Annotated in this window: 217 protein-coding genes, 4 tRNA genes and 2 pseudogenes (1 of these 223 cut by a window edge); 126 read left to right on the forward strand and 97 right to left on the reverse strand. The window is 60.3% G+C overall.

Annotation, left to right across the window (positions count from 1 at the left end; all coding sequences use genetic code 11):
• Together otsB and QQ977_RS00275 are read left to right on the forward strand one after the other, a co-directional pair.
• Window positions 1–326, forward strand: the final stretch of a protein-coding gene (otsB, locus tag QQ977_RS00270) for a trehalose-phosphatase (RefSeq protein WP_285926833.1). 532 nt of this gene lie to the left of the window's left edge; the window shows 326 of its 858 coding nt (coding positions 533–858); the start codon falls outside the window, past its left edge; the stop codon is at window positions 324–326.
• 338 nt (window positions 327–664) lie between these two features.
• On the forward strand, window positions 665–1,018 hold the full coding sequence (locus QQ977_RS00275; protein WP_285926834.1) for a winged helix-turn-helix domain-containing protein: 354 nt from the start codon (window positions 665–667) through the stop codon (window positions 1,016–1,018).
• 28 nt (window positions 1,019–1,046) lie between these two features.
• On the opposite strand, the gene QQ977_RS00280 is transcribed toward QQ977_RS00275, so the two are convergent.
• Together QQ977_RS00280 and mvaD are read right to left on the reverse strand one after the other, a co-directional pair.
• Window positions 1,047–2,186, reverse strand: a complete 1,140-nt coding sequence (locus tag QQ977_RS00280) for an NAD(P)/FAD-dependent oxidoreductase (protein ID WP_285926835.1) — start codon at window positions 2,184–2,186, stop codon at window positions 1,047–1,049.
• A 168-nt stretch (window positions 2,187–2,354) separates the two neighbouring features.
• Window positions 2,355–3,338 carry a phosphomevalonate decarboxylase MvaD gene (gene mvaD / locus QQ977_RS00285; RefSeq protein WP_285926836.1) on the reverse strand — a complete coding sequence of 328 codons (984 nt, stop codon included), beginning with the start codon at window positions 3,336–3,338 and terminating at the stop codon, window positions 2,355–2,357.
• Window positions 3,339–3,456: 118 nt separating this feature from the next.
• On the opposite strand from mvaD, the gene nth reads away from it, so the two are divergent.
• Both nth and QQ977_RS00295 read left to right on the forward strand, forming a co-directional pair.
• The gene (gene nth, locus QQ977_RS00290; RefSeq protein WP_285926837.1) at window positions 3,457–4,140 is read left to right on the forward strand and encodes an endonuclease III; all 684 of its coding nucleotides are present in this window, start codon (window positions 3,457–3,459) and stop codon (window positions 4,138–4,140) included.
• Between the two features lie 108 nt (window positions 4,141–4,248).
• Complete coding sequence (locus QQ977_RS00295) at window positions 4,249–4,494, forward strand: hypothetical protein (RefSeq protein ID WP_285926838.1); 246 nt, start codon at window positions 4,249–4,251, stop codon at window positions 4,492–4,494.
• Here QQ977_RS00295 and QQ977_RS00300 read toward each other — a convergent pair.
• Complete coding sequence (locus tag QQ977_RS00300) at window positions 4,491–5,297, reverse strand: NAD(+)/NADH kinase (RefSeq protein WP_285926839.1); 807 nt, start codon at window positions 5,295–5,297, stop codon at window positions 4,491–4,493. The two genes, QQ977_RS00295 and QQ977_RS00300, sit on opposite strands and share 4 nt — an antisense overlap.
• 142 nt (window positions 5,298–5,439) lie before the next feature.
• Window positions 5,440–8,217: an ATP-dependent helicase gene (locus QQ977_RS00305; RefSeq protein WP_285926840.1), complete on the reverse strand. Its 2,778-nt coding sequence runs from the start codon at window positions 8,215–8,217 to the stop codon at window positions 5,440–5,442.
• Between the two features lie 145 nt (window positions 8,218–8,362).
• Here QQ977_RS00305 and QQ977_RS00310 point away from each other — a divergent pair, with 145 nt between their 5' ends.
• From QQ977_RS00310 to QQ977_RS00325, 4 genes are all read left to right on the forward strand, one after another.
• Window positions 8,363–9,100, forward strand: a complete 738-nt coding sequence (locus tag QQ977_RS00310; RefSeq protein WP_285926842.1) for an MBL fold metallo-hydrolase — start codon at window positions 8,363–8,365, stop codon at window positions 9,098–9,100.
• 140 nt (window positions 9,101–9,240) lie between these two features.
• The gene (locus QQ977_RS00315) at window positions 9,241–12,372 is read left to right on the forward strand and encodes an efflux RND transporter permease subunit (RefSeq protein WP_285926843.1); all 3,132 of its coding nucleotides are present in this window, start codon (window positions 9,241–9,243) and stop codon (window positions 12,370–12,372) included.
• A gap of 138 nt (window positions 12,373–12,510) precedes the next feature.
• Window positions 12,511–16,077 (forward strand): MMPL family transporter, encoded by a 3,567-nt coding sequence (locus QQ977_RS00320; protein WP_285926844.1) that lies wholly within the window; start codon window positions 12,511–12,513, stop codon window positions 16,075–16,077.
• Window positions 16,074–16,832 carry a TrmB family transcriptional regulator gene (locus QQ977_RS00325; protein WP_285926845.1) on the forward strand — a complete coding sequence of 253 codons (759 nt, stop codon included), beginning with the start codon at window positions 16,074–16,076 and terminating at the stop codon, window positions 16,830–16,832. The genes QQ977_RS00320 and QQ977_RS00325 overlap by 4 nt, the downstream gene beginning before the upstream one ends.
• 96 nt (window positions 16,833–16,928) lie before the next feature.
• Here QQ977_RS00325 and QQ977_RS00330 read toward each other — a convergent pair whose 3' ends face one another.
• The 9 genes from QQ977_RS00330 to QQ977_RS00370 form a co-directional block, all read right to left on the reverse strand.
• Window positions 16,929–17,645, reverse strand: coding sequence for a DUF7345 domain-containing protein (locus QQ977_RS00330; protein WP_285926846.1), 717 nt, complete (start codon window positions 17,643–17,645; stop codon window positions 16,929–16,931).
• 9 nt (window positions 17,646–17,654) lie between these two features.
• On the reverse strand, window positions 17,655–18,380 hold the full coding sequence (locus QQ977_RS00335; protein ID WP_285926847.1) for a hypothetical protein: 726 nt from the start codon (window positions 18,378–18,380) through the stop codon (window positions 17,655–17,657).
• Between the two features lie 119 nt (window positions 18,381–18,499).
• Window positions 18,500–19,558: a DUF7345 domain-containing protein gene (locus tag QQ977_RS00340; protein WP_285926848.1), complete on the reverse strand. Its 1,059-nt coding sequence runs from the start codon at window positions 19,556–19,558 to the stop codon at window positions 18,500–18,502.
• Window positions 19,559–19,702: 144 nt separating this feature from the next.
• A complete protein-coding gene (locus QQ977_RS00345; RefSeq protein ID WP_285926849.1) occupies window positions 19,703–19,954 on the reverse strand; it encodes a hypothetical protein in 252 nt (83 codons plus the stop codon).
• A 95-nt stretch (window positions 19,955–20,049) separates the two neighbouring features.
• Window positions 20,050–21,117, reverse strand: coding sequence for an mRNA surveillance protein pelota (locus QQ977_RS00350; RefSeq protein WP_285926850.1), 1,068 nt, complete (start codon window positions 21,115–21,117; stop codon window positions 20,050–20,052).
• 77 nt (window positions 21,118–21,194) lie between these two features.
• Window positions 21,195–21,476: a hypothetical protein gene (locus QQ977_RS00355; RefSeq protein ID WP_285926852.1), complete on the reverse strand. Its 282-nt coding sequence runs from the start codon at window positions 21,474–21,476 to the stop codon at window positions 21,195–21,197.
• A gap of 98 nt (window positions 21,477–21,574) precedes the next feature.
• Window positions 21,575–22,666, reverse strand: a complete 1,092-nt coding sequence (gene wecB / locus QQ977_RS00360; RefSeq protein WP_285926853.1) for a non-hydrolyzing UDP-N-acetylglucosamine 2-epimerase — start codon at window positions 22,664–22,666, stop codon at window positions 21,575–21,577.
• Window positions 22,663–23,694 carry a glycosyltransferase family 2 protein gene (locus QQ977_RS00365; RefSeq protein WP_285926854.1) on the reverse strand — a complete coding sequence of 344 codons (1,032 nt, stop codon included), beginning with the start codon at window positions 23,692–23,694 and terminating at the stop codon, window positions 22,663–22,665. The genes wecB and QQ977_RS00365 overlap by 4 nt, the downstream gene beginning before the upstream one ends.
• Window positions 23,695–24,202: 508 nt before the next feature.
• Window positions 24,203–24,496 (reverse strand): DUF5779 family protein, encoded by a 294-nt coding sequence (locus QQ977_RS00370; protein ID WP_285926855.1) that lies wholly within the window; start codon window positions 24,494–24,496, stop codon window positions 24,203–24,205.
• Between the two features lie 331 nt (window positions 24,497–24,827).
• Here QQ977_RS00370 and QQ977_RS00375 point away from each other — a divergent pair, with 331 nt between their 5' ends.
• From QQ977_RS00375 to QQ977_RS00410, 8 genes are all read left to right on the forward strand, one after another.
• The gene (locus QQ977_RS00375) at window positions 24,828–26,063 is read left to right on the forward strand and encodes a LeuA family protein (RefSeq protein ID WP_430540853.1); all 1,236 of its coding nucleotides are present in this window, start codon (window positions 24,828–24,830) and stop codon (window positions 26,061–26,063) included.
• Between the two features lie 319 nt (window positions 26,064–26,382).
• On the forward strand, window positions 26,383–28,170 hold the full coding sequence (ilvB, locus tag QQ977_RS00380) for a biosynthetic-type acetolactate synthase large subunit (RefSeq protein ID WP_285926858.1): 1,788 nt from the start codon (window positions 26,383–26,385) through the stop codon (window positions 28,168–28,170).
• Window positions 28,167–28,829: an acetolactate synthase small subunit gene (ilvN, locus tag QQ977_RS00385; RefSeq protein WP_285926860.1), complete on the forward strand. Its 663-nt coding sequence runs from the start codon at window positions 28,167–28,169 to the stop codon at window positions 28,827–28,829. The genes ilvB and ilvN overlap by 4 nt, the downstream gene beginning before the upstream one ends.
• Entirely contained in the window at window positions 28,822–29,850 is a 1,029-nt protein-coding gene (gene ilvC / locus QQ977_RS00390) for a ketol-acid reductoisomerase (RefSeq protein ID WP_285926861.1), read from the forward strand. Before ilvN ends, ilvC begins: the two co-directional genes overlap by 8 nt.
• A 5-nt stretch (window positions 29,851–29,855) precedes the next feature.
• The gene (locus QQ977_RS00395) at window positions 29,856–30,164 is read left to right on the forward strand and encodes a hypothetical protein (RefSeq protein WP_430540837.1); all 309 of its coding nucleotides are present in this window, start codon (window positions 29,856–29,858) and stop codon (window positions 30,162–30,164) included.
• Window positions 30,161–31,582, forward strand: coding sequence for a 3-isopropylmalate dehydratase large subunit (leuC, locus tag QQ977_RS00400; protein WP_285926862.1), 1,422 nt, complete (start codon window positions 30,161–30,163; stop codon window positions 31,580–31,582). The genes QQ977_RS00395 and leuC overlap by 4 nt, the downstream gene beginning before the upstream one ends.
• Complete coding sequence (gene leuD / locus QQ977_RS00405; protein ID WP_285926863.1) at window positions 31,579–32,214, forward strand: 3-isopropylmalate dehydratase small subunit; 636 nt, start codon at window positions 31,579–31,581, stop codon at window positions 32,212–32,214. Before leuC ends, leuD begins: the two co-directional genes overlap by 4 nt.
• A gap of 204 nt (window positions 32,215–32,418) precedes the next feature.
• Window positions 32,419–34,713 (forward strand): amino acid transporter, encoded by a 2,295-nt coding sequence (locus QQ977_RS00410; RefSeq protein ID WP_285926864.1) that lies wholly within the window; start codon window positions 32,419–32,421, stop codon window positions 34,711–34,713.
• Between the two features lie 97 nt (window positions 34,714–34,810).
• On the opposite strand, the gene QQ977_RS00415 is transcribed toward QQ977_RS00410, so the two are convergent.
• Entirely contained in the window at window positions 34,811–35,278 is a 468-nt protein-coding gene (locus QQ977_RS00415) for an Hsp20/alpha crystallin family protein (RefSeq protein ID WP_285926867.1), read from the reverse strand.
• A gap of 115 nt (window positions 35,279–35,393) precedes the next feature.
• Between QQ977_RS00415 and QQ977_RS00420 the strand changes: the two genes are divergently transcribed.
• The 3 genes and pseudogenes from QQ977_RS00420 (at window position 35,394) to QQ977_RS00430 (ending at window position 38,797) form a co-directional block, all read left to right on the forward strand.
• Window positions 35,394–36,374, forward strand: a complete 981-nt coding sequence (locus QQ977_RS00420) for an isocitrate/isopropylmalate dehydrogenase family protein (protein ID WP_285926869.1) — start codon at window positions 35,394–35,396, stop codon at window positions 36,372–36,374.
• Between the two features lie 49 nt (window positions 36,375–36,423).
• Window positions 36,424–37,496 (forward strand): annotated as a pseudogene (locus tag QQ977_RS00425) (alpha/beta fold hydrolase).
• 47 nt (window positions 37,497–37,543) lie between these two features.
• Window positions 37,544–38,797 (forward strand): DUF418 domain-containing protein, encoded by a 1,254-nt coding sequence (locus tag QQ977_RS00430; protein WP_285926870.1) that lies wholly within the window; start codon window positions 37,544–37,546, stop codon window positions 38,795–38,797.
• Window positions 38,798–38,836: 39 nt separating this feature from the next.
• On the opposite strand, the gene dph5 is transcribed toward QQ977_RS00430, so the two are convergent.
• From dph5 to dps, 5 genes are all read right to left on the reverse strand, one after another.
• Window positions 38,837–39,676 carry a diphthine synthase gene (gene dph5, locus QQ977_RS00435; RefSeq protein ID WP_285926872.1) on the reverse strand — a complete coding sequence of 280 codons (840 nt, stop codon included), beginning with the start codon at window positions 39,674–39,676 and terminating at the stop codon, window positions 38,837–38,839.
• Window positions 39,677–39,714: 38 nt separating this feature from the next.
• Window positions 39,715–40,482, reverse strand: coding sequence for an ABC transporter ATP-binding protein (locus QQ977_RS00440; protein ID WP_285926873.1), 768 nt, complete (start codon window positions 40,480–40,482; stop codon window positions 39,715–39,717).
• The gene (locus QQ977_RS00445) at window positions 40,479–41,549 is read right to left on the reverse strand and encodes a FecCD family ABC transporter permease (protein ID WP_285926874.1); all 1,071 of its coding nucleotides are present in this window, start codon (window positions 41,547–41,549) and stop codon (window positions 40,479–40,481) included. Before QQ977_RS00445 ends, QQ977_RS00440 begins: the two co-directional genes overlap by 4 nt.
• Window positions 41,527–42,675 (reverse strand): ABC transporter substrate-binding protein, encoded by a 1,149-nt coding sequence (locus QQ977_RS00450; RefSeq protein ID WP_285926875.1) that lies wholly within the window; start codon window positions 42,673–42,675, stop codon window positions 41,527–41,529. The genes QQ977_RS00445 and QQ977_RS00450 overlap by 23 nt, the downstream gene beginning before the upstream one ends.
• A 187-nt stretch (window positions 42,676–42,862) precedes the next feature.
• Entirely contained in the window at window positions 42,863–43,528 is a 666-nt protein-coding gene (dps, locus tag QQ977_RS00455; protein ID WP_285926876.1) for a DNA protection during starvation protein, read from the reverse strand.
• 156 nt (window positions 43,529–43,684) lie between these two features.
• Here dps and QQ977_RS00460 point away from each other — a divergent pair, with 156 nt between their 5' ends.
• Together QQ977_RS00460 and QQ977_RS00465 are read left to right on the forward strand one after the other, a co-directional pair.
• The gene (locus tag QQ977_RS00460; protein WP_285926877.1) at window positions 43,685–44,665 is read left to right on the forward strand and encodes a class I SAM-dependent methyltransferase; all 981 of its coding nucleotides are present in this window, start codon (window positions 43,685–43,687) and stop codon (window positions 44,663–44,665) included.
• A 259-nt stretch (window positions 44,666–44,924) separates the two neighbouring features.
• Window positions 44,925–44,998: transfer RNA gene (locus QQ977_RS00465), tRNA-Thr, on the forward strand.
• A 392-nt stretch (window positions 44,999–45,390) separates the two neighbouring features.
• On the opposite strand, the gene QQ977_RS00470 is transcribed toward QQ977_RS00465, so the two are convergent.
• Window positions 45,391–45,531 (reverse strand): hypothetical protein, encoded by a 141-nt coding sequence (locus tag QQ977_RS00470; RefSeq protein WP_285926878.1) that lies wholly within the window; start codon window positions 45,529–45,531, stop codon window positions 45,391–45,393.
• 138 nt (window positions 45,532–45,669) lie between these two features.
• Window positions 45,670–47,826, reverse strand: coding sequence for a catalase/peroxidase HPI (katG, locus tag QQ977_RS00475; protein WP_285926879.1), 2,157 nt, complete (start codon window positions 47,824–47,826; stop codon window positions 45,670–45,672).
• 331 nt (window positions 47,827–48,157) lie between these two features.
• Here katG and QQ977_RS00480 point away from each other — a divergent pair, with 331 nt between their 5' ends.
• The gene (locus QQ977_RS00480) at window positions 48,158–49,321 is read left to right on the forward strand and encodes an SPFH domain-containing protein (RefSeq protein WP_285926880.1); all 1,164 of its coding nucleotides are present in this window, start codon (window positions 48,158–48,160) and stop codon (window positions 49,319–49,321) included.
• Here the strand turns inward: QQ977_RS00480 and QQ977_RS00485 are convergent.
• Window positions 49,318–50,517, reverse strand: a complete 1,200-nt coding sequence (locus QQ977_RS00485) for an acyl-CoA dehydrogenase family protein (RefSeq protein WP_285926881.1) — start codon at window positions 50,515–50,517, stop codon at window positions 49,318–49,320. The two genes, QQ977_RS00480 and QQ977_RS00485, sit on opposite strands and share 4 nt — an antisense overlap.
• Before the next feature lie 114 nt (window positions 50,518–50,631).
• Between QQ977_RS00485 and QQ977_RS00490 the strand changes: the two genes are divergently transcribed.
• A complete protein-coding gene (locus QQ977_RS00490) occupies window positions 50,632–52,620 on the forward strand; it encodes a 3-hydroxyacyl-CoA dehydrogenase/enoyl-CoA hydratase family protein (RefSeq protein ID WP_285926882.1) in 1,989 nt (662 codons plus the stop codon).
• 200 nt (window positions 52,621–52,820) lie between these two features.
• The gene (locus tag QQ977_RS00495; RefSeq protein WP_285926883.1) at window positions 52,821–53,387 is read left to right on the forward strand and encodes a HalX domain-containing protein; all 567 of its coding nucleotides are present in this window, start codon (window positions 52,821–52,823) and stop codon (window positions 53,385–53,387) included.
• 137 nt (window positions 53,388–53,524) lie between these two features.
• Here the strand turns inward: QQ977_RS00495 and QQ977_RS00500 are convergent, their stop codons facing one another.
• Entirely contained in the window at window positions 53,525–53,899 is a 375-nt protein-coding gene (locus QQ977_RS00500; RefSeq protein WP_285926884.1) for a cupin domain-containing protein, read from the reverse strand.
• Between the two features lie 126 nt (window positions 53,900–54,025).
• Here QQ977_RS00500 and QQ977_RS00505 point away from each other — a divergent pair, with 126 nt between their 5' ends.
• On the forward strand, window positions 54,026–54,856 hold the full coding sequence (locus QQ977_RS00505) for an alpha/beta fold hydrolase (RefSeq protein ID WP_285926886.1): 831 nt from the start codon (window positions 54,026–54,028) through the stop codon (window positions 54,854–54,856).
• Window positions 54,857–54,862: 6 nt separating this feature from the next.
• On the opposite strand, the gene nikR is transcribed toward QQ977_RS00505, so the two are convergent.
• Both nikR and hemG read right to left on the reverse strand, forming a co-directional pair.
• Window positions 54,863–55,291 (reverse strand): nickel-responsive transcriptional regulator NikR, encoded by a 429-nt coding sequence (nikR, locus tag QQ977_RS00510; protein WP_285926887.1) that lies wholly within the window; start codon window positions 55,289–55,291, stop codon window positions 54,863–54,865.
• An 82-nt stretch (window positions 55,292–55,373) separates the two neighbouring features.
• Window positions 55,374–56,681: a protoporphyrinogen oxidase gene (gene hemG / locus QQ977_RS00515; protein WP_285926888.1), complete on the reverse strand. Its 1,308-nt coding sequence runs from the start codon at window positions 56,679–56,681 to the stop codon at window positions 55,374–55,376.
• A gap of 128 nt (window positions 56,682–56,809) precedes the next feature.
• Between hemG and QQ977_RS00520 the strand changes: the two genes are divergently transcribed.
• Both QQ977_RS00520 and QQ977_RS00525 read left to right on the forward strand, forming a co-directional pair.
• Window positions 56,810–57,604 (forward strand): creatininase family protein, encoded by a 795-nt coding sequence (locus tag QQ977_RS00520; RefSeq protein ID WP_285926889.1) that lies wholly within the window; start codon window positions 56,810–56,812, stop codon window positions 57,602–57,604.
• Between the two features lie 59 nt (window positions 57,605–57,663).
• Entirely contained in the window at window positions 57,664–57,912 is a 249-nt protein-coding gene (locus QQ977_RS00525; protein WP_285926890.1) for a hypothetical protein, read from the forward strand.
• Between the two features lie 11 nt (window positions 57,913–57,923).
• Here QQ977_RS00525 and QQ977_RS00530 read toward each other — a convergent pair whose 3' ends face one another.
• Window positions 57,924–58,250, reverse strand: coding sequence for a DUF7471 family protein (locus QQ977_RS00530; RefSeq protein ID WP_285926891.1), 327 nt, complete (start codon window positions 58,248–58,250; stop codon window positions 57,924–57,926).
• A gap of 323 nt (window positions 58,251–58,573) precedes the next feature.
• On the opposite strand from QQ977_RS00530, the gene QQ977_RS00535 reads away from it, so the two are divergent.
• The 6 genes from QQ977_RS00535 to QQ977_RS00560 all read left to right on the forward strand — a co-directional run bounded on the left by QQ977_RS00535 (window position 58,574) and on the right by QQ977_RS00560 (window position 65,130).
• On the forward strand, window positions 58,574–59,113 hold the full coding sequence (locus QQ977_RS00535) for a winged helix-turn-helix transcriptional regulator (RefSeq protein ID WP_285926892.1): 540 nt from the start codon (window positions 58,574–58,576) through the stop codon (window positions 59,111–59,113).
• 79 nt (window positions 59,114–59,192) lie between these two features.
• A complete protein-coding gene (locus tag QQ977_RS00540; RefSeq protein WP_285926893.1) occupies window positions 59,193–59,492 on the forward strand; it encodes a hypothetical protein in 300 nt (99 codons plus the stop codon).
• Window positions 59,493–59,570: 78 nt separating this feature from the next.
• Entirely contained in the window at window positions 59,571–61,493 is a 1,923-nt protein-coding gene (locus QQ977_RS00545; protein ID WP_285926894.1) for a NosD domain-containing protein, read from the forward strand.
• Between the two features lie 73 nt (window positions 61,494–61,566).
• Window positions 61,567–63,495: a NosD domain-containing protein gene (locus tag QQ977_RS00550; RefSeq protein ID WP_285926895.1), complete on the forward strand. Its 1,929-nt coding sequence runs from the start codon at window positions 61,567–61,569 to the stop codon at window positions 63,493–63,495.
• Complete coding sequence (locus tag QQ977_RS00555; protein WP_285926896.1) at window positions 63,488–64,225, forward strand: ABC transporter ATP-binding protein; 738 nt, start codon at window positions 63,488–63,490, stop codon at window positions 64,223–64,225. The genes QQ977_RS00550 and QQ977_RS00555 overlap by 8 nt, the downstream gene beginning before the upstream one ends.
• Window positions 64,222–65,130, forward strand: coding sequence for an ABC transporter permease (locus QQ977_RS00560; protein ID WP_285926897.1), 909 nt, complete (start codon window positions 64,222–64,224; stop codon window positions 65,128–65,130). Before QQ977_RS00555 ends, QQ977_RS00560 begins: the two co-directional genes overlap by 4 nt.
• Window positions 65,131–65,221: 91 nt before the next feature.
• On the opposite strand, the gene QQ977_RS00565 is transcribed toward QQ977_RS00560, so the two are convergent.
• Complete coding sequence (locus tag QQ977_RS00565) at window positions 65,222–65,497, reverse strand: hypothetical protein (RefSeq protein WP_285926898.1); 276 nt, start codon at window positions 65,495–65,497, stop codon at window positions 65,222–65,224.
• An 81-nt stretch (window positions 65,498–65,578) separates the two neighbouring features.
• Window positions 65,579–66,190, reverse strand: coding sequence for a nitrous oxide reductase accessory protein NosL (locus tag QQ977_RS00570; protein WP_285926900.1), 612 nt, complete (start codon window positions 66,188–66,190; stop codon window positions 65,579–65,581).
• Window positions 66,191–66,314: 124 nt separating this feature from the next.
• Between QQ977_RS00570 and QQ977_RS00575 the strand changes: the two genes are divergently transcribed.
• Window positions 66,315–67,007, forward strand: a complete 693-nt coding sequence (locus QQ977_RS00575) for an SCO family protein (protein ID WP_285926901.1) — start codon at window positions 66,315–66,317, stop codon at window positions 67,005–67,007.
• Window positions 67,004–67,822, forward strand: coding sequence for a sulfite exporter TauE/SafE family protein (locus QQ977_RS00580; protein WP_285926902.1), 819 nt, complete (start codon window positions 67,004–67,006; stop codon window positions 67,820–67,822). The genes QQ977_RS00575 and QQ977_RS00580 overlap by 4 nt, the downstream gene beginning before the upstream one ends.
• 119 nt (window positions 67,823–67,941) lie before the next feature.
• Here QQ977_RS00580 and QQ977_RS00585 read toward each other — a convergent pair whose 3' ends face one another.
• From QQ977_RS00585 to QQ977_RS00595, 3 genes are all read right to left on the reverse strand, one after another.
• Window positions 67,942–69,048 carry an aminotransferase class V-fold PLP-dependent enzyme gene (locus tag QQ977_RS00585; RefSeq protein ID WP_285926903.1) on the reverse strand — a complete coding sequence of 369 codons (1,107 nt, stop codon included), beginning with the start codon at window positions 69,046–69,048 and terminating at the stop codon, window positions 67,942–67,944.
• 87 nt (window positions 69,049–69,135) lie between these two features.
• Window positions 69,136–69,471 carry a thioredoxin gene (gene trxA / locus QQ977_RS00590; RefSeq protein WP_285926904.1) on the reverse strand — a complete coding sequence of 112 codons (336 nt, stop codon included), beginning with the start codon at window positions 69,469–69,471 and terminating at the stop codon, window positions 69,136–69,138.
• A gap of 164 nt (window positions 69,472–69,635) precedes the next feature.
• On the reverse strand, window positions 69,636–70,037 hold the full coding sequence (locus QQ977_RS00595) for a helix-turn-helix domain-containing protein (protein WP_285926905.1): 402 nt from the start codon (window positions 70,035–70,037) through the stop codon (window positions 69,636–69,638).
• A gap of 174 nt (window positions 70,038–70,211) precedes the next feature.
• Here QQ977_RS00595 and hemE point away from each other — a divergent pair, with 174 nt between their 5' ends.
• Window positions 70,212–71,222: a uroporphyrinogen decarboxylase gene (gene hemE, locus QQ977_RS00600; protein ID WP_285926906.1), complete on the forward strand. Its 1,011-nt coding sequence runs from the start codon at window positions 70,212–70,214 to the stop codon at window positions 71,220–71,222.
• Between the two features lie 235 nt (window positions 71,223–71,457).
• Here the strand turns inward: hemE and QQ977_RS00605 are convergent, their stop codons facing one another.
• From QQ977_RS00605 to QQ977_RS00620, 4 genes are all read right to left on the reverse strand, one after another.
• On the reverse strand, window positions 71,458–72,303 hold the full coding sequence (locus QQ977_RS00605; protein WP_285926907.1) for a carbon-nitrogen family hydrolase: 846 nt from the start codon (window positions 72,301–72,303) through the stop codon (window positions 71,458–71,460).
• Window positions 72,300–72,734: an SRPBCC family protein gene (locus QQ977_RS00610; protein ID WP_285926909.1), complete on the reverse strand. Its 435-nt coding sequence runs from the start codon at window positions 72,732–72,734 to the stop codon at window positions 72,300–72,302. The genes QQ977_RS00605 and QQ977_RS00610 overlap by 4 nt, the downstream gene beginning before the upstream one ends.
• Window positions 72,735–72,868: 134 nt before the next feature.
• Window positions 72,869–73,093, reverse strand: a complete 225-nt coding sequence (locus tag QQ977_RS00615; RefSeq protein WP_285926911.1) for a DUF7123 family protein — start codon at window positions 73,091–73,093, stop codon at window positions 72,869–72,871.
• Between the two features lie 136 nt (window positions 73,094–73,229).
• Window positions 73,230–73,412 carry a DUF7525 family protein gene (locus QQ977_RS00620; protein ID WP_285926912.1) on the reverse strand — a complete coding sequence of 61 codons (183 nt, stop codon included), beginning with the start codon at window positions 73,410–73,412 and terminating at the stop codon, window positions 73,230–73,232.
• Between the two features lie 177 nt (window positions 73,413–73,589).
• Between QQ977_RS00620 and QQ977_RS00625 the strand changes: the two genes are divergently transcribed.
• Window positions 73,590–74,549 carry an LEA type 2 family protein gene (locus QQ977_RS00625; RefSeq protein ID WP_285926914.1) on the forward strand — a complete coding sequence of 320 codons (960 nt, stop codon included), beginning with the start codon at window positions 73,590–73,592 and terminating at the stop codon, window positions 74,547–74,549.
• 177 nt (window positions 74,550–74,726) lie between these two features.
• Here QQ977_RS00625 and sufD read toward each other — a convergent pair whose 3' ends face one another.
• From sufD to dph2, 11 genes are all read right to left on the reverse strand, one after another.
• The gene (sufD, locus tag QQ977_RS00630) at window positions 74,727–75,938 is read right to left on the reverse strand and encodes a Fe-S cluster assembly protein SufD (protein ID WP_285926915.1); all 1,212 of its coding nucleotides are present in this window, start codon (window positions 75,936–75,938) and stop codon (window positions 74,727–74,729) included.
• Between the two features lies 1 nt (window position 75,939).
• The gene (sufB, locus tag QQ977_RS00635; RefSeq protein ID WP_285926916.1) at window positions 75,940–77,370 is read right to left on the reverse strand and encodes a Fe-S cluster assembly protein SufB; all 1,431 of its coding nucleotides are present in this window, start codon (window positions 77,368–77,370) and stop codon (window positions 75,940–75,942) included.
• Window positions 77,371–77,431: 61 nt separating this feature from the next.
• Window positions 77,432–78,343 carry an ABC transporter ATP-binding protein gene (locus QQ977_RS00640; protein ID WP_285926918.1) on the reverse strand — a complete coding sequence of 304 codons (912 nt, stop codon included), beginning with the start codon at window positions 78,341–78,343 and terminating at the stop codon, window positions 77,432–77,434.
• A gap of 482 nt (window positions 78,344–78,825) precedes the next feature.
• Window positions 78,826–79,872 (reverse strand): tyrosine-type recombinase/integrase, encoded by a 1,047-nt coding sequence (locus QQ977_RS00645; RefSeq protein ID WP_285926919.1) that lies wholly within the window; start codon window positions 79,870–79,872, stop codon window positions 78,826–78,828.
• Entirely contained in the window at window positions 79,862–80,266 is a 405-nt protein-coding gene (locus QQ977_RS00650; RefSeq protein ID WP_285926920.1) for a DUF5805 domain-containing protein, read from the reverse strand. Before QQ977_RS00650 ends, QQ977_RS00645 begins: the two co-directional genes overlap by 11 nt.
• Window positions 80,267–80,519: 253 nt before the next feature.
• Window positions 80,520–80,930, reverse strand: coding sequence for a DUF4870 domain-containing protein (locus QQ977_RS00655; RefSeq protein WP_285926921.1), 411 nt, complete (start codon window positions 80,928–80,930; stop codon window positions 80,520–80,522).
• Between the two features lie 1,015 nt (window positions 80,931–81,945).
• Window positions 81,946–82,869, reverse strand: coding sequence for a hypothetical protein (locus tag QQ977_RS00660; protein ID WP_285926922.1), 924 nt, complete (start codon window positions 82,867–82,869; stop codon window positions 81,946–81,948).
• Window positions 82,870–82,922: 53 nt separating this feature from the next.
• Complete coding sequence (locus tag QQ977_RS00665; RefSeq protein ID WP_285926923.1) at window positions 82,923–84,605, reverse strand: AAA family ATPase; 1,683 nt, start codon at window positions 84,603–84,605, stop codon at window positions 82,923–82,925.
• An 85-nt stretch (window positions 84,606–84,690) separates the two neighbouring features.
• Window positions 84,691–85,536 carry an MBL fold metallo-hydrolase gene (locus tag QQ977_RS00670; protein ID WP_285926924.1) on the reverse strand — a complete coding sequence of 282 codons (846 nt, stop codon included), beginning with the start codon at window positions 85,534–85,536 and terminating at the stop codon, window positions 84,691–84,693.
• Window positions 85,537–85,586: 50 nt separating this feature from the next.
• Window positions 85,587–86,654: an NAD(P)/FAD-dependent oxidoreductase gene (locus QQ977_RS00675; RefSeq protein ID WP_430540838.1), complete on the reverse strand. Its 1,068-nt coding sequence runs from the start codon at window positions 86,652–86,654 to the stop codon at window positions 85,587–85,589.
• Window positions 86,655–86,719: 65 nt separating this feature from the next.
• Window positions 86,720–87,769: a diphthamide biosynthesis enzyme Dph2 gene (gene dph2 / locus QQ977_RS00680; protein ID WP_285926925.1), complete on the reverse strand. Its 1,050-nt coding sequence runs from the start codon at window positions 87,767–87,769 to the stop codon at window positions 86,720–86,722.
• Window positions 87,770–87,982: 213 nt separating this feature from the next.
• On the opposite strand from dph2, the gene QQ977_RS00685 reads away from it, so the two are divergent.
• Entirely contained in the window at window positions 87,983–88,906 is a 924-nt protein-coding gene (locus QQ977_RS00685; RefSeq protein ID WP_285926927.1) for a DUF7139 domain-containing protein, read from the forward strand.
• Window positions 88,907–89,021: 115 nt separating this feature from the next.
• Window positions 89,022–90,047, forward strand: coding sequence for a hypothetical protein (locus QQ977_RS00690; RefSeq protein WP_285926928.1), 1,026 nt, complete (start codon window positions 89,022–89,024; stop codon window positions 90,045–90,047).
• Between the two features lie 3 nt (window positions 90,048–90,050).
• Here the strand turns inward: QQ977_RS00690 and QQ977_RS00695 are convergent, their stop codons facing one another.
• On the reverse strand, window positions 90,051–90,239 hold the full coding sequence (locus tag QQ977_RS00695; RefSeq protein ID WP_285926930.1) for a zinc finger domain-containing protein: 189 nt from the start codon (window positions 90,237–90,239) through the stop codon (window positions 90,051–90,053).
• 141 nt (window positions 90,240–90,380) lie between these two features.
• Here QQ977_RS00695 and QQ977_RS00700 point away from each other — a divergent pair, with 141 nt between their 5' ends.
• The 6 genes from QQ977_RS00700 (at window position 90,381) to QQ977_RS00725 (ending at window position 94,264) form a co-directional block, all read left to right on the forward strand.
• Complete coding sequence (locus QQ977_RS00700) at window positions 90,381–90,701, forward strand: DUF5785 family protein (protein WP_285926931.1); 321 nt, start codon at window positions 90,381–90,383, stop codon at window positions 90,699–90,701.
• 195 nt (window positions 90,702–90,896) lie between these two features.
• Window positions 90,897–91,658, forward strand: a complete 762-nt coding sequence (locus tag QQ977_RS00705; RefSeq protein ID WP_285926932.1) for a GTP cyclohydrolase III — start codon at window positions 90,897–90,899, stop codon at window positions 91,656–91,658.
• Window positions 91,659–91,755: 97 nt separating this feature from the next.
• The gene (locus QQ977_RS00710; RefSeq protein WP_285926934.1) at window positions 91,756–92,331 is read left to right on the forward strand and encodes a CBS domain-containing protein; all 576 of its coding nucleotides are present in this window, start codon (window positions 91,756–91,758) and stop codon (window positions 92,329–92,331) included.
• A 148-nt stretch (window positions 92,332–92,479) separates the two neighbouring features.
• Window positions 92,480–93,700 carry a phosphoglycerate kinase gene (locus tag QQ977_RS00715; protein ID WP_285926935.1) on the forward strand — a complete coding sequence of 407 codons (1,221 nt, stop codon included), beginning with the start codon at window positions 92,480–92,482 and terminating at the stop codon, window positions 93,698–93,700.
• Entirely contained in the window at window positions 93,672–94,178 is a 507-nt protein-coding gene (locus tag QQ977_RS00720; protein ID WP_285926936.1) for a GNAT family N-acetyltransferase, read from the forward strand. Before QQ977_RS00715 ends, QQ977_RS00720 begins: the two co-directional genes overlap by 29 nt.
• A gap of 12 nt (window positions 94,179–94,190) precedes the next feature.
• Window positions 94,191–94,264 (forward strand) — tRNA-Thr (locus QQ977_RS00725).
• 44 nt (window positions 94,265–94,308) lie between these two features.
• Here QQ977_RS00725 and QQ977_RS00730 read toward each other — a convergent pair.
• Window positions 94,309–94,920 (reverse strand): hypothetical protein, encoded by a 612-nt coding sequence (locus QQ977_RS00730; protein ID WP_285926938.1) that lies wholly within the window; start codon window positions 94,918–94,920, stop codon window positions 94,309–94,311.
• 243 nt (window positions 94,921–95,163) lie between these two features.
• Between QQ977_RS00730 and QQ977_RS00735 the strand changes: the two genes are divergently transcribed.
• Window positions 95,164–95,433, forward strand: a complete 270-nt coding sequence (locus QQ977_RS00735) for a HalOD1 output domain-containing protein (RefSeq protein WP_285926939.1) — start codon at window positions 95,164–95,166, stop codon at window positions 95,431–95,433.
• A gap of 34 nt (window positions 95,434–95,467) precedes the next feature.
• Here the strand turns inward: QQ977_RS00735 and QQ977_RS00740 are convergent, their stop codons facing one another.
• Window positions 95,468–96,214, reverse strand: a complete 747-nt coding sequence (locus QQ977_RS00740) for a ribonuclease H-like domain-containing protein (RefSeq protein WP_285926941.1) — start codon at window positions 96,212–96,214, stop codon at window positions 95,468–95,470.
• An 82-nt stretch (window positions 96,215–96,296) separates the two neighbouring features.
• On the opposite strand from QQ977_RS00740, the gene QQ977_RS00745 reads away from it, so the two are divergent.
• Window positions 96,297–96,962 carry a DUF7547 family protein gene (locus tag QQ977_RS00745; RefSeq protein WP_285926942.1) on the forward strand — a complete coding sequence of 222 codons (666 nt, stop codon included), beginning with the start codon at window positions 96,297–96,299 and terminating at the stop codon, window positions 96,960–96,962.
• On the opposite strand, the gene QQ977_RS00750 is transcribed toward QQ977_RS00745, so the two are convergent.
• The 9 genes from QQ977_RS00750 to QQ977_RS00790 all read right to left on the reverse strand — a co-directional run bounded on the left by QQ977_RS00750 (window position 96,963) and on the right by QQ977_RS00790 (window position 106,389).
• Window positions 96,963–97,322 carry an OB-fold domain-containing protein gene (locus QQ977_RS00750; RefSeq protein ID WP_285926944.1) on the reverse strand — a complete coding sequence of 120 codons (360 nt, stop codon included), beginning with the start codon at window positions 97,320–97,322 and terminating at the stop codon, window positions 96,963–96,965.
• Window positions 97,319–98,476 carry a thiolase C-terminal domain-containing protein gene (locus QQ977_RS00755; RefSeq protein WP_285926945.1) on the reverse strand — a complete coding sequence of 386 codons (1,158 nt, stop codon included), beginning with the start codon at window positions 98,474–98,476 and terminating at the stop codon, window positions 97,319–97,321. Before QQ977_RS00755 ends, QQ977_RS00750 begins: the two co-directional genes overlap by 4 nt.
• An 84-nt stretch (window positions 98,477–98,560) precedes the next feature.
• Window positions 98,561–99,862 (reverse strand): GTPase HflX, encoded by a 1,302-nt coding sequence (gene hflX / locus QQ977_RS00760; RefSeq protein WP_285926947.1) that lies wholly within the window; start codon window positions 99,860–99,862, stop codon window positions 98,561–98,563.
• A gap of 349 nt (window positions 99,863–100,211) precedes the next feature.
• Window positions 100,212–100,937, reverse strand: coding sequence for a ribosome assembly factor SBDS (locus tag QQ977_RS00765; RefSeq protein WP_285926948.1), 726 nt, complete (start codon window positions 100,935–100,937; stop codon window positions 100,212–100,214).
• Window positions 100,938–100,992: 55 nt separating this feature from the next.
• On the reverse strand, window positions 100,993–101,745 hold the full coding sequence (gene psmA / locus QQ977_RS00770; RefSeq protein WP_285926949.1) for an archaeal proteasome endopeptidase complex subunit alpha: 753 nt from the start codon (window positions 101,743–101,745) through the stop codon (window positions 100,993–100,995).
• A 4-nt stretch (window positions 101,746–101,749) separates the two neighbouring features.
• Window positions 101,750–102,229 carry an Rpp14/Pop5 family protein gene (locus tag QQ977_RS00775; protein ID WP_285926951.1) on the reverse strand — a complete coding sequence of 160 codons (480 nt, stop codon included), beginning with the start codon at window positions 102,227–102,229 and terminating at the stop codon, window positions 101,750–101,752.
• Window positions 102,230–102,307: 78 nt separating this feature from the next.
• Window positions 102,308–103,018 (reverse strand): RNase P subunit p30 family protein, encoded by a 711-nt coding sequence (locus tag QQ977_RS00780; protein ID WP_285926952.1) that lies wholly within the window; start codon window positions 103,016–103,018, stop codon window positions 102,308–102,310.
• A 63-nt stretch (window positions 103,019–103,081) separates the two neighbouring features.
• Complete coding sequence (gene tbsP / locus QQ977_RS00785) at window positions 103,082–103,900, reverse strand: transcriptional regulator TbsP (protein ID WP_285926953.1); 819 nt, start codon at window positions 103,898–103,900, stop codon at window positions 103,082–103,084.
• 434 nt (window positions 103,901–104,334) lie between these two features.
• A complete protein-coding gene (locus tag QQ977_RS00790) occupies window positions 104,335–106,389 on the reverse strand; it encodes a hypothetical protein (RefSeq protein ID WP_285926955.1) in 2,055 nt (684 codons plus the stop codon).
• 220 nt (window positions 106,390–106,609) lie between these two features.
• On the opposite strand from QQ977_RS00790, the gene glyA reads away from it, so the two are divergent.
• The 3 genes from glyA to QQ977_RS00805 all read left to right on the forward strand — a co-directional run bounded on the left by glyA (window position 106,610) and on the right by QQ977_RS00805 (window position 109,974).
• The gene (gene glyA, locus QQ977_RS00795) at window positions 106,610–107,854 is read left to right on the forward strand and encodes a serine hydroxymethyltransferase (protein WP_285926957.1); all 1,245 of its coding nucleotides are present in this window, start codon (window positions 106,610–106,612) and stop codon (window positions 107,852–107,854) included.
• 202 nt (window positions 107,855–108,056) lie between these two features.
• Window positions 108,057–108,968, forward strand: coding sequence for a DUF7260 family protein (locus tag QQ977_RS00800; protein ID WP_285926959.1), 912 nt, complete (start codon window positions 108,057–108,059; stop codon window positions 108,966–108,968).
• Window positions 108,969–109,080: 112 nt separating this feature from the next.
• Window positions 109,081–109,974: a bifunctional methylenetetrahydrofolate dehydrogenase/methenyltetrahydrofolate cyclohydrolase gene (locus QQ977_RS00805; RefSeq protein ID WP_285926960.1), complete on the forward strand. Its 894-nt coding sequence runs from the start codon at window positions 109,081–109,083 to the stop codon at window positions 109,972–109,974.
• Here the strand turns inward: QQ977_RS00805 and QQ977_RS00810 are convergent.
• Window positions 109,966–110,697, reverse strand: coding sequence for a DUF7117 family protein (locus QQ977_RS00810; RefSeq protein WP_285926962.1), 732 nt, complete (start codon window positions 110,695–110,697; stop codon window positions 109,966–109,968). The genes QQ977_RS00805 and QQ977_RS00810 overlap by 9 nt on opposite strands.
• Window positions 110,698–110,841: 144 nt before the next feature.
• On the reverse strand, window positions 110,842–111,846 hold the full coding sequence (locus tag QQ977_RS00815; protein WP_285926963.1) for a lysylphosphatidylglycerol synthase transmembrane domain-containing protein: 1,005 nt from the start codon (window positions 111,844–111,846) through the stop codon (window positions 110,842–110,844).
• Between the two features lie 204 nt (window positions 111,847–112,050).
• On the opposite strand from QQ977_RS00815, the gene QQ977_RS00820 reads away from it, so the two are divergent.
• The 3 genes from QQ977_RS00820 (at window position 112,051) to QQ977_RS00830 (ending at window position 113,297) form a co-directional block, all read left to right on the forward strand.
• Window positions 112,051–112,413, forward strand: a complete 363-nt coding sequence (locus tag QQ977_RS00820; protein ID WP_285926964.1) for a 2Fe-2S iron-sulfur cluster-binding protein — start codon at window positions 112,051–112,053, stop codon at window positions 112,411–112,413.
• A gap of 140 nt (window positions 112,414–112,553) precedes the next feature.
• The gene (locus QQ977_RS00825; protein ID WP_285926965.1) at window positions 112,554–112,907 is read left to right on the forward strand and encodes a hypothetical protein; all 354 of its coding nucleotides are present in this window, start codon (window positions 112,554–112,556) and stop codon (window positions 112,905–112,907) included.
• Window positions 112,908–113,150: 243 nt separating this feature from the next.
• Window positions 113,151–113,297, forward strand: a complete 147-nt coding sequence (locus tag QQ977_RS00830) for a hypothetical protein (RefSeq protein WP_285926966.1) — start codon at window positions 113,151–113,153, stop codon at window positions 113,295–113,297.
• A gap of 13 nt (window positions 113,298–113,310) precedes the next feature.
• On the opposite strand, the gene QQ977_RS00835 is transcribed toward QQ977_RS00830, so the two are convergent.
• Window positions 113,311–113,381 (reverse strand) — tRNA-Gly (locus QQ977_RS00835).
• Between the two features lie 593 nt (window positions 113,382–113,974).
• Here QQ977_RS00835 and QQ977_RS00840 point away from each other — a divergent pair.
• From QQ977_RS00840 to QQ977_RS00970, 27 genes are read left to right on the forward strand one after another with little or no spacing between them, the layout of a single operon-like run.
• Window positions 113,975–114,832 carry an RNA methyltransferase gene (locus QQ977_RS00840; RefSeq protein WP_285926967.1) on the forward strand — a complete coding sequence of 286 codons (858 nt, stop codon included), beginning with the start codon at window positions 113,975–113,977 and terminating at the stop codon, window positions 114,830–114,832.
• Between the two features lie 4 nt (window positions 114,833–114,836).
• Window positions 114,837–115,856 carry a 50S ribosomal protein L3 gene (locus QQ977_RS00845; protein ID WP_285926968.1) on the forward strand — a complete coding sequence of 340 codons (1,020 nt, stop codon included), beginning with the start codon at window positions 114,837–114,839 and terminating at the stop codon, window positions 115,854–115,856.
• Between the two features lie 3 nt (window positions 115,857–115,859).
• A complete protein-coding gene (gene rpl4p / locus QQ977_RS00850) occupies window positions 115,860–116,612 on the forward strand; it encodes a 50S ribosomal protein L4 (protein WP_285926969.1) in 753 nt (250 codons plus the stop codon).
• Window positions 116,609–116,863 carry a 50S ribosomal protein L23 gene (locus tag QQ977_RS00855; RefSeq protein WP_285926970.1) on the forward strand — a complete coding sequence of 85 codons (255 nt, stop codon included), beginning with the start codon at window positions 116,609–116,611 and terminating at the stop codon, window positions 116,861–116,863. Before rpl4p ends, QQ977_RS00855 begins: the two co-directional genes overlap by 4 nt.
• Before the next feature lie 2 nt (window positions 116,864–116,865).
• Window positions 116,866–117,588: a 50S ribosomal protein L2 gene (locus QQ977_RS00860; protein ID WP_285926971.1), complete on the forward strand. Its 723-nt coding sequence runs from the start codon at window positions 116,866–116,868 to the stop codon at window positions 117,586–117,588.
• Window positions 117,585–118,010, forward strand: coding sequence for a 30S ribosomal protein S19 (locus QQ977_RS00865; RefSeq protein ID WP_285926973.1), 426 nt, complete (start codon window positions 117,585–117,587; stop codon window positions 118,008–118,010). Before QQ977_RS00860 ends, QQ977_RS00865 begins: the two co-directional genes overlap by 4 nt.
• 7 nt (window positions 118,011–118,017) lie before the next feature.
• A complete protein-coding gene (locus QQ977_RS00870; protein ID WP_285926975.1) occupies window positions 118,018–118,488 on the forward strand; it encodes a 50S ribosomal protein L22 in 471 nt (156 codons plus the stop codon).
• Window positions 118,488–119,438 (forward strand): 30S ribosomal protein S3, encoded by a 951-nt coding sequence (locus QQ977_RS00875; protein WP_285926976.1) that lies wholly within the window; start codon window positions 118,488–118,490, stop codon window positions 119,436–119,438. Before QQ977_RS00870 ends, QQ977_RS00875 begins: the two co-directional genes overlap by 1 nt.
• On the forward strand, window positions 119,438–119,644 hold the full coding sequence (gene rpmC / locus QQ977_RS00880) for a 50S ribosomal protein L29 (protein WP_285926977.1): 207 nt from the start codon (window positions 119,438–119,440) through the stop codon (window positions 119,642–119,644). The genes QQ977_RS00875 and rpmC overlap by 1 nt, the downstream gene beginning before the upstream one ends.
• 60 nt (window positions 119,645–119,704) lie before the next feature.
• Window positions 119,705–120,061, forward strand: a complete 357-nt coding sequence (locus tag QQ977_RS00885; protein ID WP_285926978.1) for a ribonuclease P protein component 1 — start codon at window positions 119,705–119,707, stop codon at window positions 120,059–120,061.
• A complete protein-coding gene (locus QQ977_RS00890; RefSeq protein WP_285926979.1) occupies window positions 120,052–120,507 on the forward strand; it encodes a 30S ribosomal protein S17 in 456 nt (151 codons plus the stop codon). Before QQ977_RS00885 ends, QQ977_RS00890 begins: the two co-directional genes overlap by 10 nt.
• Window positions 120,507–120,905, forward strand: coding sequence for a 50S ribosomal protein L14 (locus QQ977_RS00895; protein WP_285926980.1), 399 nt, complete (start codon window positions 120,507–120,509; stop codon window positions 120,903–120,905). The genes QQ977_RS00890 and QQ977_RS00895 overlap by 1 nt, the downstream gene beginning before the upstream one ends.
• A gap of 1 nt (window position 120,906) precedes the next feature.
• Entirely contained in the window at window positions 120,907–121,263 is a 357-nt protein-coding gene (rplX, locus tag QQ977_RS00900) for a 50S ribosomal protein L24 (protein ID WP_285926981.1), read from the forward strand.
• The gene (locus QQ977_RS00905) at window positions 121,260–121,997 is read left to right on the forward strand and encodes a 30S ribosomal protein S4e (RefSeq protein ID WP_285926982.1); all 738 of its coding nucleotides are present in this window, start codon (window positions 121,260–121,262) and stop codon (window positions 121,995–121,997) included. The genes rplX and QQ977_RS00905 overlap by 4 nt, the downstream gene beginning before the upstream one ends.
• Window positions 121,990–122,514 carry a 50S ribosomal protein L5 gene (locus tag QQ977_RS00910; protein WP_285926984.1) on the forward strand — a complete coding sequence of 175 codons (525 nt, stop codon included), beginning with the start codon at window positions 121,990–121,992 and terminating at the stop codon, window positions 122,512–122,514. The genes QQ977_RS00905 and QQ977_RS00910 overlap by 8 nt, the downstream gene beginning before the upstream one ends.
• The gene (locus QQ977_RS00915) at window positions 122,511–122,693 is read left to right on the forward strand and encodes a 30S ribosomal protein S14 (RefSeq protein WP_285926985.1); all 183 of its coding nucleotides are present in this window, start codon (window positions 122,511–122,513) and stop codon (window positions 122,691–122,693) included. Before QQ977_RS00910 ends, QQ977_RS00915 begins: the two co-directional genes overlap by 4 nt.
• Entirely contained in the window at window positions 122,690–123,082 is a 393-nt protein-coding gene (locus QQ977_RS00920) for a 30S ribosomal protein S8 (protein WP_285926986.1), read from the forward strand. Before QQ977_RS00915 ends, QQ977_RS00920 begins: the two co-directional genes overlap by 4 nt.
• Window positions 123,083–123,085: 3 nt before the next feature.
• Window positions 123,086–123,619: a 50S ribosomal protein L6 gene (locus QQ977_RS00925; protein ID WP_285926987.1), complete on the forward strand. Its 534-nt coding sequence runs from the start codon at window positions 123,086–123,088 to the stop codon at window positions 123,617–123,619.
• Window positions 123,620–123,622: 3 nt separating this feature from the next.
• Window positions 123,623–124,345 (forward strand): 50S ribosomal protein L32e, encoded by a 723-nt coding sequence (locus QQ977_RS00930; RefSeq protein WP_285926988.1) that lies wholly within the window; start codon window positions 123,623–123,625, stop codon window positions 124,343–124,345.
• The gene (locus QQ977_RS00935) at window positions 124,338–124,787 is read left to right on the forward strand and encodes a 50S ribosomal protein L19e (protein ID WP_285926989.1); all 450 of its coding nucleotides are present in this window, start codon (window positions 124,338–124,340) and stop codon (window positions 124,785–124,787) included. Before QQ977_RS00930 ends, QQ977_RS00935 begins: the two co-directional genes overlap by 8 nt.
• A complete protein-coding gene (locus tag QQ977_RS00940) occupies window positions 124,787–125,335 on the forward strand; it encodes a 50S ribosomal protein L18 (RefSeq protein WP_285926991.1) in 549 nt (182 codons plus the stop codon). The genes QQ977_RS00935 and QQ977_RS00940 overlap by 1 nt, the downstream gene beginning before the upstream one ends.
• Window positions 125,332–125,970 (forward strand): 30S ribosomal protein S5, encoded by a 639-nt coding sequence (locus QQ977_RS00945; RefSeq protein WP_285926992.1) that lies wholly within the window; start codon window positions 125,332–125,334, stop codon window positions 125,968–125,970. Before QQ977_RS00940 ends, QQ977_RS00945 begins: the two co-directional genes overlap by 4 nt.
• The gene (locus QQ977_RS00950; RefSeq protein WP_285926993.1) at window positions 125,967–126,434 is read left to right on the forward strand and encodes a 50S ribosomal protein L30; all 468 of its coding nucleotides are present in this window, start codon (window positions 125,967–125,969) and stop codon (window positions 126,432–126,434) included. Before QQ977_RS00945 ends, QQ977_RS00950 begins: the two co-directional genes overlap by 4 nt.
• Before the next feature lie 2 nt (window positions 126,435–126,436).
• The gene (locus tag QQ977_RS00955; RefSeq protein WP_285926995.1) at window positions 126,437–126,922 is read left to right on the forward strand and encodes an uL15m family ribosomal protein; all 486 of its coding nucleotides are present in this window, start codon (window positions 126,437–126,439) and stop codon (window positions 126,920–126,922) included.
• A gap of 2 nt (window positions 126,923–126,924) precedes the next feature.
• Complete coding sequence (secY, locus tag QQ977_RS00960; protein WP_285926996.1) at window positions 126,925–128,385, forward strand: preprotein translocase subunit SecY; 1,461 nt, start codon at window positions 126,925–126,927, stop codon at window positions 128,383–128,385.
• 44 nt (window positions 128,386–128,429) lie between these two features.
• Complete coding sequence (locus QQ977_RS00965) at window positions 128,430–129,152, forward strand: hypothetical protein (RefSeq protein ID WP_285926998.1); 723 nt, start codon at window positions 128,430–128,432, stop codon at window positions 129,150–129,152.
• Window positions 129,153–129,168: 16 nt separating this feature from the next.
• The gene (locus QQ977_RS00970) at window positions 129,169–130,209 is read left to right on the forward strand and encodes a tyrosine-type recombinase/integrase (RefSeq protein ID WP_285926999.1); all 1,041 of its coding nucleotides are present in this window, start codon (window positions 129,169–129,171) and stop codon (window positions 130,207–130,209) included.
• A gap of 117 nt (window positions 130,210–130,326) precedes the next feature.
• Here the strand turns inward: QQ977_RS00970 and QQ977_RS00975 are convergent, their stop codons facing one another.
• The 6 genes and pseudogenes from QQ977_RS00975 to QQ977_RS00995 all read right to left on the reverse strand — a co-directional run bounded on the left by QQ977_RS00975 (window position 130,327) and on the right by QQ977_RS00995 (window position 137,892).
• Window positions 130,327–130,659 (reverse strand): hypothetical protein, encoded by a 333-nt coding sequence (locus QQ977_RS00975; protein WP_285927000.1) that lies wholly within the window; start codon window positions 130,657–130,659, stop codon window positions 130,327–130,329.
• Window positions 130,660–130,709: 50 nt separating this feature from the next.
• Window positions 130,710–130,961: pseudogene (locus tag QQ977_RS17250) on the reverse strand (DNA/RNA nuclease SfsA); the annotation flags it as partial.
• A gap of 60 nt (window positions 130,962–131,021) precedes the next feature.
• Window positions 131,022–131,423, reverse strand: coding sequence for a hypothetical protein (locus QQ977_RS17255; RefSeq protein ID WP_345783344.1), 402 nt, complete (start codon window positions 131,421–131,423; stop codon window positions 131,022–131,024).
• A 51-nt stretch (window positions 131,424–131,474) separates the two neighbouring features.
• Window positions 131,475–134,933: an ATP-dependent helicase gene (locus QQ977_RS00985; RefSeq protein WP_285927002.1), complete on the reverse strand. Its 3,459-nt coding sequence runs from the start codon at window positions 134,931–134,933 to the stop codon at window positions 131,475–131,477.
• Window positions 134,930–135,835 (reverse strand): RecB family exonuclease, encoded by a 906-nt coding sequence (locus QQ977_RS00990; protein WP_285927003.1) that lies wholly within the window; start codon window positions 135,833–135,835, stop codon window positions 134,930–134,932. The genes QQ977_RS00985 and QQ977_RS00990 overlap by 4 nt, the downstream gene beginning before the upstream one ends.
• Window positions 135,832–137,892, reverse strand: coding sequence for a DNA helicase UvrD (locus QQ977_RS00995; protein WP_285927004.1), 2,061 nt, complete (start codon window positions 137,890–137,892; stop codon window positions 135,832–135,834). Before QQ977_RS00995 ends, QQ977_RS00990 begins: the two co-directional genes overlap by 4 nt.
• Before the next feature lie 190 nt (window positions 137,893–138,082).
• On the opposite strand from QQ977_RS00995, the gene QQ977_RS01000 reads away from it, so the two are divergent.
• Window positions 138,083–143,020, forward strand: a complete 4,938-nt coding sequence (locus tag QQ977_RS01000; protein ID WP_285927005.1) for a hypothetical protein — start codon at window positions 138,083–138,085, stop codon at window positions 143,018–143,020.
• On the opposite strand, the gene QQ977_RS01005 is transcribed toward QQ977_RS01000, so the two are convergent.
• Window positions 143,006–144,004 carry a DUF4268 domain-containing protein gene (locus tag QQ977_RS01005; protein ID WP_285927006.1) on the reverse strand — a complete coding sequence of 333 codons (999 nt, stop codon included), beginning with the start codon at window positions 144,002–144,004 and terminating at the stop codon, window positions 143,006–143,008. The genes QQ977_RS01000 and QQ977_RS01005 overlap by 15 nt on opposite strands.
• A 171-nt stretch (window positions 144,005–144,175) precedes the next feature.
• Window positions 144,176–145,012, reverse strand: a complete 837-nt coding sequence (locus QQ977_RS01010; protein WP_285927007.1) for a hypothetical protein — start codon at window positions 145,010–145,012, stop codon at window positions 144,176–144,178.
• Window positions 145,013–145,039: 27 nt separating this feature from the next.
• On the opposite strand from QQ977_RS01010, the gene QQ977_RS01015 reads away from it, so the two are divergent.
• A complete protein-coding gene (locus QQ977_RS01015) occupies window positions 145,040–146,032 on the forward strand; it encodes a transposase (protein WP_285927008.1) in 993 nt (330 codons plus the stop codon).
• An 8-nt stretch (window positions 146,033–146,040) separates the two neighbouring features.
• Here QQ977_RS01015 and QQ977_RS01020 read toward each other — a convergent pair whose 3' ends face one another.
• On the reverse strand, window positions 146,041–146,667 hold the full coding sequence (locus QQ977_RS01020; RefSeq protein ID WP_285927009.1) for a hypothetical protein: 627 nt from the start codon (window positions 146,665–146,667) through the stop codon (window positions 146,041–146,043).
• Window positions 146,664–148,067 (reverse strand): hypothetical protein, encoded by a 1,404-nt coding sequence (locus tag QQ977_RS01025; protein ID WP_285927010.1) that lies wholly within the window; start codon window positions 148,065–148,067, stop codon window positions 146,664–146,666. The genes QQ977_RS01020 and QQ977_RS01025 overlap by 4 nt, the downstream gene beginning before the upstream one ends.
• A gap of 134 nt (window positions 148,068–148,201) precedes the next feature.
• Here QQ977_RS01025 and QQ977_RS01030 point away from each other — a divergent pair, with 134 nt between their 5' ends.
• Window positions 148,202–149,047 (forward strand): hypothetical protein, encoded by an 846-nt coding sequence (locus QQ977_RS01030; protein ID WP_285927011.1) that lies wholly within the window; start codon window positions 148,202–148,204, stop codon window positions 149,045–149,047.
• Window positions 149,048–149,869, forward strand: a complete 822-nt coding sequence (locus tag QQ977_RS01035; protein WP_285927013.1) for a hypothetical protein — start codon at window positions 149,048–149,050, stop codon at window positions 149,867–149,869.
• A gap of 77 nt (window positions 149,870–149,946) precedes the next feature.
• On the opposite strand, the gene QQ977_RS01040 is transcribed toward QQ977_RS01035, so the two are convergent.
• Entirely contained in the window at window positions 149,947–150,198 is a 252-nt protein-coding gene (locus QQ977_RS01040) for a hypothetical protein (RefSeq protein WP_285927014.1), read from the reverse strand.
• An 84-nt stretch (window positions 150,199–150,282) separates the two neighbouring features.
• On the opposite strand from QQ977_RS01040, the gene QQ977_RS01045 reads away from it, so the two are divergent.
• From QQ977_RS01045 to QQ977_RS01055, 3 genes are all read left to right on the forward strand, one after another.
• The gene (locus tag QQ977_RS01045; RefSeq protein ID WP_285927015.1) at window positions 150,283–153,087 is read left to right on the forward strand and encodes an EVE domain-containing protein; all 2,805 of its coding nucleotides are present in this window, start codon (window positions 150,283–150,285) and stop codon (window positions 153,085–153,087) included.
• Window positions 153,088–153,631: 544 nt separating this feature from the next.
• Entirely contained in the window at window positions 153,632–154,435 is an 804-nt protein-coding gene (locus tag QQ977_RS01050) for a hypothetical protein (RefSeq protein ID WP_285927016.1), read from the forward strand.
• Window positions 154,436–154,495: 60 nt separating this feature from the next.
• Window positions 154,496–154,957 (forward strand): hypothetical protein, encoded by a 462-nt coding sequence (locus tag QQ977_RS01055; RefSeq protein ID WP_285927017.1) that lies wholly within the window; start codon window positions 154,496–154,498, stop codon window positions 154,955–154,957.
• Between the two features lie 101 nt (window positions 154,958–155,058).
• Here the strand turns inward: QQ977_RS01055 and QQ977_RS01060 are convergent, their stop codons facing one another.
• Window positions 155,059–155,547 (reverse strand): hypothetical protein, encoded by a 489-nt coding sequence (locus QQ977_RS01060; protein ID WP_285927018.1) that lies wholly within the window; start codon window positions 155,545–155,547, stop codon window positions 155,059–155,061.
• A 273-nt stretch (window positions 155,548–155,820) separates the two neighbouring features.
• Between QQ977_RS01060 and QQ977_RS01065 the strand changes: the two genes are divergently transcribed.
• The 13 genes from QQ977_RS01065 (at window position 155,821) to brxL (ending at window position 177,077) form a co-directional block, all read left to right on the forward strand.
• Window positions 155,821–156,582: a DUF429 domain-containing protein gene (locus tag QQ977_RS01065; protein ID WP_285927019.1), complete on the forward strand. Its 762-nt coding sequence runs from the start codon at window positions 155,821–155,823 to the stop codon at window positions 156,580–156,582.
• 71 nt (window positions 156,583–156,653) lie between these two features.
• On the forward strand, window positions 156,654–157,301 hold the full coding sequence (locus QQ977_RS01070; protein WP_285927020.1) for a BrxE family protein: 648 nt from the start codon (window positions 156,654–156,656) through the stop codon (window positions 157,299–157,301).
• Between the two features lie 9 nt (window positions 157,302–157,310).
• The gene (locus tag QQ977_RS01075; RefSeq protein WP_285927021.1) at window positions 157,311–158,123 is read left to right on the forward strand and encodes a BrxA family protein; all 813 of its coding nucleotides are present in this window, start codon (window positions 157,311–157,313) and stop codon (window positions 158,121–158,123) included.
• Window positions 158,113–158,682 (forward strand): BREX protein BrxB domain-containing protein, encoded by a 570-nt coding sequence (locus QQ977_RS01080; RefSeq protein ID WP_285927022.1) that lies wholly within the window; start codon window positions 158,113–158,115, stop codon window positions 158,680–158,682. The genes QQ977_RS01075 and QQ977_RS01080 overlap by 11 nt, the downstream gene beginning before the upstream one ends.
• Window positions 158,675–162,319 carry a BREX system P-loop protein BrxC gene (gene brxC / locus QQ977_RS01085; protein ID WP_285927023.1) on the forward strand — a complete coding sequence of 1,215 codons (3,645 nt, stop codon included), beginning with the start codon at window positions 158,675–158,677 and terminating at the stop codon, window positions 162,317–162,319. Before QQ977_RS01080 ends, brxC begins: the two co-directional genes overlap by 8 nt.
• 243 nt (window positions 162,320–162,562) lie before the next feature.
• On the forward strand, window positions 162,563–162,976 hold the full coding sequence (locus QQ977_RS01090; RefSeq protein WP_285927024.1) for a MarR family transcriptional regulator: 414 nt from the start codon (window positions 162,563–162,565) through the stop codon (window positions 162,974–162,976).
• A gap of 248 nt (window positions 162,977–163,224) precedes the next feature.
• Complete coding sequence (gene pglX / locus QQ977_RS01095) at window positions 163,225–166,944, forward strand: BREX-1 system adenine-specific DNA-methyltransferase PglX (protein WP_285927025.1); 3,720 nt, start codon at window positions 163,225–163,227, stop codon at window positions 166,942–166,944.
• Window positions 166,945–167,013: 69 nt separating this feature from the next.
• Entirely contained in the window at window positions 167,014–167,205 is a 192-nt protein-coding gene (locus tag QQ977_RS01100; RefSeq protein ID WP_285927026.1) for a hypothetical protein, read from the forward strand.
• On the forward strand, window positions 167,195–169,687 hold the full coding sequence (locus tag QQ977_RS01105) for an AAA family ATPase (RefSeq protein ID WP_285927028.1): 2,493 nt from the start codon (window positions 167,195–167,197) through the stop codon (window positions 169,685–169,687). Before QQ977_RS01100 ends, QQ977_RS01105 begins: the two co-directional genes overlap by 11 nt.
• A gap of 82 nt (window positions 169,688–169,769) precedes the next feature.
• A complete protein-coding gene (locus QQ977_RS01110) occupies window positions 169,770–172,196 on the forward strand; it encodes a PglZ domain-containing protein (RefSeq protein WP_285927029.1) in 2,427 nt (808 codons plus the stop codon).
• A 180-nt stretch (window positions 172,197–172,376) separates the two neighbouring features.
• Window positions 172,377–173,333: a PD-(D/E)XK nuclease family protein gene (locus QQ977_RS01115; RefSeq protein ID WP_285927030.1), complete on the forward strand. Its 957-nt coding sequence runs from the start codon at window positions 172,377–172,379 to the stop codon at window positions 173,331–173,333.
• 274 nt (window positions 173,334–173,607) lie between these two features.
• Window positions 173,608–174,807, forward strand: a complete 1,200-nt coding sequence (locus QQ977_RS01120; RefSeq protein ID WP_285927032.1) for a toll/interleukin-1 receptor domain-containing protein — start codon at window positions 173,608–173,610, stop codon at window positions 174,805–174,807.
• Window positions 174,808–175,049: 242 nt separating this feature from the next.
• On the forward strand, window positions 175,050–177,077 hold the full coding sequence (gene brxL, locus QQ977_RS01125; protein ID WP_285927035.1) for a protease Lon-related BREX system protein BrxL: 2,028 nt from the start codon (window positions 175,050–175,052) through the stop codon (window positions 177,075–177,077).
• A 14-nt stretch (window positions 177,078–177,091) separates the two neighbouring features.
• Here brxL and QQ977_RS01130 read toward each other — a convergent pair whose 3' ends face one another.
• Window positions 177,092–177,304: a hypothetical protein gene (locus QQ977_RS01130; RefSeq protein ID WP_285927037.1), complete on the reverse strand. Its 213-nt coding sequence runs from the start codon at window positions 177,302–177,304 to the stop codon at window positions 177,092–177,094.
• Window positions 177,305–178,024: 720 nt separating this feature from the next.
• On the opposite strand from QQ977_RS01130, the gene QQ977_RS01135 reads away from it, so the two are divergent.
• The 7 genes from QQ977_RS01135 (at window position 178,025) to QQ977_RS01165 (ending at window position 184,860) form a co-directional block, all read left to right on the forward strand.
• Window positions 178,025–179,020, forward strand: a complete 996-nt coding sequence (locus QQ977_RS01135; RefSeq protein WP_430540839.1) for a hypothetical protein — start codon at window positions 178,025–178,027, stop codon at window positions 179,018–179,020.
• On the forward strand, window positions 179,020–179,877 hold the full coding sequence (locus QQ977_RS01140; RefSeq protein WP_285927039.1) for a hypothetical protein: 858 nt from the start codon (window positions 179,020–179,022) through the stop codon (window positions 179,875–179,877). The genes QQ977_RS01135 and QQ977_RS01140 overlap by 1 nt, the downstream gene beginning before the upstream one ends.
• Before the next feature lie 90 nt (window positions 179,878–179,967).
• A complete protein-coding gene (locus QQ977_RS01145) occupies window positions 179,968–180,339 on the forward strand; it encodes a hypothetical protein (RefSeq protein WP_285927040.1) in 372 nt (123 codons plus the stop codon).
• A gap of 151 nt (window positions 180,340–180,490) precedes the next feature.
• Window positions 180,491–181,531 (forward strand): hypothetical protein, encoded by a 1,041-nt coding sequence (locus tag QQ977_RS01150; protein ID WP_285927041.1) that lies wholly within the window; start codon window positions 180,491–180,493, stop codon window positions 181,529–181,531.
• Window positions 181,531–182,223 carry a hypothetical protein gene (locus QQ977_RS01155; protein ID WP_285927042.1) on the forward strand — a complete coding sequence of 231 codons (693 nt, stop codon included), beginning with the start codon at window positions 181,531–181,533 and terminating at the stop codon, window positions 182,221–182,223. Before QQ977_RS01150 ends, QQ977_RS01155 begins: the two co-directional genes overlap by 1 nt.
• A 133-nt stretch (window positions 182,224–182,356) precedes the next feature.
• Window positions 182,357–183,448, forward strand: a complete 1,092-nt coding sequence (locus QQ977_RS01160) for an HNH endonuclease (RefSeq protein ID WP_285927043.1) — start codon at window positions 182,357–182,359, stop codon at window positions 183,446–183,448.
• A gap of 362 nt (window positions 183,449–183,810) precedes the next feature.
• Window positions 183,811–184,860 (forward strand): hypothetical protein, encoded by a 1,050-nt coding sequence (locus tag QQ977_RS01165; protein WP_285927044.1) that lies wholly within the window; start codon window positions 183,811–183,813, stop codon window positions 184,858–184,860.
• A 33-nt stretch (window positions 184,861–184,893) separates the two neighbouring features.
• Here QQ977_RS01165 and QQ977_RS01170 read toward each other — a convergent pair whose 3' ends face one another.
• The 3 genes from QQ977_RS01170 to QQ977_RS01180 form a co-directional block, all read right to left on the reverse strand.
• Window positions 184,894–185,331, reverse strand: coding sequence for a hypothetical protein (locus QQ977_RS01170; protein WP_285927045.1), 438 nt, complete (start codon window positions 185,329–185,331; stop codon window positions 184,894–184,896).
• Window positions 185,324–185,899, reverse strand: coding sequence for a DUF7342 family protein (locus tag QQ977_RS01175; protein WP_285927046.1), 576 nt, complete (start codon window positions 185,897–185,899; stop codon window positions 185,324–185,326). Before QQ977_RS01175 ends, QQ977_RS01170 begins: the two co-directional genes overlap by 8 nt.
• A 181-nt stretch (window positions 185,900–186,080) precedes the next feature.
• Window positions 186,081–188,075 (reverse strand): restriction endonuclease, encoded by a 1,995-nt coding sequence (locus tag QQ977_RS01180; protein ID WP_285927047.1) that lies wholly within the window; start codon window positions 188,073–188,075, stop codon window positions 186,081–186,083.
• Between the two features lie 850 nt (window positions 188,076–188,925).
• On the opposite strand from QQ977_RS01180, the gene QQ977_RS01185 reads away from it, so the two are divergent.
• Window positions 188,926–189,171: a HalOD1 output domain-containing protein gene (locus QQ977_RS01185; RefSeq protein ID WP_285927048.1), complete on the forward strand. Its 246-nt coding sequence runs from the start codon at window positions 188,926–188,928 to the stop codon at window positions 189,169–189,171.
• A gap of 180 nt (window positions 189,172–189,351) precedes the next feature.
• The gene (locus tag QQ977_RS01190; protein ID WP_285927049.1) at window positions 189,352–190,035 is read left to right on the forward strand and encodes a hypothetical protein; all 684 of its coding nucleotides are present in this window, start codon (window positions 189,352–189,354) and stop codon (window positions 190,033–190,035) included.
• A gap of 435 nt (window positions 190,036–190,470) precedes the next feature.
• Here QQ977_RS01190 and QQ977_RS01195 read toward each other — a convergent pair whose 3' ends face one another.
• The 5 genes from QQ977_RS01195 to QQ977_RS01215 all read right to left on the reverse strand — a co-directional run bounded on the left by QQ977_RS01195 (window position 190,471) and on the right by QQ977_RS01215 (window position 194,563).
• On the reverse strand, window positions 190,471–190,812 hold the full coding sequence (locus tag QQ977_RS01195) for a HalOD1 output domain-containing protein (RefSeq protein ID WP_285927050.1): 342 nt from the start codon (window positions 190,810–190,812) through the stop codon (window positions 190,471–190,473).
• A 192-nt stretch (window positions 190,813–191,004) separates the two neighbouring features.
• Window positions 191,005–191,583 (reverse strand): cadmium resistance transporter, encoded by a 579-nt coding sequence (locus QQ977_RS01200; RefSeq protein WP_285927052.1) that lies wholly within the window; start codon window positions 191,581–191,583, stop codon window positions 191,005–191,007.
• A gap of 346 nt (window positions 191,584–191,929) precedes the next feature.
• Window positions 191,930–192,652 (reverse strand): DUF7345 domain-containing protein, encoded by a 723-nt coding sequence (locus tag QQ977_RS01205; RefSeq protein ID WP_285927053.1) that lies wholly within the window; start codon window positions 192,650–192,652, stop codon window positions 191,930–191,932.
• Window positions 192,653–192,658: 6 nt separating this feature from the next.
• Window positions 192,659–193,384, reverse strand: coding sequence for a hypothetical protein (locus tag QQ977_RS01210; protein WP_285927054.1), 726 nt, complete (start codon window positions 193,382–193,384; stop codon window positions 192,659–192,661).
• A gap of 138 nt (window positions 193,385–193,522) precedes the next feature.
• Complete coding sequence (locus tag QQ977_RS01215) at window positions 193,523–194,563, reverse strand: DUF7345 domain-containing protein (RefSeq protein WP_285927056.1); 1,041 nt, start codon at window positions 194,561–194,563, stop codon at window positions 193,523–193,525.
• Window positions 194,564–194,894: 331 nt separating this feature from the next.
• Here QQ977_RS01215 and QQ977_RS01220 point away from each other — a divergent pair, with 331 nt between their 5' ends.
• Genes QQ977_RS01220 through QQ977_RS01235 form a run of 4 tightly spaced genes read left to right on the forward strand, consistent with a single transcriptional unit; the run spans window position 194,895 to window position 196,884 of the window.
• Window positions 194,895–195,287, forward strand: coding sequence for a hypothetical protein (locus QQ977_RS01220; RefSeq protein WP_285927057.1), 393 nt, complete (start codon window positions 194,895–194,897; stop codon window positions 195,285–195,287).
• 53 nt (window positions 195,288–195,340) lie between these two features.
• On the forward strand, window positions 195,341–195,928 hold the full coding sequence (locus QQ977_RS01225; RefSeq protein WP_285927058.1) for a DUF4382 domain-containing protein: 588 nt from the start codon (window positions 195,341–195,343) through the stop codon (window positions 195,926–195,928).
• A complete protein-coding gene (locus tag QQ977_RS01230; RefSeq protein WP_285927059.1) occupies window positions 195,928–196,158 on the forward strand; it encodes a hypothetical protein in 231 nt (76 codons plus the stop codon). The genes QQ977_RS01225 and QQ977_RS01230 overlap by 1 nt, the downstream gene beginning before the upstream one ends.
• Window positions 196,159–196,161: 3 nt before the next feature.
• Complete coding sequence (locus tag QQ977_RS01235) at window positions 196,162–196,884, forward strand: DUF6517 family protein (protein ID WP_285927060.1); 723 nt, start codon at window positions 196,162–196,164, stop codon at window positions 196,882–196,884.
• A gap of 89 nt (window positions 196,885–196,973) precedes the next feature.
• On the opposite strand, the gene QQ977_RS01240 is transcribed toward QQ977_RS01235, so the two are convergent.
• A complete protein-coding gene (locus QQ977_RS01240; RefSeq protein ID WP_285927061.1) occupies window positions 196,974–197,591 on the reverse strand; it encodes a tyrosine-type recombinase/integrase in 618 nt (205 codons plus the stop codon).
• A gap of 315 nt (window positions 197,592–197,906) precedes the next feature.
• Window positions 197,907–200,024, reverse strand: a complete 2,118-nt coding sequence (locus QQ977_RS01245; protein ID WP_285927062.1) for an ATP-binding protein — start codon at window positions 200,022–200,024, stop codon at window positions 197,907–197,909.
• Window positions 200,025–200,341: 317 nt separating this feature from the next.
• Here QQ977_RS01245 and QQ977_RS01250 point away from each other — a divergent pair, with 317 nt between their 5' ends.
• On the forward strand, window positions 200,342–202,633 hold the full coding sequence (locus QQ977_RS01250) for a PAS domain S-box protein (RefSeq protein WP_285927063.1): 2,292 nt from the start codon (window positions 200,342–200,344) through the stop codon (window positions 202,631–202,633).
• A gap of 237 nt (window positions 202,634–202,870) precedes the next feature.
• On the opposite strand, the gene QQ977_RS01255 is transcribed toward QQ977_RS01250, so the two are convergent.
• A complete protein-coding gene (locus tag QQ977_RS01255) occupies window positions 202,871–203,641 on the reverse strand; it encodes a hypothetical protein (RefSeq protein ID WP_285927064.1) in 771 nt (256 codons plus the stop codon).
• Window positions 203,641–205,458 carry a hypothetical protein gene (locus QQ977_RS01260; RefSeq protein ID WP_345783364.1) on the reverse strand — a complete coding sequence of 606 codons (1,818 nt, stop codon included), beginning with the start codon at window positions 205,456–205,458 and terminating at the stop codon, window positions 203,641–203,643. Before QQ977_RS01260 ends, QQ977_RS01255 begins: the two co-directional genes overlap by 1 nt.
• 308 nt (window positions 205,459–205,766) lie before the next feature.
• Between QQ977_RS01260 and QQ977_RS01265 the strand changes: the two genes are divergently transcribed.
• On the forward strand, window positions 205,767–206,588 hold the full coding sequence (locus tag QQ977_RS01265; protein ID WP_285927066.1) for an SWIM zinc finger family protein: 822 nt from the start codon (window positions 205,767–205,769) through the stop codon (window positions 206,586–206,588).
• Window positions 206,589–207,139: 551 nt separating this feature from the next.
• Here the strand turns inward: QQ977_RS01265 and QQ977_RS01270 are convergent.
• Window positions 207,140–207,451, reverse strand: a complete 312-nt coding sequence (locus tag QQ977_RS01270; protein WP_285927067.1) for an ASCH domain-containing protein — start codon at window positions 207,449–207,451, stop codon at window positions 207,140–207,142.
• A gap of 717 nt (window positions 207,452–208,168) precedes the next feature.
• Here QQ977_RS01270 and QQ977_RS01275 point away from each other — a divergent pair.
• Together QQ977_RS01275 and QQ977_RS01280 are read left to right on the forward strand one after the other, a co-directional pair.
• A tRNA-Gly gene (locus tag QQ977_RS01275) sits at window positions 208,169–208,240 on the forward strand.
• A 72-nt stretch (window positions 208,241–208,312) separates the two neighbouring features.
• Complete coding sequence (locus QQ977_RS01280; protein WP_285927068.1) at window positions 208,313–208,837, forward strand: DUF5817 domain-containing protein; 525 nt, start codon at window positions 208,313–208,315, stop codon at window positions 208,835–208,837.
• 491 nt (window positions 208,838–209,328) lie between these two features.
• Here the strand turns inward: QQ977_RS01280 and QQ977_RS01285 are convergent, their stop codons facing one another.
• Window positions 209,329–210,291 (reverse strand): D-2-hydroxyacid dehydrogenase, encoded by a 963-nt coding sequence (locus QQ977_RS01285; protein ID WP_285927069.1) that lies wholly within the window; start codon window positions 210,289–210,291, stop codon window positions 209,329–209,331.
• A 98-nt stretch (window positions 210,292–210,389) separates the two neighbouring features.
• On the opposite strand from QQ977_RS01285, the gene QQ977_RS01290 reads away from it, so the two are divergent.
• The 6 genes from QQ977_RS01290 (at window position 210,390) to QQ977_RS01315 (ending at window position 217,247) form a co-directional block, all read left to right on the forward strand.
• On the forward strand, window positions 210,390–211,763 hold the full coding sequence (locus tag QQ977_RS01290) for an NAD(P)/FAD-dependent oxidoreductase (protein WP_285927070.1): 1,374 nt from the start codon (window positions 210,390–210,392) through the stop codon (window positions 211,761–211,763).
• 483 nt (window positions 211,764–212,246) lie between these two features.
• A complete protein-coding gene (locus QQ977_RS01295; protein ID WP_285927071.1) occupies window positions 212,247–212,540 on the forward strand; it encodes a DUF433 domain-containing protein in 294 nt (97 codons plus the stop codon).
• Window position 212,541: 1 nt separating this feature from the next.
• Window positions 212,542–212,886 (forward strand): DUF5615 family PIN-like protein, encoded by a 345-nt coding sequence (locus QQ977_RS01300; RefSeq protein WP_285927072.1) that lies wholly within the window; start codon window positions 212,542–212,544, stop codon window positions 212,884–212,886.
• Window positions 212,887–213,122: 236 nt separating this feature from the next.
• Window positions 213,123–214,808, forward strand: coding sequence for a potassium channel family protein (locus QQ977_RS01305; RefSeq protein WP_285927073.1), 1,686 nt, complete (start codon window positions 213,123–213,125; stop codon window positions 214,806–214,808).
• A 96-nt stretch (window positions 214,809–214,904) separates the two neighbouring features.
• Window positions 214,905–215,609, forward strand: a complete 705-nt coding sequence (locus QQ977_RS01310; RefSeq protein WP_285927074.1) for a DUF2270 domain-containing protein — start codon at window positions 214,905–214,907, stop codon at window positions 215,607–215,609.
• A 108-nt stretch (window positions 215,610–215,717) separates the two neighbouring features.
• Window positions 215,718–217,247 carry a TrkH family potassium uptake protein gene (locus tag QQ977_RS01315; RefSeq protein ID WP_285927076.1) on the forward strand — a complete coding sequence of 510 codons (1,530 nt, stop codon included), beginning with the start codon at window positions 215,718–215,720 and terminating at the stop codon, window positions 217,245–217,247.
• A 147-nt stretch (window positions 217,248–217,394) separates the two neighbouring features.
• On the opposite strand, the gene QQ977_RS01320 is transcribed toward QQ977_RS01315, so the two are convergent.
• Window positions 217,395–218,045: a helix-turn-helix domain-containing protein gene (locus QQ977_RS01320; protein WP_285927077.1), complete on the reverse strand. Its 651-nt coding sequence runs from the start codon at window positions 218,043–218,045 to the stop codon at window positions 217,395–217,397.
• A gap of 43 nt (window positions 218,046–218,088) precedes the next feature.
• A complete protein-coding gene (gene ligA / locus QQ977_RS01325) occupies window positions 218,089–219,792 on the reverse strand; it encodes an ATP-dependent DNA ligase LigA (RefSeq protein ID WP_285927078.1) in 1,704 nt (567 codons plus the stop codon).
• Between the two features lie 218 nt (window positions 219,793–220,010).
• Here ligA and QQ977_RS01330 point away from each other — a divergent pair, with 218 nt between their 5' ends.
• The gene (locus QQ977_RS01330; RefSeq protein ID WP_285927079.1) at window positions 220,011–221,330 is read left to right on the forward strand and encodes a TIGR00341 family protein; all 1,320 of its coding nucleotides are present in this window, start codon (window positions 220,011–220,013) and stop codon (window positions 221,328–221,330) included.
• A gap of 119 nt (window positions 221,331–221,449) precedes the next feature.
• Here QQ977_RS01330 and QQ977_RS01335 read toward each other — a convergent pair whose 3' ends face one another.
• Window positions 221,450–221,671 (reverse strand): YgaP family membrane protein, encoded by a 222-nt coding sequence (locus QQ977_RS01335; RefSeq protein ID WP_285927080.1) that lies wholly within the window; start codon window positions 221,669–221,671, stop codon window positions 221,450–221,452.
• Window positions 221,672–221,827: 156 nt separating this feature from the next.
• Here QQ977_RS01335 and QQ977_RS01340 point away from each other — a divergent pair, with 156 nt between their 5' ends.
• Window positions 221,828–224,527, forward strand: coding sequence for a PAS domain S-box protein (locus QQ977_RS01340; RefSeq protein WP_285927081.1), 2,700 nt, complete (start codon window positions 221,828–221,830; stop codon window positions 224,525–224,527).
• Between the two features lie 17 nt (window positions 224,528–224,544).
• On the opposite strand, the gene QQ977_RS01345 is transcribed toward QQ977_RS01340, so the two are convergent.
• The gene (locus QQ977_RS01345; RefSeq protein WP_285927082.1) at window positions 224,545–225,264 is read right to left on the reverse strand and encodes an alpha/beta hydrolase family protein; all 720 of its coding nucleotides are present in this window, start codon (window positions 225,262–225,264) and stop codon (window positions 224,545–224,547) included.
• 57 nt (window positions 225,265–225,321) lie between these two features.
• On the opposite strand from QQ977_RS01345, the gene QQ977_RS01350 reads away from it, so the two are divergent.
• Window positions 225,322–226,290 (forward strand): sugar phosphate isomerase/epimerase family protein, encoded by a 969-nt coding sequence (locus tag QQ977_RS01350; RefSeq protein WP_285927083.1) that lies wholly within the window; start codon window positions 225,322–225,324, stop codon window positions 226,288–226,290.
• Window positions 226,291–226,320: 30 nt separating this feature from the next.
• Here the strand turns inward: QQ977_RS01350 and QQ977_RS01355 are convergent, their stop codons facing one another.
• The 5 genes from QQ977_RS01355 to QQ977_RS01375 all read right to left on the reverse strand — a co-directional run bounded on the left by QQ977_RS01355 (window position 226,321) and on the right by QQ977_RS01375 (window position 230,193).
• Window positions 226,321–227,655 carry an aminotransferase class III-fold pyridoxal phosphate-dependent enzyme gene (locus QQ977_RS01355; RefSeq protein WP_285927084.1) on the reverse strand — a complete coding sequence of 445 codons (1,335 nt, stop codon included), beginning with the start codon at window positions 227,653–227,655 and terminating at the stop codon, window positions 226,321–226,323.
• A gap of 90 nt (window positions 227,656–227,745) precedes the next feature.
• Complete coding sequence (locus QQ977_RS01360; RefSeq protein ID WP_285927086.1) at window positions 227,746–228,144, reverse strand: hypothetical protein; 399 nt, start codon at window positions 228,142–228,144, stop codon at window positions 227,746–227,748.
• 153 nt (window positions 228,145–228,297) lie between these two features.
• Window positions 228,298–229,590 carry an MgtC/SapB family protein gene (locus tag QQ977_RS01365; RefSeq protein ID WP_285927088.1) on the reverse strand — a complete coding sequence of 431 codons (1,293 nt, stop codon included), beginning with the start codon at window positions 229,588–229,590 and terminating at the stop codon, window positions 228,298–228,300.
• A 71-nt stretch (window positions 229,591–229,661) separates the two neighbouring features.
• Window positions 229,662–229,916: a hypothetical protein gene (locus QQ977_RS01370; protein ID WP_285927089.1), complete on the reverse strand. Its 255-nt coding sequence runs from the start codon at window positions 229,914–229,916 to the stop codon at window positions 229,662–229,664.
• Window position 229,917: 1 nt separating this feature from the next.
• The gene (locus QQ977_RS01375; RefSeq protein WP_152942641.1) at window positions 229,918–230,193 is read right to left on the reverse strand and encodes a PadR family transcriptional regulator; all 276 of its coding nucleotides are present in this window, start codon (window positions 230,191–230,193) and stop codon (window positions 229,918–229,920) included.
• Window positions 230,194–230,686 lie beyond the last annotated feature (493 nt).

The following is a 230,686-nucleotide window of genomic DNA, read 5'->3' on the forward strand; positions in this document are numbered from 1 at the left end:
AGTGCGTGCTCGAGATCTCCCCGTCGGTCTCGTGGGGGAAAGGCGATGCCGTCTGTCGCCTCGAGACGGCCTCTCCCGACGACACGCTCACGATCTACGTCGGCGACGACGTCACCGACGAGTCCGCATTTCGAGCGGTCGAGCCAGACGGCGTCGGCGTTCGGGTCGGCGACGACAGCCCGTCAGCGGCCTCCTGTCGGGTGCGTTCGCCGGACGACGTTACCTCCTTGCTCGAGTGGCTGGTGACGACTGGCGTCGACCTGCTCGAGAACGACCGATCCCGTTCACCGTCGACGACCGACACTGATCTCGATCTCGGGAACTGATCGATGGCGTGGGTTCCCGGCCACCGAAGATGTGGGGGATGGGTGGGGGGTGGGAGTGGGGGAGATGGGGGGATGAGAGATGGGGGGGATCGGGTGGGAGGCGAATCGGTTGGAACTGAACGACGATACTCGATGGGGGTACTCGGTACGCCGGTTCACGTTCCACGGCGGGACCGGTAGCAGTGTCGGTCCACGGTACCGCTCTCCGCACCCAGTAATCGAATTTGTGCCCGACCACTATAAAATTTCCGTTAGACATATCTGTCGGAAATGGGTCGGCCGAAGTCGAAAGTATTAGTTACCATCGGAAATATATGTTCGATAGAGAGTGGATATCTGTGAAACTCAGACAGCCAACTGACTTTCTGATCCTCGAGGCACTCGAGGACAAAGGGCGAAACGTCGCGACGAACCTCGCCTCCCACACGGGAAAGAGCCGAAAGAACATCAACACGCGGCTGCCGGTGCTCGAAGATTACGGGCTCGTTCGCAAGATCGGTCCGGCAGAGCGCTCGGGGTTGTACGAGATCACGCCGCTTGGCAAGGCCGCCTTAGTCTATCGGGACCAGTACGACGAGGTCGACGACTTCGAATCGCTCATCGAGGGCCCGAACGTCAGTGCGGATACCGCCGAAGAACAGGCGAGTTTTGCCCGCGGCGACGAGGAGTCCGAATCCGGAGACGACGAGTAATCACCGACGTCTCTCGAGCAGAGCCGCGTTACGTTCGTCCGAGTTCGTCCCCGACGAGGTCGACGGCGTTTCGGATCGCGCCGACCGACGAGAGATAGCCGGCGCCGACGGTCGTCTTCAGCGCCGTCGCGGCCCGACCGGTGACCACCGTCGGTCCGAGCTGTGCAACGGCATCGTCACCCACGCTCACCAGCCAGCCCGGGGAGTCGAACGTGTACGTCTCGAGTCGGGGTTCGAAGTCGTCTTTGTCTCCGCCGCGGTCGTATGCGACCAGCCGCGAGACGTTCTCGGCGACGGTTCGTGCCTGCCGGACCGCCGTCTGGGCGCTCGCAGGGACGGCCTGGCCCTCGGCGTCGACGACGCTTGCAGCGTCTCCGAGCGCGAAGGTGCGATCGGACAGCCGGAGATCCCCTCTGACCGTCGGTCGATCCCCCGAAAGCGGCGTCGGCCCCCGGATACCGCCCGTCCAGACGAACGCGTCGTATCGGAGCCGATCGTCACCCTCGAGGCCGACGGCGGACGCGTCGGCATCGGTCACGGTCGCGCCCGTCTTGACTTCGACACCCTGATCCTCGAGCGCCGAGCGGACGGCCCGCTGAAAGTTCGCCGGGAAGGTCGGGGCCACCGTATCGTACTGCTCGAGAAGCGTGATCGACGCGTCCGTCGCTTCTTCGCGGGCGAGTGCCGCGAGTTCGCCCGCGACCTGGACCCCCGAGAGGCCGCCCCCGCCGACGACCAGTCGCGGATCCGGCTGTGAGAACGCCCCGAGAGCGGCCGTCCGGATCGCCTTGGCGTCGTCCAGGCTCTTCAGCGGCGTCGCGTGCTCGCGAACGCCCTCGAGACCGTAGAAGGCCGTCTCCGCGCCGAGACAGATCGCACCGACGTCGTAGGTGAGCGAACCGGACGAAAGCGAGACGGTCCGGGCGTCGGTGTCGACATCCTCGACGCGGGCGACGCGGACGGTCGCTCGGTCGACTGCGTCCGTCAGGGAGACGGTAATGTCGGACGCCAGCGCCGGCCGGCGAATCACGCGGTGGAGTTCGTGTTGGACGAGGTGGTCCGGCGACTGGTCGACGAGCGTGATCTCGACGTCGGCGGGGAACTCTCGCTCGAGCAGGCGGGTCAGCGTCAGGCCGGCGTAGCCCGCTCCGAGGACGACGACGTGCATATCGAACGTACGGATCGAACGGGTATAGATGTAGCCGAAGCGAAAGCGCCGTGGCAGAAGTTCTGCTGTCGGTCATGGACCTGTGAACTTGCGTGTGCCAGAACCGGCGATACAGCGTGTGTCAGTCCGCTCTCTCACGGGAGGATCACGTACGTATGACCGACAGTATTAGAACAGGTGGTCGTCTTCCTCGAGCAGCTTCGCGGGACCGCCGACGCTCCAGATGGTCGTCGAGACGCCACAGTCGGCGACCTCCTCCTCGACGCGGTCGGCGTACTCCTCCGTGGTGTTGACGTAGACGCTCGCCCCGGTGTCAGTCGAGAAGTAACACGGAATGCCCTCCTCCTCGCGAAGTTCCCGCACCCGGTTGAAGATGGCGAGCGTCGCGGGCTGCCAGTAGACCCAGCCGGAGGGGCCGGTCATGGTCGTCGCGGCGAGCGAAAGCGAGTCGTGCTCGGCGAGTTCGAACGTCCGGTCGAAGTCGTTCTCGCGCAAGGCATCGCGCATCTCGGCGATCTGTTCGTGAATGTGGGCGTTGCGGGCCTGGAACATGTGACTGTCCGCGGCCTCGTCGTGGGCGTCCTCGGTCTCCTTGTGGTAGGGGACGAGCCCGACGACGATCCGGAGGTCCTCGTGGAGGTCGGTCTGGAGCCGCCGGGAGCGACAGTCCGCGTCGTTGAGCCCGGTGTGTAGCTGGGAGAACGCCCCCGTCACCGCCCGGGACGCCGACGCGGAGCCGACGCGGGCGATCGTCGAGATCTCCTGGCGCGAGCAGTCGAGTTCGGCGGCCTCGGCGAGTGCCATCGCGGCCGCGGCAAAGCCCGACGACGACGAGCCGAGCCCGACGTTCGAGGGGAAGCTGTTCTCGCTCTCGAGGCGCACCGGGTAGACGGTGTGGGCGGCGTCGGACAGCGACCGGGCCTTCTCGACGACGGCCTCGACCCGCTCGTAGGCCCGCCCCTCGAGTTCCTCGCCGTCGACGACGAAGACGTCCTCGTCGTAGTCCATCGAGAACTCGACCGTAGTCCGGGTGTGACTCGGGGCCGTACAGACGCTGATGCTGTCGTGATACGGCAGTCGCTCGATGTCGTCGCGCATCCCGTGGTACTTGACTAGCCCCTGGATCGGGTGGGCCATGGCGGTCGCTTTCATACCCTCACAGGTGGGTGAGGGCCGCATAAAGGTCACGACTACGAGGAGACGTCGTTTCGATCCGCTCGGCCGACGCGAATCCGAACGCTCAAGCGACCGGCTTCCGCACGAACCCCCTATGGGAACGCCGCGTGCGGACCGCGCCGAGCAGGCCAGGGAGGTCATCGACCGTCTCGAGGACGAGTATCCGGACTCGACCATCTCGCTTCGGTACTCGGACCGACTCGAGCTGTTGATCGCCGTGATCCTCTCGGCACAGTGTACGGACGAACGCGTCAATTCGGAGACCGAACACCTCTTCGAAAAGTACGACGGCCCCGAAGACTACGCGTCCGTCTCTCAGGAGGAACTCGCCGAGGACCTGAATTCGATCACCTACTACAACAACAAGGCCTCCTACATCCGTGACGCCTGCAAGCGGATCCTCGAGGAACACGACGGCGCGGTTCCCGACACGATGGACGAACTGACCGACTTACCCGGCGTGGGACGGAAGACGGCGAACGTCGTCCTCCAGCACGGCCACGACGTCGTCGAGGGGATCGTCGTCGATACGCACGTACAGCGGCTCTCGCGTCGGCTCGGCCTGACCGAGGAGAGCCGTCCCGAACGCATCGAGGAGGACCTGATGGAAATCGTTCCCGACGGATACTGGCAGCAGTTTACACACCTCTGTATCGATCACGGACGCGCGGTCTGTACCGCTCGCAGCCCCGATTGTGAGGGCTGCGTCCTCGCGGACGTCTGCCCGTCTGAACGCGGCGACAACGACGTCGACCTCGCCTCGGGCGAGCCCTGGTGACGCCGTTTTCCGGTGCCAGCCAGCGACCTCGAGCGACGTCGACGAACCGTCCGTCGCAAGGCCAACGCCTTTTCGCGCCCTCCCGGTAGGGACGGTCGCGTGAGAGCTATGAGCGAGGACGAATCCGAGGACCACGGCCGCGACGTCGAGCTCGCGAAGGAAGCCGACGAGGAAGACGAAAGCGACGGCGAAGACGAAGAGGAACTCACGGAGGCCCAGCGGGAAGCCCGACGGCGACACGAGGAAGAAAAGCGTCGACAGGACATCGAACACAAATCGGGCGAACGGGAAGGCGACGCAGTCGAGAGCGCGAACCCGGACCATCACCGAGACGAGGAGCCGTACAACAGTTAAGTCGGATCGTCCGACGCTCCCGAGGCGAAAAACGGCCGACTTTCGGGGCCGACGAGTATCCCGACGGTGCCGTCAACGTTGATCGAGACAGGCGAGGTTGGATCGACCGTCTCGACCGTCCGGTCGTCGACACAGAGGTCGACGGGGTCCGTATCGCGTTCGACCGAGAGACGGACGTCGTCGTCCGGAAGGACCCACTGTCTCGTTCGGGTGGCGAACGGACCGATGGGGACGACCGCGACACTTCGAACCGCCGGAGAGAGGACGGGCCCACCGGCAGCTCCGCCGTAGCCGTGACAGCCGGCCGGCGTCGCGACGACGACCCCGTCGGCCCGGAACTGGGCGATCGCCGCCCCCCGACTTTCGACGCCGTACTCGGAGATGCGTGCGGGTTCGTCCGTCACCAGCGCGACGTCGAACAGCGCCCGGTAACGGTCGCTGGCGTCCGTCTCGACGCCGAGTACGGGTCGCTCCCGTCGCACCGCCTCTCCCTCGAGGACGTGCCGGATCGCCGTCGGAAGCCGATCCGTCGGCATCGAGCGAACGCCTCGTCCGGCGTCGACGGGGACGATCGGCGCGGCCGGCTTCGCGCGAACGGCAGCGAGCAACGCTGGCTCGCCGACGGTCACGAGCACCGAGAGCTCGCGCTCTATGAGTTGATCGACTGTCCCAGTCACGAGATTGCCGCCCGCATCGGCGACAACCGACTCGAGGCTGTCTCGATCGAGGGCGACAGTCCGGTCCGGCGACGCGGCGACGCCGACGAGCGGGGCGGCGCCCGGCGTCCACTCGGCGGGTGTCATGCCAGACCGTTCCAGTGGAGCGGCCAAAAGGATGCGGATTACTCGTCCGACTCGAGCCCGGCGAGTGATACGGATTGCTGTAACTATGTACCGGGGCAACCGCGCCTCGTATTGCGATTGCCCCGGTACGGACGTACAGCAGTCAGTATGACTCCTCGCCGATCGCGTCTAAGACGTGTTCGTGAAACGCCTGCAAGGCGGCGCTTTCGTCCTCGGCGAGGACGACGTCGCTCGCCGACAGCGTCGCGAGACCGAACGCCCGCGGCGTCGGCGAGTCGACGAGCTGGCGACACACCTCGAGGTCGCCACGATCGATCGCGGCGACGATTCCCTCGATCTCGTCGACGGCGAGTTTATCCGCTACGATCTCCCGATACGTCTCCTCGAGGACGGCGAAGTTCTCGAGGTCCTCGGCGAAGCCGAGCAGCATCTCGCTTGCGACCTGCTGTTCGCTCGCCGATTTCTCGTAGCCCTTGTAGCGTTTGAGGATCATCAGCGATCGGGTGGCGTTGATCCGGAAGTATCGCTTCAGGAGGTCAGTGCCGTCGATCGCCCGCCGGAGGTCCCTGCAGACGGCGTCGGGGTCGAGATCCGCGAGCACCCCTGCGAGGTCGACTTTCCGGTTCAACGGCAACGAGAGCACGAAGCCGTTGTCGGCGACGGCAACCCGGACGTTGGCGGTGGCCTCCTGGGCACAGTGATACGCCAGCAGCCGCGAGAGCCCGTCGTTTACCGTGCGGCCGTAGGTGGAGTGGACGTAGTAGTGGCGGTCGTAGGCCTCACGGTCGCGTTCGACCTCGATCGCCAGCCGGCCGTCGGTACTGACACTCGCTTTCCCTGCGTAGCGCAGCTGGTAGTCGAACAGCCGTGCGATCGCCCGGACGCTGTCGTCGTCGAGCGGGAACTCACGCAGCCACGCGCGGACGGCGGGTGGGCCACCCTCGTCGTATCGCTCGAGTACCTCGCGCTGGAAGGCGAGGATCTCACGGCCGAGGTCGTACGAGAGCGGCAGCCGTTCGGAGTACCACGACGGGACGGTCGGGCGGGCGCTCGTGCGATCGACGTACACCTTCGAGCCCCGGCGGTAGCGGTACTCGAAGTGATCGCCGCCGAGGACGAAGACGTCGCCTTTCTCTACGGTGTCGAGGTAATCCTCGTCGAGCTGGCCGACCCACTCGTCGCTCGCGCGGGTGAAGACGTCACACGCGAACGAATCCGGGATCGTTCCGATATTGGTCATGTATATCATCCTGGCGAGCCGTCCGCGCTTGCCGATCAGGGCCTCGCCGACGGGATACTCCTCGTGGTGGTGCTCGCCGTCGGGCGGGTCGTTCGCGTCGCGCCAGATCTTCGCGTAGACGTTTTTCTCCTCGAGGCCGGTGTAGTCGGCGGTGAGATAGCGCGCGAGTGACTCCCACTCGTCGTCGGTGTAGTTGCGGTAGGGGTACGCCCGCCGCAGAACGTCGAGTACCTCCCGCTCGGGACGGATCTCGGCGATGGCCATCCCGTAGACGTGCTGGGCGGCGACGTCCTGGGCGTTCTCGGGAATCGACACCGAGTCGACGAATCCCTCCTCGGCCTTTTTCAACATGACCGCACACTCGAGCAACTCGTCCCGGTCGAGCGCGATCACCCGCCCGGTGACGGTCTGGCCGACGCGATGGCCCGCCCGCCCGACCCGCTGGAGCAAGGCGGCGACGCTTTTGGGCGAGCCGACCTGGACCACGAGGTCGACGTGGGGCATGTCGATGCCCAACTCGAGCGAGGTCGAGGACGTGACGACGTCGAGTTCCCCGTCTTTCAGCCGCTGCTCGATTCCCTGCCGAACGTCCTTCGAGAGGCTGCCGTGGTGACAGCCCGAGTTCTCCTCGTCGTAGGCCGAAAATCGCTCCCGGAGGTTGTGCAACACCCGTTCGGCTCCCGAACGCGTGTTCGTGAACACGAGCGTGTTGGTGTGGTCCTGGACGTGCTCGTGGAGCCGTCGATAAAACCGATCCTGGACGACATCTCGCGGCGTATTGATGAGGTCGTCGGTCGGACACTCGAGAGCGAGATCGAACTCGCGGGCGAAGCGTGCGTCGACGATCTCGTACTCTCGCGGCGTGGCCGCTCGAGTCTCCGCAGGGTTCCGTTCACCGCTCGGCTCCGAGACGCGCGGCGTCTCGCAGCCGACGAGGTACTGTGCGACCTCCTCGAGCGGATCGATCGTCGCCGAACAGCCGATTCGCGTGAGCTCGTTGTCGGCAAGCGCCTCGAGTCGTTCCAGACTCACCGAGAGGTGCGTGCCGCGTTTCCCTGCTGCGAGTGAGTGAATCTCGTCGACGACGACGTACTCCACGGTCCGGAGCTTCTCGCGGAACTTCGGCGCGTTGAGCAGGATGGCGAGCGTCTCCGGCGTCGTGTTCAGGATGTGAGGCGTCTCCTCGAGCATCTTCTGGCGCTCGCTCGAGTCAGTATCGCCGTGGCGGATCGCGTGGCGGATCTCGTCGGTCCCTTCGTCGCGTTCGTCGGCGATCGATTCGATTCCCTCGAGTGGCACCTCGAGGTTGCGGTGGATGTCGTTTGCGAGTGACTTCAGCGGCGAGACGTACAGACAGTAGACGGAGTTCTCGAGGCCGTCTTCGGAGTCTCGGCCGCGGCTAAAAATATTATTTATAATAGAAGTAAAGCTTGCGAGCGTTTTGCCACTCCCAGTCGGCGCACAGATCAACGTGTTCGTCCCCTCGTGAATCGTCGGGATCGCCTCCTCCTGTGGTGGCGTGAAAAAGCCCTCGTTTTCGGGGACGAACTCGCCGAACTCCGCGAGCCACCACTCCCTGACGGCGGGCTCGAGCAGTTCGAGGACGTCACCGTCGGTGACCGTGACGTTGCCGGGATCGAACGGCAGCCGCTCGTCGTCGACAGACTCGAGGCCGTCCATCGTCGGTAGCTTGGGCCGGGACACAAAGAGGGTTTGGTCACCGGGGTGAAAGTGAAAGCCGGGTCGGAACGCGAGGAGAGTCGTCGCCGCCGCAGATGTATCACTCGCCGAAACGGCTTTCCCTCGCGCAATCGCACGTGTGTTCATGAAAGTGACCTTTCTCGGTACGGGGAGTGCGATGCCGACCGGGGAGCGATTCCAGACGGGTATCCTGGTCCAGGAAGACGGTCGGAGCGTCCTCGTCGACTGCGGCTCCGGCGTCCTCCATCGACTCCAGCAGTGTGGCGTCGGCTACGAGAACGTCTCGACCGTCCTCTTGACTCACCACCACCTCGATCACGTCGCCGACTTGCTCCCGCTGATGAAAGCCCGCTGGCTCGCCGGCGAGGAACACCTCGAGGTCGTCGGCCCGCGGGGGACCAAGGCGTTGGTCGACGACTTACTCTCCGTTCACGACTACATGCAGGACCGACTCGAGTTGCAGCTCCGGGAGGTCGTCCCCGGCGAGTTCACCGTCGCCGGGTTCGAGGTCTCGGCCTACGAGACGCGTCACTCCGTGCCGTGTCTGGCCTACCGATTCGACGATCGCCTTACGTTCAGCGGCGACAGCGAGGCCTTTTCCGGGCTGGCGAACTTCGCCGACGGCTCGGCCGTGCTCGCTCACGACTGTTCGTTTCCCGACGACGTCGACGTCTCGAACCACCCGACGCCGACGCGACTGGGAGCGACACTCGCCGACGTCGAGATCGGTCGGGTCTACCTCACTCACCTCTACCCACACACGGACGGCCGCCACGCCGAGATGCGCGAGGCGGTCGCCGACGGATTCGGCGGCGACGTCCGATTCGCGGAGGACCTCCAGACACTCTCGATCGAGCAGTAACGACGGTTGTGAGTCGGTACGACGAGGCCACGCTCGGTCCGGCAGGTGTGAGAACAGGTATATGAGTCGTCGCTCGATACCGTCAGGGAAACGACCATGTATCGGGTGACAGCGCAGCCGACCGGAGCGAGGTGACGTCGATGTCTCGCCGTCACCGGATCGCCGACGCGATCACGACACACGCTCGAGTCGTCGTCGTGGCGTTCCTGCTCGCGACGGCCGTCGTCGGCGTCGGCGTGACGGCCCTCGAGACGGATCCCTCCCTCGAGCAGTTTCGGGCCGACTCACCGGAGGCGTCGGCGCTCGAGTACGCCGATCGGAACTTCGAGGCCGCGACGGCGAATACGACCACCGTCCAGCTGGTTCTCGAAGACCAGGATGGCGACGCCCTCGCGAGGGAATCACTGATCGCCGGCCTGCAGTTCCAGCAGTCGATCCGGAAAGCGGAGTCGGTCGAGGGAACGCTCGCTGCGGAGAACCCGACGGTCGGTGTCGAGAACGTCGTCGCGACGGCGGCCGTTCGCGAGCGAGAGGCTGCCGAACTCGAGGCCGAGGCGGCCGACCTCGAGGCCCGCGGCGAGGCGCTGACCGAGACGACGGTCCGTCTCGAGGCGACGCTCGATCAGGTTCGTGAGCTCCAGCGGGAGTACGAGTCGCTCAACGAGTCACGCGCAAACGGCACGATAGACGAGAAGAGCTACGAGCGACGGGCCGAGGCGATCGAAGACGACCTCGAGACGGCCGTCGAGAACGCGACTGCCGACCTCGAGGACGACCAGACGACGCAGTTCGAAGGGGCTGTTGCACGCATCGTCGACGCCGAGGGCGAGCTCGCGGCCATCGAACGGGCGTACGCGGCCGGCGAGATCGACGCACGAACCTACGACCGCCGGACCGATCGTCTCGAGGAAGCGATCGAGACCGCCACCGCCGACGGCACCGTCGGGGTCCTCGACGACGAGTACGCTGCTCTCCGGGAGACCGCCGAGCGCCTCGAGCAGCGTCGGGCCGACCTCGAATCGCTCGAGCAACCCCCGCTTGACGAGCAGATCGCCGCGCTCGAGTCGCTCTCGGAGACGGAGTACGAGACGATCCTCGAGCGGGCCCTCGACGGCGAGGGGCCGGGCAACGACGCCGCCGTCCAGTTCTTGCCCTCCTCGTACGAACCCGGCTCGACGACCGCCGACGCCCGAATGGTCGTCGTCACGCAGACGACCGACCCCGACGTCCAGGGACCGACGACGGCCCACGATCGCCTCGTCGAGAGCCAACTCGAGATACGGGAGCTGGCCGAGGACCGCGAGGAGGAGTACGCCGTCTTCGGCTTCGGCATCGTCGCCGACGAGATCGATCGCTCGATCGACGACAGCTTAGCGATCGTCGGCCCGCTCGCCGTCGCGTTCGTCGTCGTCGCGTTGCTGATCGCCTATCGAGATCCCATCGACGTCGCCCTCGGTATCGCGGGCACGATCGCCGTTCTGGTGTGGACCTTCGGCGTCGCGGGCTGGGCCGGCATCGCGTTCAACCAGACGTTCGTGGCGATCCCGGTCCTGTTGGTCGGGCTGTCGATCGATTACGCGATTCACGTGTTCATGCGGTATCGGGAGCACCGCGAGGCGCTACGCGCCTCGGACCGAGCGAGCGGGCCCTCGGCCCGTGAGCACCGCGAGACGCCACGCGTCTCGGAGTTGCGAACGGGGAGCGGTGCGACCCGTGAGGACGAAAGCGGGGTACGGAACGCGATGACCGTCGCCCTCGCCGGCGTCGGCGTCGCGTTCGTCTGGGTTACGACGACGACGACGATCGGCTTTCTCGCGACGCTCACCAGCCCGGTCGCGCCGATCCGCGAGTTCGGCGTCGTCAGCGCCGTCGGCATTCTCTCTGCCCTGCTCGTCTTCGGCGTCGTCCTCCCCGCCGCTAAGGTCGAACTCGACGCCGCCCTCGAGCGTCACGGCATCGATCGACACAAACGGGCGATCGGGACCGGCGACCGGGCGGCGACGCTCCTGTCGGCCGGCACGGTCGCCGCCAGACGGGTGCCACTCGTCGTGCTCGCCTGCGTCCTCCTGATCACGGCTGGTGCCGTCTACGCCGCGGCCGACGTCGACACGAGCGTCGAGGAAGACGAGTTGCTCGTCGAGCAGCCGCCGGCCTGGACCGAGTCGATGCCCGGCCCGTTCGAGCCCGGCACCTACGGCGCGAGCGAGGATCTCGAGGTCCTCGAGTCGACGTTCCAGCGCGAGGACGCCACGGGACAGATCGTCGTCCGGGGGAACGTCACCGACGGGGAGACGCTCCAGCGGGTCGCCCGGGCCGAGACAGAAGCCGCTGAGGCGGACACGATCTATACCCTGCCGACCGGGGAAGCCGACGTCCGGAGCCCGCTCTCGGCCGTCGACGAGACGGCACGCGAGGACGACTCGCTCGAGGCGACCGTCTCGCTCGCTGATCGGACCGACGACGGCGTGCCGGATCAGAACCTCGAGGGCGTCTACGACCGGCTGTTCGCGGCCGACTCGGAGACCGCCAGCGACGTCGTCTACCGGACGGAGACGGGTGAGTACGAGGCGATCCGGCTCGTCGTGGCGGTACGCGGAGACGCCGACCCCGCCGAAGCGGCCACGGAGCTGCGCGCCATCGCGGCGACGATCGACGACGACGATCGCTTGACCGCGGTCGCGACCGACGGACCCGTCCTCACGACCGTGGTCGAGGAAGACGTCCACGCGACGGTCCAGGGAAGTCTCGTGCTCTCCGTGCTCGTGGTCGTCGCCGTCCTCGCGGTCGCCTACCGGGCGACGGGCACGCGTGCGTCACTCGCCGCCGTGACGATTCTCCCCGTGGCACTCGCCGTCGCGTGGGTCGTCGGGACGATGGCGTTGCTGTCGATCCCGTTCAACGCGGTGACCGGGATGATCGCGAGTCTCACCGTCGGAATCGGCGTCGCCTACAGCATCCACGTCAGCAGCCGGTACGTCCTCGAGCTCGAGCGCCGGGAGACGGTTCGGGACGCCCTCGAGACGACGATCGCCGGCACCGGTGGCGCGGTGCTCGCCAGTGCGGTGACGACCGTCGGCGGCGTCGGCACGCTCGCAGTCGCCATCCTGCCGGTCCTCCGACAGTTCGGGGTCATTACGGCGCTGTCGATCGCCTACGCGTTCCTCGCGAGCGTGTTCGTCCTCCCGACGCTTTTGGTCCTCTGGACGCGGTATCTCGGCCCCGACGTTTCGCTCGAAGACGACGGCTCGAGCTGTCGACGTGACGACCCGTAGCGCGGACGGAGTTCTAGCCGCACGTGACAGTACGTTTGTTAGTACGGAAGTAACAACACACCTATATGCACTCCCGTTTGTAGGACCATAACAACAGATGCGTATACCGCTCTCGTCGACGACGGGAGGTGCCGTCGGGTGAGCGTCCCCGAACGACTCGCCGGCACGATAACGGGTCACAGCAAGCTCGTCCTCGTCGTCTTGCTCGTGGCGACCGCGCTGGTCGGAGCCGGCGCGACGGCGCTCGACGACGACTCCTCGCTCGAGCAGTTCGAGTCCGACTCGCCCGAGGTCGAAGCCGCCGAGTACGTCTCCGAGAACTTCACCGCCGACGACGACAACGATACGACGACGGTACAGCTGATCAAGCGGGGTGACAACGTTCTCACACAGGAGTCGCTGGTTTCGTCGCTCGAGTTCCAGCAGACGATGCGGAACAACGCGTCGATAAACGCGACGCTCTACGAGGACGACGCCGTCGTCGGCGTCGAGAACATCGTCGCCATCAGCGAGCTGCGCGGCGAGCAGTTCGAGGAACTCGAGGACGAACAGGAAGCGCTCGAAGACGAGTTCGAGCGACTGGACGAGGCCGGCGACGACCTCGAGGCGGAGTTCGAAGAGTTCAACGAAACCGCCGAGGAGATCGAGTCCCGTGGCGACGCCCTCGAACGCGACGCCGAGCGCCTCGAGCGCGACGCCGAACGGCTCGAGGAGGACCGGACACAGCTCGAGGCCGACCAGGCCGAACTCGACGAGCGCGTCGGCGTTCTCGAGGCGGCGTTGAACGAGACCGTCGAGTTACAGACGGCCTACGAGCAGGCTGACTCCGAGGCCGAACGGGAGGCGATCGATCAGCAGATCGACGACGAGTGGGACGATGCGATCGACGCTGCCGAGCTCGATGCCGAGGAGGCGGCGACGTTCGAGACCGCAGGCGAGCAGGTCAGAGAAGCTGTCGGTGCGGACGTCCGCCTCGAGGGTGCGATCCAGACGGGAGCGGCCGTCGCCGACGACCCCGCCGACCAGGCCGTCCTCCAGGATGCGCTCGAGGAGACCGTCGAGTTACAGACGGCCTACGACGAGGCCGACTCCGAGGCCGAACGGGCGGCGATCGACGACGAGATCGAGGAAACGTGGACCGACGCGGCCGCCGAGGCCGACCTCGGTCCCCAAGAGACCGCCGAGTTCGAAGCCGTCGGCGCCGAGGTCCGCGAGCTGACGACCGAGGCAAACGCCGCGCCGACGGTCGAGGACGCCGTCGAACTCGGGACCGCCGGCGTCTTCGAGGCGGAGTTCGCCGAGCTCGAAGCACGCGGTCAGGAACTCGAGGAACGCGCCGACGAGCTCGAGGAACGGGAAACGGACCTGGAGGAACGCTCGGCGGAACTCGAACGTGACAGCGAGGCACTCGAGGAGCGGGGCGACGACCTCGAAGAGCGTGCCGACGACCTCGAAGAGCGCGCCGACGACCTCGAGGAACGTGCCGACGACCTCGAAGCCGACGTCGAGGCGCTCGAGGAGGCGGACGATCCATCGCTCGAGCAGCAGATCGAGTACCTCGAGAGCCTAAACGAGAGCGAGTTCGAGGACGCGATCAGGGACGCGCTCGACGATGACGACGACGAAGAGTCGGGCGCGCTCGCGTTCATGTCGACGGACTACGAGCCCGGGACGACCCAGGCCGACGCCCGGATGACGTTCGTCACCCAGTCGACCGCCGACGAGATGGACGACATGGGTGGGTTCGACGGCGACGCGAGCGAGGCCCAACTCGACGTGCGCGAACTCGCCGATCAGCAAGACGAGGAGTACGTCGTCTTCGGCGTCGGCGTGATCAGCGACGAGATCGACCGCTCGATGGGCGACAGCCTGGCGATCGTCGGCCCGCTCGCGTTGTTGTTCGTCGTCGTCGCCCTGTTCGTCGCCTACCGCGACCCCCTCGACATCGTCCTCGGGGTCGCCGGCATCTTCGTCGTGTTGCTCTGGACGTTCGGCTTCATGGGCTGGGCGGGGATCGCGTTCAACCAGATGTTCGTCGCCGTCCCCGTGTTGTTGATCGGGCTCTCGATCGACTACGCGATCCACGTCTTCATGCGCCACCGGGAGCGACGCGAGCTGTCGGATATCACCGACGACGTGGGCGGCTCGATGCTGCTCGCACTCGCCGGCGTCGGCGTCGCGCTCGTGTGGGTGACCGCGACGACGATGATCGGATTCCTCGCGAACCTCGTCAGCCCGATCGGTCCGGTCCGTGAGTTCGGCGTCGTCAGCGCCGTCGGCATCTTCTCGGCGCTTCTGGTCTTCGGCGCGCTCGTCCCCGCTGCCAAAGTCGAGCTCGACTCCCTGCTCGAGCGCTACGGCATCGACCGACGCAAGCGGGCGTTCGGGACGGGAGACAGTCGGTTCGGCGACGTCCTCTCGATCGGCTCGACTGCCGCACGCAAGGCACCGATCGTCGTCCTCGTCGCCGTCCTGTTGCTCACCGCAGGCGGCGTCTACGGGGCAAGCCAGGTCGATACGAGCTTCGACGAGGAGGACTTCCTCGCGGAGAGCCCACCCGCGTGGACCGACCACCTCGGGCCGTTGAGCCCCGGCGAGTACCAGGCGAAAGACGACCTCGAGTTCGTCAACGAGAACTTCCAGCGCGAGGACGCCCAGGCGCGGATCCTCGTCGGGGGAGACGTGACGGATCCGGAGACGCTCGAACGAATCGACGCCGCCGAGTCGGCCGCGACGGAGACCGAGGTCGCCTACACCTTACCAAGCGGCGAGGCGGACGTCCGGAGTCCGCTGTCGGCGATGGAAGACGCCGCGCGCGACAACGAGTCGTTCAACGAGACGTTCACCGACGCCGATACCACCGGCGACGGCATCCCCGACGAGAACGTCTCGACGGTGTACGACGAGTTCTTCGAGGTCGAAGACGACGCGGCCGAGGTCATCTACCGGACCGACGACGGCTCCTACGAGGCCGTCCAGCTCGTCGTCGCGATCCAGGGCGACGCCGAGCTCGGCGACGTCGCCGACGAGATGCGCGACGTCGCGGCAGTGATGGACGACCGCGGGCTCGAGGACCGGTGGGACGCCATCGCGACCGGCGATCCGATCGTGAACCACGTCGTTGAAGGTGATCTGCTCGAGACCGTCCTCCAGAGCCTCATGATCACGCTCGTCGCCGTCTTCGCCTTCCTCACGCTCGCGTACTGGCTGACCGGCAAGGGTGCGACCCTGGGTGCGGTGACGCTGTTGCCCGTGGCCGTCTCGGTCAGCTGGATCCTCGGCTCGATGTACCTGCTCGAGATGCCCTTCAACGTGTTGACGGGGATGATCACGAGCCTGACGATCGGACTCGGCGTCGCCTACAGCATTCACGTTAGCTCCCGGTACACCCTCGAACTCGAACGGCAGGGCAACGCCTGGGACGCGATCGAGACCACCGTCCAGGGGACCGGCGGCGCGTTGCTGGGCAGCGCCGCGACGACCGTCGGCGGCTTCGGGACGCTCGCACTCGCCATCCTGCCCGTTCTCCGACAGTTCGGTATCATCACCGGTCTGACGATCATCTACGCGTTCCTCGCGAGCGTGTTCGTCCTCCCGACGCTTTTGATCCTCTGGACGCGCTATCTCGGACCGGAGGTCTCCTTCGAGGTGCCGGAGGCGACGCCGGTCGCGAGCGACGGTGGTTCCGAGGAGGGAGAGCCATGACGACCGACGAAAGCGACGCGATCGAGGCCTTCGAACGGCTCGGGCTCACCAGCTACGAGGCGAAAGTATTCATCGCACTCCAGCAACTGGGCTCGGGTAGCGCACGTGAGATTGCCGACGTCGCCGACGTTCCCCGCTCGCAGGTCTACAGCGTCGCCGAGAGCCTCGAGGGGCGAGGGTTGCTCGAGGTCCAGCAGTCGAACCCGATCAGGTACCGGCCGGTCAGCGTCGACGAGGCACGCGAGACGCTTCGCGATCGCTTCGAGAACGAACAGGAGCGGGCCTTCGAGTACGTCGAGACCGTCCGCGAGGAGACCGCCGGCGAGGAAGCGCAGGAGGACATCTGGACCATCCGCGATCGCGACCGGGTCGACGACCGCGTCGTCGACGTGCTCTCGAGAGCCGACGACCGCATCGTCTTCGGGACGCGCCTGCCGGAACTGGTAACCGACGAGATCGAACGAACGCTCGAGGAGCGGGCGGCCGCGGGCGTCGAGGTGACGACGATCAGCAGATCGGCGACGGTCCGGGACCGATTCGAGAGTCTCGAGGACGTCCGGGCCTACTCGCCGCCACGACACCGGACCGAGAACGGGGACGACCGGTCGGGTCGGATCGCGCTCGTCGACGACGACACCGTCCTCCTGAGCGTCGTCGACGACGACGGCAGCGAGACGGCGATCTGGAGCGCGTCGTCGCTGTTTGCCTCCGTGCTGATCCAGTTGATCGAGGCGAGTACTGAGACGCCGCCCTGAAGTGGTTCGCTTTGCTCGTCATTTCGGAACCCGAGATGCCGTCGTGTCCCGAACACACATCCGTACTCCCCCTTCGAATAGAGTTAATTCCGGGACTTACGTACGAGCCTCGAGTAACGCCGCGACGCTGAGTACGACGCCAACCACTGCGATACCTACGCCGAAGCCGGACGTTGCGTCGTCTTCACCGGTACTATCGTCATCGTCCACATCAGTCGTTCGGTCCTCATCGTCGGCGAGCGAGACTGCGGTCTCGAATCCGGAGAGGTCAGTTCCCGCGTCCCAGGTCGCTCGCGTTTCGTCCACGGTCGCTGGCTTGGGAGTCGTCGATTCGATCGTCGCCCCGCCCGGAGCCGTCACTACGAGCGTTCGATCGGGCTCGAATCCGCTGGCGAACGGTTCGGTGACGACGAGCGTCTCTCCGTCTACGGATGCCAATCCGTTCCAGGCTACCGACAGGACCACGACCCCGCGATCGTCGTCGGTCCGGACGTCGACCGACTCTTCGGTGACGGACATCTCCTCGTCGACGTCGGTCGCGATCGAATCCGCCCTGTCGGCGAACCGTTCGAGCATCTCGTCTTGTACACGCTCGTCCTCGCGTAGCGACTCGAACGCGTCACGTTCGTTCGCGTCTGACAGATCGTAGACCGAGACCAGCGACACTGTCGCGTCGCCGTCCTCGGTGAGCGCTACGTGCAACGTCGGATCCTCGTATGTGACGTCATCTCCACTCGAGCCCGCGACCGGCACCGCGAGCGCGCTCGCGAGGACCAGGGCGACGACGCCGATGATGGTGAGTCTTCGATCCATCGTGAGTGATCACTCACTCGGCTGACCGTCAGGTGTCTCCTCGCGGTCACCGCCGTCATCGTCGTCGAGGACCTCTTCGCGGTCACCGTCACCACGGTCCTGACCCGAACTCTCGATCGGTGCGCCAGACTCACGATCGGCTGCGATCGACTGTCCGACCTCCTCACCGGCGATCGATTGTGCGATCTCCGAGACTTCGTCACCGCCGAGTTCGTTCGCGCGCTCTCGCAGTTCCCCGATCGTCTCGAGGTCGATCCCGCGTTCCTCGAGGACGTCCGCTGGCAGCTCCGTCGCAGTGGTCTCGGCTCCGTCAGCTAGCCGCTCTGTCGTTCGCTTTTCGGCGGCTACCTTCGCAACTTCCGCGCGGTATTGTCCCTCGGTGATCTCACCGCTCTCACGGGCTTCGTCTAGTTCCTCGAGACGGTCCTCGAGTTCTTCGGCCCGGTCTTCGACGTCCGCCAGAGTCTCGTTGACGACGTCGGCTTTCGCCTCGTCAGTCTGGGCGTTCGCGATTTTCACGCCGTAGGCTCGTTCTGTCACCTCGCCGTCGACCTCGGATTGCTGGACGCCGACGACGCCACTGAGTCGTTCGCCGGGCTGGACCGGGACCGACTCGTCGGCGTCTTCGTCCTGCGTCTGTGCCTGTACATCCGCGAAGCTCGCTGCACCCAGTGGCATCGCCGCCAGCGCGACGACGAGCGCGACCGCCATCGTAATCGTCGTAAGTCTGTTCATTGCATCCGGTCGTACGTCCCAACCAGTGATATACACTCGAGACGATGACTCCGGTTCAACGACTGTTTACGCCGTTTAACTCGGTTTTCGACCCGGCGTCTGCTGTCGTTTTCGCCGATTCAACTGCGTTGTTCATCTGCCTCCTCCGGAAGCGAGAGAACGTTCTCGCGGCCGAGGCGGAACGACTCGAGTTCGCCCTCCTCGCGTAACCCACTTATCACCTTGCTCGTCTTCGCGTCGGTCCAGCCGAGCTCCTCGACGACGTCCTGTTGTTTCATCCGTCCACCACGTTCTTCGATGAGCCTGAGGACCTGTTCTTCGTTGCTCAACAGTTCCCGCGACGGGTCAGCCGACGAACTCGAAGTCGTCGGTTCAACAGCCATCTCGGTACTCCCATCGGGCTGATCCTTCTCACGATCCCGCTTCTCCCCATCGACACGCGTTCGGTACCACCAGACGGCCAGCGCTCCGAGCGCACCGACGACGGCGAGACCCCCGACCGCGGTCCCAACACCGAGTCCCGTTCCTGGCTGGGAGACGACGACCCGTGGTTCACCGGAGACGAAATCGGTCTGCCCCCCTCGCCAGATGACGGCCTGATCGCGCTGTTCGTCCGGGTCTGGTGTGACCGAGGTCAGTTCGTACTCTTCAGACCATCCGATCAGCAATCGCGTGTCGTCGTCGAGGTAGATCCCCTCGAGTGCGTCGCCAGCGTGCAGGTCGCCGTCTTCGGCCGCGGCGAACCCGTTCCAATGAAACGAGTACCTGACGACGCCGTACTCGCGAGCGAGTGACTGTCGTTCGGTACCGACGTCGAACCCCTCGGCACTCATCTCCCTGCCCGTCGCGTCACTCGCCGCCTCGACCGTCCCATCGATCCGCTCGGCGAACTCCCGGGTGTGTGCTTCCGGATCGTCAGCGACGTCGGCCTCGAGTGACTCGAACGCCTCGGTGCTCTCGTCGTCGTCCAGTCGCACCCAGAACTCGATGGTCCACTCGGCGGAACCATCGGCGTCTAACTCGACGTCGAGTCGGACCTCGTCCGGGTCGATGTCCTCCTGGCCAGTCATCATCGGGCCGACCTGTGACTGTCCTATCGTCACGCCGACGCCCGGGGCCACACCGACGACGGCCGCGATTACCAGGACGAGAACCAACCAACCGACACGAACGTTCATACACGGACTCTGTTCAGGGATGTCGTTTAAAACGTACGAAAACTCTGGGTTACCCGACCGAAACCAAGGATAAAAAGAACTGTTGGGAAGAAATATCAAAGAAAGAGGGGTTCGTCTCGTAAGGATATCGAACCGAAAGGTGAGCTACGCGTCCGGAGTCGATACCGTCCCCGCTTCGTCGCCACCGGGTGTGACGGTACGGACGATCTCTCCGAGCGAGTCGGTCGCGCCACCGACGAAATCGCCGACCGCTCCGAGCACGTCCGTCACGAAGTCGGGTACGTGACTCGGCAGTTCCTCTGGTGGACCTTCAGCGGGCTGTGCAGCTGTACCCCCCGTTGCTCCGACGAGCAGCGCGAGCGTAACCGCGAGAGCGAGCATTGCCTGTCGTCTCATTGCATCCGTTTACTGGACTGTCGTCGACTTCAACGGGTCAGTCGTTCATCCCCAGTTGGGCTCGCTTACGCCCGTTTTCTTCCGTTTTCGGGCGTTCACTCGAGTCGGTACCGAAGCAAGGCGGCGATCCCGCCGAGGTTCGCCAGTTGCTGACCGGGCGGGAACTCACTGGAGAACACCGTCACCTCGCCACCTTTCTGCTCGGTCGTGCGGACGATCTCGTCGACGTCGACGTCCCACTCGCCGTCGGGGCCGCGTTCCTGTCGCAGGCGGTCGTCGAGGATCAACAGCCGTTCGATCGCGCCGTACTCTGCGGCCTTCTTCACCTCCTCGGGGCCGTAGGCGGCCTTCGCCCCCTGGGCGATGCGTTGGGTGAGTTCGTCGATGTCCTCGGCCTCGCTCTCGATGCGGGTCTCCTGCTGGACGTCCGCGACCGCCCCGCGCTTGAGCACCTCGTGGACGCCCCGGTCGCCCACGCTCGCGGTGTCGACCATCGTCACCTGTTCGGCGACCTCGGGAGCCTCGTCCTCGAGATACTTCAGCGCGTCCTGTTTCGTGAAGCCGGGTCCCGCGAGGATGATCGCGTCGACGTCGAGCCGTTGCAGGACGCTCGCCAGTTCGGCGAACAGCTCAGAGCGCTCGCGAGCGAACTCGCCTTTCCCCGTGGGGCCGGAGATCGTCGCCCGCTCTTCGGTGCCGTACTGGGCGACTGTGTGGACGTGGGCTCGGCCCTCCTCGACGGTGACGATCGCCACGTCGGGGGCCTCGGTCGCCTCCTCGGCCTCCTCGAGGCGGGCCTCCTGATCGGGTTTCCACCACTTCTCGATCGTGATCTCGTCGCGCTCCTCGACGTTCAACGTGTGATGAAAGCCGAGCTGGTCCTCTCGAGAGCAGGCGACGATCTCGCCGCCGACCCGCAGCCGGTTGGCGAACTTGTGGAACTCGACGGTCTCGACGGCGATCGCGACCCACATGTGCTCGCGCTCTCCGCCCGTATCGCGCATCTTGTCGTCGTCGCGTTGAATCCGCCGGGTGGTGTCGCCGGCGACGCGATCGCCGGGCTCTAAGACGTACTGCAGGTGCCAGAGGTCGTCCAGGCTCTCGGGGACGACCGTCACACGCTCGCGGCCGCCCTCGACCTGCTCCCGGCTTTTGATCTGCATGGGCGAGTGTTCTCGGGGAGCGATAAGTGCGTGACGAAACGACGGGCTCGAGGGCCCGTGGTCGCCACGGATACGGATCAGCCGTCCCCAGTCGCCTCGGCGTCGACGTTTGCCTCCGTCGAGTCGGTCTCGTCAGCCGACTCGCTGGCAGTCGTCTCGACCTCGTCGTCGGCTCGATCGGTATCTTCGGGCTCGCGCTCTGGCTGCCACCCGATGACGCCGGGTGAGAACGCGACGTACAACAGGAATACGGTCGCCACGATCAACGTGACGACGGCGACGATTGCGATTCCAGCCGTCGGATCGGTCTGTAACGGCTCGCGTGTGACGTGACGACCGTAGTGCGCGAGTTCGAGCATCGTCAGACGGTAGCACGGCATCCCTAATCAGGGTTGGTACGGCGTCGTCAGCCCGGCGGTGTTGCCAGCGAGACACTCGTCCGCGACGTACTCGTAGTTCATTCGTACTTCCGTCCCAGCCGGTCGACGATCCGTTCGGCGGCGCTGCCGTTGCCGTAGAGCTCCGGTTTCGGCGGCGGGTCGGCGGCCTCTGTGAGCCCGGTAACGATTCGATCGGCGTCTGTGCCCACGAGGCGGTTCCAGCCCGCATCGACCGTTTCGGTCCACTCCGTATGCTCTCGGAGCGTGATACAGGGCGTGTCGAGGTAGAACGCCTCCTTCTGGATCCCTCCGGAGTCGGTGGCGACGCAGTCGGCCCCGGCGACGAGCCGGACGAACGTCAGGTAGCCGACGGGGTCGACGACGTCGATTCCGTCTGTCGCACGCTCCCAGAGTCCGTACTCGTGTAACGCGTCGACGGTACGGGGATGCGCCGGGAAGACGACGGGTTCGGGAATCCGGCGAAGTCCGTCGACGATTCCGCGAAGCCGGTCCGGGTCGTCCGTGTTGCTCGCCCGGTGGACGGTCGCGAGGACGTAGTTCCGAGGGACCTCGACGGAGCCGAGGCCGGCGTCGTCGGACGTCTCGAGCGGACCGGGATCGGTAGATTCGATCCGATCACGGACCTGCAAGAGGGTATCGTACATCACGTCGCCGGGGACGAACACGTCTTCCGTGATCCCCTCACGCTCGAGGTTTCGTTCGGCGCTTCGACTCGGCGCGAAGAGGACGTCCGAGCAGTGATCGGTGAGGATTCGGTTTACTTCCTCGGGCATCGTCCGGTCGCGTGACCGGAGGCCGGCCTCGACGTGTGCAAGCGCGGAAGACGTCTTCGCCGCCACGAGCGCGCCCGCAAGCGTCGAGTTCGTATCGCCGTAGACGAGGACGACGTCCGGCCGTTCCGCCTCCAGGACGTCCTCGAGTCGGGTCATCACTGCGGCGGTCTGGCTGGCGTGTGAACCGGAACCGACGCCGAGGTTGTACTCCGGACGGGGGAGGGAAAGTTCCTCGAAGAATACCTCAGAGAGCTCTCGGTCGTAGTGTTGGCCGGTGTGAACGAGCGTCTCCTCGTGGTGTCGACGCAGCCGGTGAGACACCGCAGCCGCCTTGACGAACTGCGGTCGCGCCCCGACGATCGAGAGGACGTTCATTCGTTGCCCTCCCTGACCCGTTGCTCGACGTGGCGTTCGAGTTCTGCGCTTTCGGTCCGGTCGAAGATCATCGCGAGGACGACGAACAGTCCGCCGAGCATCACCACGATGACCGAGAGCAACCCGGTGATGACCCCCATCCCCGCCGAGACGAGCGCCCAGCCAAGCGCCGTCACGCCGACGCCAGCACCGACGAACCCGAGCAGGTACAGGAACACGAGCGGGTGAAAGTCCGCGACGACGTACTTCGTTTTCCACCGCCAGAGCGCTCGTTTGAGCAACAGCCACGACAGTTTCGGCACGAAACTCGAGTAGGCGATGTGGCTCGTTTCGTCGCGGTACTTCGATTCCATTTCGACGTCTGCGATACGCATGTCGTGGACGTTCAGGTGCACGAGCAGGTCGTTACAGAACCCGAAGTCGTCGTACAGCCGATCGATATCGATCGTCTCTAACGCGTGCGCGGAGATGGCCGTGTAGCCGTTCTGGGGGTCGGTCATCCGCCAGTAGCCGCTGACGGTTTTCGTCAGAAACGTCAGTACCGTGTTGCCGAACAGCCGCCACGTCGACATCTCTTCGCGAAGCGTCCGACGGGACAGTCGATCGCCTTTCGCGTAATCCGCCCAGCCGTCGACGACGGGATCGACGATCCGATCGAGGATCGCCGGATCCATCTGTCCGTCGCCGTTCACGACGGCGACGACGTCGAGGTCGTCGTCGCGCGCTTGCCGGTATCCGGTCTTGATCGCTCCGCCGACGCCCAGGTTTTCGCTGTGACGCGTCGTCACGACCGTCGGATCGTACCGTCGTCCACCGTCCGCGTACGCTTTCTGCTGTGAGTGGTCGCTCACTCGTCCGTTGACGGCTGCCGCTGCCGTCCGGATCTCTGCCCACGTCCCGTCGGTCGAACAGTCGTCGATCACGTACACCCGATCGACGAACGACGGAAGCGACTCGATGACGTCACCGACCAGCCCCACCTCGTTGTACGCCGGAATCACGACGCCGATGGTCTTCTCCCGATACATGATACCATCAACCAGGCCTCCCGGGCGAGTCGACTCGAGCGTGACCGTCTCGCGGTGCTATACCGTCGGACAGATGCTTTGATACAGTATCACCGGGAACGTCCTCCGGTGAATGTATCAGCCGTTCTGTCCGGCGGTATACCGCCGGGGACGGAACGAGCCGTCGACCGGGGTCTCCAGTAGACATGTTCGAACGTCGTGTAACCGAACGAGACGCTTAGTAAATAGCGAAGTTCCGGATCGAAACAGGTTCGAAACGACACACTCAGGATCGGGATGCACACCATACTCGTCCGGCAGACCGCTTGCAGTCGAACCCCCACGCTCCCGACCGATCCTCGCGTGTGCGCTCCAGCGAGACGGTGGGACGCCCTCGCGCAGGCGGCTACCGACCGATTACGATCCGGCTACGAACGGCAGGGATCGATTTCCGAACGTCCTCCGCTCGACCGCCGTAACGCCACGCGACGCTCGAAGCCCGGAGACCGCGGACTGGTCCGTATTGGGACTACAACCGGCTGGTGTCGACATCGACGCCCGGCGGCGTGACGATCAGGAAGCCACGGAAGTGAATGAGACTCCCGCCGAGTTCTCTGACGTCGCGAGCAAAGCCCGCAGCCAGCCGATTGACGTCGCCCACGACGTCGAGTACCAGGACGTTACCGTCGCCAACCGTCTCGAGCCACTCCTCGGGCGGCGTCGTCCCGTCGAGAATGCCGAGTACGATCCCACCCTCGAACGCCGAGTCGCCGTCGTCGATGTGTTCCTCGACCGCCCGGAGGTCGAGGTCGAACTCGCTCATGTGCCGTGGCTGGAAGCGAGACGAGAAAAACGTTCGCCTCTCGAGACCGGTCGACTCGAGCGACGGTGGCGTGGGTCGTCGACGAGACGAACGTCCAACTGCGCCCGCGCGCCAGCGCTCGAGACCTTTTTTATCCCAATATTGGATTTGGAATTTACAGCGACTCCTCCAAACGGCACCCCGTCACGGTCCCCCGTGGCGTACGGCATATAATTCAATATTACGCAACATAGGGCGTTTACGTCCCTCGGTTTCCTGGCCACGCGAGACGCGATCGCGTCGTATCCGTGATCGCCACAGCGCCAGTTTTATATACTCATGACGACCTCGGATTCGAACACAATGTCTACACCAGACAACGGCTCTGACACCAGTCAGGGCGGTCGAGTTCTTCCAGGGCACGTTAGATTCCACTAAGGAGATCGAGTCGGCTCGAGTCTTCGACACCACGTTGCGTGACGGGGAACAGTCCCCCGGCACCTCGTTTTCCTACGACGACAAACGCCAGATTGCCGCGATCTTAGACGAGATGGGGACCCACGTCATCGAGGCCGGGTTCCCCGTCAACTCCGACGCGGAGTTCGAGGCGGTGCGTGACATCGCCGAGAGTACGTCCGCGACGACCTGTGGACTGGCACGCGTCGTCGACGAGGATATCGAGGCCGCGCTGGATTCGGGCGTCGAGATGGTGCACACGTTCGTCAGCACCAGCGACGTCCAGATCGAAGATTCGATGCACGCGACTCGAGAAGACGTGTTGCAGCGTGCGGTCGAGTCGGTCGAACGGATCGTGGAGGCGGGAGCGACCTGTATGTTCTCGCCGATGGACGCGACCCGGACCGACGAGGCGTTCCTGATCGAGGTGATCGACGCGGTCACCGAGGCCGGAACCGACTGGATCAACATTCCGGACACCACAGGCGTCGCGACGCCGCGGCGGTACTACGACCTGATCGACAAGGTCACGGACCACACCGACGCGTACATCGACGTCCACACCCACGACGACTTCGGGCTGGCAACTGCGAACGCGCTCGCCGGGATCGAAGCCGGTGCCGACCAGGCGCAGGTTTCGGTCAACTCGATCGGCGAGCGCGCGGGCAACGCCGCCTACGAGGAGTTCGTGATGGCCGTCGAGTCGCTGTACCAGGGCGACACCGGAATCGACACGACCCGGATCAGCGAGCTATCGGCGATCGTCGAGGGGAAAAGCGGGATGGACGTCCCCGGCAACAAACCCGTCGTGGGCGAGAACGCCTTCTCCCACGAGAGCGGCATCCACGCTGCAGGCGTCATCGAGAACTCCGATACGTTCGAACCCGGCGTGATGACTCCCGAGATGATCGGCGCCGAGCGCCGACTCGTGCTCGGCAAACACACCGGGACCCACTCGGTCCGCGAGCGGCTGGTAGAACGCGGATTCGATCCCACGGACGAACAGGTCCGTGCGGTTACCCGACGGGTCAAAGACTTCGGAGCCGAGAAACGCGACGTAACGGTCGCCGATCTCGAGCGATTCGCCGAGGAGGAAGGCGTCGAACGCGAGCGCGAGGAGGTGCGCGTTTGACCGTGTCTCCCTCGGTTGTTCCAGCCGGACAGCGCCGGCTGTCGAGAACGGTCGACGTCAGCGACGCCGGCCGATGCCGCAAGGATTATAGTTGTCGGGTGCCGTATGACACTGATAATGACGCGACGCCGACCGACCGTGGCTCACACGGCCGCAAGCGGCGCGTTCGCGTCCCTCCTTATCGTCGGTATTGTAGGGGCTCGATAGCCCCTCTATACCGACAGTTCCGTTCCGGATTCGCACCGTTTTCGAAGCGACACCCTCACCCACAAGGGCAGCTGACACGACTCGAGATGGCACACACAACAGGAGGTCAGGAATGAGCGAACGCGTTGCACCGATCTCACGACACGAAGAACAGGATCGAAAGCAGGAGGCGACGGACGACCGACGAGCCGACGCAGACGGCGACGCCGAACCCGTCACGACGGGTGCCGAAGCGGTCGTCCGCGCGCTCGAGAACGCAGGCGTCGAGTACGCCTTCGGCGTCCAGGGCGGGGCGATCATGCCTGTCTACGACGCCCTGTACGATTCGGACATCTACCACGTGACGATGGCCCACGAACAGGGTGCGGCCCACGCCGCCGACGCCTACGGCATCGTCTCTGGCGAGCCGGGGCTTTGCCTGGCGACATCCGGTCCAGGGGCGACGAACCTCGTCACCGGCATCGCAGACGCCGACATGGACTCGGATCCGATGCTCGCGTTGACGGGACAGGTTCCGACGAACTTCGTCGGCAACGACGCCTTCCAGGAAACCGACACGACGGGCGTCACCGCGCCGATCACGAAGAACAACACGTTCTCGACCGACGCCGATCGCGTCGGCACCGACGTCAGCGAGGCGTTCGCCCTCGCTCGCGACGGCCGTCCCGGGCCGACGCTGGTCGATCTGCCCAAAGACGTCACGAAAGGCGAGACCGACCGCGAGCCGGTCGAACCGACGACGCCCGAGACCTACGAGGTCCAGGAGGAGGCCGACTCCGAGATCGTCGAGGCGGCGGCTCGCCGGATCGAGAACGCGGAACGGCCCGTCATGCTGCTGGGCGGCGGCGTCATCAAAGGCGACGCCAGCGAGCAGTGCCGGGCGTTCGCGATCGAACACGAGATCCCGGTCATCACGACGATGCCCGGACTCGGCGCGTTCCCCGAAGATCACGAACTGTCACTCGAGATGGCCGGCATGCACGGCACCGGCTACGCCAACATGGCGATCTCGATGTGTGACACGCTGATCGGGGTCGGCACCCGGTTCGACGATCGACTGACCGGCGGCATCGAGACGTTCGCGCCCGACGCCGAACTCATCCACGTCGACATCGACCCCGCCGAGATCTCGAAGAACATCCACGCGGAGTACCCGCTGGTTGGCGACGCCGCGACAGTGATAGAACAGCTCGACGAGGCCGTCGAATCCTCACCGGAAGCGACGAAGTGGCGTGCCCAGTGCCAGCAGTGGAAATCGGAGTATCCGATGGAATATGAGGCACCGGAAGACGATCCGGTCAAACCGCAGTTCGTCGTCGAGGCCCTAGACGAGGCCACCGGCGACGACGCGATCGTCACCACGGGCGTCGGCCAGCACCAGATGTGGGCCTGCCAGTACTGGACGTACACCGAACCGCGCACCTGGGTCTCGAGTCACGGCCTGGGTGCGATGGGCTACGGCGTCCCGGCTGCGATCGGGGCCCGGCTCGCGGCCGACGACGACCAGGACGTGATCTGTGTCGACGGCGACGGCTCGTTCCTGATGACGATGCAGGAGCTGTCGGTCGCCGTTCGCGAGAACATGGACATCACGTTCGTCGTGCTCAACAACGAGTACATCGGGATGGTTCGTCAGTGGCAAGATGCCTTCTTCGAGGGCCGACACGCCGCTTCGGACTACGGCTGGATGCCGGAGTTCGACAAGCTCGCCGAGGCCTTCGGCGCGGAGGGGTACCGCATCGACGACTACGACGAGGTCGCAGACACCATCGAGGCCGCACTCGCCTACGACGGCCCCGCAGTGATCGACGCACACATCGACCCCCGCGAGAACGTCTACCCGATGGTGCCAAGCGGCGGCGACAACGCACAGTTCGCACTGACGGAGGAGCAACTATGACAGGCGAACTCGAGGGACCCGCACCGGAGGAACGGAAACAGCCCGCGGGGAGACGTAACTCCCAGGGTATCCGCGTCGACCCGGACGTCGAGGCCGAACACGAGCCACGACGGACGGTCATCTCGGCGCTCGTCAAACACGAACCCGGTGTGCTCGCCGAGGCCTCTGGGCTGTTTTCGAGGCGGCAGTTCAACATCGAGAGTCTCTCGGTCGGCCCGACCGAGGACGAAGAGCGCGCCCGGATCACGATCGTCGTCGAAGAGCCCGATCCGGGAATCGATCAAGTCAAAAAGCAACTCCGCAAACTCGTCTCTGTGATCTCGGTGACCGAGCTTCCGGACGATGCGATGCGTCGGGAACTTGCGCTCATCAAGGTGAACGCGACGCGACCGGACCAGGTCGCTGCTGTCGCGGAGATGTACGACGGAACGACCGTCGATGCGAGCACCGAAACCGCGACCGTCGAGATCACCGGGAGTCGACAGAAGATCGACGCCGCCGTCGACACGTTCGAGCAGTTCGGCATTCGGGAAGTCTCCCGGACCGGGCTAACGGCGCTCGCTCGCGACACCGCAGACACCGCGGCGGAGACGCCGGCAGAAGCACAGTTCGACGAACCACAGACGACACCTCCAGAGACGACATCTGACGATGACTGATACTGATACCGATACCGTAGCTGACGGCTTTACGACCGACATCTACTATGACGCCGACGCGGACGAATCGACCCTCGAAGACACCACCGTTGCCGTACTCGGCTACGGCAGTCAGGGCCACGCCCACGCCCAGAACCTCGCCGATAGCGGGGTCGACGTGGTCGTCGGCCTGCGCGAGGACTCCGCCTCGCGTGCGGCAGTGAAAGAGGACGGCCTCGAGGTCGCGACGCCTGCCGAGGCGGCCGAACGAGCCGAGTACGTCTCCGTGCTCGTGCCCGACACCGTCCAGCCGGCGGTCTTCGAGGAGATCGAACCCCACCTCGAGGAAGGCGACGTCTTGCAGTTCGCTCACGGCTTTAACATCCACTACAACCAGATCCAGCCGCCCGAGGGCGTGGACGTGACGATGGTCGCCCCCAAGTCGCCGGGTCACCTCGTCCGCCGGAACTACGAGAACGACGAGGGAACGCCCGGCCTGCTGGCGATCTACCAGGACACGACCGGTGAGGCCAGAGACCGTGCGCTCGCGTACGCGAAGGGTATCGGCTGTACTCGTGCGGGCGTCATCGAGACGACGTTCCAGGAGGAAGTCGAGTCCGACCTCTTCGGCGAGCAGGCGGTGCTCTGTGGCGGCGTGACGGCGCTGGTCAAACATGGCTACGAGACGCTCGTCGACGCTGGCTACAGCCCCGAGATCGCCTACTTCGAGTGTCTCAACGAGCTCAAACTCATCGTCGACCTGATGTACGAAGGCGGGCTCGGCGAGATGTGGGACTCCGTCTCTGACACCGCCGAGTACGGCGGCCTCGCCAAAGGCGAGGAAATCGTCGACGAGACGGTCCGAGAGAACATGGAACAAGCGCTCGAAGAGGTTCAAAACGGCGAGTTCGCCCGCGAGTGGATCGCGGAGAACCAGGCCGGACGACCGAGTTACACGCAACTGCACGAAGCGGAAGCGAACCACGAGATCGAAGACGTCGGCGAACGGCTGCGCGAGCTGTTCGCCTGGGCGGACGAATAAGAGACATGACCGGAAACGACGCGACAGATCCGACGGCACGAACGACAGCGGATACGGCGGAATCGGACCGACAGCCGATGAGAGAGATCAGCCACACCAACCCTTACACAGGCGAAACGCTGGGCCAGATGTTCAGCCGCGGTCCGACCGTCGCTGCCGACGGCGGACGCGCAGACGCGAACGCGAATGCGGCCCCTGCCGACGAGCAGACGATGAGCGACGTCAGCCACACGCCGCCGAACGATTCCGAGGGCGCAAATCGCGTCTTCGAGCGTGGCCGAAACGTACCCGTAGACGTAGAGGACGAGGAATGAGCGAGCGGACACTGTACGACAAGGTCTGGGATCGACACACGGTGACCACGCTGCCGACCGGACAGGATCAACTGTTCGTCGGCCTCCATCTCATCCACGAGGTCACGAGCCCGCAGGCGTTCGGAATGCTCCAGGAACGCGACCTCGAGGTCGCCTACCCCGAACTCACCCACGCGACGGTCGATCACATCGTGCCGACCTCGAGCAAGGAACGGCCCTACAGCGACGACGCCGCAGAGGAGATGATGGCCGAACTCGAGGAGAACGTCACCGAGGCGGGCATCGACTTCTCGCACCCTGAGACGGGCGATCAGGGCATCGTCCACGTCATCGGACCCGAACAGGGGCTGACCCAGCCGGGGATGACGATCGTCTGTGGGGACTCCCACACCTCGACCCACGGTGCCTTCGGTGCGCTCGCCTTCGGCATCGGCACCTCCCAGATCCGGGACGTGCTCGCGACCGGCACCGTCGCGATGGAAAAACAGCAGGTCCGCAAGATCCAGGTCGACGGCGAACTGCCGGAGGCCGTCGAAGCCAAAGACGTCATCCTCGAGGTCATCCGCCGTCTCGGTACCGAAGGTGGCGTCGGCTACGTCTACGAGTACGCCGGCTCCGCCATCGAGAACCTGGACATGGAAGGGCGGATGTCGATCTGTAACATGTCGATCGAGGGTGGCGCTCGCGCGGGCTACGTCAACCCCGACGAGACCACCTACGGGTGGCTGAAAGAGACCGATTACTTCCAGGAAAACCCCGAGAAATTCGAGGAGCTCAAACCCTACTGGGAGTCGATCGCGAGCGACGAGACGGCAGAATACGACGACGTCGTCACCATCGACGCGAACGAACTCGAGCCCGTCGTCACCTGGGGGACGACCCCGGGCCAGGGCGTCGGCGTCACCGAACCGATCCCGGCACCCGAGGCGCTGCCCGCGGACAAGCAGGCGACGGCCGAACGTGCCCAAGAACACATGGGCGTCGAGCCCGGCGAGACGATGGCGGGCTATCCCATCGACGTCGCCTTCCTGGGTTCGTGTACGAACGCACGCCTGCCCGACCTCCGGCGGGCCGCCCGAATCGTCAAGGGTCGGGAGGTCGACCCCGACGTTCGCGCGATGGTCGTCCCCGGCAGCCAGCGCGTCAAAGCCGCCGCTGAAGAGGAAGGCTTAGACGAGGTCTTCACAGAAGCCGGCTTCGAGTGGCGCGGTGCGGGCTGTTCGATGTGTCTGGGCATGAACGAGGATCAGCTCGAGGGCGACGAGGCCTCGGCGTCGTCCTCGAACCGGAACTTCGTCGGCCGCCAGGGGAGCAAGGACGGCCGTACCGTCCTGATGAACCCGCGGATGGTCGCCGCGGCGGCGGTCAACGGCGAGGTCACTGACGTCCGCGAGATGAAAGAGGTGAGCCTGCAATGAGCGACGAGGTCGAGATTCCAAGCGTCGAGGAGGTATCGGGCACGGGCGTCGCGATCCGTGGCAACGACATCGACACGGACCAGATCATCCCGGCCCGGTTCATGAAGGTCGTCACTTTCGACGGCCTCGGGCAGTTTGCCTTCTTCGACCAGCGCTTTACCGACGACGACGAGCAAAAAGACCACCCGATGAACGAGCCCGAGCATCAGGACGCCTCGGTGATGGTGGTCAACGCCAACTTCGGCTGTGGCTCCTCCCGTGAGCACGCACCCCAGGCGCTGATGCGCTGGGGAATCGACGCCCTGATCGGCGAGAGTTTCGCCGAGATCTTCGCGGGCAACTGTCTCGCACTCGGCATCCCGACCGTCGAGGCAGACGAGGAGACGATCACCGACCTGCAAGCGTGGGTCGAGGACAACCCCGACGGCGAGATCGAGATCGACGTCGAGGCCGAGACGGTCACCTACGGCGATACGGCCGTCGACGTCACCGTCGACGACGCCCAGCGTAAGGCCTTGGTCGAGGGCGTCTGGGATACGACCGCGCTGATGAAGGCAAATGCCAGCGAGGTCCGCAAAAAGGCCGAGGAGTTGCCCTACGTCGACGACGACGCGATTCCCGAGGCCGAGTAACGACCCGTTCCCGGTTTCGTTCCGAGCGAGACACACTCGAGTGCATTTTATTTTTTGGACGAATGTCGTGACCGCGCCGGGAATGGCTTTTGTCTACGAATAGTGTTCGTTTCGACAGCTACACCTTGCCGACCGGAGGGCAAAGAGCAGTGCCGAACTGGCTCGTCAAAATAAGCCTTGCCTACCGTCTCGAGCAGGTATCGTATGGGGGGTGAACGGTCACTGCCGAAGGAGCTCGGGTTGCCCGGTGCGCTCACGATCGGAATCGGGACGATGATCGGTGCGGGCATCTTCGTCCTTCCCGCACCGGCGCTTGCGACCGCCGGACCAGCCGCGGCCGTGGCGTTCGTCGTCGGTGGGGTCGTGGCGCTGTTTACCGCGCTGTCGATCAGCGAACTCGGGACTGCCATGCCGAAGGCGGGCGGTGCCTACTACTACATCGACGACGCCCTCGGGCCGCTGTTCGGAACGGTCGCGGGACTCGGGAACTGGGTCGGGCTCGCGGCGGCGACCGCGTTCTATCTCATCGGGTTCGGTAGCTACACGGCGCTCGCGCTTCCGGTCCCGGCAGTCGACCTCGTGGTGTATGTGCTGGAACCGAGACAGGTATCGGCACTGCTGGCCGGCGCGGCGTTCGTCGGGGTGAATTATTACGGTACGAAAGAGACGGGGGTTCTCCAGACTGCGATCGTGAGCGTGCTCGTCGGCATTCTGCTCGTCTTCGTCGCGGTCGGTATCGGTCGGGTCGACGTTGAAACGCTTCGACCGTTCGCCCCACCGGAAACCGGCGGCTGGAGCGCCGTTCTCCCCGCTGCAGGGCTCATCTTCGTCACGTATCTCGGGTTCGCCGAGATCAACACCGCCGCCGAGGAGTTGGTGAACCCCGACCGGAACCTGCCACTCGCGGTCCTCGGCAGTCTCCTCGTCGTCACCGCGTTGTACGCTGTCGTCATGATCGTCGTGGCCGGGGTCGTCGACTACCGCGTCGCCGTCGACTTCGGCGACGTGGCCGTCGCGAGGGTAGCACAGCTCATGCTCGGCTGGCCGGGGCTCGCGTTACTCACGTTCGCCGGCCTGCTCGCGACCGCGTCGTCGGCGAACGCGTCGATCCTTGCCTCCTCTCGGATCAACTACGCGATGGGACGGGACCGCATCGTCAGCGACCGACTCCAGGACGTCCACCCGACGTTCGACACGCCGTACCGATCGATCGCGCTCACCGGCGCGCTCATTTTCGGGTTCGTTCTCGTCGGCGACGTCGAGGTGCTGGCGAAGGCCGGGAGCATCCTCCATCTCATCGTGTACGGGCTGTTGAACGTCGCGTTGATCGTCTACCGCGAGACGGACCACCCCGACTACGACCCCGGCTTCACGACGCCGCTGTATCCCTACGTTCCGGTACTTGGGGCCGTGTGCTCGTTCGGGCTGATCGGGTTCATGGCCGTGACCGAGATCGCACTCAGCGTGCTCTTCGTCGCGGTCGGCGTCGCGTGGTACTTCCTGTACGCCAAACAGCACACGAGAAAGGAGGGCGTCTTCGAGGAGTACGCCGTCGAACACGAGGAGGAGCTGCCCGACGCGCTCGTCTCGACGATCAAGGCCGTCGAGCCCAACCTCCCGGAGTACCGCGTGCTGGTCCCGTTCTCGGACCTCGAGGATCGACGCGCGGTCCTCGAGTTCGCGGCGACCAGGGCCAGCCGCCACGACGGCGTCGTTATCGCGGTTCACGTCCAGCAGGTGCCCGACCAGCTGCCGATCACCGCCGACCTGCGGGAACTGGACCGGATCGAGTCCGCCGACGAGGCGACGTTCGATCCGGTCCGCGAGATCACCGACGCCCACGGCGTTCGCCTCGAGACGCATACGCTCCTGACTCGACAGGGGTTCGACAGCATCTTCAGGGCCGCCGAGACGTACGACGCCGACGCCGCCGTCGTCGGCTGGGAGGACGACACGCAGTGGTCGACGAGCCGAACGCGACGGGGATTGCGCCGGCTGACTCGCGACTTCCCCTGTGACTTCGTCGTGGTCGCGGGCAAGGAGTTCGATCCGTCACGAATCCTCCTGCCGACGGGCGGCGAATCCGACGCGGCGGTCGGTGCCAAACTCGCCAGGGAGCTTCGGGACGCGTACGGATCGGAGCTCCACCTCCTCCACGTCGCCGACGATCGGTCGACGGGCGGGCAGTTCCTCTCGGAGTGGGCACTCGAGCACGGCCTCGAGGACGCGACCCAGGAGGTGGTCGTCTCCGAGGATCCGCCGTCGGCCATCGAACGCCGGAGCCGGGACGCGACGCTCGTGATACTGGGCGCGACGGGCGAGGGCGTGCTGTGGCGAGCGGTGAGGCGGTCGACGGTGTGGGGACTCGTCGACGATGTCGACGCGACGGTCGTGCTCGTCGAACGAGAACGCGATCGGTCGATACCCGAGATGGTGACGAGCTGGCTTCGGACGGTGACTGGATCGTCCGGGTCCGTCCCGGACGGCCGTCGAGACTGAACCGGTCACTGACGGCAGGACGATTTCGAGGACCGATCGACTTCGGAGAGCCGTCTTCGTCGACGACGAGCCGATTCGATTTCGGACACCGAAGACGCTACGTTTTGACCTCGATCGTCTCGCCATCGAGTTCGCCCGGCTCGGTCTTGGGCAAGGTAATCGTCAGGACGCCGTTCTTGCACGTCGCTTCGGCGGCGTCCTCGTCGACCGGCTCCGGGAGGTCGATCGAGCGCTGCATGCTCCGTCGGGCGCGCTCGGTCTTGAGGTAGAGTTCGTCGCGCTCTTCGTGCTCTTTCTCTTCCTCCCGTGTCGCGACGATGTGTAACGTGTCGTCCGCGAGGCGAAGCTCGATGTCGTCTTTCTCGAATCCCGGAACGTCGGCCGTCAGGACGAACTCGTCGCCACGATCGGCCAGGTCGATCCCCATCCTCATCTCCGACATCGAGGTGATTCGTGGCATCTCGAACTGTTCGCCGTTCCACATTCGTATCGCTTCCTCGAACTGGCGTTGGATCTGTTCGAACTGTTCTTCGAGGTTCTTGAACGGATTTCGCTCCATGCTCATCGGAAACCGGGGACAGTACCCCAGGCACGGACTCCACCGACGTCGGGTATAAACCTTTCACGGGATCGAAACAGGTATCGATACCCTCTTTTCGGCCCGACGGAGATGTTGTGGCATGACTCACGAGATCACCGTCATTCCGGGCGACGGCATCGGACGGGAAGTAACGCCTGCGGCGATCGACGTTCTCGAGTCCCTCGAGATCGAGTTCGAGTTCGTCGAGGCCGAGGCCGGCGACGCCGTGAAAGCGGAGACGGGCGAGCCGCTTCCCGAGGAGACCTACGAACTCGCGGCCTCGAGCGACGCCACCCTGTTCGGTGCGGTCGGCGAGACGGCGGCGGACGTCATCCTCCCGCTGCGGGAGGCCGTCGACTCGTTCGTCAACGTCCGTCCCGCGAAAGCCTACCCAGGCGTCGAGGCCTTACGTCCCGAGACCGACCTCGTCTTTCTCCGGGAGAACACCGAGGGCGTCTACGCGGGCCACGAGGACCGGCTCACCGACGACGTCGCGACGCTGACTCGCGTCGTCACCGAGTCGGCCTCGAGAGAACTCGCGGAGTTTGCCTGCGAGTACGTCGAGGACAACGGCCACGACGGGTTCACGACCGTCCACAAGGCAAACGTCATGCAGGAGACCGACGGCCTCTTCCGGGACACCGTCGCGGAAGTCGCCGACGAGAACGGCGTCGAGACCGACGAGGTGCTGATGGACGCCTTCGCGACCCACGTCTGTCTCGACCCCGAGCAGTTCGACGTCGTCGTCTGTCCGAACCTCGCGGGCGACGTGCTCTCGGATCTCGCCGCAGGGCTTGTCGGCGGCCTCGGCCTGCTGCCCAGCGCCAACGTCGGCCACGACCGCGCGCTGTTCGAACCCGTCCACGGCACCGCACCCGATATCGCCGGCGAGGGCGTCGCCAACCCGGCCGCGACGATCATCTCGGCGGCCATGCTCGTCGAGTACCTCGGCTACCACGAGGAGGGCGCGGCCATCCGCAAGGCCGTCGAGGCCACCCTCGAGGAGGGGCCACGCACGCCCGACCTGGGTGGCGACGCCTCGACCGAGGACGTGACGGAAGCGATCGTCGACCGCCTGTAGGGGTTCCGGCGGGCCGAACGTTATCACGGGTGCCGTGGTATCGCCGGCCATGCCTCGAGCCGACACCCTCGCCGGCGTCGATCGCGCACGATCGAGACCGGTCGCCTCGAGACCCACCTCCTCGAGTCGGGCGATCCCGACGCCGACGGCGACCCGATCGTCTTCCTCCACAGCAACGTCTCTTCCTCTCGATTCTTCGAAGACGTGATGGCCGACCTGCCGGCGAGCCAGTACGCGGTCGCACCAGACTTTCGCGGATACGGCGACAGCGAGACGAAGCCCGTCGACGCGACGAACAGACTGGGTGACTTTACTGCCGACCTCGAGGCCCTGCTGGCCGAACTCGACCTCGAGACGCCGCTGACGCTGGTCGGCTGGTCGAACGGTGGCGGGGTCGCGATGCAGTACACGCTCGATGGTCCCGAACTCGTCGCGTCGCTCGTGCTCGTCAACCCGCTCTCGCCGTACGGCTTCGGCGGGACGAAAGACCTCGAGGGGACGCCGTGTTTCGACGACTACGCCGGCTCCGGCGGCGGGGTCGGCAACGACGAGTTCGTGACGGCACTCGCCGAACGCGACCGTAGCGAGGGTGGAGAGGCCGGCCCACGGAAGATCCTCCGGACCTACTACGTCGATCCGACCCACACCTTCGACGAGGAACGCGAGGAGTCGTACCTGACGGGGATGCTCGATACGGCCACCGGCCAGGAGAACTATCCCGGATCGGCCCAGAAGAGCGAGAACTGGCCGGGCGTCGCCCCCGGCGAGACGGGCGTGAACAACGCCATCTCGCCGAAGTACTGCGATCTCTCGGGAATCGTCGAGATCGATCCAGCGGAGAAACCGCCCGTGCTATGGATCCGCGGCGACTCCGACCAGCTCGTCTCCAACGAGTCGCTGTTCGACCTCGAGGCGCTCGGTCGACTGGGACAGATTCCCGACTGGCCCGGCGAGGACGTCTTCCCGCCACAGCCGATGGTCGACCAGACCCGCGCCGTCCTCGAGGCCTACGCAGACGCCGGTGGCGAGTTCGCGGAGGTCGTCTTCAGCAAGGTCGGACACACGCCCCACCTCGAGATGCCGGGCGAGTTTCTGGGGGAACTCGAGGGCGTGCTCGAGTGAGCGGATGAACGGACGGTTTTATTTCCTGGTGGCTGCAGTACTGAGTCGTGACGAACGCAGCGGTAGAGCGTGTACAGACGACAACCAACGAGTCCCAACAGGCACCTCCCGACGGTTCGGCTAATGCTGGACCGACCGCACCGGACGAGCGGATCGTTAGTTTGGATATCCTCCGTGGCGTTGCCATCTTTGGGATCCTTGTTATCAACATACAGTCATTTTCGATGCCGAGTCCCGTGCGGATAAATCCGACGCAGTATGGTGAATTTGCAGGTGTCGAACTACTCATCTGGCTTGCCAGCCACGTTCTCGTCGAGCAGAAATTTATCGCGCTGTTTTCGATTATGTTCGGCGCTGGTATCGTCCTCTTTCTCGAATCGAAAGAGGACCAGCCGTACTCGGGATACCTGCTGTATTACCGCCGAATACTGGTGTTATTACTTATCGGGCTCGCGCATGCCTACCTGCTCTGGGATGGCGACATACTGGTCATCTACGCGCTGTGTGGGCTCTGGGTTGTCTTCTTCTGGCGAGCGCCACCGCGGCGACTGTTCACTCTCGGGACCGTATTGATTGCTATCCCGACCACACTGACGCTCATTCATGCGTTCAGTATCGGGCTCTCTGGGACGCCCGACGGCTGGGTCGCCTCCGAGGCCGCTATCCAGGCGGAACTCGATGCCTACCGCGGCAGTTGGAGCGACGGATTTTCCGAGCGTGCCGAGGCCGCATGGAATGCCCACACGACCGAGTTTATCGCAGGCTCGGGCTGGCGATACGGCGGCTTCATTCTCTGGGGGATGGCCTTTTACAAATCGGGGCTGTTGACCAACGACTGGTCGAACAGATCCTACTGGACAGTGATTCTCGGGGGGTGGGCCGTCGGCTTTCTGATCGTTCTCGCCGGCGTCTGGACAGCCTTTGCCTACGACTGGAGCGGCGGGGCGGGCATCCTCTCGTGGGGGTTGAACAACATCGCCGCACTGTTCGTTGCACCTGCATATGCCAGTCTCGTGGTGGTGCTGTGTGCACGCGGCACTGGCGGTATCGTCCAGTCGGCCTGCGCCGCAGTCGGACGGACGGCACTCAGCAACTACCTCTTTCAGACGGTCGTTGCCACGACCATCTTTTATGGCTACGGACTCGGCCTCTTTGGCCACGTTACGCGCGTCGAACAGCTTGCTATCGTTTTCGGCATCTGGGTACTGCAAGCGATACTTTCGGTACTCTGGCTCAAACGGTTCGAGTACGGTCCCGTCGAGTGGCTCTGGCGGCGGGCCACCTACGGTAACTGGTCGTAAATACGCTCGAGGGATAGTCAGATCCCGAAACCAGCCGTTTCAGGCGATATCGAGCGCGCCCCGATCCGCACCCGCGAGTTCGACGAGCGCGTCGGCCTCTAAGAGGTGACATTCCCCGGGGACGACGAGCAGGTGCAGCGGATCGCCGAACTCCCGCTCGGCCAGCTCGGTCATCGGCGCAGCCTCGACCACCGGCTCGGGGCTGCCCGCGCGGGCGACGACGACGCCGACGAGGTCGGGGTAGGCCTCGGCGAGTAGCTCTGCACCGACGTCGGCAGTCATGTACTCGTCCTCGTCGGTGCGCTCGTGACCCACTTTGTCGTCAGAACGCGACGCGTTCTGACTGCTGGTTGGATCGTATCCAACCTTGATGTCGAGGTAGACGACCGTGTGCAGACCCCGCTCGCGGTTGTCGTCGATCGTCTCGGTGACGCTCGCCGGCAGGCCGTCAGCGCCGTGGGCGTAGGGAAAGGGGAGGGTCGTCGCCGTGCCGAAGCGGTAGTTCTGGAGGCCGGTCAGCGAACTCGCGGCCGTCTGGGCCGTGACGCCGTGGATCACCCGCGTCTCGATGCCCCGGTCGTGCGCTCGCAGGCGCAGGTCGACGTGGGTCGTCGAGATCATGGTGTCGCCCGCGGTGAGGAATGCGACGTCTTCGGTTTCGGCTGCCTCGAGCATCTCGTCGGGTTCCTGTTCGACGCCGGCACGGTCCCGAACCTCGATCTCGAGGTCGTGGTGGGACTCGAGGTCCTCGAGCGTCGCACCGACGAGTTTGCTGGTGTAGAACTCGGCGAAGACCCGGTCGGCGTCCCGGAGTGCCTCCTGGCCCTCGACGGTGATCGACCGCTCGTCGTAGAGTCCGAGGCCGATGAAGGTGAGCATAGCGGCCCTAGTGGGAGTGTGTGTTATAACGTTTCGAGTCACCGCGAGTCGACGTCCGGGACGAGAAACCGCCGGCCCTCGTGCTCGACCACCGTGACGTCAGCGCCGTAGACGGTTCGGACCGTCTCGGGCGTCAACACGTCCGGCCGGCCGACGGCGTGGATCTCGCCGTCGTGGAGCAACGCGACCCGGTCACAGTACTGGCTCGCGAGATTCAGGTCGTGCAAGGCCGCGATGACGGCGACGTCCCGCTCGCGGACCTGGGTCGCGACGAGATCCATCACCTCGAGCTGGTGGTTCAGATCGAGTGCGCTCGTGGGCTCGTCGAGCACCATCACCGACGGATCGCCGACCAGCGCACGGCCAAATCGGACTTTCTGCTGTTGGCCACCGCTCAAATCGCTCATCCGCCGGGTGGCGAACTGCTCGAGCTCGAGGCGCTCGAGGACGTCGGCAACCGCCCGCCGATCCCGCTCGCCGGGCGACCAGCCGGCGTGTGGCCGTCGGCCCTGCAAGACCGTCTCGAAGACGGTCGCCGGAAACGCGCCGTCGTCGTGCTGGGGGACGTAGCTTGCTTCCCGTGCCAGTTCCGTCCGGCTGTACGCTCTCGTGTCCCGTCCGTCGATGGCGATCGTGCCGCGGTCGGGCTCGTGGATCCGGTGGATCGATTTGAGCAGCGTACTCTTGCCCGAGCCGTTCGCGCCGAGCAACCCGACGACTTCTCCCGCGTTCACCGTCAGGTCGATCCCCTCGAGGACGGAGACGTCGCCGTAGCTGAACGAGAGGTCGCTGATCTCGAGTGTCATGACCAGTGTTGTTTCCCCTTGACGGTCAGATACAGGAACAGCGGTGCGCCCAGAAACGAGGTGACGATACCGACGGGCAGGACGATCGGCGAGATGATCGTCCGGGCGAAGGCGTCGGCGGCGACGAGCAACGCCGCTCCGACGAGGGCGGATGCGGGGAGCAGGAACCGCTCGGTGCCGCCGATCGTCATCCGGACGATGTGGGGGGCGACGAGGCCGACGAAGCCGATGATGCCGACGAACGAGATCATCACCGCCGTCAGGAGCGACGCGACGATCATCCCCCGGATGCGCAACGATTCGACGTCGACGCCGAGGCTCAGGGCGGTTTCGGTGCCGGCGTCGAGGACGTCGTAGTTCCAGCCGTTGTAGACGAAGTACGCAAGTCCCAGCACGAAGACGACGATCATGACGGCGATCTCGTCCCAGGCCGCCCGGCTCACGTCGCCGAAGGTCCAGTAGACGATCTCGGCGACCTGAGCGTCGGTCGCGAAGTACTGGATCGTCGCCAGCCCGGCGTTGAACAGCGAGCCGATCGCGACGCCCGTGAGAATCAGCGTCTCGGGGGTCGCATCCCGGTAGGTGACCAGCAGGAGGATCGCGGCGGTCGCGGTCATCGCGCCGACGAACGCGCCGATCGTCTGGACCGAGACCGTGAGCACGCTTCCCTCGAGGCCGGCCGTCCCGACGGCGATCGTGATCGCCGCCCCAAAGGCCGCCGCGTGTGAGATCCCGAGGGTGAAGGGGGCTCCGAGCGGGTTTCGCAGCACCGACTGCATCGCTGCGCCCGCGACCCCGAGGCCGCCGCCGGCGACCGTCGCGGCGAGCACGCGAGGAATCCGGACGTGCCAGATCGCCAGTTGCTGTGTCTCGGGGCCACGTTGAGTGAGTGCGGCCACCACCTCCCGGATCGGGTAGGTCACGGAGCCGACGGCGACGCCGACCACCCAGAGCACGGCCAGCAGAGCCGTCGTCCCGACGAGAAAGGCGATCTTCCGGCGCGTCGACTCCCGATGGGCTCGAACGCTTGCAGCCGTCGAGAGCTCAGAAGAGCGGTCGGTAGACATCGGGGTACTGCTCGTTCAGATCGCCGTAAATTCGCTCGCCGAACAGCGCCTCGAAGACGTCGTCGACCTGGCTCTCGAGGTCGATGTCCTCGAACCGGTCGGGGTAGGAGGTCTTCCCGACGAAGTAGGCGTTGGCGATCATCGGCCCAAAGTTTCGCATGTCACGGTAGACCTGCAAGACGGGGTAGACCTCGCCGTCCTGGACTGCCGAAAGGGCCTCGAGTTCCGGATTCTCGTCGACCTCCTCGCGCACCCGGTCGACGCTCGCGACGTCGATGAAGATCCGGTCGGGATCGGCCTCGAGCAGTCGCTCGTGGCTGAGATCGACGGAGTTCTGGTGGGGCTCGACGTCTTCGATGGCGTTCTCGACGTTCGGGTAGTGAAACATCGTCGTATCACCACGGGTCGTCGACAGCCCGTGTGCACCCCGGAACCGAAACGCCGCGGCATAGCCTTCCGCGCGCTCGTTGTCCGGAATGTCGCCAGTGCGCTCCTCGAAGTCGGCGACGGTGTCCTCGAGGAACGTCTCGAGTTCCTCGGCACGGGCTTCCGTCTCGAGTGTCTCGCCGATGGTCTGCCACGTCTCAGAGAGCACCTCGCGGCCGTCGTCGTGCATGACGTTCGCGGTGTCGACGAGCACGACCGGCGTGTTCGTCTGCTCGCTCAGTTCGTCCGCACGCGAGGGGTCCCCGTTGAGGAAGATCACGTCCGGCTCGACCTCAAGGATCTGCTCGGCGTCGCCGTCTCTGTCTGCACCGCGGTCGCCGAAGGTGGGTAACTCGCCCAGGTCGGGGTTGGCGACGAGGTAGGGCAGTTCCTTCAGTGACTCCTCGCGGATGCTTCCGACGCCGACCACGCGATCGGTCGCGCCCATGAACGCGAGTTGTCTGAGCGTCCCCGCCCCGATACCGAGGATCCGTTCCGGATCGTCCGGAACGTCGACGTCCCTGCCGGCCACGTCGATCACGACCCGGTCTCCCGCCGCCTCGGCCTCGGGCAACAGGCCCGTACATCCCGCGAGCCCCGCCACGGCGGTCGCCCCGAGACCCGACAGGACGGTTCGCCGTCGAAGTCGACGTCCGTTTTCGTTCCCGGTATCCGATCCCAGTCGGTCGTTTTTCGTCATCGTATAGTCCAATAGATGCACCTAATAAAAATATTCTGTATTAGATCAACCTGACTTGTTTACTCCTCATCGGGGGTCCTACGTACGCAGAGCTCGCCGTGTGACCAGCTGCTGAAACGGTTCCTGGTGCATCCGGTCATCGGAAACTGGCGGTGCAAAGCCCGCCGAAAAGGGCGACGAAGCGCAGTCAGGCGCTGTCGTTGAACCGCCGGTTCGTCGACAGCGGCGCGTCGCCTGGTTCTCCCCTGACGAAGTGGCCGGCCGGGTTAATCTCGCCGTCGCGTTCCATCGAGAGCAGTTCGACGAACCACGCCTCGTGTTCGATCTCTTCCTGTAAGATGCGCGAAGCCATGTCGTAGGTCCGCGGGTCCTTCCCGTCTGCGGTCATGTCACAGATCTCAGACCAGGTCCGGATCGCACATCGTTCGGCCTCGAGCAACACCTCGAGGATGTCTTCGGCGTTCATCTCGCCGGTGGCGAAACCGCCCGCGTCGTCCATCGGTGTCGGTACCTCCGCATCCGGACACGAGGCCCGGTCGGCGAAGTCCCGGATGTCGTTCGGAAGTGCACCACCCAGTTCGTACACCCGCGGGACGACGAGTTCGAAGTGGGCACGGTCCTCGAGGCGGGCGTCCTCGGTGATCTCCTTGTAGTCCTCGTTGCCCGCCATGTGCATGCGGAGGTTCGTGTAGTAGTAGTACGTGGTGAACTCGGCACCGATCGCGTCGATGAGCTTCTCGCGGAGTTCCTCGGGTTCGATGCCTCGTTCTCGGAGGACTTCCATGCCAACTCGCTCGCTCGTGTCACCCGGCGAGATGCTACCACTTGCGTGGGGTTTGTCACTGTCGGACATTGCACCGAGTCCCACACCACATTCCCCTATAATACTTTCAGACAAACAAATTATAGTTATCTCTTACTTGCCTGTTTTTCCCGGTTCGTGCATACTCCTGGCAGGGGCCGGGCACGGAAGCGTCAGCGTTACGGCCGGCTGGTCGTGAACTCCGGTATGGAAGTTCCGTGTGTCCGCGTGCCACCCGAAGAGGGTGAAGCCACGCGGCAGGTCCTCGCGGAGGCGGACCTGATCGCCGACGACTTCGAGATCACCGTCGCCGAGGACTGGCTGTACGTTCCCGTCACCGACCCCGAAGCGGTACCCGACGACCTCGAGGTCGTCTCCAAGGACGTTCCGGAACGCGAGACCCAGACGACGCCGGCGGATCTACTCGAGTTCGAACCATCCTACGAACGGCTGGGAGACGTGGTATTACTTGACGAGGACGACCCCGAGCGCGCTCGCGAGCTCGCCGACGCCGTCGTCGCGTCGGACCTGCCCGTCGAGACGGTCCTGAACAAGGCCTCGAAGGTCAAAGGCGAGACCCGGGTGCGTGAGTGGGAGCTGCTCGCGGGCGAGGACACCGAGACGGTCCACCGCGAGTACGGCTGTGAGTTCGCGCTCGACCTCGCCGAGGTGTACTTCTCGCCGCGGCTGGCGACCGAGCGCAACCGCGTCGCCGAACAGGTCGCAGACGGCGAACGCGCCTTCGACATGTTCGCCGGCGTCGGACCGTTCGTGATCCCCTTCGCCACACGCGGTGCCGACTGCGTCGGCGTCGACGTCAACGAGACAGCGATCACGTACCTCCGGGAGAACGCCCGGCGAAACGGCGTCACCGACCGGGTGACCGCGATCAACGACGACGTCCGTGCCGTCGCCCCCGACTACGCCGACTGGGCCGACCGCATCGTGATGAACCTCCCCCACAGCGCCGACGACTTTCTCGAGTCCGCCGTGACGATTGCCGGCGACGACTGTATCCTGCATTACTACGACATCCAGCACGAGGACGATCCCTTCGGCCCCGGCGAGGACGCGATCCGGTCGGTGGCCGAACCCGAGTACGAGGTCACCGTCGCGACCCGCCGGACGGTCCGGTCGTACGCACCTCACGAACTGAACGTGTGTCTGGACGTCTGTCTCGAGCGCTGACTGATACTGTCGGACAGAAGTACGTAAACGACAGAAGACGGCAATCGGGACAGCCGACGAAACAGCGGGCGCGAAGAACGGGACTGCTATCCCGTGATGAGCGCCCGGACACTGAAACACCGTGTTCGATACTGGCGGGCGAAAATCCGCCAGGATTTTCGTCCGACAGTATGAGAACCGACGCGGCGCGAGCATGGCTCTCACGCCCGACTCGATTCGCAATCCTTATGATGCGTTTCGGACCTACGTGTGAGTGAGCGCCGGTGTAGCTCAGACTGGCAGAGCGAATCCTTCGTAAGGATTAGGTCGAGGGTTCAAATCCCTCCACCGGCTTGCCTTCTGCGACGAACGTCACGTGAGGAGCGAAGCAAGCCGTGGAGGATTTGAATCAGGGAGCAGCTTCGCTGCGACCGTGGTTCACAATCCCTCCACCGGCTCCTACTACATCCCGTACAACCCCATAGCCAAGGGTCAGGATACTCCGACGACCGTTGTGGCTTTGGCCATTTTCCGAATACTTTCAATACCGTCAATCTCGCAGTAGCCAACGGGAGGACGGTGCCATGATGGGTCGTCGGTCCTACTCTGGCAGCGCGATCGATACCACGGAGCAGTACATCACCGAGCGACCCGACGTCGACGTTTCCGAGCACGGGGAGATGGTCGCGGCCGATGACTGGCGATGGTCGCGATCTCGTCGCCGAACTCGAGGCCGCGGCTGCTGGCTATCGCGGACTGCCCGTTGTACCGGCTGTCGCGAGGTCCGCCTGAAACGTGTGCCACTGGAGGACGTCAGCCAGCATCCCCAGATCGATCCGGCTATCCTCGAGGTGAGCGACCTCACCGCGTTCGAACACGTCTGCCATCGGTGTCAAACTGCAACCTGGTGGGACGCACAGGTAGCCCTCTCGGGACTGGTTACGTGACGGGTCGTAACCGAGTACCGCCGATTCTGGAGCCGGAAAGACCGGTAATCTGTTACGGCACGTCTATCCCTTTCGAGATCACTCGAGGTCGAAGCGATCGAGCGTCATCACCTTGCTCCAGGCATCCACGAAGTCATGGACGAACTCTTCCTCGCCGTCAGCAGCGCCGTAGGCATCTGCGAGGGTGCGAAGCCGGGCGTTCGAGCCGAAGATGAGGTCAAAGCGAGTGGCTTCCCACTCGACGTCGTCGGTTTCGCGGTCGCGGATCTCGAAGACTTCCTTCTCCTCGTCGACTGGCTCCCACTCGTAGTCCATGTCGAGCAGGTTCACGAAGAAATCGTTTGTCAGGGTGCCCGGCTCGTCGGTGAAGACACCCCGATCGGACTCTCCGTAGGTCGCACCCAGCGCACGCATGCCACCAACCAGTACCGTCATCTCGGGCACCGACAGGGTCAGCAGGTGCGCATGGTCCACCAGTCGCTCCTCGGGCGAGTCGTACAAGTCGTCGTAATCGCCGCCGAGGTAGTTCCGGAAGCCGTCGGCCTTCGGCTCGAGCACCTCGAAGGACTCGGTGTCAGTCTGCTCTTGAGAAGCGTCCGTGCGGCCCGGTTCGAACGGTACTTCCACGTCGTAGCCAGCGTCTGCCGCCGCCTGTTCGACGGCCGCGTTGCCACCCAGGACGATCAGGTCGGCGAGCGAGACCCGCACGTCGTCGGAACGGGCACTGTTGAAGTCTGCCTGGATCTCCTCGTAGGTCGAAAGGACCGTCTCCAGCTTGTCGGGCTCGTTCGCTTCCCAACTCTTCTGTGGTTCGAGACGGATGCGCGCCCCGTTCGCGCCACCGCGCTTGTCGCTGTCGCGGTAGGTCGACGCCGACGCCCAGGCGGTTTTGACGAGCTGGGCAGTCGCGAGGTCCGACTCGAGGATTTCCGCTTTGAGGTCGGCGATCTCCTCGTCGCCGATCAGCTCGTGGTCGACGTCCGGGATCGGGTCCTGCCAGATCATCGTCTCGTCGGGGACCTCCGGGCCGAGGAACCGTTCCGGCGGGCCCATGTCGCGGTGGATAAGCTTGTACCACGCCTTCGCGAAGGCCTCCTGGAACTCGTCGGGGTTCTCCTGGAAGCGCTCGAGGATCTCCCGGTAGTCGGGGTCGTGTTTCAGAGCGACGTCCGTCGTCAGCATCATCGGCTTTTCCGTCTCCTCGGGATCCTGTGCGCCCGGTGCGAACTCGACGCCGTCCTCGTCGGCCGGATGCCACTGCCACGCACCGCCGGGGCCTTTGACCGAGACCCAATCGTGCTCGAGTAAGTTGTCGACGTAGCCCGTATCCCACTGGGTCGGCGTGGCGTTCCAGGGACCTTCGATACCGCTCGAGATCATCCCGCCGATGTCGCCGAACTCGTGATCCCAGCCCAGACCCTGCTCCTCGATGGGTGCCGCCTCGGGTTCGGGGCCCTGGTGCTCGTCAGGATTGTCAGCGCCGTGGACCTTCCCGAACGTGTGGCCGCCGGCGATGAGCGCGACCGTCTCCTCGTCGTTCATCGCCATGCGTTCGAACTCCTCTCGGATGTTCTTCGCGGACCCTTCGACGTCCGGTTCGCCGTTTGGTCCCTCGGGATTCACGTAGATGAGTCCCATGACAGTGTTCGCGAGCGGGTCCTTGAGGTTGCCCACCTCCCCATCTTCGTAGCGCTCGGGCGAGGTCGTTTCCCACTCCTCTTCGGGACCCCACTCGATGGCTTCGTTGGACTTGTACGCGTCTTCGCGGCCGCCAGCGAACCCGTACGTCTCGAAGCCCATCGACTCGAGGGCGACGTTGCCCGCGAGGACGATCAGGTCGCCCCACGAGAGCCTGCGACCGTACTTTTGTTTGACCGGCTCGAGCAGGCGACGGGCCTTGTCGAGGTTTACGTTGTCCGGCCAGCTGCTTTCTGGCGGGAGACGCTGGAGGCCACCTGAGGCCCCAGCACGACCGTCAGCGGTTCGGTACGTCCCGGCGCTGTGCCAGGCCATCCGGATGAAAAGCGGTCCGTAGTGACCGTAGTCGGCCGGCCACCACTCCTGGGAGCTCGTCATCACCTCTTCGATGTCCGACTTCACCTCCTCGAGGTCGAGTTTTTGGAACTCCGCTGCGTAGTCGAAGTCATCGCCGTACGGGCTGGCATCAAGGGCGTTATCGTCGAGAATGTCTACTCTCAACAGGTTCGGCCACCAGTCTTGGTTGGACCATGTCATAAGGTATCGAAAAGAGTATTTCCTATTAAGATTACCGATATTGCTCTATCTTAGACTCTATCTTCGCAGATTGATAAATTAAGTTTCCCCCGCCGCCCCACTCTTTTCGGAGATAGTAATAGCATCGGGATCCGATTTCGAGAGTCCCCCGGCTCCCAATTCGCATCCACCATTTCACCACTCATCCCCGACGACGCATCGCTATATAACAAACCGAGAACGAAAGCGACGATACCGTCCGTCGTCGGTATCCGATCGACGAGCGCCGCGTGACGTTCGTGTGACGATGTTTGGGCCAAGCGTTATTCGGCTCTAGACCGTCGTATGAGTGATGCACCTACTCGTCTCGATCCCCCTGCAAGTCGGCGACGTCACACTGACCGTCGGAGCGCTCGTGCTCGTCGTCGCGATCGTCACCGTCTGGTCGATGGTCGAGATCGTCGACGCTTACGACAGGGGCGCGCTCACCGTCCTCGGCGAGTATCGGAAACTGCTCGAGCCGGGGCTGAACATCGTCCCGCCGTTCGTCTCGCGCGTCTACACGTTCGACATGCGGACTCAGACGATCGACGTCCCCTCACAGGAGGCGATCACGCGGGACAACTCACCGGTGACCGCCGACGCCGTCGTCTACATCAGGGTCATGGACGCCAAACGGGCGTTTCTCGAGGTCGACGACTACAAACGTGCCGTCTCGAACCTCGCCCAGACGACGCTGCGTGCCGTAATCGGCGACATGGAACTCGACGACACCTTGAGCAAACGCGAGTCGATCAACGAACGCATCCGGACGGAGCTCGACGAACCCACAGACGAGTGGGGGATCCGCGTCGAGTCGGTCGAGGTTCGGGAGGTGACGCCGTCCCAGGACGTCAAGGGGGCGATGGAGCAACAGACCGCCGCCGAACGTCGCCGTCGGGCGATGATCCTCGAGGCCCAGGGTGAACGACGCAGCGAAATCGAGAAAGCCGAGGGTGACAAACAGTCGAACATTATCCGCGCCCAAGGTGAAAAGCAAAGCCAGATCTTAGAAGCGCAGGGTGATTCGATCTCGACCGTCCTCAAGGCCCGGTCGGCCGAGTCGATGGGCGAACGCGCCGTCATCGACAAGGGAATGGAGACGCTCGAGGGGATCGGTAAAGGCGAGTCGACGACGTTCGTCCTGCCCCAGGAGCTGTCGTCGATGCTCGGACGCTACGGCAAACACCTCACCGGCAGCGACGTCGAAGAAGACGGCGCACAACTCGAGAGTCTCGAGTTCGACGAGGAGACCCGCGAGTTGATCGGTCTGGACGACATCGCCGAGATCATCGGCGAGATCGACGAAGAGGCGACCCTCGACGTCGAAGCGATGGAACAGGAAGCACAGGCGATCAAAGAAGGCGAAGACGCGAGAACGCAGCCGGACGACATCGACAGCGTCTCGGGGACTTCGACCGGACCCCGACCGGATCGAGACGGCGAACCCGACGACGCCGGACAGGAGCAACGCTAGAATCCCTTTCCGAGCAGTTCGCGGGCGATGATGTTCTTCTGGATCTCGGTCGTTCCCTCGTAGATCTGGGTGATCTTCGCGTCGCGATAGAGTCGCTCGACGGGGAAGTCATTGACGTAGCCGGCCCCGCCGTGGATCTGGACGGCCTCGTCGGCGACGTCGGTCGCGACCCGGGAGGCGAACTCCTTCGCCATCGAGGCGAGTTTCGTGATGTCCTCGCCCTGGTCGACCTTCCAGGAGGCTTTGTACGTCAGCGTACGGGCGGCTTCGGTCCGGGTGTGCATGTCCGCGAGCTTGTGCTGGATCGCCTGGAACTCGGAGATGGGCTGGCCGAACTGTTCGCGCTCTGTGGCGTACTCCAGTGCGGCCTCACAGGCCCCTTTCGCGATGCCGACGCCCTGTGCGGCGACGGCGACGCGGGTCTGATCGAAAAAGTGCATCTGTTGCATGAACGCGGCGTCTTTCGTCCCGACGAGGTTGTCCTCGGGGACGCGGACGTCGTCGAAGACGAGTTCGGCAGTGTCGGAGGCGCGAATCCCGAGCTTGCCGGTGATCTTCTCGGCCGAGAATCCCTCCCGGTCTGCCTCGACGACGAACTGGGAGAATCCGTTGTACCGCCCAGGGGCGTCGGGATCGGTCTCACAGAGGACGACGAAGAAGTCCCCGACGGTACCGTTGGTGATCCACATCTTGGTGCCGTTTATCACCCACTCGTCGCCGTCTTGCTCCGCGGCTGCGCCGCTTCGCTCCGAGGCACTCTGTGCCTCGGGTTTCTCCGCCCGGGTCGAGACCGAGGAGACGTCAGAGCCGGTGTCGGGTTCACTGATTGCCGCACCCGAGATCTTCTCGCCGCGGGCAACGGGCTCTAAGAATCGCTCTTTCTGTTCTTCGGTGCCGAACTCGAGGATCGCCTCACAGCCGAAGGAGGCGGCGACGATCGACAGCGCGATGCCGGGATCGACGGCAAACAGTTCCTCGACGACGATCGAGGTATCGAGGATCGAGTAGCCCGCTCCACCGTACTCCATCGGGATGTACGGTCCCGTAAGCCCCATCTCGGCCGCCGCCTCGACGATCTCCTCGGGATACTCCTCTGTGACGTCGTACTCCCGGGCGTGGGGTTCGATCTCGTTTTCCGCGAACCGGCGTACCTCCTCGCGGATCTGACGTTGTTCGTCGGTCAGTTCGAAGTCCATAGTCGACGTTCGTCAGTGTGCGATAAAGGCGTTCGTAACCGGACATGAACTCAAACGGAGTTTCTTTTTCGTCCGAGGGAAACGTTCAAACGCGTCCCCATAGCATACCCCCGCATGGATATCGAGGATATCAACGTCATCGCAGTTCTGGGCGCAGGGAACATGGGACACGGTATTACGGAGGTCGCCGCACTTTCCGGATACGAGGTGACCATGCGAGACATCGACGAGAATCTCGTTCAGGACGGCTACGAGCAGATCGAGTGGTCACTCGACAAGCTGGTCGAGAACGGCCGAATCGCAGACGGCGAGGCGACCGCCGCCCGCGAGCGGATCTCGCCGGTCGTCGACCTCGAGACCGGGGTCGAAAACGCAGACGTCGTCATCGAGGCGGTCCCGGAGACCGTCGAGATCAAACGCAACGTCTGGGAGGACGTCTCCGAGTACGCCCCCGAGGAGGCGATCTTCGCGACGAACACCTCGAGTCTCTCGATCACCGACCTCGCGGCGTTCACCGATCGACCCGAGCGATTCTGTGGAATGCACTTTTTCAACCCGCCAGTGCGGATGGATCTCGTCGAGGTTATCACGGGCGACGAGACCGACGAGGCGGTCGTAGAGACCGTCGCAGCACTCGCCGAGTCGATGGACAAGACGCCGGTCCGGGTTCACGAGGACGAACCCGGGTTCATCGTCAACCGGATTCTCGTCCCGCTGATGAACGAGGCGGCCTGGCTCGTTCACGAGGAGGCGGCGACGGTCGAGGCGGTCGATTCTACGACGAAGTTCGACATCGGGCTGCCGATGGGCTCGTTCGAACTCGCCGACCAGGTCGGCATCGACGTCGGCTACCACGTCCTCGAGTACATGCACGAAGAACTCGGACCGGCCTACGAGCCCTGTCCACTGCTCGAGACGAAAGTCGAGGCCGAGGAACTGGGAAAGAAGACTGGCAGAGGAATCTACGACTACGAGGACGGCCCCGGCGCAGAGATTCCCACCGACGCGGGCTCGGAACTCGTTCGCGACCGGTTGCTGGCGACGATGGCAAACGAGGCCGCGAAACTTATCGGCGGCGACGTCGCGACGCCGGATGCGATCGACGAGGCGACCCAGCTCGGTGCCGGCTTCCCCGACGGCCCCGTGGCGATGGCCGACGACTACGGTCTCGAGAACGCACTCGGGACGCTCGAGGACGCCGCCGAGGAGACCGGCCACGAGCGATACGAACCCGCCGACTACTTGCGAGAGCGAGCCGAGGCGGGCGGGTTCCGGACCGAACGCGAGAGCGATAGAAAGAACGAGGGCGCGGCTGTCGACTTCGAGACGCTTCGAATCGAGTACCCCGGCGACATGGTCGGTCACGTCGTGCTCGACCGACCCCACCGGATGAACACCATCAGTACGACGCTGCTCGAGGAACTCCCCGAGGCGGTCGACCGCCTCGAGGACGACGAGGAGGTGCGTGCGATCCTGGTGACTGGCGCGGGCGACAGGGCGTTTTCGGCGGGTGCGGACGTCCAGAGCATGGCCGCAGGCGGTGCCGACCCGCTCGAGGGCGTCGAACTCTCCCGGACCGGCCAGCGGGCGCTTGGCACGCTCGAGTCAGCCGACCTCCCGGTCGTCGCGGGTATCGACGGCTACTGTCTCGGCGGCGGGATGGAACTGGCGACCTGTGCGGACCTGCGGATCGCGAGCGACCGCTCCGAGTTCGGCCAGCCGGAACTCGAACTCGGGCTCGTTCCTGGCTGGGGCGGTACCCAGCGGCTGAAACACGTCGTCGGCGAGGGCCGTGCGAAAGAGATCATCCTCACCGCCGACCGCTACGACGCCGAGACGATGGCCGAGTACGGCTTCGTCAACGAGGTCGTCGAGAGCGGGGAACTCGAGGCGGCCGCACTCGAACTCGCCCGCGAACTCGCGGCCGGTCCGCCGCTCGCACATCGGTTTACCAAACGGGCGATGCGTGCCGGTCGCGACGACACCGACGCCGGGCTCGAACTCGAGGCGACGGCCTTTGGCCACCTGATGGCGACCGACGACCTCATGGAGGGGATCACCGCGTTCATGGGCGACGGAGAGCCGAACTTCCAGGGGGAGTGACGACCACCGAAAGACTCCTGTGCTCGTCCGTCGGAAGCGAGTCCACGTTCGAAGTGAGAATGTGACGAACGGTTTTCGAATGGAAATGGACAGTGACAAGTATCCGATGGTCGTTTCCGATCGTCACCATATTTATCACATAGTACGACAAACCCGTCGGCCGTGGAGTCAATGGATGCAGAGACCGGAGGGGATATTCTATGAGTGAACGTCCGGAGGTGCTCGTCGTCGACGACGAGTCCCGTCTCGCAGACCTGTTCGTGACGTGGATCGGGACGGAGTGGTCCGCGGCGGCCGCTTACGACGGCGAGCAGGCACTCGAGAAGCTGTCCGACTCGGTCGAAGTCGTCCTGCTCGATCGGCGGATGCCGGGGCTGTCCGGCGACGAGGTCCTCGAACGAATCCGCGAGACGGGATACGACTGTCGCGTCGTCATGGTGACGGCGGTCGATCCCGACTTCGACATCATCGAGATGGGGTTCGACGACTACGTCGTCAAGCCGGTTTCGAAGGACGATCTCCTTGAGGTGACCGCGAGAGCCCTCGAGCGATCGGCGTACGAGTCCGACATCCAGGAGTACTACTCGCTCGTCTCGAAGAAAGCCGTCCTGGAGGCAGAAAAGTCGGATCGGGAACTCGCGGACAACGAGGAGTACGAGCGACTGTGTGAACGAGTCGACAGACTCGAGAAGCGAGTCGACGCCACCGTCTCGAGTCTGTCCGGTCACGACGACTTCGTCGGCGCGTTCAAAGACGTAGACAGGTGAGCGTCGCCTGGGATGCCGACGACCGGGACCGACGCGGTTCGAGAGATTCGCCCGTCACCTCGAGCGACCACGCGCGCGCGATGTTGCGGAACATCGTCCCCGTTTTGATAGCAGTATCCGGCGTCGGAAACGTCACTCTAGCCGGTGAGCCCGGTAAACGGCCAGTCACCTTCGAGATCGTCGTTTCCGATACTCGGCGCACTAACCAGGACGAACGCGCTCTCGCGGTCGCCGTTTTTGATCTGTCGCGTCGACTCCGGGGAGATCCACACCGCGTCGCCGGTCTTCATTTCGACGTCCTCGCCGTCGACGACGACCGTCGCCTGGCCTTCGATGAGGACGTAGACTTCCTCGTGGTCGTTGTCGGTGTGGTCGTGTGGCCGGCTGTTCCAGCCCGGGTCACAGCGAGCGATCGTCACGCCGACCTGTTCGGTCTCGAGTGGCTCGCCCAGAAAGTGCATCGCGTTGCCGACCTGTTCAACGTCTTCGTAGTTGACCTTCGTGTACGACATCCTGTCCGGACCTTCGGGCGGAAAATAGTAAAACTACGCCCTCGTTTACCCGGGACGAGAACGACGGGTACGACGTGGAGCCTCTCGAGCCGACTCCCGGAGACGACCCGTCGCCGAACGGTATCCATGCGACCGATCCCACGATCACGACCGGACCGAGGCTGGCTGTGCGAGACGTTTCCGTACGTCCGGGTCGGAGACGGCCCACGAACGATGCTCGTCGTCCCCGGCATTGGCGACGCGATGTTCGACGGCGAGTACAGCCGGTCGGTCGCCTGGGCGTTCCGGACCTCCCTCGCTGCGTTCCGTGACGAGTTTACGATCTACATGGTAAGCCGACCACGCGGACTCGACGAGGGGACGTCGGTCCGGGAGCTCGCCTGCGAGTACGGCCGCGTCCTCGAGGAGGTCGGTCCTGCATCGGTCGTCGGTGTCTCGATGGGCGGGTTAATCGCTCAAGAGCTCGCACGCGAGCGTTCCGACTCCGTCTCGCGTCTCGCCGTCGTCGTCGCCGGCAGCCGACTCGCGCCCGACTGTCGCCCGCGAATTCGCCGTCACCGTGAGCTCGCACTCGAGGGCAAGCTCGCGGCGATACAGACCGACCTCGTCCGCGAGACGTTCACCGGCTGGCGGCGGGCGATCGCCCCCTGGCTCTCGCGAGCGGTCGGGACGGTTCGCCCGCCGTATCCCGCCGACCGGCGGGATCTCGTCGTCTCGATCGACGCCGTCCTCGCGTTCGACGGCCGCGATCGACTCGGTGACGTCGACGTCCCGACGCTCGTCGTCGGCGGGACCGACGACCTCTTCTTTCCCGAGTCGATCCTCCGGGAGACCCACGCCGCGATCCCGGACGCCCGGCTGGCGCTGTTCCACGGTGCTCGACACGGCCCCTTCCTCGAGTACAAAGCGGCGTTCGATCGGCTGATGGGGCGTTTTCTCGACGGCAAGCTCGACTGAGCGGCGTTACTCGCCCTGGGAGATCGGATCGAAGCTGTCGACGGGGTTTACCGAGTAGTCGACGGTCAACACGTCCTGGGTCGCTCTGATCTTCCCGACGAACGTCGAGATGTCCTCGAGATCGCCCTCGAGGACGAAAAGCTCCATGCAGTAGTGGTCGCCGACGTGGCTGTGGAAATTCGAGGCGACGAGTTCGTCGTGTTCGTGACGCAGGTGCATCATCCGCTCTTCGACGCTCGTGGTCTCGTAGTCGAACAGGACGGTGACGATCCCCATCAGCTCGCGGTCCTCGAGGCGGGTGTCCTCGAACTCGCCGAGCAGGTTCCGGGACGCTTCCCTGACGACTTCGCTCCGGCCGGTGTAGCCGTGGTCGTCGGCGAACTGGTCGAGTCGTTCGAGAAGCTCGTCCGGCATCGAGACGCTGACAACTGCCATGTAATAACTCGATGCCGTTTAGATATTAAGGCTTATCATAGCCGGTGGATGTGAGATCCCCGTCCGGGCGTTGCGCGACCGGTCACCGATCCTCGGCGAGGCGATCGGCGATCCGTCGCGCCTGCCGGAGCCGTCCCGGGATTCCGATTCGGTCGGTGTAGTTGCTCGCGATCGTGACCCCCTCGGGTAGGGAGACGTCCTCGAGAGCCGCCCACGAGGTGTCGAACGCGGGGATCACGTCGGGCAGCGTCGTCACCTCGAGGACGTCGGCGTCGACGCCGGTTACCGTTCGAAACTCCCGGCGAGCCACCGTCGCGAGTTCGTCGTCGGACCGGTCGACGGCACCGGGATCGGACATCCCACCCATGAAGGCGGTGTAGACGCCGTCTCGCCCGAACAGGCTCTCGTTGAAGGTGACGCCACGGGTCGTGAGCGCTTCGTCGCGTCGCACCTGATAGCCGAACCCCTCGAGGCTGGCCTCGGCCTCGAGGAAGACGAGCACGAGCGAGTTGTACGTAAGCTCCCGCAGTGACGCGACGGAGGCTCCCTCGAGGCCCTCGAGGATCGTCGCCGCCGCCGGTGCGGGGGCTGTCACGACGACGTCGTCGACGGTCGTGGTTCGTCCGCCCGCAGCGAGGACGTAGCCGTCGTCGGCGTGTTCGATCGAGGTGACCGGAGAACGCAGGTGAACGTACGGTCGATGGGCCTCGTACAGCGCGTTCGGGAGCGTCTGCATGCCGGAGACGAACGAGACGGGTGGAGGCGTCTCGTCGCCACGGACGAGTCGATCGATAGCTGCCCGCAGGAGCGATCCCGTTCGACTCTCGAGTTCGAGCAGCCGCGACAGGGAGTGTTCGGCGGGCATCTCCGCCGGGTCGGAGCCGTAGAGCCCGCCAAACAGCGGCTCGATCACGTTCCGATAGGCCTCGAGGCCGAACTTGCGGGCGAACAGGCAGGCGGCCCGTTCGTCCGGCCGACCGGCCGCGGTGAGCGGCTCGGCGAGAATGCGACACTTTCCGCGCCAGGAGAGCAAGTCCGTCCGGAGAAACGTCGCGAGGGATCGAGGCACCCGCCGGAGCCGGCCGTCGGCGTAGACGTAAAGCGGGAGGTCGTCGTTCGCCACGAGCAGTTCGGATCGGAGTCCGAACCGCTCGACCAGCTCCTCGACGGCCGGGACGAGCCGCGTTCGCTGTGGGCCGTACTCGAGGAGTCGGCCGTCGACCTCCCTCGAGCGGACGACCCCGCCGGGTTCGGACCCGGACTCGAAGGTCACGACGTCGACGCCGCGATCGGCGAGGTAGTGCGTGAGCGCGAGGCCGGTGACCCCGGCACCGACGACGCCGACGCGTCTCGTTCGATCGTCGGACGCCGGCGGTGCAGCGTGAGACATGGGAATATCTCGAGTCTGTCACCCCGACTACGTACCCGTTTCGATGCCGGACGCCGACGCCGCTCGACGGTTCCGGTCGAACGCCGTCGTGAGCCAACGTTTTGGTCTCCGCGTCGAATCAGTGTGTCATGTACCTTCCTCACGAGACGTGGCCGGATCTCGGCGAGTACACCGCCGAGGAGTCACTCGCAGTCGTGCCGCTTGGCTCGACCGAACAGCACGGTCCACACCTGCCGGAGGGAACGGACTACATGATCGCCCGGGAACTCGCGCGCGCTGCGACCGAGCGGACGGGTCATCTCTGTACCCCGCCGGTGACCGTCGGCGTCAGCCCTCATCATCGACAGTTTCACGGGACGATGTGGGTCGACGCGCCGGTCTTCAGAGACTACGTCGAGAGCCTCTCGCGCAACCTCACCTACCACGGAATCGACCGCATCGTCTACGTCAACGCCCACGGCGGCAACGTCTCTCACCTTCGGGAGGTCGGTCGGCGGCTGCACAGCGACGAGGTCGCCTTCGCCTGCGAGTGGATGTGGAACGAGTCGATCCCCGAACTGATCGAGGAGGTCTTCGAGACGCCGGGTCCCCACGGCGGCCCGAAGGAGACGGCGATGATCATGCACATCGCTCGCGAACTCGTCCGCGAGGATCGCCTCGAGGAGGCCCGAAGCGGCGGAATCACGGCGATGGAAGAGGCGGAAGCGAGCGTCGCTGGCGCGCGGGTGTTTTACGACGCCGCCGACATCAACGACAACGGCGTCCTCGGTGATCAGACCGACGCGACGCCCGAGATCGGCGAGCGGCTGTTCGAGGCCGCGACCGACGGACTCGTGACCTTACTCGAGTGGCTCGACGCCCAGCCGTTCGACGAACTCATGCCCGAACCGCACGTCGAACCGCGTCCCGACAGCGGTCGGTAGCATCGGCGCGAACCAGTACTTTTAGCGTCCAACGGGAACGACTCCAAAACGAACACGTCATGAGTCGGAGTTCAGCGGATCGATCGGACGTGCGATGGTTCGTCGCGATAGTGAGCGTCGTCTGGCTCGTACTCACCGCGGTCGTCATCGTCGGGCTGCCGTCGATCATACCCGATACCGACGCGGTCAACGTCGCCTACCTCGTGAGCATGATCGTCTTCGGTCTGGCAGTGGTTGCAACCGCTGTCATCATCGCCCGGCTGGGCCAGCGCGCGACGCCGAGCACGCAAGGTCCGAACCGGGTGTGAGCGGAGGGTCGTCAGGGCTCGTCAACGTCGCCGTCTCCCCCTACCCCAACCGTTCCGCTCGTGGTGATCGCTGTAAGAAGCAATACGGCGATGAGAAAGTCGAGTCCGTGCTCGATCAAGTGATGTGCACCCATGGGAACGACGCCCATGACAGTGCCGAATCCGACGATCGAACGCGCCGCCAGCGCCCCCATCGAGACCGCGATGAGGAGATACGACAGCGACCGTCGCCGGTAGTACGCGACGGCACCGAGCAGGAACAGAATCGTCGTTCCGAGTCCGGCCAGTGCGATCGTCCCGATGAGCACCGGCGAGTACCGGACCTCGGACCACCCCATCGCGACGGAGCAAACCGTTTCGATCATAGTCGTTCTACCGGTCGTGTTGTGGTGTGTATTGTGGTTCTCGAGTCGAAGTCTCCGCCCGAGCCCGTCACAGCCTGGCTGACGTCGACCGGAAGCGATATCACCTCCGTAGCCGTTGGCGCGTGATAAATCGATGGGTCGTTCCCGGTGGGCAGTAATGGCCAACACACACATTGAAGAGGAGACCTCTACCACGTAGTAACGAGAACACTCCGGACCCGGACCGCCGACATCGCCGACCCCTGCAGCCGGATCGCATTCCACTCGAGAGGACACGACACGAAGATTACGAACACATGACCGACGTACGACACCGTATCCGACAGCGCGTCCGTGCCGACCCCGGCATTCACTTCAACGAACTCGTCCGCGAACTCGACCTCGCGGCGGGTCAGACGCAGTATCACGTCCGACGACTGTTACGTTCCGAGGAGATCGTCTCCGAGGAGCTCTACGGTCGGACACACTACTACACCGACGAGTACGACGTCTGGGATCGTCGGGCACTCGCATTGCTTCGCCGGGAAACGTCACGCGACGTCCTCATCTACCTGATCGAACACGAGTCCGCACGGCCGAGCGAGGTCGCCGACGCGCTCGAGATCGCTCGTAGCACTCTCGAGTGGCACCTCTCACACCTCGTCGAACAAGACCTCGTCGAGAAACACTACGACGACCGCAACCGGGTGACGCTTCACCTCGCGAACCCCGAACGGACTGGCAAGCTCCTCGCCCGGGTGCGGCCGTCGGTCGCCGATCTGCTCCTCGACCGGTTCACCCGGCTCGTCGACAAACTGCTCGAGGACGCGGGTGCCGAACCGGGCGATCCGCGATAACGCGGTACCGACGATCGACCCGCTGGTCGAGTTCGGCCGGTCCGTCACACTTTTGCCCGGAGACGGTCCCCTGTCGTGTATGAACATGAACGTCGATCTCACTGAACTCGAGTACACGGCCGGCTTCGATCAGCTCGAGGACGTCGACGAACTCGCGATCGAGGAGGTCGTCAACGACGGGTTCATGTACAAGTACACGGCGGCTCCCTCGCTTGCCGCGTTCTTCGAGGAGAGTCCCTGGACCGTCGAAGAGACCGAGGACCTCGAGGCGATCGACGACGAGGAACTCGACGAGTTCGTAGCCGAACACACGGAGTTCGAGACGTTCGCGGACCTTCTTCGGCGAGCGGTGGTCGACTGGGACGCGATCCAGTTCTGACGTCGACGTCACACTGCAGAGAGCACGTTCGATCGTCGAACCAGTTCGTATATTGTGGCCGTCGATCCTAGACCGCCTGTGCCCGAGATCTCCGTTCGGATCGCCATCGCGATCGTCGTCTGTCTGCTCGGCGTCGTCGGCCTGTTCGTCGTCGACGTCGGCTCGAGCGAGCCGGAGCCCGCTCGCTTCGACAACACCGTGACGATGGGGCTCACCCTCGAAGACGAGATCGCGATAGAGGAAGACGTCGAACTCCCGCGCGTACAGGCGTTTTACTCCCAGTACGAGTACGTCGTCGGCTACTACGGCGTCGAGCGATTCGTCGCGGACCTCGAGAGCGAGGGTCACGAACAACGGTTCGGCTACCCACTCGGCGTCCAGGTCACCGACTACAGTGAGAGCGACGGCGACGTCGAACTCACCGACGACGGCTACCCGACGACCGACGGCGAGGTCGGCTGGACCGACGCGACGGAGGCCTCCTACGTGCTCGACAGCGATGCCCGGACGCCGGCCGGCGAGACGATCGTTCCGTTCGCCGAGCGTGACGACGCCAAGGCGTTCGCCGAGCGTTACGACGGCACCGTCGTCGACTGGGAGACGGTACTGGAGCACCCGCTCGAGGTCGACGACGCCGAGACGGTCCGCGAGCGGGTCGACGACCAGCGACGGGCAGCGGACGATCGGGTCGCGGCCACGCGGCCGTTGCTCGAGCGTCCTGAGTCGGCCGTCGTCGGCGAGGACGCCGAGACGGTCCAGGAGAGCATCGAGACGGCTCCGCCGAACACGACCGTCGTCGTCCCGGAGGGAACGTACGAGGAGCACGTCCACGTCGACCGGCCGATCACGCTCCGGGGCGAGGGCAACGTCACGCTTCGTGGAGACGGAAACGACACCGTGGTGACCGTAACCGAAGACGAAGCGGCGGTCGTCGGTCTCGAAGTCGAGGGCGTCGGCGGCTCGACGCGGCCGGCCGGCGCACGGGTCGACCACCACATCGAGGGTGACGTCGACGCCGAGGAGTACGAAGAAGGCGTTCGGGAAGCCTACGGCGAGAGCGACGCCGGTATCGCGGTGCTCGAGGCAAGCGACGTCCTCGTCGAAGACGTGACGATCAAAACGCCGGCGACGGGAGTGTTTCTGAGCGAGAGCCCAGACTCGGTCGTCCGCGACGTCACCGTCTACGGCACCGACTCCTGGCGAGATGGCTACATGGGCGTGCTGGCAATGTACTCGCCGGCGGTCGTCGAGGGATCGACGTTCGACGGCGGCCGAGACGGCGTCTACACCCATCGTGCCGACGGGATCGTCGTGAGAGACAACGTGATGCGAGACGGCCGGATGGGCGTTCACTTCATGCACACCTCCGATTCGCTGATCGCCGACAACGAGGTCTCGGGCCAGGAAAACGTCGGGGTCTACGTCATGACCGGCCCGCAGCGAAACGCCGTCGTCGGCAACGAGATCACCGAGAACCCGGTCGCGCTCCGACCCGACGGGAGCGATTCGTACGTCGCCGACAACGTCCTCGTCGGAAACCGGATCGGCATGCGGACCGACGCGAGCACCACGATCTACGAGCGCAACGTCATCGCCGGCAACCGGATCGGCATCGAGCCCCGGACGGTGTTGCCCTCGAACCGGGTCGTTGGAAACGACTTCGTGGCGAACGTCGAACACGCGGCCAGCAGACACGGCCCGCTCCGTGTCTGGACTCACGAGGGCGAGGGCAACTACTGGGAGGGTGCCATCGGCGAGGTCGACGGCGACCGGCTCGACCGGCCGTACTCCCCGACCCACCCCGTCGACGAACGACTCCACCGAGTCGACGGTACGCCGACGCTCGCTCGTGCGCCCGCACTCGATGGACTCTCCGGCCTCGAGGGAACGGTGCCGGGGATGCGCTCGGGCAGCGTCGTGGATACGGCACCGCGCTGTGAACCGGTGAACGCCGAGTGGATCGAGGAGACGGACTGGATCGAGGCCGACCACGACTGCTGACGGTGACGGATACCAAATCGTCGTTCGATAACCAAACCAGATGGTATATCTCGCCGCCGCCATAACGTCCGGTGTGAGCGGAAAGACGACTTACGTCGTGTTCGCGGTCGGCCTCGTCGTTCTCGGTGCGGCCGGGCTGTTTGTCGTCGATGCGGAGTCGAGTCCCCCTGAACCGGCACACTTCGACGATACGGTGACGATGGGACTTTCGATCGAGGACGAACACGAACTCGAGCACGAACGCGACGTCGAACTCCCTCGCGTGCAGGTGTTCTACTCGCAGTACCGCTACGTCGTCGGCTACCACGGCGTCGAGCGGTTCGCCGCCGAGCTCGATCGGGACGGCCACGAGGAACGTTTTGGCTATCCGCTCGCAGTCTACGTCTCCGATTACAGCGCAACGGAACTGACGGTGACCGAAGAGGGGTATCCCGAAGTCCAGGACGGCTGGACCAGATGGACCGACGCGACGGCGGCCTACTACGTCGTCGATAGTGAGGCACAATCACCGGCAGGCGAGACGGCGATCCCGTTCTCCGAGTCCGACAGTGCGGTGGCGTTTGCCGAGGAACACGACGGAGTGGTCGTGACCTGGGAAGAGGTGATCGAACAGTCCTTCGAGATCGACGATGCCGGAACCGTTCGCGAACGCGTCGAGAGCCAACACGACGACGCCAACGAGACAGTCGCCGACACGCGACCGCTACTCGAGCGACCCGAGTCGGTCGTCGTCGGCGAGGACGCCGAAACGATCCAGGAGGCGATCGATCGGGCACCCGCGGAGACGACAGTCGTCGTTCCCGAGGGGACCTACGAGGAGACCGTCGAGATCAACCGGTCGATGACCCTCCGTGGCGAAGGCGACGCGACGATCCGCGGAGACGGCAACAGTTCGGTCATCAGAGTCGAAGCCGACCGGGCGGCGGTCACCGGTCTCGAGCTCACCGGCGTCGGCGATACCCACCAGCCCTCACCCGACGAAGTCGGCACCGACGAGGAAGCCTGGGACGAGGACATCGAACTCGCGTACGGCTACGGTGACGCTGGCGTCAAGTTCGTCGACTCGACCGGTGCGCTGGTCGAGGACGTGACCGTCGAGACGCCGGCAAACGGCGTGTTGCTCCGGGACAGTCCCGACACCGTCGTTCGAAACGTCTCCGTCTCAGGCACCGACTCCTGGCGTGACGGCTTCATGGGCGTGATGACGATGCGGTCTGCGGCCGTCATCGAGGAGTCGACGTTCGAGGCCGGTCGCGACGGCGTCTACTCCCATCGGTCGAACGGGCTCGTCATCCGAGACAACGTTATGACCGACGGCCGCTTCGGCGTCCACTACATGCATACCTCGGACTCGCTCGTCGCCGACAACGAGGTTCGAGACCAGGCATTCGCCGGGATCATCGTGATGACCGGTCCCGAACGAAACGCGATCGTCGGCAACGACGTCCGAGAGAGTACGGACGGTATCCGGATGGGTGGTAGCGACTCCTACGTCGCCGACAACGTCGTGGTCGACAACGACCTCGGCTTTACCACCGGTGCGAGTACCTCGATCTACGAGGGCAACGTCGCGGCCGGCAACGAGATCGGCGTCCACGCGAGTTCGGTGCTGCCGTCGAATCACGTGATGGACAACGCGTTCATCGCCAACGATCGGCCCGCGACCGCAAGTTCCGGCCCGCTCGTGATCTGGGCCGAGGACGGCTCCGGAAACTACTGGGATGGTGCCATCGGCGAGGTCGACGGCGACGTCCTCGATCGATCGTACTCGCCGACCGATCCCGTCGACAGGCGGCTTCACTACGCCGACGGGTCGCCGACGATCGCCCAGTCTCCCGCGCTCGATGCGATCAGAGGGCTCGAGGGCACCGTCTCAGGCCTGCGCGCCGGCAGCATCGTCGACCCGGCACCGCTGTGTGACCCCCCGCACCCGGACCGGGTGCCGGAGCAATGGAGCCACGACGACGAGACTATCTGTCCCCCCGAGGATACACATGACTGACAACGTACCGATGCTCGAGGCAGCGAACGTAGCGAAGTCCTATGGCGACGTCCCCGTGCTCGAGGACGTCTCGCTCGAGATACCCGAAGGGCAGGTGACCGCACTGATCGGGCCCAACGGCTCGGGCAAGTCGACGCTGATCCGAACGCTCATCGGCATCCACGAGCCGACCGACGGCAAGGTGGTGTACCACGGCCCGGAGACGACCCGGCCAATCGGCTATCTGCCACAGCGACCGTCGTTTCGACCCGGCTTCACCGTCCGGGAGACGCTGTCGTTTTACGCCGAACTGGTCGGTGACGACGAGGCCGTCGCGATGGACCACCTCCGGCGAATCGGCATGGAGGCTGCCGCCGAACGTCCCGTCGAGGCGCTGTCGGGCGGGATGACCCGCCTGCTCGGCATCGCCCAGGCGACGATCGGCGACCCGCCGGTGATCGTCCTCGACGAGCCCGCAAGCGGTCTCGACCCGGGGATGTCCGTTCACGTCTTCGACGTCGTCGCCGACCTCGCGACCGACGGCACCGCCGTCCTGTTGAGCTCGCACGACCTCGCGCTCGTCGAACGCACCGTCGACCGGGTCGCGTTGCTCGACGAGGGGAAGATCGTCGAACGGGGCGACCCGGCCGACATTCGCGATCGGCTCGAGGTCGACTCGCTACTCGATGTCTACGAGACGTCGGTCGCCGGCGAGGCAGGGACGGTCCGCGTGCGAGGTGAGTCGGCATGAGCGGCGAACACGGCACCGGCGACGACGTGGCAAGCGAGGCCGTCGGCGGGGAGACCGTCGTCGGCGAGGAGACCGCCGAGCGAACGACGCCCGGGACGGGACAACTGCTCGGAACGATCGTCAAACGCGAGCTCCAGACCGTGGTCCGGACCCGGACGTTTCTCCTGCTCGCGTTCGCGCTGACTATCGTGTTACTCGGCATCGCCTGGGTCGGCGGCGGCGTCACGGCCGGCTACGTGCCGACGACGGTCGATCTCCTCACCCCGCTCGAGTTGCTCGTGCCGGTCGTCGCCGTCGCCTTCGGCTACCGGGCGGTGCTCGCGGACAAACGCCGGGGCGAACTCGACGTCTTCGAAACCTATCCGGTCAAGCCCTGGCAGATCGTCGGCGGCGTTTACCTCGGTCGGGCGGCAGGACTGATCGCCGCCGTCGGGATTCCGCTGGCGCTCGTCGGGCTCGCGGTTGCGCTGACCGGAACCCAGGAGATCCGGATCTTCGCGACCCACACGGGAGCCGACTCGCCGGTGCTTTTCGCCCGGCTGATCGTCCTGACGATCCTGTTTGCCCTCGTGGTACTCGCCGTTGCGATCGCGATCTCGGCGATCGCGAGTACGACCAGAAGCGCGCTCGCCCTCGGCGTCGTCGCGCTCATCGTCTTGCTCGTCGGGGCCGACCTGGCGATCGTCTACGGACTCGGCGCCGGCTTCGTCGGCGACTCGAGTCTCTTACACGCGCTCGCGTTGAGCCCGATCAGCGCCTTCCGGGGGCTGGTCCTCGAGACCGCCGTCATCGTCGCCGCCGGCACCGGCCCACAGACGGCAGCGCCGCTTGCGAGCGTCCTCGGACTCGTCGCGTGGGGCGTCGTCTCGCTGGTCGCTGCGACGCTTGCGGTTCGCCGGGCCTGATACGGACGCTGTAGTCATTGCCGGTGAAACCGCGACCCGTCTGTGGGTTCCCGTATATCGCTACAACAGATCGTATGACAGCTTCCGGTCGTTACGCTTGCGAGACGATTCGATACCGATTCGCTCCGACCTCCTCGAGAACCGACCGTTCGCGCATGCTGACGACTCGTCCGGTCGGCGTCGAGTCGATCTCCGCGCTCGCGTCGACCGTCTCGAGCGTTCCGAGAAGCTGTGCCGACGGCGGTTTCTGTGCAACGCCACAGTCGTAGATCGTGAGCAACCCGCCATCGTCGCGCTCGTAGACGACGATGTGGGCGTGTTTCGGCAAGTTCCAGTGCTGGTCGCCGGCGGGTGCGAGGTGGTTCATACCAGGATACACACAATCATTCGTGATGAATCTATCTTTCTTCGAGGAGAGAATCCCGCTCCGTTTACGGCGAGGAGGAGGTCACACAGCCCCGAGACCGTCGATTAACTCCCGGGAGACATCACCGTGTCCGATCACCTCGCCGCCGTACTCGTCGGCGAACGAGTCGGCGTCGTCCGCGTCGCTGAAGCCGACCAGATCCTCGCCCATCGCACCCACGATGTCACTGTTGACGACGAACGAGAGGTCCGTGACGTCGGCGTACGCCTCCGCCTCGAGGTGAGCGGAGATTTCGGGTCCGACACCGTCCTCTTCGACCTCCCAGTCGACGCTCGAGTAGTCGGTCGCGTACTGGACGATCGGCTCGTGACCGAAGTCCTCCTGGTCGAAGTCGTACGTGTACAGACACGGGAGCGAACAGAACCACGCGGGACCGTGTTCGCCGTCGACCATCTCGTCACGACCTTCCGGAACGTCATCCTCGTAGAAGGACTGTCCAGTCGGTCCGGGGTAGTCTTCGATCACCATGCCACACTGGTCACACTCCTTGTCGCCGTCGAGCGCGATCGGCTCCGGGTGGTCTTCGTCGTCGCCGAGACAGCCGGCGAGGGCGACGGTGCCGACCGTCCCGACCGCGACGACGAACGCCCGTCGCGTGGGGACGCTCTCCGTCGAACTGTCGTCTCGGTGCATCGGTCCACATTCGGGTCCAGAGGATAAAGGATTCCCTGGTCCGTCCGTCGAACGGCGATCGGCGTTCGACGATTCGAGAGCCGGACCAGATCGTTCATGGGATGACGGTTCGTAGGCGCGACCGATGCAACGACGTTCGTTCCTTCGGACCGCCGGAGCCGGAACCGTCGTCGCTACCGCCGGCTGTCTGACCTCGGTCGTCGGCGACGACGACGGACACACCGTCCTCGAGCCGCCGAAGGATCCGCTTCGTCCCGATTCGCCCCACCCTGCCCCGGAATCGGCGCTTCTCTCTCACGGCGAGTCGTTCCCGCACTTCTCGCTTCCGGACCCGATCGCGGATACGACCGTCGAGACGAACGCACTCGAGGGGTTTCTCGTCTGGACGGCGTTTTACGACTTCTGTACGGCCGAGTGTGCACCGCTCATCAGCGACCTCGCTCGCGTCCAGTACCGGATGGACGAACTCGGATACAGCGACGACGTGACCTTCCTCGCGGTGACGTTCGACCCCGAACGTGACACCCTCGAAGTGCTCCAGGAGAACGCCGCCCAGCGCGGCGTCGACCTCGAGGCCGGCAACTGGCACTACCTGCGACCAGACGACGAGGCCGAAGCGGAGTCGATCGTCGCCGACGACTTCGGCGTCGTCTTCGAACGAGTCGGCGAGGGCGGGGGGTACGATTTCAAGCACGCCGCCGTCTCGGTGATCGCCAACCCGGCCGGCTACGTCGAGCGAGCGTACCGGAGCGAAGTCCCCGAACGCGAGGGGCTCGCAGAGGACCTCGAGACCGCACTCGAACGCTGGGAGGAATGACCGCCATCGTCCCGCTCGAGACCTGTCTCACGCCCGGCGTCGATCCGGCAATCGGCGCGGAGTCGCTTGGACTCGCCGTCTTCTTTCTGGTCGGACTGCTCGGCGGTGCACACTGTCTGGGGATGTGTGGACCGCTGGTGACGACGTACGCCGATCGGTTGCGCGAAGATTCGAGACGCGAGACCGTGACAGTCCGAGCGGTGCGCCAGCACGCCCTGTTCAACCTCGGTCGAACGGCGAGCTACGCCCTCGTCGGCGGGCTGTTCGGATTCGCCGGCTCGGTCGTGTTCGTCACCGGAACCGGCCTCGTCGCCGTCATGGCCGAGATTCACGCGGCGCTCGGGCTATTCGTCGGTGCGATCATCGTCGCGATGGGGGTTCACTACCTCGCAGGACGCGGCGTGCTCGGTGGTTCGGTCGGAATCCCGGTTGTCGGATCGGCCGTCGGACGACTGCAGAGCTGGTTGCTCGCCCGGGTCGACGGCTGGGTCGGCGGCCCCCGGATCGCCGGACTCGGTGCGGCCCACGGTCTGCTTCCCTGCCCCCTGCTGTATCCGGCCTTCCTCTATGCGTTCGTTCAGGGCTCTGCGGTCGGTGGCGCGCTCTCGCTTGCCGCCCTCGGCGTCGGGACGATCCCGTCGCTGTTTCTGTACGGCACGCTGTTTCAGTCGGTCAGCGTCGAGACGCGCCTGCGGCTCCATCGCGTACTCGGTGTCGCCTTCATCGCGCTTGGCTACATCCCGCTGCAACACGGGCTCGCGGTTATGGGGATCACGCTTCCGCACCCGCCGATTCCGTACTACCAGCCGATCTGATACGGATCGTTGTAACGTGGTACCGGTGATCGCTGCCCCGTTCGAGCGATACTGGAGTGAGGCTCGGCGGATGCGCGAACGACACGATCCCGACGACGCCGTGTGAGTCCGGTAGCCGCCTACAGTGCCTCGAGGACGGCGTCGACGTCCTCGGGGGTGTTGAACGCGTGAACCGACACGCGGACCGCCTCCGGAAACGGCAGCGATCTGACGACGATCCCCTCCTCGGCGAGCCGGGAAACGGTCGCCTCGGGATCGTCGGCGGCGATCGTCACGAGCCCCGACTCGTACTCTCTGGGGCTCAGGAGCCGGTCGTCGTCGAGGCCGGCTTTGAGCCGGTCGGTGAGCGTCGCGATCCGCTCTTCGACCGTCTCGACCCCGACGTCGCCGAACAGCTCGATCGCAGCCTCGAGGCCGGCGGCGAGAGCGGGGCTGGTCGTGCCGGCCTCGAATCGACCCGCACCCGGACTGTACTCGTATGGGTCGGCGTAGGGGTCTTCGACGCTTCGGTAGCCAATCGCGCTCGGGGCGAGGTCCCGTTCGACACCGTCGCGGACGTAGAGAAAGCCGGCTCCGAACGGGCCGAGCAGCCACTTGTGGCCGGCGGCGGCGACGAAGTCCGCACCCCACTCGTGGACGTCTATGGCGGTCTGACCGACGGACTGGACGGCGTCGACCAGCACGTACGCGCCCGCCTCGTGGGCGGTCTCGACCACCTCGGAGACCGGAAGCTGCGTCCCGTGACTCCAGGTGAGCGAACTCAGACAGAACAGCGTCGCCTCGCCAGCGACCGCTTTCGTCGCCTCGAGGTCGAGCCGGCCGCCTTCGGTCTCGAGGACGCGGACGTCGACGCCGCGTTCGCGCTCGAGTCGACGCCACGGGAGGATACCCGCGGCGTGTTCGAGGTCAGTCCGGACGACGACGTCTGTCTCGTCCCAGTCGATCGCACCCGCGACGCGGTTGATGCCGTCGGTCGTACTCTGGGTCAGCGCGATCTCGGTCGGCGAGGCCCCGAGCAGAGCTGCGACGGACGTCCGAGCCGTGTCGTCCGCGTCGGCGGTCGCCTCGTACGGTCCTTTCCCGGCGTGAGCGTCGTACTCGTGGTACTCGAGGGTCGACCCGATCGCGTCGACGACGCGACGCGGGCTGGGACCGCTTGCCCCCGTATTGAGATAGATCGCCTCCTCGAGAGCAGGGATGTCAGCACGAAGCTCGGTCGGGTTCATGGGATCACTGTTGCCGACCAGTCAGTAGAGACTACCGGTCGAGAAGCACCGATCGAACGCGCCGACTCGATCGCGGCGTCGACGACGTTACGTGTAGTTCTCGATCATACTGCGGAGCTGGTCGGCCGGCTTCGCGCCGACGTGCTGTTCGGCCTGCTCGCCGTCTGCGAACAGTACGAGCGTCGGGACGCCCCGGACGCCGTAGGTGGCAGCGAGCCCCTGGAGTCGGTCGACGTCGACTTTCGCGACGGCGGCGTCGGTCTCGCTCGCGAGTGCCTCGACGACGGGCTCGAGCATCTGACACGGGCCACACCAGTCGGCGTAGAAGTCGACGAGCACGACGTCGTACTCGGCGACGACGTCGTCGAGGTGTGATTCGTCGTCGATGACGATCGGTTCGTCGGGAAGTTCGGTCTGTGACATCGTACGCCTACCTACGGACCAGGACGGTTTAACAATTTTGGATAGTAGATACAATACCGATGACGAGGTATTGGTTCGAACGCGGGTTTCCGGCGGTCGATCGGAGCGTATCTGATGCGGTGTTGGTATATCCCCGAAATACCGAAGCGGTGGCCCGACGGCCGTCAGCTCTCGACGGTGACGGGTTCGACGCGTTCGTCGTACTTGTCTTCGAACTCCTGGATGAGCTGGCCCATCTTCGCGTACCAGTCGTTGAGCATCCGTTGCATGTCGTCTGCGATCTGTTCCGGATCGGTCGGATAGTACACGTGGTAGTATCCTCCCTGGTCGTAGTTGACCTGCTCTTTCTGGATGAACCCCGTCTGGAGCAGTCGCTGGATCGATCGGTAGGCGGTCGATCGCTCGCGGTCGACCCGGTCGGCCACTTCGTCGATCGTCAGCGGTTCCTCACTCTCGACGAGAACGCGGAAACACTCTCTGTCGAGCTGTTTGAGACCGTGAATGCACTCCAGCAGACCCTCACACTCCATGTCTTGCTGGAGGTATTCGGACATCGAACTTGCCATTGGCTCGGTCTAGCGTAGACGGTCCGACGGTAAAAGGGCTTTGTGTATCGTGTGCAATGCCGCCGGGAACGAGTCTCTGTGACTGGGGTCCTGTCACGAGTGAACCGATCCCCGATCGATGAACGGGAGACCGAGAGCGACCGACTTATCTACGCCCCCGCCGGTGACGGAGATATGAGAGACCTCTTCGTCCGTGCAACACGGGGCGAACGAACCGAGCGCCCTCCGGTGTGGCTGATGCGCCAGGCCGGCCGGTACATCCCGGAGTACCGGGAGATCCGCTCCGAGTACACCTTCTACGAAGCGATCACGACGCCCGAGGTGGCCGAACGCGTCACCATGCTACCCTGGAAGCTGTTCGAGCCCGACGGGATCGTGATGTACTCGGATATCCTCACCGCGCTCGAGCCGCTCGGATTCTCCTATCACATCGAATCCGGCGTCGGACCCGTTATCGAGAACCCGGTCGACGGCCCCGACGATGTCGATCGGGATCGCCGACCCATCGACGAGACGCTTCCCTACGTCGGTGAGCTGCTCGAGCGCCTCCAGGAGCGACTCGAGGGCCGGGCAGCCCTCATCGGCTTCGCCGGCGGCCCCTTCACGCTCGCAGCCTACGCCGCCCAGGGCGAGCCCTCCCGGAACTACGTCGCCCTGCGACGACTCCGGGCGGCCCACCCGGAAGCGTTCCGGACGCTGCTCGAGCAGTTCGCCGACGTCGTCGCCGAGTACCTGACCTACCAGGTCGACCACGGCGCGGACGTCGTGAAGCTGTTCGACACCTACGCGGGGTTGCTCGGACCCGCGGACTACCGGGAATTTCTCTTGCCGCTACACCGACGCATTCTCGAGTCGGTCGACGTCCCGACGGTGATCTTCGCACGGAACATGGGCGGCCGACTCGACTTGCTCGCCGACAGCGGCGCGGACGTGGTCGCACTCGACTGGACGGTCGAGATGGCCGACGCACGCGCCCAGCTCGGCGATCGACCGGTCCAGGGGAACCTCGACCCCGCGGTCTTACTCGGCGACGAAGAGACGGTCCGAAAGCGGACCCGCCAGATCATCGAAGCGGCCGGCCCGTCGGGACACGTCTTGAATCTCGGACACGGCGTCGACAAAGACACGCCGGTCGAAAACGTACGCGCGTTCGTCGAGACCGCGAAGTCGATCGATCGCGGGTGAGGCTGCCGGCTACGGGCCTGTTATCTGGCGCGTGAGGATTCGTTCGCATCGAACTCGCACACCTCGAAGGCGATGGTGACGAAAGGGAGATGAGGGGTGCGGACGAGGTGTGTGGATCCACGTGGACGTGGCGGCCGGAGACGCGTTGCCGGTCGCGACGTGAAAAGCGCCGTCTCCCGGCGGTGTACCGTTGGAGGTCAGCGAACTAAAACCCTCGGATGCCGACGACGGGTCGCTACGACCGCCGATCCTGGAGGGCGGGAAACTCCTCGCGAACCGATTCGACCCGACTCGGCTCGATCGTCGTCGTCACGATCGTCGGTTCGTCACCGCTCGAGGCGACCGCTACGCCCCAGGGATCGTAGACGCTCGAGCGACCGAGTAACGTAGCGTCTGCGAACGATCCGGAGCCGTTTATCGTCGCGACGTAACACTGGTTCTCGATCGCTCGCGCCCGCGAGAGCGTCTCCCAGTGTTCGATCCGCGGGTAGGGCCAGGCACTCGGCACGCAGATCAACTCGGCACCGGCGTCGACCAGCTCGCGGTACAGTTCCGGAAACCGGAGATCGTAACAGGTCGTCACGCCGACGGTGAACCCGCCGACGTCGGCAGTCTCGAGGCGTTCGCCCGGAACCAACAGCTCGCGTTCGGCCGACTCGTAGCCGAAGAGGTGGTGTTTGCGATAGACGAGTTCGAGTTCGCCGCTCGAGTCGAACAACGCGGCCGTGTTCGCGAGCCCCTCCTCGGCCGGCGTCGGAACGGCCTCGGTCGCGGCCAGATCCTCGACGATACTGCCCGCGAGGACGGCGACGTCGTGGTCGGCCGCTGCCTCGCGCAGGCGCGTGAACGTCTCTCCTGCGAACGGCTCGGCGTGTCGTTCGTACAGGTCGAACGCGAAGTAGCCAACGGTAAACAGCTCCGGCAGGGCGACGAGATCCACGCCGCGGTCGGCCGCCCGGGAAATCGCCGCCAGTGCCCGATCGACGTTGCCGGGGACGTCACCCGCCTCGATCTCGAGTTGAGCCAGGGCGATCGTCACCTCGTCTTCCGATGGCCTCCGTTCGGTCCGTTCGCCGGTCATGAGTCTCGCCGCGCATCACGCTCTAAGGCACGACGCAGGTTCTCGAGTTCACCATCGAGGTTGCGTTTGAAGAACTTCTCGACGCCGGGAACTTTGCCGTCGACGACGAAGCTGTTCACGAGTCGGCTCCCGCCGTTTGTCGACTCGATCTCGTGTTCGCCGGTGACGTCCATCACCTTCGATCGGCCGACGAACTTCACGAACGTCGGCGGGTCCCGGGTGACGTCTTCGGTCTCGACAGTGATCGTCCGTCGGACGAGCGGGATCGGAAGCTCGACGTGCCAGGTGATGTGGGTTCCGGTCCGACTGTCGACGTCGTAATCCGCGACGACGCTAATCGCCCGAGCGCGGTTTTCGGGCACGGCGATGAACTCCCAGACGCGGTCGGGTGCGATCGAGAGTTCGAACGTGCGTTCGACCCGAACGGTCATGTCACTACGTGCGGGACTCGCGGGTAAAAAGACGGTGAAAGCGGCCCCGACCGCCTCATCACAGCGACTGGAACAGCTCTCCCGGAGATTTGCGGGCGTTTGCAACCTTCCGCGATCGACTGTCGCCGATGATATCAGCTAAGTGTTACCTTCCACGTCGTCGATCGAGCGCGGCCCCACTTCTCGATATCGACGTCGTCCGATTTCTCCGCGAGGTGGGGAAGTCTCGCCCCGACCTGTTTCGACGAGAGTCCGATCGCATCCGCTATGTTTTTCGCCCGGAAGTACTGCTCGCCACGGGCGGCACTCTCGCGGAGGTACGAGAGAATCCGCTGTTCTTCGTCGGAGTAGTCGGTCATCGTCGTCACGTTCGACTAGCGTGTCTGTCGTCTTAACTCTTACAGACGACGGTAACGCGAAACGCTACCGAGACGCGAACGTCCCGTGGTTCGACAACCGGAACGCTCTCTGATACTGTCGGCTGGAACACCGTCGTCAGTAGAGGTGGATCGCGACGACTGCAAGCGTGCTAAACACCATCGCGGCGGCAAAGCCCCACGCCGCTTCGATCTCCGGTGCGCCGACGAACATGCCGACCGCACCGGCGGCAGCGATGAAACCGAGAATCAGTGCGAGTCCTAGTTCCTTGTCGGTCGTCGACTCAGTTGCGTTGGCCATGTGTCGCCGTTGTAGCGGGGGTTTCTTAATTGCATCTTTTCGACGCGACGGGCGTACTGACCGCTGTACGTCATTGCCGGCGAAACCACAGACAGGGATGGTTTTGCCGGAAATCGGTACAGCAGACCGTAGACCCTCCAGACTCATGCCGGTGCGCGTGGTTCGTTGTCCGAACCGATGAGGGAGATCGCTGCGACGGTCGTCGGCAGCTCGCCCCGCACGCTAGGGATAGTCGTCCTCGTCGCCGCTGTCGCGGTCGGCGGGGTCGCCCTCGCGCTCGTCGCCACGCCGTCGGTCGAGCGCATCGACGCCGAGTTCGGCACGGTCAACGACACTCACACGGAGATTCGGGCCGATCTCCTCGTCGACGCTCCCGTCGGAACGGGACCGGTAGACGGCTCTGCCGACTACACCGTCGCGATGAACGACGTCGTCGTCGCCGGCGGGGACGAAGACGGCGTCTCACTCGAGCCCGGCCAGTCGTCTGTCTCGACGAGCACACACATGTCGAACGACCGGGTTCCCGCGTGGTGGGTCACCCACATCGACAACGACGAGCGAACCGACGTCGTCGTCGACGCGACGATCACGACTCCGGTGCCCGGGTGGGACGCGGCGGTGAGCGACCACCGGACGGTCGAGACGGACGTTCTCGGGTCGCTCGAGTCGAACGAGACGCGACCGATCGACGCCGACCTCGCTCTGGTCGACGATCCCGTCCTGTACGTCACCGCAACGCGGGCGGAGTGGGGCGCGGTCGACGAGAACCGGACCGAACTCGAGGTCGACGCCGACGCGTACAACCCGACGGCGTTCGACGCGTCGGTGAGAGAACTCTCGTACACCGTCCGGCTGAACGACGTCGTCGTCGGCGACGGCGAGACGTCGCGCAACGACACTCTCGAGGCCGAGAACGAGACGACGCTCGATGCGACCGTCGACGTCGAGAACGACGCTCTCGGAGAATGGTGGGTAACTCACCTCGAGAACGATCAGGTTTCGACGCTCGAAATCGTCTTCGAGGTACGGATCGAATTACCGACGGGCGGGACGGTTACAGTCGACGTCGAACCGTTCCCCGACGCGACGATCGAAACCGATCTCTTCGACGACGAGTCCGACGACGGCGACGGCTGATACGGAGTGCTGTACCGATGTCCCGGGGCACCCGCAGAACGGTCGCGGGTGCGCCGGGACAGACGGACAACGGTCCGTATGAACACGTGGGGTCGAACGCACAGAATCGACCGGCAAAACGGCGGTCGAACGGGTTGACAGACGGTGGGAATCGAACGAAGGCGGTGACAGCAGGTATCAGCCTTGCAGTCGAGCCTCGATCAGGTCCGCGACGTCCTCGCGGAGTTCGTCGACCTCGATCTCCTCTAAGACGGGCACGAAGAATCCTTCCACGAGCATGTTCCGGGCACGCTCGGGGTCGACACCGCGGGAGGTCATGTACAGCAGGTCCTCCTCGTCGATCTGGCCGACCGTCGCGGAGTGGCTGGCCTCGGTGTCGTGGTTGTTGATGATGAGCTTCGGCGAGGCGTCGGCTTCGCTCTCGTCACTAAGCATCAGCGTGTTCTCGCGCTGATACGAACTCGTGTCCCAGGCGTCGCGGCCGACGTCCTGGACGCCTTCGTAGACCGATCGGGCGGTGTCGTCGGTGACGCCGCGGGTGACCAGATCGGCGGTCGTGTGCTCGGCCTGGTGCCAGACCTTGACGTCCAGGTCGAAGTGCTGGTCGTCGTGACCGAAGAACGCGCCGACGATCTGCGTCTCCGAGGAGTCGCCGTTGAGTTCGGTCGAGGTCTCCGTCTTGGTCAGCTGCGTGCCGAAGTTACCCTCGATCCAGTCGACCGTCGCGTAGGTGCCGGCGTCGGCGCGCTTCGTGGTGAAACAGTAGGCGTCCTCCGCGAGATTCTGGAGGCTGCCGTACTGGACGTAGCTGTTCTCGCCGGCGGCGATCTCGACGATCCCGCTGTAGTACTGCTCGTCTTGCTTCTCGCCCGTCGACTGACGTTCCAGGATGGTAACCGACGACGACTCCTCGGTGATCACGAGCGTGTAGTTGAACAGCGACCGGGAGTTCTGTTCGGTCCGGATCGTCACGTCCTCGGCGTCGACACCCTCGGGGACGTAGATGACGGTCCCGGTCGAGAAAAGCGCCGTCGACAGCGCGGTGAGGTAGTTCTCCTGGGGGGGAACGACCGAACCGAACTGCTCACGGACGAGGTCCTCGTGCTCGGCGATGGCCTCGGCCCACGGCAGGACCTCGACCTCGTCTGGGCCGACCTGGTCTTTGTCCTCCGCTGCGTTCAGCGGATCCACGAGCGTCTCGTAATCGAGCTCGTGGAGGTTCGTCCAGTCCCGACCCGGCGTCCGGATGACGTCTGGCATCTCGAGGTCTGCGAGCGCATCGAGCGCCTCGAGACGTGTCTCGAGCATCCACTCGGGCTCGTCGAGTTCGCCCGAAATCTGTCGTACCTGTTCTTCCGTGAGGTTTGCGTGTACCTGCGTCGTACTCATATTATCCGAGGCTACCCTCCATCTCGAGTTCGATGAGGCGGTTGAGTTCGACCGCGTATTCGATCGGCAGTTCCTCCGTGATCGGCTCGATGAAGCCGGCGACGATCATCTTCTTGGCGTCGTCGTCGTCCAGTCCACGCGACTGCAGGTAGAAGATATCCTCGTCGCCGATTTTCCCAACTGTGGCCTCGTGGGCGACATCGACTTTCGACTCCTCGATCTCCATGTACGGCATCGTGTCCGACGTCGACTCGTTGTCGAACATCAAGGCGTCACACTCCACCGCAGTCGAGGAGTTCTCGGCACCGTCGGCGATGTGGACGAGGCCACGGTAGTTGGTGCGGCCGCCGTCTTTCGCGATCGATTTGGACTCGATCGTCGACTTCGTGTCGGGCGCGTTGTGGTAGACCTTCGCACCGGTGTCGATGTCCTGACCCTCGCCGGCGAAGGCGATGGTGATGTGGGTGTCGGTCGCGCCCCGCCCTTTGAGGATCGAACACGGGTAGAGCATGGTGGCTTTCGAGCCCATGCTGCCCGAGATCCACTCCATCGTGCCGTTCTCCTCGACGATGGCGCGTTTGGTGTTGAGGTTGAACGTGTTCTTCGACCAGTTCTGGACCGTCGAGTACTGGACGTGGGCGTCTTCTTTGACGAAGACTTCCACGCCACCGCTGTGGAGGTTGTGGGCACCGTACTTCGGTGCGGAACAGCCCTCGATGTAGTGCACTTCCGAGCCGGGTTCGGCCACGATGAGCGTGTGCTCGAACTGGCCCATCCCCTCGGAGTTCATCCGGAAGTACGCCTGGACGGGCATCTCGACGGTGACGTCCTCTGGGACGTAAACGAACGAGCCGCCCGACCAGACCGCACCGTGGAGTGCGGCGAACTTGTTGTCGCTCGGGGGCACGCACGTCGTCATGAAGTGTTCTCTGACGAGGTCGGGGTGTTCCTGGACCGCGCGGTCCATGTTCATGAAGACGACACCCTTCTCCTCCCACTGATCTTGCATGTTCTGGTAGACGACCTCGGACTCGTACTGTGCGCCGACACCGGAGAGGGCGTTCTTCTCGGCTTCCGGGATGCCCAGCTTGTCGAAGGTGTCTTTGATCTCGTCGGGCAGCTCCGTCCAGTCGTCGACGCCTTCGCGCTCGTCGACGTCGGGGCGGATGTAGGGAACGATCTCTTCGACGTCGAGCTCGGAGAGATCCGGCTGGCCGGGCCAGTCCGTCGGCATCGGCATGTTCTGGTACTGCTCGAGGGCGCGAAGCCGTCGCTCGAGCATCCAGTCGGGCTCGTCTTTGTCCTCGGAGATCATGCGGATGACCTCCTCTGTCAGTCCTTTCTCGGACTTGACGGCGGCGTTCTGTTCTTTCTTGAACTCGAAGCGCGCCTCGGTGTCTGTCTCTTTGAGGTGATCTTGTTCGGAACTCATGATGTTTCGTTATTCTGGTTTACGGCTGTAGGGTCTTTAGGGTTTGTCTAGCCGAATGCAGTTACGCGGTCTCGTAGACCTCTTCGCGCACCCAGTCGTATCCTTTCTCCTCGAGTTCTTCGGCGAGTTTGGCGTCGCCGCTTTTGACGACCTGTCCGTCGAGCATGATGTGGACGCGATCGGGCTCGACGTAGTCGAGGATGCGCTGGTAGTGGGTGATCTGGAGAATGCCGGTCCCCTGCTCGTCGCGAAGGGCGTTGATGCCGTTGGAGACGTCCTGCAGGCGATCGATGTCCAGCCCGGAGTCGATCTCGTCGAGGACGGCAACCGACGGTTCGAGGATGGCTGCCTGGAGCACCTCGTTCTGTTTTTTCTCCCCACCGGAGAAGCCAGCGTTGAGGTACCGGCGGGCGAACTTCTCGTCCATGTCGAGCTGTTCCATCTTTGCTGTGAGGATCTCCTGGAACGTGGCGACGTCGATCTCGCCTTCGTCTTCGGGACCTTCCATCGGCGAGGTCTCGAAGCCGGCGTCTTCCGCTTCGGCTTCGTCGTCTTCGTCGTCTTCCTCGAACAGCTCCTCGCGCTCTTCGAGTTTGGCGTTCAGGGCCGTCCGGAGGAAGTTAGACATCGTGACCCCTTCGATCTCGGCAGGGTACTGGAAGCCGAGGAAGATGCCGAGTGCGGCCCGTTCGTTCGGTTCGAGCTCGAGCAGATTCCAGGTCCGCTGGTCCTCGTCGATCTCGACCTCGTCACCGAATTCGTCTTCCTCGAGGTGGAGCAAGACTTCCCCATCGGTGACGTCGTAGGCCGGGTGGCCGGCGACGACTTTCGCCGTCGTCGACTTCCCGGAGCCATTCGGTCCCATCAGGGCGTGGATCTCACCCGACTCGACCTCGAGGTCGAGTCCGCGAAGTATCTTCTCGTCGCCGTCTGCTACTTCTGCGTGTACGTTGTTGAGTTCAAGGCGTGCCATAAATTCGATTACCTCTATCGTTCACATCGAGGGCCGTGAGACTCATAACGGTTTCGTATCCCGTTGTGCTTGCTAACGACAGAGAAAAATCGATTCCAATATGAGAAACTCTTATTCTTATATTGTGAACAACAGTTGTCCAGCTCACCAGCTCTCGTGGTTCGTATCAGTACTGATACCCGGTTAGTGACTGTCCCTAATGCCCGTATTCGCCATCTTCCTACTTCCTTATCTATGGAACTTATCCTCTGGAGCATTTGTTAACCATTTCTGGTTACTCTTGCGGTCGACAGACCGGAAACGAGAGAAAACCGAATCAAACCGCCGTTCTCGACACCAGAGAGCGGCATCTGTTTCCCATCGCAGGGCTCGCTCTCGAGGTCGGCGATCTCGTTCGAGCCTGTATCGATATATTTTGTATAGCCACATATGATATATCAGTCGCGAAGCGGACGGTCGAGTCCGTGTCGACCCTCCGGTCATCACTCTCGGAGCAACGAATACACGTGGCGTTCGTAGACGGTTCGGACCCGATCACCCCAGTTGTGGGTGTAGGTGTCGATGACGTCGCTTGCGACGTCGCCGCGGAGATACTTGACGATCCCGCGCTCGCCCGTTCGATCCCGCAGATGCGTCGTAAAGAAGTGCCGAAAGTAATGAGGTGTCACGTTCTCTGTCGCTCCGCCGCCGGTTCGATACCAGCCGTGTCGGCTCGCGTGACGTCGGACGACGTATCGAACCTCGGACGGCTGCAAACGCGTTCCCCACGATTCGCCAGTGTCGAGAAAGAGCGGCTCGGCCGGTGACACCGGATCGGGACGGACCGCCAGCCACTCACAAAGCGTCCGCCGCAGTTCGTCGTCGACTGGTATGACCGTCGATCGTTTTCGCTTGTTCGAGGCCGTCCGACGTTCCCCGTTTATCGTTGTGCCGCGTGCCGGCTCGTCGCCGACGTACAGCGACTGGGGTCGCCCCTCGAGTTCGGCCCGCGGATCGGACTCGAACGTCAGGCCCTCGAACGAGACGTTGAGATCCCGCCTGTCGAGATTACACAGCTCACCGACGCGCATCCCCGTCTTGAGCAGCGTGACGACGACGGCGCGCTCGAGGGGATGGCCGATGGTCGCGACGAACGTTCGCATCTCCGCGACGGAAAGCTCCCGTCGCGTCGGATCGGTATCGATCGATTCGTCCATCTCCTCGACGACGAGCGCCATCGGGTTCGACTCGAAGACGCCGATTTGGACCATGTAGTCATAAAAGCGGTGAACGTAAGAGGCATACGTTGCGACCGTACTCTCGGCGTGGTCGCCACGCAAGGAGTGAACCCAGGCCATACAGTCCCGACGTCCGACGTCAGCGGGCACGACGGTTCCACCCCCACGCTCGTGAAGAAACGTCTCGAACGATCTGAGGACGCGCTCGTATGCCTCGACTGTCCGGTCGCTACGGCCGTGGTAGCGCTGGTCTTCGAGGAAGTATCCGATCGGGTCGTCGGTCGCGTCGTCCGACCTGGTGTCACTCGCCATCCGACTCACCACCGACGACCGTGTATCCACCGTGGCGACCGCTGTATCGAACCCGGTTTCGTGCCTGGAGCTCCTCGAGCGTGTCGTCCAATCGAGACTCGACGTCGTTTGTCACTGCTTCGAGCAGTTCCTCCCAGGAGTACGTCTCATCCGAGAGTAACTCGAGAACCTGCGTCTCGAGGCCGTCACCCCTAGGGGGAACGTCCTCAGAGTTGGACTCCTCGGCACTGGCGTCGGCCGGTTCGAACCCGCGTCGTCCCGCTTGTACCATCGTCCGAACGAACTCGCTTTGGCTCATCTCGAGTTCGTCGGCGTGGTGTTTCCACTCCGCTTTCTGGTAGGCAGGGACGTACGTCTTGACAGTTGACTTGGATGTGTCACGCGGCTCGTCCATACCGAACGTCTCTCATTGCGTGACCTTCAGTGTATCCCCTCATTCAGGATAAGAATTTTTATCCATTCTGCAGGGTACACTTCTGATGAGATAATAGTGCTTCAAATCAACATTCCATCGTCTCTAGTACTGCCAATTCGGATATTATACATACAGGGATAGTCCCGCAGATCGATATCTATATCTGGTGGTGAGGTAGGTAACATACAGCCGACGTCGGTTGATGTCACAGTCCGGCGTCGGACAGTCCGGCTCACGAAACGATATCGAGCGTGAACGGGTACTCGTACACCTCGTCATTGCTCGCTCGGATGATTGCGATAATAATCAGGACGAACCACGCAAGCGCTAGAATCGGAAGCAAGACCAATCCGATGACGACGACGATAGATACTGCGGCGACGAACAACAGGATCGTCCACGTAATCTGGAAGTTCAGCGCTTGTTTTCCGTTTTCGTCGACAAACCGGCTTTCGTCTTTCTTGATAGCCCAGACGAGAAGCGGTCCCAGAACGTTACCAAAGGGGATGAGAAATCCCGCGAACGCCGCCGCGTGGGTGAGAATGCCCCACGTCCGATCGTCACTAGTTACGTCGTACTCGAGTGTCGTCCTATCGCCGATCGTCTCGTGTGGTTCATCCCTGCCGTCCGGGTCTGTTCCCATATCCGGTGGCTCGTTCGCCCGGTACAAAAACCCGGTCGAAGCGACACGAAGGAACGTCACAGGTACAGTGGTTTCGAAACCGTTGTGATACTGTCGGTCATGGACCGGTGAACTGGTGTCCGGTTGATCCGGCCGTTGAACGTGTGTCTGGCCGTTCTGTCACCAGCCGTGTTCACATAGTTATGACCGACAGTATGAACGTCGGCGTTTCGATCCAGAAGCGTCGCCCTGCTCGGCCTGACGACCTCAACGAGGATGGGGGCTTTCTGGTTCCAAGATGTTTACAGAAACTGAATCGGTTCCCGTAAGGAATCCAGTCTCCGCAGGCGTCGGTTCGGGATGAACCATCTACTTCTGCGAGAGCTTTCATTACTCGATTCCTCGGAGAAATCGGGGTTTCGACGGCAGTCCGTCGGGGTCGTGGACGTACTTCTGGATCACACGTCGGTCCCGACACACGTCTCGGGATTCCCGGGCTTGGCGGTGTGTCGTTCTCATACTGTCGATCATGAACCGGTGACGTGGCGTCCGGGTGAGCCGGCCGGTGAACGTCTGTCTGGTGTCGCTCGTCGCGTTCACGTCTGTATGACCGATAGTATCAGTTTCGAGTCCCGAGATAGCGAAACGCTCACCCGCGTTCCTGCTTCGTGACGACCTCTTTGATCGTCGCGTTGTTGGGAATCTCGCATGAGGTTATCACCGATCTTTGAACGAAGGAGTCCAGTCCAGGCCCGAACGAGCCTCTGCGTCGGTGAAAACTGGTTGATCGCCCCGCCCGGACGAGCTACGTACGTTCGATAGTATTCGATTGGCAAGGTGTCTGCGTTCTTGACCGTCCGTTTCTGAACACGTATATCACATACTGCTATATAGAATCTTGGCGTCGCTGTTCGGTTCCGCAGTGATCACTCTCGCAGGAACGCCGGATCGAAGCCTCGCGCGGTGCCCACCACCGTCGTTGTCGATGAATCTTTGCCCGCTGTCGCGAGGTATCCACCCAGCCGGCCCGTCCCGATCACTCGAGAGCCAGTGCCGTTTCCGCTTTGCCGTCGGCGAGAAGCGACCTGACGCTCTCGACGGTAGCCGTTCGTTCGGCCGTGTTCTCCATCAGAACGGTCTCACTGGGAAAGAGCCGGTCGCCAAGAAGGAGCCCGTGTTCACGCGCCGTCGAACCGGTGACCGTCAGGTAGACGCCAAGTCCCGTCTCCGCGATCGCAGCTTCCTCCTCGACGCCCGTCGACGGGTACTGAAACGTCACGTTCTCGAGCGTCTTCGCTCCGAGCACGGCCTGAACGAGACGCTCGTACCGGGGAACGATACACAGCGGGCCGGCGTAGGACTCGAGGAAGTCCCGATCGATCGCCTCCGAGGGCGGAGCGACCTCGGGCGTCGCCATCAGCGTGTGATAGACCGTATCCCCGAGCCCGGTCACGACGCGGACGTCCGTCTCGACCGGATCGATCCGCGCGTTGAGGTCGGCGATTCGATCCAGCGGTTCAGGACGGAGTTCGACGACCTCCTCGAGAATCAGATCGGCGCTGTCGAACGCGAGCGCGAACTCGTGGGTGCGCAACGCACGGAACGGTTCCTCCCGTCCAACGAGTTGGAGGTCGATGTCGTCGGGGACGCTGTCGACGTCCTCGAGCGGGATCGTCACGCTGTCGAAGACGATCCGTCGGGGTTTGCCGGCGCGATCGTCCCGGAGGAGGGTGTACTCCGGTGCTGTCGGATCGTCGACGGTGCTGTAGTCGGCGAGACGGGTATAGACGCTCCCGTTCACCGGGTCGACGTCGCCTTTCGTGACCGCTTTCTCGTGTCGCAGCGTCGAGATGACGTCATCCGCAAGTGCAGACACGTCGAGTCGGCGCGCGAGGCGGTCGAGTACGGACTCGAGAGGACGGCCCTTCCGCGGGACGGCTACCGGAATCGTCTCGCCCATCGATCGAAAATCGACTACGTACGCGTAAACGGGTTACGTTTCGACGCTCCGTCTTAGTCGTCGGTCGCGAACATCGAACCGAGCTGATCGCGCCACTCGACGATGTCGGTGACGTCCTCGCGAACCTCCTCGAGGCCGGATTCGACGCGCTCGAGGTCGTCGTCGAGGTCGTCGACGTCTTCTTCGATCGCGGCCACGTCGTCGGTAACGTCTTCGAGATCGCTCGTGACCTCGTCGACGTCCTCGTCGAGGCTCATGAGATCCTCGTCGATGTAATCGACCCGCTCGTCGGTCGCCTCGAGATCGGAGGCGAGGTCGTCGACGAGCCCTTCCGTTCCCTCGAGGCGCTCGTAGACGTCCTCGATATCCGATTCGAACGACGAGAGGTCGTCTCTGAACTCCTGGATGAGCTGTTCGCCGGTACCGTTCTCGTCGAGGAACCGTTCGACCGCACCGGTGTAGGCGGCGACCTCCTCGACGCGGGACTGGAGGTGGTCGATCTTCGCGACGTCACTCGGCGACGGACCGAGGTCGAGTTCGGATCGAAGCACCTCGAGGTCGTCGTCGTCGAGGTGACCGTTACGGAGCTCCGTGGCGAGCTGGGCTCCGATCGACGCTGCGGACGCAGACGGTGCCGTCCCATGTCTCTCCGTTTCGTCTTCGGCGTCGTCAGCTTCGCCGTCGTCGACTTTGGGCTCGCAGTCGGTCGTTTCGGCGGGTTCCGCCTTCCCGTCATCGGCGTCTGACTCGAGGTCCGGTTCGTCGGCGGCTCCCTCGTCGATCGCGTCGTCGTCCGCTTCGACGTCCGGTTCGTCGGTCGCGTCGTCGTCGACAGGTTGTTCGTCGAGATCGATTTCGGACTCGTCGTCCGTTTCGGGATCGGCGTCGAGGTCTTCCGACTCGGTCGGTTCTACGTCGTCGGATTCCGTCTCGAGGTCCGGTTCGTCGGCGGTATCTTCCGTCTCACCATCATCGTCGACGTCGAGATCGAGTTCGGACTCGTCGTCCGTTTCGGGATCGGCATCGTCCGTTTCCTCGCGGTCGGGTTCCGATTCGTGTTCGCCGTCGAGCGTTTCGTCGTCTTCGAATCCGAGTTCGATGTCGGGAACGTCTTCGTCTCCGGCGTCGTCTGTGTCTTCGTCATCCCCGTCGGCTGCGAGCGCGTCGGGATCGACGTCGTCGAGATCGAGATCGAGGTCGGCTCCGTCGTCAGCGTCGTCCGTTTCGTCGTCGGCCTCGAGTCCGGGAACCGTCTCCGACTCGCCGGAGATCATGTCCTTGACGACCTGGTTTCGATCGTCGGCGACGATTCCCTCGAGCGCCGCATCGTCGGGTTCGTCCGTACTCGAGTCGTCCGACGGACCGGCGTCGTCGACGCGAACGTCTTCGATGGTCGGGTCGACGAGGAACGCACTCGCCTGCTCGTCGTCGTCGACGCGGATGCCGTAGACGGTCACCAACGCGTCGTCCGGCTCGACCGTCCCCACGAACTCGACGTGGTTGTCCTTGTAGGCCGTCCACTGGTCGCTGTGATACTCCGGGTGGAATCCGACGTTGTCCATCGGGAACGACGTCGGGATCTGATCGGAGAGTCGAAACGATACCGGAGCGTCGTGTTCGGATTCAATTTCGAAGCGAACGGCGGGAACTGGAAACTCCTCCGCCGCGAACGTCTTCCGGACTGTCAGCCCACCCGAGCTGACCTCGATTACGTCGTCTACGTCGGCGGTGCTCATGAGGCAGACATTCAGAGAGCATTACCATAAATGAACCGGGGAGTATCCGTCTCGATACGTCTCCGGTTCGCTGTGAACGCTCCGTCTATCGGCTACCGGCAGCGAGGTCGACCCGATCGCCGATCTCGACGAGTTCGAGCCGGCGGGGATACGGAAAGCTCGCTGCGTGATGGTGAAGCGTCGTCGGATCCGCGGTCAGGCCGCGCCACATGTCCCAGTGACTCGGCAGGAGTCGGTCGACCTCGAGTGACGCGGCGGCTTCGACGATCTGATTCTCGTCGTTGTACCACCGCGTTCGCTTCGGTTCGCGGGTCTCTTTGTCCGGGATCATGCCGACGGTGCCGAACGCAAGGATGCCGAGGTCGATGTCGTACTCCTTGCCGATCCGGTCGAACTCCTCGGATGGCTTCGTATCGCCGCCGTGGAACACGGTCCCTGCATCGTGTTCGAGGACGTAACTCACGGGATGGGTCGCGTCGGGATCGTAGGCGTCCTCGACGTGAACGGTGAACTCGCCGATCTCGAGGCGGTCGCCCTCGGTGACCGTCTCGAACTGATCGTCCTCGAGGTCCCACTCGTCGGTCCAGCCTTCCTCGCGGGTAACGGCGACGCTGTCGTCGGGGCCGTAAAACGTCGTCCCGGTGCCCTCGAGAATTGGGGCCTGGCTCTCCCCGTGGACGTGGTCGGTGTGTTCGTGGGTCGCGAGGAGGGCGTCGGCGTCGGCGACGTCTTCGGGGTCGAACGGGACGGGGATCATCCGGACGGTCCGGGGTGGATCGCCGAGCCCGAGGTAGGGATCGATAAAGATCGTCGTCCCGTCGCTGCCTTTCAGGACGAAGCCGTTACAGCCGAGATACCAGACGGCGACACCGTCGGGATCGGCGTCTTCGATCGCTCGCGGGAGCCAGTCGTCCCAGTCGCTCGTGATCATACGCGGGCGTGTGCGCGGCTGGTGGGTAAGTGTTGCCGTTCGTCGGTGGATCAGTCGTCGGCGACGGCCTCGCCGGTTCCTTCGGAGGCAGCGGTAGCGTTGTCTTCGAGGTAGGCGTCGGCGTCTAAGGCGGCTTTGACGCCCATCCCGGCTGCGGTCGCGGCCTGCTGGTAGTGGTAGTCGACGACGTCACCGGCACCGAAGATACCGGGCACGTCGGTCGCAGTCTGACCGCCGCCGTCGCCACCTTTCGTCACGAGATAGCCCTCCTCGTCGGTCTCGACGTCGGTGTCCGCGAGGTACTCCGTGTTCGGCGTGTGGCCGATCGCGAGGAAGACGGCTCCGACGTCGAACTCGAACTGTTCGGTCTCGGGCTCGTCGAGTTTCTCCGAGGGATAGCCCTCTTCGTTCCGGGCGAGGGTGACGTGGTCGACGCCGTCTTCGGGCGAGCCGTGAATCTCGAGCAGTTCGGTGTTTTTCATGATCTCGATCTCGCCCTCGTCGACTTTGGCCTGAACGCGGTCGATCCAGTACTCCTCGGCGCGGAAGTTCTCGCGGCGGTGGGCGACGTAGACGGTGTCGGCGAACTTGGTGAGGAAGTGAGCTTCCTCCATGGCGGCGTCGCCGCCGCCGACGACGAGCATGTCCTCGTCGCGGAAGAACGCGCCGTCACAGGTGGCACACGTCGAGACGCCGTAGCCCATCAGTTCGTCCTCGCCGGGGACGTCAAGGGTGCGGGCGCTTGCCCCCGAAGCGGCGATGATCGCGTCGGCGGTGTAGACGTCTCCGGTTGCCATCTCGACGCGAAACGGCCGCGAGGAAGCGTCGACGCTCTCGATGACGCCGTTTTCGACGTCGGCTCCGAACGTCCTCGCTTGCTCTTTCATGTTGTTTACGAGCTCCGGACCGCTGATTCCTTCGGGAAACCCAGGGTAGTTCTCGACGTCGGTCGTCAGCGTGAGCTGGCCACCTGGCTCGTCGCCCTCTAAGACTAGCGGTTCGTGGTTCGACCGTGCCGCGTAGATCGCTGCGCTCAGGCCGGCGATACCCGAGCCAGCGACGATGAGATTCCGATGTTCGACCACAGCCGCCGATTGATCGGCTGGTTCGTCCGACATACTCGTGTCTACCCGACTGAGACGTATAATCGAACTGGTTTCGAACGTGACCGAGTACCAGGGAGCTACCAGGTGCCGTGGAAGGTATCAAACGAGAGGTTCTCGAGCGGTTCGTTCCCGACGGCGATCTCGTACTCGCCAGGAGTCAGCATGGGTTTGTGAAACTGTGGCCCGTCGTCGGTCGTGATCCGTGGACAGCCGGTGTTGACGAACGCGTCCATGTCGAAGTTTCGCAGGCGATCGGGCGTGACCTCGTCCATCGTGATGAGGTAGGCGTCGTCGTTGTCCGCTAAGATCTCCTGGGCTTGCTCCCAGCGACCCTGCCCGATCTTGGTACAGTAGATGACGCCCCACGTCTGGGCATCCATCGCCTTGTGGACGGCGGCGTAGCGCTGTTTCAGGAACGTCTCCGTGTCGGCGACGGTGACGACGTTGTTGACGGGGTCGGCGATGACGACGTGTTTCTCGGGGTGTTCCATCGCCAGCCCGAGCGGGTGGAACTTACCGCCGCCGACGTACAGCACCTGATCTGCCGGCACGTCTGCGCTCGCGTAGTTACAGCCGAGCACCTGGCCCTCGTGGGTGAGTCGTTCGTCGCCACGGCGGCTATGCACCTCGTAGCCCTGCTCCTCGAGGAACGCCCGCATCTCCTCGTAGCGGTTCATGTGCTGGGCCGTGGTGACGAGGCCGACGTCGGGCGTCTCGTCGGGACTCTCGAGCGTCTCGAGGGCGTTTTCCATGATCGGGAGCACCTCGACGTTCGAGAACAGCGGGACGTAGATCACCTTCTCCGTGTTCTTCATCGGCGAGTGGCCGAAGTGAACGAAGACGTCGGTGCGTTTCATCAGGTACGTGTCGAGGTCGCAGGCTCCGTAACACGGCTGGCCGGAGAGCATGAACGTCACGCCGTCGCCGGTCCGTTCGCGCAGGTCATCTGCGACCTGTGGGCCGCGACGTTTGAGACCCTCGGGGAACTGCAGCCCGACTTTCGTCGCGTCGCGTGCGTCGATCGCGTCGACGATGCGCTCGAGCTCGTAGTCCCACTCGCGGTCGTGTTTCAGGGCCATCCCGGTGTTTCGGAGGTCACCGTCGCTGTACTCCGGCTCCTGGCTCATTGTCAGTCGTTACGGCCACGGACGTAAAACGGCGACGCTTCGTGGCTTGCGCTACAGTCGACGTGCGCGGCCGGTTTCACGTCGCGTGACGCGATGTGATCTCGCCTGTCGATGTCCCGACTTCCCGTATCGACCGCCGTCGTCAAGAGTGACTGTTCGGTGACTGGTATTCTAGCCCAAAAGTCATGGTACTGGAGGGTAAAGGAGCGATCGATGGAAGCGGAAGGGGCCACCGATGGATACCTGTTCGATCTCTACCGACGATACGTCGGCGAGCCGGAAGATCGAACCGACGTCTACGTCGGTTTCGGACTGTTCCTTGGCGGGATCGCCTTCGCGGTCGTGGCGTTTCTGCTCTTTCTTCTGAGTACGACCCTCGAGCGACCCAGCGACGTCTACTGGACCGTCGCCCAGATCGCCTACGCGGTCGGGATGATCTCGCTTCCGGTCGCAATGGTCGGAATCGTCGTCCTCCTGCCGTCGGAGCGACGCGTCCTCGTGACGTCGGTGGCCGGCGTCGCCGTGGCGACACTGGCGGTCGGTGGATTCGTCTGGTCGTACCCGAGCGACTGGAACTTCCACGGTGACAACTACACCGCACACGTCGTCGCCGCCTACGCGATCGGGCTCGCCGGCATCGTCGCCTCGACGGGGGCTGCGCTCATCGCACACTACCTCGACCTCGCGAAAACGACCGACGCGACCACGGCGTCGACGCCCGAAGAGCCCGAACACTACTCCGACGAGGAGATCCAACGCGACATCGACGAGGCGATGGACGGCGTCGAACTCTCCTGGGGCGGGGTCGAGAAAAGCGAGAACACGCAACTGAGCTTTACGGACCACGACTTCGACAGCGTCGACCTCGAGGGCGGGACGAAGACAGTTCGGTCAAGCGGCGTCGACGATCAGGTGTCCGGGCTCAAGGGTCTGAAAGGTGGCGAGAAAGAGACGGCGACCTCGAGTTCGACCGTCGACGACCAGACGGCGAAACTGACTGAACTGCGTGAGAAACAGCGAACCGACGAAGCGCCGAAACCGACGGGAGACGACGGGTTGCTCGCGAGAGTGAAACGGCTTTTCGCGGGGATCAAACGCCGTCTCGGTGACGACGAGGACGCAACCGGCCGCCCTTAGTTTCTGCCAGCTACCGCTTAATCTACGTCCGATCGGAGAGACACATTGTTACGAATACTGTTTTGATGTATCAAATTCACATAGATTTATGAGCCGTCGGCCGCCTTGGCCAAGCATGGCCAAGGGCCTAGACGTTGGGACGATGAACATCCTGTCGGCACAACAGGATGGAACCGATACGGTATTCGTACAGCAGCGTAACTCGTTCGTGGAGATCGAGTACTCGGATATGGCCGAGCAGATGCTCTCGCGGAGCGAAGTGCTTCACATCCGCAAAGACGACAAGGTCTATGTCGTCGGCGACGACGCCTTGAACTTCGCGAACATCTTCAACAAGGAGACCCGTCGTCCGATGAAACACGGCATCCTCTCGTCGGACGAAAAGAGCGCGATTCCGATGATGAAGCTCATCATCGAGCAGGTCGTCGGCGAACCCGCCTATCCGGACGAAAAGCTCTACTTCTCGACGCCGGCGGATCCGATCGACTCCGACCTCTCGACGCTGTATCACCAGAAGACGATCGAGTCGTTCCTAAACGACGTCGGCTACGACGCCGAACCGATCAACGAGGGGATGGCCGTCATCTACAGCGAACTCGCCGAGAACAACTTCACGGGTCTCGGGATCAGCTTCGGTGCCGGGATGACGAACGTCTGTCTGTCCTACTACGCGGTACCCGTCATGAAGTTCTCCGTCGCTCGAGGCGGCGACTGGGTCGACGAGCAGGCCGCCCAGGCGACGGGCACACCCGTCGACAAAGTGACCTCGATCAAAGAAGACGACTTCGAGCTCGACTTCCAGACCGACGTCGGCGGCGTCGAAGGTGCGCTGTCTATCTACTACGAGAACCTGCTCGATTACGTCGTCGGCCAGATCGTCACGGAGGTCGACGAGGAAGACGTCGAAGAGGGACTCGACGTTCCCGTCGTCGTCACCGGCGGCACCTCGAGTCCGGACGGGTTCGAAGCACTGTTTCGCGACCACCTGGAAGACGCCAACATTCCGTTCTCGATCAGCGGCGTCTCCCACGCCGACGAGCCGCTCTACAGCGTCGCTCGCGGTGGTCTCGTCGCGGCCCGGTCCGACGAGGACGTCGACAACGACGACGCCGAGACGGAAGCCGCAACCGCGACCGAGTAGCTGTTACTCGGTCGATCCGGCCGCCCCATCGTAAAACCGCTCGAGGGCATCCTGCCAGGACTCGAAATCGCGTCCCTCGCTGTCGTGTTCGACTGGGATGTCCGCGTACCCACAGCGGCCACAGGCGACGGTCGAGACCTCGCCGAGTGACAGCCGCTCGAGCGACGCGCCACACCGTGGACACTCCTCCATACGTTGGCGTGTGTCGGTGCGGTCTTAACTTTATCTTCGGCCCCGATCCGGGTCGGGGAACTCGAAAGCGCCAATTGCGTCTCGGGCACGGAGCCGGCCCAGAAGGTAACGCTTTTGCGGTGACCGGCCACACCACCGAGTATGGACTGGCCACACGATCCCGACGGCGAGGCGGGGAGCGAGGGCATGCGCAAGTACGGTATGGCGATCATCGCCAAGAAGGTCGACGAGGACGACGACTTCCCACTCGAACGCGACGAGTTCGTCGCCGAGTACGGTGACGATCCGATACGGATCAACTACGAGAAGGTCGTCGCACTCCGGGACATCTTCGAGTACGTCGAGGGGTCGGAGTTCGAGACGATCGTCGACATGCACAAGGCCGTCGGCGAGGCGATGCGCGCGGGCGAGTTCTGGGAGTACCACCCAAAAGGGAAGAACCCGGAGAAGAAATCGGCCTGATACGGATTGCTGTAACTATGTACCGGGGCAACCGCAAGACGAGGCGCGGTTGTCCCCGGTACGGACGTACAGCAGTCAGTATGAACGCGACGAGTTCACGACGGGTGAGCGGAGACGTTCCTCACTCCGAGCCGGCCCGTAACGAATCTGGATTACGTATCACTTATACGAGGCGGGTCGGAACGTGCAGGTACAGTGACGAACACGCAGGTCACGCTCTTACAGATCGACAACTACGGCCCCTGGACTGTGACTCCGGAACCGCGTCGCGAAGCCGATCTACAGACGTTGCAGTCGCGGCTGTACGCCGACGTCTCACAGTTCGTCGGGAATCGGGACGGCTACGTCTTCTTTACCCGGTTCGACAACATGATCGCCGTCACCAACGGTCTCGACGTCGACGATCACGCGCTGCTTCAGGAGTCGGTCGGAAACCGCTATCCCGTCACGCTTAGTCTCGCCGTTGCGACCGGCACGACGCCGGTTCGGGCGCTCGCCGACGCTACGGAACGACTGCAGGCGGCGGGTAGCGCACAGGATAAACACCGCCGCGAAATTCTCGAGGGACGCGTCATCGAGGCCGGCCACCGGACCGACGACGACGTCCAGATCGCACACTTCGACGTCGTCAACGCGACCGGCCAGTACACGGACGAGCTCAACGCCTTCGACAGCTTCATCGAGATCGAACAGGGCTATGCCGCGCTGATGAAACACATGCGCCACGCCCACGGCAGCCTCTCGTTTTTCGTCGGCGGCGACAACGTCATCGTCGTCTGTCCCGACCTCGAGCGAGCCGACTACGAGGACGCGATCGGCCACGTCCAGGCCGAAGCTGACGTCACGCTCCAGGTCGGCGTCGGACGTGGAGAGAGCGCCCACGCCGCCGGTATGTCGGCCAAACACGCCCTCGAGCGTTGTCGCGCCGAGGAGACTCGAGTCGCCTTCGACCGGTAGATTCCCGTCGAGACCGTCCCGACCTAGTGTCTTCGGCCGCCGTGTGAATAAGTGTGCCGGGGGTAGCTTTTAGACCGTCTGTGTGTACTGTTCACACATGGAATCGGAACTGTCGGTCAGGGATGTCCTGACGAAAGAGTACGTCGGCGTGAGCGAATCCGATACCGTACTCGATGCGATCCATCTTATGCGAACGGAGCGGACGGGCTGTGTGTTGGTTCTTCGTGGCTCCGACCCAGTCGGGATCCTGACCGAGTGGGACGCCCTCGGTCTCGTCGCGGACGAGGACGACCCGTCCGAAACGACTGCCGACGACGTCATGTCGACGCCGGTGCTGACGATCGGTGCGGATCGATCACTTACTGCTGCTGCGGACACGATGACACGAGAAAACGTCCGCAACCTCGCCGTCGAGGAAGACGACGACCTCCTCGGCGTCGTTACACAGCGTGACGTAATCGCCGCGGTCGGTTCGTTCGGGGCAGCGACGCCGTCGCGAACCGACGAGCCGTCACTGTCAACACCAGCACGTTCTAGCACCCAGGAGGAGCCGCTCCCGAACGGCGGCGACGAGTACACGACACAGAGCGTCTGTGAAGCCTGTGGCTCGCTCGCCGAGTCCCTGTGGGAGTCGAACGGACAGTTACTCTGTTCGGACTGTCGTACCGTGTGACGTTCCTTTCGCCCTGCAAGAGGAGGGTTTCCGAACGGTGGAATAGCGCAGCACTGCGTGAGGGTTTCACACGACTCGTGTCGACTGATACCACGACGGAACTCTTCGATGGAAAGACCTTTCGGTCGTGGCGATGGAGGAGCCGGTAATGATCGCAACCCTCGACGACCTCGACGTCTCCGGGACGACCGTCGGGGTCCGGGTCGACGTCAACAGCCCGATCGCCGACGACGGGACGCTTGCCGACGACGCCCGGTTGCGTGCACACGTCGACACGCTCTCGGAACTGCTCGAGCGCGGGGGACGGGTCGCCGTACTCGCTCACCAGGGTCGTCCCGGCGGCGACGACTTCTGTGGGCTCGAGCCCCACGCGAACCGCCTGGGCGAACTGCTCGGTCGCCCGGTCGAGTACGTCGACGCGACGTTCAGCGCCGCCGCGAGGGAGGCCGTCTCGGAACTCGATGACGGCGACTGCGTCGTCCTCGAGAACACTCGGTTCTACAGCGAGGAGTACATGGAGTTCGAGCCGGAACGGGCCGCCGAGACCCACCTCGTCGAGCGACTCGCACCCGTCCTCGACGTCTACGTCAACGACGCCTTCGCTGCGGCCCACCGATCACAGCCGTCGCTCGTCGGCCTCCCGACCGTTCTACCGAGCTACGCCGGCCGCGTGATAGAGCGAGAACTCGAGGTGCTCGGCAATATCGAGGAGACGCCCGAACCCCGCGTCTACGTCCTCGGCGGCGCGAAGGTGCCGGACTCGGTCGATGTCGCCTGGAGCGTCCTCGAGAAGGGGCTGGCCGATCGCGTACTCACCACCGGCGTCGTCGGCAACGTCTTCCTCATCGCCGATGGCGTCGACCTCGGCGATACGAGTTCCGATTTCATCTACGATCAGGGCTACTGGGACGAGATCGACCGCGCCGCCGATCTCCTCGACGCCTACGGTGACAGAATCGCGTTGCCGCGAGACGTCGCCGTCGAGCGAGACGGAACCCGCCACGAACTCGGCGTCAACGCCTTGCCGCCAAGAGACGGCGAGGCAGCCATGGACATCGGCGAATCGACGCTCGCGTACTACGGACGTCTCATCGAGGACGCCGGCACCGTCATTCTCAACGGCCCCGCAGGCGTCTTCGAGGACGACAACTTCGAGACGGGGACACGTCGGCTGTTCGATACGGCGACCGACGCCAAGACGAGCATCGTCGGCGGCGGCGATACGGCTTCTGCGTTGCGCCACCTCGGCGTCGATGGCTTTACCCACGTCAGCACCGGTGGCGGCGCGGCCCTGCGGATGCTCACCGCCGAATCGCTGCCCGCCGTCACCGCACTCGAAAATGCCCCCGAACGCACAGCCCAGGATTGAACCGGCGGCCGAGACCGACCTCGAGGCCGTCACAGACCTGTGGGTACGACTCGCACGCGAACAGCGCGATCACGACTCACACGTCCGTCCGGCCGAGAACCGAGCGACGATCCGCGAGACGCTTTCTGCACACCGGGTCGGCGACGGACTACTCGTCGCACGGCTGGACGGCGAGGTCGTTGGCTTCGCCTCGTTTACCGTCGAACACGGCACGTTCGAACTCGACGTCACCCGGGGGCTGCTCTCGAACCTGTACGTGACCCCGTCCCGACGCGGAGAGGGGATCGGTACGGCGTTGCTCGAGGCCGTCGAGGACGCTCTCGCCGAGCGCGGCGTCGACGTCGTCACGCTCGAGGCGATGGCCGACAACGAGGCCGCACGGCGTTTTTACCGTCGTAACGGCTACGACGCTCATCGGGTCGCGATGGAACGGAACCTCGAGACGAAAAACGATACACCTTCAAAGGACGAGCGATAAGTCACGGACCGCGCCAGGGGAGCATGGGCGGTTCATGCACTCGACTTGTAATCGAGACTTCCGGGGTTCAAATCCCCGCCCTGGCTTTTCTTTTCGTCCGGCCTCTCACCCCTCCCCCTTCAGGTCACCCTCACTCGCTCGAGTACCACCGCTCGTTCGTCGTAAGCCCGTAGAACCCGGCCGAGTCGGCCAGCTTCCATGACGTCGCGGCGAGAACCACGCCGACGACGAGCAGACCGAGTCCGGCGGGGGGATCACCAACGACGAGTCCGAGGACGACGCCGGCGAGCGCCATCACGACGCCGACTACCAGTCCGAGAACACCGGCTCCGGTGGCAACGAATGCGAGCGGTCCGGACGGACCGTCGGACGTCTCGAGGTCGGTTCGCTCGAGGTCGTTTTCGTCGGCGATCGTCTCGACGACCGCGTCCGCACCGCGGACGCCGGTGATCGTGTAGGTGTCCCCGGAGGCGTACTCGAACTCGAGGGTCTCGAAGAGCAGTCCGGTCCGTCTGATCTCGCGGATGCCGCCGAGCTCGAGGACGAATCCGTCCCAGTCGTCCTCCCCGGGGAGTGTACGACCCGGCTTCGCCCCGGCGATGACCCGTTCCGAAGTCACGACGACGGCCCCGTTATGTCCGAGTACGTTCCCGACGCGGGCGCTCGCGTGTGCGAGAACGTGTTCGTTCGGACGCGACCGTGGCGGTGATTTGAGCAGGCTGTCGATCGACGACGCTCCCATGCCCGGATCTTTCGACCACGATGGCAAAAGCGCGACTACTCGTGGTCGCCGTTCCCACCGCCGGGTCGTTCGATCGTCTCCGGCACGGATCTATCGTCGACGGCGAGAGTGAGAGAGTTATACACCTTTTGGCCTCCAAATAATACGCTCGTGTACAACCGTGTACGATACCGTACTAAAAATTTCATCAATATTCGCCCTCGGCCACAGGGTTTATACTGGTTGGAGTGAAGCCAGTGACCAATGCTACTGTCAGTCGAGCAGTCGGACGAGGACCGACCTCTTAGCTTCGCGGTCATCGATGCGATCGCCGAACGCGAAGGCGTCGATGCGACCGAGATCGAACCGCCCGAGTACGAAGCACTGTACGAGGTTCTCAATCCGGAAGCGCTCGATGCGCTCTTTGCCCCGCGAGAGGACGGAACACCCCGGAGTAACGGTCAGGTGAAGTTCACGTACTGTGGGTACGACGTCGTCGTCGACAGCGATGGGGACGTAACCGTCCGCGAGTAACCGTTACCTCGTTTCCGTCATCGAACCCTCACGCTCACTCTACGACGGATCCGAAGACGTCCGCGTGGAGTCGACTAGTCACGTGGTCCATCAGCGTCTCGAGGTTTCGCGTGTCCGCCCGGTTGTACGAGACGAGCGTCTCGAGGGCGTCGTCGTCGCCGCGTTCGTACTCCCGCCAGAGCCGAACCGCGTCGCGACCCGAGAGATCGGGTCGGTCGCGGCCGATACCGACCTCGCGTTCGATTCGTTTCAGTCCGCCGGAGAGGCCGAGTGTCCGACAGGGATACATGAGATCGACGTGTGGGACCGAAACGTCGACGTCGTAGCAGGTCTCGAGGAAGGGGACGTCGAACTGCGCTCCGTTGAACGTGACCAGAAGCGACGCGGCCTCAAGTTCCGTCTGGAGCCTCTCGGCAGTGAGGTCGTCACCGCGGACGTACGTCGTCGTCTCGCCGCCCCGGTGGACGCTGACAGTCGTCACGTCGTGACAGCTCGCGTCGAGACCGGTCGTCTCGATATCCAGGAAACAGGCTTCGTCGTGGGCGTTCTCGTACAGTCGCCAGCGACTCGAGGCAGGCATCGACTCGGCGAAGTAACCGAGATCGCCCGCTTCGAGTCGCGTCCAGGCGTCGTCGATGAACGATTCGATCCGGTCTGCAAGCGTCGGCCCGACGACGCGGCCGTCGAACTCCTCCCAGTGTGTGACCCCGTGTTCCCAGAGTTTCCGTTCGGTCGCCTCACCGACACCCCGGACCGGGATGAAACTGTTCTCGATTCGCACGTTCGAGTGCGGGCACCGGGAACGCAAAAACGCTTGGGTCGGCCACGACCGACTTTTGAGGCCGTAACACGTAGAGCGAGCTATGGACCGAGACGACGAACTCGCCGAGGCCATCGACGAGCTCACGGCGACGCTTCGCACGCTTCGGGAGGAACTCGAGCCGCGTCGGCGTTCGCGGCTCCGGCCGCCGACGCCCGACGAACTGCTTCGGTTTTCCGACGAGGTCGCCCTGCCGGCGCTCGTCGCGATCCTCGAGGCGAACCTGCGAGCGCTCGAGGCGTTCCAGCGCGGACTTCAGCTCTTCCGTCGCGAACGCGAGATTCGAGACGGCGCCGATCGAGCCGTCGAGTCGACGCGCACGCAGGCGACCGAGCTCCGACGGACGACGCTCGACCAGCTCGACGGCGCACTCACCGAACTCCAGCGTGCAGCAGGCGACGGAACGCTCCCTCGCGATCGACGGGCACGCGAGCTGATCGAACAGGCTCGAGACCTGCGCGAGGAGGTCGACCGACGGCTCCGTGAGGCCGGCGCGGACGTCGAGACCGCCGAACCGACGGGTAAGCGAATCGAGATAGACGACGGGATCGACGACGAGACCACCGACGACCCCGGGGCTGACGTCGACGTCGACGCCGAACTCGAGACGCTACGGGATCGGTACGCCGACGAAAGCGACGATGAGCACGACGCTCCGGGTGGTGGCGGGGACGACGAAAACGGAGACAACGGCGATGACGACAGCTGATCAGACCGGCTCGAATCGGTAGCCGCCCCACTCCTGGCTCTCCGGTTCCCGAATGCCGGCACCGGGTTCTCGAAGCTCTTCGTCGTAGACCGGCCGAACCTCGTCGCCGGTCTCGACCTCGCCGGTCGTCAGCTGTCCGATCGCTCGGACCGACTCGCCCTCGACGTCGAACTCGACGATCGCGATGTGGTTCGGTTCCCGGACGCCGGGTGGTGTCGCCGTGCTGGTCGTCCAGGTGACGATCTCGGCGGTGTACTCGCTCAGGTCGATCGTCTCGACCGGCTCGGCACCGTTCGGCCCGACCGGATGGCCGGGAAAGCTAATCGATCCGTCCTCGTAGCGGGTCGCTTCCATCGTCATTGTGCAGCCTCCATGATCGTGGTGATGACGCAGTTGCCAAAGCCGCCGACGTTACAGGTCAGACCGACGTCGGCCTCGACCTGTCGCGGGCCAGCCTCGCCGACGAGCTGTTCGTAGATCTCGACGGCCTGTGCGACGCCGCTTGCGCCGAGTGGATGGCCCTTCGATTTGAGCCCGCCGGAGGTGTTGATCGGCAGCTCGCCGGTGTCACGCTCCGTATAGCCCTCCTCGACAAGCTGCCAGGCCTCGCCGTGCTCGGCAAATCCGAGCCCCTCCATCTGAAGGAACTCGAGGATCGTGAACATGTCGTGCAGTTCCGCGACATCGACGTCCGCCGGTCCGTAGCCGCTCATCTCGTAGGCGCCGTCGCCGCTCTCGACGACGCCACCCATTACTGTGGGGTCCTCGCGTTCGTGGACGACGTGGGTGTCCGTGGCTCCGTCGATCCCCGAGATGACGACGTACTCGTCGGTGTACTCTTTGGCCACCGACTCCGGACAGAGCATAAGCGCCGCCGAGCCGTCCGTGATCGGGCAGAAGTCATACAGCCGTAGCGGGTCGGCGACGACCGGCGACGCCATCGCCGTCTCGAGGTCGATCTCTTTCTGGAACTGGGCCTTCGGGTTGTCGACACCGTTTTTGTGGTTCTTGACCGCGACCCTCGCGAGGCTCTCCCGGGGCGCGTCGAAGCACTCTAAGTAGTGTCGAGCGGTCAGTCCCGCGAACGAGGGCAGGGTCAGTCCGTGTTTGTACTCGACCGGATGGGTCAGCGACGCGATGACGTCGGTCGCCTCGGCGGTCGTGCGGTGTGTCATCTTCTCGCCGCCGACGAGCAGCGTCATTTCGCTCGCCCCGCTCGCAACCGACTGCCAGGCGGCGTAGATGCCCGCGCCTCCGCTCGAGCTCGTCTGGTCGATGCGCTGGGTGTATGCAGGCATTGCGTCGAGGTCGTGCACCAACGCGTTGACGACGCCGGATTGACCCTCGAACTCCCCACTCGCCATATTCGAGACGTACAGGTGTTCGATTTCGCCGGTGTCAACGCCAGCGTCCTCGAGACACGCCACCCCAGCCTCCACGAGCAACTCGCGGATCCACTCGTCGCGCTGTCCGAACTGGGTCATCGACGCCCCGATTATCGCGACACGTTCCATAGGCTCACTGACTCCAGTCAGCGATTTATAGTTACGGAACTGGTCGTATTGTGTGATAGATTACCAATGTGAACAAAACGCGATCTACGCCGACTCGGCAGTCGCCGTCTCGAGTTCGCTCGCTCGCGACCTGGCGCGAGAGACGACGGCCGGCCGCGCCTCGAAGGAGACGTGGACGTCGTCGTCGCCGTACGTGACGTCTTCGACGTTGGCGTTGTCGTGGATCCACGAGACCAGACTCATCGTTTCGTCGGTCATCGGTAACACCAGTCGCTCGCGTTCCCAGTCGGGCAGTTCGCGGTCGATGCGATCGCGCAAGGCGTCGACGTTCGTTCCGTCCGCCGCGCTGACGGCAACGGGGTTCGGTGCGAGTGCCGAGAGTGCGTTTCGTTTTTCGGCGAGTTCCTCCTCGCTCACCTCATCGATCTTGTTCAACACGGTGACGATGGGGGCTTCGTTGCGCTCGTAGAGGGTGTCGTGGCTGGTGACGAGCTTCTCGTGGATGTCCTCGACCGGCTCGCTGACGTCGACGACGAGCAAGACGAGATCGGCGCGATAGACCGAATCGAGCGTCGACTTGAACGACTCGACGAGCCAGTGTGGCAGGTTGCTGATAAACCCGACCGTGTCGGTGAGCAAGATCTCGCGCGGTCCGACCTCGGCTCGGCGGGTCGTCGTCCCGAGCGTCGTAAACAGCCGGTCTTCCGACTCCGCGGTCGCGTCGAGATCCGGATGAAGCTGTTCGTTCTCGTCGATCTCGAGGTCTTCCGCGAGCCGGCGAAGCAGCGTCGACTTCCCGGCGTTCGTGTAGCCGGCGAGCGCGACGAGGTCGAACCCGGAGGCACGCCGGCGCTCGCGGCGGTGTTCTTCGGTCTGTTCGATGCGCTCGAGTTCGTCTTTGATCCGACTGATCTGGTCTTTGATGTCCTGCTCGCGGCTCTCGTCGTACTCGCCCAGGCCCATGAAGCCGGGGTGTTCGTCTCGCTTTGCGAGGCTCGTCTTGGCCTCGGCGCGAGGGAGTTCGTAACGCAGCTCTGCGAGCTCGACCTGTAGCTGTGCCTTGCGGGTCTGGGCGCGCTGGCCGAAGATCTCGAGGATCAGCGTGAACCGGTCGATGACCTCGACGCCCTCCGGGAGGAGTTGACCGAGGTTGTACGTCTGGTAGGGTCCGAGCCGATTGTCGAAGATGACCGTCGTGACGTCGGCTAGCTCGACTTTCTGGGCGAGTTCGTTTGCCTTCCCCTCACCGAGTTGCAACGCCGGATCGGCTTTCCGGGTCTGGGTCACCTCGCCGACGATGTCGTAGCCTGCGGCCGCAGCGAGGTCGCAGATCTCTTCCGTATCGGGCGTACCTGAGTCGACTCGTTTCGCGATTATCGCTCTCATGCAGGTGAATGTGGTGGATGTCGGTCGTCGATCACACGCGAGTCGAACCGCTCTCCGCTCGCGTGACTTTGCGAGTGGGATCGAACCAGGGCGGGCGACGACCGACGCCGAACCATCTTAGCGACGCCGGTCGACCACCTCCGTTGGAACGTGACCACTCATACGTTGGGATACGAGCCGAGTCGCCTTGAATCCCGTGGCGGAGCGAAAAGACCTACCGTCGGTCCCGGATTCGTCGAACACGCCGAGACGGCGTCGTCTTGCAAGGCGGCGTTCGATCGGTGGCGAAGTGGGTCGGCGACGACGTCGCCGAGGGGTGGCCCGTATAACCGCAGCGGAATCGACCGTCCTACTGCGTTCGCAGTTCGTCTTTGTCTTTGATGATCCGCGTTTCGGCCTCGCCGCTTGTAATCTCGTTAACCAGGTCGTAGAAGTCGTTTTGCATGCCGGCTGGGAACGTGAGGACGCCGACCCACGAGCCGTCGGGTTGCCACTCCTCGCGTTCTAACTCGCCGTACTGGCGAATCTTCGCCTGGGCGCTGCCGGCGTAGTCGGCCGGGACCTGAACCGCGACGGTCACCTCCTCGAACCGGATCGGGATGATCGGCCGCAACGCGTCCAGGGCGTCGTCGACCTGTTGCTCGACGGGTTCCATCGGCTCGACCGTAAACCCCGCCTCCTCGAGTGCACTCTCGATGCGCTCGGGCGGGTGAGGTGCGTCGTCCATCTGGGGGTTGATCGCGTTTCGCGCGATCGTGTCGATCAGCTGTTTGCGTTTCTGTTCTTGCATCTCGCGGCGCTGTTCGGCCGTGATCTGGATCTCCCCGCGTGTGATGACCTCGGGAATGATCTCCAGTGGATCCGTCGTGTCGAAGACTTTCTCGAGGTCGTTCTCGGCGGGGCGGTCCCCTCGCGAGGCGTCCTCGAAGACGTCCTCAGCGGCGATGACGTCCTCGAGCTCGCCCTCGAACTCGTCGCGTTTGATCGCGAGTGCCGCATCCGGATCTACGAGCACCTCGAAGCGTGCCCCGTGTGACTCGAGACGCGCCGTCACCGCCTCGTCGAGTGATATCATACCAGCGAGTAGTCCTGCCCGAGTAAAAGAGCTTTTCCCGCCGTCGGCTGGACGGTTACTCGTCTTCTTCTTCTTCTTCGGCCAGCAGTTCGTTCTCGACGAGGTACTCCTCGATTCGGTCACGATCGAACTGCTCGAAGGATTCGGTCTCCGCATCGACCGTCGCCAGGCCCACTTCTTCGGGCAATAGCGACTCCTCGTTGACCGATGCGAGGGCATCGAGAGCGAGAGCGATTCCGCCGTCTAAGTCCGCTCCTTCCTCGTAGTTGTCCTCGAGGTAGTTCTGGAGTTCGCCGCGGTCGGCACCGACGGCGAGCGCCTTCCACTCGTAGGGCGTCCCCGACGGATCAGTCTCGAACAGACGCGGCTCGCCGTTCTCGATGCCGCCGACGATCAGCGCGACGCCGAACGGCCGCGCCCCGCCAACCTGGGTGTACTGCTGGATGTGGTCGGTGACGTTTTTCGTCAGCGTCTCGACGCCGATCGGCTCGCCGTAGCGAAGCTGGTTGACCTGTGCCTGTCGTCGCGCGAAGTCGATCAGCTGGCGAGCGTCGGCGACGTGGCCCGCGCTCGCGATGCCGATGTGATCGTCCGCCTTGTGAATCTTCTCGACGCTCGAGTCCTCGAGCAGCGGCGATGGGACGCGTTTGTCGACTGCGAGGACGACTCCACCGGCGGTTCGAATCCCGATACTGGCAGTCCCGCGTTTGACCGCCTCGCGGGCGTACTCCACCTGGTAGAGTCGACCGTCAGGTGAGAAGATCGTGATGCCGCGGTCGTACGCCTGCTGTTGGGCTTGTCCCTGCATAGTATCACGTTAAATCGAGGTCTGTCGCGCCCGCGAACGTATCATCGAGTCGCACATCTGCGGATCCAGCGCGCACGACTGCGACTCGGTCCTCGTTCCCGAACACGACGTTTCTCTCCTCTGGGACTTGCCCGCCCCGTCCTAAATACTTTTCTTCAGCGGCACGGATCGTGCCACTGATACCGCGGACGACGAGTCCAACGGGATCGCCGTCTACCTCGTCGACGCAGGCGATCGCTGCCCGTGCAGCCTCGGTCTCCCCGCGGCGGACCCGTACGAGCGCCTCGCCGACGCCGTCTGCAAACGCGAAGTCGACGACGCGAAGATCCGCGTCGGCGCTTCCCGGATCGCCCAGCAGGTTCTGGCCAGCGTACCAGAGTTCCCGCTGGAACGATCGCCGATCGAGGTCGGCGTCCGGCCACGCCTCGATCCCGACCGCGAGATAGCGCCACCGCGGCCGGAGGTGTTTCGGCAAGTGTTTCATCCGTCGGTCGTGACCGCGTATCTCGAGCTGTCGGACTCGGTGTCAGTATCTGTCTCGTCGAAGCAGACTGTCCCTCTCTTACCGTTTCTTTTCATGTCGACCACGTTCGACCCCGGGCTCAATGAACGACTCGGAGTGGACGTGACGATTGCGTTCGGCGAGCCGTCCCCACTCGGTCAATCCCCGCTCGACCCACTCACTCGAGAAACCGATCTGCTCGCCGAGTGCACGAAGCTCCCGTGGGGCGCGAAGTTCGAGGTGAGAACGCGGTCTGGCGCTGACGACGTACGGCGCGTCGTAGTAGTCGACGATCTCGGCGAGCTTGCGAAGCGACTGCAGGGCGCGTACGCGTCGACCACCGCTTTCACGCAGAACGGACGAGAGATCGAACTCGATCCGAACGCCGTTCGCTACCGCAGATTTTGCCAGCACGTGGTTGAAATCGCCCTCGCCGGCCATCGGTCGTGCGAGCACGTCGACCTTGTCGTTTTCGACGGCAAACCGATTCACCGCCGCCGTGTCGCCCCGGACGGCGACGATCGTCCGCGAGCTCCGGACGTTGCCGACCGACCCGCCTGCCGTCCGGGGATCGGTGGCGCAAATCTCGACGCCGTCGACGACGTCGACGTCGTAGGTATCACGGACATCCTCGCCGGTCGGGCCGTCGCCGTCGGTCGCGTCCGCGCCGTTCCGGACGACCACGCCATCGAACCCGTACTCGGCCGCCGTCTTCGCGAGTCTCGCGACCGTACTCTCTCCGTCAGGGTGGGCGTGGACGCCCTCGTACATACGCGACCGGTGGTGGTGTCGAAACTTGGTGGTTGCGACTCGAACTCGTCTTGCTGACGTCGATCAGTTCAGAATCGATTGCGCGACGGTTGCGAGCTGGCTGTTGTCGGCGTCGCGAAGCCGTTCGTCGCCGATCTTCAGGCGGAGTCGCGGCCGACCGACGTCGATCGGGACCTTCTCGGTATCGAGCAGCCCCATGTCCTCGAGTTTGGTCTTGGTCCGAGAGAACGTCGCCTTGCTGGCGATCCCGACGTCTTCACCCCACTTGCTGATATCGTACAGCAACGCTTCGTTTTTCGCGGCGACGAGCAGCGAGATGGTGACTTCGTCGAGGCCCTCGCCGTCGCCGCGAGCGGTCTCGAGCGAACTCAGGATTGCGGTGAAGTCGTCCTCGGCCTCGCCGCTGATCTCCGTTGCGAGCGTTTCCTGGACCCGAGAGATCGGCGGTGTCCGGAGATTGAACGACGCCGCGTCCTCCCAGCGATGTTCGTAGGTATCGTAGGCGGCGTCGACGAACCCCTCGTCGTCCGTGGCGAGACCGCCGACGCGGTCGCCGGCGTGGACGACGGCGACGACGTTCGACTCGGTAACCAGAAGCGAGTTTTCGGGCGCTTCCTCGAGCGTCCGAAGCGAGAGCGTGCCGTCGGCGATGAGATCGGCGGCGTTGCTGGCGACGATGAAATCGGCCATGACGTCTTTGATCGTACGCTCGTCTGCGAGCATGTGTACCGTCGGAAGCTCGCCGTCGAACTCGGTCGCGACGCTGACGAACTCCTCGATAGCGTCCCACGACGGATTCACCATGTACACGTCACCAGCCGCCTCCTCGAGTACTGACTCGAGTATATCGTCAATCTGGTGATTTAGTAAATTCGAGTCCATCTATCTACAGAAGTAAACGATATACGTATACTTAATTTTGTTGGCCGGCACCGTTCCGGAACTTCGAATCGGGATCGATCAGACGTGATTTAATCGACTGTGTCACAATATAACAATACCGATCGTCACAATCGAAGTAGTGTTCCACTTGAATACTTCTCCTATCGCAATATTTTCTCTTCAACCCGTACTAATTACTGCTCGTATAGATATGGAAATAGTTATCAGTTCGAACTTTCAACACTATCCCGAATGAGAACTAATCACGGCCGATCCGTGAACTACCGGATGAGGCTGCACCGTCTCGCTCTCAGATCGAGCGAATCGGCGACCAGCGCGAAGGGTGTAAGCTCCTACAGCGGTCCGTAGCGGCGGATACTCGAGAGCGGTCAGACGTCCCGAAGTACCGGCCGAGAAGTGAAACCAGCGTGCCACTAGAGGCGATGACACAGCACCGTCGACCAGTATAGCTCGCCGTCGTAGACGACCGGAAGCTTCGTCTCCTCGAGAAACGCCACGAGCTGGTCGCGATCGAGGGTGAATCGGGAGGGAGTCCCACAGAGATATGCGTCACGGTTCGGTTCGATATGCGGGAAGTAGTACTCGCCTGTGGTGCGAGTCGAATAACACTCGAGCGTGAGCTCGAACCGGTCGTCCGCGAGCCGGGTTACGCGACCGGTCGTGGGGAGACGGGTGTCGCCCTGTATGAGCGAGTGGGTGCCGTCGCCGACGACGGTGTAGTCCTTTCCCATCAGGATGCGTCTGCGCGCCAGCCCGAGTGCGCGTTCGATGCTAAAGCCGTGAACCAGGAGCTTGGCGAACGTCGAGCCGACCGTCAGAGCGTGATCGTCGAGCACCGGTGCGACCGTCACCGCACCGGCGACGCTTCCCTTCTCGACGAGGCGTAGGCCCTCGTAAAACGACCCGCAGGCGTTGAGGAAGAACGTCTGGGCGGTACACTCCGCGAGACTGCTCGTCGACAGGTAGCCGTCCGGACAGCGCAGTCCGTCGGCCTCGCAGTGACCGACGTAGTGAACGAAGTCGTACTCGGATTCGAATACGCGCGCGAGCGCGGCCGTATCGAGCGACTCCTCGACGGTCAGTTCGATCGATCGTTCGCAGGCCCGTTTTCGGCAGGTCGAGACGACGTCTCTGTGTTCCGGGGCCATCTCCGGCTCGTTCAACACCGCACAGATCGACGTCGCGTCGGTCGTCCGCTCAAGGTACGCAAAGCGGTTGTGATACGACGTCACCGACGCCTTGAAGACGTCGATCGGAACGCCGTCTGCGAGCCAGCCGTGTACCCGTCCCGTCTTGAGGTCGGGATCGACGACGTCGACGGACGGAACGCGTCCGGTACCGGTCTGTCGTCCCCGGTAATGAGCCTCGATAGATCGATCGACCAGGTCTCGCCCGTCGAGCCTGGACGTCCGCGGCGTGAACACGAGGCTCAGTCGGTCGAGCAGAAACGGCAACGCCTCGACGGTCGCAGGTTCGGGCGCGACGTACGTCGAGAGATGCCACTCCGGAAGGTGAGACGCGATCGATTCGAGCGGCGTCTCGAGGTAGGCGTCGAGACGCTCCGCCGGCGACGCCGTGTAGAGAGCATCGGCGTCGAGGTCGTGACTCTCGAGCAACGCCACTTCCGCAAGGCGCGTACCGTACGGCCCCGCGTTGCGAACGAGGCAGTCGAGTCCGAAGACGACCCGGAGCAACCGCTCGATGTCTCCCTCGAGCGACGGCATCGACGACAGCCGGCACTCGAGTCCTACAGCAGGGGCCCGAAGCGTCGGAGTGGTTCCTGGGTCGGTTCGGACCGACGCCCCGAGATAGTACGCAAGCGGTGCGATGACGAACAGCGGTTCATACGCGGGTGGGACGATCAGCTCGATTCCCGTCTCGGCAGTCTCTGTCCGGATCCGATCGGGAACGTCGAGAGCGTCGCCGGGTTCAAACAGCGGTGGATGCCCTCGAAGTGTCGGATAGCTCCGATCCGGACCGTCGGTCTTGTGTGCCGCCCCGCTGTGTGTGATCGCCGTCGCTAGAGCTGCGGGATCGGGCGGGACGACGATTGCCCCGGTAGGTGACCGCTGGCGGCTACGAAAACCGATCGTCGTTCGTCGCCGCTCGGGAAACGAGACGACGACGCTGTCGAAGCCGTCGGTCTTCCGGACGGTCGCCGCGCCGGTGAACCGGAGGTACGTCTTGATCCCGGTGTCGACGTCGACGACGTACTCGTCGGACGGCAGCGACAGCGGCTCCCCGCCCGGATCTAGCTCGTACTGCCGGTCGCGCGCGAACGAGCTGGCGTAGACGACAGTGTGTGGAAACCGAAGCTCGCTTGTGGTCACCGTGACGGCGTCGTCGACCGGCCGTCCGACGTCCGAGTCGGTGTCGTCGACGACGAGCTCGTCACCCCGAACGTGTAGCTCCGCGTTGTCGGCGTCGACGACACGAAGCTGATCACCCCGTAGCTCCCACTCGATCATGTGATTACCGGGAGATACCACTGTATGTTAATTCTACTGGTAATTGTCTAAAACATACCGCACAGCGTTCCGTACTGACGAGACGGACTATCGGCTCGCCGAGTTCGTCGTGGCGTCTCTAGTCGGACGACTGAATCGCGTGTCGACGCTCTGTGGCCTCGATCGTCCTGGTTTGTCGTGGAAAGGTACACTTATACTTCGCCCTGACCCCACGTCGAACATGGAACACGAGCACGTCCGGGAGGTCGACCCGGCAGTCGCCGATGCACTAGAGGGCGAGGTAGACCGACAGCGCGAGACGCTCCAGATGATCGCAAGCGAGAACCACGTCAGCCGTGCCGTTCTCGATGCACAGGGCAGCGCCCTGACGAACAAGTACGCCGAGGGGTATCCCGGCGAACGCTACTACGGCGGCTGCGAATACGCCGACGACGTCGAACAGCTCGCGATCGACCGCGCGACAGAGCTGTTCGGTGCCGAACACGTCAACGTCCAGCCTCACTCGGGGACGCAGGCGAACCAGGCGGTCTACTTCGCTATGCTCGAGCCCGGCGATAAGATCCTCTCGCTCGATCTGAACCACGGCGGCCATCTCAGCCACGGTCATCCGGCGAACTTCACGGGTCAGCTCTACGAGGTCGAACAGTACGAGGTCGACCCAGAGACGGGCTATCTCGACTACGACGGCCTCGCCGACCACGCCGCCGAGTTCGATCCCGACATCATCGTCTCGGGCTACTCCGCGTATCCACGTGAGATCGAGTGGGAGCGCATCCAGGCAGCCGCCGACGACGTCGATGCCTTACACCTCGCGGACATCGCCCACATCACCGGCCTCGTCGCTGCGGACGTCCACCCCTCGCCCGTCGGCGTCGCCGACTTCGTCACTGGCAGCACGCACAAGACGATTCGTGCCGGCCGCGGTGGCATCGTCATGACGAGCGAGGAGTACGCCGACGACGTCGACGCGGCGGTGTTCCCCGGCGGACAGGGCGGCCCGCTCATGCACAACATCGCCGGCAAAGCGGTCGGCTTCAAGGAGGCCCTCGAGCCCGACTTTACCGAGTACGCCGAACAGACCGTCGAGAACGCGAAAGCCCTGGGTGAGACGCTTTCCGACCACGGCCTCTCGCTCGTCTCCGACGGCACCGACAACCACCTCGTGCTGGTCGACCTTCGGGAGTCCCACCCCGACACGAGCGGTGGCGACGCGGAAGTCGCGCTCGAGGAGGCCGGTATCGTTCTCAACGCCAACACGGTCCCCGGCGAGACGCGCAGTCCGTTCGACCCGAGTGGCATCCGCGCCGGCACGCCCGCACTGACGACCCGTGGCTTCGATGAGGACGCGATCCGGACGGTCGGAGACTGTATCGCACGCGTCATCGACGCGCCCGACGACGAGGACGTGAAATCGGACGTCGGCGAGACGGTGTCGGAGCTGTGCCAGGAGTTCCCGCTGTACTGACCGAACCGGACGTCACGCCGTTTCGCGTCCACTCACGGCGGCCGGTCGAGGCGTCGACGCCACCGGAACCTCTCGTTACGACCGCCCGACTCGAGACGGACCGTCGCTACGATCGACTTCCGAAATACGGGGAGAACGCACGTCGGCAGGCGTAACGGTTATTGACCAGCCAATCGATGGTAAGAATTGTCACACCATTCCGATGACGACGTACTACTCACGACGCTCGCCGCGGTTCGATTCCGACCTCGCATGCACCGGAATCGAGTGCTCGTTTACGAGCGCGGTCGACTATCTGTTGGTACTTCTGTGGATCGGCGCGATCGGGTTCGTGCTCGCGACGTTGCTTTACCTTCCTCGCGCGCGTTCGGTCTGTGAGGAAGAACGCGAACGGACCGAAGAGGAAGCCCGGGCCTTCGGACGGTTCGTCGGTCGAGTCGCCGAGATCGACGCTACGCCGACGCCGAACGGGCCGGCACAAGCGACAGCCGGTACTGTCGCCACGTCGTTCGCCCAACGCGGCGACGACCAGGGACTGCGCGAGATCCGACGCGCCTACCGGGAGACGGTCATGTCCGTCTCCCACTACGATCAGGAGTACGGCGAATCGCTCACCAAGAACGTAACCGAGGAGTTCGACCCTGAGGTCGCAACGGTCGTCACGAACGGCGATCGGGTAACGCCACAGCTGAAGGATGCGATCGTCGATCGGGCGATCGATGCACGGGACCGTCGCGAGGACTTTCTCGGCGTGTTATCGCGCGAAGCCAGCGCACTCGAGGACGCCCGTCGTTCGCTCGAGGACGTCGATTCGACGCTGGAACGGCTCGACGAACGTCCCTTGCCCGATCGCTCCTACGACGACCTCGAGGCGACCTGGCACCAGTTGTGCGACCTCGAGCGTCGTCTCGAGACGCTGCTTGCCGACCGCCAGGAGCGACTCCGCTCGAGCGGCGGAAGCGGTCTTCGCTTTGCCGACTCGATCGCGATGTACGCCTACCTGTATCAGCCGCTGTCGGTCGACTATCCGGTACTCGCCGACGGGACACGCCTGCTCGAGGACGTGACGACGGCGCAACGTCGCGTCGCCCGGTCGCTTTCGTGTCGGGCCTGAACCGGGTCCGGCGCACTCGAGTGACCACGTTCGTGCATACTGAGCCTGCTCCCGAGACGAATCTATACACGAATCCGCGGCGCTTAAGGGAGTCGCAGCCGCCCGTTCGACCATGACCGAGATCATCGACGGGAACGCAGTCGCCGGCGACATCCGTGACGAGCTCACGGACGCGATCGAGACGCTCGCCGACGCGGGCGCACGCCCGGGACTCGCCACGGTGCTCATGGGTGACGACCCCGCGAGCCAGACGTACGTGAACATGAAACAGCGCGATTGCGAGGAGGTCGGCATCGAGAGCCACCACGTCGACGTCGACGGCGACGCCGATCCCGAGGTGCTGTACGACGCCATCGAGGAGCTCAACGACGATCCCGCCATCCACGGCTACATCGTCCAGGCCCCCGTCCCGGACCACGTCGACTACCGCGAGGTCATCCGCCGGGTCGACCCGCTGAAAGACGTCGACGGCTTCCACCCCGAGAACGTCGGCCGGCTCGTCGCCGGCGAGGCCCGCTTCCGGCCCTGTACCCCACACGGCGTCCAGAAGCTGCTCGAGGCCGCAGACGTCGCAACCGAGGGCGCGGACGTGACGATCGTCGGCCGGTCGAACATCGTCGGCAAGCCGCTTGCCAACCTCCTCCTCCAGAAGGCCGACGACGGCAACGCCACGGTGACGGTCTGTCACTCCCGGACCGAGGACCTCGCGACGAAGACCCGCACCGCGGACGTCGTCGTCGCCGCCGCGGGCGTCCCCGAGTTCATCGACGGCTCGATGATCGGCGAGGACGCGGTCGTGATCGACGTCGGCGTCAACCGCGTCGACGCGGAGACGGAGAAGGGGTACGAACTCGTCGGCGACGTCGAGTTCGAGAGCGCGAAGGAGACCGCGAGCGCGATCACCCCCGTCCCCGGCGGCGTCGGTCCGATGACGCGGGCGATGTTGCTCTACAACACCGTCAAGGCCGCCAGCCTCCAGGAGGACGTCGCCGTCGAGCTACCCTGACGCGTTCTCGTACTCGAGGTCGTCCAGGCGCTCCCGTGCACGCTCGAGTGCATCCTCGTCGTCGCGTTCGAGCCCGGCTGTGAGTTCTCCGGTCGCCTCGACGAGCGTCTCGGCCGTTCGCGAGGAGACGTCGCCGTCGAGCATCCGGATCCGCTTTACGTGGTCGCCGAGCAACTCGAGCGTCGCCTGCGCGGTCGACTCGAGGTCGCGGTCGTCGGCCCAGGTGCGGACGTCGCGACGGAACTCGCGGGCGGCGTTTGCGTACGCGAGCCCACGGGCGGCTCGAAGCGTCTCCGGAACGTCCTCGATCGGCGGACGCTCGCCGCGGTCGGCGTCCCGAAGTAAGGCGAGAAAGTATAGCTCCTCGCGCTCGTCGAGGGTACGTGCTCTGGCGACGACGTCTGCGACGTGGAGAAGTTCGATCGCCGCGAGATAGTCGTCCTCGAGCGGTCGAAGCTTCCCACCCCGAACGAATCCTCGCCGACGGACGTACTCGCGAGCACTGTCGCGAGCCCGTTCGGCCAGCTCGGCGGTCTCGGTCTCGTCGACGTCAGTACGGATGGACGTGAGGTCGAACTCGACCTCGAGGTCGGTGTGTTCGGTTCGCTCGTCGAGCCCGACGCTTTGGAGGCTGCCACAGGCCGGACAGCCAACGCTACCGGTCTCGTAGTACGACCAGCGGGTCCCACACGACGTACACTCCCGTTCGCCGCGGATCTTCATGGTGGTACGTACTCGAGCACGCACAAAAGGTCAAGGAAGGTCCAGCGACTCATACGGTCTGTTGTGATTCGGTACCGGTGATCGATCGAACGGGGCAGCGATCACCGGTACCACGTTACAACGATCCGTATCAGCCACCTCGGATCAGGTGTGAGCGAGGACGCCGATCGAAGCGAGTCCGCCGACGGCGATCGTGAGCCAGTACGTACAGAGTCGAAAGATGAGCGCGATCGTCAACGCCGCCGCGCCCGACAAACCGCCGAACGCGACCAATCCTCCCGTAACCATCGCCTCGACACCGCCGACACCGCCCGGAGACGGGACGACGAACCCGAGCTTGCCGAGTGCCACGACGAGAGCGACGATCGGGAGGCCGATCTCGTACCCGAGTCCGACCGCGGCGATGTAGACGGGAAGCATGAGAAACGCCATCCCGAGGTGAGCGTAGAGGACCGACACCGCGAGCGTCTTCCGGTCGCGAGTGATAGTGCCGACGGCGTCGTAAAACCCGTCCAGGCGGTCGGTCACGGCCGCACGCGAGAGGACATCGTCGAACCGATCGGTTACCCGTCCGAGGAGACTGCGAGCGATCCCGGTCGCGGTGAGGACGATCCAGTAGACGATACCGGGACGTTGCAAGACGAGAACTGCAAGCGCGACGACGACGACGAACAGACCACCGAACGCGAACAGCTGGGCGACCATGTCGTTTATCGCGCCGCCAGCAGCGATCGCGGCGATCGCTACGAATCCGAACGTGTAGTACGGGATGTAGTTGAGGAGATCGGCCGAGACGATCCCCGCGAATCCGTCCTCGTAAGCCATCTCTTCGTCGTACGAAACGAGGTACGCGACGAACGGCTCCGTCGCGAGCTGTCCGTACGGCGTGACGTACTTGAGGAACATCGCCGTAAGAAAGAGACTGCCGATCCGACGGCGGGACACTCCTTCGGCGACCGTCGAGATCGATCGAATCCAGACGAGACCCCGGAATATCAACGCGAGCAGTCCCGACACGAGCCCGAGTGCGAGAATGCGGTAGTTCGCCGCCGCGAGCTCCGACAGAACGTCCTGGCGGCCGACGAAGCTCACCAGGGCGACGAGAAGGAGGGCTGCCAGACCAAATCCCAGGACGATCTGTCGTTTCACGAACGAACCAACGCGTGGAACAATACAATTATCTTCTGAACGTGACTTTGTAGTGAGGGATACACCGCCGACATCGGCCGACGTCGCGAGGAACGTGCGTCTGGCTGCCGTTCGCTGCCAGCTCGTCGAACGTCGTTTCGAGCGCTTCTACTCCGACAGTGGCCCAACCGACACGCACTTCCATCGAAGACACCCAGACGTGGCATGGAGACGTACACGGTCGAGCTGGAAGTGCCGGACGACGCCGACGTCGACGCTGCGGGTGAGACTGTCACGTTCGAGGTGGGTCCGGACGAATATCTTCTCCCTGCAGCACGGGCGGAAGGCGTCTGGCTCGAGGCCGACTGCCAGCAGGGGTGGTGCACCCGGTGTGCAGCTCGGCTGCTCGAAGGCGACGTCGACCAGGGAGATGCCAAACGATACTACGACGTCGACGAGGCGGAAGGCTTCGTGCTCACCTGCAGGGCAAAGCCCCGGTCAGATCTGCGGCTTCGGGCGTTCAAGTACGACGAGATCCTCGAGCACCGAGCAGCACACGATCTTCCGCCAGGACGGTCGAAACGGTAACACGGAGTGAAATCGTGGCAGGTGACACGAACGTATACGTATCTGTACAGTCTCCATCTGACATAGTTTATTTGACAGGGTATTAATATGCGGCAGCTGCAGGCCGCACTGCAACGTATCGAAGCGTGATACCTCGAGATATGTCACGCCGACGACTCAGTCGACGTAAGCTCATAGCCGCGGCCGGAACAACGAGTGCCCTCTTCATCGCCGGGTGTGTCGACGACGACGACGAACCCGACGACGAGGAGCCCGAACCAGAGCCCGACGACGAGGAGCCCGAACCAGAGCCCGACGACGAGGACGACGAAATAGACGACGAAGACGACGAGATAGACGACGAAGACGACGAGGATGACGAGATGGTCGACGACGAGGACGATGAGGACGACGAAGATGACGAGATGGTCGACGACGAAGACGATGAGGACGACGAAGACGATGAGGACGACGAAGACGACGAGGACGACGAAGACGACGAAGACGACATGTAACAGCTGCTACCAGCAGCACCGAAGTCGCTAACGACGACACCGTGGCGATACTCCTCGGTTGACGTGGTCGTCGCGATTAGGCACGTCAGCCACTTCCGATAGCGGGTAGAGCCCGTGTCCATCCGTTTTCGACCGACTGAACCGAGTAGCCACACCTTCGAGACGAACGACGCCTCGTCGACCAAGTGGTTTACACCACCTTCGCCGGGCGGTTTTTTGAACTTCGGACGGGTAACCTCGACTATGCGAGACGAACAGGAGATCCGCGAGCAGTACGAGTTTCTCAAAGAACAGCTCGAGAGCGAAGAGATGACCCACGACGGTGTCGAGCGGATGTTCACGTACTACAAACGTGCGCTCGGGTGGGTGCTCGAGGAAGAACACATTTGACCGCTCGGAGAAGTGCGCTGGCTGGGATTTGAACCCAGGTTGTGACCATGGCAAGGTCACGTGATACCACTACACTACCAGCGCCCTGTTGCACTTTCAACTACACCGGGAAGGGTGTATAAGGGTTGCGAATCGAGCGCGCCGTGGCGGACGAAACCGTAACACATCTCCGGGGCCGGACACGACTCACGTGACTCCGTTATTCTGCCGTCACGCCCACGTCGCACTCGGGACGGGCGTCGCGATCGACGGTTCTCGAGGCCCGACTGGGCGTCGGGGAGGCAGCGACACGCCCGTGTCCCCGGCGGGTGAGCGCCAGCACGACGAGAAAGCCGCCCTATCGACGACGCCGAGCCAGTCGAGGGGGTGGTGCTCGCGGCGCTCGCGAACGTCGGCCGAAAGCGGCGCCTCGGCGCGGTCGACGCAGGGTGCGGCGAGGGTGATGGCCACAGTAGCCGTGTCGGTCGGTGGCGTGCAAGGCCACTGGAGTTTCCGCCGGGTAGGTATCGCGATCGGCCGCCTCCGCTACCGGTCGACTCCGAGTGACCGTGCCTACGAGTGTCACGAATTTGGGGCTGTGAACGGCTCACAGCCGGGATCGGAATCCGCTATCCTTTTAAGATCCGGTCAGCAAAACATCGCTACAGTCTAGTGACGAGGCACCGAAGCGTCACGGCATGACCGTCAGCGTGCTCGTGCCGTCGTCGCTCGCCCGTGAAGCCGAGGACAAACGCGAGGCAACTCGCAAACTCGGATACGTCGCCCGCGCGGCGACGATCTTCCGGGCAGATCGCCTGATCGTCTTCCCCGATCGGGACGGCGAACGGCGATACGACGGCGGGTTCGTAAGCATCGTACTTCGGTACGCCGCGACGCCGCCGTACCTCCGAAAGGAGGTGTGGGGCAAACGCGACGAACTGGAGTACGCGGGCGTCTTGCCGCCGCTCCGTGCCACGTCACAGACCGGCTCCGAATCGAACGGTTCGGGGTCGTTAAGACAAGGGATCGTGACCGAGGTCGGACCTGATCGGCGCGTCCGGGTCAATTGCGGACTGCAACACCCGATCTCTCTCACCGTGCCGCCGAAAACGGCGCTCGAGGAGGGAGAGCGCGTGACCGTCAGGATCTCTTCGCGACGACCGGTCCGGGCGAAGCTCGAAGACGTGCCCCCACCGGGGTATCGAGTCGAGCAGACGGACCTTTCAGCAGCACTCGGCCGTGAGGACGCCGGCGTCTGCATCGCAGCCTCCCGGTTCGGTGAGGAACTCACCGTGGGACGGCTCGAGACGCTGGCCGGACGCATCGCCAACGACGGGATGACCGTCGCCTTCGGTGCGCCCGAGCGAGGGCTGCCTGACATCCTCGGAATCGAGGCGTCGACCGTGTCGAATACGGACGACGAGACAGACGTCGAACCCACCGCGGATCCGGGGTTCGACCTCTGGGTGAACACGGTTCCGAACCAGGGAAGTGAGGTCGTGCGAACGGAAGAAGCGATGTTCGCCACCCTCGCTCCCCTCTCACTGAGAGCGTGATAGAATGCCACAACAACACGCACCACGCAAAGGCTCACTCGGGTTCGGCCCACGAAAGCGGGCGACAAGCGAGACTCCCCGCTTCAACTCGTGGCCGGACGACGACGGACAGCCGACGCTCCAGGGTTTCGCGGGCTACAAGGCCGGCATGACCCACGTGGTGATGATCGACGACGCGGCTAACTCGCCGACTGAAGGGATGGAACAGACCGTCCCCGTCACCATCGTGGAGACGCCGCCAATGCGCGCCGTTTCCCTGCGTGCGTACGAAGACACACCGTACGGAATGAAGCCGCTCACCGAGGTCTGGACCGACGAGTTCGTTCCCGAACTCGATCGCGTGCTCGACCTCCCTGGTGAGGACTACGACGTCGAGGCCGCCGAAGACGAGCTTCGGGGCTACCTCGAGGAGGGTCGCGTCGCCGACGTGCGCGCGATCACCCACACCGTCCCCGGCGACGTTCCGTCGGTGCCAAAGAAGAAACCCGACGTCATGGAGACCCGGATCGGCGGCGGTTCCACCGAGGAACGCGTCGACTTCGGGCTCGAGTTGCTCACCGACGGCGGCGAGCACACCATGACTGACGTCTTCCGCGCCGGGGAGTACCTCGACGCGAGTGGCGTCACCAAGGGCAAAGGGACCCAGGGTCCCGTCAAGCGATGGGGCGTCCAGAAACGCAAGGGCAAACACGCCCGGCAGGGCTGGCGTCGCCGCATCGGCAACCTCGGCCCCTGGAACCCATCCCGCGTCCGCTCGACGGTCCCCCAGCAGGGTCAGACCGGCTACCACCAGCGGACGGAACTGAACAAGCGCCTCGTCGACGTCGGCGACGGCGCGGACGCAACGGTCGACGGCGGCTTCGTCAACTACGGCGAGGTCGACGGCCCGCACGCGTTGATCAAGGGATCGCTCCCCGGGCCCGAGAAGCGCCTCGTGCGCTTCCGCCCGGCGATCCGACCCGGAGACCAGCCGCGCCTCGACCCCGAGGTCCGGTACGTCTCCACCGCATCCAACCAGGGATAACCCATGCAGGCAACAGTACGTGACCTGGACGGCAGCGAGGCAGGGGAGCTCGAGCTCCCGGCGGTCTTCGAGACACAGTACCGCCCGGATCTCATCGCCCGTGCCGTACGCGTCGCCCAGGCCAACCGAAAACAGGACTACGGTGCCGACGAGTTCGCCGGCCTTCGGACGCCGGCGGAGTCGTTCGGGAGCGGTCGCGGCCAGGCACACGTCCCCCGACAGAACGGACGCGGTCGACGCGTCCCACAGACGGTCGGTGGACGCAAGGCCCACCCCCCGAAAGCCGAGAAGGACTGGACGGAATCGCTCAACGACAAAGAGAAGAAACTGGCCGTCCGCAGCGCCATCGCTGCGACGACCGACGCGTCCCTCGTCGCAGAGCGCGGCCACGAGTTCGACGAGGACACGGAGCTCCCACTCGTCGTCGCAGACGAGTTCGAAGAGCTCGAGAAGACCAAAGAGGTCGTCGCGTTTCTCGAGGACGTCGGCGTCCACGCGGACATCGAACGGGCAGACGAGGGCCGAAACGTCCGCTCGGGTCGCGGCAAGACCCGCGGACGCAAGTACCAGACGCCCACGTCGATCCTGTTCGTGACCTCGAGCGAGGCCGGCCCGTCGCGAGCGGCCCGGAACCTCGCCGGCGCAGACGTCACGACGAGTGCCGAGGTCAACGCGGAAGACCTCGCACCCGGCGCACAGCCCGGACGGCTGACGATCTGGACCGAAAGCGCACTCGAGGAGGTGGCTGACCGATGAGTTCGATCATCGAGCATCCGCTCGTGACCGAGAAGGCGATGGACGACATGGACTTCGAGAACAAGCTCCAGTTCGTCGTCAACGTCGATGCCACCAAACCCGAGATCGCCGACGAAGTCGAGCAGCGTTTCGACGTCGAGGTCGTCAAGATCAACACACAGGTAACGATGGAAGGGAAGAAGAAAGCAACCGTCACGCTGTCCGCCGAGAACGACGCACAGGAAGTCGCCTCGCGAATCGGGGTGTTCTGACGATGGGACGGCGAATCCACGGACAACGACGTGGCCGCGGGACGCCCACCTTCCGGGCCCCGAGCCACCGCTACAAGGCCAAGCTCGATCACAAAAAGGCAGAGGACGACGATGTCGTCCGCGGCGAGGTCGTCGACATCGAACACGACCCCGCGCGGTCGGCGCCGGTCGCCGCGATCGAGTTCGAAGACGGCGAGCAGCGGCTCGTCCTCGCACCCGAAGGGGTCGCGGTCGGCGACGAGATTCAAGTCGGCATCAGCGCGGAGATCGAACCGGGCAACACGCTACCGCTCGCGGAGATCCCCGAAGGTGTGCCGGTCTGTAACGTCGAGGCGAACCCGGGCGACGGCGGCAAATTCGCTCGCGCCTCCGGCGTCAACGCGGACCTGATCACCCACGATCGCGATGCCGCGGTCGTCCAGCTGCCAAGCGGCGAGGTCAAACGCCTCGACCCGCAGTGTCGGGCGACGATCGGCGTCGTCGCAGGCGGTGGACGAACGGAGAAGCCGTTCGTCAAAGCCGGCAACAAGCATCACAAGATGAAAGCGCGCGGCACGACGTGGCCGCGCGTTCGTGGGGTCGCGATGAACGCCGTCGACCACCCATTCGGTGGCGGCGGCCGACAACACCCTGGTCGCCCCAAATCCGTTTCGCGGGACGCCCCGCCGGGACGGAAGGTGGGCGACATCTCCTCCCGGCGTACCGGCCGGGGTGGTAACAAATGAGCCAGGAGTACCGAACCGGCCGCGAGGGTGATGAGTTTACCTACCGTGGCCACACGCTCGAGGAGTTGCAGGACCTAGAGCTCGAGGAGGTCGCGGAACTGCTTCCCGCTCGCCAGCGGCGAACTATCGAACGCGGACTCTCCGTCGAACACCGGAAGCTGCTCGAGGAGGCCCGCGAGAAAGACGAACAGGAGACGGCCAACGCGCCGATCCGCACGCACCTGCGTGACATGCCGGTGGTGCCGGAGTTCGTCGGACTGACGTTCGAGGTCCACACCGGTCAGTCCTTCGAGCGCGTCCGGGTAGAGCCGGAGATGATCGGTCACTACCTCGGCGAGTTCCAGCTGACCCGGACGTCCGTCGAACACGGTCAGGCCGGCATCGGCGCGACCCGCTCGTCGAAGTTCGTCCCACTGAAGTGATCCACGCATGGGAATCAACTACTCGGTCGACGCGGACCCGGATTCCACCGCGAAAGCGATGCTCCGGGAGCGTCCCATGAGTCACAAGCACAGCAAGGAAATCGCCCGCGAAATAAAGGGAAAGACCGTCACCGAGGCCCGGGAGTACCTCGAGGCCGTCCTCGCCGAAGAGGAGTCGGTTCCGCTGAAGTCTCACAACACCGGTGCCGGGCACCGTTCGGACATCGATGGCTGGGACGCCGGCGGCTACCCCGAGAAGGCCTCGAACGAGTTTCTCGATCTCCTCGAGAACGTCGAGGCGAACGCGGACCACCAGGGCTTCGACGGCTCGTCGATGGAGATCGCCCACGTCGCCGCCCACAAGGTCGGCGAACGGGTCGGTCGCAAGCCCCGGGCGATGGGTCGAGCAACGGCGTGGAACACGCCGGAAGTCGACGTCGAGATCGTCGTCGAGGAACCACAGGAGGATGATACGTAATGGCTGACGAACACCAGTTCATCGAGGATGGCCTGCAACGCTCGCAGATAGACGAGTTCTTCCAGGAAGAGCTCGGCCGTGCAGGCTACGGCGGTATGGACGTCGCCAAGACCCCGATGGGGACCCAGATCGTCCTCAAAGCGGAGAAGCCGGGGATGGTCATCGGCAAAGGCGGCGAGAACATTCGGAAGGTCACGACGGCACTCGAGGAGAAGTTCGACCTCGAGGACCCCCAGATCGACGTCCAGGAGGTCGACGAACCCGACCTCAACGCACGGATCGTCGCCGACCGACTGGCGAACGCCCTAGAGCGTGGCTGGTACTTCCGGAAGGCCGGCCACACCACCCTCGAGCGGATCATGGACGCCGGTGCGCTGGGCGCGGAGATCGTCCTCTCCGGGAAGGTCACGGGTGCCCGCTCACGGGTCGAGAAGTTCAACGCCGGCTACATCAAACACAACGGCGAACCCGCCGAGTCGATCGTCGACGAGGGCCAAGGCGTCGCCGTCATGAAACTCGGGACGATCGGCGTGACGGTGAAGATCATCCCGCCGGGTGCCGAGCTGCCAGACGACTTCCGCATCGAGGAAGACGTCGACCCCGAAGAGCTCGTCCCCGAGGCCGTCGAGGCAAACGAGGGCGTCGAGGAACTGCTCGAGGGCGAACCCGAGGAAGCCGAGGCGGCTGCCGAGGAACTCGAGGAGCCGGCTGAGGAGGCCGAGCCCGCCGAGGAAGACGTCGTCGACGAGGAGGTCGTCGAGGAAGTCATCGAAGAGGACGTCACAGAAGACGCCGACGAGGAGTTCGAGGAAGTCGAGGTCCCCGGCGACGACGACGTCGAGGACGAACTCGAGGAGCTCGAAGAAGACGTCGAGGCCGAAGCCGAAGAGCTGATGGCCGAGATGGACGAGGACGAGAGCACGGACGACGACGAGGGAGGTGATGCCTGATGGCGATCCTGCACGTCGAGGAGATCCGTGACATGACCCCTGCCGAACGGCAGGCCGAACTCGAGGAACTCGAAACGGAACTGCTCAACGCCAAGGCAGTGCTGGCCGCCGGTGGTGCCCCGGAGAACCCGGGCGAGATCGGCGAGCTGAAACGGACCATCGCGCGGATCAAGACGATTCAGCGCGAGGAGGGCGATCTCGAATGAGATCGAACATCCGAACGGGCGACGCCCGTGAAGAAGGCGATCTCGACGAGGAGTAACGAAATGGCACTGACACCCGAGACGTTGCCGCGACACGAACTCAACGGCCTCCCGGTACGGGTCGTCGACAGTGACGATCCCGGAACGGTTGGCCTCGAGGGACGCGTCGTCGTCGAGACGACGAACACCCTCCAGATAGCGGTGTGCGAGAACGGCAGCTCTCGGGTCGTCCAGGTGCCGAAATCGGGCTCGACGTTCGAGTTCGCGATCACAGATGACGCCGCCGACTACCGCGAGGAGTTGGGGACCGCGTCCGAACTGGCCGGCGAGGACGTGGCCTACGTTACGGTCGATGGATCGCGACTGCTCTCACGACCCGCCCGACGTACGGAAACGAGTGGTGATTCACCATGGCAATAGGATTAGATGTTGAAACCCCTCCGGAACCAGAAAACCCGGGGGAGTACGACTACGAGAAGTGTCCGTTCTACGGCGAGCTCTCGGTTCGAGGTCAGATCCTCGAGGGCACCGTCGTCTCGACGGACATGGAAAAGACCGTAGTCGTCGAACGAGAGTACGACGTCGCGGTTCCGAAGTATGACCGCAAGATGAAACGTCGCTCGCGCATCCCGGCGCACGTACCGGGCGTGCTCGAGCCGCTCTCGGTCGGTGACACGGTCAAGATCGCAGAGACCCGACCACTGTCGAAGACCAAATCGCACGTGGTCGTCGAAGTAACCGAAGAAGCGACCGCCGAGGACGTTGCCGAGCTCACCCGTCAGGCCGAGCCTGAACAGGAGATCTCGGACGAGGACCTCGTTGCGGGCGAACCCGAAGCGGAAGACGAAAACGAGGGTGATCAGTGATGGAGGCGATGAAAGCAGACGTCACGCAGGGCCTGAAGAAGGGCTCGCTGGTCACGTGTGCCGACAACACCGGCGCGCGTGAGCTGAAGGTCATCAGCGTCTCGGGCTATCACGGTACCAAGAACCGCCAGCCGAAGGCGGGGATCGGTGACAAGGTGACCGTCTCGGTCACGAAGGGAACTCCCGAGATGCGCCGTCAGGTCTTAGAGGCCGTCGTCGTCCGTCAGCGGCAATCGATCCGCCGGCCCGACGGCACGCGCCTGAAGTTCGAGGACAACGCGGCGGTCATCATCGACGAGAACGAAGAGCCACGCGGCACCGAGATCAAGGGCCCGATCGCCCGCGAGGTCGCAGAGCGCTTCGGAGCAATCGCGAGTACAGCTACGATGATCGTTTAGCATGAGCAAACAACCACGCAAACAGCGAAACGAAACTGAGCGTGCCCCGCTGCACAAGCGACAGACGCAGCTTCGTGCGACGCTCTCTGAGGAACTCCGTGAGGAGTACGGCCGACGTCGGGCCCGCGTCAACGCGGGCGACACCGTCGAGGTCATGCGTGGCGACCACGCCGGCGAGGAAGGCGAGGTCGTCCAGGCAATCCTCAAAGACGGCGTCATCCACGTCGAAGACGTCACGGTCGAGACGGCCGACGGCGAGGAGGTCCCACGACCGCTCGAGCCGTCGAACGTCCGGATCATGGAGCTTGACCTCTCCGACGAGCGTCGCGAGGCACGCCTCGAAGGTGATAACGAATGACGAACCACCAGAAGCGACTCTCGGTACCGAAATCTTGGCCGGTCGAACGCAAGACCGACACCTTCACCGTCAAGGCCGGCGCTGGCCCTCACGGTGAGGACGGCGTTCCGCTGCTAATCTTGCTGCGGGACGTCCTCGGATACGTCGACTCCCGGAAGGAAGCCCGCTACGCGCTGTCGGAAGACGGCGTCCTCGTCAACGGCGATGCCGTAAGCGACGAGGAGCGACCGATCGGGATGTTCGATATCCTGGCGTTCCCGGCCCGCGAAGAGTACTTCCGTGTCTTCCCCGACGAGGGCGGTCGGCTCTCGCTGACGCCGATCGACGAGGACGCGGCAGAGAGCCGCCTCGGAAAGGTCGAGGACAAACGCCAGGTCCCCGGCGGCGACACGCAGCTGTCGCTGCACGACGGGACGAACGTCGTCGTCGACGAGGAGGACTACAGCCCGAACGACTCCATCGTCATCGACAACGACGACAAGTCGATCGTCGCACACTTCCCCTACGAGGACGGTGCACTCGTCACTGCCGTCCGTGGCAACCACGCCGGCAAGATCGGCGAGGTCGACTCGATCGACGTCACGAAAGGCAGCGGCTCGAACATCGTCCACGTCAGCGACGGGGACGAGGAGTTCGAGACCGTCGAGGAGTACGTCGTCGTCATCGACGAGAACTTCACGGACGACGATTCGTCCGACGACACCGTGACCACGACGGGTGATGACGATGAGTGACGCCGAAACCGAGTTCCACGAGATGCGCGAACCTCGCGTCGAGAAGGTCGTCGTCCACATGGGCGTCGGTCAGGGCGGTCGCGAACTCGGGACGGCCGAAGAGATTATCGAGGCAATCACCGACCAACAGAGCGTCCGCACCCAGGCGAAAAAGACCGAACCCGACTTCGGCATCCGCCAGGGCGATCCGATCGGCACGAAGGTCACGCTCCGTGGCGAGGACGCCCACGAGTTCCTCGAGACTGCGCTCCCGCTTGCGGACCTCTCGGCGAGCCAGTTCGACGACACGGGCAACTTCAGCTTCGGGGTCGAGGAACACACCGACTTCCCGAGCCAGGAGTACGATCCGAACGTCGGAATCTACGGGCTGGACGTCACCGTCAACCTGGTGCGTCCCGGCTACCGCGTCGCGAAACGCGACAAGGCCACCCGACCGATTCCCTCGCGGCACCGACTGTCGCCCGAGGACGCGATTCGCTTCCTCGAGGCGAACTTCGACGTGGAGGTCACAGCATGAGCGAAAGCGAAACCGAGAACGAACGAACGGGCGAACACGCCAGCAAGCGCACGGGCCAGGAGGAAGCGTGCCCGCGCTGCGGTCGAAAGCAGGGACTCGTCGGAAAGTACGACATCAACCTCTGCCGACAGTGTTTCCGCGAGATCGCCCGCGACATGGGATTCAGGAAGTACAGATGACAGGGAACGACCCACTTAGCAACGCGCTCTCGGGACTCGCAAACGCCGAGAGTGTCGGCCACCTAAGCCACGAGGTACAGCCCGCCTCGAACGAGATCGGACAGGTGCTCGAGGTCTTCTACGACCGCGGGTACATCGACGGCTTCGAGTACGTCGACGACGGCAAAGCCGGTCGGTTCGAGGTCGAACTGAAAGGAGCGATCAACGAGTGTGGCCCCGTCAAGCCCCGCTACAGTGCCAGTGCCGACGAGTTCGAGACGTGGGAGAAGCGCTTTCTCCCCGCTCGGGACTTCGGCGCGCTCGTCGTCACGACGAGTCACGGCATCATGAGCCACTACGAGGCTCGCGAACAGGGTATCGGGGGCCAGGTGATCGCGTACGTCTACTAAGCTATGCGAGTCGAACTGGAAATCCCCGACGACGTAACCGCCGAGGTAGACCATCTCGACCTGACCGTCGAGGGACCGGAAGGAGCCGTGACGCGGCGTCTCTGGTACCCCGACGTTTCGGTCGAGGTCGAAGACGACCACGTGGTCATCGAGAGCGAATCCGGCGACGCAAAGACCGCGTCGACGGTCGGAACCTTCGAGAGCCACATCGAGAACGCCTTCCACGGCGTGACCGAGGGCTGGGAGTACGAGATGGAAGTCTTCTACTCTCACTTCCCGATGCAGGTCCGTGCGGAAGGCGAGGAGGTCGTTATCGAGAACTTCCTCGGTGAGAAAGCACCGCGACGAACGACTATCCACGGTGATACGGACGTCTCCGTCGACGGAGAGACAGTCGTTCTCTCCGGTCCCGACAAGGAAAACGTTGGACAGACTGCCGCCGACATCGAGCAACTGACGAAAGTCAGCGGCAAGGACACCCGCGTCTTCCAGGACGGCGTCTACATCACCCAGAAGCCGGAGAAAGGAGGTGTCTGATAGATGACAGACGAAGATACCGACGAACCACAGGAACTCGAGGACATAAGCGGCGTCGGTGCGAGCAAAGCCGACGCGCTTCGTGAGGCCGGCTTCGAGTCCATCGAGGACGTCAAGGAGGCCTCCCAAGACGATCTGGCCGAGGCCGACGGCATCGGCAACGCGCTCGCTGCGCGTATCAAAGCCGACGTCGGCGACCTCGAGGTCGAAGAGGAAACCGAAGCCGAGATCGAAGACGAGGCCGTCGAAGCCGACGAAGAGCCGGACGAAGACGTCGAGACCGAACTGCAGCCCCGCGGGCTGACCGAGAAGACGCCCGAACTCACCGACGAGGAAGAGACACTGCTGGCCCGTCGGAAACGCGAGGGCAAGCCGCAGTTCAACCGACAGGACTACCACATGAAAAAGCGGACGCCGGAGTCCTGGCGTCGTCCCCGCGGCCAGCTGTCGAAACAGCGCCGTGGCGTCAAGGGCAAGGGGCCGACCGTCGAGGCCGGCTTCCGTACGCCCAAAGCCGTCCGTGGGAAACACCCGAGCGGCTTCGAGGAGGTCTACGTCGAGAACGCAGACGACTTAGAAGGCGTCGACGGCTCCCGCGAGGCTGTCCGGATCGGCTCCTCGGTCGGTGCTCGCAAGCGCGAGCGTATCGAAGAGGTTGCAGAAGAGGAGGGCATTCGCGTCCTGAACCCGACCTACGAGGAAGTCGAGGTGGCATCCAATGACTGATCTGAGTGCACAGAAACGACTCGCGGCCGACGTCCTCGACGTCGGCGAGAACAAGATCTGGCTCGATCCGGACGCCCAGGGCGAGATCGCCGAAGCGATCACGCGCGAGGAGGTCCGTGACCTCGTCGACGACGGCCTCATCCAGGCCGAAGAGGCCCGGGGCAACTCGCGTGGCCGTGCCCGCGAGCGCAACGCAAAACGCGCCTACGGACACCAGAAAGGCCCGGGCAAACGCAAGGGCAAGAAAGGCGCACGCCAGAACGAGAAAGACGACTGGCAGAACAAGATTCGCGCGCAGCGCCGGAAACTGCGTGAACTCCGAGACAAAGGCGAGCTGACGCCCGCCCAGTACCGCGAGCTCTACAAGAAGGCTGGCGGTGGGGAGTTCCGTAGCGTCCGGTACCTGCTGAACTACATCGACGACAACTACGGTGACGACTAATGGCGACAGGACCACGATACAAGGTGCCGATGCGGCGTCGCCGCGAGGTCCGGACGGACTACCACCAGAGGTTGCGCCTGCTGAAATCGGGCAAGCCCCGGCTGGTCGCTCGCAAGAGCAACCGACACACTACGGCGCAGCTGATCACTCCGGGCCCGCAGGGCGATGAGACACTCGCGAGCGCACACTCGAGCGACTTAGAGGAGTTCGGCTGGGACGCCCCAACGGGCAACCTCCCGGCTGCGTACCTCACCGGCCTGCTGGCCGGCAAACGAGCGCTCGAGGCAGGCGTCGAGGAGGCCGTGCTCGATATCGGCCTCAACACGGCGACGCCTGGCAACAAGGTGTTCGCTGTACAGGAAGGGGCGATCGACGCTGGCCTCGAGATCCCACACAACGACAGCGTCCTCGCGGACTGGTCGCGTACGCGTGGCGAGCACATCGCCGAGTACGCCGAACAGCTCGAGGAGCCGCTGTACAGCGGTGATTTCGACGCCACCGAACTACCCGAACACTTCGATGAGGTACGAGAGGCGATCCTAGAATGAGTGGAAACGACTACGACGACGGCTGGCAGCCTGTCACCCGTCTCGGAACGAAAGTACAGGAGGGCGAGATCGACACGATGGAAGATGCCCTCAACTCGGGGCTCCCACTGAAAGAGCCCGAGATCGTCGATCAGCTCCTGCCGGGGCTCGACGACGAGGTGCTCGACATCAACATGGTCCAGCGGATGACCGACTCCGGACGCCGGGTCAAGTTCCGCTGTGTCGTCTCCGTCGGCAACCGCGACGGCTTCGTCGGCTACGCCGAGGGACGCGACGATCAGGTCGGGGCTGCCATCCAGAAAGCGATCGGTATCGCCAAGCTGAACATGATCCAGGTGCCACGCGGCTCCGGCTCCTGGGAGGACCGCTCTGACCGACCACACTCGCTGACCCACCGAACGACCGGCAAGGCCGGATCGGTCGAGGTCGAGGTCGTCCCCGCCCCCGAAGGGCTCGGACTGGCCGCAAGCGACACCGTTCGAGCAGTGCTCGAACTCGCTGGCATCGAAAACGCCTGGACCAAAAGCCACGGCAACACCCGGACGACGGTGAACCTCGCGAAAGCGACGTTCAACGCCTTAGAGAACGCATCCCAGTCGCGACAGCCACGCAGCCGTGAGGTGGTCGAACGATGAAGGCGATCGTCCAGCTTCGCGGTGAAGTCGATCGGTCAGATGCCGTCGACGACACCCTCGAGATGCTGAACATCCCGAAAGTCAACCACGCGACCGTCGTCCCGGACACCGACGCCTACCGCGGCATGATCACGAAGGTCAACGACTACGTCGCCTACGGGGAGCCAAGCGAAGCGGTCCTCGAGACGCTGCTGTCGAAACGCGCCGAGCCGCTCGAGGGCGACCAGTCCGATGTCGACGAGGAGTGGCTCGCTGAGAACACCGACTACGACGATTTCGAGGCGCTGACGGAGGCACTGCTCGACGAGGAGACGACGCTTCGCGAGCAGGGGCTGTCACCGACGCTACGACTGCACCCGCCCCGTGGTGGCCACGACGGCGTCAAACACCCCACGGTCGAGGGCGGGCAACTCGGAAAACATACAACGGAGGAAATCAACGCCCTCCTAGAATCGATGCGATAACAATGACGAGCAAGAAACGACGCCAGCGCGGCTCGCGAACACACAGTGGCGGGAGCCACAAGAACCGCCGCGGTGCAGGCCACCGTGGCGGTCGCGGCCGTGCCGGGCGGAGCAAACACGAGTTCCACAACTACGAACCGAAGCAGAAACACGGCTTCAAGCGTCCACAGGACATCCGCGAGGAGGTCCTCGAGGTGGAGGTCAAGAAACTCGACGAGGACGCGATCCTCTACGCCGCAGAGGGCGTCGCCGAAGAGACCGACGACGGCTACCGGATCGACGCTCGCGACGTCGTCGAGGACGGCCACGAGACGGACGTCGTGAAGGTACTTGGCAACGGCCAGGTCCGCAACAGCCTCGAGGTCGTCGCGGACGCCTTCAGCGAGACGGCACGCGAGAAACTCGAGGAGGCCGGCGGCGAGGCCGTCCTCTCAGAGCGTGCCCAAGCGCAGGAAGCCGACGACGAAGACGAAACTGACACCGAGTAACTATGGGATGGAAGGAAGCCGCCGAACCGGTCTTGACGCGGATGCCCGCCGTCCAGCGTCCGGAGGGGCACGTCCCCTTCAAGCGGAAGCTGGCGTGGACGGCCGGCATCCTCGTGTTGTACTTTTTCCTGACGAACATCACGCTGCTTGGCCTGCAGGCCGAGGCAGCGACGGACCTCTTCGGCGAGTTCCGTGCGATCCTCGCGGGTGAGCACGGCTCGCTGATGCAGGTCGGTATCGGCCCGATCGTCACGGCCAGCATCGTCATGCAGCTGCTCGGCGGTGCGAACCTCCTCGGTCTCGACACCGACGACCCGCGGGACCAGGTCCTCTATCAGGGCTTGCAGAAGCTGCTGGTTATCGTGATGACGGCGCTGACCGCGCTGCCGATGGTGTTCGCCGGCGGGTTCCTTCCAGCCCAGCCCCAGCTCCAGCTTGGCGGTCTCACGCTCGGGTTAACCGGCGTCCAGCTGGTGTTGTTCGCCCAGATCTTCGTCGGCGGCATCCTCATCCTCTACATGGACGAGGTCGTAAGCAAGTGGGGCGTCGGCAGCGGTGTCGGCCTGTTCATCATCGCCGGCGTGAGCCAGATGCTCGTCGCTGGCTTCCTCTCGCTGAGTGAGGAAGGCTTCTTCTACAGCTGGTATCTCATCCTCAGCGGGCAGGCCGAGATCGGCTCGCTCGTCACCGGCGACGGGCTGTACGCCATCTTCCTCGGTCAGGGGGAGATCATCGCGCTGTTGACGACGGTCCTGATCTTTGGGATCGTCGTCTACGCGGAGTCGGTTCGGGTCGAGATTCCCCTGAGCCACGCCCGCGTGAAGGGTGCTCGCGGTCGCTTCCCAGTGAAGCTCATCTACGCGAGCGTCCTGCCGATGATCCTCGTTCGCGCAGTGCAGGCGAACATCCAGTTCATGGGACAGATCCTCGCGACCCAGTGGCCCGGCATGCCCGGCTGGCTCGGCCAGTACGCCGACGGACAGCCGACCGGCGGGTTCTTCTATTACACCGCACCGATCTACTCGCCGGACGACTGGATGTGGTGGACTGCCGCCGTCACCCAGGAGTGGTGGCAGGTAATGATCCGCGTGAGCGTCGACCTGACGTTCATGGTCATCGGCGGCGCGATCTTCGCGATCTTCTGGGTCGAAACGACCAACATGGGTCCGGAAGCCACCGCGAAACAGATCCAAAACTCCGGGATGCAGATCCCCGGCTTCCGACAGAACGTCGGCGTCGTCGAGAAGGTCATGGAGCGGTACATCCCGCAGGTGACCGTCATCGGCGGTGCCCTGGTCGGCTTGCTCGCCGTCTGGGCGAACATGCTCGGTACTATCGGAGCCGTCACGGGAACGGGTCTACTGCTTGCCGTCTCCATTACGTACAAACTGTACGAGGAGATAGCCGAGGAGCAGATGATGGAGATGCATCCGATGATGCGCCAGATGTTCGGTAATGACTGAACACAGTGTGAACACTTAATTGGGAAGCCCTCTAACGGCTTCCCATGCCCCCCGATGAAGAAGACTTAGAGGACATTTCTCCACACATCCGAATCAGGATCGACCCTCAAAAAAAGAAGGAGTGGCTCGAATACGCGGAGAAACATCACCATGGTAATCTGACTGGCCTGATTAAACACGCCGTCGACAACACGATCGGTGATACGTGGGTGCTAAAAGACAAACATCATTCTGGGACGGAGACCGATACCTCGGAGTTGGAAGAGGGTGTGACTGAGATCACCGACAGGCTATCTATAGTTGAGCGGAAGCTTGACGATCTGGCATTGCACTCTAGTGAAGAATCAGATTCAGAGTTCAGTCGAGATGAGCTAATCAAATTAGCTAATCGCTGCCAAGACTTACTGCCCCGACTTCAAAGCGAGATCCAGTTTCCACCGTTACGACAGGGATTCTCGGTTCAGCTTCGAGAAGTCCCGGATGATTTCCTACAGGACGGGCCATCGAAGAGTAGTGAAAATAGCTTAGCACGAAGTAGAGCAAAGATTACCGGTCGGGCAGAAGATCTTGCGGATGCTCTTGACAAACCGTCCCACCAAGTACGGCAGGCACTCGCTTTCCTTGAACAGACCGAGACAGGGGCGGTCGTTGAAAGCACTATTGATGACGGAGAACGACGATGGTTTATCCGTGATCCGGATGCAGTCCCGGACTTTAGTTTTTTGAAGCAGAACCAGCCAGATCAAGAGACTGATGATCAACATTGATCACTAGGTGGTCCATATGAAAAGAAACGACAAAGCACAGTTCACATCAGAGCGTGAACTTTCTGGGAAGTACAAGGAACTATATGACGATTACAGCGGGTGGATAACGGCCACGAGTAAGAAACAGACAACGACGGATCGGTTGAAAGAGGGAGTGAAGGCTTGGCTTTACTGGTGTCTTGAAGAAGATATTGATCCGGCTGCAGCTGAGAAGAGAACTGTCAACGCATATATTCGAAGAATGATCAGAGATGAGTACGCTGATACAACGATCACTCGTCGGTTCTATTCTGTTTCCAAGTATTACCATTTTCTCATCAATGACCCGTCTAGAGAATTTGAGCTTGACAATCCAACAGCTGACATCAGTCTCCCTAAGGATCACAATATAAAGAATGTGAGTGAGTACCACCGTGTTCTTGATCTCGATGGCCGAAAAGACATCATTGCTCCGTCTTTTGAACAGCTCAAACCGATCTTCGAACACGTGCCCGGTAAGAAGGATTTCACGAAAGTCAGGAATGAACTCATCTGTCGTCTTCTTTGGCAGACGGCCGTTCGAAGTGACGAATTGAGTCGGATTCGACTCGATAATATCTCGTGGGACGACAGGGATATTGAATTACGATCTGCGAAGCTCAATCGAAGAGATCACCCGGATCTATACTATAGACACGTCTGGTGGGAACCGAACATCGATTATCTGATGCACAGATGGAGATCGATACGAGAAGGGGAATCCCCGTACCTGTTTATTGGCGAAAGAGGTGACCAGCTTGAGCCGTCCTATATTAGCCGAATCGTGAAGGAAGCAGCGCACAACGCAGAAATTCAGGAGCCGCTAACTAGAGAGGCTGATGGTAGCGTGAAACAATGGCTATACACGGCACACAGACTCCGACATAGCCGCATCACGCAATTGGCCAATAAAACCGACATGGATCTGAATTTTATCCGCATGATGGCGGGCCACGCTTCGATGGATACGACACTAAGTTATGTGGATCCAGACTGGGATGAGGCTCAGGCAGCATTTCATAAGGCCACAGAGGGTTAGCACTGGTTTCTAAACTCCAACATCTGGCGCACCATACAGAAAATGAGGGACCTTGGGACTCGTGCGGCTGGAGCGAGCGCCGGCGATGACCGCAACGAAGAACCGGTCTGCTCGCGGTTACGCTTCGTCAAGAATCTGTTCCAAGAGTCCCGGTAGATCGTTGATTCGCTGCCATCCGGCGTCCTCTTCTACGTGTTCTTCAATGATGGAGATCTGCTCGAAGTAGTCGTCCAGAACTTCAGCGCGTTCCATCGCAAGAGGTGGCGAGCAGTAGTCCTCTTCGATCCAAACGGCTTCATCAGTCTCTGGATCGTACCGAGCCTTCTCCAGCGCCCGTGTCATAGCGCGACCAAACGGCTCCATCGCTTCGACCTCGCCGCTGTCGAGGCGTTCGCGGAGCTCTTCCAGTCGCTGGTTATTGGGACGGGCGCGCACGAATCGCTTTGCCATAGGCGGATCTTGGTGGCGCTCACTAATCAACCCTCAGCCACAATCCACCGTTAGTCGAGGTCAATCGGGAGTTCGTCGTTCTGAAGTCGGTAGTGGGGTGGTTCGAATGTGGTAGTGATGGCGTGCACCTCTACGCCCGCATCACGCACACGGGAAAGCAAGTCTGCGAAGTCAGGATCTACTTCCCGGTATGGGCGGAAACGTTCGACATCAGGGCGCTGAACGACGAAGACGACATGGGTTTCGTACCCGTCTTCATGGAGTTTTTCGAGGCTTTGGAGATGACGACGGCCTCGTTCAGTCTGCCGGTCAGGAAATTTGGCAGTTCCATCTTCGACGTGCGTACAGGATTTGACCTCAACTTACGCAGTGTCACCGTCTGGTGTCGTGAGCCGGAAATCTGTTCTCCCGTGATCTGGGAGCGAGGGTTCGCGCTCACGGACTGTGTACTCAGCGAATGCTGGGATGGCATCGCGGCCGAGCGCGCGTTCAAACAGATCGTTTGCTAGCGCTGTGCGGACACTCACGTACACATTATCAACGACGACCGCGATCGCGTCGTAATCTGTCGCTCGTTCGGTATCGCTGACGGGCGAGCAGAGCATCTTGTGTCCCGGCTCAACATTTTCTTTGAGGGCACCGGGATCGCCGAGAAACACGCGTTCGGGTGTGTCACCGAAACGAACGCGAACAACGAAGCGATTCGGCCGATCAACGATAGTTCCCGTCAGCAACTCCCTATCGATCGTGAGTAGTTTCGTCATGCTATTGCTGGTGAATTACTGCGCTATACGTCGTTGGGGATGGTTTTAGTCCTACTCTTCGAATCCTGGGCCAACGGTGAACGAGTCCGCTGCGCAGGGCAGTTGATTATGCTGACACCACTGACAGTGGTCATCAGCGATATAGTGAGTGAACGATGACTCTGCGATCTGATCCATTGCTCCTGTCACGGCGACTTCCACGCCTTCCAGTTCGTCTTCGCTGAAAGCTCGTGACTCGATCTTCGGCCCGATGCTTCCCACATACGCGTATCCAGCACGCTTGATTGGCTCTTCATAGACATCCCGACAGGCTAATAGATAAATTGGTAGCTGCTTGTCGTCCTGTATGTCCCGGTGACGTTCGGTGGCCTTGTAATCGATGACGAGTAGCTCGTCATCCGGCGTCCGATAGACTGCGTCAATAAACCCGGTGAGATCGTGCCCGTCGATATTGAGTTCGAACTCTCGCTCTGCATCGACTACCTCGTAGTTGGAAAGGTCTAACTCGAAGTATCGGTCAATACATTCTTTTGCTGCTGGAAGCGCATCTTCGTCTCGACGTTGACTGGCGAGCCGTTCGCAGATTTCATACCATTCCTCACGGCGTTGTATCTCCTTCTTGGCTGCCTGCTCTGCCGTGTCGTGGAAGAGTAATCCGATCGCGCGCTGGGACACGTCACTCCCACCACTACTCGTCGCTTCTTGATAATCCGGGAACGCGTTGACGACGTAGTCGAGGTAGTGGCTGCGAGGGCATTCCTCGTAGGCTGCCAGAGACGTGTAGCTGTGAGTAAGCGATGGTGGCGGAGTGGATGGTCCACCTAGAGACTCGATCTGCAGTCGTGAGCGTTCACTCTCTGTTTTAAGGTGGCCGTCAAGCGATGCTGTTGCGAGTTCTATGATCTGGTCACGTGCCGCCTCTACTGTAAGTGTCTCCCCGTCGTGGGTGACGGTTCCGCCGACCTCACCGACAGCTTCTAGAGCAAGCGTATTAGTCCAGTCCGCTGCCTCGTCTGGCAAGCACTCCTGTACATCGCTCCAGATGGGGAGATCTCCGCGTTGTGGTTGCCATGGGATCCGAGACGGCAATATCTCGTCGACCATGCTCGGAATCGGGTGGGTTTCGTCGTTACCGTCGTCGTCTGTCCCGCGGCGACCCTGTAAGACGAGAATATCCTCGGCACGTGTGATTCCGACGTGGAACACGCGCCTGGTTTCTCGGGCATCGCGCGCGACGTAATCTTCGGCAAACGCTGCAGTCGGATCTTCCGAGATCCCTGTTTCGAGTGTATCGTACGCCCGTGAGCTCGGTGCCCACTCGTCGGCTGTGACTTGCGGGATGAGAACAACCGGGAAATCAAGCCCCTTACTCTTGTGGACGGTCATCACGTTGACCGCATCGTCAGCAATGTCCGGCTGACTCGTCGGTGTGGATCCACTCTCGTCGAACAGTGAGTCATAATGTTCGAGCGAGTCGATGAAGTCCGGCGTGAGTGGCGGTTGAACGGCGCTGTCACCATACTGTTCGATGACATTGTCGAGCTGTGCGAGGTCGCGTCGCTCCTGCTCACTAAGATACCACTCAATATTCGTACGGCTCTTCAGTTCGCGGTACAGATGGCTAAGCGAGGCAGACTCTTTGATGTCGAGGAGATTGGTGACGTGCTCGCGGGCTTCTGCAACGCGATCGGGCTCCTCGAACTCGTTGAGAGGAGTTTCACAGAGCGCGTCGACGAGTGGCGTGTCGCCCGCGTTGAGTGTGCGGAGATCCGTATCGCAGAGCCGGTACCGCATCAGTAGAACGCGATTCCAGCTCACCTCGTCTTCGGGCCGAGCGAGAGCCTTGAGGTAGGCAGTTACGGTACCGACACCGATTGATTCTGTGGCGAGATCACCAGCGACTTGATACGGAATTCCAGCATCTTCGAACGCTTCGATGACTGGCGTAGCGTGGTTGTTCTTTCGAACGAGGAGTGCGATGTCTCCCGGATCGTATGCTCTGTCGAGATTGTCTGCCGCCCCGGTTAACAGATTCTGGACGACAGTTCGGAGCTGGGTTGCCCCGTCTCTTTCGTCGTCTTCGTCGGGTAACTCGATAGTAGCGACAGTATCGGTGTCGTAGTCAGGTTCATTGACCCGAGTGAGTGTTTTGTGCTGCTCCCGGTGGTCTAGTTTCGTGATGGCTTCGTTCGCCAGATCGAGGATCGGCTGTCGTGAGCGGAAATTTTCCTCTAAGGGTTTGTCTGTGAGCGCCGCAAATGCGTTGTCGAGTTCCTCTGTAATGTTGGCGACGTGCGCGCCCCGCCACTCGTAAATTGCTTGATCGTCATCGCCGACGACGAACAGGTTGTCGTCAGTAACCAGTGATGTAACGAGGTCGAACTGAAGACGGTCCGTGTCTTGAAATTCGTCACAGAATACGTAGTCCCATCGGCTGGCGATTTCGTCACCGACCGGTGACTCCATCAGGTCTGCAGTCTTTACGACTAGACCGTCGAAGTCGATGAGATTTCGTTCATCGAGTTCACGCTCGTATGCGGCGTATCCTGCAGTCAGGTCACGAGCGGTAAGGCAGTCAGAAATAAACGAATCGAGGTGTGTCGTGAGTTCGAGATTGAGATCGTTCGGGATTCCTTTCGGTGCGCTGCTGTACCCACCGAGCAGGTACTTCGGAAGCTTGTAGGCGGTATCCGGAAGCTCTCGTTCCCCCGCTTCGTGTGCTTCGAATGCGGCTTCGAGCGCGTCACAGAGAGCAATGAGCCGGTCGAGGAAGTCCCGGACACTGGCTTCCATGCCGTCTGTTCCCAGTGCATCACGTTCCTCAACGAGTTCCTCACGTGCGTCTGGAAGGCCACCCAACACGCTAGATACAGAACGTCCACCGAGGTGGTTACTGGCGATATTTTCGATTTGTTCTGGCAGGTCTGCGAGATCGTACACGCGGTCGGCCGGGCCGAGGAACGTGTCGATGTCCTCGGGTGTGATACCACTGCGTTTCATCGACCCGATGAAGTTGAGGAGTTTCGAGGCAGCACCTGACGCATAGCCATCGCTTCCGTACACGTTGGGCTTGACCGATCGGTACTCGATCTCGTCGAGGACATCCAGCACGATGGCGTACTTTTCGGCGTCCGTAGCGATGTCGAAGTCCGGGTCGAGCCCTGCAGTGTATGCGTAGTCAGAGAGAATCTCGTTGCAGATCGAGTGATACGTGTACGCGTCGATGTCGTATCCGGCGGTGCCGAGCTTCGCGTTGAGCTTCTCCCGCATCGAATCCGCCGCGTTGTTCGTAAACGTCAACGCGAGAATCCGGTCCGGCGATACGTCTTCTTCGTTGATGAGGTGCTCGATCTTCCGCACCATCGTGAACGTCTTCCCCGTCCCTGCTCCAGCAAGCACCCGCATCGGATACGCGTCCGCATCAATAATCTCTCCCTGTTGTGGTTCCGGCGACAGCTCGTCTTCCGGAACTGGGAACCACGATGGATACTCGGTGTTATCGTCGGTCATCGTTTCACCTCTGTTGAGAGCCGGTCAGGACACATCGCTCGATACTCACAATTCGGACACGCTTCCTCGCTGATGATCGCAAACGGCGCGGGGTCGTACGTCTCATTCGTGATGCCGTCGTGCGCCGCTCGAATCAGCGCCCAAATCGTATCGTGGTGTTCCTCGTAAATCTCGGTCGTTTCACGTGGGTAACCACGGACGGACACGTTGTAGCCCGATGGATTACTTTCGAATGATGTGCTGTTGAGTAGCCCGTAGAAGCTGAACCGAACGTCCATCCCGTCCTCGTAGAACGGTTCATTCTTGACGCCCTCTATGTACGTAGCCGTCTGGAACGCGTTCCGAATGCGCTTCGGTTCGTGGCCATCTCCGTTGAGGTGGTCAGCTAAGTAATCGGCTGTACCAGTCGAAAGCATCCCGCGTGTGTTTCGCTTGTAGTCGAAGACGTGGAGCCCCTCGTCAGTCCGAATGACGTTATCAGCTTTGCCGTGGAGCCCTCTGCCATCGCGTTCACACTCTACCCAGCACTCCGTAGCGACTGATCGGCGCGCATGCTCGATCCCATCGCCACCCTCGGGATCGAAGAAGGCATCTATAGCAGCTTGGTTCTCGATTCGCTGATACTCCTTGTGAGCAACTGATTCGTAATCGTCCGGAGTACTGTGTTCGTCCCACTTCTCGTCAAAAATACGCATTGCTCGGGCGTGGATCGTCTCTGCATCATCACCGCGTTCGGTCGCATCACACACGTCTTCGATAGTTTCGTGGTAGATCTTCCCCTGGTTGAGATAGAGTTCAGTTCGATCTGGTGTGTTGATGTCCTGTGGGTAGCTGTACTCGTACTGTCGTGGGCACGCCGCATACTTCGCCAGGCGAGACGGCGAAAGCGAATTCTCGCTCATCGCCGCACCTCACCATTTGCGAATTCGACACGCGCACGCAACGCTTTCCGCAACTCTTCGCCACGTGTCCCGCTTTTATCGAGCAGTTCTTGAATCTCCCCGAGCTCCGTTTCGACCTCATCAAGCGAGATCGTCACGTCTTGACTGTTCGCGCGGCGAACATCAGCGAGTGCGTTATCAACTCGGGACAGCAGAAACTCTTCTGCTGCTTGTTCGCTCGTGATGTGCGGGTCCGCGGCGTCCGTCACCCATGGAAGGTCCGTATACGCTGCTGTCAGGAATCGTGACGCTTGTGCCCGCTCTTCGAGCGCAGTATCTTCGTACTCGTAGAGACAACAGTACAAGCGGTCTGTTGCCGCCTCAGCACCGATCGCCAGGCGTCGCCGTGCGTGCTCGGTATGATACCGTACGAACGGCCGGCTTGACGCCGTCGAGTCCGTCGGGAATGTCGCATCAACATCTCCGGTGTCGAGTTGTGTGACGCCCGGATAGTCCGGCAGTGACGCAACGCGCTCCGTCGGAAAGAGACGTGTGAGGAAGGGATCGCCGGGGTATTCACTGTCTGTAAGATTGATCAAGAATACCGCTTTGAACGAGGTATTTTTGATAGCCTGCAAGTGATCGACTCTGACACCGCCATCGAGGTCCGTTGCGCTCGTCTGGTTTTGTTGCGACGCGTACTCGTGGGCCCGCTCCAACATCTCTTCGTAAGATTCCCACGTCGCATCGAGGAACGCTGTGTCGTCCAGGAACGCGGCCATCCGAAATGCACGGCGAACGTTTCCGAACTGTGATCGCGCATCGAGCGGTGGTGCCCGCTCTGCGATTCGTTCTTTCAACCCGGAATCGGTTGCCCACCACCGCACCGCGTCTTCCAACCGCTCAATCTCGTCGACACGGGCCAAGCGCTCCGTATCGAGTGCTGGCCCGTGGCCCGGTACCTCATCGTTCTCGTCGGCAGCCAGGTGCCGAACAACGGCAAGCAGCTCCCTGATCGCGGGGTCATCACCGAATCCGGTAACGGTCGTGGACTCTGTCGGAATCCCGCTGCGTTCGAACGATTCGATGGTGTCTGTAACGCCACTCCCACTTTGCTTCGTAGCGACCGCGATGTTATCGTAGCTCCACCCTGGCTGCTCGACGAGTTCCTCGATCTCGTTTGCAATTGCAGCAAGTTGGTCGTCACCGGACTCCGCAGCGAGCACTGAGACTGACCCGGTATCCGGATCGTCCACGACAGTTCCTTCCGCAAAATACGCGGCGGTGGCAGCCGGGCGTGTTGATGGCTGAACAGAGGCTGCGCGTCGAGAGTTTCTGAACGAGACGTAGTCCGTGACTGGGCCTGTCTCCACCCATGTTCTGCGGACACTCGCATGTTCCTCAGCGATACAGACGAGTTCACAGTCTTTCGTGAGTGCGTCGAGATACGCCCGGTCGAGCGGGAAGAACCCCTCAAATTCGACTGCAAGTACCGCCTCAACGTCGACGATGTCCTCGTCGTCGTCTTCTGTGAGGACATCGAGTGCTTCGGAGATGAGCTGCCCGCGTTCTATGTGATCGTGTTCAGCAAGCCAGTTGTGGAATGCATCAAGTGCAGCCGTAATCTCTCGGATTTCAGGCGTCTCGTCGGGAGAAATATCCTGCCACGAGATTGTATTCATTACTTGGGCTACGTCTTCGATGAACGAAGGTTGATCCGACGCCAGTTGTAGATATTCTGTTTCCCATTCGTAATCAGCGAGGAATCGATGCAGAAGCTCACGCCGTAATGCGTCTGAGAGAATCACTCGATCGTCCGTCTGATTGAGGACATCCGTCGCGTGTACGACGGGCGATGTCACGTGCGGTGTCGCCGCGCCGGGAAGTCTCTCGTCTAGCGTATCACGGAACGTGTCGGTACTTGTTGGCGCGCCCGTAAGAACGAGCACGTCCTCGGAGCCATACTTCTCAAGCAGATTCGCATATTCGTCTTGTGTCGTTCGTTCGACGTTCTCAGCACCGAACGGTGTTCTGACTAATATCCCGTCAAACTCTCGATGAGATGCATGGTCAGTCATAGGAATTTTGGAATTAGTTTTCACATCCATACCGGAAGGGTGTAAATACTTTCCTCACTGAGAGATGTGCTCATCCTCTGAAATCCTCTTGCGGACTACATCAGGGCGAGTTCAGGCGTACTTTCATACTCTTCCCATCGAACGTACTGATAATGACTGTCTTCGCTCGCTCATCAGGGTGCTATGATGGATGAGTGAACAGCATGCTACTCACCAAGTGCCCGGATTTGTCCCTGAACCGAACGATCTTCGAGCGGTCTTCCATCGGCACTACGAGAACGCGGCTGCGATGAGTGGCGATGATGCATATCGGGACCTGCAGACCGAAGAATCGATTCGTCGACAGTACACGGCTCGTGTTCTTTTCGAACTGTTGCAAAACGCACTCGACCGGGCTGAATCAAAGGTCGCAGTCGAAATCCGGGACGTTGACTGGGGTTCGGCTGAACAGGCGCTTGTTGTTGCTAACGATGGTGTGCCGATCCGAGTTGATCCGGAGTATGATTATTCGACTCACCGGCAGTTCGGAGAGGAGCGCCGGCCGGATTTCAACGCACTCTGCACACTACACGTATCGAATAAGCGCCCCGAGGAGAGCGTCGGGAACAAAGGGGTCGGTTTTCGGTCTGTATTCTGGCTAAACGATTTCGCGCGCGTATGGAGTCGGTTTTCTGAATCTCCTGAATGGTGGGGGATGGAGATGCATCTGCCACTGGATCAAGACACATGGCAGCAACGACTCGACTATCGAGAAGTGCAGAAGGGTCACTCCGAGTTTCTTGATTCGGCCACGTGTCAATTGGGTGAAGGCGAGCAACGGGCTAGCTTCCATTTTCCACTCCCGTTACGTGCACCAGCACCCCCAACACTTGACGATGCTTCGGATTTTAGCACGGTTGTAGTCGTTCCAATTGACCCCGGAAAAGAGGACGAACTACGCGACTCCGTTGAGACATTTCAGCAACGACACCTCAATTTCATCGGGCTATTCGAGGACCGTCGAAACCTGGATGTCTCGTTTGATGCATGGGGAGATCAATTTCAGAAATCCACTTGGCCATCAGCGACGCCAGAGGATGCGAAACGATCGCTCGTATTCTGGGAATCATCCGAATTACAGCCACTTGCCGACGAGGCTGAGCACGACGTTTCCACCCCAGGGGCAGCCATCGCCTGGCCTCGGTCAAAAACCCGCTCTGACGAATTGAAACCAGGACTATATGGGTATCTCCCCACGCGAATTGAAAGCCCGTTCGGGATCGATTTGCAAGGTGACTTTCAGTTACGGACAGACAGAACAGCGATTCATCTTAATGATGAGACGATCGGTCGTTACAACCGAGCCCTGCTTAGAGCAGCTGCAGAGCTACATCTCCACGCAATCTTCAACCACCTCGGTATCTCTGATGAAGATCTCGAATACGAGTGGATCAATCCCGACGAGGTCACAACAGTCCCCGAGACAGCATTAGATGAAACACCCCGAGACGACTTCTGGCAGTTGCTAGACCCAGGGTCAACGAACTCATCAGCTGCCAAGATCGTCGTTGATCACATAGAAGATCTTCTGTTTTCGGATGGGGGCGTCAAGGATCTGGATCGCTATCGCCAGTGGGCCGATCTCGCTGATGCGTTTTTCGAGCAGCAGGATCAGTGGCCGCTCTCGACGTACGACGACTTCTGGAAAGCAACTGGCAACTGGATCGACCGGACGTGTAAATCCTCACGTCGGACCAAAACATGGAGAAGACGTGCTGTAGCGATGTGTGACGCAATCCGGGATATTGAGACCCGGGTTGCACCCATCACCGCAACGAGGGATGAAGACAAGTCAAGTAGAATCGCTGCTGTTCAGCTTCCTCAGCGAGGAACAGCAGGTGGACAGATACAGACTGAACGACACACGCATCGTCTTTTTATCCGCCGATCGGAGACGACGCAATTGGATCTCCCGCTTGCGCTCCGCGAGGCAGGGCGTGCCGTGACTTCGTATGAGTTCGCGTCTGGCTTCGATCGTGAGCCACCGCACCCTCTCGGAGCGAATCAGTTCAATCGCTGGGATGTCCTCGGAGAGCTTCGGCAACTCCCAAACGATCTCTCCAGTTGGGAGTATCAGCCTCTGGATAGCGACGTAGAGCGGGCCGAGCGATTACAATCTGAACTGATTCGGTTTGCGATGGATCTCTTCGCACTAAGCTCGCAGGGTAGTGCTGCTCCCCCAGCAGAAACGGAGAAATACGGTCCTGGTTGGCGCGCAATTAGAGACGATGTCTATAGCGATAATGCGCGATCTGCCGGCCGTGCGATCGCAACGCTGTTTCTCCCGACGATAGATGGACAGTGGGAACCAGCACGTCAACTCACACAAGATCGTGTTGCCGTCGAAAAACTCCCCTCACTTCCCGAAAATGCGGATCTGGATTCGTTCCTCGCATTTATCGGAGTAACGCCGGAACCGCCCGATCCAGACGATGGAGTCCGACTCACGTTAGTCGAAGGGGGTGAGGACGGAACCGTTGCGCCCCGCGACACACCCCCGGTGTTAGTTGCGGCAGGGACAGAATGGAACCCACTACGTCTCGGAACAGAACCTGCGACCGCAGATTCAGTTGATCCGGGTGCCTGGCTAACGTCGCTAGATGCAGCTTGGGACACGTGGCTTGCAGACATTATTGAAGCTGAACGAAACGAATTAGATGAGGAAAATCAAGGGCGGCGGCCAATCGAGATCATACCGGCACTCCGGAATCAAGCCTGGTTCCCAGTCGGTGACGCTGAAGGAGCAGCAGAGCCACCGCTTCTCGTTGAAGAGCCACCGGATCGGATTTCACCGGCAGAGCTCACGCTTGTCTCTCGACAGCAGCGCCAGTTCCCGTCCGTACTCTGGAGCGTGTCAAAGGAAGCTCCACTCTCGCAGGAGTTGTTGATCGCGCTCGACTCTGTCAGTGGGACCGATATGGATAGTCTTGGACGAGACGGCGCAGAACCAGCTTTCAGACTACTGACCCAAATACACTCGCTAACAGCTGATCGGTTAGACGAGATCGAAGAGAATCCGCGTGCACGTCAGGCCTTGACTCGGTTGTTCGATCGTCTTCTCAACACGATCAGCCGGGAACACGATCCTGAAGCGGACGAGCGAGCGATCCCCATCCTCGGGTATCGACCCGTCGACGAGCCACGAGCGCTCGCTGAACGAGGATTAGCGTGGTATGAATCGGACGAAAATGTGTGGATTCCAACGACGAACACTGCCCGAGATCAAATGCGCCGGTTCTTCCCAGAGGTGCCGTTGGCTGCAGCGACGATTGGGACTGAGACTCTTCGAGGATATGAGCCGCTCGCTGAACGCGAGATTGATATTTCACGTCAGGTGTTTCCAGCCCATCGCGGCAGTGAAGAGGTAGAAGTCGTTCAGCATCTCGAAGAACAGCTTCGACCGATCATAGCACATCTGCTCGCCCTCGCCAGTACGACGAACCAAGTTGATGTTGACCCGGCGACGGCGGCTGATCGATGGCGAAGCAGTACGATTCGCTACGTCGAGAACGCATGGATCGAATTCCAAGCAACTCTCGGTGGGGGAGAGACATTGACTGCAACTCGGTACAAGAACACTCACAATCACGCGCTCTATCTGCAATCGAAACCACCGACGATTATCTTCGATACGCCAGACGAGACTACGGGTTCACCACCGCTTGATGAATTCGGCGAGCCGTTGGCTAAACTGCTGCTTGAGGATTCCGCTACTGGCGTCGGCCCTCTCTTCGGTCAGGCCCTCAGCGGTTACGAGTCAGACGGCGTCAGCCGTGTCGAACGACTCTTGGAGAAACGCGACGCAATCTCCTTGGTGGACGCCTACGAGCGGCATCTCCGCCAACTCGATGATGAGGAACACGAGGAGCTACGTCGTCGGGTGCGAAAGGCGCTATCTGAACTCGATATTCAGATTCGTGACTCGTGGAATCGGCTCTCCCATATCGGTTCTGATGATGTGGATGTGACCACGGCTTCATGGTCCCTCACAGCTGCTGACGTGAATGCTGCGTTGAGATCGATAGATCTGACCGACGCTCAGGAGCCGTTCCGGCCACAGTTCTCCTGCAAACAGACACACCGAGCGGAATGGGACGAGTGGTTCACGGGGTGGGAACAGCGACTCATTCCGTTCTTGGAGCATCTCATAGAGGAACACACCGATATAACATTCTCTGACGATGAACTCGAAGATCGCTTGCAGGAATACATTTCTGAAGATGCGTCTCGACGAGTCGCCTTCGATCCGACGCGGGCCGTCATCGAATGGCTACGAGGGACTCCATTCGGCGGAGCACTCCCTGAAGCAGCGATACCAGCCCCCGAAGAACTCGAAGATCGTCTAATTGAGTTCTCACCGCGGTACGAACCCGTCGAGAACGTGGCAACCACAGATGATCTCGGCTGGGGTCGTCCAAGGTTGTCCGAAGGTGACCCGAACGAAACTGAAACCGGAATCGTAGAGATCGAAGATCTCGAATCTGAATGGAAAAATACGAAATCAGTCGGTGACGAAGCCGAGCGAGCGGCCGCATCATGGATTACCAACCAGACTGTTGAACATCTCGAAGATGCGAAGGCACGAGGAGAGTTTGATGAAGCTTTGGAAAGTCTCCTGTCAGTGATTCCGTCCTCAGGCAGGACTGCAGAAAATCTGGATCGCGGCCTTCGGGAATGGAACGAAACAGGCAGCGTTGAAGCTCTCGAATCGGGTCTCCACATCTCAAGCGTGTGGGATGGTGCAGGGTACGATATGCTCGGGCTGGAACGCACCGGTGACGAGATCGAGCCCGTTCGATACGAAATCAAGAGCTTGGGCGATGAAGGCCCGTACAAGGTGCATTTGACCCAAAACCAGCTCCGCGTCTATCGCAAAGTCTTGCACTCACCTGAGACCAGGAGTACAAAGCACACGCTGTATCAGGGCTCTTGGCGGCTGTTGGGTGTTCAATCCGGACGACAAGCTGTAGACCTGACCAGTGAGCTTGACGGGCTCCCTGAATTAGTCAACAGCTTCCGAAACAAAGGCTACGGGCACGACGGACTCATCATCTACGTTCAGGATAACGACGAATCAATCGACATTTGACTCATCAACGGAAGGCGACCTTACCAGTTCAGAGCCTTGTAACTCTGCAATCCGTGGTTCAATCTCATCTTGGAATATATCCATAGCATCCACACCCCATTCAATCAACTCGACCTGTTGTTCAGGGGTTAAGTCGGTGATCTTCCCTTCAATCGGCTTGGGCCATTTGATCCGACAGGCCTGCTTTTCAGGCAGCTCCTGCCACACGAGTTCTACATCCAGATTCACTTCGATTTCCTCGCGGTCATCCTGCAACGTCTCAAAAATAGCCTCGTTTCGCTCCTTTTCCGGGGTCGAAATATACAGCTCAATCGAGAACTCGGGGCCTTGATGGAACACCCAGCCAAAACTGACCCCCGAAATGCCTGCACTGAACGTCATATACCCGCGCGGCCCAGGCGTCAGTTTGTACCAACTCGGTCGCCGTTCAGCATACGCCTCAACCAAATCAGCGAAGAATTCCTTGTAGCTCTTTTCCGTCTCCGTAAGTGACTCCTCATCAGTCAACTCTCGCTCCCAGTCGTTCGGCTCAACTACAACTTCGAATTCAAACCCTCGCTTCTCAGACCCTTCAATACTCACCACACGCGGTTTGATAGCGAAGAATTTCACGTCCTTCGGCCCGCTTTCGTTGAGCCATTCCAGCACACTTCGGTGTTCCGGCCGGAATTCCTCGGCCAGCCACATGGTGAATCCAGCACGCTTTCCGGCTGAGTACGTCAACAGCTTCCCCAGGTGGTCGTGATCTGTTCTGTTATACTGGTTTTCGATGACGATAGTCTCACCAGTGTTCATCTCCCGAGCGACGATGTCTGCTGAGAAGTTACCGATCGCTTCTTCGGCGCGCGCATCTTCAATTTCAATCCCAAGCTCTGCACCGAGCAACTCGATATTTTCGGCTAACCATCGGGTGAAGTCCCGTTCCTCATTCTGCCAGACGGACCGGAGTTCATGTTCTACGATCTCTGCGATCCTCTCATCCATACCCTTTCTCTCGGAAAGAGCCCGTATATTCTTGATGTTCAAAAGAACGGTGAGGCAATACTACCTGGAAGCCATGATCCGCTGCTGCGGAAGAAGCAAGAACTTGAAGACGAACTTCGTATACTGGGACGGTTTTGATCTTCTAGATCTTCTAAACTAATACCGAATTTTTTACATATAATAGTAATACTCCGGTCTAACATCGTCCATCGACTCTGTAGCTGGTTCAGAAAGAACCTTGCCTACGCTGTTAGCGACGCCCAATGTCGCTGGCATTCTAACTGAATACTCCGAAGTGTTCCAGTCTAGCTTGGTGAAGAATAGGATCTCTCGACACAACTGGTCGGCCGGTGTTGGGCATTGTTCAGGGTCAGGTACCACCTCTATCGGTCTCGGGACGTTACTACCCTCATACGTCATCTGTTCGGGGACGAATCCTGTTGTGTATAGGTAGTGGATGTCGTCTTCTGGAACACTAAGTACCGTTCCTCGAACTGCTGGGAAATTGCTGTCAGGATATAGCCGGACATCGGGCCTGTTACGGATTGTGACGAGATCCAGGCTCTCTATTTCAGTTGCAGCTGCCTGGCAACCATCTCGTTCACGGTCCCAGAACTCGGAAGACTTGTGGAGTACAAATCGACGTGGATACATCCCTTTGCGCTGCCGATAGTGCTCAAGGATCTGCGATACGACAGTTTCTGCTCCTTCTTCAGACAGGTGTGGCTGTCCACTATTATCTTCCTCAATATCTTTCAACGGGTCGCTTTGAAGGATGACGTGGTCTTTCCCGCGGAACACGTGGGCTAATGCTGCCCGGACTTCAGAACTTTCTCCCCCCACACGGTAAAATGAGATTCCTGCGTAGCAAACTCCTTCCTCAATTTCTCGTGTCTTCCACGGGTGACCTTCCTGCGACTTGTATAGCATTCCAACTGTGAGGTTCCATGCCCGTTTCGCTCTCTCCTTTGATTTAGAGACGAGGGTGTCATAGAACGAGTAGCACACCAAAGAGCAGGGTGAACGCTGAGGTGGATGAGTTCAGCGACCCTGCAAGATGATCCTTCGGTAGAGTCGTTCTTCAATGTCGCGGAAACCGAGACGCTAGCGTTGTTTGAGCATCTCTCCTTCGAGTTTCTCGAAGAGTTCGACGTGTTCGCCCCGGCGGAGACGGGGCGAACACGAGATCACGAGCCACCAGAGCTGATGCGTGGCTTCCTCCATTGCTACTACCACGACATCTACGGCATTCGTCCCGTTGAGCGAGAGCTTCGGAACACGGTCGTTTGGCTCAGCTGTGGGTTCGATCGACCGCCGTCGAGAGACGCGGTCGATCGCTTTCTCACCGACCTCGAACACGTCGTTGACGAAGTCTTTGACCGACTCGTCGAACAGGCCGCCCGGCGCGGCCTGCTCGACTTGACCTACTGTATCGATTCAACCGACGTGAGGGCGATGCCCGCCGATCAAGACGCGTCGAAGTGCTACGATCCAACCGACGACGAGTACTACTACGGCTACGGTTGTACAATCGTCTCGACCGGGCAAAAGATCCCGATTGCAGCCGAGTTCACCGAGAGTAAGCAAGCGCCAGAGGAGGCGGCGATGCGCGTCACGCGTGACGCGCTCGCCGTCGCCAAGCCGATCTGGATGGTCGGTGACAGCGCCTACGACACGCTCGACTGGCACGACCACCTGCTGGCCGCAGGGGTCGTGCCAGTCGCTCCGTACAACGCGCGAAACACTGACGACCCGAAAGACATCGAGTACAGGGTCGAAGATCGCATCGAACAACACAGCGAAGACGTTCAGCTGAAGCAGTCCACGTTGGATGAGACGTACAACCGCCGTACTGGAGTCGAACGAACCAACGAATCAGTGAAGGACTGCGGCCTCGGGCGAACGCACGCCCGAGGCCGCGTCCACGCACGAGCGCAGGTGTTTCTTGCCCTGTGCCTTCGCCTCGTCGTCGCTATCACCAACTACGAGCGTGGAGACAATCCGGGAAGTACGATCATCACGGTGTGATAAGAGTTCTATGACACCCTCTTAGAGACATCAAGAGTAGACGGCTTGATGAGTTGTGTCGGAAGCCGTCTTTGCATCCCCATGAGTTTGATTCGATTATGGAGATTGCTCCCCTCTGATTGGATCTGAGAGTGCTCTTCATCGGCAGGGGTGCAGGCATCCATCACCCGTTGCGGGATACAGACTATGACTACGTTTGGAGAAATATTATCCCTGTCAAGAAGGTCGATTCTGTCCTCTACAATATTGAGGAAATAGTCCATTCTTTCACGGACAGTATCCTGCTGCTCCACTCTTTCAATGTAGTTATCCCTGATGGGGAATCGCCAGCCTCGCTTGGTGTGTATGGAAATTTTCAACCGGGAATCTTCCCCGACACCAGGGAAGGGGACTTGTTGAGGTTGGTCCTGATTTCCAGGGTGAATCCCGATTTCCATATCCCGAAGCAAGGACTGCAAGTTTCGGATAGTGTCACGATCACCAATAATGCCAAGTGTAATCGTATGGTGCTTATCTTCCTCAAGACGAGGTCCGTATTTCACCAGGCCCCGCTTCGGCGATGTTTCTAAACCACCCTCAAATTCGATTTCTGGCTCTTCCCAGTGCTGAATACGGAAGGGAGAATCTCGATTCATCCGTCTATCACCCCGTCGATAATCCGAGACTGTTCATCTCCATCGTTAGGCGGCCGGATTCCGAGTGTGAGGCCTTGAACCTGTTCTGCCGCTATCTTCTGAATAGCCGGTAGTTGATTGCCGTCCATCCATTGGGACAATCCAGTATTGACCGTCAGCATCAGAATCTTTGGCCATATACGGATTTGACGGAGCTGTTTACTGTTCTGGCCTTGGAATCGGTTCGGTGAGAATTTGTCCTGAAGCTCGGACTTCCGTTCGCCGGTAACCTTCTCTCTACCGTCCCAAGTGAACTCCTGAGTGGGCGTCAGTACATAGTAGAAATTATCTGCATATTTTTCCACCCGAATATCCACCGCTCGGTGCCGGATTTCACTTCGATCACTGAGCTCTTGTGCCAGCCATCGGTTCTGGGAATCAGTCCGCTTTCCGTGGTGCCGATTTTCATCGTATATCGGATAAATATGCCTTCCCCGACTACGTTCTACTATACAGTCGTTCTTTTGTGCTGAGACAGAGATGACTCCAAGAAGAAGCTCTCGGACGATATTTGTTCGTTCAGGACTGTCTTCCTCGCCGATCCAGGTTTTGAAGTCTACGACATCTGGCGAGTCAGAACCGATGTAGTGCCGTGTACTGCCCGGCAACCGGTCTTTCTCAACTAAGGTGTACAGTTTCCCTGCTTCTGGAACGACTGGATAATGCTTGTTGTTGTAGTTGTAGTACCGAGCTTCTGCGATTCCTTCGGCTGTGTCATAGATATAGAGGTCGTCGGGGAATGAGGTCACCTGAAACAGATTACTAGCGTAGTCGTGCTGTTCTTTTATTGGCTCAAAGGAATGAAGGTACGGTTCGTAGTTGAATCGGTCGGACTCCTGTAGCTCCATGGCTACAGTCTTGAGCTCCAGATAATCGGCCTCATGGACATGAGTATCAATAGCAAAGGTTTCAAAATCTTCAACGTAAGTGTCTGCAACCTTTTGGCTAAGTTCCTCGTCGTCTAATTTCTTCTCCAGCTGGTTGAGGAATTCCTCGATCTCGTCGTTGTCTGTGTATGACTTTTCGAAAAGATCGCTCCACAGCTGAGGGTAACCCAGTTCCTCGGCGAATATGAAGAAGTCAAACCGTTGTTCCTTGGATCGATGGGTGTACTCAAGGTAGTATCGAGCCAGTTCACTGGGGAAGTCGTTGGGACTCAGTTTGGAGCCCTTGGCTTCAGCGACGACCCACTCACCTGAGCCTTTGTGACGGAATTGGATGTCGTCAAGTGAGGGATGGATCTCTGCTTCCCGGTGCTCCATGTACCCAGTTGCTTCCATGAAGTCTATTACAGCGTCCTTGTAGGAACGCCCCTTCTCATGAATTCCTTCGCGTTCCGACAAGATACGGTAGATTGGCACTACGAGGTTGTTTCTCAACTACATACCAAAACTCCTTTGGACAGGTTCTAAACTCCCTACGCGTCGAAAATCACGGCTTCTAGCCTGGTTTTCGCCCCTAAACCTATACCCTAAGAAGTATAACGACCGGTCAAATGAAAGATAGGGATCTTCGCACAGTAATTCACTTGATCCATCAAGAACGGACATACGAGACCAAACTGGTGGATAAGTCCCTCTACAAACTTCTCTATACGGTTCAAAAGTCTGCGAACGAAAAGGACGTTGACATCACTATCCCCTATTTCTGGTACCAGTTCGGCACGGTCTCACCTCTTCCCACTGTCGGACCGGAACTTGATCTTCCGGACCAATCAGAATCTCTCAAAGAGGAACTCCGACCACTGATAAAAGAAGCTCTTGGACTGTACTACGATGACAAACTGGAAGGAATCACGGATATTATGTATCAAGATGCGCCCTATGATGTCCAGCGGGAGTTCCGCGAACTCGATAAAAAAGTACGCACCCTTCACGACGACTACAACGATTTCTACGAGGTAGAACCCAGCCGCGATTCGATTATAGATACAGTTTACGCCGTCCACGATACCTTTCCTACAGTCAAATTCCGCGAACAGGAACAGGACCTGAGCAAATGGTACACCATGTTCACACGCGAAGTCGACAAGACGAATTACGACCCAGACAAACTGATGAAGATCAACCTCACGTTTTGGCGTACCTTCGCATTACGGGTAGCAGAAAATCACAGACATGAGATGACGAAGCAGGAAGTGAAGAAAGAGATTGGTATCACGTCATTTGAAGCAGCCCGTGAATCAACCAGAAAGAAACTTCGAGGGATTGAATCCCGGACACTTGCCGAGAAATTCGAGGGCGAAGACCGTCCACAACCAGCATCAATTGAATCGAAGGCAGCTGATGCAATGATGGAACCGATTCTTGTGCAGGAACTCGGCCTATCATTTTCGGACTAAATGACACGATACTTCGTTGAAACCAACGTGTTAGCCGGTTTAACGTACTCGCACGATCGGTGGCATCGGGACGTTAAACCACTCTATCAGAACAATACGCTCTATACAAGCGAGTTCGTGATTTACGAATATTGCAACCAACGTCGACAAGATCCTTCGATAGTTAGTGATCCCTCACAGCTTTCCACTGATTTAGATGCTGAGAACGGGAAGTACCAACATATAGCGAAGATCCTTGAAGATCGTGTCCCGTTTTTCGATAAGCAGATCCGGCAGCTCCAGCGAGAAGGAATGACTGTGGAGAGGGTTGTTGACGCTTTCATAGACCACTTCGAGATCCGGAAACAGGCCGAGCCACAGATAAGATCCTACTTCCAGGAGTACTTTTCAACCCGTGAACTGACTGACCGAAACGCTCGACGAGCTGTTCAGGACCTTCGTGATCTCATACTCTGGGCGGCAGAACGCAACAAGGAGATTCTTATGGAGAATGTGAAGATCCGGGAGTCTGCTTACCACCAGATGGATGACGAGCGAGAGGTCATTGAGGCAGAAATCGGTCTTGGGGAATGGGGCATGTCGAGAGAGGATCTCCAGTGGGTGTTAGATGCAATCTATATGATGCAGCAAGGGCTTCTCGACCGGTTCGTCACAGGTGATAAGAACGATGTTGCCCAGTTCAAACACACTCTGACGAAAGAGTTCGATATTGCTGTCCTCTATGCGACTGAAGAGTTTTATTCGGATGACTTGGTTGAGCGTCCTGAAGAGGAGTCGATAAAGACGATTGATAATACGAAATCAAAAACTGCTGACAATTGAAGGCCACTTTGAAATTGCTCTTCCCAAATATACATCTACCAGAATAAACACGAGCTTCGTCTTAACCGATCCGAGCACTAACTAACCTCTCGATCCTTGGGATCACTGATCGGTGGCCGTAAATCCCGCCACCGGAAGTCGGCTATCTCACCGTTTTCGAGAGCAACACGGTATAATTGAGAATCTCGGTCGTCAGTAGTAACCGTTCCCGCATCATCGGTGAGAATCGACACTATCTCTCCGTGTTGCCCGTGGTACCTGCTGTGATCTAAGTCTGCTTCATCGGGGATGTCAACTCTGACGCGATCTCCCTCAGCGAACCTCACCATTATCTCCAGTAACGAAGCTAGCTACTATAGCTTCGGGGATTCACCGGCACGCATTTATGAGCCCAATGTATCAGTGTGTGAATAATGAGCGAACCTGACTCATCGCTTGATATTGACGCTCTCGTACAGGAGTACGTCGCCCAGAAGGACTGGGAACAGGACAAAGCACACGTCAGGAACACATCTGAGGCCGTACAGACACTTGTCCGTGCGATCGTTGACACAGGATCGATCAATGAGTATGCGATGCGAACGGTGTACAATTTGTGTCAGAACGACAACGCGCTGAGTCCGGAAATGAAGAAAGAACGGATAGACGATCTTGAGATCGATCCGGCTGCGAAGACCGAAATCAAGAATCGTATCGAAGAGGGAACAGGTATCGTTGGGAAGGGGACGTATTCGGTGCCGATCGAAGGCTACGAAGAGGAAACCTACGAGTTTCTTGCTTCAATAATCGACTCCGATGACAAAGAAACGATCGACGAGGCAATCGGAGAATTTGCCGCATTAGATATTGATCGAGTTCAGGCCGGGATTATCTCTGCAATCCTATACTTTCTCCACCCGACGAAGTACCCGATCAGTAACGATCGATCCCGGACTGGTATGGAGAAATATTTCGACTATGAGATGTCCGGCCAGTTGAATCAGTACGTCGATGATACCGAAAAATTCCGGACGGTGAGGGATTCCTACCCGTTCAAAGAGGATTTCCGCCACCTAGATAGCTTCTTCAATTGGATCGAACGACAGGATCTTTCTAAAGCGGGTGAAGTTGAGTCACCGTCACGGAGCGATTCCAAAGAAACGCGACCAAGCCAGCCAAGTGAGGAGCTGGAAATTAGCGACGCTGCGTTTTATTGGGTGAATCAGAACCGTGAGGTGGAATTCAAGGATGAATTTCTTCGCTCACAGGATACGAAGTGGCAGCGCGACCTGACCGTGCTTGAAACAGGCGACATCATCTTCCACTACACTAACCAAGCAATCCGTGCATGCTCTGTCGTCACGTCCGAAGCACGACTCACCGAGATGGAAGGCGGCGAGTATTATCGGGTCGATGTCGATACAACGCGTCTTGATGAACCGCTCCCACTACCGGAAATTCGAGAGGAACTACAGAAGCCCGAGGTACGAAAAGAACAAGAGCGGTATCCACTTGACAAGAACGGGAACGTTATTCAAGCGTATCTTTGCCACCTCACGCCCGAAGCAGGCCGGTACCTGCTTGAGACAGCCGGTATCAACACGTCTGAGTTGTTAGTATCGCCAGCCGAGGCGACGAACTACTTCTGGCTGACTGCGAATCCGTCTATCTGGTCCGTTGACGACATTGTCGATGGTGGCGATGTGTTCTATTCTGCGTATAACGATGAAGGGAACAAGAAACGCCTTTTCGAAGCCTTCAGATCAGCCGCACCTGGTGACCGGGCTCTCTTCTACGAATCAACCCCGGTCAAAAAGATCGTCGCGGAAGGAACCATAACTGAAGTAATCCCGCCGGAACGCAATCACGAAAATAGCGCAACGACAGCCGAGCAGACGGACACAGTCACGACTGCCCAAGACAGCACGTCCGATGCTGGTGTTCGGATCCGATTCGATCGGCACGTTGACGGCATCAAGTGGGAAGACCTGAAGGCGATTCCAGAACTCGAAGACGCAGCACCGATTGCAAACCGCGCACGGGGCAGCCTGTTCCCACTCTCTAAAGACGAGTACGAAACCATCCTCGCGTTAGAAGAGCCGGCAGTAGACGGCGTCAGTCAAGAGGCACTCAACCGATTTGAACAGAAACTCACCCCACCGCAGATCGAGGCGCAAATCCCAGAGACGCTTTACTTCGAAGACGACGCCCGGTTGCGACGCGAAATCGAAGCCTCGCTCCGCTCCGGCAAACACATTATTTTCACCGGGCCGCCAGGAACTGGGAAAACCAAACTCGCCAAAGCGGTCTGTGACGGAGCGACAATACATGATCAAGTCGATGGATACCGATTCACGACGGCTACCTCAGAATGGACCGCCTTCGACACGATCGGTGGGTACGTCCCGTCCACGAGCGATGGCGGCCAGGAGCTCCTGTTTGAACCACGATTGTTCCTGAAGTGCTTCCGTCAGGATCGGATCGTTAACGAGTGGCTCATCATCGACGAAATCAACCGGTCGGACATCGACAAAGCGTTCGGTCAGTTGTTCTCGGTGCTATCCGGTGACTCGACGGAACTTCCATACGAACGCGAACGCACCGTCGAACTGCTCTCCGTGACCGGACAAGAAAGTGAGGACAAACTCTCAGAGATCATTGCGAACCCGGATGCGTTCCCCGTGACGCCGTCGTGGCGTCTCATCGCCACGATGAACACGTACGACAAAACTTCGTTGTACGAGATGTCCTATGCGTTTATGCGCCGTTTCAACTTCATTCACGTCGGCGTCCCACCACTGACAACCGACGACGGCGCAGTCCGCACTTCGCTTCTGGACCCGGATGGTGACGATAATTATTCGGCCGCATGGCTCGCCGATAACCCCGGACTTCGTCCTGTGCTTGAGAGATCGTATCTGGCTATCGCGGTTCTGTGGCAGCGTATCAACGAAAACCGCGTGATCGGCCCGTCAATCGTCTACGACATCGTTCGGTACCTCGACTCGTACGAGCACGCCGGCGGAACACAGCGAGATGCGCTCTCATCTGCGGTCGTCTCACTCGTGTACCCCCAACTCGAAGGGATGCGCCCCGAGGATCAAAAACGACTGATCCGGTCGCTCACTGGTACGGGGATAGATACTGAAAACGGGGAAATTGACCTCGATTTGGACGGGGAACGGTTGAAAACAAAAGCTGCTGACTTCTTCGGGATCAGTTTCGAAGATGACGCGTAGCCTGACTGCCGACGAACTCGTCGATGCCACGACTGAAGAACTCGCTACGTATCTTCGAAGCGGCGCGATCAACACACGCGCGCTTACGGAGTCGCTCGATTACGAAGGCCTCGACATCGACGACTGGGATCGGATCAAACGCATTCATTTCTGTCTGAACGCGGACGTTCATGAGTTCATCAGCAAACTCCCGGAACGTGTCCGCCGGATCAAAACCGAAAATCAACGCGAACACGTCACTACCCAAGGTGAGGTCCGTGGCTCCATCAATTGGAGTGGGACGCTTCGGACGTGGTCGGACAGCGGCTACGCTGACCGGAGTCGCTTCGTCTGTGATACACCATATACTGAGTACGATATTGCGGAAAACCGGGTGCTGAAACGCCTACTCTGGCACATCCACCGTACCGTTACGACTGATCTCCGTGGTGTCGAGTATGACTGGCGTCGCCAGTACTGGACTGATGACCAGATCGATCGCTTTGACCGGCTCTACAAGCAGAACGTCCACCTGAACCGGATCGCTGCCGGGCAACAAATCTCCGTGACCGACCAAGATCTCACGGCTGCCCGCCGCTCCCGCCTTGACCTATACACGGAAGCCTACGAACTCCTCGATCGGTACCAGCGATTACAATCGGATCGATTCGATCCGGACATCACCAAGCTCTTGACCGAGACGCTCATCATCCCAGCATCCACGCCAACGTTATTCGAACTCTTCTGCGTCTTCCGCACTCTCAGGTATCTCAACGACGAAACACCCGGCGTCAAACTCCATCCAATCGCTGGCGAGAGTACCGCTCTGGCACAGCTCAAAACCGACAATCGACGTATCGACATTTATCACAACCAGAACGGAGCGATCGAATTCCACGAAACCCTTGATCCGGACGTAGTACCAGATCATCCGACGTTCAAACGCTATCAGGACGCGCTCGTCGACTATACTGACGCACTCCGCGGGTTGACTGGGAGCGATCAAGATCCCGTTCTGTACCGAGGGCGTCCTGACATCGTCATCGAAATCTACGATACGAGCACCTCGGACGCCAAACTCGTCTCCGTGCTTATCGGCGAGGTCAAATTCTCATCCGCAGCCCAAACCTTCCGGCAAGGACTAGAAGAGCTGGCTACCTACCGACGGTTTGCACATTACGACGGCTACATTGTCGACGACCCAGAGGTACCGATCACCAGTCTCCTCGTAACCAACGGGTATTCCACAGCCGGCACTGCTGACGAAATCACCCATCTGAACGGGAGCAAGCTACTCACCGACGATGTCGAGGCACTCCGTCCGTTCGCTGCTGATCTGCTCGTGACGACCACTACGACTGGGGTGTAGGCGGATCCACGCCAGGATCGATTTCCGAATATTTAAAAGATCGATGCAGAATAGCAACCGATGTCAGACAACCAAAACTCCAAGCAGCCGAACTGTGTGGACAGGGAAACAGAAGCAGATATTCTACCGCCAGAGGCACACGACCTCATCGAAGTGGACCAAGAGCTAATCTGGGAGATTAACGACTCTGCCGCGTACAGGGTTACGAGAGAATGTAGCCGAGATGGATGTCAGGGACAATATCGCTCAGTCAATATCGTCGGGCAGAAAATCACAACAGTACAGGATTTCAAAGTCATAGCTTACCAAATATACGAATCCTACTACGACAATCCACGCAACATCCCCTACCCTGTCCTACAGTTTCTAGTCGATATTCCGGATTCGGATAACAGCACACGAGAAGGTATCGCAACTGACCTCAGTAACGCTGCTCAGCTCGGCTGCGACGATGCTGATATGAGCCGACAGAAGCGGACAAAACAAGAACTGTTCGATGCTGTACTGCCTGACGGCCTCTAACGGCAGACTATCCGTAGACGTGAAAATTACGAGGGACTCCTCAATCGCTGGGTGGCTACTCGTCGTCGCGGTCATCTCCCGCCCAAAACACCGCGTGGGGATTATTCGCGGCGCTTTGCCCACCACACGACCAGTTTTGGTGGGGGATACATAAGACGGAATACCGCTCGCTTGAGCTGCCCGCTATCCGATTGGTTACGCTTCTCCTTGATACACTTTTGATACTGTGGAATACCGATTCTGGAGACTGCAAACAACTCTGCACTTCCTTCATCAAACCACGAGACAGCTATTAGCGGGGTTAGGACAAGTAGCATCAAGAAAACAATAACAACGACGGCTACGGCTGCGGTTGTGAGATCTGGTGCTTGGGCCAATAACACCAGCAGTGACACGGCTAACGCGGGCAAGCTGAAGACGGCAACACCCATCAACGCGAACCGCAGGACGAATACAATCACGCTAAAAATAACGTGGAACTGGCTATGTCCCACTTCATGCAGAAAAATATAGTCGTTCACATCATCGGAACGGTCCCGCAATATCGATTCATTCAAAAATATTGTTCCAAACAGATTCTGCCCTGCCATTGGCCACCGGTCAGAATCGACCCATATCACTTGACGCTGAAAATCACTACATTCGTAGATCTCACGACGGGCTGATCCGCCAAGCACCCACCGAGCATAGAATGACGCTACTCCCATTCTCCCTACCTGTTCAATTTGTACGACATCACTATCAGCCTACTGGGAGATACATTTTCATTCGACGAATCTTCGAATCATCTGTTCACCGACGCTATCCCGACCGTGTGTAGCAGTCGAATAGATTAACACGACTACTGGATGATAGAACGACCCATGAGCGCATTACTCGGTGTCGACTGGGCTGGTGGCCGCTGGCTCTGTCTCGAAGACCGGCCAAGCCATACTGCTCCACGTCCAGAGACGTACGATTCAATCATAGAACTATGGGAAGCTTACGACGACGGCCAGGAGATCGACCGACTCTGTATTGACATCCCAATCGGGTTACCGACCGGCCCACACGAACGCGCCGTCGACAAGCAATGCCGATCGCACCTCGACCGTTCTTCAACTGTCTTCCGCGTCCCCGTCCGTGAAGCACTCGACGCCGAGACATCCAGAGAAGCAAACAAGCAAAGTCGCGCGGCCACGCGAACCGAAGACACCGACGGCGTCGGAGTCCAACCACCTGCGTACGCGATTCGGCAGCAGATCCTCGAAGTGAACGACTTCATCGATCAGTGTTCTCAGAATACTTCTGACGTGATCTACGAGGTGCACCCAGAGCTGTGCTTCACCGCACTACTCGAATCCCCAACCCAGTACGGAAAGAAGACCGCCCACGGTGTCGCTGAACGGATCGAAGCCCTCGATACCATCGCCGATAACGCAGCGGTACTCGTTGGTGAGACACTTCGTGCAGTCAAAGACAATACCGATGGGGACTCCGAAATCGGAGTCGATGACGTGCTTGATGCGCTAGCAGCTATGCATACCGCGGCAGCACCGGATGACGAATTCCAGCAACTCGTCGGTGGTGTCGACGCTACGCCACCGCAGCGAATGGCCTACCGATCATCCTCAGAATTCGTCTGATTTTGATACGATGTACACCCTCGGAAAGTTGAGACGCTGGTTCTAAGCCATTCCCTGATAAGGATGTACATATGGCTGCACACGATCTCGCCGAGGTATTTTCCTCAACACGAGAGAATCTCCGCAAAGTAGGGCTGGAAAACGACTTCTTTCTGGACCTCACTGCATCTCGGCTATTGATAGAACGCGTCGGTGAATCAAACAATCAAGAGTGGTGGGACTCGCGGGTTCTATCCGAAACCGGACGGGCGAGACTTCAAGAAGTAACTCCTAAAACACGGTTACAGTCTCAAATCAACCTCGCAATGAAAGTCGGACGGAAAGCCGAATCCGATGTTCTCCCTGATGACTCAATCTCACTTTTTTCCTTCGGACCACAAATCGAAGCTCAACTCGGGGCTGCCTTCGAAGACCTCAGCGCTCCCGATGAATCTTTGTTGACTGACCTTGAGGAACTCTCCGTCCAATCTCTGGAGATAAATTGGACGGACCCGATTATTGAACAGACTGCCTCAAACATCTCTGTATCTTCTATTTCACTCCCAGAGCCGGAGAGTAATTTCTATCAAATCAGTGAAGAGGGATATGAACAGTCCGAGATAGATACAGAAAAATGGCGTCTACTGGTCACTCTGCTGCGTGGCTACGGCCAAAACACGGAACGACTACGCGTACCGTACTATCCACTCAACTCGAAACTTAAATCGGAAAACGCGTGAGGAGTCCACATGAGCAACGAGCACCTGGAACCTGGAGACGGAGAAAACAACGATCAAGCCACGAGTCTTGACCCAAAAATCGCCCATCACAGTAGCTATATTGACGAAACAAAGCGCATTCTTCAGGCGTATACTGACTGTGAATCGTACGACGAACTGGAGCAGATGGTGGTCGAAGAGAATATCCTGAACAAAAACACGGATGAGTACCGGATGAACATTCTCCGTGAGATCACCCGTAGGCACATCCCAAGTAAAAATGAGTATACTGAAACCCCGTTAATACGGATTCTCTCAAGTGATGTCCGGAGTGATGTAGCCGATTGGTGTCTCTACTATGAATTCGCACAGGACCCATTCATCCGTTTCATCACGATCGAATTCCTCTATCCCGAGTTCGAGCGGGGGACTCTCACCGTCCAAGGCGAAGACATCGTTACGTTCATTCATTCAATCAAAGATGACTATGCTGACCTCTGTGATCGGTCCGACGAAACGATTACTCAAGCCGCATCATCGTATCTCACCGCACTCCGAAATTTTGGCCTGCTAGAAGGGATACAAAAGAAAGAATTTGCGGTCACTTACATCCCAGACGAAACGATCGCTTACGTCGTGTATCGACTCTTCGGGGAAGAGGCTAAATCCGCAGCGGACGTGATCGAACACGAAGACTGGAAGTTATTCCTGATGGATCAATCCGAAGTACAGCGGCGAATCCGCGATATTTCACCACAGTATATTAACTACGAGAAACGCGGATCGACAGAACGATTGAGAATGAAATACGAGACAATGGACAAGTTGATCGATGCTTTCTGACTTTCAGACACGGCTCGAAGAGGTCGAACGACTCGTCCGAGACGATAGAGAGGAAGTCGGGAAGCGAGTGGGGGTTCCGTTCATCGTATTCACGTACGATCCCGCCGACGAAATTGAGGTGGATAAAGAGATTCGGAACCTTATTGGAAAACTGGAGTACCACGATCAAGCGGTCGCCGGACTCGATATGCGTGAACTTGTCTTCAGCGTGCTTGAGGAGCGAGGTATCCTCGAAAACGTACTCGATCTCGAACGGCGGGACCGAGAACAGTTGCTCAGCGGACTGAAATCATCGCTCCTTGATGATGGTGAGATGGGTCAGTTGGCGTCCGCTATTGCAACACAGGCTGAAGACGCGGACACCGTTATCGTGTATCGAATGGGTATCCTGTACCCGTTTGCGAGTGCGTCGACATTGATGGGGCAGTTGGAGACCAACACGCCGGATGACACTCCTATCGTGTTCTGCTATCCTGCGACCGTTGATGACAAGAGTTTAAGATTCCTCGACGAATCTGAAGGAACATACTACCGCGCGAGGGTAATCGGACATGAGTGACAGTACTTCCACCTACCAAATCAACGAGATCTTCTACCGGCCGATCAATCGGAAGATCGACCGGGTTGTCAAAGTCGATAACGATGACCCGAGCGTCGTCAAGAAAGAACTCGAAGAGTACATCCTCACCCCACAGCTCGAACGGCACTTCTCGGACGCCCTAGAGGCGGTCATCGATACGGAACACGCTCAGACAGAGGATGTCGGGATGTGGGTTTCCGGGTTCTTCGGCTCCGGGAAAAGCCACTTCATGAAAATCCTCGGGCACGTTATGGAAAACCGGGCGTTCGGGGATACGCATGCAGCGGAAATGTTTCGGGATCGGATTGAGGGCAACGAGATGCTTGACGGGGCAGTCTCTGCGGTCACGAACAAATTCGAATCCGAGGTGCTGATGTTCCAGATCGGCGCGAAGGCCGACGCATCCGGAAGTGAATCCATCACCGAAATCATTCACCGTGAGTTCAACATTTCCCGCGGCTACGCGTCGATGCCCTGGGTCGCCCAGATGGAACAGGAACTCGAATCACGCGGTGTGTACGACGACTTTGTCACCACCATCGAGGCAAACACTGGAAAGGATTGGACAGAGGCTCGTAAGGATGCGATGTTCGTGCGGTCGGATATGGAGACGGCCTTGGTCGAGGCGACCAACGAATTTGACGACGAAGAAGACGCAGCCCGGGCTATCGACGACGTTCAGGATAACGTTCTGATCAACGCTTCGACCTTGGCGGAAGACATCGTCGAGTACGTTGAACAGCAGGAACGCGAAACGGGGAACAACTGCCGGTACTTCGTCTTCATCGACGAAATTTCACAGTTCATCGGTGATGATGGCCAGCTCCTCTTGGAACTCCAGAGTATCGTCGAGGAGTTCGGACAGAAAGGGAAAGGGAAGGTGTTCCTTGGGGTCACCTCTCAGGAACAGCTCCAGCAACTCATCCCCGGCGTTCTAGAAAAAGAAGCCGAAGAGTCGAAAGTCATCGATCGGTTCCCACATAGATTCGACCTTACGTCCGAAAACCTCGATAAAGTCGTCCGTGACCGCGTTCTCAGCAAGAAAGGCGAGGTACGGGAAGAAATCGGTACTCTGTACGATGAGCACGAAGGGATCCTTTCGGCCAGGTACAAACTCGATGCTGGACAAAGCCTGAAACCCATCACGAGGGAGAACTTCATCGACTGCTATCCCTTCCTTCCGTATCAGCTCGACATTCTCCCGGAGATGTTCAAGGCGCTCGGCAAAGGCTCGGACGATCAACTCGCGGGCAGTGAACGGACGCTGATCGATGTCACACAGAGTGTTCTGAAGGACGAGACTCACCTCTATAACGAAGATCTCGGGGCGCTCGTCACGCTCGATATGATCTTCGATGAGATTAGCAACGACATCCCCAGCAGCGATGTCAAGTCCATCCGAGAAGCCACACCGAAGGACGCTGATACAGAGATCGCCCGCAGAGTCCTCAAGTCACTCTATCTGCTCCAACAGCTCGCCTGGATACCCAACACCGCCGACAACATCGCCACCTCGCTCCAGACGGAGCTCGGCCCCACACAGCAGTTAGAGAGTGAAGTCAAGGGTACGCTTGATTCACTCGTTGAAGCCGGGCTCGTCGGTCGGAGCGAAGAGGGATACCGGTTCCTTCGGGAAACAGAGCGCGAACTGGAAAACGAAATCAAGAGTATCGAAGTCGGTCCTGGTGACATCCGTCGATCTTCGAAACGCTTCCTGAACGACATCCTCAACGAGACATCCCGCGTCAACTACGAGGGGAAAACGTTCCAGTTGAACCTGAGTATCGACGGTGAAGTCGTCGCGTCGAACGGGCACATCGACCTCAAGACTTACTCACCGATCTATCAACGGTACGAAGACCTCGACCCGGACGGCCTGAAGACACAGAGCTTCAGTGAAGATGGGACGCTGTATTGGATCGCCGACGACGAGAAGCAACACAACATCTTCGAAAAGCTGAAATCGATCTACCAGATCAACACCGTCGTCAAAGCAAAGCGTGGTAACGAACTCAGCCAAGAGGAACAGGAAGCCCTCGGGCAAAAGCAGGAAGATCTCCAGCGACTCCGTAACGAGGTCGAACGCGAGTTCAAACGAAGCTTCCAGCGTGGGACGCTCATCTACAATGGCGACGCTGAAGAGTTTGACACGACAAATACCTCGCTTACCTCGCTCGTGTCGCGGAAAGCGGACAACGCCATCCCGAAAGTCTTCCCCAGTTTCAAACACGGGTCAGCAACGGTCAAGGGTCGACACATCGAGCAGATATTCGGTGATCTCCAGGGGTCGTCGAACCCGTCAGTGTTCTCCGAACTCGGCGTCGTCCAGGACGGCGAACTCATCGCAGAGGCTCGCATCTCAGCCGAGGTCGAAGACGACATTCAGCGACGCGAGAAAGCAGGGGAATCTCGTTCAGGGAGCGACCTGATCGACCACTTCGCAGAGCCACCGTACGGATGGAGTCGGGAAGTCGTCCGGTTGGCTGCTGCCGTCCTCTTCCGGAACGGGTCGATCATTCCGACGCATAAGGAGCGGACGTACGAGACGTATTCCGAGGACGGTGCTCAGGAGCTGTTCACGCAGGTCACGAAGTTCAAGTCCACGTCCTTCGACGAGCGCGAGACGGTCGACGTTGAAACGCGAACGGATGCCAAACAACTCCTCGATCGGCTTTTCGACCGGAAGGTCAAATCTACCGATCAGGCCGTCGACGAAGGGGTCAGAGAGGCAGCGAACGAGTGGGTATCAACCACGAGCACACTCCTCTCGCAACTCCAGCGGGTTGACTTCCCGCTGGCAGACGATGTCGAGGACTTCCAGACACGATTACAGAACCTGCTCCAACAACCCACATCAGCCAAGCGCATCAAGCAGTTCGTCGAGTACGAAGACGAACTCGAAGGACTCACGAAAACCGCGAAGGATGTCGCCGAGTTCTGCGGTGAGACGGGCGGCGAGAATCGACTGGAGACCTACGAAACCATCCAGCGATTCATCACGACGGAGTGGGAATCCCTCGTCGACGAAGCGGATAGCCATCCAGGGCTCGTCGACATCAGCGATGAAGCACGTGAGGCGGCTCAGCGTGTTGCAGACACCCTGGACACAGAAGGTGTCATCAGTCAGTGGAACAACGTCAAAACGGATTACCGAACCGCTGCGGAAGCCTTCACGACCACGTACGAAGCTCTGTACGAGGAACGTCACGAGACATACACAGACTCCGTCGAAGCCGTTCGAGCGTATGCTGGTTCCGATGTCGATGAACCCGATCTCGACGCTGCATTGTCGGATCTAACGAAACGGCAAGGTGAGGGTTCGGTTGATCTGAACATCGCTGGCGAGCAGCACATCAATCCATCGCCGTCGCTTCCGCGACTCATCGAGCATATCCAAACAGTTGATGCGTACGAGAACGCTGCGAAGACCGAGATCGACGACCTTGAAGACGATGAGGACGACGGAACGCTTCGAGAAAGCGTACACATCAACTCTATCTTCGGATCCGTGGTCGTTACCGATCCGGACGACATCGACGCCCCCATCTCGGAGCTTCGAGCAGAAATTGAGGATCTGCTCGATCAGGACGGCGATGTCGAGATCCGATTCCGGTAGCACACACATCGACATCTTAAAATTTGCTGACGGAGTCGGGAATAAGTAGACTCTCCGAAACCCACACTCTCAGTCTTACTAAAATCCATCATAGATGTCAAAGATCGTGCGCTGCTCACAGAAGACATATGCAGCATCCTGATCCCGTCCATTCCACTTGTGTCCGACTGGCTCAACCGAATTGCAGACGTGTGAACGGACCAAAACACCTTCAGAGTGCAACTGATTATATTCAGGTACAGTATGCCGGTGCGCATCGAAGACAACGACCCTGAAATCGATCTTCGCCCCGGAACCACAAAATCGGACATCGTCGCGTTTCTATACCGAACTCCTGAGTGGGGATTCTCCCCGGAAGAGATCAAAGAGTTCCTCAACATCCCCCGAGGAACTGCAACGACCGTACTCAAACACCTATACGACGACAACTACATCGGGAAAACTGGTGACGGATACTACCACGCCCTCGACAACCGCGAAGACATCCAGCGATATGTCTCAAATCTCGACCAAGTAGACCGGATGTTCAGACATCACCACGATGCAGACACCGCCCCTGAAAAACCCGAAAAGCAAATAGGTGAAGGCCATACTGACGAGGAACTCGATGCAGAACTCGCCGAACTGGAAGACAACACCGGTGACTTGGCTGAGTAAGCGCTCAACAAGAGTATCCGCTGGGCATACGATCCAGCGGATGTCCACTCTCATCGATCGATTATCGAATTAGGTCACGACACAACATCGCCAGCCACTCACTGGATGAGGATGTCAACGGAGTTGCTCTCCCACAATTATAAGATACGCCGACTGCTTGTCGATGGTATGTCATCGCGGGTGGGAATCACGACACGGCACGCCGCCATCTCACCCGTTTCGCACCGGCGTGCCGTCCTCTAATATCCATGTCAACAACGCACGGTCAACCCGGTCTCTCGTCGGATCAGCGCTCAACCATCCGAAGCACGATCCTCAGTACGCGCCATACGCTCGAAGCTGAACTCCGTAGACAGCTCGAAAAGTACGGCATCTACGAGGACAAGCAGCTTCCGCTGGAGAACCTGACGCACCTCTCCGTCGAGGAGATCGAAACTCGAAGAACGTTGGATGCCGCAATCGAGAGGGAGCTCGAATCCACAGAGGGCGATCTAGAGCGGTCGATCACCAACTACGTCCGCGAAGCGACGAAGACCTACCTCAACCGATACGTCGCGCTGAAAACCATCGAAGTTCGCGGCCTCATCGAGGAAACCATCACCGAACGTCCAGAGTACGGCAACCGGTCGTACATGCACCACACAGTGGCCGAAATAGCCGGCGAGCTAACCAACGCTCCCGACGACGGATTCGGAGCCACGCTCGACCTTGCATACCAAGAGATCGGTGCAGAAATTCGAATGATATTCGAGGAGTCTGAACATACCGCTATTGACCTTGATCCACAGGTACGTGAAGAAATTCTCGACGAACTTGATGCAATCGATAACGAGGCTTGGGAGAGTGACGAGGCTCTAGGTTGGGTGTATCAGTACTTCGGCGAAGAGGAACGCGAGGAGATCGACGAGCGAGTCGACGAAGAGAACTATAAGATTGCAGGGACGGACATCGCCACGAAAACGCAACTGTTCACGCCACGGTACATCGTCGAGTGGATGGTCGATAATTCGCTTGGGCGGTTGTGGCTCGAAATGAATCGTGGACGAACCAGTATTGCCGACGAGGACCATTGCTTCTATCTCGCACCCTTGGAAGAGTCCCTGATTGATCGTGACCCGAAGCCAGTTGAGGAGATCACTGTACTTGATCCCGCGTGCGGTAGCGGGCATATGCTGTTCTATGCTTTCGACGTTCTCTATCAGATGTACTTGGAAGAAGGGGAAGTACCTGAGAAGTACATCCCACGCGAAATCCTTCGGAACAATCTCTACGGTGTCGATATTGATTCAGGAGCGGCACAGATCGCCGCACTATCGCTCTATCTGAAAGCTAAAGATAAATCGCCTGATGTCGAGATCCCGCAGTTGAACATCGTTTCTGCCGATGCTGTGCTGATCAACGGAGAAAGGAAAGAAGAGGTACTCGAACGGACGGGCTCGGAACTGGAGCGGGAAATTTTAGAGCAAATCTGGAATAGCTTCGGTGACATCCGCGAATTGGGTAGTCTGGTTCAGGTCGAAGACCGCATTGACGAGGTTCTCGACGAATATCGAGAAGAGTTCGGAGCAACAGGCCAAGCTCAGTTCACGAGCGGTGGTGGACTAACTTCTCAATCGACCTTCGTTACCGGTGGAGAAGAAGAGTCCTGGGATGAAATAAAATTTCGACTAATGCAGAATGTCCAGGATCTCGCCAGCGCAGCACTCGAACATAATGACCCAATCGAGGAGATGTTTGCGGCTGAAGTAGGAAAAACAGTCGAGCTTCTAGATGTTCTAATAGGACAATACGATACCGTCGTCAGCAACCCACCCTATCTGCAGAGTAAGAAGATGGGCGAGACGCTCAAGGATTACATCAGAGACCACTACGTGGGAAAGTATGACATCTATGGTGCCTTTATCGAGCGCTGTCTTTCATTCTCTTCCGAGGATGGCCACGTTAGTATGGTCACCCCAGAAAATTTTATGTTCCTGTACTATTTCCGAGGATTGCGAAAGAAACTTCTTAATGAGTGCTACTTCATTGAGGCTGCCCACCTCTCCAGATACGGTTTCGAACAGCAGAAAGACGCATACACAATTCCTTTCGTACTCAGAGGATCAGTTCCCTCAGAAGGAGAGCCATCTCGGTTCTATAGAATGACGCACGAACAGGAGCACTACAAGAACTATGAGCGTAAAATTGCAGGATTACGGGAGATCGCTGAAGCGCTTCGTTCTGGCGAAGAACACGACGATGTGTATGCATTCTCTCAAAACAGAATTGATGATATTGGCAGACGCCCATTCCTGTACTGGTTCGGCGAAGAAACGCTCGATCTTTTCTCCGAGCACCCTACGCTAGAAGATACAGCAGAAGTTGTTGTTGGATTACAGACAGGGGATGATGAGACATTTGTTCGAAAGTGGTGGGAGATTCCAAAATCTGAATTAAACAAACGATATAAAAGATTCCAAAAGAGCGGAACTAACTCAGAGTACTACGATTATGCCGAAGACTACGTGGACTGGGGGAACTCAGGACAAGATCTGCGCGACGCAGGTGCAAACCTTCGTAACGAGGGATTCTATTTTGATGAGGGAGTCTCATTCAGAGCCTTTGGGAACTACTTTGTCGGTCGTAAACAACAGGAAGGTTCGATTTTTTCGCACAAGTCCCACGCAGTCTTCTCAGATGACATCTCAGACGAACTCCTCTTAGCAAATCTCAATTCGACTCTCCATAGGTTCATTGGGAACGGACTCAATCCTGGCTTGAGTTTCGAAGTAGGCGACGCAAAGCGATTCCCGGTGAAAACAGATTACGAATATCAGTCTGAGTTAGTGGAGCTGGTTTCTACTGGCATTCAAGAGCGAAAGGAGCTGTCTCAGTTGACGGAGACTAGCGCAGACTTCGATGGCGAGAAACTTACAACGCTACTCGAATCGAATTCAACCGATCTCCAGTATGCGAAAGAGGTTAGCCAGGCTCGAATCCTTACTGTCCATGGGATTTCAGATACTCTCCTCTTCGATGAATATGAGATCTCCCCTGAGACGCAAGAGCAGATGTACGCAAATCTTCCAAAGAACGCCTCGACATATCCTGTGGACCGAAATATCCACGTTGATTATGCAGAATTTTTGAACGAGTATCTGGAAGTAACCGACCTAAATGACGAGCGGATTGATTCAGCAGTGGAAACTCTCCGGTCATTGGACGGTGTTACGCTCCGCGAAGCAGCAGAAGAAACTGAACTCTCCCCATTAACCGTGGCTCAGCTTCGGTACGACTACGACCTCTATACTGACGATGAGAAGACAATGACCGCAGGTCAAGTGGTTTCACTAATTGTGGGGTCGTTGTTTGGCCGTTGGGAATCTATTACCGATATTCACACTCTCGATGACGAGATACTCGCTTTCGACCACTCGGCTACCTCAATCACAAACCGGTTCTCGAAGGCTCTCAACGAATTGTTTCAGGATCCAACGCAGGCAGAACGCACGCTTGAATCAGCTCTGGGAGATCAGCCGGTTAATTGGCTTCGTGAGAGCTTCTTCCAACACCATCATGTCGAAGAGTACAAGCCACGGGGTGAGCGGAGCCCAATCTACTGGCAACTCGAAAGTCCAAACGGTGGGTTCAGTTGCTTCGTATATTACCACGAGATAGACTCGAACACGCTCCCGAAGCTCCGTGGCCAATATCTCGATCCACGGATCGAAAAACTCGAAAACGAACTCGAAACCCTCAACGCTCAGACCAGTGGAGATAACCCGAATAAGGAGCTTCTGAAGAGGCAGGAAGAAGTTCAAAATGATCTTGATGACATTAAGGAATTCCGTGACACGATCGACGAAATGATCGACGATGGTGTTACGGTTGATGTCGAAAAGGGGATCTGGGAAAACATCAAGAAGTGGGATCAGTACGAGGTTTTAGAAACTGGACTTCCGAAATTGAAGTCGAGCTACTCCCGATAACACCCTCTGTTACCGTCGCTAGCGGCAAAGCTTTATTTGGACTTCTTGAGTTTCTCGATTCATAATCATATGGTGGAACCTGGTGCCAGCTCTGACGAAATTCGAGAAGAGATATTCACCTCGTTCACCTCAAAGATTGAACAGAGCGAGATTGACGACGAAATCGCTGAAACAGTACTCGCTGAAGTTTTGGCTGATGACCCACCACACGACTTTTCGGATGAGCTAATAGCACAGGTCGGTGAAGACGATGAAGCTTGAGAAGCTTACTATCGAGAATTTTCGAGGGGTGAGGGGAACGTACACATTCGAGCCAGAAGCGAGTAATGCGATTATCGTCGGACCCAACGGGTCCGGAAAAAGTTCGATTTTAGAGGCGATCAACTACCTGCTTACTAATCAAATTCGCCAATTGGATCGGGACGGGATGAAGAGCGTCAAGAAGCAGGATGTTATCCCGAATATCGATGCAGATGGTGATTGTGTTGTTACGGGAGTCTTCAAAGACGCCGAGAATGATACCCAAGTGTCTGTAAAACGGTCTACCGATTCGACTAATCTCGAACCGCAAAAAGAAGATCTTCCTCAATCTCTCCAAAGAACGATCGATACCGCGCACCAGGGGCAGCACATCCTCACACGGGATGACCTTCTTGACCTCATTATCGCCCAACCCAGCTCTCGGAGAGAGGTACTAAGCGAACTACTTGATCTTCCGGATATTGACGAACGACGCTTAGCATTGCAACGGACTCGAAAGTCGCTGGAAGGCCAGAAAGAAAAGGCGAAAGCAACCCGTCAAACATCGTACGAGCGCTTGCAAGAGCTTACGGAATCGAACGCGTCTGATTCTGCCGAGCTCCGGGCAGACACGATTGAGACGATCAATGATCTCAGAAGTTCGTTTGGTGGTGAGGCTGTGGAAGAGGTTGATCCTGAAACGGTTCGAGAAGGTATTGAATCACCGGCGGAAGCAGTATCTACACAAGCTCTTCAACGGGAACGACCACGGGCTGAATTAGAGCAGTTCTCTGGTTGGTTAGATGACTTCAATACGGATCTCCCTGATCAAATTGACCAATTGGAAGCGTCACTCAGAGAGTACCAGGAAAAAGAGGCTGCTGATATTTCTGCGTCGAAACTCGAATTGCTGGAACAGGGGGAAGAAATAATCACCCAAGAGACGGATGTGTGTCCGCTTTGTGAACAGGACTGGCGAAGCGACCACTCTTTGCTAAAAGATGTACGCCAACGGCGTGAACAACTCCATGAACTCAAGACCCTCGTAGAGAATATCAATCGGCGAGGGGACGAGATCAGGAAGCACTTTGAGAAGGGATCGGATTACTTAGAATATCTGATAAAGGAGTTGGGAAAAGACGAATATCCGGAAGTAGAACAGCTGGTGAGATTTTCCGATGACCTACGAAAATTATCAGATGAATTTTCCGGGAGCTTACTTGATGATGTCGACCACGTCCTGCGTAACCTTCCTGCTGTCGAGTCGGACAGAACAGGCGTTGTAATTGAGCTTGAAGGGGTTCTCAACGCAACTGATTCATTGGAATCACAAGCTGAAAACCTCGATGATCTTAGCGATACTGAACGTCGCTATGAGCGTCTCAAATCAATTGCTGACCAATGGACGGAATTTCAAAGACTGGATGCGGAAGTTGAGCAACTATCCTCTCTAGTATCTGATGCAGAGGCCGCTGAGACAGCGTTTATCGCTGCTCGAAGTGAGGTTATCGGTGAAATTTATGACGACATCACCGATCGAGTTGAGACGTACTATAACTCAATCCACTCCGACGAATCAGATACTTCAACTTCAATCGTCGTCACGGAAACTGGTGCGGACTTGCAAAAGGAGTTCTATGATGCCGGTGAATATCCGCCACATTCCGTATTTAGTGAAGGGCACTTGGACTCTTTGGGGCTTTGCCTTCATCTCGCCCTTGCAGACTACCTTCAGCAGGACGAAAAGTCACTTCTTCTTCTTGATGACGTGGTTATGTCTGTGGACCAAAATCACCGACTCGAAATTGCGCGAATGATTGCAAAGGAGTTCGCAGAGGACTATCAGGTGATTATTACAACCCATGATGAGCTATGGGCCGAGCAATTGTCCAGCCAGGGGGCCTTACATGGGGGACCCCAGATACGGTTACGAGAATGGTCTTTCGATGGTGGTGTAAAAGAGAGCCGCAGCTACATCGATGTCTACGAACAATGGGAGACTGTTGAGGAAGCGATGGACGCGGATGAAATGGAACGGGCCGCCCATGAACTTCGATATGCTACAGAGCGTATGCTCCAGCAGTGTGCAGTATCGTTAGGGGGGAAAGTGGAATACGACCCCCGACTCAGACACACGCTTAGTGATTTCAAGGACTCAGTTTGCAGTCGATTGGACACTCTGACTGGTAGGGCTAAAGATAATCTTGATCCGGACGATGAGATGTTCTCAAAGGCGAACGAATTGGATAATGCCTATGGGTCGATTCTCCATGACGTGGGGAATCAATTGAATAAGGTAAACCGTCGCGTTCACTGGACTCCAGGGCGGTGGTTGACATTGAGTCCGGCGGAATTCGAGGAAGTCTATGAGGCACACAGGAAGGCTTACGAACTCCTGTACTGCGATGAATGCGGTTCGTGTATTCGCTATGAAAAATTCGGCAGAAACTACCATGAGCTTCGGTGTAACTGCCGAGACCACTATGATATTCGATGGAGTTAGCTTGCTGTGAAAGATCGCTGAGTCTGTCCGCCGAAGTCAAAAACCCGAAAGTAAAAGCGGTCCCTATTTATTATACAACTTAATGGGAGATCTCGCGGATAGCATTATAACAGAACTTCGCCAAAAGTTCGACCGACATCCTGTATGGGTGTGGTACGATGCCCAGGAGAAGTACAGGGGTGTCCTCGACGAGGTCGAAGCCGCACTCGACGATGTAACGTTCGCCCGCTACGACGGCAGTTATTTCGAGCTGAAGCTCCGACTCCGTGACGAAGATCCGAACTACGAGAAGAACTGGCTGTTCTACATCCCCGAGTCACGAAACGACGCAGAGTGGTTCCGAGATGTCCACGCGCTTGGCCGACAGTACCGCGTTGGCCAGGACATCGACGACACGCCCGTAACGCAGTTCCTCGTTGAACACGACGAGGAGATCCCCGACGCGTACGAGGACTGGGGGCAGAACCGCGAGATGCAGCGCAAGGCATTCTTCTGTGTTCTTTTCGATACCGCAGGGCCAGCGACTGACGAATGGATTCGAGCATATCTCGCCGACCCTGAAGCGTATCGTGAGACGATCGAGGATAACGCGATGGCCGACGCCTGGGATGCACAACTCCGCCACGAGTACGGCATCGACGCCGGATTGGATCCAAAGGAGCTGGCAATCCAGCTTCTCTTCGGTGAGGTGACGAGTCGGTCCCCGACGGCACAGTACGATAATCTCGCTGCGGACGACGCCCAGGCTGCGGCGGAGTTTTGTGACGATTGGCAGCAGTACGCCCCAGCTGAGTTCACGCGCTATTCACGGGAGATCGAATCGGACTACGATCTCACAGAGGCTGTGATCGATTCCGATCAAACGCGATGGGACTCCACTGCGTTCAAGGGGATAGACACGGGCCTCATCCGGCTTGTAATGGATAGGCTCGCTGAGGAAACGTATGCCGATCTTCCGGAAATCGCGGCGGAACTCAATCGGACAGTCACGAAACGTCGGGACAGTTTCTGGAGCACCGAGGACCTCGTTGATTGGTCGGTGCCTGCTCTGGCGGTCGAAACGCTCCGCCAGATTGGCACCGTCGATGTCGACGGAGCAAAGGCGCTGGATTCGACGGAACTCGCAGAGCAGTACACGCGCAATGACGGCTGGTGGCAGGTTGACGCGGCCTATCGGCGCTACATCAACGCGACACAGGCGGCCACATACCCATATCCGAAGGAAGCCACGGTGAAGCGGCAGGTCACCAACCACTACATGGCCTTCCTTCAGGGTGTCAACCGACCGCTTGCTGAGGTTTTGAGCGACGGTCCAACACTCGGAACACCACAAACGTCGTTCTACGAGGAATTCGTTGACCTAGAGGACGGAACGGCGATCATCATCTGTGACGGGCTTCGCTATGAACTCGCCGAGACCATCCGCCAAAACCTTGGACGACGAACTGACTTCGAACAAGATCTCAGTGCAGTTAGCGCTGCACTGCCCTCGATCACCGAGGTCGGCATGGCCGCACACCTTCCAGGAGAACTCGGACTCTCGCTCACCGACGACGAACTCGTCGTCACGAGTGGCGGTGAGCAAATGGTTGGAAAAGCCGACCGTGTCGAACGACTCAGCGCAGCCGGATTCGAGGTCGTCGATATGGACGAGGTGGGCAACATCTCGTTGGAAGAACTGACCGAATCCGATCCCGTCCCGCGTGTCGTCTACTCCGGCACGATAGACAAACTCGGTGAAAGCCTCGATGATGACGCCGCATTCAGCCAAGTCTCGTCTCACGTAGACGATGTCGAACGAACGGTCCAACGTCTGAAGCAGGCAGGTTACACCCGCTTCGTAATCACCAGCGATCACGGGTTCCTGTACACAGATCGCCTGAGCGACGATCACAAGGTCGAATCCCCCGACTTCGCACCAATCGTCAAGCGTCGGTTCGCTGCTGCTGACAGCGAGGCCCCAATCGTTGACACGGGCGAATTCATCGAGATCGACCACGGTGCGCTGTCCGAGCTCGGCATCGATGGTTCCGGCATCAAGTTGCTGTTCCCTCGGAGCGTCGCGTGTTTCAAAGCACAGGGCGGGAATATGCGATATTTCCACGGTGGGATTTCGCTTCAAGAGCTGCTCGTCCCCTGTCTCACCGTGACCACAGAGGAGATCGAAGAGAGTGCATCGATCAGCTACGATGTCTCGATACCCGACCCGATTACGAACTCGATACTTACCGTCGACATCAAGGCCAAGAGCGGCCAGGTCGCTTTCGACCCTGCACCGATACTAGAGGTTCGCGCAAGTATTGATGATGAACCAGTTGCGGATGCTGTCACGATGGAGATTTCCCCTGGAGACAACAGCACTCGTGTTCGACTCAAGCAGGGGGCCATCTCGGGTGAAGACACGGTTCAATTCGAGGTCATCGATACGGATACCAGAGAAACGATCACGAGGCAGACTGTTGGGCTCGATTTACTCTTTGGTGACGACGATATGGGATTCGACGTGTGAGTGATTCGAATATAGTACTCTGTTGAACTCAAATTCTGAGATAGATTGGCGAGGTTACGGTGAATGCAGGACTCATCGATCGATTATCCGATCGTACTCCTTGAAGATCTCTCGTGGATGCGTGCTACAATCCCGTAGATACACCGAACATTCATCTCACAAGAATTTGTACCCTGGCGTATGTCACTGGAAAACCGTTCTTATACAACTTCAATTCAGGAACGAGATATTGATTTATTATTTATTCAACTGGTCGAAACGTCATCAGAATTCTGTCGCTGGTTCTGCCAGCAACTCTTCGAGGACTCGGACATTGAGGAACTGTTGTCAGTGAGCAAGTCTGTCGATACAGGAAATGGTGAATCAGATATTGAGATCGGGATTGAAACCGTGGCAGGTGACAGAGTGCTTCTCCTTGTCGAAAACAAGATTGACGCATCGCTACAGGATAGGCAGGCAGAACGCTACCAAGAGCGAGGGGTTCGGTACGTCGAAAAGGACATTTGTGACACGTTCTCCGTGGGACTGATAGCCCCCGCCGACTATGTCAATGAGAACGATCGGGAAGCGTTCGGTAACATAATTACTTACGAGTCGATCATCACGTGTCTCGACGGCTTATCTCACGATGCCACGCCATTCGTATCGACGTTGCTTGAACAGGCAATCGAGAAACATGCTGGTAGCCACGATGGCCACTCCCCGGTTACGAAGAAAATTCGACAACAAGTACAGGAACGGTCCGATGAATTCCCAGACCTCGTAGCCTACGAAACGAGCAACAATCTCGTAAGGTTCCGATCGACGCACCCTGAACATCCCAAGTCAGTGCGGTATGTCGTTTGGGTCATCGGATCTAGTGGTGGTCGAGAAGCGATGGTTCGACTTAGCATTGCGAATAACAACCCGGATTTAGAGATCAAAGCGATTCAGGAATACGTAACTGAGGAGTTCGGATCACTGGATGGATTCGAGATTAGAGACCACGTCACAATGGATACCGTCCGAACCTACGTCACGACTGGCCGTGATGCTTCACCGACGAACGACGATTATATCGAAGATATTGTCTCTACCTTGCAACGACTTGTTTCCTTCTCGCACCCACGGTTTGTCGAATCGGGACAGTTTCGTTAGTGAATTGTTCATTTGATATGGATTACTGAGAAGTTTATTGTTTTGCGTGAATCCTCTCCAATGGTTTGCAGATACAGCATGCAAGATCCATGGCGCATATCTGGCAAAATACAGTTTGATCATTGGATTTATCAATAATACGAGAGCGAATACCAGTTATAATTGGAACAGGACTATCGGCACAATAGCTTATTATCAGAAGTCGGTTATTGAGATGCATCTATCAAAGGTGATTGAGGCGTAATTTGATTACTGGAAAGCGTTAACACCCGATATGGGATTTAAACAGTTTATTAATAGATCAGATGCAAACACACCTGAAGAAATTGTCGGGCTTACTGTTTATTATCTAATGATGTACGGGGGGGAAGACACGGTACAATCAAGTATCGCTCATGATATACTAGATTTGTTTGATTTCCCCATTAGTGAAACTGCTATTGCATTGAACATGAAGAAAATAAAAGAAGATGGAGATTTAAGATACTTTGAGCGATCAAATGCCCCATCTGGATACATACTCACACAAGGTGGGATGGAACGTTTCGAAAATTTAGCACCCGCTGTCAAATCTACTGAAGAGGGATTTAAGATTTCAACAGATAATAAAATAACCCAAAGACGAGCAAGCGATAGTAACTGGGACATGTTCATCTCACACGCGAGTGAGGACAAAGACGATTTTGTTAAACCTTTAGCAAATACGCTTGAAGAAAGGGGATCAAAGATCTGGTATGATGATTTTCAGTTATCTATTGGGGATAGTATCCCAGAGGAGATCGACAAGGGTCTCTCAAAATCAGATTACGGTGTTGTTGTCCTATCGGATGCTTTCTTCCAAAAGGATTGGCCTCAAGAAGAGCTTCATAGTTTAATTCACAAAAATGTCGACTCAAAAAGAAATATAATCCTTCCAGTATGGTACGATATTGGGAGTGAGCAAGTCGCCAATAACAGTCCATTATTAGCATCTCGAATGGCGATTCGTGCTGATAGTTCCTCTATAGATGAGGTGGCTGATCAACTTTTAGAAGAAATCCAATCAGTTGAGAGTTCTGGTGTAGATCAGAATAAATTCGATCCGCGAACAAGAGACTATCTCGCTGATTTAATTTCCAAAACTTGGACAGGAGATGACTTATCCAGATTCTTCGAAAGGCAAGATATTGATATTGACTGGGATGCTGCCAAAGAAGGAACGATACGTGAACATATTGCAACATTTCCAGTAGAAGCAGAAGAAAAAGGATTAGATTTGGAACGTGCCCGAAAAACCGCCGTACGGGATGTATTAGAGGAAGTAAACCGCAATGAAAACCGTTCTTTAGAGGATATTATCACGGAGTTTGCCCATCCCCAATCTTATATCGGTAATCAGGATAAGCATTCTCAGGTTGTCTCCGAATTAAATTCAGCACTTGAATACGAGGGTTTGAAAGTTAATTCTAATGGAGAATTATTTGACTTGGAATAATTTAAAGAGAAAATTGCAAAACAAGAAAAAGACTAGTTGAACCCTTGAAAGCTATTAGATTTTTTAGATAAAACTGAACTAATATTAAATGAAGATGTATTGATTGCTCTGAGTTTCACACGTCGGTTTCTATTCAGCTATCTTCTGCCGCTCTAAAACGTCTGAGGATCTATGCTAATCCCAGTGAGTTCTCGCTCCTGTGACCGACACCAATATGGCACCGGCTACATTCTCATTATATAATGACGACTGAGGACGTGGATCGAAAAGCCCTGAATGTCTTCCCCGGGCGCGTCGTCCGGAAAGACCTCGTTCAGGACATCAAATCCGGGGTGAACGTCCCCACCTACGTCCTCGAATATCTAATCGGACAGTACTGCGCGACCGATGACGAAGAATCTCTGGAAGAGGGCCTCGAAAAGGTCAAACAGATTCTCTCAAAGCACTACGTTCGCCCCGACGAAGCCGAATTCGTCAAGAGTGAAGTCCGAGAACGCGGGCGTTATCGTGTCATCGACAAGGTCACCGTCCGGCTGGATGAGCAACAGGACGCCTACATCGGTTCGTTCGTGAATCTTGGATTGAACGATGTTGAGATCAACGAACATCTCGTCAGCAAACACCCGAAGCTTCTGGGCGGCGGTGTCTGGGCCATCATCGACCTGGAATATCTCCCAGACAACGCAAATAGCCCCAAGAGCCTCTTTGGCATCGACTCGTTCAAACCGATTCAGGTCTCCAACCTCAATCTCGACCAACTGAAGGAACGGCGGGAACAATTCACGCGCGACGAATGGATGGATCTGCTTCTTCAAACCGTCGGCTACGATCCGTCCTCGTTCAGCGGCCGCGAAAAGTTCCTCTTCTTGACTCGCTGTATCCCACTCGTCGAGTCCAATTACAACTTCGTCGAGCTGGGGCCACGCGGGACGGGCAAAAGCTATCTCTACCGAGAGATCAGCCCCCACTCGATTCTCATCTCCGGCGGGAAAACCACCGTCGCAAAGCTGTTTTTGAATCTCAATACTGGCCGGATCGGACTCGTAGGTCGTTGGGATGTCGTCGCCTTCGACGAGGTCGGGGGGCTCCAGTTCAGCGATTCGGAAGCCGTCCAGATGCTCAAAGATTATATGGAGTCCGGAAGCTTCTCCCGCGGAACCGAGGAACTGACCGCCCAGGCCTCGATGGTCTACGTCGGAAACATTGACCTGGATGTTGAAGGCGTTCTCAAGAGCTCTCACCTCTTCGAGCCATTCCCTGAGGATATGCAGGATCTCGCACTTATCGATCGGTTCCACTACTACCTTCCGGGCTGGGAAGTCCCGAAGATGCGTTCCGAGTTCTTCGGTGATCAGTTCGGCTTCATCGTCGATTACTTCGCTGAGTTCGTCCGGGAGCTCCGCAAGGAGTCATACGGTGACGCGATCAACGAGGAGTTTGCGTTTGGTGATCACCTGAACCAGCGGGACGAAAAGGCCGTACGTAAGACCGTTTCTGGTCTGCTCAAACTCCTTCATCCTCACGGCCAATACACGAAAGAAGAGCTCCGAGAATACCTCGAATTCGCTATGGAAGGCCGCCGTCGAGTCAAAGAGCAATTGAAGCGGATGGGTGGGATGGAATATCGGGCCGTCGAATTTTCGTATCTCGACTTGGAGACCAAACAGGAGATCCATGTCTCGGTTCCCGAGGAAGCGGATGAAGCACTCATTCCCCCCGGAACACAACAGGCAGGGACGATCTACACGATCGGTGAGAGCGGAGGACGCCATGCTCCGTTCCGAATCGAGACACAGACGCTTCCAGGATCAGGCAAGACGAATATTTCGGGCACCCCGGGCAAGCGAATGAAAGAGTCCTTCGAGACCGCCTGTGACTATCTACAGGCGAATATGCGTGAACTCACTCGTGAGGAGACTCTGGATGACTACAACATCAACATCCAGGTTCTGAACCCCTCTGATGCGAATGAGGGTGGTGAAACGAGTGTCGGACTCCTCGTAGGCATTGTTTCGGGGATTCTTGATCGACCGGTCCGGCCACAGACCGTCGTACTGGGATCGATGAGCTTGATGGGCGAGTTAGTCTCCGTGAGTTCGTTGATCGATAAACTCCAGTTGTCTGCGGATTCTGGAGCCAAAACGGTGCTCCTTCCAGCGAAGAACAAAGAAGACTTGCCGAAAATCCCCGATGAACTCCTTGACCAGCTCCAACTTGTGTTCTACACTAATCCCCTTGATGCGGCTAGTAAGGCGATTGAACTGGAGTAGCGCATCCTGACTACTCACTCGTCATCTGTGCAGACAACCTCTCGTAGTTCTTCGAGCAAATCTTCCCGATTCTCCGCTAAAATATCAACGTCCTCATCAATATTCTCTATTTTCGTACGGACACGACTTACAACACGGTACCGGTAGTTATCCGACACATCTGCATCACCCCTCACTATTTCTCGCTCACGTTCAGTAAGGAGTCCCCGATACTGATCATCCACCATACCCGCGCTTTGCTGGCCTTCCTCAAAGGTATTCTTACTGAGAGCAGTCACATAGAGATCACAAATGCATGGTTACTACTTTCAGTAACCTTTATATGACTGTATATAGTAACTATGGATAAGAAGGTCCAGCTCTGTTGGGTGAGAGATCACGAAGAACGCCCGGATGTCTGTAGCATCCGAGCTGGGCTCTTCCAGAGGTATGCAAGAACCCATGAGACAGTCAACATCGACAAATCAAGAAGCTATCGACAACAAACTCTCTAAAGACATACTCCAAGTAGAAAGGATAGATTTGGCGGTAGGGGTCGTTACCTGTCAAATTTGCGACTCTCGAATCCGTGAAGGCGGACGCATTACTGTGTCCGCTTTTCGGTCGGTGTCTGATCTGAATTTTAAAATTCAGGATACGCTTTGCTGTGGTCACGGAGATGAGTATAGTCGCTCGTGGGATCGGTCACTCCGTGTGCTGGTTGTCCAGGGGCGTGTTGGTACGGTGTCGGATACGGCGAAGCAGTCTACATGGCCGGTGTTGCTTGATCCAGAGTTGGTTGCCCTGAGTCCGGTGAACACTGTAGAGGCGCACACGCTGGATGATACTGATCTGGACTCCAGTGCCGATAGTGAGGATGCCCTGATTGATATGACTCGTTCGGGTGTGGTGACGGAATCATCTGGGCGTGAGCAGCCATCGTCGTGGTGTGACAGTGGTGGTTCACAATGACGGGGGGAGCGGAGACTCCGTTGTTTGTGATGGATCATCTTGACGGTGAGTTTGATCTTCCACCAGTCGATGAATCGACGTTCCCGGATCTCTACGTCGGGCTTGAGGTTGATCTGCTTGCGCCGGGCGATGGTGTTGTGACGGATCGGCATCATGCGTCTGCGGAGCGGTATGAGGCGGATGATCCGATGAATCAGATTCGCGGACAAATTTCGCCGTTTACATTGTCGGGCTGGTTGCGGCACGCGTGTGAACGTGTGCTACAGATTGCGGGAACGACTGCGTGCCATCCTGGGGAGTCGAGTGCGGATTACATGCGTGCGGATGTGTATGATCGTGACTTGAACCAGGGGTATCACGAGAAAGGTACCTGTGTTGAGGCGTGTAGCGACGAGCAGGGTTGCGTGGTGTACGAGCTGTTCGGTGGGTTTGGTGACCGGCCCGGTGAGTTGTTGCGGCGGCCGATTCGGTTCTCGCCGGTTCGTTCGCAGGTTGACGTGCTTCGCGGTGAGGCTGAGGCGCATTACCGGCAGTTGCATACGCAGGTTCGGTCGCGGAACGACGAGGATGGTGGCCAGCCGCTGCGGCATGCGACGCGTGACGTGGTCGGAAATTTGGAAGGTACGTGGTTGTTGACACTCCGAACGTTGAAGCCGGAGTTCGTCGGCTTGTTGGTGGAAGCAGTGTCGCTGCTCGATGCGCGGAGTGATTCGTTTGAGTTCCAGCTCGGTGGTGCGCGGAATTTCGGTGCAGGGATTGCGGATGTGAGTGTTGTGAATCCGCTGTACACTGATGAGGAGATCCGCCGTGTGTACAATCGTGGTTGGAATGCGACGGCCGCGATGCAAGAGAAAGACGAGGAGTGGCGCGATAGTTATCGTGAGGAGTTCGTGCGGGCGTTGCAGGCGCGTGTGAGCGATGCTGACGGCGAGTTGGCTGCGGCGATTGATCGTCGAGGCGAGGCTGGCGAGGGAGAGCGAGGTGATGTGTGATGGTCGATGGGGCTGAGTTGGTGGATGCTGATGCGGTGGGTGAGACGGTTGCTGATCCGATGGTGGTGGTGTATCGTCACGATGTGCACAAGATGAACGGCCGGCGGCATAATGCGGCAGCTGATGAGTATCACGGTGTCCGCGTGAATGAAGACGTGCCACGGGGTGCGGATCGTGTTGCGGCGTTGCTGAGTCGGCCAGCAGGTGAGCCCGAGCAGACAGTGGCGAACCACTCGTCTCCGTATCGGTTGTCGTTGCTTACGGCTGAGTCCGCGACGGAACCGAGCCGGATCGAAGCGGCAGCGGATGGCGGGTTCCGACAGTTGGTCGTGTCTGAGGAGTCCGCTCGGCTGCACGCGGCGTGGCTGACGAGCGATGTGGCGGCGGCATTCAACGAATCGCCGTACTATCCGTATACGTCGCTGAAGTACCACGTGTTGTTGGCTGCGGCGTTGTTGTCGGAGTACCGTGCGGGATACAGCTTCGACGAGTTGTTCCTGGCGGCGGGGCCTGGTGAGGCGGCGGCTGCTGATGGTAGTGTCGACGCAGCGTTAGAGAGTGCAGTGGTGTCGCCGCATCGGACGGTGTTGTGGTCACCGTTGGTTACGCTGGAGATAACGAGTGATCCGGGTGGCCGGCCGGCAGCGCGGCTTGGGCCGGGCCCGGCGCGATCATTTGCGGATGTGTGGACGAAACTGTCGGGACAGCCGTTCGACGCTGATGGGATGCGGACGTTGATGGTGTTGGATGCGCAGCTTCGTCGGCTGCGGTCGTGGTCGGCGGCGCTGCAGTATATCGAGGAGTTCGTCGCGTGGTGTGGTGCTGGTGCTGCTGATGTTGAACAGGGGTGGTCGTAACGATGGGACACATCGAGTCGGCTCGCCTTGAGTCTGGATCGGTGCCGGAATTTGACGGTGTGAGCGCGTCTGCTGCCGAGGGCACTGGAAATGGGGTGTGTGGCCCGTGTTGTAAGCGTGATCGTATGGGTTCTGAACAGTGGTGTGATTGTAACAATCGAGTTCACAAATGCGGAAATTATCACCGGAGTTGTTACAATCGGGTCTGTGAACACAGGGGTCAGTGGTGTGATTGTAACAATCACATTCACAAAAAAGGCAATTTTTGCCGATATTGTTACAATCCGGGGTGTGATGAAGAGAGACAGTATTGTAACTGTAACAATCGAGACTCTGAAGACTGGGTTCAGTGTTGTAACTGTAACAACGAAGACACTGGAAACGGGGTGTGTGGTTCCAATCGAGATAGACAGGCTGCGCTATTGTGGCGCGGTGTGGTGTCGCTACGGGACTGGTTGGTGATGTACGTGTCCGCCGCCCCCGATATTGTGATGGTAGAGACGCTGTACGGGGCATGGCACTGGAAACAGGGTGTGTCCGAGCTGCAGTCCGTGGCGCGTCAATCGCGGATGTTACGCTGGAACTGGAGTGGAAACGTAGGGGGTGAATCACCTTGACACATATCCAGCAAGTGCTGTTTGAACTGGAAGCAGGGTACCTGGGTCACCCGTACTATGTGACTGGGAACGCGTTGTTCCAGGCGCTCGCGCAGCGCGTTGACGAGCGGACACGACGAGCGCTCTGTGTTAGCCATGGTGTGTTCTTGCCGAGAGAGTACGGAATCCCGCCGTCGTGGCACTCTCAGTCGTCGCTGGGTATGGTCGGGGCGTCCCTGCCGGCTGTTGAGACGTATGATGATCTGTTCTTGTTGCGTGATGCGGCGCACCGCTGGCTCAAGTCGTCACGTCCCCGGGATGCGCATAATGTGCAGCCGTTGCAGAGCCACGGTGGGCGGATCGCGTTCGACAGAGTCACACGGTTTGGTCGGCCACCGGAGCTGCAGACTTCACACCGGTCGGTCAAGTGGGTCGTGCAGTGTTATCTGCACGCTGATACTGCATCTGATCCACGGACGGGGTCGGTGCTACCGGTCGCGGACGAGATGCTGGATGACGTGCAGGTTGGCGGCGCGCGGAACTATGGGTTCGGGCGGCTATCAATCATCGATACGCAGCTGATCGATCTCGACAGGCTGGACTATGATCGGATTGCGGCCGCAGACGAGCACGTCCTTGAATTGGTGTCACCGTTTGTGCTGGCGAGTGAGTACCCCGGTGCTGATGATCAGTCAGTGCCGTGGTGGTGGGATGTGTCGCGCCCAGCTGCGGCATCGAGTGCTGATGCTGACTGTGACAGTAGCAGCGATAGTGAGTTGAGTGAGGTGAAAGGCACCAGGTTACGGCGGCGGTCGGAACAACTCATTGATGATGGAGAGATCTACGAGTTAGCGACGGTTGATCACGGACAGCTCGTTGGGTACGACGGATCGGATCCGATCGGGACGGCGAAGAACGGGGTATCCCGGGTTGGGACGCATTCGCGGTTCGGGTTCGGTGAGATTCGAGTTCGACCGGCGGATGATGACCGCGTCCCTGACCGTGCCGTGCAGACACGAGGAAGCGGGGCGACTGATCCATCTGGGGGTGATGCGTAGTGGTGCTGGAACTGGTTGCGTTCGATATTGAGACGACCGGATTCGGTGTCGATGACGAAGTGACGGCTGTCGGGTTTGCGGTGCCGATGGGCGTACGGGTGTTCGTCCAGACTGGCGGGCGAGATGCTGACGACGTGGCGTCACAGGTAAGCGATCGCGTGCCTGTGCATGTGCAGGTAACGGCGCATCCGACGGAACGAGCGCTATTTGAAGCAGTGGGATCGTTCACTGAAGAGCGGCTCCAGGATGACGACGTGTTGCTGGTCGCGTTCAACGGCGAGCGGTGGAAGGGCGGGTTCGATCTGCCGTTCTTTCGGACGCGATTAGCCCGGTTGGAGATTGAGTGGCCGTTCCGTGATGTTCCGTACGCGGATCTAATGCCAGTCATCACGCGACGATTCAATACGACCGTCACATCCAGTGATGGCAATGACGCTGGTGTTGTGTCCGATGATCTGGGTGACTTAGCAGGCGTCTATGACGTGTTGTGCGATGGCCGGTTCAGCGACGTGGATCCGTTCGTCGAGAGTGCTGAAGCTGTCACGGCGTTCGATGAGGGACGGTTCGCTGACTTAGTGGCCCATAACGCCGCGGATGTGCTGCGGACCCGGGATCTCGGACGGCTCGCTCAGTGGTATTGCTCGAAATCAGAGTTCTCGGTGAAGTCACTGTCACCGACGGTGCAGAGGTGATGCTCGCGTAGCTGTGCAACTCCCAGCCTGCTGGGAAGCGATGGAAGCGGTCGATCTGATTGAAGCGATCATCCATATGCTGGCTGGCACCGCGCGAACCAATCGAACAAACGACCGAAGCTAACAGAAACACATGACACGAGCTGACGGACGCAACCACGAGTTGAGCAACGAACCGAACGAGAAATCGACGACAGTACAGACAGACGATCCGGAGCCGCGTGAATCGGATTCGTCGACGGCCCACGATTACGAGCAGAACCGCGAAAACGAGTCAGTGACACCCGAGACACGCTCAGAGGTGTTGAAACGAGACGGCCATCGATGCCAGATATGCGGGCGAGAAGGGCCAGAGCGCGGCGGATTGGCGACGTTACACGTCCATCATATTGAGCGTGATCCAGCTGACATCGATGAAAACGCCCCGGAAAATCTGACGACACTGTGCCGATCCTGTCATAGTTGGGTTCACCAACAGTCGACACCCGCAGACGCCCCAGTGACGTTGTCCGAAGCTGATCTTAGTGTGCTGCTGCCGCAGGACATAGAGATCTTGCGGTTTTTGGCTGAATCCGGGCCGGCACGAACTGGTCGGATTGCCGATGCGCTAACAGCAAACTTATCGATGACGGCGGTGCGGGAGCGACTGGCCGTACTCATGGGTCTCGATAATATGGTCGAATCGCGCGACCGGCAGATCATAGACCAAGATGTCGAGTCCGGGGAGTGGGGGCTTACGGAGCACATCGAGCATTCAGCTCGCGGTCACATCCCGGATGATCCGCAGGCGTTACTGCAGCGAATGGAAGACGAGCAAGTCAGGCAAGCCCTGGAGCGGGGCTGTGACCGGCAGGAGATTATGAACGTGCTTGACATATCCCGCCGAACGACGTTCCATCGGGAAAAGAGAGCGTACGCGTACGATTTCCCACTGGACGTGTTTCGAAGAAGCGGACGTGGGGGGCAGCATCCGGCTGGGAATTCGACGAGTGAGACAATCGACGAGGCGGATACGGATTCGAGTGGTGCTGACGAACAACAGCGACTCGATTCTGTCCCCCACGGTGCTGAAGACGGTAGTCAGACAGCAGGTTCGAGGGAGTCCGTACAGGATCGTCCGGATGACTCGATCGATGAGTCGGTGGTGAGCGAAAACAAGACAGTGGTTCGTGAGCAGTTACAGACCGCGATTACGGCGTTGCAGCAGATCAACGCCGAGCTGTGAGAGTCTGAACTGGGAATGGAACAGTTTTCTTGACTGGAGTTGATCATTCTGATTCCACCCTGTATGCATCATTGAACGTAATGGTGTAAACTGGTGCTTTTCGGGTGATTCAGAGCGGTCACTTGGTTAGTCACCGGTGCTAGTGACGCGCCAAAGAACCAATTTCGTCAACCATCACAGGGAATTCGTAATCAATGCGGAATACGTCCGTTTTTCGGTGAAATGGTCGTGCTGTGAGTCTGCATTTCATACTTGGAATCTGGTATCGCCTCTTTCCCCCCTTCAGCACCGGCAGAACGGGAGATCCACACCTCTATTTTCCTTAGTTTTAAAAGTGACCGTTAGTTTAACCGGTGTGAGGTATGCGAGAATCCAATAATCAGATCGGCGACGAAGAAGAGGCTAAGAGCAACACCGAGAAATCCGGTACGACAGAATCCAACACTGCCAACACGTGTACAGAGACGATGACCGACGGCGGAACCGAGACAATACGCAGCCGTACTGAAGTCAAGATGCACAACGACGATGTCAGGTACTACTCGGCGGACGGTCATCTCTACGCCTACCGCGAAGGCGACGAACATATCGTTGTTTCACGCGGGAGAGAACCACGGGATCGTTGGACCAAACGTGTCCCTGCTGAGCGTGACGCGGTTCTCACGGGTGAACACCTTTGGACCATCCCCGACAACTGGCAACACCGCGTGAAAATTACGTTTGAAACGGGGAGTGGTTATGCGGTCTACCACATTCCAGAGACTGGTGTGGACGTTCTCGTGAGTGTGCCAAGCTATACCCAGCTAGTAGACGCCTGGTACAGCGTTAAGCGTGTCGGAACGCTCAGCGTGACCTATGATGACGAGTTCGCTTGGGACAAGCTAGAGGACATCATAGAAACTGTGCGGGAACGTGAGCAAGTCGATGGTGATGTCGTCGATGCGCTTGAGCGTCTCCACCGGCGTCGTCGGAGCGTTGAGAAACACTTCGTTGCGAGCGTCAATATGTACGCTAAACAAGCTTTGTTGTGTCGGGATCATGAACCGATCACAGTCAGACAATGGACTGCGGACCCATGGATCGACATTTTTCATGCTGGTGATTCGCTTGAAGAGGTTCTTGATTTGGATAACGAGACGAAAGACGCCGTTGTGCGACACATCTCTGATCGGGGAATTATTCCGTTATACCCAACTGTCCGCGTTGATGTTGAATCGGACGAAGGTATTCCAGATGGGTACGAGATTCGTGCGATGAGTGAGATAGGTGCTCCACCTGCTGAGGTCGTTGATTATCTTATCACGGAGTATTATGATCTGATGTCACAGGACGCTTGGGCGGGGATTCGAGATACGGAAGAGGATATGATACTCAAGAATGTTGGCGACGTGAAGAAGAAACTCTCAAGCTAACGTCGCTGTAGGCGTTCTACGCTCGTCAAATTGTCACTCGTCCCAGAATGCCTCGATCCGGTTATCGAGATCTGTAAGGACGGCTGCGAGCACGTCCCGCCAGTCGTCGGGATAGTCTGCATCCTCTCCAGGTGTCGGTGCATCTGGGGGCGGATGGAAGTGGTTGCGGGTGTTATGGTCATTCGGGTGTCGATCCCATCGGCATTCCCACGAGTTCCCGGTTTGGTATTGCTCCGAATAGTGGATGCTGAAGTCGACGGTCTCGAACCAGCGGATCCGCAGGTACGCACGCGTGACCCCGCCTGGGAAGTATCCGAGATCGTAGTTGGCGATGACAGCGTTCGGAGCATACGGCGGTTGCGTCTCGATGTCATCGAATCGATCGCTCCGGGCGAGGTGGGCAGCGATCCGGTCGAGGATTTCCGTATCGATGGGGCCACGACTGGGTGGATCCGTCGCGTCGTCAGGCATCGATGCGTCGTGGCTTGCTACTAGAGACTAGATCATCACGGCGGGCTGCGTCTAGGAGTGCAGCTCGCCGTTCGAGCGTTTCCCACTCGGAGAGCGCTTCCCATGCTGCTTCTGTGGACATATTCTGATCCCGAGTCACATCGACGAGTGAGATTTCGTCCGGGTGCTCTGCATCGAACTGTGCTCTGTAGTCTTCGATCTGTTCGAGTGTGTCGGCGAGTGTGTCGACAATCTCCTGCCTGGAGTATTCCTCGCGGATCTGGTCGATACGCCGCCACTGGAAGTACGCATCGTTACGCTCGTAGCGGACCGGGCGGCCGTCGTGGCGGTGAACCATGCCCATCTCGTTGAACCACTCCAGGTAATCCCGAGCTGTCTCGGTGTCACAGTCGGCGCGATCGGCGATCGTTGATACCTTCGTCGGGGTGCGAAGCCCGACGACAATATCCAGAAGTCGCTCTCGGATCGGCCCGCGCTTGAGGAGCGAGTCGGGAGATTCCAGCTCGTCGAGGTTAGGCGGTGTCTCCTCGCCGTCGTATGCATCGTCGGGGATGTCTGTAAGGTTCATGCGTGTGGGGTTTCGTACTTGTCTCTACTGGATGTAGCGACATATATCTATGGTACGCTGAATTATTTCTGCTTCAGTCGTGCCGTGACTTCTGTACGGGTGCGTATACGTCGACGAAGTAGTCACGTAGGGTGTCGAGGATGTGGGTTCGAAGTCGTAGGCGAAAGTCTATCGATGTACGTTACCGTAACTCGTTTAGTCGGCGTTTATCAGCATCTGTGAGGAGTTGCACATCGTATTCATCTTCGAGGGTAGCGATTTCTTTGAAGCATTCGCGGGCGGTCGCTTCGTTTCCGTCGTCAAGATGTTGCTTGCCCTGCTGTCGTTTGACTTTCGCTAGGCCTTGTTTCCCGGCATAGCGAGGCAAGGTCTGACGGTAGTACTGAGCAGCCTGGTCAAGATGCTCCCACCACTCGCCAGTCACACCGTCTTCCTGTTTGATGGTCTTGGCAAGCTTCCAGTGTGTCTCTGCGAGTTGCCCTGCGACGTTTCGTTCTTCGTAATCCTCTGAGGCCAGTTCCATCGCCTCTTCCAATAGATCCAGCGCCTCGTGGAGATCCGCCTCTGTACTACCCTCAAGAAGTTCGTCTAACCGGGCTTGGCGCTGCAGTCCTTCGCTTTTCCAGACGATGTGGCCGCCGAGGTCGATGCCGTACGCCGAGTCGCCGTCGGGATTTCCAAGCCGAAGCATCCAGTTGCCGCCTCGCTCGACGAAGTCGAGGTGTTGAACGTTCCCGTGTTGATTCTCGTGGCGGAGCAGTCGTTCGCCGGCGGCAACGTTGAACAGGTAGGTGCTGCAGTCAGGGTTGAACGTACTCGTGGCCGCGTAGTCACCGTCAGGCGTGATGGCGACGGGGCCGATGTTCGAGTCAAATTCGTGTTTTACGAACCGATGTCCTGACCCGTTGAAAACGTGGAACGTTCCGGAGAGTGTGTCGCCCCAGTCGTTCCAGTCGACAACAGCTACGGTCCCGTCGTTAGCGACAGCACAGGCGTTCGGGCGATCGATCTCGGTCGTAAATTGGAGTTCGTCACCATCAAAGAGGAAGACCCGACCCGGTTCAGGATCGTCATCTCCGGCTCCGGATCGCCCATCTTGGTAGGCTGCGGTGTATTCGCCGTTCGGGGATGTGGCTGTCTGGGCGTAGTACTGATCACCACCGTATTCGATGTCCATCCGGTTCAGCCCCTGGTCGTTCGTCGAGACTGCGTCACTGTCTTGTTTCGAGGAAGCTGTCTGCGCGGCTGGTGTTGCCGATGCGTCTGGAGAGGTGTCTGACTCTGTTTTGGACTGTGAATGCGTCTCTGCATCAGGGGGTGTCGTGTTAGCCGTCGCCGTCTCGGGAGCATGAGACGTGTCTGTTTCGGCGTCGGCCGACTCGTTGAAAGAGCGGCGTCGCCACAGATAGAGCCCAGCAGGAATGATGGCGAACAGCCAGATGAGTGACGTGAGGACGTATGCCCACCAGTACTGCGGCCAGTCTCGGTATTCCCTGACGTGTCTCGCATCGAGGAAGAGCGCGATGGGAAGCCCGAGCCAGACGGCGAAAAAGATGAATGCCCACAGCGATTCCGGCAAGACTTCGACACCGAAGAAGGCGACAACCCAGCCGGGGATCGCAACCATGATCGTCTTCTCCCAGACAGTAGATGGAACCGCGTTGGAGTGGGTCGTCGGTTCTGGTTCTGGTTCCGGTTCGGCTGTCGTTGTCGTTTCGGTTGCTTCTGACTGTGTTTCGTCGGCCTGCTGCTGGGGCTGCTCGCTGACTGATTCGGATTCGACTGTGGTCACGAACTCAAGGTAGTCGTCGACGAGATCAAGCGCGTCATTCTCAACGATGAGGGAGACGAGGTCATCGCCGTTGATGAGTTTCACGTTGAGCCGCTCGGCGAGATCGCGGGCCTGTCCGGTGAACTCATTCGTCGTTACTACGACGACCTTGTCAACGCCGTTGTATTGTTGGCCGAGGCTTGCATACTGCTGAATATCGGGGGAGCCGACAGTTGTGTTCGGTCCGTACCGCTTCGCTTGAATGAGCGTCGTTTGTTCGTACGGGTGTTGTTTCCGGGCGGTAATGTCGACGCCTTTGTCCATCGCTGCAGTGGAGACCTCGGTTTGCCAGCCCATGCGATGCCAGAGATCCGCGACGAAGTGCTCGAAATCGTACGGGTCCATCTGCTGTAGGACCGTCTTCAATTCGGCGGTGCTTTCGAGAGGGCCTTCCTCAAGAGGAAGCTCATCGATGTGTTGCTGCGTGGGTTGGTGTGGCTCATTCGAGGTGCGGGGTTCTGTGGAACTAGAGTTGTCTTTCCCACTATTTCGAAGCCAGCGGTACAATTCACGGTAAAGGAAGTACCGTAGAAACCGTTTCATTGAGATGTCCCCCCAATCCGAAGATGATTATAACCCAGTTGGTATCCCATACGTTGGCGTGTTGACCGATTCTTGACGCTCAGGCCTAATAATGAATCGGGGAGTACCTGGTTACGAAGATGTGTCACCAGAATATCTGGTTCTGTTGAAACCATTCACAGTTTACACAAACGGCGTGCTGAATGTAGGGCACGTGCGCACATGTAGTGTGCAGCCGATTCACGTGAACAACTCTCTAAAGAAGAGGATTTCAACAGAGCCAAGAGTATCTTTGAGACGATTATTTGCAGGGTCGCCACCATACGCGCCCGGATCCAACTTTCTTAGTGCGGAGTTCACCTATGGATTCAAGATCTTGTAAATAGTTTCGAGCGGTATTGCGGTGTATATCGGACTGAAGTTGTTTTGCGATTTGTGGAGCGGTAAATGGTTCGCACTTGTCAGAGTTGTCTTCGAAGATTGCTAACACGTCGTCTATTGATGTGCTTGGAGTCCTTCCCGGCATAATGTCGCCTTGCACAATACAGAGAATGGCAACTCGCACTCCGGAGATCTGTATGTGCGCGACGACAAAAATTAGATACAGAGCCCAAAGAGTCGAATATCAGGTTTTATGCCACACGAATACATATCTATGGGGAGATGGGTAACGATGAATGAATACGAAACGTCTACGGATCCGTCGCCAAGTACGAAAGTCGTTGAGGCCGTCGCTGATGAATTGGATGTTGAACCAATTGAATTGGAGACTCCGCTTGCAGAGGCGATTGAAACGGATGCGTTAGATCACCTCTTCAAAGGCCCGGGAGACTCCGTTGTGATTAGCTTCTCTTACTATGGCTATCGAGTCACCGTCGAAGAAGATGGTGACGTTACTTTGACTGAAAACAGTGAATAGTTGTTCCTATTTGACTCGGTGGCACTGTTGAAACCCTCTTCACGGCTTTCGATTTCGTATGGCGGCGGGTTTCAGTCGCTTTGGCCGTGAACGGCGTCAAAGAAGCTTATCTCAAATATCAGCACAGAAGGTTTTCAACAAGCCCGAATCTCTATTTCGCCGGCGGTGTTGTCGAGGCGTATGTCCGACCCGCCGTTGAACGTGCCCTATTGGGCATCGATGTACCGCGTCTATGAGGAAGATAATGATCAGTACGTGCAGGCCTTGGCTGAGTCAGATCTGGTTGAGCGAGCACGCCGACTGTGGAAGTGGAAGGATTTGAGTCGAAGTATTGATTTTGCGGAGATTGCCCCTGTTATCGCCCAACTTGATATGGATCGCTACCTGGATCAGCGACCGTCAGCGGCGGTGAAAGACGTTCGTGACAGGCTTCGTGAGGAAGATGTTATTTCTGGGTCTGGGCTCGTGACGCCGTCGTTTCTGCTGCATCTCGCGGCAAGTGGCCCAGAAGCATCATCAGCGACGTTCCCGATTTATGACCGCCGAGTCTGGAACGCGTACGTGTATCTCTGGGGGGTTCGAGGGGGAGAGGATCGATTGTTCCGGGCTGCCAGTCAGAGCCCAGAGCAGTATGGCGCGTTTTGTCAGGCATTCCGTGACACCTGTCCGGATGATCGCCCACGCCGGTACGAACAGGCCCTGTTCATGTTCGGTGGATACATTATGGATCTCACAGCCGATGACAAACCCACACCGATAGAGACGATCGATCGCGTTCTCTCGGAGCAAGAACAGGCGATGGACGAAATGCGGGAACAAGCTGGGTTTGCGATCGTGGATGTTGATACCGTAGCAACCCGCTGAAATGTGTCTCCTTTCGGATCGAGTGGCTCTGTTGAAATCCTCAATCGGTGATATGTTTCTATTGTCGTGCTGAATATAGAGCGTGAATGCAGCAAACGGACTACGTTTGTTCCGATATAAATGGGTTAGATAAAACGGCCAGTAGACCTGCAAACCGATCTCGGGGTGCCTACCGGTAGATGATGTTCGTCGCTCATGCAAGGGCCAAAGGGGCGTCATATCTACGTAGTCTGCTCCTCATTGTCACAGTAGACAATGAGCGTCATCTTGTAGTTCACCGTACAAAATGACCAGTTCACGCTCGGTCAAGTTCTGTCGGAATCGCCAACGGAGCGTATCGAACTCGAACGAATCGTCCCAACTGGGGATACAGTAATGCCATTTTTGTGGGTAACCGGAGACGATTTCGAGGATAGGGAAGAATGGGGTGCTGCGTTAGGCCGTGCTGGGATCGAAGACTGGTTCTGGGTCTGTGGGCTGGGTGCCATCACAGACTCGAATCCGGCCATCGGCTCGGATGAACACATTCCAGTTCTCCATTCGAAAAGTGAGTATAGCATCCGCATCTTTGGCTCCGTCATGCTCCTTGAACAGACTGTCAAGGGCGTCGCAATCAACAAATTCATTCAGTGGTGGGAGTTCAAGCGGGTCAACTCCGGCTGCTTCTGCAAGAGCTTTAACAATGACTTCCGTAGGTGACCGATCACCTTTCAGGTCGTACTGGGCATCAACGACCGGTGTACAGCCACGATAGAATGTTAGCGCCCCTTTATCCATACCACTGATTAGCTTTGAGCCATCATCAGGTTTCTGTGGGAAGTTTTCACAATGTATCGCGGCTCAGACCGCATTAATCATTTCAGTCGCCTCGCTCGGGTACACTCTGTTGCGACATTTGCGCCCTGTATCTTGCACAGAGTCGGTAGAAACCGGGAACGGAACCCTACCGGCTCGATGAAAGCCCGAAGTTCAGGCGATGATCCATCCGGCCACCACGACATACCCGCCGACGAGTACCAGCACGGTGGGGACGAGCCAGCGGTCCAACCAGTCAGGAATGTCGTCGCTCGTGGCGCGAGATACGATCATGAACGCAGCGAGAAACACGACTCCGGCACCGATCAGGTAGACGATGATGATGGGTGTCAATTCGGATGGTGAGAGATCAACGAAAAACGGGACAAAGACCGCGATGTTTTCGCCGCTGAGACCGAGTCCCGTGACGGTTACGACGCCGATACGGCCGAGGGAGTTCGGCACGATCGGTGACTCCTCAACCGTCGTTTCCGGCGGCTGGCGGAGTAGCCCCCACAGCCCCAAACTGAGAGGGACAACACCAAGCAGGTACGTCCGCTCCTGTAGGAGTTCGGCGGCGAGAATCGCTCCGATGACCGCCGCGGCCAGTCCGACACAGAAGCCGACGTAATGTCCGACGAGCACTTCCCAAAGCCGGTAATCGTTGTCCGTGCAAAAGGCGCCGATGACGAGTAGCGTGTCGAGATGGGTTACGGTAAACAACCACACAGCCACGAGCAGAGTCGTTTCCACAGGTCACCGAATCTGTCACATCGAGACCGTATAGTGGTTTCTCTCCGCGAGCCTCAGTCGTTATAGGGTACCGTGACCGGTACTCACTTTCTGACTCGTGCCACATTCGCGCTATGGGTTCAGCAGACGCGGTCCGAACTACCGAGTAGCTGTCAAAAGTGGCGTGACATGTAGAGGATAGATGCAGCACAGGGACATAGTTTGTTTCACACTATCACCGAATGTCTATCCCGTAGCTACGAATGTCAGAGTTTCTGGATGGGATTTCGAATCTCAGAAGAGGTACCCCAAACTCCTCGCAACGATGCCTCACTTAGAGAAAAAGATTGATCGTCGTCGATTCGATCTAATGGATTCGCCGTGACGCTATTCCAAGAGCTGCAACTAATGCAACCAATGCAGCACCGATTCCGAATCCAGGTAGCCCATCGGCTGCTTCTTCTTCATCTTCGGAATCTGTCTCCGCCACAGTGTCACTCTCACCGTCTTCCAGTGAGATCACCAATTCGAACCCATCTAGGTCTGTATCCGCATCCCAAGAGGCTTGGGCACTATCTTTTTCATCCGAGTCGGGACTGGTAGATTCGATGGTCGCATCATCCGGTCCAGTAATAACCAACTGTCTGTCCAGTTCGAACCCGCTCGCAAACGGCTCGGTCAGAACGAGCGTCTCACCGTCAGCCTCTGCTAGCCCGCTCCAGGTAACCGCCACCGTCACTACACCGTATCCGTCTTCACTTTGGATCTCAATCGATGCGTCATCGATCACGGCTTCTCCATTGTGACCGCTATTTTCAGCCACGGATTCCATCCGCTCTGTGAACCGGTCACGGAGATCATCCTGTGCTTCTTCGTCTTCTTCTAACGATTCGAACGAAGCTTGCTCATCTTCGTCACCGAGATCATAGACACTGACCAACGAAACGGTCGCATCGCCGTCCGAAGTCATTTCTACGTGGATCTTTGGTTCGTCTGGGTCCTCGACGCCAGTCGCTCCGGCAACCGGCGAAACAAATACGCTCCCAACAAGCACTACCGCAACTACGGCAACCAGAGTCCGGTCGTGCATTGTTAGTTACTGGCCTCGATCGTCACTGTTGTTGCCGGCTCCACGATCTTCATCGTCAGCGTCATCGTCGCTTGCGTCAGTTGTGTCATCGCCAGGGGTTTCGTCGGGTGCACCTGGTTCGAAGTCACCGGCAACTCCGTTCCCGACGTTCTCACCAGCGATAGACTGAGCAAGCTCAGCCGTTTCAGGTCCGCCAAGTTCGCTCGCCTGTTCCTGGAGTTCCTGGATCGCCTCTACGTTGATCCCACGCTCTTCTAACACGTCTTCAGGTAACTCACCAGCAGTCTCCCCTGCCTGTTCGGCAGCTCGTTCCGTGTTAGCGTTCTCGGCAGTGACCTTCGCTATCTCCGAACGGTACTCACCCTCGCTAATCTCACCGTTCTCACGGGCTTCCTCTAGTTCTTCGAGTTCGGCTTCGTGTTCGTCCAGCCGTTCCTCGATTTCGGCAAGCCTGTCACCGACGATGTCGGCTTTGGCCGCATCTGACTGCGCGTTCGCTATTTTGATTCCGAACGTCCGATCGGACACTTCACCATCGATTTCAGCGTCTTGCACACCTACGACGCCAGTCAACTGCTCTCCTGGTTCGACCGAGTTGTTCTCGCTCGCGTCTGCGTTGTCATTCGAACTGTCTTCACTGCCGTCTGCCAGGGCTGCGGCTGCGCCGAGTGGCATCGCTGCCAGTGCGGCAATGAGCATGATCGCCATGAGGATCGTTCCAAGTCGTTTCATTGCAATCGTTCCTATGGCCTGTCCACGGATATACACTGAAGTTGGTAGCTCCGGTTCAACGATGTTTTCCCGGGTTTTACGCCGTTTTCGATCCGACGCCGTCTATCGATTTCCCGATTTACAGTTATTGGATTGACGTTATTCGTGGTGGCTTGCTTTCTCGGCTTCTTCCTCGGGAATTCGAAGCACGTTTTCCCGGCCAATCCGGAACGATTCGAGCTCACCTTCCTCACGGAGCTTGCTCACTACCTTGCTCGTCTTCGCATCAGTCCATCCAAGCTCCTCGACCACCCGCTTTTGTTTCATTCGACCACCGTTCTCTTCCACCAGGTGCATCACCTGTTCCTCATTGCTCAACAGCGACTCATCGGGTTCCGATAGGTCTGGTTCCGCAACTGGTTGCGGATCACTCCCCGATGGTTCGTCCGTTTCGTCCCTCGTCCGGATACGGAACCACCAGAACGCAAGTCCTGTGACCGCCCCGATAGCGCCTACCGATCCAGCGATGAGCGGCCAGCTAAGCCCGGTTCCAGCGGTTGAAACGACGATGCGAGGTTCTCCAGAGACAAAATCCGTTTCCCCACCGTGCCAGATAACGGCCCGGTCACGCTGATCATCGGGATCTGGGGTTACGGATATGAGTTCGTACTCCTCAGGCCAACTAATCAGTAGCCGGGTTCCGTCATCAAGATAGATGCCCTCGATCGCGTCTCCGGCCTGTAATTCGCCATTCTCACTACTGGTGAATCCATGCCATTGGAACGAGTACCGAACGACTCCATACTCGCGGCCAAATGACTGTCGTTCCGTACTGACACGAAAGCTGTCAGCCGTCATCTCCCTGTTTGTCGCGGTACTCGCGGTCGCAACGGTGTCGTCGATCCGGTCAGCGAACTCGTGAGTGTACGCGTCTGGATCGTCCTCAATATCACGTTCGAGTGACTCGAAAGCGTCTGTACTGTCATCGTCGTCGAGTTGGACCCAGAATTCGACCGTCCACGCAGCAGAACCATCGTCTTGGAGCGCAATATCCATTCGCACCTCATCAGCGTCGATCTCATCTGGCTCCATCGCTGGTGCCTCTGTTCCTTGTGCCGATCCGGCAGATACTGAGGGGCCAAGCCCGATGAGAAGGCCTGTAGCGAAAAGGAAAACAAGCAAGCCGAAGCGGACATTCATACCTGAATCTATTTCAGCTGCTCGCTTAAAAGATATGAAGTTCAAAAGGTGAGCAGTCTTATCAGCCAACAGTGTTCGGAGGGTGCTGAACTTGCCAGTGCACCGTTTCTTGAGTCGGCGTACTCTCGCTAATCGACTGGAATGCACTTCGTTGGTCCGCGGTATCGAATCGGTAGTGAACGTATCTAAAACCTCGACCGAACGGTCCTGGACCAGCACCACGTTGAGGGTCTCGATCACTCCCAAACGGCGTTAAATGGTGGAAAATGCCGGAAACCAGGAGTCAACAACTCCAGTGTATATCATCGGTCTTGTCGTATGATCGGACGCAATGAACGCAAGACAACTGATCACGATTGCGGTTGTGGCACTGCTCATGATCGGTGGGGTGGCGGCGCTCGGAGCCGCCAGCCCAGCCGATCAGTCGAATGACAATGCATCGGATACGTCTCACGAAAATGAGTCCGACACCGACGGCGGAACTGCTGGTGCCGCCGACGATCGTGCCGAGAACGCCGATGATATCGGGCCAAACGACGGCCTACCCGCACAGGTGCCCGAACACGTGAGCGATCTTCACGACCGAATTGGATCGTTCCTGGATGGGTCGATTGACCACCTCGGCCAGGCGCTAAGCGACCTGTTAGGTGGCGGTGACAGTTCCGACACGAGTGACCGCAGCGAAACCGGTGACGAGAGCGACGATGTGGAGTCAGCCACGTAAGTGCTGAACATAAACACCCAATTCCAACTGACCAACGTAATCGATTACATCTCATGAAACAGAATACCACTTTGACGGACAGACGAACGTATTTGGCAACGACTGGGGCAGCAACAACCGGGATAATCGGGTTCGCTGGTTGTCTCGCTTCCGGCGAAACGGGAACGCTTGCAACGCAGGTGACCGACCAACCAGGCGACATCGCGGACTTCGAATCCTGTCTCGTTACCATCGTCGGGATGTGGCTCGGTCCCGATGGTGCACAGACAGGTGAAGAGGAAGACGAGGAACCCGCTGACCGCGAGTACTACGAGTACGAAGAATCCCAGCAGGCCGACCTCGTCGAACTGCAAGGTGACAACACGCAGCTAGTTGACGAACGGGAACTCGATGTCTCAACATACGAGTTCCTACAACTCGATATCGACGGGATCGACGCGACGCTCGAAGATGGTTCCGACGCGACCGTCGAGGTACCGGGAGAAGCACCACTGACGTTCAACGAGGGCTTCGAGGTCCGCGAGGATACTCGCACTGAGTTCACGGCGGACTTCACCCCGGTCCAGCGCGGGCAGGCAGATGACTACGTTCTCCAGCCCGTCCCCGAAGGCATCACCGTCGAATACGAGGAGGAGGCGTGATGATCGGCGCCATGGTCTCGATACCGTTGTTCGTCGGTCCAACCGTGTTCCTACTGGGGCTGCTGATCGCGCTCGTGGTCGCGGTTGCGATCGTCGGTCTGCTATTCAGCCTGTCGTGGCGGGTCATCGCACTCGCTGCTCTCGTACTGGGTATCCTTTGGCTGGTTGGCGTAATCGGGTTCAGCCCGGGAGGCCCCGGCGCATCGGAGCTGCTAGCGATGGGCCTGTAACGATTGTACCGTTCACAAATCAGCTTCCGAAATAATCAGATACCTATGCAATCGAGACGAACCTTCTTGACACTCGGTGCGAGCACAGCGATAGCAACTACAGCTGGATGTACTGCGAGTATGCCGTTCGTCGGCGACGATCCGATGGAGTTTGATGCGGACCCGGCATCGATTCCGCAATCCGCCCTGGACGAGACGGGGTACGACGAGCACGAAATCGAGGACATCGGGATCGAACGGACGTTCGAAGCAGGCGGTCAGACGCAGGACGTCGTTGTCACGAATTGGCAGGCGGAGTACGACAAGGCAATCGACCTGGGAGAACTGGGAGTGCCGATCGACGAACGCCTTCGAGCAGCCGTTTGCACGGCACTCACGACCCCGCAAGTGAGCGTGCTCAACCGGACATTCAACCCCGTCGGCGAGATGACGAGCGAGGAACTCGCGGAGAAAGTTCAAGATCGATACGAGGGGATGGAGAACCTGGAACAGGTTGACGAGGACACGGTATCGATCACCCGTGAATCGACAACTGTTGGCGAATTCGAAGGGGAGGCTGACCTCGTCGGAGAAGGAATCCCGATCGACCTCACGCTTCACATCACAGAGGCGGTGGAGTCCGGAGACGACTTCGTCGTCGGCGTCGGTGGGTATCCTACCGAATTGCGGAGTGATGAACGACCGAATATAGTTTCCTTGTTGGAAGCTATCGAGCATAACGGATAGGCTTACTAACTGAGATCTGCTGCATTTGCGCGTTGTATTCAGCACGCACGTCTTGTCATCTCTAGATGATTTCGACATAGCCGATCGAATCAAACCTTGAGTAGGTGATCGTAGATCCGCTCAGTTGTTTGAATACTTCGGTGGCGAAGCCGGTTGCGAACGTCATAGAGTGTGTTCCCCTCTTCTACATTCATCATCCGATATGCCACACCGTGTCGAAGAGTATGCGGAGTCACATCACTCGTATCTCCCCGACTGCCATCGATCTTGTATGGTCGGACACCAGCCTCGTCGGCTACCTTGTGCAGCATATTCCGTACACCTTGTTCAGAGATTCGGTCTGCAGACCGTGATGGAAAGAGTGCCAATGAATCCTTCCAGCGGTTGGTGAGATACGCAGAGAGCAAACGCGAGGTGTCATCTGCAAGTTCCAGCGTTACAGGTGGCGGTGAGTTTTCGTTCGGGTAGTCCTTCTGGATCTCAGTCGGAAGGTAAAGATCCGAGTTGTTGTTTCGAAGAAGTTCGACGTTGAGTTGTACGAGCTCACCAACCCGGAGTCCAGTATCGTACATCGTCACCACGATAGCTTCGTTGCGTTGTTGCAGATAGTCGGCTCCGATGGCATAACATGCCGACCGGAGTGCCTCAACCTGTTCTGGTGTCACCCAGACTTTCGCCCGAACTTTGGAGTTTGCAGATTCACTCATTCTAACAACCACTCTTTATATACTGGTATGCGTCTCGACCGACTTAACTTTGGAGTCTACAAAGAGACTCCAAAGTTCATATATCGGTTGTTAGCGGATGTTGCCTACAAGAGACAGAAGCAGTAAGGATTGAATCCGGTGTGAGGATCAAGCACTCTCCGGGATGCGTCCTCTTACCATTCTACAGGGTGTCATACAACGGTTCCCATACCTGTTAGCACCGCCCCGAATCGGTCAATTCAGAGAACTCACATACCAGCGAGGGCGACGATCTTACCGACATCTGTCAAGAACGGCGTGCAAGATACAGAGATTTTATTGATCATCGATTTCGACACCAGTAATTTCGAAACGCGCACCACCCTCGTCACCGTCCGTCACATGGAGTTCCCAGCCGTGGGCATCGACGATCTGTTTGACGATGCTCAACCCGAAGCCGGTGCCATCTTCACATGTCGAATAGCCTGCTTCGAAGATCGTTTCACGCTCGTTTGCAGGGATGCCCGGGCCAGTATCTTCAATGTAGAACCCATCGGTCAGTTCGCCAACCGTCACGGTTACGCCTTCGCCACCGTGCTCGACAGCGTTCCGAATCAGGTTCTCGAACAACTGTTTCAGGCGGCTCCTGTCAGCCTGCACTGTGCCGTCCATATCAGTAACGAGTGTGGCCTCGTCCGTCTCCACAGTCGCCCAGCAGCCCTCTACAACTGAAGCGAGAGCTACCGGTTCGAGGTCCGCTATGGCCTCACCCTCACGGGCTAACGTCAGGAGATCCTCGATCAGCGTCTGCATCCGTTCGTGGGCCCGATCAGCGTGTTCTAAGTGCTCGCTATCACACTCCTCAGCAGCTAGCTCCAGTCGCCCTTTAGCGACACTCAGCGGATTCCTGAGATCGTGGCTAACGATGCTGGCGAACTCTTCGAGCCGGTCGTTTTGCCTGGTAAGTTCCTTCTCACGGGCACGGAGCTGCCCGGTCCGTTCGACCTGCTCCAGCGCTGTAGCCAGTCCGCTGGCCAGAATCTTGGCCAGAAGTAAATCCTGATCGTCGAACGATTCCGGTGACGGCGATCCAGCGAGTAAAATCCCGTATTCACCGAGTGGCAGGTAGAGCTCGCTCCGAATCGGCGTGTCCGGATTATACCGATCCGGTTCCTCGTGAACGTCACCGACTGCGAGTGGCTCTCCCTGCTGGTAGACACGCCATGCGATGCTGTCCCCATCGGTGAACGTCGGGGGCTCGCCAACGAGATCGTACACGGACTCGGTGGCCACCACCGGAACCAATCCTTCAGCGTCCGAATCATACAGGTGAATCGAGTTCGCGTCTATACCCAGGAGATCTCGGGTCGTCTCAACACCTATCTCGACGATTTCGTCTTGCGTATCTGCGCTCATCAGCTCGTGAGCGACTCGGTTCAGGGCTTCAAGCTGTTCTGTCGTCTCTTCGAGTTGCTGGCGATACAACTCACGATCTCCGACATCGGTGATGGTTACTAATTGGCCCGTCTGCACTTCGCCTGCCATGAACGGTGAAGTCGTTACCTCATAGAAGTGTAGCTCTTCACCCTGGGAGACTGTCATCGGGTCTGTGCTCGAAAGGGCGTCGCTGAGCGTTGAGTTCACTGTATCGAGCGACTGTCCAATAGACCCCCGAAGGGATGGAAAGAGTTCCTGAGCAGCCCGATTATAATCACGAATGCAGCCATCTTTGTCGAGAAAGAGTGCAGGTGACCCGCTTTCACTTGTCAGACGTAATACTTCGAAGCGACGGTGATAGACGAATAGCGTACCAACGGCGAACAGTGCGACACCAGGCGGCTCATACATCAGGGGAAGCAGTATATCGATCTGATTGCTGAGAATGGTTGCGGTTGCCGGAAGTCCAGTAAGGCCGGCGAGAATCACGAGGGGCCGACTATCGGTTCCAGTATGGTAGAACCGCTCGATTAGCATAAAGAAGCCAACTGCGATAACTGCGTAGGATAGCCCCAGTACGATCCAGTGCAGTGATTGCTGGTGAATAGCGAGATGTGTATATGGAGTAGTGGTCCACTCGGTCGTGAAATAGAGATTGTGAAGTGGATTCGTGATCTTCAGAACGGTAAAGAGCAGGAAGACAGCGATGAGGATATTTCGGTACGGTGCTTGTCGTGGCGGCCGGCCAGTGTAGGCCGCACAAAAGTACAACCAAGCACCGACAGCGACGAACGCAAAGACGTATCCGAAAATATACAATGCGATTTTACTCCCCGCTGTAGGGGCGAGTAGATAGCCGATATAGCCCCCAGACCAGAGAGCGACGGCGGCTAACAAAGCGACAAGACCTTGGCGTGTTCCTGGGTGTTGGATCGTCCGGGCCCGTGGAATACTGGCGAGACAAACAAGCGCTGACGCTGAAAACAGAAGCGTATATCCGAGAATAGCTAGATTCATCGGAGATATATGTATAGGAATATACGGCTGATTGATAATGATTCGGTTGCCAAGACGAATGCTCTAGACCAGCTACTTCTGGACGAATCGCCGTGCAGTAGACACCGTACGGTTGATCTGCATATGTGGGAGTAGAAACGATGTGACGATTCAGAGATTAACTGGTGCACTGAATGGGGATTTGACCTGCAACTTGTGGCGGCCCACAACTAAAATATGTCTCGGGTCCTGTATCAATAGATAGCATGACACATCTCCCCACGCTACGTGAACGCCAAGAAAACGAACTGACCACTCATTAAGCGGGGTACGATAAGATGACAGAAACCGCAATAACAGCTCAAGCGGCCAGAAATGAATTGTACGAAATCATTCAGAGGGATATTCCGTTTGAGCAGAAAGCACGTGATGCCCTCGAACTCGGCACGCAGTATCTCGGTGCAGACAACGGCCATCTCACCCGGATCGACCGAGAAACCGATTACTGGGAAGCCATCGTCAGTACTGACCCACCGGACGGTCGCTTTCCGCCGGGGCTCGAACTCGATCTCAACACGACGTATTGCCGCCGAACGATTGAGGCGAATTCGACTATCGCGCTTTCTGATGCACCAACTCAGGGGTGGGCTGACGACCCGGCATTCGAAGCCCACGGCCTGCACTGTTACCACGGCACGTCACTCATAGTCGATAACAACACGTACGGAACAGTCTGTTTCGTTGCTGAAGATCCACGTGAGGAGTTCAGCGACGGCGAAACCATGTTCGCTGAACTCATCGCCAAACTGCTCGAACGAGAACTCGAACGCCAGCAACATGAGGCCGAACTCACGAGACAAACCAATCTTGCCATCGTCCTCAATCGGGTGCTTCGACACAACCTTCGCAACGATCTGTCTGTTGTCCGTGGATTCACCGAAATGATGGCTGACGAATTGGGTGAGAATCCGTATAGTAAGACTGTACTCGATAACATTGATGACCTTATTCGGTTGGGCGAAAAAGCCCGGCAGTTAGATCGCATCGTCGCCGCTGACTTCGAACGTGAATCGACCACTATTACGGCACTCGTTGACGACATCGTCGAGCAGGTTTCACGCAAGTATCCGAACGCGTCAGTTAGTGCTGAATACGACGAAGCGATCATCGCAGCAGTCTTCCCAAGTCTCGAACGGGCACTCGAAGAGTTGATCGAAAACGCTGCCAAACACGGCGGCGACGCTCCGACTGTCACCGTTTCTGTGGACGCCGTGCCAAATGCCGTCGAGATCGAAATTACGGATACCGGCCCCGGACTGGCCAGTCATGAAGCCGATGTGCTCCAAACGGGTACTGAGACCCCACTAACTCACGGATCGGGACTCGGCTTGTGGCTCTCTCACTGGATCGTCACCAGCCACGACGGCACAATCGACGCGACCGTAACGGACGACGGAACAACGATGACGCTTTCTATCCCTCGAAAAACGGACACGGACATTCACCAGCAGATCTCCGAACTCAGGCGGGCCCGCGATCAGTACGAAGCAGCCTTTGACGAAGCCAACGATGCGATGGTTATCGTCAACGATGAGGCACGGATTCTCCACGCCAATCCGGAAGCGAGCACTATCTATGGCCTGGACCAGCAAGCGTTGCTCGGCCAGACACTCCAGCGATTTCTGCCGGGCGCGTTTGACTTCGACGCCGCATGGGACACGTTTCAGGACGCCGGACGGGAACGTGACTCAGTGTCGATAGTTGACGCGGATGGCATCGAACGGCAAGTCGAGTATTCTGCTACGACCGATATTGTGCCGGGGCAACATCTCTTTGTTATTCGGGACGTGACAGAGCGACTCCAGCAGAAAGCCGAACTCACAACGAAGACACAGGCGATGGACAATGCACCGGTCGGCATCACGCTTGCCGATCCGAACCAGAACGACAACCCACTCGTGTACGCCAACGAGCGGTTCTGTGAGTTGACCGGATACGACGAGGGAGAGGTTTGTGGGCAGAACTGTCGGTTTCTGCAAGGAGATGAGACTGATCCGGAAACAGTAGCCACGATTCGCCAAGCCATTGACGCCCAAGAGCCGGTCACAGAAGTAATCCGAAATTACCGGAAGGACGGCACCACATTCTGGAATGAGCTAACCATTGCACCGATCAGAGACGAGTCTGGAGACCTCGTGAATTGGGTCGGATTCCAACAAAATGTGACTGAACGAATCGAACGTGAACAGGCGCTTGAAGAGACAACACAGCGACTGAACGCAATCATCGAAGCCTCTCCAGACGCAATCATCGCGCTCGATGCGGATGGAACCGTCCAGTTGTGGAACGAGGCTGCTGAAGACGTGTTTGGATACGAGGAAGAAGCGGTGATCGGTGAACCAATTCAGTCACTCGGAATACATAGTGACGATCAGCAGTCCGAAATCGAACAGCAATTCAAGCTTGCACTCGCGGGTGAAACGTTTCGCAATCACAAAATCCACCGGCAAACAAAAGATAACGAACGTGTTCAGCTGAGTCTATCAACAGCACCAATTATGGCCGAGTCTGGAGCAATCACAGGAGTGATGGGTGTCGCTACACCTCTCACAGAGGATGTCTATGGCTGAAGAGTAAGAGACAGCGTGTCCGTTGTACCTAGTCTGAGATTGACATTCTCAACAATCAAGTTGGCTACCTGAACTTGTCTCTGGCGGCAGGCACAACATATGTGCGGTGTATCTTGCATACCAGCACAGATACCAATCGCATCTTACAATTCACTCATCGCAAAATACGCACCCGGTACTGAACGATCAACAGTATTTGTGAATCGGGTGTGGGAACAATTCTATGACACCCTGATTCTACGGAACCTTGCCGTCTGGGATAGCTCCCAACCGCTCTGCGATGTATAGTGTTAATGTACTGTCTGCAGTTGGAAATTTGGTTGTGTACTGAACGTAATGTGGAGTGATACGGATCGTAACGAGGGTAGTTGGGGGGATTTTCTGCTTGAGGTCTCGAAGGATGTCGATTGGTATAGTGAGCCGTATCGTTGAGTCGTGTATCTGCTTGACCTGCTCAGGCTGAACGACGTATATGAAATCGTCACCACCTGGATCCGCTGCGGCGAACTCAATCAGGCTGGTTTCCGGATTGATCTGTAACTGCACCTCACCACCGATGAAATTCGCTGCGGTGATCGCTTTAGCAAACTCACCGTGATGAATTGAGAAGGTTGTTGCTATATCTGATGCTGGAACATCAGGTAATCGGTGACCATATGCGGTGATGAGAGATGGTGCTTGATATGTGAGCTGCTCCGGTTCGAATATGGGTGTGCGATCCGGTGTCTCAGAGGGGAGCGTGATTCGAACCTCGTCACCCCCGGTTGCACGCAAGAATCGACTGATCAGGTCGAGTTTTATCCAAAAACTGTCGGGCTCGGCATCTCCGGTGACATGCGGACTCGACCGTGGAAGCGAATACTCAAAATAGATCGTTCTGTCTTCTGCTTGTGCGCGGAGCCGAATCTCATCAGTTTCCACCGCGACGTGACACTCGCTCTCCTTATGGATAGCGGCCCCTGTACTGAGAATGTCTTTGAGTGTCGGGGCATCGAATAGTAGCGGCATTAGGATGTGTCCTGTAGGTACCGAAGTCCTATTGGGCAGGTTGGGCCACCGAATGAGAGATTCCGAATTACTTCCAGGACTTCCAGCTGTGTCGGGTCAAACTCGACGCCACGCTTCGGTGAAGGGACGGTCTCCGTAATCTTATAGAGGTTATAAAACAAGGTGGAGATATTGTAGTAGAATAATTTGTGAGCCGGGTTCGCTGAATCCGTCGCTACATCGAACCTGTTCCTGGTAAGTCGGAATTGCGTCTCGATCTTCGCACGCTGATTATACTGGAAGTTAAGATTTGTAATCCGTTGCTCACGAGCGTCCTGGTCATCCGGAAGTGGTATATCAGACCAGAACGCCCGAACTGAGTCCGATAGCTTCTGGCTCGATGTCTCCTTGTCAGTTTCTGACGACTCCTCGTCGGTGCTTACTCCCGAATAGCCAAGGAGTTGCGTCGGCGGATGTAATCCCTCGAATCCAGCATCAGGGATGACCGCCGTTCCACCTAGCTCGATTTCCTCTAAAAGCCGGGTATAATCCGTACTGCCTGAATTTTTCTCACTCTCGTCTTGGGCATGAATCGCCCACCGTTGCGGAACAAATGCTCGGCATGCTTCTATATCACTCACGCCGTCGAATCCGCGATCAGCGAGGAATAATTTCACGTCGACCATCCGTGTCAATGCCCGAAGGAAATTTTTCAACACTCGGGTCCGCTGGGCTTCTGATTTCAGGAGTCTAAGTCCGAACGCGAATTCAAGATCGGTGTCAGTAAACGAGAGCGAGGCGAACCGCCACCGACCATCGTCGGTCAGAAACGTGTCATCGCGCACTTCATGCCCAAAGTTTTGGATATTGACGAGATCATACGCAACCGTGACCGGTTCAGACACGACACCTGAATCAAGCACGTATTCAAGCAACTCTTGATACATCCCATTAAACAACGCATGAATCTCCCACACGGATAATCCGTCAATATGGTGCCAGATCGTTGAGCCGCTGAATGCTGTATCAAGCTGGAAGAGGTGTTGTGCTGCTTGTTCATACTTTTCGATGCTTTCATCGGTGATCGCAGCGGTGGCAAAGATTCCAAGAAGACTTCGTAACTCACGTGACTTGTTCGAGGCTCGATCAAAATCCAGGTGCGAGATGACGATCTCCATCAAGTCATTCATCAGTTCGTATAGCGGTACCTGTCGAGCGTCGTCAGAGAAGTCGTCAGCAGCTGGCCCAAGCGTATACGACAATCCGTACTGATCTTTGACCGGGTCTGGAATCGGCAGGCCATTCCAAAACAACGCATGCGCCGCGATCCAACTCGCATCAACCAGCAGCTCAAACTCACCACTCTTTTTCAACTGCTTTGCGGCTTTCCGATACGTGGATTGCCCATAGGCGGCCTGCAGTCCGAACTGTTCGAGTTCTCTAGACGAATATATCGAGAGGTGATCACTCAACGCTTTGAACGACCCAAGATTCCGTGTGCAGCGAATCATCAATCCTCGCAACTTGTACAGCTTGTAAGAGTCCGCATTGAGGCCTGCTGTCTCCAGCGCTAATTCTGCTACATCACATAGTCCTTCGTCGAAAATCGCATTGATACACCGCTCTGTTTCGTGTTCTTCGCAGTCTGGTTCGTATCTGTTTTCTCGTGCCATCGCAACAATCAGCGGTTTCTCTAACTCGATACTGCGACGCCCACCGCCTGGGTGAGAGAGGGTATATTCTCGTGTGGACTCTGGGTTGAACGACTTGAACTCGTCCACTTGGTCTTGATTCGCGTGGCGTGTTTCGCCCGCAAATGCATCTTGAAACTTCGTCATGAGGCACAATTATAAATATCCAAATCACGCACGGATAAACCCTTGCCAGAATCACGAATCAGAGACCTCGGGAAGCAATCCGGTAATTCGGGTCTTGCGTCCACTCGAATCAGCTAACCATCGAAAAACGGCATACGGAGAGACGTAATCACTTCACCTCTCAAACTGACAGGCAAATGAATATTATCTGAAATGCCGAAAATGACGTTGTAGCGTGTCTATAATGCTTGATTCCGATTATTCGCATCCTGCTCAGCAAACGATGCAGTCACAGCCAAGTGGCTTCGCCGCGTATCTTTGCTAAACTCGTGAACGTCACGAAGCAAGCCATACGTGACCGCTGTACTGACGCGGTCTTCGAGCGCGGACAAGACTACTGTGAAGAAGGGCGCATCCAGCGTATCAACCGGTTTGGCGACATCATTACTGCCGCAGTACAGGGTTCGACCCTCTACGAACTCACTATCGAAGTCGGGCCATCCACGATAAATCCGCGCTGTTCGTGTCCCTACGACGGACCGGGCGACTGTAAACATATTGTCGCCGTGTTGCTGGACATTGTGGACGCTCCGCCATCGGATGAGCGCGACCGCGTCCAAGCAGTCCTTGACGATGTTGCGGATGAGGATCTCCGTGCGTTCGTGATCGACACTTTCGCAATCCGCCCTGAACTACGCGACCAGTTTCTTGCCCGGTTCGACGACACGGACATGGCGAGTAAATCCGTCGAGGAGTACCGCGCCGAGATTGAAGGACTGTTCAACCAACACACCGAAGAGTATCCAGTCGTCGTTGATGCCATCGACTTCTCTCGGTTCTTCGACATTGCGGAACAGTATCAGGAACGCGATCACTACCGGTCCGCAGCGACCGTCTATCGGGCATTGTTCGAGGCGATCGATGACAACATCCATCTCGTCGATGCGGCTTACGATCACTACGCACAGGTACTCCGGTCCGCGATTGACGGGTATGTTGACTGCGTTCACGTCGCGGAGCTGGACGCCGACGCCTTCGAATCATACGCCAGGGTGTTAGACGAGCGAGCCTCAACGGGAGCCGACATTCACCGTGAACAGTTCATGGACGCGCTTGAGGAGCTTGAAGAGTTTGAGGAATTTGGAGAGTAGCTACCAGAAAATTATGCCTTTATATTTACAATGTTATCATAGTTATCCATCTATGCGCCAGATGTTCGGAAAGGAATGACGAATATCTGAGCCTCTACAGCCTGATCTCGGCCGAATCGCATCATTCTCATTCTACCGCTCGATCGCCCGCTGACTCACATGTCTTGGCGGGTCCAATCTTATAGTGCGGGTTTGAAGGAAGTCACAGCGCGCCGCTTCTGGTCGATACTCGCCGAATCGGGAAAGACTGCCGACTGACTGGCTTGGCTCGTGAGGTGTGCCCCCAGATGATAGGGTAGCACCTCGATCACCGCGCCGATCGGCGCGGATTCTGGCCTGCTTGCCCCGGTTCGATCAGCCGTGACTCCCCACCGAAACAGTGGCTCCGTCACCGCCACCGTACAGTGCGGTGGTCAGCTCACACGTATGCCATAATCTTCCAACCATAGCACAGTGATGAAACCGGCTAATCCCTTCCCGTTCATACGAACGAACCAATCCGATATTTGCTGAATTAGGCCTTGAAACGTATTCTGCCGCCGCCTATTTGGTCACGAGCGCGACTCGAACTCGTGTAACACCACCTCGCTCTCGTCGTCCCACTCGGTGTCGTGTGTCGCTTCGATGCGGCGCTTGTACGCCTCGAGGTTCGGCGATCCCTCTGCACGGGCATCCTCGTCGGTGAGCTCACCCAACCGTCGGTGCTCGACGTTCGTGACCTCGAAAACCGTCTCCTCGATGACGAAGGTATCGCCCTCCGTTGCGTGGGGATCCCCGCGATGCAACTGCGTGATTTCGCCCTCGAGAGCCATCTGTCTGATCCGCGCTGCCGGCAGCAACTCGGCTGCGTCAATGCGCGCCATGGTCCCTAATTTCCCTCTCTCGACTCATATACTGTGGTCTTGGAGTAGCAGTCCAAGAAGCCACAGCAACGTTCTGGTGGGTTGTGTACTCGTGTTCGCCCCGCGGTCTGAAGACGAACACGTCGTACTCCAGTAAAACCCGAACGCAAGAGGCCCTTCGTATCACTCACACGGATAGTCGCGATTTCACAACTACCTGCCTTATTTCACCGTCTCCGTCAGGTATACGTTCGACCAGAGGCTTGTCACTGCGGGGAGTGACATTCCGTGGTTCGACCCAAACTGCCTCGGGTGGGTATGCTCCCGAATCGCGGATGCACCTTCCCATGGGGTCCCCTTCGCCGCTTTCCGGGGTGGCGAAGGGATTCCGTCTTCCTTTCCTTCCTCGTGTCTAGAGTGCATCCCTCTTCGCACAAAACCTATCACCCTATTGAGTATATTGGGCTGTCAGGTCATATTCGGGGCTGGGAAATGCCCCCCATAGGAGTAACGCGGACGTCTCGCCAGGCCCTCGGTCCGTTTTCGATCGCAGTCGTCTCGAGCGAGTTCGTCGACACGAGGTCTGTGGTGTATCGGCGTGAGATCGGAGAACGCGTCTTCCAGCTAGTCGACACGCACAAGCCAGTCGGAAGCCGCGTTCCGAGCCGGCCGGTACAGGGCTTGAGCGGAAATGGGAAGAGTCTTAAATTCGAGTCACCGAAGAACTCGTATACGAGAGCGCGGCTGGTCTAATGGCTATGACTCTAGCCTTCCAAGCTAGCGATCCGGGTTCAATTCCCGGGCCGCGCACTCTCTTTCCAACGGACGCCACCGACATCCGACACCCGAACGTTTTCCTCCAGCGCCGTCTCACTCCGAGCCATGTACGCCGTCGTCGGCTGTAGCGAATGTTCGAATCTCTGGATCATCGAGGGCCGATCCGAGACGATCCAGTGTCCCCGGTGTGGCTCGCGTCGTGCCTACGAGAAGCGCAAGAAGTTCCTCGAGACCGACGACGCCGCCCACGCCCGCGAGGTACGGGCGTCGATGCTGGCGAATCGCCAGGGCGAAGGTGAGGCGTTCGCCGAGGTCGACTCCTATGCCGCCCTCGAGTCACAGGTCGAAGACGGCGTCGTCGACGACGAGACGTACCTCGAGGCCTCGGGGCTCGACGTCGACGAGCTCGAGGATGCCGGCGACCGCGATCCGCGTGGGCCGACCCGGACGGGCAGTCGCCGAGAGATCGTCGAGTCGGCACTCGCGGATCTCGACCGTCCGACCGAAGACGACGTAATCGAGTACGCTGACGAACACGGGATAGACGCCGAGTACGTACGGAAGGCGCTCGCGAAACTCGTCCGGCGAGGCGAGGTCAGCGAGAGCCGGGGTCGATACCGGCGGCTCTGACTGCTCTTTTCCGTGTATGCTGTGTGGACGTCGTCACTGTGAAGTACCACGGGCACGGTGGCCCGTGGCTTCGCCGTGGTCTCTGGCGGGAAGCCAGCGGAACGACCGGTGGCGAATTTAATTCCGCCCGCGCTTGTCTCTGGAGAGAGTCGCGTGGAACCAGTCATACCCGAACGCACCGAGAGTGCCACCGCAACAGAGGTCGTCTGTTGCTGCCGTGGCAGGTGTGTCCGTGGGCGTCCGCCCCCTCACGTGGGCGCGACACAGGCCCGGCGTCGTTCGAAAATCTTCGATTTTCGTGATCACGAAAGACGCAGTCTTTCGGACGACACCGCGTCTTACCCCGAAGTGGGTGCGCGGGTTTTGCGAGGCCGATAACGTGGGTTCCAAACTGTCGTAGGGCGTCCCGGTACTTAAAAATCGGGACGTAGCCGAGCGTACGCGCTTCACCCCCGCCCACGGTGGGGCGGGGAACTCGCGCTGCTTTTCGTTTAGAGGGAGACCTGGTTCTCGAGGTCGTCGAACGACCCCGTCTCCCGGATCCGCTCGACGTTGCCCGCGACGATGTCTGCCAGTCGATCGTAGTACTTCGGAGTATGACCGGAGTTGTGAGGCGTGATCTGGACGTTCTCGAAGTTCCAGAGAGGGTGTTCCGCCGGCAGTGGCTCGGGGTCAGTGACGTCGAGCGACGCCCCTCGGATCCAACTCGAGCGAAGCGCCTCGACGAGCGCGTCGGTCTCGACGACCGGGCCGCGGGCGACGTTCACGACCACCGCCTCGGGCGGGATCGTCACCAGCGCATCCCGGTCGATCAGTCCGCGCGTCGTCTCCGTCAACGGACAGGCAAGCACCAGGTAGTCCGTCCGTGCGAGCGCCTCGTGGAGTTCGTCGAATCCGTACACCTCGTCCGTCGGTCCACCCTTCTCGGGAGTGTACCTGATTCCGATCGTCTCGACGTCGAACGACTCGAGGCGATCGACGACCGCCCGTCCGATCGCACCGAGGCCGACCACGGTGACGGTCGACCCCTGCAACTCGTGGGCCTGGTAGTGGCGCCACTCCCGGCGCCGTTGCTGGCGCGCGGCGACGTGGAACCGTCGCGTAAAGAAGAGGATCGATCCCAGCACGTGCTCGCCCATGTTCGGTCCGTGGACGCCGGAGGCGTTCGTCACCGTCACGTCCCGGTCGTTGAGCCCCTCGATCGGGAGATGGCCCGTCCCCGCGTACGCACACGCGAACACCTCGAGACGCTCGGCGACCTCGAGTAGCTCCGGGTCGAGGGTCATCCCGGTAACGAAGCGTGCGTCCTGAATCGCCTCGCGTTCCTCGTGTGGCGTTCGGGCGAGTCGAACGGTCGTCCCGGGAAGGCGTTCGCGAATCGCATCCGCGTACTGCTCGACCGGCGTGCCGTGTGTCCCTTTCCGGAGCACGACGACGTCGAAGTCATCGACCATGGCTGACACTCAAACCGATCGGTCAAGAACCTGTTGGCAACCGGTCCGACTGGTCGGTTCCAGACACTTTAATACGCACCGTTGAGTTCAAACGGTGTATGGAACGCGTAGACGTCGCGATCGTCGGCGGCGGTCCGGCGGGATCGTCGGCGGCCGAGCGGGCCGCTGCCCACGGTGCCGAGACGGTCCTCTTCGAACAGGGGGTTCCGCGAGAGGACCGAGACGAGCCGGGGCCGGACTCGACCGACGCCGCCGGAATGCTCGATTACTGGGTCGACATCATGGATCTCGATCATCGGGAGATTCCCGACGAGGTGATCCTACAGGAACTCGACGGCGCGGACTTCATCGGCCCCAGCGAGTCCGTTGCGTTGAACACGACTGGGATCGACGCCACCTATCCCGGGTTCGGGTACACTTTCCACCGAGCCCGGATGGACGACTGGCTCCACGAGCGAGCCGCCGAAGCCGGCGCAGACCTGCGAGTCGGCACGGGCGTGACCGACCTCGAGACCGACCTCTCCGGACCGACGCATACCCTGACGCTGTCGACCGGCGAGGAAGTCGAGGCCGACTACGTCGTCCTCGCGGACGGCCCCCAACGCCGGGTCACGCTCGAGGCGCTCGATCAGTTCACGCCGCCCGGCCGGACGATCTCGGAACACCTCTCCCCGCCGGAGGCAAACCACATCGCCTACCAGGAGTACCGCGAGTTCCCCGAGGAACTGTTCGAGGAAGACCGGATCAAGTTCTGGTGGGGGTACATGCCCGGCGAGACGGCGTACCCGTGGGTGTTTCCGAACGACGGGACCGTCGCCCGCGTCGGGCTGACGATGCCCATCGGCATGGACCTCGCAGCGGTCGACGACCCCGCCTCCTACGCTCTGCTCGAGCCGACCGACGAAGACATTCCCACGGGGGCGGAGTACGTCCGTCGGCTGCTCGAGTTCGAGTACGGCGACGAGTACGACGTCGAGGAGGACTTCCCGCTCGTCGAGGACCGGGGCAAGTCTCGAGGCACCGAGACGTATCCGATCTCCTCGACGCGGCCGATCGACTCGCCGGTGAACGCGAACATTGCCGTCGCCGGTGGCGCGATGGGGACGACGTCGGCGTTTCACGAGGGCGGCTACCACGTCGCCGTCCGGACCGGCAAGATCGCCGGCCGGCTCGCTGCGACCGACTCCTTGCAGGGGTACAACGAGATCTGGAAACGTGCGATCGGCGAGGAGATCCGCCGCAACGTCGCCTTCGCCGACATCGTCGAGGAGTACGAGCCGACAGATTGGGACCGTGCGTTCGAGATCGTCGACGGGATGACCGCGGCCACGGACCTCGAGGGGCCGCTGCTGAAAAAGAAGTACTCGGCCGGCATCGGCGCGACGAGACTCGTCGCCGCCTACAAGAAACGAAAGTTCGAGTATCGCGACGCTCACTACGTCCAGTTCCGCGAGGACGAGTACGTTATCTGATCTCTCATCCGGATCTCCTGCGAGGGTCCGAGGAGAAGGCTTTAGCCCGTCGACGACCTACGTGGAGTGCGTGCCTTAGTCCCCGTCCGAGCCGACCCACTCGGGTGCGATGACGGAACGGCGAACCCGGGCGCGCGACACTTGCGACTCGACGGCGTCGCCGTCTCGGAGGCGGTGCCGACAGACGCCGCCCGCCCGGCACGAGGGTTAGCCAGCCGACGCGGCACGCCGCCACGGGATGAGGCTGGACGTTAGTGTTCCGGGCGCACATTTCAAATATGCTATGAGTATCATTTATGAATAATATGGTGATTGTCTTCGTTGGGGTGGTTGTGACTTAAATTTTCTACTGAGAGCTACTTCACTGACTTATTCACCGTATTTGGGATGAAATTAACTCCTTGAGAATGATTTATGCACTCTTCATATCTCCACATCCCTGTCAGCAGTATGCTTTTGCGGGAGTAGCAGCAACGTGTAGGTATGTCCGAGGGAGAATCCCGGCGGATCGCACACGAGCTAATGAGCGAGCCCCACATCCGTGGCCGCCGAGTCAGCGTCCGTCAGGTGTACGCCCTGATCGAAGAGCGTGGCGAAGATCCCGAGGCTGTCGCTGATCGGTACGATCTCGACGTAGCTGACGTGTATCACGCGCTGGCGTACTATCACGACCATCCGCGGGAGATCCATACTGTAGAGCAGGCACGTGAAGACGCCATGGAAGAGTTCCGCCGATCCATCAGTCGTCCTGAAGGCGTCGATCCGGACGCCGTCTGAAATGAGCGAGTGGCGCTTTCTACTCGACGAGAACATTGATCCGAAGACAGCGACGTATTTAGAGAAGGAAGAAATCCACGCTGAGCACGTCCGTGACGCGCTCTGGCAGGGAGCCGAGGACAAAGCGGATGTTCTACCGTACGCCCGAGAACACGAACTGATTATCGTGACGAGTGACGTGAAAGATTTCGGTGGATTACCATCTGACGTTCACTCAGGCATTGTTCTCCTCTACGATGATACAATGCCAGCATACCAGGTTGCGGCTGGCCTTATTACAATGACCGATGCGTACCAGAACCGGAATTCGTTCAGGGGGCGTGAGGAACTCGATGCATGGATTTGAATGGATATGCTGATTTTACGCATTTGAGCGCCTCAGATGATCTAATACACTTCCACCGAGACTACTAGTAGATTGTCGCTCGGTAGTGTTCCGGGCGATACATTTTCGGTGCAGTATCCGACGTCGGTAAGTGGCGTCGCCAAGAACGATGGTCGATCAGCGCCTACTGGAACACGTGACTGTCGAACGAGGTACGAGTACGAGTCAACGACGCGAACGCACCGGTCGGTGAGACCGTGACCGCGCTGACCAGACGGATCGCGATCTACGTCGGCTCCTTGCTCGCATTGGTCGCGGCGTATACGGTCGTCTATCGGTGGGGAATGGCGACGTTCGAAGGGGAGCCGAGGACGTGGTACGGCGCACTCGAGATCGTCGTCCAGTCGATGACGACGACGGGGTACGGACAGGACGCGCCGTGGGAAACCCCACAGATGACGATCCTCATGGTCGTGATCCAGCTGACCGGGATCACGTATCTCTTCGTCGCGTTTCCGCTGTTCGTCGTCCCCTGGCTGGAGACGCTCGTGCAGCCGTCGGCGCCCGAGGATGCCGACGAACTCGAAGACCACGTCGTCATCGTCGGATATACGGAACTCTGTGCGTCGCTCGTCGACGAACTTGAGTCGAACGAGACGCCGTACGTCGTCCTCGAGGCCGACGCCGAAAGCGCACAGGAGCTGTACGACGACGGAATCCGCGTGCTTCACCGCGACCCCACCACGGACGCGGCGCTCGAGGCCGCCCGCGTCGAGAGCGCACTCGCGATCGTCATCGACGCGACCGAAGACGAGTTCGTCAGCACCATCCTCGCGATCGGTGAGCGAAATCCCGACGTGGCGATTCTCGCGCTCATCGAGGATCCGTCTCGCGCGCGATATCTGCGATACGCCGGCGTCGACGAGACCCTCTCGCCAAAACACCGCCTCGGAAAGGCGCTCGGAGACAAGGTACGCGGCGTCGTCGATGTCGATATAGACGACGCAGACGAACCCGGAGAGAGCCTCCACGTCGCGGAGTATCCGATCGACCACGACAGCGAGTTCTTCGCCGTCCCGCTCGAGGACGTCCGTCGGATCGAACGAACGGGGGTGACGGTACTCGGCGCCTGGGTTCGTGGCGACTTCGTCACGACGCTGTCGGACGGCGTCCACACCGACGAAAACACGACGGTGCTCGTCGCCGGAACCCAGTCCCAATTCGAGGCGGTCGCCGAACGGGTCGGCTCGAGGGGCCGTCACTACCGTTCGACCTCGGATCCCGTCCTCGTGGTCGGCTCGGACGCTATCGGTTCGACCGCCGTTGGCAGCCTCGAACGCGCCGGGCTCGAGACGGTGCTCGTCGAACGGGACGGCGAAACGTCGGTCGGTCACGGCGATCCGACGACCGAAGACACGCGGTACGAGGCGGACGTCGTCGGCGATCCGACGGCCGAAGAAACGTTCCACGAGGCGGGGATAGAAGACGCTCGAACGGTCGTCATTGCGCTCGAAGACGGCGACGACGCCATCCTGACGGCACTCGTCGCGCGAGAGCTCAACCCGGAAGCACAGATCCTCTCGGCGATCGGTCGGAAAGAGAACGTGAGTCGGCTTCGAGCCGCGGGCGTAGATTACGTGCTCGCGCTGCCGAACGTCGCCGGCCGAATGGTTACCGATACCATCTTCGAAGGCGACGCCATGGCCTTCGACGAGCAGCTTCGACTCGTTCGCGTCGACGCCTCGCCGCTCGCCGGCAAGCGGGTACGGCCGGAGGCGATACGAACACGGACCGGCTGTGCGGTCCTCGCACTCGAGCGCGACGGGGGGTGTCGTACCGACGTCGACGACCGCCTCGTCGAACGCGGTGATTCTCTCGTCGTCGCCGGATCAGATCGAGAACTCGAGCAGTTACGGGACCGATTGCCGGACGTGGCGACGTAGCGAAGTCTCCTCGTCGGCGCGAATGGACGGTGTCGGGTCGGAGCCACGCTCATCCAGGGAACAGATCGTTGTGCCCCCGACTCGTCACTCGCGCCTATGAGCGACGGAACGGGTGGGTTCGATCCCGAAGATCCCGAAGAGAAAGCGATCGGCAGAGAGATGGTCGATCAGAGTACCGGACTCGGGTCCATCGCTGCACACCTGTACCGCGGCGAGGTCGAACGAACCGTCGAGTGGCGCGACCGGCTCGACACCACCACGGACTGGGCGGTGACCGTCATGTCTGCTATCGTCGCGTACTCGTTCTCGGGCGAGATCTCTCACGCGGTGATTCTGGCCGGAGTCATGATGGGAACGGTCTTCCTCCTCATCGAGGCGCGGCGCTTTCGCGACTACGACATCTGGCGATCGCGGGTACGATCCTTACAGGAGAACCTCTTCGCGAACGCGCTCGATCCGTCCCAGGGCGTCGAACACGACGCGTGGCGGGCACAGCTTAGTCAGGATTACCGCGATCCAGAGCCGAAGATCAGCTATCGTGGTGCGCTCGCCCACCGCTTGCGTCGGGTCTATCTCCCGTTGATCGCGGCGATGCTTCTGGCCTGGCTCTTCCACCTTTGGGCGTTCAACCCGGACGAGCCGTTTCCCGAGAGCGCAGGACTTCCCGGCGTCTCCGGAACGGTCGTCGTCGCCGTCGTTGCGCTCTACGTCGCTGTGTTACTCGTCGCTGCGATCCCGCTGTCGCCGAAAGGGCGTGGCGAGTCGGGAGCCGCCGACCACGGCGAACTCGAGGAGTCCTGAGGGGTGTCGTCGCACGCGCTGGAGAACGACGCGACATTCGACGAGCACATTCACGCCGTGTGTATTCAGAACCATTATTTCCCCCGGCGACACAGGTGTCCCCAGCCGATGAGAATTCGCGTCGACTGGCGCTCGAGCTGTAGCCTGACGGGGACGGTGCTGAAGTGGATCGCCGTTCCGCTCGTGGCTCCACTCGCACTGGCTGCGTTCGACGGCGACCCCATCCTCCCGTTTCTCGTTGCGATCGTGGTGACGGCCGTCGCTGGGATCTCCCTCGAGCGGTTGAGCGACGATCGCGACCTCCGACAACGCGAAGGGTTCCTGATGGTCGCGCTGACCTGGCTCGGCGTCGCGGCCGTCGGCGCGATCCCGTTTTTCATCGTCGGGCTCACGGCGGATGGAAACTCCGCGTTTGCCGGCCCCGTCGGAGGACTGGTCAACGCCCTCTTCGAGAGCACGAGCGGGTTGACGACGACGGGGGCGACCGTCATGAGCGGCTGGGACTTCGAGAATCAGCCCCGGGCGATCTTGCTCTGGCGACAGCTCATCCAGTGGCTCGGCGGACTCGGCATCCTGATCGTCGCGATCGGGCTGCTCTCGAACCTGATGGTCGGTGGCGCTCAACTGATGGAGACCGAGACCCAGTCACGGAACGTGACCAAGCTGACGCCGGAGATCGCGAGTACCGCCCGGCTCATCTGGGGACTGTACGTCGCGATCACCATCCTCGCTGCGACGACGTTTTACGCGTTACACCTCGTCGGGCTCGCGCCCAACATGGATCTCTTCAATGCGGTGTCACACGCGTTCACGAGCGTCGCGACCGCCGGCTTCTCGCCCGAACCCGAGAGCATCGGTGCGTTCGCGCCGATCGTCCAGTGGGCGGTGCTGCCGTTTATGATCCTCGGCGCGACCAACTTCGTCCTGCTGTACTATCTCACGCAGGGTGAGTTCGAACGTCCGCTTGAGTCCGAAGAGCTTCGGTTCTATCTCGGCCTCATCGTCTTCTTCAGCGTGATCGTCACCGTCATCATCGGTCTCGATCCGGACGTCGAGAAAGGGTTCGAGGCGACGATCAGACACGGCGTTTTCAACGTCGTCTCGATCGTGACGACGACGGGGTACGCCTCGGCGGACTTCGACCTCTGGACGGCCGGGGCGAAACATGTCCTCTTTCTGTGTATGTTCCTCGGCGGGATGGCCGGGAGCACGACCTGTTCGATCAAGACGCTTCGCTGGCTCGTGATCCTCAAGGGGCTGTACCGCAACTTCTTTACGGCGATTCACCCGAGTGCGGTGCGGCCGATCCGGCTCGGCGACAGCATCGTTGACGAAGAGACGGTCAACGACATCTTCGCCTACGTCATGCTCGCGATCGTCATCTTCTTCCTGCTGACGTTGTTCGTCGTCGTCGACGCCGCCAGAGCTAGCACGACCGTCACCGAGTTCGAGGCACTCGGCGCGTCCGCCTCGATCTTTCTGAACATCGGACCGGCGTTCGGCATGGCCGGACCGATGGACAACTACGCCGGCTTTCCCGTTACGACGCGTGCCGTCATGGTGATCATGATGTGGATCGGCCGCATCGAGATCATCCCCGTGCTCGTGTTGTTGCTGCCGGCGTACTGGCGATCCTGATACTGTCGGTCATACATACGTAACCCGCCCGCGAGAGCGGACGGGCTGACACCCGCTGCACCGCCGGTTGTGGCACACACCAGTTCACCGGTCCATGACCGACAGTATGACCGGACCCAGACCGCGGCCGACCGCGTCCTCGATCAGTCAGGTGCGTCGCCTGCTCCCATCGAGCGTCGATCGAAGCACCGCGTCCGTCCCCCGTCGAACGCGCTCTGACGCCGCCTGCGTCGAGATGCCGAGTTCGTCCGCGAGTTCGGACAGCGTAACCTCTCGCGGAACCGAAAAGTAACCCCGCTCGGTGGCGAGTTCGAGCGCCTGTCGCTGTTCTGCGGTCAGCCCGGGACGGTCCAGTGACTCGCCTTCGAGCGAACTGATCCGGACGACCGAGAGCCCGATCCCGTCGCGTTCACAACGCTCGTGAAAGGCAGACAGCGCCGCGTGTGTCGGAAACCGGAGTCGGAACGTCCACCGGTCGCCGCCCCGGGCGTCGAGTACCGTCGCCCGGTTCGCCTCGAGTGCGTCGACGAGACGACCGGACCGTTCACCCCACTCGATGCGATAAAGCGTCCGACCGTCGATCCGATCGAGTTCCGACACCGACTCGACGCGCTCGCACGCGCCGACGCGTTCGTCGAAGACGTCGACGTCCGTGCCATCGACCCAGACGAACGGCACGAGCTGGCCGGACGTCGGGACGACCGCCTCGACGCGTACTTCGACGTCGAGGTCGGCCGTGAGAACCTGTCCGAGCGTGAACTCGCCTGCATCGACTGCAAACACCGAGACGACGGCCATAATTGGTGACATGTGAGACGATAGCAAAAAGCTCTCGGCGGCGTCACGTCTCTCGAAGCGACCGGACTCGTTCTACGGTGTCGGCGTCGTCCGGATCTAGGTCCTCGCGAACGCCGACGAACCGGGGAAACCGCAACGCGTAGCCGGAAGAGTACGTCGGCGAGGACTGGATCTCCTCGTAGCCGACCTCGAAGACGACCGCCGGCTCGACGTCGACGCTCGTCCCGTCCTGACTTCTGACGTGGGGTTCGAGCAACGCCGTCAGCTCGGCCAGTTTCTCGTCGGTGATGCCGGTCGCGACCTTGCCGATCGTCTCGTATGCCTCGCCGTCACGGATCGAGAGCTCGAACGTTCCGAGAAACGTCGCCCGCCGACCCTCGCCCCACTCGGCACCGGTCACCACGCAATCGAGGGTCTCGACGTCCGGTTTTCGCTTGAGCCATCGCTTTCCGCGTCGACCCGGCGAGTACGTCGAGTCGGGATCTTTGAGCATGATCCCCTCGTGACCAGACTCGAGCGCCTCGGCGTCGATTGCGTCGATCTCGTCGGGGTCGTCAGTCAGCCACAGCTTCGAGCGGCCCTCGCCGCCTGCGAGCAGCGACTCGAGACGGGCGTGACGGTCACGCAGCGGCGTCTCGAGCAGGTCCTCGCCGTCGACGTGGAGACAGTCGAAAAAGACCGGTTCGACGGTCACGTCCTCGCGAGCCTTCGCGACGTCGTGTTTGCGCCGGAAGCGGCGTAACACCTCCTGGAACGGGAGCGGATCGCCCGCCTCGTCGATCGCGACGACCTCGCCGTCCAGAATCGCGGGGGCGTCGAGACGGTCGTCCGCGAACTCGACGACCTCGGGGAGGGCGTCGGTTACGTCCTCCATGTTCCGTGAGAAGACCCGCACCTCGTCGTCTGCGTGGTGTAACTGGACGCGTGCGCCGTCGTACTTCCACTCGACGGCCGCCTCCTCCCAGGACTCTACGGCCTCGGTCACCGTTCCGGCCTGAGCGAGCATCGCCTTCACCGGCCGGCCGACCGAAAGCGTCATCGCCTCGAGTCCCTCGAGTCCGTCCTCGATCGCGACGCGGGCGACCCGGCCGTAGTCGTTTGCCACCTGCAGGGCGCGTTCGACCCGATCATCGGGAACGTCGAAGGCGGCGGCGACGGCGTCTCTGACCGTCCCCTCGCCGACGCCGATGCGCATCTCGGCGAGGACGAGCCGGGCGAGATAGCGCGCCTCGGTGCTCGTACAGCGGTTGAACAGGCCAAAGAGCAGGTCGACCTTCCGGTCCTGGCTGCCCGATCCCTCGGCGGCCGCGAGGTCGACGAGCGTCTCGTGGACCTCCCGGATCGTCAGGCCGTCTGTGCCGTCGCCGTCGGTGAACGCCCCCAGTCCCTGCTGGCCGCCGAACTCGTAACTCGCCGCGACCGTGCCGATCTCGCCGACCGCCGCGAGTCGCGCCTCGACGTCGTCGGCGTCGACGTTTCGTCCGGCCGCCCGCGCGATCGCCTCGTGACAGGCGCTGGGTCCGACCTCGAGCTTGCGGGCGTCCCAGGCCGGGAACACCCGCCCCTGGACGTATCGGGCGACGACCTCGAGATCGCCGGTTCGCTCTTCGCTCTCTCCCGGCGTCTCGTCCCAGGGGTCCGTCCTGGCGGCGTGCTCGAGCAGTCGGCTGACGCCGTCGACGGTCCCGTGGTCTGAGGACTCGGCTTCGATCTCGTCGACCTGGTCGGCGAAGGCGGCAAACTCCATCGGTGAAAAGTAGTCGACGGCCGAAACTTATACTGTCGGTCATGGACCGGTGAACTGGTATCCGGGTGATCCGGCCGTTGAACGTGTGTCTGGCCGTGCTGTCACCAGCCGTGTTCACGTCGGTATGACCGACAGTATCAACTACCCCGGCCTGCACCCCGTCGTTCTCTTTCAGTAGCAGGACGAACGCTTTTCCGCACCATTGTGGAGACGAATCCATGCGACTCGTCGAAGTGCTGATTCCGAAACGAAAACGCGAGGCCGTCGAGGAGGTTCTCGAGGACGAGGGGATCGATTACACCCTCGTCGAGGAGGGGAGCCACGACGAACCCTCGGTCGTCGTCACGTTCCCGCTGCCGACGCCCGCAGTCGAATCGATTCTCGACGACCTTCGGGAGACGGGCATCGACGAGGACTCCTACACGGTGATCGTCGAGGCCGAAACCGTCGTCTCCGATCGGTACGACGACCTCGAACAGCGATACGCCCAGAACACCGCACGCATCTCTCGCGAGGAGATGCAGGCCCGGGCGAAGGATCTCACCCCTCGCTTCAGCACCTATCTCGTGATGACGATCATGAGCGTGATCGTCGCGACGGCCGGCCTGTTGCTGGACTCGCCGGCGGTCGTCGTCGGCTCGATGGTGATCGCCCCGCTGATCGGGCCCGCCCTCGGCGCGAGCGTCGGGACAGTGATCAACGACCAGGCGCTGTTCTGGCGAGGGATCAAACTGCAGGCGATCGGACTCGGCATCGGCGTCGTCACCGCCGCCGTCTTCGCGATCGCTGTCCGCCAGGTCGGGCTCGTGTCGCCGATGATCGACCTCTTCGCGATCTCGGAGATCGAAGGGCGGGTACGGCCGGACTTGCTCTCACTCGTCATCGCGATCGGCGCCGGCGTCGCGGGCGCGTGGACGCTCACCGCAGGCACCTCCGCCGCGCTCGTCGGCGTCATGATCGCCGCCGCGCTCGTTCCACCGCTGGGCGTCGTCGGAATCGGCATCGCGTGGGGTCGGCCCGAGGTCGCAATTGCGGCGGGCGTTCTCGTTCTCGTCAACATTCTGGCGATCAACGTCACCAGCCTCGCAGTCCTCTGGCAGAAGGGGTATCGACCGGAGAACTGGTTCGGTGCGGACGAAGCACGCGTCGCCACGAGACGGCGTGCGATCGCGCTCGTCGTCGCGATCGTCGCTCTCTCGACGTTTCTCGGCGTCGTGTCTTACGACACCTATCGGACCGGAGCCTACGAGGAAGACGTCACCGACGACGTCACTGCCGTCCTCGAGTCGCCGGAGTACGCCGAACTCACGCTCATCGACGTAACGGTCGAGTACACCGATCCGGTCCCGCTCCGCCAGCCGGAGCGCGTCGTCGTGACGATCGGTCATCCGGTCGGAACCGACCCGCCACCGGTCGCCGAGGAGATCCAACCTCGCGATAGCGTCTACGCCGAGTCAGCGATTCATCTGCCGACCGGGCCGCTCATCGACTCCCACCGCGCCGACGTCGTCGTCCGCTACACCGAACAGGAGCAGTAATACTGCCGGACGTACGTCGTGAACGAGTCTCGCCGCCACGGGGTGGCGTGAATTTTACACAGCTACAGCCGATAGTATAACGCGGTAGGTCTGCCCAGGCCAGGGCGTTCTCGTCCGAATCACTCGGTCGTGTCGACGCCGACGGCTTCGTTGATGGGACACTTCTGGGTCGTTCCGGTCACGAGAAGGACGGCTCCGACGACGAGAGCGACAATCCCGACGGCGATACCGACGGCCCAGTAGCCCGACAGGGCGACGATGCCCGCGATAACGGCCACGAGACCGACGACGATACGTCCAGTACGATCGAGTCCGCCCACGTTTCGATCCACGTCGCTCACCCGTTCCAAGTTGGGTTTTGATTGACAAAATGGTTCGCTTCTGTTCGCCAGTTCATAGCTCATCGCGTCGAACTATTCACTCATCGCGACACCGGAAAGAGCGACTCCCCCCGCCGAGACAGATGACTTATCCGGCCCAACGGCGTCACGACCAGTATGGATGACCGGACGCGGACTACCGGCGGGCCCGTCTGGGACGACGCCGACGAGACCGAGGCGCTCTGCCGGTACCGAACGCTGATAAACGCCGTCGACGACGGAATCTACCAGCTCGACGCCGAGGGCCGATTCGTCGCGATCAACGACGCGATCGCCGAGACCACGGGGTACGATCGCGAGGAACTCCTCGGCGAGCACGTCTCGAGCGTCCTCGCGGAAGACGACGCCGAGCGTTTCGAACGCGAGATTCGGACCCGGCTCGAGGGCGACGCAGACGACGAGACGGCGTTCGAGGTCACACTCGAGACGGCAGCCGGCGAGTTCGTCCGCTGTGAAGTGCGGCTTAGTCTCCTCGTGGATGACGGCGACCTCGAGGGGACCGTCGGCGTCGTTCGGGACGATTCCAGTCGGGTTAGAAACCGAGACCGACCCGATCCCAGATCCGCCCGGGTGGCCGACGAGTCGATCACCTCGGTCATCGACGAGGCCGACGTCGGCGTCTTCGTCCTCGACGACTCGTTCGACGTCGTCTGGATCGACGAAACCGTCGAGGAGTATTTCGGTCTGAACCGGGCCGACGTCGTCGGTCGGGACAAGCGAACGCTCATCGAGGAGACGATCCGGGATCGCCTCGCCGATCCGGACGCGTTCGCGGAGACCGTCCTGGCGACGTACGACGACAACACCTACGTCGAACAGTTCGAGTGCCGGATCACGTCCGACAGCGACCGCGACGAACGCTGGCTCGAACACCGGAGTACACCGATCGAGTCCGGACGATACGCGGGCGGGCGAATCGAACTGTACTACGACATCACCGCCAGAAGGGAGTCCGAACGGTCCAGACGAGAGAGCGAGCGACGGCTCAAATCGCTGGTCGACGCGGTCGAAGAGTACGCGATCTTCATGCTCGATCCCGACGGTCACGTCGTCAGCTGGAACGAGGGCGCCGAACGGATCAAAGGCTACGACTCGTCCGAGATACTCGGCGAGCACTTCTCGACGTTTTACACCGACGACGATCGAGCGGCGAGCGTTCCGGACCGAAACCTCGAGCGAGCCAGCGCAGAGGGTGCCATCGAGGACGAGGGCTGGCGCGTCCGTGCGGACGGGTCGCGATTCTGGGCGGACGTGACGATCACAGCTATTCGAGACGAGGGCGAGGTACAGGGGTACGCGAAAGTCACCCGCGACATGACCGACCAGCGCGAACGAGAACAGCAACTGCAACGCGAACGCGATCTGGTCGAGCGGATTCTGGAGGCCAGTCCGGTCGGCATCGCGGTCGTGAACGCGGACGGCTCGATAAGCCGGGCCAACGAGCGGATGGCAGCGTTGCTCTCGCTTTCGCCCGAAGCGATGTCGGAATACGTCGCGGGCCAACGGGACATGTTCGACGAGAGCGGCGAGTTCATTCCGGTCGAGGACCGTCCCGCGAGCCGCGTCTTCGAGACGGGCGAGCCCCTGTACGATCGGGAGGTTCTCGTCGATCCGCCGACGGGCGAACGGACGTGGCTGTCGATAAACGCCACGCCGATCACCGACGAGGAAGAGAGCCCGGAACAGGTCGTCGTGACCGCGACCGACATCACCGACCTGAAAGAACTGGCGGCGCGGCGCAAGCAAGCGCTCGAGGAACGCGAGAAGGAACTCGAGGCCATCCGAATCGCCACGGACCTGCTCGAGCCCGGCGAACCGCCGGTCGACGACCTGCTCGAGGAGTTCGCCACGAAGCTACCGCAGTTTTTCCGTCACCCGGACCGGACCGCTGCACGCGTCTCGGTCGGCGAACACGACGCAGTCACCGAGGCGTTCGAACCCTGCAATCGGCAAATTTCCGCCCACACCAGCACGGAAGACGACACGCCGATCGCAATCGACGTCGTCGACGTCGGATCCGCTACGGACGACGACGCGACGCCGTTTCTCGAATCAGAGCGGGAGCTGATCGAGACGCTCGCGACGCTTCTCACCGTTCACTTCGAACGCCGCGCGTACATCACGGAACTCCGGACGGAGACCCGCCGCCTGGAGCAGTTCGCCTACGCCGCCAGTCACGACTTACAGGAGCCCCTGCGGATGATCTCGAGTTACCTCCAGTTACTCGAGCGCCGGTACGGCGACGACCTCGACGAGGACGGCCGGGAGTTCCTCGCGTTCGCCGTCGACGGCGCAGAGCGGATGCGCGAGATGATCGACGGGCTGCTCGCGTACTCCCGGGTCGAGACGCAGGGCGAGCCGCTCGAGCCGATCGACCTGAATACGGTCCTCGAGGACGTGCTGTCGGACCTCGAAGTCCGGATCGCAGAGAGCGACGCGGAGATCACCGTCGAGTCGCTGCCGCGTGTCGACGGTGACGCCAGCCAGCTCCGACAGCTGTTCCAGAACCTGCTCGACAACGCGATCGAGTACAGCGACGACGCTCCCCGAATTCACGTCTCGGCCGACCGCGACGGGGCGGAGTGGGTCGTCTCGGTTCGCGACGAGGGGATCGGGATCGATCCCGAGCAGCAGGATCGTATCTTCGACGTGTTTCAGCGCCTCCACGGCCGCAGCGAACACACCGGCACCGGCATCGGACTCGCACTCTGTGAACGGATCGTCGAGCGCCACGGCGGCGAGATCCGTGTCGAGTCCGAACCCGGCGAAGGGTCGACGTTCTCGGTGACGCTTCCGGCTGCGGCCGCGGACTCGTAACCGGCAGACTCGAGCTGTCAACGCTCGCGTACACACCCCAGCCAATCGAACACCCGCTCGCGCATCCGTCTCTCGCCCTCCCGCGAGAACCGATGACCCTCTCCCGCGACGGCCTCGAGCAGGACGTCCGTCTCGAGGGCTGCGGTGGCGTCGGTGCTGTCGCCCAGTGGCACCGACTCGTCGTCCCGGCCGTGAACGATCGCGACCGGAACCGCGAGTGCGGCTGCGACGTCGTCGAAGGGGTATCGATCGAGGTCGTCGAAGAACCGTCGGTCGATCCGCCGGCCGTCCTCGAACCGGCACTCGCCGTCTTCCCGTACGGCCTCGCGGTACTCGTCGAACGATCGGTTGTCGGTGACGGGAGCGCGAGCGACGACGGCCTCGACCCGATCGTCGGTCGGTGCGGCGTGAAACGCGACCTTGCCGCCGAAGCTCGAGCCGAAGAGGACGTACGAGTCGGGGTCGACGCGGTCGACGACGGCCTCGAGGTCGGCGAGTTTGTCCGAAAGCGTCTGATCGACGAACGCGCCGTCGGCGTCGCCACAGCCACGGAAGTCGAACCGGACCGCGCTGTAGCCCGCCTCGACGGCGCGTTCACAACGGCTCTCGTAACTTCCCGTCCTGTCGCTTAGAAAGCCGTGACAGCAGACGAACCACCGATCGGACGGCCCGTGATGGACGGTCGCGGTGACAGCTTCGTCGTCGGTGACCGGAATCTCGTGCGTATCGGTCGTCACACTCGAGTGGAGTCGGCGCTGTCCCTTTATTGTTCCTCGCGGTGTGGTCGCCATCGCATGGAGATCGGCGTCCACACCCCACCGCTTGCGGACGAATCGCTCGAGGACGCGCTCGCGTACCTCGCCGACCGCGGTGTCGACGCGATCGAGCCGGGCGTCGGCGGCTTCCCGGGCGAGAACCTCCTTCGTCGCGAGACGTACCTCGACGACGAGGACGCCCAGGACGACCTTCAGGAGCTCCTCTCGGCACACGGGATGCGGATCAGTGCGCTTGCGACGCACAACAATCCCGTCCACCCCGACGACGACCGCGCCGCACGTGCCGACACGGAGCTCCGGGAGGCGATACGGCTCGCGTCCCAGCTCGAGGTGAACACGGTCACCTGCTTTTCGGGGCTACCCGCGGGCGGTCCGGACGATACGGTTCCGAACTGGATCACGGCTCCGTGGCCGCCGGAACACGCCGAGGCTCTCGAGTACCAGTGGGAGCGGACCATCGAGTACTGGGACGGCCTGGCTGCCGACGCCGACGACCACGGCGTCGACGTCGCGATCGAGATGCACCCGAACATGCTGGTGTACGAACCACACGGGCTGGCCCGCCTGCGCGAGGCGACGAACGCGCGAGTCGGCGCGAACTTCGATCCCTCGCATCTGTACTGGCAGGGCATCTCGATCACCGACGCCATCCGCTATCTGGGCGAGCGGGACGCGATCCACCACGTTCACGCCAAGGACACGCGGATCTACGACCCTCAGGCTCGCGAGAAGGGCGTCCTCGATACGACGGCCTACGAGGACGAGCCCAACCGCTCGTGGCTCTTTCGCTCCGTCGGCTACGGCCACGGCGAGACCCACTGGAAGGATATCGTCTCGACGCTCCGGATGGTCGGCTACGACGACGTCTTGAGCATCGAACACGAGGACTCGCTGACGAGTTCCCGCGAGGGCCTCGAGAAGGCGATCGACCTGCTCGGACGGGCGATCTTCGAGGAACAGCCCGGCGAGGCGTACTGGGCGGAGTGAGACCGCGTTGGCCGAGCCCTCGAGCCGGAATCAGATGCCCTCTGACGCGGCGACGGCCTCGAGAAACAGTTCGACGCCGAGGTCGATCTCGCGTTCGGTGACGTCGAGCGGCGGCAACAGGCGCAACGTCTTGTACCCACAGCCGAGGGTGAGCAGCCCCCGCCTCATCGCGGCCGCCATGACCTCGTCACGTCGCGCTTCGGTGTCGAACTCGACGCCGACCATCAGCCCGCGCCCGCGGACGTCGACCATCGACTCCCGGCCCGCGTCCGAGAGCAGCCCCCGGAGCCGTTTGCCCCGGACGCGGACGTTCTCGAGCAGGTTCTCCTCGCGGACGACGTCGATGGTGAGCGCTCCCTGCAAGGCGGCGAGGACGTCGCCAGCTCCCCACGTCGAGGAGAGCCGTCCCTGCTCGTCCGGAAAGCACTCGGCGCGAGAAATCGTCGCGCCCACGCGCAATCCCTTGGCGCTCGCGATCACGTCGGGCGTGAGCTCGAGGCCGTCGACGGCCCAGAACTCGCCGGTCCGGCCCAGCCCGGACTGGATCTCGTCGGCGACGATCCGGAGGTCGAACCGTTCGCGGAGGGACTCGAGGTCGCGGGCGAACGCGGGGTGGGCCACGTGGTAACCGCCCTCACCCTGGATCGGCTCGAGAATGAGGTAAGCGACCTCGTCGGGGTCGATCACGCCCTGCTCGGGATCGAGTCGGTCGGCGACGACGTTGCCACCGGGGCCGTCGGTCAGCCAGTCGCGTTCGTACGCCTCGTCCGTCGAGGGAAACGGGATCGAGACGACGCCCGGAATCTCGGGGTAGCCTTTCCGGTGGGCCGTCTTCGAGCGATTGAGCGAGAGCGCCCCGAGGGTTCGGCCGTGGAATGCGCCGTCGGTCGTGAACGCGCGGTGGCCGCCGGCCGCGTAACAGATTTTGATGGCGTTCTCGACCGCCTCCGCGCCCGAGTTCGAGAGGAAGACGGTGTCCATGCCGTACTCGGTCACGTCGACGAGCCGTTCCATCAGCTGGCTCGGGCCCGGGAAGTCGGGATCGTCGGGCGGGTAGCCGGCGCTGACGTAGAAGTCCTGGCCGGCGATCTTCGTCGGGTCGGGCAGGTCGAACGCGGTAACTCGCTCGCGGATCGTCGGGTTGTTGTACCCGAGCGGGGCGGCACCGACGTGGCCGGTGAAATCGAGCAAGACGTTGCCGTCGACGTCGGTACAGAAGGGGCCGATCGCTTCACCCTGTGCGTCGAGGACGAACTCGTAGACGTAGGTGCTCGGAGCGGCGAACTCGTGGTGATACGAGACCCACCGCCGTGCTCGCTCTCCGGGGATCGCGTCGACCTGGGGTTCGACCGTCGCTCTATCCATACCTACCTCTGTCACTCGCTGAACCAAGTATTCGGTGCTCCGATAACAGATCGTGAAGATGCGGGTAGTACGATGTGGTCAGGCTGATGGTTAGTCTCTGAAACTCGTCTGTCGCTCCCGTTCGAGTCGTTGACAGCCGATCACTAACGAATCGGGAATGTCGGTCGCGGTTGCGTGTAACGCAGTAAGAACGACAGCGACTTCGTCAAACCGTGGGCCACGAGATGCAACTAACGGCTCTGTCTCCCAGTTGATGAACCCATGGTCAGCCAGCATAGGTAGATGGCAGTGATGCAACTCTCGCCGAACTTTCTCTGGATCGGCAGGAATGTTTGGATTCACTGCATGCTCCGGCAATGAAACCGATTGGCCTGGTGGTGCATCTAACAGGGAGACGATGAGCTGACGGCGTGGCTCTGCCGTGAGAATTTCGAAAACCTGGTCCCACTTTTTAATCACATGACGACCATTTTCGATACGTACGTCCATTTCTCTCGCGTTGGGAGTTCGAGTTCCTCCGGTATAAACTAGTGGCGTACCTATAACATACTAAGTATTTCGACAAATCCTACTGGACCGATCAACGACTACCCGATCGAGCTCGAGACGCGATCGGTGTCCGAACCGTGTGCTCCGGCAGTGTCAGGCCACGACCACGGTCGAAGCGACCGCGCCGCCGACGAGCAACGCCGCGCTGTAGATCGCGACCTGCCGACGAAAGTCCGCGTTCGTCGACGTCGTTGCGAGTACCGCCTTGACGACGATGCTCGCAACGGTCGCGAGCAGGATTGCGATCGTCGCCTCCGCCGATCCGAGCTGGCCGCCACGGTAGAGCACGACCGCGGAGGTCGTCGCGCCAGCACTCGAGACCAGCCCGCTCGCGACGGCAGTCGCGTAGAAGCCGAGCGTCCCGAACCACGTCTCCGCGAGCGAGCCGAAGACGAGCACGACGAGGAAGACGGCCCCGAACCCGAGCGCGTTTTTCATCGAGAACGGACTCTCGAGTTCCATCGCCGCTGATTCGCGCCAGTCCGCCGTCACCGCGGCGATGACGAACGCGAGGACGATGACCGCGCCGAGCGGGACGACCGCCTCGAAAAGCGGCGAGTTGCCGGTTCCGATCGTGAAGGCGACGGCGATCGCGAGGTTTCTCGCCGCCATCGCGGCGTTTGCGAGCAACACGGCCGCGACGGCGTAGGAGGCCGCGTCGGGACGCTGGTGGACGTGATCGAGCATCGTTCCCACGACGGCCGTCGAGGACGCCAGTCCGCCGAAAAACCCCGTCACCGCGATTCCCCGGCCGCCGTAGGTCGAGACGATCGCGTAGTTGACGATGCCGATGCCGGCGACGGCGACGACCATCAGCCAGATGACCTGTGGCTCGAGCGGGATCGCGATCCCGCCGACGTCGAGGGTGTACTCGGCGGGAAGCAGCGGGTAGACGACGAACGCGAGGATGGCAAACTCAGAACTCGCCCGCATCTCCTCGCGGGAGAGCCCCCACGCGAACTCGTGGAGTTCTCGTTTCAGTACGAGCAACAGCGACGAGAGGACGGCGACGGTGACGCCCTCGAGGATGAAGCCGGCGGCGACCATCGCCCCGACGCCGTAGGCGACGAGCATCGAGACCGACGTCGTCAGCGACAGGCCCGTATCCTCCTCGCCGGTGAGTCCTCGGACCGCGAGCAACACGCCCTGAACGATGACCAACAGTCCGCCGAGTACCAGCAGTCCCTGTCCGATCTCGGTCTCGAGCGCGAGGATCGTAAACACCGCAGCGAGCAGACTGATGAGCGAGAACGTCCGGATGCCGGCTGACTTCTGGGACCACTCGCGCTCGAGACCGAGAAACATTCCGAGCGCGCCGGCGAGTGCGATCCGGACGACGGTCCCCTCGAGCGGGGCCTCGACGACCTGCAGAACGACGTCGTTCACTCGAGGAGTTTCATCAGTGGAGGATATAAACGACACGCCGGCGGGGGCTCGACACCGGTGCTGGACTCGCGTCACTCGTGGTCGCGATCACGAAGTCGCGTGCCATCGCGCGGGCAGTACTCGTGCTCCGGATCGGTCGTCTGAAACCCACATCGGGGACAGTGCCGCGTCGGGCGGCGGTCTCGACGTCGACTCGCGAACAGAAACGGGACGAACGGCACGAACAGAAACAGCAGTAGCGTCTCGAAGTACAGCCAAACCGCGACGCTCACGGCCAGTCCGACGACGAGACCGACCACTGCGGTGAGCGCTCGCGATCCGATCACGTTACAGGTCGACGTACTGGGCTTCCCACTCTCTGCGCGCTTCGAGTTCGCGCCGTCCGCGCCGGGTGAGCGTGTAGAAGTTCGTCCGTCGGTCGCGCCGACCTTTCTCGACGAGTCCTTTATCGACGAGGGTATCGAGATTCGGATACAGTCGCCCGTGGTGAATCTCTTTCTCGTAGTACTCCTCGAGTTCCTCTTTGATCGCGAGTCCATGCGGCTCTTCTTCCCCAGCGATGACGTACAGTAAGTCTCGCTGGAATCCTGTCAGGTCGTACATTGGGAGAGGACTAGGCCGGGATTACTGTCGGAATTTAATAAAGATATCGGGTTGTTTCGATCGAAAGGGGGATATTACCATCGACTGAGGACGTTTCGGTCGATCACGAATGATAACGTCGGTGATCTATCTATCTGATTCGTCCCATAACTCCCAGTTCATGTTTAGTCTTCTGATCGTTTCGGTGGATGGAATTAGTCGTTTCTTGCGGGCACAACCGGTCGATGCCGGGTCACGAAATCGGTCGCTACTCGTGGAACGGACGGTCCCGTCGTCGTTCCAGCGCGGAAATCGACGCTGACGGAGCCGAGTACGGTATCAGTCCCTCGAGACGCCGGCCGCTATCCGGTCGATTACAGCGAAACAGGAAAGCAGATTGCACGACTGAAAAGGGTCGTGCAATCGCTTGCCGCCCTGAATTGGTCCCCGCTGACGCTTCGGCCCTCCAAGCGAAGCGTCATCTGAACGATTTCGCTCTTTGGACTTAAAGGTA

It is taken from the genome of Natrialbaceae archaeon AArc-T1-2 (assembly GCF_030273315.1).
GTDB lineage: Archaea > Halobacteriota > Halobacteria > Halobacteriales > Natrialbaceae > Tc-Br11-E2g1.

Coding starts and splice junctions, on each gene's coding strand:
- QQ977_RS00655 (WP_285926921.1), bottom strand. CDS start 80,930: ATGGGAACAGACCCGGACGGCAGGGATGAACCACACGAGACGATCGGC.
- QQ977_RS01035 (WP_285927013.1), top strand. CDS start 149,048: ATGACACGATACTTCGTTGAAACCAACGTGTTAGCCGGTTTAACGTAC.
- QQ977_RS00665 (WP_285926923.1), bottom strand. CDS start 84,605: ATGAGCACCGCCGACGTAGACGACGTAATCGAGGTCAGCTCGGGTGGG.
- QQ977_RS01170 (WP_285927045.1), bottom strand. CDS start 185,331: ATGCCTGACGACGCGACGGATCCACCCAGTCGTGGCCCCATCGATACG.
- QQ977_RS00480 (WP_285926880.1), top strand. CDS start 48,158: ATGCACCTACTCGTCTCGATCCCCCTGCAAGTCGGCGACGTCACACTG.
- QQ977_RS01245 (WP_285927062.1), bottom strand. CDS start 200,024: ATGAATCTAGCTATTCTCGGATATACGCTTCTGTTTTCAGCGTCAGCG.
- QQ977_RS00885 (WP_285926978.1), top strand. CDS start 119,705: ATGGCACTGACACCCGAGACGTTGCCGCGACACGAACTCAACGGCCTC.
- QQ977_RS01195 (WP_285927050.1), bottom strand. CDS start 190,812: ATGGATAAAGGGGCGCTAACATTCTATCGTGGCTGTACACCGGTCGTT.
- QQ977_RS00570 (WP_285926900.1), bottom strand. CDS start 66,190: ATGCACCGAGACGACAGTTCGACGGAGAGCGTCCCCACGCGACGGGCG.
- QQ977_RS00420 (WP_285926869.1), top strand. CDS start 35,394: ATGACTCACGAGATCACCGTCATTCCGGGCGACGGCATCGGACGGGAA.
- sufD (WP_285926915.1), bottom strand. CDS start 75,938: ATGAGTACGACGCAGGTACACGCAAACCTCACGGAAGAACAGGTACGA.
- QQ977_RS00810 (WP_285926962.1), bottom strand. CDS start 110,697: ATGAAGATCCGCGGCGAACGGGAGTGTACGTCGTGTGGGACCCGCTGG.
- QQ977_RS01355 (WP_285927084.1), bottom strand. CDS start 227,655: ATGGATAGAGCGACGGTCGAACCCCAGGTCGACGCGATCCCCGGAGAG.
- QQ977_RS00865 (WP_285926973.1), top strand. CDS start 117,585: ATGAGCCAGGAGTACCGAACCGGCCGCGAGGGTGATGAGTTTACCTAC.
- QQ977_RS00555 (WP_285926896.1), top strand. CDS start 63,488: ATGACTGACAACGTACCGATGCTCGAGGCAGCGAACGTAGCGAAGTCC.
- QQ977_RS01220 (WP_285927057.1), top strand. CDS start 194,895: ATGAACGCAAGACAACTGATCACGATTGCGGTTGTGGCACTGCTCATG.
- hemG (WP_285926888.1), bottom strand. CDS start 56,681: ATGTCTCACGCTGCACCGCCGGCGTCCGACGATCGAACGAGACGCGTC.
- QQ977_RS01160 (WP_285927043.1), top strand. CDS start 182,357: ATGACACGAGCTGACGGACGCAACCACGAGTTGAGCAACGAACCGAAC.
- QQ977_RS00930 (WP_285926988.1), top strand. CDS start 123,623: ATGACAGACGAAGATACCGACGAACCACAGGAACTCGAGGACATAAGC.
- QQ977_RS01315 (WP_285927076.1), top strand. CDS start 215,718: ATGAGAATTCGCGTCGACTGGCGCTCGAGCTGTAGCCTGACGGGGACG.
- QQ977_RS01175 (WP_285927046.1), bottom strand. CDS start 185,899: ATGAACCTTACAGACATCCCCGACGATGCATACGACGGCGAGGAGACA.
- QQ977_RS00330 (WP_285926846.1), bottom strand. CDS start 17,645: ATGGATCGAAGACTCACCATCATCGGCGTCGTCGCCCTGGTCCTCGCG.
- QQ977_RS00905 (WP_285926982.1), top strand. CDS start 121,260: ATGACGAACCACCAGAAGCGACTCTCGGTACCGAAATCTTGGCCGGTC.
- pglX (WP_285927025.1), top strand. CDS start 163,225: ATGTCAACAACGCACGGTCAACCCGGTCTCTCGTCGGATCAGCGCTCA.
- QQ977_RS00720 (WP_285926936.1), top strand. CDS start 93,672: ATGCCCCCGAACGCACAGCCCAGGATTGAACCGGCGGCCGAGACCGAC.
- mvaD (WP_285926836.1), bottom strand. CDS start 3,338: ATGAAAGCGACCGCCATGGCCCACCCGATCCAGGGGCTAGTCAAGTAC.
- QQ977_RS00975 (WP_285927000.1), bottom strand. CDS start 130,659: ATGGCAAAGCGATTCGTGCGCGCCCGTCCCAATAACCAGCGACTGGAA.
- QQ977_RS00640 (WP_285926918.1), bottom strand. CDS start 78,343: ATGGCACGCCTTGAACTCAACAACGTACACGCAGAAGTAGCAGACGGC.
- QQ977_RS00605 (WP_285926907.1), bottom strand. CDS start 72,303: ATGACCGGCGAACGGACCGAACGGAGGCCATCGGAAGACGAGGTGACG.
- QQ977_RS00920 (WP_285926986.1), top strand. CDS start 122,690: ATGACAGGGAACGACCCACTTAGCAACGCGCTCTCGGGACTCGCAAAC.
- QQ977_RS01330 (WP_285927079.1), top strand. CDS start 220,011: ATGCGACTCGTCGAAGTGCTGATTCCGAAACGAAAACGCGAGGCCGTC.
- QQ977_RS00710 (WP_285926934.1), top strand. CDS start 91,756: ATGGAATCGGAACTGTCGGTCAGGGATGTCCTGACGAAAGAGTACGTC.
- QQ977_RS00970 (WP_285926999.1), top strand. CDS start 129,169: ATGAAAAGAAACGACAAAGCACAGTTCACATCAGAGCGTGAACTTTCT.
- QQ977_RS00490 (WP_285926882.1), top strand. CDS start 50,632: ATGGATATCGAGGATATCAACGTCATCGCAGTTCTGGGCGCAGGGAAC.
- leuC (WP_285926862.1), top strand. CDS start 30,161: ATGAGCGAGCGGACACTGTACGACAAGGTCTGGGATCGACACACGGTG.
- QQ977_RS01080 (WP_285927022.1), top strand. CDS start 158,113: ATGCTTTCTGACTTTCAGACACGGCTCGAAGAGGTCGAACGACTCGTC.
- QQ977_RS00995 (WP_285927004.1), bottom strand. CDS start 137,892: ATGACTGACCATGCATCTCATCGAGAGTTTGACGGGATATTAGTCAGA.
- tbsP (WP_285926953.1), bottom strand. CDS start 103,900: ATGGACTCGAATTTACTAAATCACCAGATTGACGATATACTCGAGTCA.
- QQ977_RS00965 (WP_285926998.1), top strand. CDS start 128,430: ATGCCCCCCGATGAAGAAGACTTAGAGGACATTTCTCCACACATCCGA.
- QQ977_RS00300 (WP_285926839.1), bottom strand. CDS start 5,297: ATGACACCCGCCGAGTGGACGCCGGGCGCCGCCCCGCTCGTCGGCGTC.
- nikR (WP_285926887.1), bottom strand. CDS start 55,291: ATGGCAGTTGTCAGCGTCTCGATGCCGGACGAGCTTCTCGAACGACTC.
- QQ977_RS00460 (WP_285926877.1), top strand. CDS start 43,685: ATGGAAGTTCCGTGTGTCCGCGTGCCACCCGAAGAGGGTGAAGCCACG.
- QQ977_RS00340 (WP_285926848.1), bottom strand. CDS start 19,558: ATGAACGTTCGTGTCGGTTGGTTGGTTCTCGTCCTGGTAATCGCGGCC.
- secY (WP_285926996.1), top strand. CDS start 126,925: ATGGGATGGAAGGAAGCCGCCGAACCGGTCTTGACGCGGATGCCCGCC.
- QQ977_RS01055 (WP_285927017.1), top strand. CDS start 154,496: ATGTCAGACAACCAAAACTCCAAGCAGCCGAACTGTGTGGACAGGGAA.
- QQ977_RS01110 (WP_285927029.1), top strand. CDS start 169,770: ATGGGAGATCTCGCGGATAGCATTATAACAGAACTTCGCCAAAAGTTC.
- QQ977_RS00935 (WP_285926989.1), top strand. CDS start 124,338: ATGACTGATCTGAGTGCACAGAAACGACTCGCGGCCGACGTCCTCGAC.
- glyA (WP_285926957.1), top strand. CDS start 106,610: ATGGAACACGAGCACGTCCGGGAGGTCGACCCGGCAGTCGCCGATGCA.
- QQ977_RS01300 (WP_285927072.1), top strand. CDS start 212,542: ATGAGCGAGTGGCGCTTTCTACTCGACGAGAACATTGATCCGAAGACA.
- QQ977_RS01210 (WP_285927054.1), bottom strand. CDS start 193,384: ATGAAACGACTTGGAACGATCCTCATGGCGATCATGCTCATTGCCGCA.
- QQ977_RS01230 (WP_285927059.1), top strand. CDS start 195,928: ATGATCGGCGCCATGGTCTCGATACCGTTGTTCGTCGGTCCAACCGTG.
- QQ977_RS00890 (WP_285926979.1), top strand. CDS start 120,052: ATGGCAATAGGATTAGATGTTGAAACCCCTCCGGAACCAGAAAACCCG.
- QQ977_RS00365 (WP_285926854.1), bottom strand. CDS start 23,694: ATGTATCGGGAGAAGACCATCGGCGTCGTGATTCCGGCGTACAACGAG.
- QQ977_RS01090 (WP_285927024.1), top strand. CDS start 162,563: ATGCCGGTGCGCATCGAAGACAACGACCCTGAAATCGATCTTCGCCCC.
- QQ977_RS01185 (WP_285927048.1), top strand. CDS start 188,926: ATGAATGAATACGAAACGTCTACGGATCCGTCGCCAAGTACGAAAGTC.
- QQ977_RS01225 (WP_285927058.1), top strand. CDS start 195,341: ATGAAACAGAATACCACTTTGACGGACAGACGAACGTATTTGGCAACG.
- QQ977_RS17255 (WP_345783344.1), bottom strand. CDS start 131,423: ATGACGAAACTACTCACGATCGATAGGGAGTTGCTGACGGGAACTATC.
- QQ977_RS00700 (WP_285926931.1), top strand. CDS start 90,381: ATGGACTGGCCACACGATCCCGACGGCGAGGCGGGGAGCGAGGGCATG.
- QQ977_RS00685 (WP_285926927.1), top strand. CDS start 87,983: ATGGAAGCGGAAGGGGCCACCGATGGATACCTGTTCGATCTCTACCGA.
- QQ977_RS00530 (WP_285926891.1), bottom strand. CDS start 58,250: ATGGGGTGGTCCGAGGTCCGGTACTCGCCGGTGCTCATCGGGACGATC.
- QQ977_RS00540 (WP_285926893.1), top strand. CDS start 59,193: ATGAACATGAACGTCGATCTCACTGAACTCGAGTACACGGCCGGCTTC.
- QQ977_RS00840 (WP_285926967.1), top strand. CDS start 113,975: ATGACCGTCAGCGTGCTCGTGCCGTCGTCGCTCGCCCGTGAAGCCGAG.
- QQ977_RS01240 (WP_285927061.1), bottom strand. CDS start 197,591: ATGAGTGAATCTGCAAACTCCAAAGTTCGGGCGAAAGTCTGGGTGACA.
- QQ977_RS00575 (WP_285926901.1), top strand. CDS start 66,315: ATGCAACGACGTTCGTTCCTTCGGACCGCCGGAGCCGGAACCGTCGTC.
- QQ977_RS01360 (WP_285927086.1), bottom strand. CDS start 228,144: ATGGACGTACGTATCGAAAATGGTCGTCATGTGATTAAAAAGTGGGAC.
- QQ977_RS00410 (WP_285926864.1), top strand. CDS start 32,419: ATGGGGGGTGAACGGTCACTGCCGAAGGAGCTCGGGTTGCCCGGTGCG.
- QQ977_RS01030 (WP_285927011.1), top strand. CDS start 148,202: ATGAAAGATAGGGATCTTCGCACAGTAATTCACTTGATCCATCAAGAA.
- QQ977_RS00860 (WP_285926971.1), top strand. CDS start 116,866: ATGGGACGGCGAATCCACGGACAACGACGTGGCCGCGGGACGCCCACC.
- QQ977_RS01290 (WP_285927070.1), top strand. CDS start 210,390: ATGGAACGCGTAGACGTCGCGATCGTCGGCGGCGGTCCGGCGGGATCG.
- QQ977_RS01020 (WP_285927009.1), bottom strand. CDS start 146,667: ATGAATCGAGATTCTCCCTTCCGTATTCAGCACTGGGAAGAGCCAGAA.
- QQ977_RS00800 (WP_285926959.1), top strand. CDS start 108,057: ATGACGACGTACTACTCACGACGCTCGCCGCGGTTCGATTCCGACCTC.
- brxC (WP_285927023.1), top strand. CDS start 158,675: ATGAGTGACAGTACTTCCACCTACCAAATCAACGAGATCTTCTACCGG.
- wecB (WP_285926853.1), bottom strand. CDS start 22,666: ATGAACGTCCTCTCGATCGTCGGGGCGCGACCGCAGTTCGTCAAGGCG.
- QQ977_RS00695 (WP_285926930.1), bottom strand. CDS start 90,239: ATGGAGGAGTGTCCACGGTGTGGCGCGTCGCTCGAGCGGCTGTCACTC.
- QQ977_RS00520 (WP_285926889.1), top strand. CDS start 56,810: ATGTACCTTCCTCACGAGACGTGGCCGGATCTCGGCGAGTACACCGCC.
- QQ977_RS01180 (WP_285927047.1), bottom strand. CDS start 188,075: ATGGACCCGTACGATTTCGAGCACTTCGTCGCGGATCTCTGGCATCGC.
- QQ977_RS01255 (WP_285927064.1), bottom strand. CDS start 203,641: ATGCCGCTACTATTCGATGCCCCGACACTCAAAGACATTCTCAGTACA.
- QQ977_RS00870 (WP_285926975.1), top strand. CDS start 118,018: ATGGGAATCAACTACTCGGTCGACGCGGACCCGGATTCCACCGCGAAA.
- QQ977_RS00715 (WP_285926935.1), top strand. CDS start 92,480: ATGATCGCAACCCTCGACGACCTCGACGTCTCCGGGACGACCGTCGGG.
- QQ977_RS00535 (WP_285926892.1), top strand. CDS start 58,574: ATGACCGACGTACGACACCGTATCCGACAGCGCGTCCGTGCCGACCCC.
- QQ977_RS00775 (WP_285926951.1), bottom strand. CDS start 102,229: ATGAAACACTTGCCGAAACACCTCCGGCCGCGGTGGCGCTATCTCGCG.
- QQ977_RS00280 (WP_285926835.1), bottom strand. CDS start 2,186: ATGCACGTCGTCGTCCTCGGAGCGGGCTACGCCGGCCTGACGCTGACC.
- brxL (WP_285927035.1), top strand. CDS start 175,050: ATGACGACTGAGGACGTGGATCGAAAAGCCCTGAATGTCTTCCCCGGG.
- QQ977_RS00790 (WP_285926955.1), bottom strand. CDS start 106,389: ATGATCGAGTGGGAGCTACGGGGTGATCAGCTTCGTGTCGTCGACGCC.
- QQ977_RS00610 (WP_285926909.1), bottom strand. CDS start 72,734: ATGACCGTTCGGGTCGAACGCACGTTCGAACTCTCGATCGCACCCGAC.
- QQ977_RS01015 (WP_285927008.1), top strand. CDS start 145,040: ATGAGTTCAGCGACCCTGCAAGATGATCCTTCGGTAGAGTCGTTCTTC.
- QQ977_RS01060 (WP_285927018.1), bottom strand. CDS start 155,547: ATGGCAGGGCAGAATCTGTTTGGAACAATATTTTTGAATGAATCGATA.
- QQ977_RS00580 (WP_285926902.1), top strand. CDS start 67,004: ATGACCGCCATCGTCCCGCTCGAGACCTGTCTCACGCCCGGCGTCGAT.
- QQ977_RS00315 (WP_285926843.1), top strand. CDS start 9,241: ATGTCTCGCCGTCACCGGATCGCCGACGCGATCACGACACACGCTCGA.
- QQ977_RS00750 (WP_285926944.1), bottom strand. CDS start 97,322: ATGACGATGGAAGCGACCCGCTACGAGGACGGATCGATTAGCTTTCCC.
- QQ977_RS01075 (WP_285927021.1), top strand. CDS start 157,311: ATGAGCAACGAGCACCTGGAACCTGGAGACGGAGAAAACAACGATCAA.
- katG (WP_285926879.1), bottom strand. CDS start 47,826: ATGACATGGTCCAACCAAGACTGGTGGCCGAACCTGTTGAGAGTAGAC.
- QQ977_RS01280 (WP_285927068.1), top strand. CDS start 208,313: ATGTACGCCGTCGTCGGCTGTAGCGAATGTTCGAATCTCTGGATCATC.
- ilvB (WP_285926858.1), top strand. CDS start 26,383: ATGAGCGAACGCGTTGCACCGATCTCACGACACGAAGAACAGGATCGA.
- QQ977_RS00525 (WP_285926890.1), top strand. CDS start 57,664: ATGAGTCGGAGTTCAGCGGATCGATCGGACGTGCGATGGTTCGTCGCG.
- QQ977_RS00735 (WP_285926939.1), top strand. CDS start 95,164: ATGCTACTGTCAGTCGAGCAGTCGGACGAGGACCGACCTCTTAGCTTC.
- QQ977_RS01165 (WP_285927044.1), top strand. CDS start 183,811: ATGCGAGAATCCAATAATCAGATCGGCGACGAAGAAGAGGCTAAGAGC.
- QQ977_RS00310 (WP_285926842.1), top strand. CDS start 8,363: ATGAAAGTGACCTTTCTCGGTACGGGGAGTGCGATGCCGACCGGGGAG.
- QQ977_RS01045 (WP_285927015.1), top strand. CDS start 150,283: ATGAGCGAACCTGACTCATCGCTTGATATTGACGCTCTCGTACAGGAG.
- QQ977_RS01310 (WP_285927074.1), top strand. CDS start 214,905: ATGAGCGACGGAACGGGTGGGTTCGATCCCGAAGATCCCGAAGAGAAA.
- QQ977_RS00875 (WP_285926976.1), top strand. CDS start 118,488: ATGGCTGACGAACACCAGTTCATCGAGGATGGCCTGCAACGCTCGCAG.
- QQ977_RS00505 (WP_285926886.1), top strand. CDS start 54,026: ATGCGACCGATCCCACGATCACGACCGGACCGAGGCTGGCTGTGCGAG.
- QQ977_RS00940 (WP_285926991.1), top strand. CDS start 124,787: ATGGCGACAGGACCACGATACAAGGTGCCGATGCGGCGTCGCCGCGAG.
- QQ977_RS00395 (WP_430540837.1), top strand. CDS start 29,856: ATGACCGGAAACGACGCGACAGATCCGACGGCACGAACGACAGCGGAT.
- nth (WP_285926837.1), top strand. CDS start 3,457: ATGGGAACGCCGCGTGCGGACCGCGCCGAGCAGGCCAGGGAGGTCATC.
- QQ977_RS01130 (WP_285927037.1), bottom strand. CDS start 177,304: ATGGTGGATGATCAGTATCGGGGACTCCTTACTGAACGTGAGCGAGAA.
- QQ977_RS00915 (WP_285926985.1), top strand. CDS start 122,511: ATGAGCGAAAGCGAAACCGAGAACGAACGAACGGGCGAACACGCCAGC.
- QQ977_RS01120 (WP_285927032.1), top strand. CDS start 173,608: ATGGGATTTAAACAGTTTATTAATAGATCAGATGCAAACACACCTGAA.
- QQ977_RS00440 (WP_285926873.1), bottom strand. CDS start 40,482: ATGACACTCGAGATCAGCGACCTCTCGTTCAGCTACGGCGACGTCTCC.
- QQ977_RS00955 (WP_285926995.1), top strand. CDS start 126,437: ATGACGAGCAAGAAACGACGCCAGCGCGGCTCGCGAACACACAGTGGC.
- rpl4p (WP_285926969.1), top strand. CDS start 115,860: ATGCAGGCAACAGTACGTGACCTGGACGGCAGCGAGGCAGGGGAGCTC.
- QQ977_RS01190 (WP_285927049.1), top strand. CDS start 189,352: ATGTCCGACCCGCCGTTGAACGTGCCCTATTGGGCATCGATGTACCGC.
- QQ977_RS00830 (WP_285926966.1), top strand. CDS start 113,151: ATGCGAGACGAACAGGAGATCCGCGAGCAGTACGAGTTTCTCAAAGAA.
- QQ977_RS01260 (WP_345783364.1), bottom strand. CDS start 205,458: ATGACGAAGTTTCAAGATGCATTTGCGGGCGAAACACGCCACGCGAAT.
- QQ977_RS00450 (WP_285926875.1), bottom strand. CDS start 42,675: ATGACGAAAAACGACCGACTGGGATCGGATACCGGGAACGAAAACGGA.
- rplX (WP_285926981.1), top strand. CDS start 120,907: ATGAGCAAACAACCACGCAAACAGCGAAACGAAACTGAGCGTGCCCCG.
- QQ977_RS00825 (WP_285926965.1), top strand. CDS start 112,554: ATGTCACGCCGACGACTCAGTCGACGTAAGCTCATAGCCGCGGCCGGA.
- QQ977_RS00895 (WP_285926980.1), top strand. CDS start 120,507: ATGGAGGCGATGAAAGCAGACGTCACGCAGGGCCTGAAGAAGGGCTCG.
- QQ977_RS01350 (WP_285927083.1), top strand. CDS start 225,322: ATGGAGATCGGCGTCCACACCCCACCGCTTGCGGACGAATCGCTCGAG.
- QQ977_RS01270 (WP_285927067.1), bottom strand. CDS start 207,451: ATGGCGCGCATTGACGCAGCCGAGTTGCTGCCGGCAGCGCGGATCAGA.
- QQ977_RS00470 (WP_285926878.1), bottom strand. CDS start 45,531: ATGGCAGACGTGTTCGAACGCGGTGAGGTCGCTCACCTCGAGGATAGC.
- QQ977_RS01070 (WP_285927020.1), top strand. CDS start 156,654: ATGGCTGCACACGATCTCGCCGAGGTATTTTCCTCAACACGAGAGAAT.
- QQ977_RS00820 (WP_285926964.1), top strand. CDS start 112,051: ATGGAGACGTACACGGTCGAGCTGGAAGTGCCGGACGACGCCGACGTC.
- QQ977_RS00305 (WP_285926840.1), bottom strand. CDS start 8,217: ATGGACGGCCTCGAGTCTGTCGACGACGAGCGGCTGCCGTTCGATCCC.
- QQ977_RS01100 (WP_285927026.1), top strand. CDS start 167,014: ATGGTGGAACCTGGTGCCAGCTCTGACGAAATTCGAGAAGAGATATTC.
- QQ977_RS01135 (WP_430540839.1), top strand. CDS start 178,025: ATGACGGGGGGAGCGGAGACTCCGTTGTTTGTGATGGATCATCTTGAC.
- QQ977_RS01140 (WP_285927039.1), top strand. CDS start 179,020: ATGGTCGATGGGGCTGAGTTGGTGGATGCTGATGCGGTGGGTGAGACG.
- trxA (WP_285926904.1), bottom strand. CDS start 69,471: ATGTCACAGACCGAACTTCCCGACGAACCGATCGTCATCGACGACGAA.
- dps (WP_285926876.1), bottom strand. CDS start 43,528: ATGTCCGACAGTGACAAACCCCACGCAAGTGGTAGCATCTCGCCGGGT.
- dph5 (WP_285926872.1), bottom strand. CDS start 39,676: ATGCTCACCTTCATCGGCCTCGGACTCTACGACGAGCGGTCGATCACC.
- QQ977_RS00765 (WP_285926948.1), bottom strand. CDS start 100,937: ATGATATCACTCGACGAGGCGGTGACGGCGCGTCTCGAGTCACACGGG.
- QQ977_RS01065 (WP_285927019.1), top strand. CDS start 155,821: ATGAGCGCATTACTCGGTGTCGACTGGGCTGGTGGCCGCTGGCTCTGT.
- ilvN (WP_285926860.1), top strand. CDS start 28,167: ATGACAGGCGAACTCGAGGGACCCGCACCGGAGGAACGGAAACAGCCC.
- QQ977_RS00845 (WP_285926968.1), top strand. CDS start 114,837: ATGCCACAACAACACGCACCACGCAAAGGCTCACTCGGGTTCGGCCCA.
- hflX (WP_285926947.1), bottom strand. CDS start 99,862: ATGAGAGCGATAATCGCGAAACGAGTCGACTCAGGTACGCCCGATACG.
- QQ977_RS00595 (WP_285926905.1), bottom strand. CDS start 70,037: ATGGCAAGTTCGATGTCCGAATACCTCCAGCAAGACATGGAGTGTGAG.
- QQ977_RS01000 (WP_285927005.1), top strand. CDS start 138,083: ATGAGTGAACAGCATGCTACTCACCAAGTGCCCGGATTTGTCCCTGAA.
- QQ977_RS00780 (WP_285926952.1), bottom strand. CDS start 103,018: ATGTACGAGGGCGTCCACGCCCACCCTGACGGAGAGAGTACGGTCGCG.
- QQ977_RS00625 (WP_285926914.1), top strand. CDS start 73,590: ATGAGGGAGATCGCTGCGACGGTCGTCGGCAGCTCGCCCCGCACGCTA.
- QQ977_RS00495 (WP_285926883.1), top strand. CDS start 52,821: ATGAGTGAACGTCCGGAGGTGCTCGTCGTCGACGACGAGTCCCGTCTC.
- QQ977_RS00755 (WP_285926945.1), bottom strand. CDS start 98,476: ATGGAACGTGTCGCGATAATCGGGGCGTCGATGACCCAGTTCGGACAG.
- leuD (WP_285926863.1), top strand. CDS start 31,579: ATGAGCGACGAGGTCGAGATTCCAAGCGTCGAGGAGGTATCGGGCACG.
- QQ977_RS00650 (WP_285926920.1), bottom strand. CDS start 80,266: ATGGACGAGCCGCGTGACACATCCAAGTCAACTGTCAAGACGTACGTC.
- QQ977_RS00855 (WP_285926970.1), top strand. CDS start 116,609: ATGAGTTCGATCATCGAGCATCCGCTCGTGACCGAGAAGGCGATGGAC.
- QQ977_RS00925 (WP_285926987.1), top strand. CDS start 123,086: ATGCGAGTCGAACTGGAAATCCCCGACGACGTAACCGCCGAGGTAGAC.
- ligA (WP_285927078.1), bottom strand. CDS start 219,792: ATGGAGTTTGCCGCCTTCGCCGACCAGGTCGACGAGATCGAAGCCGAG.
- QQ977_RS01295 (WP_285927071.1), top strand. CDS start 212,247: ATGTCCGAGGGAGAATCCCGGCGGATCGCACACGAGCTAATGAGCGAG.
- QQ977_RS01205 (WP_285927053.1), bottom strand. CDS start 192,652: ATGCACGACCGGACTCTGGTTGCCGTAGTTGCGGTAGTGCTTGTTGGG.
- QQ977_RS00370 (WP_285926855.1), bottom strand. CDS start 24,496: ATGAGCGAGTTCGACCTCGACCTCCGGGCGGTCGAGGAACACATCGAC.
- QQ977_RS01105 (WP_285927028.1), top strand. CDS start 167,195: ATGAAGCTTGAGAAGCTTACTATCGAGAATTTTCGAGGGGTGAGGGGA.
- QQ977_RS01320 (WP_285927077.1), bottom strand. CDS start 218,045: ATGGCCGTCGTCTCGGTGTTTGCAGTCGATGCAGGCGAGTTCACGCTC.
- hemE (WP_285926906.1), top strand. CDS start 70,212: ATGAGAGACCTCTTCGTCCGTGCAACACGGGGCGAACGAACCGAGCGC.
- QQ977_RS00985 (WP_285927002.1), bottom strand. CDS start 134,933: ATGACCGACGATAACACCGAGTATCCATCGTGGTTCCCAGTTCCGGAA.
- QQ977_RS00690 (WP_285926928.1), top strand. CDS start 89,022: ATGGCCAAGGGCCTAGACGTTGGGACGATGAACATCCTGTCGGCACAA.
- ilvC (WP_285926861.1), top strand. CDS start 28,822: ATGACTGATACTGATACCGATACCGTAGCTGACGGCTTTACGACCGAC.
- QQ977_RS00355 (WP_285926852.1), bottom strand. CDS start 21,476: ATGCTCGAACTCGCGCACTACGGTCGTCACGTCACACGCGAGCCGTTA.
- QQ977_RS01215 (WP_285927056.1), bottom strand. CDS start 194,563: ATGAATGTCCGCTTCGGCTTGCTTGTTTTCCTTTTCGCTACAGGCCTT.
- QQ977_RS01250 (WP_285927063.1), top strand. CDS start 200,342: ATGACAGAAACCGCAATAACAGCTCAAGCGGCCAGAAATGAATTGTAC.
- QQ977_RS00950 (WP_285926993.1), top strand. CDS start 125,967: ATGAAGGCGATCGTCCAGCTTCGCGGTGAAGTCGATCGGTCAGATGCC.
- rpmC (WP_285926977.1), top strand. CDS start 119,438: ATGGCGATCCTGCACGTCGAGGAGATCCGTGACATGACCCCTGCCGAA.
- QQ977_RS00945 (WP_285926992.1), top strand. CDS start 125,332: ATGAGTGGAAACGACTACGACGACGGCTGGCAGCCTGTCACCCGTCTC.
- QQ977_RS00730 (WP_285926938.1), bottom strand. CDS start 94,920: ATGGGAGCGTCGTCGATCGACAGCCTGCTCAAATCACCGCCACGGTCG.
- QQ977_RS00805 (WP_285926960.1), top strand. CDS start 109,081: ATGACCGAGATCATCGACGGGAACGCAGTCGCCGGCGACATCCGTGAC.
- QQ977_RS00745 (WP_285926942.1), top strand. CDS start 96,297: ATGGACCGAGACGACGAACTCGCCGAGGCCATCGACGAGCTCACGGCG.
- QQ977_RS01115 (WP_285927030.1), top strand. CDS start 172,377: ATGTCACTGGAAAACCGTTCTTATACAACTTCAATTCAGGAACGAGAT.
- QQ977_RS00335 (WP_285926847.1), bottom strand. CDS start 18,380: ATGAACAGACTTACGACGATTACGATGGCGGTCGCGCTCGTCGTCGCG.
- QQ977_RS01040 (WP_285927014.1), bottom strand. CDS start 150,198: ATGGTGAGGTTCGCTGAGGGAGATCGCGTCAGAGTTGACATCCCCGAT.
- dph2 (WP_285926925.1), bottom strand. CDS start 87,769: ATGAGCCAGGAGCCGGAGTACAGCGACGGTGACCTCCGAAACACCGGG.
- QQ977_RS00670 (WP_285926924.1), bottom strand. CDS start 85,536: ATGATCACGAGCGACTGGGACGACTGGCTCCCGCGAGCGATCGAAGAC.
- QQ977_RS00295 (WP_285926838.1), top strand. CDS start 4,249: ATGAGCGAGGACGAATCCGAGGACCACGGCCGCGACGTCGAGCTCGCG.
- QQ977_RS01005 (WP_285927006.1), bottom strand. CDS start 144,004: ATGGATGAGAGGATCGCAGAGATCGTAGAACATGAACTCCGGTCCGTC.
- QQ977_RS00620 (WP_285926912.1), bottom strand. CDS start 73,412: ATGGCCAACGCAACTGAGTCGACGACCGACAAGGAACTAGGACTCGCA.
- QQ977_RS00615 (WP_285926911.1), bottom strand. CDS start 73,093: ATGACCGACTACTCCGACGAAGAACAGCGGATTCTCTCGTACCTCCGC.
- QQ977_RS00910 (WP_285926984.1), top strand. CDS start 121,990: ATGAGTGACGCCGAAACCGAGTTCCACGAGATGCGCGAACCTCGCGTC.
- QQ977_RS00660 (WP_285926922.1), bottom strand. CDS start 82,869: ATGGGCGAGACGATTCCGGTAGCCGTCCCGCGGAAGGGCCGTCCTCTC.
- QQ977_RS00675 (WP_430540838.1), bottom strand. CDS start 86,654: ATGTCGGACGAACCAGCCGATCAATCGGCGGCTGTGGTCGAACATCGG.
- sufB (WP_285926916.1), bottom strand. CDS start 77,370: ATGAGTTCCGAACAAGATCACCTCAAAGAGACAGACACCGAGGCGCGC.
- QQ977_RS01145 (WP_285927040.1), top strand. CDS start 179,968: ATGGGGTGTGTGGCCCGTGTTGTAAGCGTGATCGTATGGGTTCTGAAC.
- QQ977_RS00560 (WP_285926897.1), top strand. CDS start 64,222: ATGAGCGGCGAACACGGCACCGGCGACGACGTGGCAAGCGAGGCCGTC.
- QQ977_RS00585 (WP_285926903.1), bottom strand. CDS start 69,048: ATGAACCCGACCGAGCTTCGTGCTGACATCCCTGCTCTCGAGGAGGCG.
- QQ977_RS01340 (WP_285927081.1), top strand. CDS start 221,828: ATGGATGACCGGACGCGGACTACCGGCGGGCCCGTCTGGGACGACGCC.
- QQ977_RS01375 (WP_152942641.1), bottom strand. CDS start 230,193: ATGTACGACCTGACAGGATTCCAGCGAGACTTACTGTACGTCATCGCT.
- QQ977_RS00325 (WP_285926845.1), top strand. CDS start 16,074: ATGACGACCGACGAAAGCGACGCGATCGAGGCCTTCGAACGGCTCGGG.
- QQ977_RS00500 (WP_285926884.1), bottom strand. CDS start 53,899: ATGTCGTACACGAAGGTCAACTACGAAGACGTTGAACAGGTCGGCAAC.
- QQ977_RS00350 (WP_285926850.1), bottom strand. CDS start 21,117: ATGCAGATCAAAAGCCGGGAGCAGGTCGAGGGCGGCCGCGAGCGTGTG.
- QQ977_RS00415 (WP_285926867.1), bottom strand. CDS start 35,278: ATGAGCATGGAGCGAAATCCGTTCAAGAACCTCGAAGAACAGTTCGAA.
- psmA (WP_285926949.1), bottom strand. CDS start 101,745: ATGCAGGGACAAGCCCAACAGCAGGCGTACGACCGCGGCATCACGATC.
- QQ977_RS00645 (WP_285926919.1), bottom strand. CDS start 79,872: ATGGCGAGTGACACCAGGTCGGACGACGCGACCGACGACCCGATCGGA.
- QQ977_RS00485 (WP_285926881.1), bottom strand. CDS start 50,517: ATGGACTTCGAACTGACCGACGAACAACGTCAGATCCGCGAGGAGGTA.
- QQ977_RS01285 (WP_285927069.1), bottom strand. CDS start 210,291: ATGGTCGATGACTTCGACGTCGTCGTGCTCCGGAAAGGGACACACGGC.
- QQ977_RS00565 (WP_285926898.1), bottom strand. CDS start 65,497: ATGAACCACCTCGCACCCGCCGGCGACCAGCACTGGAACTTGCCGAAA.
- QQ977_RS00445 (WP_285926874.1), bottom strand. CDS start 41,549: ATGTCTACCGACCGCTCTTCTGAGCTCTCGACGGCTGCAAGCGTTCGA.
- QQ977_RS00345 (WP_285926849.1), bottom strand. CDS start 19,954: ATGAGACGACAGGCAATGCTCGCTCTCGCGGTTACGCTCGCGCTGCTC.
- QQ977_RS00990 (WP_285927003.1), bottom strand. CDS start 135,835: ATGAGCGAGAATTCGCTTTCGCCGTCTCGCCTGGCGAAGTATGCGGCG.